The sequence below is a fragment of the Cellulosimicrobium sp. PMB13 genome (assembly GCF_051294865.1).
Lineage (GTDB): Bacteria > Actinomycetota > Actinomycetes > Actinomycetales > Cellulomonadaceae > Cellulosimicrobium.
This window is the reverse complement of record NZ_CP145910.1, coordinates 3,669,583-3,900,268: the sequence shown is the minus strand read 5'-3', so window position 1 is coordinate 3,900,268 and position 230,686 is coordinate 3,669,583. Positions and strand designations below refer to the sequence as shown.

General features: G+C 72.9%; 195 protein-coding genes, 3 tRNA genes, 3 rRNA genes and 1 pseudogene (2 of these 202 running past the window's edge). 126 read left to right on the top strand and 76 right to left on the bottom strand.

All coding sequences use genetic code 11. The features are described from left to right. From V5D56_RS17520 to V5D56_RS17465, 12 genes are all read left to right on the top strand, one after another. Window positions 1-619: the 3' portion of a Gfo/Idh/MocA family protein gene (locus V5D56_RS17520; protein ID WP_435736552.1), read on the top strand. 554 nt of this gene lie to the left of the window's left edge; 619 of the gene's 1,173 nt are visible here — the last part of the coding sequence; the start codon falls outside the window, past its left edge; the stop codon is at window positions 617-619. A 409-nt stretch (window positions 620-1,028) separates the two neighbouring features. Next, on the top strand, window positions 1,029-5,894 hold the full coding sequence (locus V5D56_RS17515; RefSeq protein WP_435736551.1) for a ThuA domain-containing protein: 4,866 nt from the start codon (window positions 1,029-1,031) through the stop codon (window positions 5,892-5,894). A gap of 262 nt (window positions 5,895-6,156) precedes the next feature. Beyond that, window positions 6,157-6,825, top strand: a complete 669-nt coding sequence (locus V5D56_RS17510; RefSeq protein WP_435736550.1) for a hypothetical protein — start codon at window positions 6,157-6,159, stop codon at window positions 6,823-6,825. Window positions 6,826-6,862: 37 nt separating this feature from the next. Then, entirely contained in the window at window positions 6,863-7,864 is a 1,002-nt protein-coding gene (locus V5D56_RS17505; protein WP_435736549.1) for a sugar phosphate isomerase/epimerase family protein, read from the top strand. Window positions 7,865-8,054: 190 nt separating this feature from the next. Next, complete coding sequence (locus V5D56_RS17500) at window positions 8,055-9,311, top strand: Gfo/Idh/MocA family protein (RefSeq protein ID WP_435736548.1); 1,257 nt, start codon at window positions 8,055-8,057, stop codon at window positions 9,309-9,311. Continuing rightward, window positions 9,308-10,945, top strand: coding sequence for a sugar ABC transporter ATP-binding protein (locus V5D56_RS17495; protein ID WP_435736547.1), 1,638 nt, complete (start codon window positions 9,308-9,310; stop codon window positions 10,943-10,945). The genes V5D56_RS17500 and V5D56_RS17495 overlap by 4 nt, the downstream gene beginning before the upstream one ends. Next, complete coding sequence (locus V5D56_RS17490) at window positions 10,942-12,048, top strand: ABC transporter permease (RefSeq protein ID WP_435736546.1); 1,107 nt, start codon at window positions 10,942-10,944, stop codon at window positions 12,046-12,048. Before V5D56_RS17495 ends, V5D56_RS17490 begins: the two co-directional genes overlap by 4 nt. After that, a complete protein-coding gene (locus V5D56_RS17485) occupies window positions 12,045-13,127 on the top strand; it encodes an ABC transporter permease (protein ID WP_435736545.1) in 1,083 nt (360 codons plus the stop codon). The genes V5D56_RS17490 and V5D56_RS17485 overlap by 4 nt, the downstream gene beginning before the upstream one ends. A 127-nt stretch (window positions 13,128-13,254) precedes the next feature. After that, window positions 13,255-14,484, top strand: a complete 1,230-nt coding sequence (locus V5D56_RS17480; RefSeq protein WP_435736544.1) for a substrate-binding domain-containing protein — start codon at window positions 13,255-13,257, stop codon at window positions 14,482-14,484. Window positions 14,485-14,644: 160 nt separating this feature from the next. After that, window positions 14,645-15,541, top strand: a complete 897-nt coding sequence (locus V5D56_RS17475; protein ID WP_435736543.1) for a sugar phosphate isomerase/epimerase family protein — start codon at window positions 14,645-14,647, stop codon at window positions 15,539-15,541. Between the two features lie 189 nt (window positions 15,542-15,730). Beyond that, a complete protein-coding gene (locus V5D56_RS17470; protein ID WP_435739066.1) occupies window positions 15,731-21,235 on the top strand; it encodes a ThuA domain-containing protein in 5,505 nt (1,834 codons plus the stop codon). A 113-nt stretch (window positions 21,236-21,348) separates the two neighbouring features. After that, the gene (locus tag V5D56_RS17465) at window positions 21,349-22,185 is read left to right on the top strand and encodes a hypothetical protein (protein WP_435736542.1); all 837 of its coding nucleotides are present in this window, start codon (window positions 21,349-21,351) and stop codon (window positions 22,183-22,185) included. Between the two features lie 64 nt (window positions 22,186-22,249). On the opposite strand, the gene V5D56_RS17460 is transcribed toward V5D56_RS17465, so the two are convergent. Continuing rightward, entirely contained in the window at window positions 22,250-22,858 is a 609-nt protein-coding gene (locus V5D56_RS17460) for a GNAT family N-acetyltransferase (RefSeq protein WP_435736541.1), read from the bottom strand. 105 nt (window positions 22,859-22,963) lie between these two features. On the opposite strand from V5D56_RS17460, the gene V5D56_RS17455 reads away from it, so the two are divergent. From V5D56_RS17455 to pucL, 13 genes are all read left to right on the top strand, one after another. Then, window positions 22,964-24,232, top strand: coding sequence for an acyl-CoA thioesterase/BAAT N-terminal domain-containing protein (locus V5D56_RS17455; RefSeq protein ID WP_435736540.1), 1,269 nt, complete (start codon window positions 22,964-22,966; stop codon window positions 24,230-24,232). A gap of 26 nt (window positions 24,233-24,258) precedes the next feature. Then, entirely contained in the window at window positions 24,259-25,041 is a 783-nt protein-coding gene (locus V5D56_RS17450) for a LamB/YcsF family protein (RefSeq protein WP_435736539.1), read from the top strand. Then, window positions 25,038-26,765: a 5-oxoprolinase/urea amidolyase family protein gene (locus V5D56_RS17445; RefSeq protein WP_435736538.1), complete on the top strand. Its 1,728-nt coding sequence runs from the start codon at window positions 25,038-25,040 to the stop codon at window positions 26,763-26,765. Before V5D56_RS17450 ends, V5D56_RS17445 begins: the two co-directional genes overlap by 4 nt. Window positions 26,766-27,423: 658 nt before the next feature. Next, window positions 27,424-28,947, top strand: a 16S ribosomal RNA gene (locus V5D56_RS17440). Window positions 28,948-29,456: 509 nt separating this feature from the next. Beyond that, window positions 29,457-32,567 (top strand): 23S ribosomal RNA (locus V5D56_RS17435). Window positions 32,568-32,673: 106 nt separating this feature from the next. Next, a 5S ribosomal RNA gene (gene rrf, locus V5D56_RS17430) occupies window positions 32,674-32,790 on the top strand. Together the 16S, 23S and 5S rRNA genes form the textbook arrangement of a ribosomal RNA operon. Before the next feature lie 127 nt (window positions 32,791-32,917). Further along, window positions 32,918-33,214, top strand: a complete 297-nt coding sequence (gene gatC / locus V5D56_RS17425) for an Asp-tRNA(Asn)/Glu-tRNA(Gln) amidotransferase subunit GatC (protein ID WP_435736537.1) — start codon at window positions 32,918-32,920, stop codon at window positions 33,212-33,214. 1 nt (window position 33,215) lies between these two features. Beyond that, entirely contained in the window at window positions 33,216-34,745 is a 1,530-nt protein-coding gene (gatA, locus tag V5D56_RS17420; protein WP_435736536.1) for an Asp-tRNA(Asn)/Glu-tRNA(Gln) amidotransferase subunit GatA, read from the top strand. 4 nt (window positions 34,746-34,749) lie between these two features. Then, entirely contained in the window at window positions 34,750-36,255 is a 1,506-nt protein-coding gene (gene gatB, locus V5D56_RS17415; RefSeq protein ID WP_435736535.1) for an Asp-tRNA(Asn)/Glu-tRNA(Gln) amidotransferase subunit GatB, read from the top strand. 4 nt (window positions 36,256-36,259) lie between these two features. Next, window positions 36,260-36,865 carry a GNAT family N-acetyltransferase gene (locus tag V5D56_RS17410; RefSeq protein ID WP_435736534.1) on the top strand — a complete coding sequence of 202 codons (606 nt, stop codon included), beginning with the start codon at window positions 36,260-36,262 and terminating at the stop codon, window positions 36,863-36,865. A gap of 204 nt (window positions 36,866-37,069) precedes the next feature. After that, on the top strand, window positions 37,070-37,567 hold the full coding sequence (gene uraD / locus V5D56_RS17405; protein WP_435736533.1) for a 2-oxo-4-hydroxy-4-carboxy-5-ureidoimidazoline decarboxylase: 498 nt from the start codon (window positions 37,070-37,072) through the stop codon (window positions 37,565-37,567). Then, window positions 37,564-37,932 (top strand): hydroxyisourate hydrolase, encoded by a 369-nt coding sequence (uraH, locus tag V5D56_RS17400; protein ID WP_435736532.1) that lies wholly within the window; start codon window positions 37,564-37,566, stop codon window positions 37,930-37,932. The genes uraD and uraH overlap by 4 nt, the downstream gene beginning before the upstream one ends. A gap of 1 nt (window position 37,933) precedes the next feature. Then, entirely contained in the window at window positions 37,934-38,884 is a 951-nt protein-coding gene (gene pucL, locus V5D56_RS17395) for a factor-independent urate hydroxylase (protein WP_435736531.1), read from the top strand. 106 nt (window positions 38,885-38,990) lie between these two features. Here the strand turns inward: pucL and V5D56_RS17390 are convergent, their stop codons facing one another. Beyond that, the gene (locus tag V5D56_RS17390; protein ID WP_435736530.1) at window positions 38,991-39,764 is read right to left on the bottom strand and encodes an IclR family transcriptional regulator; all 774 of its coding nucleotides are present in this window, start codon (window positions 39,762-39,764) and stop codon (window positions 38,991-38,993) included. A 128-nt stretch (window positions 39,765-39,892) separates the two neighbouring features. Between V5D56_RS17390 and V5D56_RS17385 the strand changes: the two genes are divergently transcribed. From V5D56_RS17385 to V5D56_RS17370, 4 genes are all read left to right on the top strand, one after another. Further along, window positions 39,893-41,383: an NAD-dependent malic enzyme gene (locus V5D56_RS17385; RefSeq protein WP_435736529.1), complete on the top strand. Its 1,491-nt coding sequence runs from the start codon at window positions 39,893-39,895 to the stop codon at window positions 41,381-41,383. 49 nt (window positions 41,384-41,432) lie between these two features. After that, a complete protein-coding gene (gene aceB, locus V5D56_RS17380) occupies window positions 41,433-43,085 on the top strand; it encodes a malate synthase A (protein WP_435736528.1) in 1,653 nt (550 codons plus the stop codon). Beyond that, window positions 43,085-44,398, top strand: coding sequence for a DUF6986 family protein (locus tag V5D56_RS17375; RefSeq protein ID WP_435736527.1), 1,314 nt, complete (start codon window positions 43,085-43,087; stop codon window positions 44,396-44,398). Before aceB ends, V5D56_RS17375 begins: the two co-directional genes overlap by 1 nt. Window positions 44,399-44,485: 87 nt before the next feature. Continuing rightward, complete coding sequence (locus tag V5D56_RS17370; protein ID WP_435736526.1) at window positions 44,486-45,313, top strand: bifunctional allantoicase/(S)-ureidoglycine aminohydrolase; 828 nt, start codon at window positions 44,486-44,488, stop codon at window positions 45,311-45,313. A gap of 79 nt (window positions 45,314-45,392) precedes the next feature. Here V5D56_RS17370 and V5D56_RS17365 read toward each other — a convergent pair whose 3' ends face one another. Then, entirely contained in the window at window positions 45,393-47,573 is a 2,181-nt protein-coding gene (locus V5D56_RS17365) for a cellulose binding domain-containing protein (protein ID WP_435736525.1), read from the bottom strand. A gap of 337 nt (window positions 47,574-47,910) precedes the next feature. Here V5D56_RS17365 and V5D56_RS17360 point away from each other — a divergent pair, with 337 nt between their 5' ends. The 4 genes from V5D56_RS17360 to allB all read left to right on the top strand — a co-directional run bounded on the left by V5D56_RS17360 (window position 47,911) and on the right by allB (window position 52,996). After that, window positions 47,911-48,726, top strand: coding sequence for a hydroxypyruvate isomerase family protein (locus tag V5D56_RS17360; RefSeq protein WP_435736524.1), 816 nt, complete (start codon window positions 47,911-47,913; stop codon window positions 48,724-48,726). Continuing rightward, window positions 48,702-49,688, top strand: a complete 987-nt coding sequence (locus V5D56_RS17355) for a 2-hydroxy-3-oxopropionate reductase (protein ID WP_435736523.1) — start codon at window positions 48,702-48,704, stop codon at window positions 49,686-49,688. The genes V5D56_RS17360 and V5D56_RS17355 overlap by 25 nt, the downstream gene beginning before the upstream one ends. A gap of 108 nt (window positions 49,689-49,796) precedes the next feature. Then, complete coding sequence (gcl, locus tag V5D56_RS17350; protein ID WP_435736522.1) at window positions 49,797-51,584, top strand: glyoxylate carboligase; 1,788 nt, start codon at window positions 49,797-49,799, stop codon at window positions 51,582-51,584. Window positions 51,585-51,616: 32 nt separating this feature from the next. After that, on the top strand, window positions 51,617-52,996 hold the full coding sequence (gene allB / locus V5D56_RS17345; RefSeq protein WP_435736521.1) for an allantoinase AllB: 1,380 nt from the start codon (window positions 51,617-51,619) through the stop codon (window positions 52,994-52,996). 82 nt (window positions 52,997-53,078) lie between these two features. Here allB and V5D56_RS17340 read toward each other — a convergent pair whose 3' ends face one another. The 3 genes from V5D56_RS17340 to V5D56_RS17330 form a co-directional block, all read right to left on the bottom strand. Next, on the bottom strand, window positions 53,079-53,567 hold the full coding sequence (locus tag V5D56_RS17340) for an SRPBCC family protein (RefSeq protein ID WP_435736520.1): 489 nt from the start codon (window positions 53,565-53,567) through the stop codon (window positions 53,079-53,081). After that, window positions 53,564-53,932 carry an ArsR/SmtB family transcription factor gene (locus V5D56_RS17335; protein ID WP_435736519.1) on the bottom strand — a complete coding sequence of 123 codons (369 nt, stop codon included), beginning with the start codon at window positions 53,930-53,932 and terminating at the stop codon, window positions 53,564-53,566. The genes V5D56_RS17340 and V5D56_RS17335 overlap by 4 nt, the downstream gene beginning before the upstream one ends. Before the next feature lie 122 nt (window positions 53,933-54,054). Further along, on the bottom strand, window positions 54,055-55,458 hold the full coding sequence (locus tag V5D56_RS17330) for a cryptochrome/photolyase family protein (protein ID WP_435736518.1): 1,404 nt from the start codon (window positions 55,456-55,458) through the stop codon (window positions 54,055-54,057). Between the two features lie 52 nt (window positions 55,459-55,510). On the opposite strand from V5D56_RS17330, the gene V5D56_RS17325 reads away from it, so the two are divergent. Beyond that, the gene (locus V5D56_RS17325; protein ID WP_435736517.1) at window positions 55,511-57,163 is read left to right on the top strand and encodes a peptide MFS transporter; all 1,653 of its coding nucleotides are present in this window, start codon (window positions 55,511-55,513) and stop codon (window positions 57,161-57,163) included. A 3-nt stretch (window positions 57,164-57,166) separates the two neighbouring features. Here the strand turns inward: V5D56_RS17325 and V5D56_RS17320 are convergent, their stop codons facing one another. Together V5D56_RS17320 and V5D56_RS17315 are read right to left on the bottom strand one after the other, a co-directional pair. Continuing rightward, a complete protein-coding gene (locus tag V5D56_RS17320) occupies window positions 57,167-57,700 on the bottom strand; it encodes a GNAT family N-acetyltransferase (protein WP_435736516.1) in 534 nt (177 codons plus the stop codon). 56 nt (window positions 57,701-57,756) lie between these two features. Further along, window positions 57,757-58,383, bottom strand: a complete 627-nt coding sequence (locus tag V5D56_RS17315) for a DoxX family protein (protein ID WP_435736515.1) — start codon at window positions 58,381-58,383, stop codon at window positions 57,757-57,759. A 281-nt stretch (window positions 58,384-58,664) separates the two neighbouring features. Between V5D56_RS17315 and ilvD (V5D56_RS17310) the strand changes: the two genes are divergently transcribed. Continuing rightward, the gene (ilvD, locus tag V5D56_RS17310) at window positions 58,665-60,527 is read left to right on the top strand and encodes a dihydroxy-acid dehydratase (RefSeq protein WP_435736514.1); all 1,863 of its coding nucleotides are present in this window, start codon (window positions 58,665-58,667) and stop codon (window positions 60,525-60,527) included. Between the two features lie 18 nt (window positions 60,528-60,545). On the opposite strand, the gene V5D56_RS17305 is transcribed toward ilvD (V5D56_RS17310), so the two are convergent. Beyond that, a complete protein-coding gene (locus V5D56_RS17305; protein ID WP_435736513.1) occupies window positions 60,546-61,304 on the bottom strand; it encodes a hypothetical protein in 759 nt (252 codons plus the stop codon). Window positions 61,305-61,420: 116 nt separating this feature from the next. On the opposite strand from V5D56_RS17305, the gene ilvD (V5D56_RS17300) reads away from it, so the two are divergent. Next, entirely contained in the window at window positions 61,421-63,127 is a 1,707-nt protein-coding gene (gene ilvD, locus V5D56_RS17300) for a dihydroxy-acid dehydratase (RefSeq protein WP_435736512.1), read from the top strand. Window positions 63,128-63,195: 68 nt separating this feature from the next. Here the strand turns inward: ilvD (V5D56_RS17300) and V5D56_RS17295 are convergent, their stop codons facing one another. After that, window positions 63,196-63,951 carry a 4'-phosphopantetheinyl transferase family protein gene (locus V5D56_RS17295; RefSeq protein WP_435736511.1) on the bottom strand — a complete coding sequence of 252 codons (756 nt, stop codon included), beginning with the start codon at window positions 63,949-63,951 and terminating at the stop codon, window positions 63,196-63,198. 207 nt (window positions 63,952-64,158) lie between these two features. Here V5D56_RS17295 and V5D56_RS17290 point away from each other — a divergent pair, with 207 nt between their 5' ends. The 10 genes from V5D56_RS17290 to V5D56_RS17245 all read left to right on the top strand — a co-directional run bounded on the left by V5D56_RS17290 (window position 64,159) and on the right by V5D56_RS17245 (window position 75,505). Next, window positions 64,159-64,836, top strand: a complete 678-nt coding sequence (locus V5D56_RS17290) for a VOC family protein (protein ID WP_435736510.1) — start codon at window positions 64,159-64,161, stop codon at window positions 64,834-64,836. Window positions 64,837-64,930: 94 nt separating this feature from the next. Further along, on the top strand, window positions 64,931-65,977 hold the full coding sequence (locus V5D56_RS17285) for a DUF4037 domain-containing protein (RefSeq protein ID WP_435736509.1): 1,047 nt from the start codon (window positions 64,931-64,933) through the stop codon (window positions 65,975-65,977). 103 nt (window positions 65,978-66,080) lie between these two features. Then, window positions 66,081-66,602 carry a hypothetical protein gene (locus V5D56_RS17280; RefSeq protein ID WP_435736508.1) on the top strand — a complete coding sequence of 174 codons (522 nt, stop codon included), beginning with the start codon at window positions 66,081-66,083 and terminating at the stop codon, window positions 66,600-66,602. A gap of 75 nt (window positions 66,603-66,677) precedes the next feature. Next, window positions 66,678-68,537: an alpha-glucosidase gene (locus tag V5D56_RS17275; protein WP_435736507.1), complete on the top strand. Its 1,860-nt coding sequence runs from the start codon at window positions 66,678-66,680 to the stop codon at window positions 68,535-68,537. Between the two features lie 124 nt (window positions 68,538-68,661). Beyond that, window positions 68,662-69,642 carry an ABC transporter ATP-binding protein gene (locus V5D56_RS17270; RefSeq protein WP_435736506.1) on the top strand — a complete coding sequence of 327 codons (981 nt, stop codon included), beginning with the start codon at window positions 68,662-68,664 and terminating at the stop codon, window positions 69,640-69,642. Next, complete coding sequence (locus V5D56_RS17265; RefSeq protein ID WP_435736505.1) at window positions 69,639-70,634, top strand: ABC transporter permease subunit; 996 nt, start codon at window positions 69,639-69,641, stop codon at window positions 70,632-70,634. The genes V5D56_RS17270 and V5D56_RS17265 overlap by 4 nt, the downstream gene beginning before the upstream one ends. A 494-nt stretch (window positions 70,635-71,128) precedes the next feature. Beyond that, entirely contained in the window at window positions 71,129-73,027 is a 1,899-nt protein-coding gene (locus tag V5D56_RS17260; protein ID WP_435736504.1) for an acetolactate synthase large subunit, read from the top strand. A gap of 3 nt (window positions 73,028-73,030) precedes the next feature. Further along, the gene (gene ilvN, locus V5D56_RS17255; RefSeq protein ID WP_251151781.1) at window positions 73,031-73,555 is read left to right on the top strand and encodes an acetolactate synthase small subunit; all 525 of its coding nucleotides are present in this window, start codon (window positions 73,031-73,033) and stop codon (window positions 73,553-73,555) included. 65 nt (window positions 73,556-73,620) lie between these two features. Then, complete coding sequence (gene ilvC, locus V5D56_RS17250) at window positions 73,621-74,646, top strand: ketol-acid reductoisomerase (RefSeq protein ID WP_435736503.1); 1,026 nt, start codon at window positions 73,621-73,623, stop codon at window positions 74,644-74,646. 283 nt (window positions 74,647-74,929) lie between these two features. Then, window positions 74,930-75,505 carry an ASCH domain-containing protein gene (locus V5D56_RS17245; protein WP_435736502.1) on the top strand — a complete coding sequence of 192 codons (576 nt, stop codon included), beginning with the start codon at window positions 74,930-74,932 and terminating at the stop codon, window positions 75,503-75,505. 8 nt (window positions 75,506-75,513) lie between these two features. On the opposite strand, the gene V5D56_RS17240 is transcribed toward V5D56_RS17245, so the two are convergent. Beyond that, a complete protein-coding gene (locus V5D56_RS17240) occupies window positions 75,514-76,734 on the bottom strand; it encodes an ROK family protein (protein WP_435736501.1) in 1,221 nt (406 codons plus the stop codon). A gap of 166 nt (window positions 76,735-76,900) precedes the next feature. Between V5D56_RS17240 and V5D56_RS17235 the strand changes: the two genes are divergently transcribed. Continuing rightward, window positions 76,901-77,944 (top strand): 3-isopropylmalate dehydrogenase, encoded by a 1,044-nt coding sequence (locus tag V5D56_RS17235; protein ID WP_435736500.1) that lies wholly within the window; start codon window positions 76,901-76,903, stop codon window positions 77,942-77,944. Between the two features lie 185 nt (window positions 77,945-78,129). Further along, window positions 78,130-79,266, top strand: coding sequence for a branched-chain amino acid aminotransferase (locus V5D56_RS17230; RefSeq protein ID WP_435736499.1), 1,137 nt, complete (start codon window positions 78,130-78,132; stop codon window positions 79,264-79,266). A gap of 81 nt (window positions 79,267-79,347) precedes the next feature. Here the strand turns inward: V5D56_RS17230 and V5D56_RS17225 are convergent, their stop codons facing one another. Beyond that, window positions 79,348-79,947: a hypothetical protein gene (locus tag V5D56_RS17225; RefSeq protein WP_435736498.1), complete on the bottom strand. Its 600-nt coding sequence runs from the start codon at window positions 79,945-79,947 to the stop codon at window positions 79,348-79,350. Between the two features lie 332 nt (window positions 79,948-80,279). On the opposite strand from V5D56_RS17225, the gene cimA reads away from it, so the two are divergent. From cimA to V5D56_RS17185, 8 genes are all read left to right on the top strand, one after another. Continuing rightward, window positions 80,280-81,938 carry a citramalate synthase gene (gene cimA / locus V5D56_RS17220; protein WP_435736497.1) on the top strand — a complete coding sequence of 553 codons (1,659 nt, stop codon included), beginning with the start codon at window positions 80,280-80,282 and terminating at the stop codon, window positions 81,936-81,938. A 295-nt stretch (window positions 81,939-82,233) separates the two neighbouring features. Further along, window positions 82,234-83,283, top strand: a complete 1,050-nt coding sequence (locus V5D56_RS17215; protein WP_435736496.1) for a lipoate--protein ligase family protein — start codon at window positions 82,234-82,236, stop codon at window positions 83,281-83,283. Window positions 83,284-83,533: 250 nt separating this feature from the next. Continuing rightward, window positions 83,534-84,844 (top strand): sugar ABC transporter substrate-binding protein, encoded by a 1,311-nt coding sequence (locus V5D56_RS17210; RefSeq protein ID WP_435736495.1) that lies wholly within the window; start codon window positions 83,534-83,536, stop codon window positions 84,842-84,844. A 109-nt stretch (window positions 84,845-84,953) separates the two neighbouring features. Beyond that, window positions 84,954-85,958, top strand: coding sequence for a carbohydrate ABC transporter permease (locus V5D56_RS17205; protein ID WP_435736494.1), 1,005 nt, complete (start codon window positions 84,954-84,956; stop codon window positions 85,956-85,958). Window positions 85,959-86,041: 83 nt separating this feature from the next. Continuing rightward, on the top strand, window positions 86,042-86,824 hold the full coding sequence (locus V5D56_RS17200) for a carbohydrate ABC transporter permease (protein WP_435739065.1): 783 nt from the start codon (window positions 86,042-86,044) through the stop codon (window positions 86,822-86,824). After that, the gene (locus V5D56_RS17195; protein ID WP_435736493.1) at window positions 86,821-88,515 is read left to right on the top strand and encodes a glycoside hydrolase family 3 N-terminal domain-containing protein; all 1,695 of its coding nucleotides are present in this window, start codon (window positions 86,821-86,823) and stop codon (window positions 88,513-88,515) included. The genes V5D56_RS17200 and V5D56_RS17195 overlap by 4 nt, the downstream gene beginning before the upstream one ends. Continuing rightward, window positions 88,512-89,795 (top strand): anhydro-N-acetylmuramic acid kinase, encoded by a 1,284-nt coding sequence (locus tag V5D56_RS17190; RefSeq protein ID WP_435736492.1) that lies wholly within the window; start codon window positions 88,512-88,514, stop codon window positions 89,793-89,795. Before V5D56_RS17195 ends, V5D56_RS17190 begins: the two co-directional genes overlap by 4 nt. After that, window positions 89,792-90,742, top strand: coding sequence for an N-acetylmuramic acid 6-phosphate etherase (locus tag V5D56_RS17185; RefSeq protein WP_435736491.1), 951 nt, complete (start codon window positions 89,792-89,794; stop codon window positions 90,740-90,742). Before V5D56_RS17190 ends, V5D56_RS17185 begins: the two co-directional genes overlap by 4 nt. 19 nt (window positions 90,743-90,761) lie before the next feature. On the opposite strand, the gene V5D56_RS17180 is transcribed toward V5D56_RS17185, so the two are convergent. Then, window positions 90,762-91,538, bottom strand: a complete 777-nt coding sequence (locus tag V5D56_RS17180; protein WP_435736490.1) for a YggS family pyridoxal phosphate-dependent enzyme — start codon at window positions 91,536-91,538, stop codon at window positions 90,762-90,764. 88 nt (window positions 91,539-91,626) lie between these two features. On the opposite strand from V5D56_RS17180, the gene V5D56_RS17175 reads away from it, so the two are divergent. Beyond that, on the top strand, window positions 91,627-92,025 hold the full coding sequence (locus V5D56_RS17175) for a YccF domain-containing protein (RefSeq protein WP_435736489.1): 399 nt from the start codon (window positions 91,627-91,629) through the stop codon (window positions 92,023-92,025). 69 nt (window positions 92,026-92,094) lie between these two features. Here the strand turns inward: V5D56_RS17175 and ybaK are convergent, their stop codons facing one another. Together ybaK and V5D56_RS17165 are read right to left on the bottom strand one after the other, a co-directional pair. Beyond that, window positions 92,095-92,598, bottom strand: a complete 504-nt coding sequence (gene ybaK, locus V5D56_RS17170) for a Cys-tRNA(Pro) deacylase (RefSeq protein ID WP_435736488.1) — start codon at window positions 92,596-92,598, stop codon at window positions 92,095-92,097. Between the two features lie 35 nt (window positions 92,599-92,633). After that, on the bottom strand, window positions 92,634-93,374 hold the full coding sequence (locus V5D56_RS17165) for a VIT1/CCC1 transporter family protein (protein WP_435736487.1): 741 nt from the start codon (window positions 93,372-93,374) through the stop codon (window positions 92,634-92,636). 62 nt (window positions 93,375-93,436) lie between these two features. Here V5D56_RS17165 and V5D56_RS17160 point away from each other — a divergent pair, with 62 nt between their 5' ends. The 3 genes from V5D56_RS17160 to V5D56_RS17150 all read left to right on the top strand — a co-directional run bounded on the left by V5D56_RS17160 (window position 93,437) and on the right by V5D56_RS17150 (window position 95,549). Next, entirely contained in the window at window positions 93,437-94,069 is a 633-nt protein-coding gene (locus tag V5D56_RS17160; protein WP_435736486.1) for a GNAT family N-acetyltransferase, read from the top strand. A 56-nt stretch (window positions 94,070-94,125) separates the two neighbouring features. Continuing rightward, entirely contained in the window at window positions 94,126-95,031 is a 906-nt protein-coding gene (locus V5D56_RS17155) for a GNAT family N-acetyltransferase (RefSeq protein WP_435736485.1), read from the top strand. 107 nt (window positions 95,032-95,138) lie between these two features. Beyond that, window positions 95,139-95,549, top strand: coding sequence for a carboxymuconolactone decarboxylase family protein (locus V5D56_RS17150; RefSeq protein WP_435736484.1), 411 nt, complete (start codon window positions 95,139-95,141; stop codon window positions 95,547-95,549). Window positions 95,550-95,582: 33 nt separating this feature from the next. Here the strand turns inward: V5D56_RS17150 and V5D56_RS17145 are convergent, their stop codons facing one another. Further along, entirely contained in the window at window positions 95,583-98,291 is a 2,709-nt protein-coding gene (locus tag V5D56_RS17145; RefSeq protein WP_435736483.1) for a DEAD/DEAH box helicase, read from the bottom strand. Window positions 98,292-98,386: 95 nt separating this feature from the next. Here V5D56_RS17145 and V5D56_RS17140 point away from each other — a divergent pair, with 95 nt between their 5' ends. Beyond that, complete coding sequence (locus V5D56_RS17140; RefSeq protein WP_435736482.1) at window positions 98,387-98,980, top strand: YdeI/OmpD-associated family protein; 594 nt, start codon at window positions 98,387-98,389, stop codon at window positions 98,978-98,980. Window positions 98,981-99,011: 31 nt separating this feature from the next. Here the strand turns inward: V5D56_RS17140 and V5D56_RS17135 are convergent, their stop codons facing one another. Next, entirely contained in the window at window positions 99,012-99,830 is an 819-nt protein-coding gene (locus tag V5D56_RS17135; RefSeq protein WP_435736481.1) for a phosphotransferase, read from the bottom strand. A gap of 126 nt (window positions 99,831-99,956) precedes the next feature. Between V5D56_RS17135 and V5D56_RS17130 the strand changes: the two genes are divergently transcribed. Continuing rightward, entirely contained in the window at window positions 99,957-100,427 is a 471-nt protein-coding gene (locus V5D56_RS17130; protein ID WP_435736480.1) for a peptidoglycan-binding domain-containing protein, read from the top strand. Here the strand turns inward: V5D56_RS17130 and V5D56_RS17125 are convergent. Next, window positions 100,405-101,295 carry a 3-methyladenine DNA glycosylase gene (locus V5D56_RS17125; RefSeq protein ID WP_435739064.1) on the bottom strand — a complete coding sequence of 297 codons (891 nt, stop codon included), beginning with the start codon at window positions 101,293-101,295 and terminating at the stop codon, window positions 100,405-100,407. The genes V5D56_RS17130 and V5D56_RS17125 overlap by 23 nt on opposite strands. A 262-nt stretch (window positions 101,296-101,557) precedes the next feature. Between V5D56_RS17125 and V5D56_RS17120 the strand changes: the two genes are divergently transcribed. Further along, on the top strand, window positions 101,558-102,568 hold the full coding sequence (locus tag V5D56_RS17120) for a hypothetical protein (RefSeq protein WP_435736479.1): 1,011 nt from the start codon (window positions 101,558-101,560) through the stop codon (window positions 102,566-102,568). A 99-nt stretch (window positions 102,569-102,667) separates the two neighbouring features. On the opposite strand, the gene V5D56_RS17115 is transcribed toward V5D56_RS17120, so the two are convergent. The 3 genes from V5D56_RS17115 to V5D56_RS17105 are packed head-to-tail and all read right to left on the bottom strand — an operon-like array spanning window position 102,668 to window position 105,352. After that, the gene (locus tag V5D56_RS17115; protein ID WP_435736478.1) at window positions 102,668-103,048 is read right to left on the bottom strand and encodes an MmcQ/YjbR family DNA-binding protein; all 381 of its coding nucleotides are present in this window, start codon (window positions 103,046-103,048) and stop codon (window positions 102,668-102,670) included. A gap of 45 nt (window positions 103,049-103,093) precedes the next feature. Beyond that, complete coding sequence (locus tag V5D56_RS17110) at window positions 103,094-104,149, bottom strand: aldo/keto reductase (RefSeq protein WP_435736477.1); 1,056 nt, start codon at window positions 104,147-104,149, stop codon at window positions 103,094-103,096. Window positions 104,150-104,158: 9 nt separating this feature from the next. Then, window positions 104,159-105,352, bottom strand: a complete 1,194-nt coding sequence (locus V5D56_RS17105) for a heparan-alpha-glucosaminide N-acetyltransferase domain-containing protein (RefSeq protein ID WP_435736476.1) — start codon at window positions 105,350-105,352, stop codon at window positions 104,159-104,161. Between the two features lie 122 nt (window positions 105,353-105,474). Here V5D56_RS17105 and V5D56_RS17100 point away from each other — a divergent pair, with 122 nt between their 5' ends. The 4 genes from V5D56_RS17100 (at window position 105,475) to V5D56_RS17085 (ending at window position 109,603) form a co-directional block, all read left to right on the top strand. Further along, complete coding sequence (locus tag V5D56_RS17100) at window positions 105,475-106,368, top strand: class I SAM-dependent methyltransferase (RefSeq protein ID WP_435736475.1); 894 nt, start codon at window positions 105,475-105,477, stop codon at window positions 106,366-106,368. Window positions 106,369-106,406: 38 nt separating this feature from the next. Next, a complete protein-coding gene (locus V5D56_RS17095; protein ID WP_435736474.1) occupies window positions 106,407-107,189 on the top strand; it encodes a fumarylacetoacetate hydrolase family protein in 783 nt (260 codons plus the stop codon). Between the two features lie 123 nt (window positions 107,190-107,312). After that, a complete protein-coding gene (gltX, locus tag V5D56_RS17090; protein ID WP_435736473.1) occupies window positions 107,313-108,809 on the top strand; it encodes a glutamate--tRNA ligase in 1,497 nt (498 codons plus the stop codon). A gap of 17 nt (window positions 108,810-108,826) precedes the next feature. Beyond that, complete coding sequence (locus V5D56_RS17085; RefSeq protein WP_435736472.1) at window positions 108,827-109,603, top strand: HAD family hydrolase; 777 nt, start codon at window positions 108,827-108,829, stop codon at window positions 109,601-109,603. Here V5D56_RS17085 and V5D56_RS17080 read toward each other — a convergent pair. Then, window positions 109,590-112,601, bottom strand: a complete 3,012-nt coding sequence (locus V5D56_RS17080) for a glycoside hydrolase family 9 protein (RefSeq protein ID WP_435736471.1) — start codon at window positions 112,599-112,601, stop codon at window positions 109,590-109,592. The two genes, V5D56_RS17085 and V5D56_RS17080, sit on opposite strands and share 14 nt — an antisense overlap. Window positions 112,602-112,774: 173 nt before the next feature. Next, window positions 112,775-113,881: a YeiH family protein gene (locus V5D56_RS17075; RefSeq protein WP_435736470.1), complete on the bottom strand. Its 1,107-nt coding sequence runs from the start codon at window positions 113,879-113,881 to the stop codon at window positions 112,775-112,777. 69 nt (window positions 113,882-113,950) lie between these two features. On the opposite strand from V5D56_RS17075, the gene V5D56_RS17070 reads away from it, so the two are divergent. Further along, window positions 113,951-114,886, top strand: coding sequence for a LysR family transcriptional regulator (locus V5D56_RS17070; protein WP_435736469.1), 936 nt, complete (start codon window positions 113,951-113,953; stop codon window positions 114,884-114,886). A gap of 49 nt (window positions 114,887-114,935) precedes the next feature. Here the strand turns inward: V5D56_RS17070 and V5D56_RS17065 are convergent, their stop codons facing one another. Continuing rightward, window positions 114,936-115,616: a hypothetical protein gene (locus V5D56_RS17065; protein WP_435736468.1), complete on the bottom strand. Its 681-nt coding sequence runs from the start codon at window positions 115,614-115,616 to the stop codon at window positions 114,936-114,938. Between the two features lie 191 nt (window positions 115,617-115,807). Here V5D56_RS17065 and V5D56_RS17060 point away from each other — a divergent pair. The 3 genes from V5D56_RS17060 to V5D56_RS17050 all read left to right on the top strand — a co-directional run bounded on the left by V5D56_RS17060 (window position 115,808) and on the right by V5D56_RS17050 (window position 116,605). Beyond that, window positions 115,808-115,879, top strand: a tRNA-Gln gene (locus V5D56_RS17060). Window positions 115,880-115,978: 99 nt separating this feature from the next. Continuing rightward, window positions 115,979-116,051: transfer RNA gene (locus tag V5D56_RS17055), tRNA-Glu, on the top strand. Window positions 116,052-116,176: 125 nt separating this feature from the next. Then, on the top strand, window positions 116,177-116,605 hold the full coding sequence (locus V5D56_RS17050) for a hypothetical protein (RefSeq protein WP_435736467.1): 429 nt from the start codon (window positions 116,177-116,179) through the stop codon (window positions 116,603-116,605). Window positions 116,606-116,618: 13 nt separating this feature from the next. On the opposite strand, the gene V5D56_RS17045 is transcribed toward V5D56_RS17050, so the two are convergent. The 3 genes from V5D56_RS17045 to V5D56_RS17035 all read right to left on the bottom strand — a co-directional run bounded on the left by V5D56_RS17045 (window position 116,619) and on the right by V5D56_RS17035 (window position 118,718). Beyond that, a complete protein-coding gene (locus V5D56_RS17045; protein ID WP_435736466.1) occupies window positions 116,619-117,602 on the bottom strand; it encodes a PH domain-containing protein in 984 nt (327 codons plus the stop codon). A 9-nt stretch (window positions 117,603-117,611) separates the two neighbouring features. Beyond that, window positions 117,612-117,779 carry a hypothetical protein gene (locus V5D56_RS17040; protein ID WP_435736465.1) on the bottom strand — a complete coding sequence of 56 codons (168 nt, stop codon included), beginning with the start codon at window positions 117,777-117,779 and terminating at the stop codon, window positions 117,612-117,614. 219 nt (window positions 117,780-117,998) lie between these two features. After that, entirely contained in the window at window positions 117,999-118,718 is a 720-nt protein-coding gene (locus tag V5D56_RS17035) for an IclR family transcriptional regulator (RefSeq protein ID WP_435736464.1), read from the bottom strand. A gap of 162 nt (window positions 118,719-118,880) precedes the next feature. Between V5D56_RS17035 and leuC the strand changes: the two genes are divergently transcribed. Continuing rightward, a complete protein-coding gene (gene leuC / locus V5D56_RS17030) occupies window positions 118,881-120,362 on the top strand; it encodes a 3-isopropylmalate dehydratase large subunit (RefSeq protein WP_435739063.1) in 1,482 nt (493 codons plus the stop codon). Window positions 120,363-120,418: 56 nt separating this feature from the next. Then, complete coding sequence (gene leuD, locus V5D56_RS17025) at window positions 120,419-121,054, top strand: 3-isopropylmalate dehydratase small subunit (protein ID WP_435736463.1); 636 nt, start codon at window positions 120,419-120,421, stop codon at window positions 121,052-121,054. A 254-nt stretch (window positions 121,055-121,308) separates the two neighbouring features. Here the strand turns inward: leuD and V5D56_RS17020 are convergent, their stop codons facing one another. From V5D56_RS17020 to V5D56_RS17005, 4 genes are all read right to left on the bottom strand, one after another. Next, the gene (locus tag V5D56_RS17020; RefSeq protein ID WP_435736462.1) at window positions 121,309-122,196 is read right to left on the bottom strand and encodes an LLM class flavin-dependent oxidoreductase; all 888 of its coding nucleotides are present in this window, start codon (window positions 122,194-122,196) and stop codon (window positions 121,309-121,311) included. 93 nt (window positions 122,197-122,289) lie between these two features. Next, the gene (locus V5D56_RS17015) at window positions 122,290-123,597 is read right to left on the bottom strand and encodes a hemolysin family protein (protein WP_435736461.1); all 1,308 of its coding nucleotides are present in this window, start codon (window positions 123,595-123,597) and stop codon (window positions 122,290-122,292) included. Window positions 123,598-123,634: 37 nt separating this feature from the next. Then, a complete protein-coding gene (locus tag V5D56_RS17010; protein WP_435736460.1) occupies window positions 123,635-124,627 on the bottom strand; it encodes a DUF808 domain-containing protein in 993 nt (330 codons plus the stop codon). A 225-nt stretch (window positions 124,628-124,852) separates the two neighbouring features. Then, entirely contained in the window at window positions 124,853-127,420 is a 2,568-nt protein-coding gene (locus V5D56_RS17005) for a leucine--tRNA ligase (RefSeq protein WP_435736459.1), read from the bottom strand. 386 nt (window positions 127,421-127,806) lie between these two features. Here V5D56_RS17005 and lpdA point away from each other — a divergent pair, with 386 nt between their 5' ends. Continuing rightward, window positions 127,807-129,213, top strand: coding sequence for a dihydrolipoyl dehydrogenase (lpdA, locus tag V5D56_RS17000; protein ID WP_435736458.1), 1,407 nt, complete (start codon window positions 127,807-127,809; stop codon window positions 129,211-129,213). Window positions 129,214-129,357: 144 nt separating this feature from the next. Here the strand turns inward: lpdA and V5D56_RS16995 are convergent, their stop codons facing one another. The 3 genes from V5D56_RS16995 to V5D56_RS16985 all read right to left on the bottom strand — a co-directional run bounded on the left by V5D56_RS16995 (window position 129,358) and on the right by V5D56_RS16985 (window position 132,453). After that, entirely contained in the window at window positions 129,358-130,398 is a 1,041-nt protein-coding gene (locus tag V5D56_RS16995) for an NAD(P)-dependent alcohol dehydrogenase (protein ID WP_435736457.1), read from the bottom strand. Between the two features lie 148 nt (window positions 130,399-130,546). Continuing rightward, entirely contained in the window at window positions 130,547-130,945 is a 399-nt protein-coding gene (locus V5D56_RS16990; protein WP_435736456.1) for a hypothetical protein, read from the bottom strand. Between the two features lie 146 nt (window positions 130,946-131,091). Beyond that, window positions 131,092-132,453, bottom strand: coding sequence for a lytic polysaccharide monooxygenase (locus V5D56_RS16985; protein ID WP_435736455.1), 1,362 nt, complete (start codon window positions 132,451-132,453; stop codon window positions 131,092-131,094). 246 nt (window positions 132,454-132,699) lie between these two features. On the opposite strand from V5D56_RS16985, the gene V5D56_RS16980 reads away from it, so the two are divergent. Then, on the top strand, window positions 132,700-133,740 hold the full coding sequence (locus V5D56_RS16980) for an adenosine deaminase (RefSeq protein ID WP_435736454.1): 1,041 nt from the start codon (window positions 132,700-132,702) through the stop codon (window positions 133,738-133,740). Between the two features lie 82 nt (window positions 133,741-133,822). On the opposite strand, the gene V5D56_RS16975 is transcribed toward V5D56_RS16980, so the two are convergent. Genes V5D56_RS16975 through phnD form a run of 5 tightly spaced genes read right to left on the bottom strand, consistent with a single transcriptional unit; the run spans window position 133,823 to window position 138,074 of the window. Further along, window positions 133,823-134,506 (bottom strand): TetR/AcrR family transcriptional regulator, encoded by a 684-nt coding sequence (locus V5D56_RS16975; RefSeq protein WP_435736453.1) that lies wholly within the window; start codon window positions 134,504-134,506, stop codon window positions 133,823-133,825. Beyond that, window positions 134,503-135,459 carry a tyrosine-protein phosphatase gene (locus tag V5D56_RS16970; RefSeq protein WP_435736452.1) on the bottom strand — a complete coding sequence of 319 codons (957 nt, stop codon included), beginning with the start codon at window positions 135,457-135,459 and terminating at the stop codon, window positions 134,503-134,505. Before V5D56_RS16970 ends, V5D56_RS16975 begins: the two co-directional genes overlap by 4 nt. Next, window positions 135,456-136,298, bottom strand: a complete 843-nt coding sequence (gene phnE / locus V5D56_RS16965) for a phosphonate ABC transporter, permease protein PhnE (RefSeq protein WP_435736451.1) — start codon at window positions 136,296-136,298, stop codon at window positions 135,456-135,458. Before phnE ends, V5D56_RS16970 begins: the two co-directional genes overlap by 4 nt. Beyond that, complete coding sequence (gene phnC / locus V5D56_RS16960; protein ID WP_435736450.1) at window positions 136,279-137,139, bottom strand: phosphonate ABC transporter ATP-binding protein; 861 nt, start codon at window positions 137,137-137,139, stop codon at window positions 136,279-136,281. The genes phnE and phnC overlap by 20 nt, the downstream gene beginning before the upstream one ends. 5 nt (window positions 137,140-137,144) lie before the next feature. Beyond that, complete coding sequence (gene phnD, locus V5D56_RS16955) at window positions 137,145-138,074, bottom strand: phosphate/phosphite/phosphonate ABC transporter substrate-binding protein (RefSeq protein WP_435736449.1); 930 nt, start codon at window positions 138,072-138,074, stop codon at window positions 137,145-137,147. A gap of 323 nt (window positions 138,075-138,397) precedes the next feature. Here phnD and murA point away from each other — a divergent pair, with 323 nt between their 5' ends. From murA to V5D56_RS16930, 5 genes are all read left to right on the top strand, one after another. Beyond that, entirely contained in the window at window positions 138,398-139,714 is a 1,317-nt protein-coding gene (gene murA, locus V5D56_RS16950; protein ID WP_435736448.1) for a UDP-N-acetylglucosamine 1-carboxyvinyltransferase, read from the top strand. Between the two features lie 117 nt (window positions 139,715-139,831). Next, window positions 139,832-141,127 (top strand): sensor histidine kinase, encoded by a 1,296-nt coding sequence (locus V5D56_RS16945; RefSeq protein ID WP_435736447.1) that lies wholly within the window; start codon window positions 139,832-139,834, stop codon window positions 141,125-141,127. Beyond that, window positions 141,124-141,729, top strand: coding sequence for a response regulator (locus V5D56_RS16940; protein WP_435736446.1), 606 nt, complete (start codon window positions 141,124-141,126; stop codon window positions 141,727-141,729). The genes V5D56_RS16945 and V5D56_RS16940 overlap by 4 nt, the downstream gene beginning before the upstream one ends. A 69-nt stretch (window positions 141,730-141,798) precedes the next feature. Continuing rightward, complete coding sequence (locus tag V5D56_RS16935) at window positions 141,799-142,524, top strand: lysophospholipid acyltransferase family protein (protein WP_435736445.1); 726 nt, start codon at window positions 141,799-141,801, stop codon at window positions 142,522-142,524. A 56-nt stretch (window positions 142,525-142,580) separates the two neighbouring features. Further along, window positions 142,581-143,591 carry an NAD(P)H-dependent glycerol-3-phosphate dehydrogenase gene (locus tag V5D56_RS16930; protein WP_435739062.1) on the top strand — a complete coding sequence of 337 codons (1,011 nt, stop codon included), beginning with the start codon at window positions 142,581-142,583 and terminating at the stop codon, window positions 143,589-143,591. Window positions 143,592-143,602: 11 nt separating this feature from the next. Here V5D56_RS16930 and V5D56_RS16925 read toward each other — a convergent pair whose 3' ends face one another. Next, window positions 143,603-144,286 (bottom strand): AMIN-like domain-containing (lipo)protein, encoded by a 684-nt coding sequence (locus V5D56_RS16925; RefSeq protein ID WP_435736444.1) that lies wholly within the window; start codon window positions 144,284-144,286, stop codon window positions 143,603-143,605. A gap of 96 nt (window positions 144,287-144,382) precedes the next feature. Here V5D56_RS16925 and V5D56_RS16920 point away from each other — a divergent pair, with 96 nt between their 5' ends. After that, window positions 144,383-144,760 carry a DUF6191 domain-containing protein gene (locus V5D56_RS16920; RefSeq protein ID WP_435736443.1) on the top strand — a complete coding sequence of 126 codons (378 nt, stop codon included), beginning with the start codon at window positions 144,383-144,385 and terminating at the stop codon, window positions 144,758-144,760. Here V5D56_RS16920 and V5D56_RS16915 read toward each other — a convergent pair. The 7 genes from V5D56_RS16915 to V5D56_RS16885 form a co-directional block, all read right to left on the bottom strand. Beyond that, complete coding sequence (locus tag V5D56_RS16915) at window positions 144,746-145,957, bottom strand: trans-sulfuration enzyme family protein (RefSeq protein ID WP_435736442.1); 1,212 nt, start codon at window positions 145,955-145,957, stop codon at window positions 144,746-144,748. The two genes, V5D56_RS16920 and V5D56_RS16915, sit on opposite strands and share 15 nt — an antisense overlap. A gap of 125 nt (window positions 145,958-146,082) precedes the next feature. Then, window positions 146,083-147,270: an acyl-CoA dehydrogenase family protein gene (locus V5D56_RS16910; RefSeq protein ID WP_435736441.1), complete on the bottom strand. Its 1,188-nt coding sequence runs from the start codon at window positions 147,268-147,270 to the stop codon at window positions 146,083-146,085. A 92-nt stretch (window positions 147,271-147,362) separates the two neighbouring features. Then, window positions 147,363-148,145, bottom strand: coding sequence for an ABC transporter ATP-binding protein (locus V5D56_RS16905; RefSeq protein ID WP_251151713.1), 783 nt, complete (start codon window positions 148,143-148,145; stop codon window positions 147,363-147,365). Continuing rightward, a complete protein-coding gene (locus V5D56_RS16900) occupies window positions 148,138-148,896 on the bottom strand; it encodes an ABC transporter ATP-binding protein (protein WP_435736440.1) in 759 nt (252 codons plus the stop codon). The genes V5D56_RS16905 and V5D56_RS16900 overlap by 8 nt, the downstream gene beginning before the upstream one ends. Next, window positions 148,893-150,257, bottom strand: coding sequence for a branched-chain amino acid ABC transporter permease (locus V5D56_RS16895; RefSeq protein WP_435736439.1), 1,365 nt, complete (start codon window positions 150,255-150,257; stop codon window positions 148,893-148,895). The genes V5D56_RS16900 and V5D56_RS16895 overlap by 4 nt, the downstream gene beginning before the upstream one ends. Window positions 150,258-150,312: 55 nt before the next feature. Beyond that, window positions 150,313-151,197: a branched-chain amino acid ABC transporter permease gene (locus tag V5D56_RS16890; protein ID WP_435736438.1), complete on the bottom strand. Its 885-nt coding sequence runs from the start codon at window positions 151,195-151,197 to the stop codon at window positions 150,313-150,315. Window positions 151,198-151,204: 7 nt separating this feature from the next. Continuing rightward, window positions 151,205-152,455 carry an amino acid ABC transporter substrate-binding protein gene (locus tag V5D56_RS16885; protein ID WP_435736437.1) on the bottom strand — a complete coding sequence of 417 codons (1,251 nt, stop codon included), beginning with the start codon at window positions 152,453-152,455 and terminating at the stop codon, window positions 151,205-151,207. A gap of 212 nt (window positions 152,456-152,667) precedes the next feature. Here V5D56_RS16885 and V5D56_RS16880 point away from each other — a divergent pair, with 212 nt between their 5' ends. Then, entirely contained in the window at window positions 152,668-153,723 is a 1,056-nt protein-coding gene (locus tag V5D56_RS16880) for a LacI family DNA-binding transcriptional regulator (protein ID WP_435736436.1), read from the top strand. A gap of 144 nt (window positions 153,724-153,867) precedes the next feature. Continuing rightward, complete coding sequence (locus tag V5D56_RS16875) at window positions 153,868-154,320, top strand: barstar family protein (protein ID WP_435736435.1); 453 nt, start codon at window positions 153,868-153,870, stop codon at window positions 154,318-154,320. Between the two features lie 134 nt (window positions 154,321-154,454). Here V5D56_RS16875 and V5D56_RS16870 read toward each other — a convergent pair whose 3' ends face one another. From V5D56_RS16870 to V5D56_RS16845, 6 genes are all read right to left on the bottom strand, one after another. Further along, window positions 154,455-154,916 carry a hypothetical protein gene (locus V5D56_RS16870; RefSeq protein WP_435736434.1) on the bottom strand — a complete coding sequence of 154 codons (462 nt, stop codon included), beginning with the start codon at window positions 154,914-154,916 and terminating at the stop codon, window positions 154,455-154,457. Further along, the gene (locus V5D56_RS16865) at window positions 154,916-155,212 is read right to left on the bottom strand and encodes a hypothetical protein (RefSeq protein ID WP_435736433.1); all 297 of its coding nucleotides are present in this window, start codon (window positions 155,210-155,212) and stop codon (window positions 154,916-154,918) included. The genes V5D56_RS16870 and V5D56_RS16865 overlap by 1 nt, the downstream gene beginning before the upstream one ends. Before the next feature lie 58 nt (window positions 155,213-155,270). Beyond that, window positions 155,271-155,399 (bottom strand): plasmid mobilization relaxosome protein MobC, encoded by a 129-nt coding sequence (gene mobC, locus V5D56_RS16860; RefSeq protein WP_435736432.1) that lies wholly within the window; start codon window positions 155,397-155,399, stop codon window positions 155,271-155,273. 147 nt (window positions 155,400-155,546) lie between these two features. Beyond that, window positions 155,547-159,362 (bottom strand): PQQ-dependent sugar dehydrogenase, encoded by a 3,816-nt coding sequence (locus V5D56_RS16855; protein ID WP_435736431.1) that lies wholly within the window; start codon window positions 159,360-159,362, stop codon window positions 155,547-155,549. 332 nt (window positions 159,363-159,694) lie between these two features. Beyond that, window positions 159,695-160,726, bottom strand: a complete 1,032-nt coding sequence (locus tag V5D56_RS16850; RefSeq protein ID WP_435736430.1) for a CNNM domain-containing protein — start codon at window positions 160,724-160,726, stop codon at window positions 159,695-159,697. After that, the gene (locus V5D56_RS16845; protein ID WP_435736429.1) at window positions 160,723-162,135 is read right to left on the bottom strand and encodes a hemolysin family protein; all 1,413 of its coding nucleotides are present in this window, start codon (window positions 162,133-162,135) and stop codon (window positions 160,723-160,725) included. Before V5D56_RS16845 ends, V5D56_RS16850 begins: the two co-directional genes overlap by 4 nt. A gap of 354 nt (window positions 162,136-162,489) precedes the next feature. On the opposite strand from V5D56_RS16845, the gene V5D56_RS16840 reads away from it, so the two are divergent. Further along, window positions 162,490-162,843 carry an MmcQ/YjbR family DNA-binding protein gene (locus V5D56_RS16840; RefSeq protein WP_435736428.1) on the top strand — a complete coding sequence of 118 codons (354 nt, stop codon included), beginning with the start codon at window positions 162,490-162,492 and terminating at the stop codon, window positions 162,841-162,843. Between the two features lie 85 nt (window positions 162,844-162,928). Next, a complete protein-coding gene (locus V5D56_RS16835; protein ID WP_435736427.1) occupies window positions 162,929-164,107 on the top strand; it encodes a D-alanine--D-alanine ligase family protein in 1,179 nt (392 codons plus the stop codon). A 169-nt stretch (window positions 164,108-164,276) separates the two neighbouring features. Here V5D56_RS16835 and V5D56_RS16830 read toward each other — a convergent pair whose 3' ends face one another. Continuing rightward, complete coding sequence (locus V5D56_RS16830; RefSeq protein WP_435736426.1) at window positions 164,277-164,819, bottom strand: DUF3515 family protein; 543 nt, start codon at window positions 164,817-164,819, stop codon at window positions 164,277-164,279. A 71-nt stretch (window positions 164,820-164,890) separates the two neighbouring features. Between V5D56_RS16830 and V5D56_RS16825 the strand changes: the two genes are divergently transcribed. Beyond that, window positions 164,891-165,910 carry a thiamine-phosphate kinase gene (locus tag V5D56_RS16825; RefSeq protein WP_435736425.1) on the top strand — a complete coding sequence of 340 codons (1,020 nt, stop codon included), beginning with the start codon at window positions 164,891-164,893 and terminating at the stop codon, window positions 165,908-165,910. A 27-nt stretch (window positions 165,911-165,937) separates the two neighbouring features. On the opposite strand, the gene V5D56_RS16820 is transcribed toward V5D56_RS16825, so the two are convergent. Both V5D56_RS16820 and rpmB read right to left on the bottom strand, forming a co-directional pair. After that, on the bottom strand, window positions 165,938-166,453 hold the full coding sequence (locus V5D56_RS16820; protein WP_435736424.1) for an N-acetyltransferase family protein: 516 nt from the start codon (window positions 166,451-166,453) through the stop codon (window positions 165,938-165,940). 227 nt (window positions 166,454-166,680) lie between these two features. Next, window positions 166,681-166,872: a 50S ribosomal protein L28 gene (rpmB, locus tag V5D56_RS16815; RefSeq protein WP_251151694.1), complete on the bottom strand. Its 192-nt coding sequence runs from the start codon at window positions 166,870-166,872 to the stop codon at window positions 166,681-166,683. A gap of 283 nt (window positions 166,873-167,155) precedes the next feature. Between rpmB and V5D56_RS16810 the strand changes: the two genes are divergently transcribed. From V5D56_RS16810 to V5D56_RS16800, 3 genes and pseudogenes are all read left to right on the top strand, one after another. Beyond that, window positions 167,156-169,111, top strand: a complete 1,956-nt coding sequence (locus tag V5D56_RS16810) for a DAK2 domain-containing protein (RefSeq protein WP_435736423.1) — start codon at window positions 167,156-167,158, stop codon at window positions 169,109-169,111. Beyond that, window positions 169,108-171,397: pseudogene (locus V5D56_RS16805) on the top strand (ATP-dependent DNA helicase RecG). Before V5D56_RS16810 ends, V5D56_RS16805 begins: the two are co-directional and overlap by 4 nt. 94 nt (window positions 171,398-171,491) lie before the next feature. Beyond that, window positions 171,492-172,145, top strand: coding sequence for an RsmD family RNA methyltransferase (locus V5D56_RS16800; protein WP_435736422.1), 654 nt, complete (start codon window positions 171,492-171,494; stop codon window positions 172,143-172,145). On the opposite strand, the gene V5D56_RS16795 is transcribed toward V5D56_RS16800, so the two are convergent. Next, window positions 172,073-173,038 (bottom strand): hypothetical protein, encoded by a 966-nt coding sequence (locus V5D56_RS16795; RefSeq protein ID WP_435736421.1) that lies wholly within the window; start codon window positions 173,036-173,038, stop codon window positions 172,073-172,075. The genes V5D56_RS16800 and V5D56_RS16795 overlap by 73 nt on opposite strands. A 136-nt stretch (window positions 173,039-173,174) precedes the next feature. On the opposite strand from V5D56_RS16795, the gene coaD reads away from it, so the two are divergent. The 6 genes from coaD (at window position 173,175) to mutM (ending at window position 177,021) form a co-directional block, all read left to right on the top strand. Beyond that, entirely contained in the window at window positions 173,175-173,672 is a 498-nt protein-coding gene (gene coaD, locus V5D56_RS16790) for a pantetheine-phosphate adenylyltransferase (RefSeq protein WP_435736420.1), read from the top strand. A gap of 23 nt (window positions 173,673-173,695) precedes the next feature. Further along, window positions 173,696-174,313 carry a hypothetical protein gene (locus tag V5D56_RS16785; RefSeq protein WP_435736419.1) on the top strand — a complete coding sequence of 206 codons (618 nt, stop codon included), beginning with the start codon at window positions 173,696-173,698 and terminating at the stop codon, window positions 174,311-174,313. Window positions 174,314-174,547: 234 nt separating this feature from the next. Beyond that, on the top strand, window positions 174,548-175,105 hold the full coding sequence (locus tag V5D56_RS16780; RefSeq protein ID WP_435736418.1) for a YceD family protein: 558 nt from the start codon (window positions 174,548-174,550) through the stop codon (window positions 175,103-175,105). A 2-nt stretch (window positions 175,106-175,107) separates the two neighbouring features. After that, on the top strand, window positions 175,108-175,302 hold the full coding sequence (gene rpmF / locus V5D56_RS16775) for a 50S ribosomal protein L32 (RefSeq protein ID WP_435736417.1): 195 nt from the start codon (window positions 175,108-175,110) through the stop codon (window positions 175,300-175,302). A 5-nt stretch (window positions 175,303-175,307) separates the two neighbouring features. Continuing rightward, window positions 175,308-176,063, top strand: coding sequence for a ribonuclease III (gene rnc / locus V5D56_RS16770; protein WP_435736416.1), 756 nt, complete (start codon window positions 175,308-175,310; stop codon window positions 176,061-176,063). Further along, entirely contained in the window at window positions 176,056-177,021 is a 966-nt protein-coding gene (mutM, locus tag V5D56_RS16765) for a bifunctional DNA-formamidopyrimidine glycosylase/DNA-(apurinic or apyrimidinic site) lyase (protein ID WP_435736415.1), read from the top strand. Before rnc ends, mutM begins: the two co-directional genes overlap by 8 nt. Before the next feature lie 32 nt (window positions 177,022-177,053). On the opposite strand, the gene V5D56_RS16760 is transcribed toward mutM, so the two are convergent. After that, the gene (locus V5D56_RS16760) at window positions 177,054-177,995 is read right to left on the bottom strand and encodes an NAD(P)-dependent oxidoreductase (RefSeq protein WP_435739061.1); all 942 of its coding nucleotides are present in this window, start codon (window positions 177,993-177,995) and stop codon (window positions 177,054-177,056) included. A gap of 342 nt (window positions 177,996-178,337) precedes the next feature. Here V5D56_RS16760 and V5D56_RS16755 point away from each other — a divergent pair, with 342 nt between their 5' ends. Genes V5D56_RS16755 through V5D56_RS16745 form a run of 3 tightly spaced genes read left to right on the top strand, consistent with a single transcriptional unit; the run spans window position 178,338 to window position 181,742 of the window. Then, window positions 178,338-179,804, top strand: coding sequence for an APC family permease (locus V5D56_RS16755; protein WP_435736414.1), 1,467 nt, complete (start codon window positions 178,338-178,340; stop codon window positions 179,802-179,804). A gap of 1 nt (window position 179,805) precedes the next feature. Further along, window positions 179,806-180,339: a hypothetical protein gene (locus V5D56_RS16750; RefSeq protein ID WP_435736413.1), complete on the top strand. Its 534-nt coding sequence runs from the start codon at window positions 179,806-179,808 to the stop codon at window positions 180,337-180,339. Then, window positions 180,336-181,742 (top strand): dipeptidase, encoded by a 1,407-nt coding sequence (locus V5D56_RS16745; protein WP_435736412.1) that lies wholly within the window; start codon window positions 180,336-180,338, stop codon window positions 181,740-181,742. Before V5D56_RS16750 ends, V5D56_RS16745 begins: the two co-directional genes overlap by 4 nt. An 85-nt stretch (window positions 181,743-181,827) precedes the next feature. Here the strand turns inward: V5D56_RS16745 and cydC are convergent, their stop codons facing one another. From cydC to V5D56_RS16725, 4 genes are read right to left on the bottom strand one after another with little or no spacing between them, the layout of a single operon-like run. Continuing rightward, window positions 181,828-183,696, bottom strand: coding sequence for a thiol reductant ABC exporter subunit CydC (gene cydC, locus V5D56_RS16740; protein ID WP_435736411.1), 1,869 nt, complete (start codon window positions 183,694-183,696; stop codon window positions 181,828-181,830). Further along, the gene (locus tag V5D56_RS16735) at window positions 183,693-185,537 is read right to left on the bottom strand and encodes an ABC transporter ATP-binding protein/permease (protein WP_435736410.1); all 1,845 of its coding nucleotides are present in this window, start codon (window positions 185,535-185,537) and stop codon (window positions 183,693-183,695) included. Before V5D56_RS16735 ends, cydC begins: the two co-directional genes overlap by 4 nt. Beyond that, window positions 185,534-186,670, bottom strand: a complete 1,137-nt coding sequence (gene cydB, locus V5D56_RS16730; protein WP_435736409.1) for a cytochrome d ubiquinol oxidase subunit II — start codon at window positions 186,668-186,670, stop codon at window positions 185,534-185,536. Before cydB ends, V5D56_RS16735 begins: the two co-directional genes overlap by 4 nt. A 39-nt stretch (window positions 186,671-186,709) precedes the next feature. Then, window positions 186,710-188,236, bottom strand: a complete 1,527-nt coding sequence (locus V5D56_RS16725; protein ID WP_435736408.1) for a cytochrome ubiquinol oxidase subunit I — start codon at window positions 188,234-188,236, stop codon at window positions 186,710-186,712. Window positions 188,237-188,745: 509 nt separating this feature from the next. Here V5D56_RS16725 and V5D56_RS16720 point away from each other — a divergent pair. From V5D56_RS16720 to V5D56_RS16705, 4 genes are read left to right on the top strand one after another with little or no spacing between them, the layout of a single operon-like run. Further along, a complete protein-coding gene (locus V5D56_RS16720) occupies window positions 188,746-192,576 on the top strand; it encodes an Rne/Rng family ribonuclease (protein WP_435736407.1) in 3,831 nt (1,276 codons plus the stop codon). Next, window positions 192,573-193,202, top strand: coding sequence for a GNAT family N-acetyltransferase (locus V5D56_RS16715; protein WP_435736406.1), 630 nt, complete (start codon window positions 192,573-192,575; stop codon window positions 193,200-193,202). Before V5D56_RS16720 ends, V5D56_RS16715 begins: the two co-directional genes overlap by 4 nt. A gap of 7 nt (window positions 193,203-193,209) precedes the next feature. Then, window positions 193,210-194,700 carry a 5'-nucleotidase gene (locus V5D56_RS16710; RefSeq protein ID WP_435736405.1) on the top strand — a complete coding sequence of 497 codons (1,491 nt, stop codon included), beginning with the start codon at window positions 193,210-193,212 and terminating at the stop codon, window positions 194,698-194,700. 9 nt (window positions 194,701-194,709) lie between these two features. Next, entirely contained in the window at window positions 194,710-195,411 is a 702-nt protein-coding gene (locus V5D56_RS16705; RefSeq protein ID WP_435736404.1) for a thymidine kinase, read from the top strand. Here V5D56_RS16705 and V5D56_RS16700 read toward each other — a convergent pair. Next, a complete protein-coding gene (locus V5D56_RS16700; RefSeq protein WP_435736403.1) occupies window positions 195,363-195,968 on the bottom strand; it encodes a protein-L-isoaspartate O-methyltransferase family protein in 606 nt (201 codons plus the stop codon). The two genes, V5D56_RS16705 and V5D56_RS16700, sit on opposite strands and share 49 nt — an antisense overlap. A gap of 134 nt (window positions 195,969-196,102) precedes the next feature. Between V5D56_RS16700 and V5D56_RS16695 the strand changes: the two genes are divergently transcribed. The 12 genes from V5D56_RS16695 to V5D56_RS16640 all read left to right on the top strand — a co-directional run bounded on the left by V5D56_RS16695 (window position 196,103) and on the right by V5D56_RS16640 (window position 205,036). Beyond that, window positions 196,103-196,309: a dodecin family protein gene (locus tag V5D56_RS16695; RefSeq protein WP_251151671.1), complete on the top strand. Its 207-nt coding sequence runs from the start codon at window positions 196,103-196,105 to the stop codon at window positions 196,307-196,309. A gap of 263 nt (window positions 196,310-196,572) precedes the next feature. After that, window positions 196,573-196,881, top strand: coding sequence for a 50S ribosomal protein L21 (gene rplU, locus V5D56_RS16690; RefSeq protein ID WP_251151886.1), 309 nt, complete (start codon window positions 196,573-196,575; stop codon window positions 196,879-196,881). An 83-nt stretch (window positions 196,882-196,964) separates the two neighbouring features. After that, the gene (gene rpmA / locus V5D56_RS16685) at window positions 196,965-197,222 is read left to right on the top strand and encodes a 50S ribosomal protein L27 (RefSeq protein WP_435736402.1); all 258 of its coding nucleotides are present in this window, start codon (window positions 196,965-196,967) and stop codon (window positions 197,220-197,222) included. Between the two features lie 137 nt (window positions 197,223-197,359). Continuing rightward, complete coding sequence (gene obgE / locus V5D56_RS16680) at window positions 197,360-198,880, top strand: GTPase ObgE (RefSeq protein ID WP_435736401.1); 1,521 nt, start codon at window positions 197,360-197,362, stop codon at window positions 198,878-198,880. Between the two features lie 143 nt (window positions 198,881-199,023). Further along, window positions 199,024-200,151 (top strand): glutamate 5-kinase, encoded by a 1,128-nt coding sequence (proB, locus tag V5D56_RS16675; protein WP_435739060.1) that lies wholly within the window; start codon window positions 199,024-199,026, stop codon window positions 200,149-200,151. Between the two features lie 100 nt (window positions 200,152-200,251). After that, the gene (locus V5D56_RS16670; protein WP_435736400.1) at window positions 200,252-201,580 is read left to right on the top strand and encodes a glutamate-5-semialdehyde dehydrogenase; all 1,329 of its coding nucleotides are present in this window, start codon (window positions 200,252-200,254) and stop codon (window positions 201,578-201,580) included. A 173-nt stretch (window positions 201,581-201,753) separates the two neighbouring features. Further along, complete coding sequence (locus V5D56_RS16665; RefSeq protein ID WP_251151667.1) at window positions 201,754-201,909, top strand: hypothetical protein; 156 nt, start codon at window positions 201,754-201,756, stop codon at window positions 201,907-201,909. 39 nt (window positions 201,910-201,948) lie between these two features. After that, window positions 201,949-202,554 (top strand): nicotinate-nucleotide adenylyltransferase, encoded by a 606-nt coding sequence (nadD, locus tag V5D56_RS16660; RefSeq protein WP_435736399.1) that lies wholly within the window; start codon window positions 201,949-201,951, stop codon window positions 202,552-202,554. Continuing rightward, window positions 202,547-203,728 carry a hypothetical protein gene (locus V5D56_RS16655; protein ID WP_435736398.1) on the top strand — a complete coding sequence of 394 codons (1,182 nt, stop codon included), beginning with the start codon at window positions 202,547-202,549 and terminating at the stop codon, window positions 203,726-203,728. The genes nadD and V5D56_RS16655 overlap by 8 nt, the downstream gene beginning before the upstream one ends. Window positions 203,729-203,759: 31 nt before the next feature. Then, entirely contained in the window at window positions 203,760-204,221 is a 462-nt protein-coding gene (gene rsfS, locus V5D56_RS16650; protein ID WP_435736397.1) for a ribosome silencing factor, read from the top strand. Beyond that, window positions 204,218-204,898 carry a histidine phosphatase family protein gene (locus V5D56_RS16645; RefSeq protein ID WP_435736396.1) on the top strand — a complete coding sequence of 227 codons (681 nt, stop codon included), beginning with the start codon at window positions 204,218-204,220 and terminating at the stop codon, window positions 204,896-204,898. Before rsfS ends, V5D56_RS16645 begins: the two co-directional genes overlap by 4 nt. A 65-nt stretch (window positions 204,899-204,963) precedes the next feature. Further along, window positions 204,964-205,036: transfer RNA gene (locus V5D56_RS16640), tRNA-Ala, on the top strand. A 72-nt stretch (window positions 205,037-205,108) separates the two neighbouring features. On the opposite strand, the gene V5D56_RS16635 is transcribed toward V5D56_RS16640, so the two are convergent. Next, window positions 205,109-205,927 (bottom strand): SDR family NAD(P)-dependent oxidoreductase, encoded by an 819-nt coding sequence (locus V5D56_RS16635; protein ID WP_435736395.1) that lies wholly within the window; start codon window positions 205,925-205,927, stop codon window positions 205,109-205,111. 73 nt (window positions 205,928-206,000) lie between these two features. Here V5D56_RS16635 and V5D56_RS16630 point away from each other — a divergent pair, with 73 nt between their 5' ends. Continuing rightward, complete coding sequence (locus V5D56_RS16630) at window positions 206,001-206,615, top strand: TetR/AcrR family transcriptional regulator (protein WP_435736394.1); 615 nt, start codon at window positions 206,001-206,003, stop codon at window positions 206,613-206,615. Between the two features lie 14 nt (window positions 206,616-206,629). Here V5D56_RS16630 and V5D56_RS16625 read toward each other — a convergent pair whose 3' ends face one another. Continuing rightward, window positions 206,630-207,550 carry an SH3 domain-containing protein gene (locus tag V5D56_RS16625; RefSeq protein ID WP_435736393.1) on the bottom strand — a complete coding sequence of 307 codons (921 nt, stop codon included), beginning with the start codon at window positions 207,548-207,550 and terminating at the stop codon, window positions 206,630-206,632. 324 nt (window positions 207,551-207,874) lie between these two features. Between V5D56_RS16625 and V5D56_RS16620 the strand changes: the two genes are divergently transcribed. Together V5D56_RS16620 and V5D56_RS16615 are read left to right on the top strand one after the other, a co-directional pair. Beyond that, window positions 207,875-209,197 carry a leucine-rich repeat domain-containing protein gene (locus tag V5D56_RS16620; protein ID WP_435736392.1) on the top strand — a complete coding sequence of 441 codons (1,323 nt, stop codon included), beginning with the start codon at window positions 207,875-207,877 and terminating at the stop codon, window positions 209,195-209,197. 179 nt (window positions 209,198-209,376) lie between these two features. Continuing rightward, window positions 209,377-213,099 carry a carbohydrate-binding protein gene (locus tag V5D56_RS16615; RefSeq protein ID WP_435736391.1) on the top strand — a complete coding sequence of 1,241 codons (3,723 nt, stop codon included), beginning with the start codon at window positions 209,377-209,379 and terminating at the stop codon, window positions 213,097-213,099. Window positions 213,100-213,208: 109 nt separating this feature from the next. On the opposite strand, the gene V5D56_RS16610 is transcribed toward V5D56_RS16615, so the two are convergent. From V5D56_RS16610 to V5D56_RS16600, 3 genes are all read right to left on the bottom strand, one after another. Then, complete coding sequence (locus V5D56_RS16610) at window positions 213,209-213,658, bottom strand: iron chaperone (RefSeq protein WP_435736390.1); 450 nt, start codon at window positions 213,656-213,658, stop codon at window positions 213,209-213,211. Between the two features lie 116 nt (window positions 213,659-213,774). Next, on the bottom strand, window positions 213,775-214,707 hold the full coding sequence (locus tag V5D56_RS16605; protein WP_435736389.1) for an aldo/keto reductase: 933 nt from the start codon (window positions 214,705-214,707) through the stop codon (window positions 213,775-213,777). 18 nt (window positions 214,708-214,725) lie between these two features. Next, window positions 214,726-215,586, bottom strand: coding sequence for an aldo/keto reductase (locus tag V5D56_RS16600; protein WP_435736388.1), 861 nt, complete (start codon window positions 215,584-215,586; stop codon window positions 214,726-214,728). A 136-nt stretch (window positions 215,587-215,722) separates the two neighbouring features. On the opposite strand from V5D56_RS16600, the gene V5D56_RS16595 reads away from it, so the two are divergent. The 6 genes from V5D56_RS16595 to V5D56_RS16570 all read left to right on the top strand — a co-directional run bounded on the left by V5D56_RS16595 (window position 215,723) and on the right by V5D56_RS16570 (window position 220,933). After that, window positions 215,723-216,676, top strand: coding sequence for a LysR family transcriptional regulator (locus tag V5D56_RS16595; protein ID WP_435736387.1), 954 nt, complete (start codon window positions 215,723-215,725; stop codon window positions 216,674-216,676). Then, on the top strand, window positions 216,673-217,950 hold the full coding sequence (locus V5D56_RS16590) for an MFS transporter (protein WP_435736386.1): 1,278 nt from the start codon (window positions 216,673-216,675) through the stop codon (window positions 217,948-217,950). The genes V5D56_RS16595 and V5D56_RS16590 overlap by 4 nt, the downstream gene beginning before the upstream one ends. 81 nt (window positions 217,951-218,031) lie before the next feature. After that, window positions 218,032-218,268: a hypothetical protein gene (locus V5D56_RS16585; RefSeq protein WP_435736385.1), complete on the top strand. Its 237-nt coding sequence runs from the start codon at window positions 218,032-218,034 to the stop codon at window positions 218,266-218,268. A gap of 150 nt (window positions 218,269-218,418) precedes the next feature. Next, window positions 218,419-219,027, top strand: a complete 609-nt coding sequence (locus V5D56_RS16580; RefSeq protein ID WP_435736384.1) for a carboxymuconolactone decarboxylase family protein — start codon at window positions 218,419-218,421, stop codon at window positions 219,025-219,027. Beyond that, a complete protein-coding gene (locus V5D56_RS16575; RefSeq protein WP_435736383.1) occupies window positions 219,024-219,935 on the top strand; it encodes an RNA polymerase sigma-70 factor in 912 nt (303 codons plus the stop codon). The genes V5D56_RS16580 and V5D56_RS16575 overlap by 4 nt, the downstream gene beginning before the upstream one ends. Window positions 219,936-220,090: 155 nt before the next feature. Continuing rightward, entirely contained in the window at window positions 220,091-220,933 is an 843-nt protein-coding gene (locus V5D56_RS16570) for a siderophore-interacting protein (protein ID WP_435736382.1), read from the top strand. A 6-nt stretch (window positions 220,934-220,939) separates the two neighbouring features. On the opposite strand, the gene V5D56_RS16565 is transcribed toward V5D56_RS16570, so the two are convergent. Both V5D56_RS16565 and V5D56_RS16560 read right to left on the bottom strand, forming a co-directional pair. Next, the gene (locus tag V5D56_RS16565; protein ID WP_435736381.1) at window positions 220,940-222,049 is read right to left on the bottom strand and encodes a fatty acid desaturase family protein; all 1,110 of its coding nucleotides are present in this window, start codon (window positions 222,047-222,049) and stop codon (window positions 220,940-220,942) included. A gap of 135 nt (window positions 222,050-222,184) precedes the next feature. After that, window positions 222,185-223,138, bottom strand: a complete 954-nt coding sequence (locus V5D56_RS16560; RefSeq protein ID WP_435736380.1) for a helix-turn-helix domain-containing protein — start codon at window positions 223,136-223,138, stop codon at window positions 222,185-222,187. An 89-nt stretch (window positions 223,139-223,227) separates the two neighbouring features. Between V5D56_RS16560 and V5D56_RS16555 the strand changes: the two genes are divergently transcribed. After that, on the top strand, window positions 223,228-223,377 hold the full coding sequence (locus V5D56_RS16555; protein WP_435736379.1) for a hypothetical protein: 150 nt from the start codon (window positions 223,228-223,230) through the stop codon (window positions 223,375-223,377). A 111-nt stretch (window positions 223,378-223,488) separates the two neighbouring features. On the opposite strand, the gene mqo is transcribed toward V5D56_RS16555, so the two are convergent. The 4 genes from mqo to V5D56_RS16535 all read right to left on the bottom strand — a co-directional run bounded on the left by mqo (window position 223,489) and on the right by V5D56_RS16535 (window position 227,243). Further along, window positions 223,489-225,006, bottom strand: a complete 1,518-nt coding sequence (gene mqo / locus V5D56_RS16550; RefSeq protein ID WP_435736378.1) for a malate dehydrogenase (quinone) — start codon at window positions 225,004-225,006, stop codon at window positions 223,489-223,491. Window positions 225,007-225,109: 103 nt separating this feature from the next. Next, a complete protein-coding gene (locus V5D56_RS16545; protein ID WP_435736377.1) occupies window positions 225,110-225,856 on the bottom strand; it encodes a maleylpyruvate isomerase family mycothiol-dependent enzyme in 747 nt (248 codons plus the stop codon). Further along, window positions 225,847-226,602 carry a pyridoxine/pyridoxamine 5'-phosphate oxidase gene (locus V5D56_RS16540; protein ID WP_435736376.1) on the bottom strand — a complete coding sequence of 252 codons (756 nt, stop codon included), beginning with the start codon at window positions 226,600-226,602 and terminating at the stop codon, window positions 225,847-225,849. Before V5D56_RS16540 ends, V5D56_RS16545 begins: the two co-directional genes overlap by 10 nt. After that, a complete protein-coding gene (locus V5D56_RS16535; protein WP_435736375.1) occupies window positions 226,599-227,243 on the bottom strand; it encodes a TetR/AcrR family transcriptional regulator in 645 nt (214 codons plus the stop codon). Before V5D56_RS16535 ends, V5D56_RS16540 begins: the two co-directional genes overlap by 4 nt. Window positions 227,244-227,363: 120 nt before the next feature. Here V5D56_RS16535 and V5D56_RS16530 point away from each other — a divergent pair, with 120 nt between their 5' ends. Continuing rightward, on the top strand, window positions 227,364-228,794 hold the full coding sequence (locus V5D56_RS16530) for an MFS transporter (protein WP_435736374.1): 1,431 nt from the start codon (window positions 227,364-227,366) through the stop codon (window positions 228,792-228,794). Between the two features lie 99 nt (window positions 228,795-228,893). Here V5D56_RS16530 and V5D56_RS16525 read toward each other — a convergent pair whose 3' ends face one another. Beyond that, window positions 228,894-230,069 carry a M24 family metallopeptidase gene (locus tag V5D56_RS16525; protein ID WP_435736373.1) on the bottom strand — a complete coding sequence of 392 codons (1,176 nt, stop codon included), beginning with the start codon at window positions 230,067-230,069 and terminating at the stop codon, window positions 228,894-228,896. Window positions 230,070-230,207: 138 nt separating this feature from the next. On the opposite strand from V5D56_RS16525, the gene V5D56_RS16520 reads away from it, so the two are divergent. Then, a complete protein-coding gene (locus tag V5D56_RS16520; RefSeq protein WP_435736372.1) occupies window positions 230,208-230,588 on the top strand; it encodes a cupin domain-containing protein in 381 nt (126 codons plus the stop codon). A 60-nt stretch (window positions 230,589-230,648) separates the two neighbouring features. On the opposite strand, the gene V5D56_RS16515 is transcribed toward V5D56_RS16520, so the two are convergent. Further along, window positions 230,649-230,686, bottom strand: partial view of an NADP-dependent oxidoreductase gene (locus tag V5D56_RS16515; RefSeq protein ID WP_435736371.1) — the end only. 898 nt of this gene lie beyond the right edge of the window; only the last 38 of its 936 coding nucleotides appear in the window; its start codon lies beyond the right edge, outside the window; the stop codon is at window positions 230,649-230,651.

Genomic DNA, 230,686 nt, shown 5'->3' with positions numbered 1-230,686 from the left:
CAAGACCAAGGCCGGCAGCGGTGCGCTGGGGGACATCGGGGCGCACGTCATCGACCTCGCCCAGTTCATCACGGGCGAGCGGCTGACGAGCGTGTCCGGCCTGCTCGAGACCTTCGTGACGGAGCGCCCCGTCGCGACGGAGTTCGCCGGGCTCGCGGGCCAGGGCGGCGACGAGCGCGGCCCGGTCACGGTCGACGACGCCGCGATCTTCCTCGCGCGCCTGTCCGGTGGTGGCATCGGCACCTTCGAGGCGACGCGCTTCGCCTACGGGCGCAAGAACGCGATCCGCCTCGAGATCAACGGCTCCCGGGGGTCGCTCGCGTTCGACTTCGAGGACATGAACGTCCTGCACTTCTTCGACGCGGCCGAGGACGCCGTGACGGCAGGGTTCCGCCGCATCGTCGTGACGGAGCCCGAGCACGCGTACGTCGGGAGCTGGTGGCCCGCGGGGCACGGTCTCGGGTACGAGCACGCGTTCACCCACCAGGTGGTCGACCTCGTCGAGGCGATCGCGTCGGGCTCGCAGCCGTCGCCGACGTTCGCGGACGGTCTCGCGGTCCAGCGAGTGCTCGACGCGGTCGAGCGCAGCGCAGCGTCCGGAGGCTGGGTCGAACCCTGACCGGGGGACGACCGAGCGGGCCCGACACCGACCGGCGTCGGGCCGGCCACCGGGAACTACTGGAAGATGCCGGAACCCCCGGACCCGCGACGCCGCGGGTCCGGGGGCCGGTCGGACGAGAGGAGGTCGCGGGCCGCGACGGAGCGGCCGACGACCGGCGGGCCATGCTGCCCGCCGACGGTCCCGGGACTCGGCAACGCAGGCCGACGACGCCGCCCCGGGCGGAGCGCAGCACTGTTCCCCATCTCGACGAGGAGACCTTGTGAGAAACGTGCTTGGAGGATCGCGCGCCCGACGGCGCACGGTCGCGGCGGTGGCCGCGGCAGCGGTCGCTCTGCCCTTGACCCTGGCGACGGCGACGTCCGCCACGGCAGCCCTTCCATCCTCGAGCCCGGTCGCGGCAGCACCGGTGGCCGCGGCCGCGGAGACCGTGCCGTTCGACGTGCTCGTGTTCAGCAAGACCGCCGGGTTCCGCCACGGGTCGATCCCCGCGGGGATCGCGGCGATCCAGCAGCTCGGCGCCGATAACGGTTTCGAGGTGACGGCCACGGAGGACGCGGGCGCGTTCACCGACGCGAACCTGGCGCAGTACGACGCGGTGGTCTGGCTCTCCACGACCGGCGACGTGCTCAACGACGACCAGCAGGCCGCGTTCGAGCGGTACGTCCAGAACGGCGGCGGCTACGCGGGCATCCACGCGGCGTCCGACACGGAGTACGACTGGCCGTGGTACGGCGAGCTCGTCGGCGCCTACTTCAGCGCGCACCCGCAGAACCAGGACGCGACCATCAAGGTCGAGGACCACGTCCACGAGTCCACGGCGCACCTCCCGGCACGCTGGGACCGGTTCGACGAGTGGTACAACTTCCGGACCAACCCGCGTGACACCGTCCACGTCCTGGCGAGCCTCGACGAGACCACCTACTCCGCGGGCTCCGGCGCGATGGGCGCCGAGCACCCCACGGCGTGGTGCCAGGTCTACGACGGCGGCCGCTCCTGGTACACCGGCGGCGGCCACACGGACCAGTCGTACGCAGAGCCGGAGTTCCTGCAGCACCTGCTGGGCGGCATCCAGACGGCCGCGGGCGTCGTGCCCTCCGACTGCAACGCCACGCAGTCCGACAGCTACGAGATGGTGCCGCTCGACGAGAACACCGCGAACCCGATGATGCTCGACGTCGCCCCGGACGGGACGGTCTTCTACGTCGAGCGCGACGGGCGCGTGCGCGTCATCGACCCGGCGACGAACCAGACCACCACGGCCGCGACGCTGGCCGTGACGCAGGCGAACGAGGACGGGCTCACGGGCGTCGTGCTCGACCCGGGCTTCGCCGAGAACGGCTGGGTCTACCTCTTCTGGTCGCCGCAGAACGTCGGCGCGGACGGCCCGCACAACCGGGTCTCGCGCTTCGACTACGACGCGACGTCCAAGACGGTCGACCTCGCGTCCGAGAAGGCCGTGCTCAAGATCCCGACGCAGCGCGAGACGTGCTGCCACGCGGGCGGCGACATGGTCTTCGACGCCGAGGGCAACCTCGTCGTCGTGACCGGTGACAACACCAACCCGTTCGAGTCGGGCGGTTTCGCGCCGATCGACGAGCGCGCGGGGCGGCAGAACTTCGACGCGCAGCGCACGTCGGCGAACACCAACGACCTGCGCGGCAAGGTCCTGCGGATCCACCCCGAGGACGACGGCACGTACACGGTCCCCGAGGGGAACATGTTCGCGCCGGGCACCGCGCAGACGAAGCCCGAGATCTTCGCGATGGGCTTCCGCAACCCGTTCCGGATCGGCGTCGACCCCTCGACGGGCAACGTGCTCGTCGGGGACTACGGTCCTGACGCCGGCAGCGCCAGCGCGACGCGCGGCCCGGAGGGCACGGTCGAGTGGAACGTCGTGAGCGACCCGGGCTTCTACGGCTGGCCGTACTGCACCGGCGCGAACAACCCCTACGTCGACTACAACTTCGCCACGGGGCAGTCCGGCACCGCCTTCGACTGTGACGCGGGCGTGGTGAACGACTCGCCCAACAACACGGGGCTGCAGCAGCTGCCGGGGGCGATCGAGGCCGAGGTCTGGTACGGCTACGGGGGCAACCCGAGCTTCCCGGAGATCGGCGGCGGCGGTGCGCCCATGGGCGGACCGGTGTACGACTACGACCCCGAGCTCGACTCCGACGTCAAGTGGCCGGAGTACTGGGACGGCAAGGCCCTGTTCGGCGAGTGGAACCAGGGCAAGGTCTACTCGTTCCAGCTCGACGGCGAGAAGCGTGACGACCTCGTCGACATCAACCGCGTGCTCCCGAAGGTCTTCGACCCGTCGGCCGGCTTCGACCGGCCCATGGACTTCGACTTCGGCCCCGACGGCGCGCTGTACGTCATCGACTGGGGTTCCGGCTTCGGCGGGAACAACGACTCGAGCGGCGTCTACAAGGTCAACTACGTCCAGGGCGACCCCGCCCCGATCGCCCGCGCGAGCGCGGACGTGACGAGCGGCGCAGCACCGCTGACGGTGCAGTTCTCGTCGGAGGGCACGCGCCACCCGGCGGGCGACCCGGTCACGCTGCAGTGGACCTTCGGCGACGGCTCGGAGCCGTCCACGGAGGCGAACCCCGTGCACACGTACGCGGAGAACGGCAGCTACACCGCCCAGCTGATCGCGACGGACGAGAACGGCGCCACCGGCGTCGCGAACGTGACGATCGTCGTCGGCAACCAGGCACCGACCGTCTCCATCACGTTCCCGGAGAACGGTGGCTTCTTCGAGTGGGGCGACCAGGTCAAGTACGAGATCGCGGTCGAGGACCCCGACGGTGTCGTGACGTGCGAGAACGTGAAGCTGTTCACGTCGCTCGGCCACGACTCCCACGCGCACCCCATGGAGGAGCTCACGGGGTGCTCGGGCACGCTCCAGACGGCGCGTGACGAGGGCCACGGCATCGAGTCGAACATCTTCTGGGTGGTCGAGGCGATGTACACCGACGACGGCGGCGCCGTGGGCGTCCCGCTGACGGCGAACGACCTGCAGGTCCTCCAGCCGAAGCTGCTCCAGTCGGAGTTCTTCACGTCGACCGGTCGTCTCGAGGGCTCCACGAGCGCGGGCGACCCCGGCGTGCAGACCGAGACGACGGGCGACACGGCCGGCGGCGGCCTGAACATCGGGTTCATCGAGGTGGGCGACTGGTGGGCGCACGAGCCGATCTCGCTGGCCAACGTCGACTCGATCACCCTGCGTGCGGCGTCGGAGCCGGGCGGGACCATCTCGCTGCGCTGGGACGACCCTGAGGGGCCGGAGATCGGCAGCCTCACGGTTCCCGCGGGCGCCTGGCAGACCTACTCGGACATCACGGCCGAGCTGCACGACGTCCCGTCGGGCAGCGGCACGCTGTACTTCGTCCAGACGGGCGGCCAGTCGAACGTCAACTGGATGGTCGTCAACGGTCGCGGCGTCACGGACAACGTCCGTCCGTCGATCGACTCGTTCGAGGTCACGCCGACGTCGGGCACCGCACCGCTCACCGTCACGGCGACGGCGACGGCCACCGACCCGGAGGCCGAGGCGGTCACGTTCGCCTGGGACGCCGGTCTCGGTGACGGCTTCGTCGACGGGACGGGCTCGTTCGAGGTCACGTACGACGAGCCGGGCGAGTACCGGCTCCAGGTCCGTGCGACGGACGAGCGCGGCGCGTACTCGGTCGAGTACACGACCGTGACGGTCGAGGCCGAGCAGACCGACCCGGGGATGTGCTTCTCGGGCCGCTCGGACGACTTCCTCGGTGCGGAGCTCGACGAGGACCGCTGGACGGCGCTGAACCGGGACCAGAACCTCGCCGTGCGCGACGGCCACGTCGTCCTCCCGACGACGGCGACCGACTTCTACGGGACCGGCAACACGACGGTGCCGAACCTGGTGCTCCAGGACCTGCCGGACGGGCCGTTCACGGCCACGGCCAAGCTGACGCTGCCGGCTCGCCAGCAGTACCAGCAGGCAGGTCTGCTCATCTGGGAGGACCAGGACAACTACGCGAAGATGGTGATCCAGGGCCGCTCCGCCTCGGCCGACCCGGCCACGCGCATCTTCCAGTTCATCCGCGAGGAGAACGCGCAGCCGAACGAGGTCGGGGAGTCCAACTCCGCGGCGCTCGGCGCAGCGTTCCCCGACACGGTGTACGTGCGGTTCGTCAGCGACGGGCAGAACCTCCAGGCGGCGTACTCGGCCGACGGCGTCACGTTCACGACGATGCCGCAGACCAAGTCCATCGCCGACCTGGAGAACGCGCAGATCGGTCTCGTGTCGCTCAAGGGGAACAACACCGCCTCGCCGGTGCTCGACGCCGAGTTCGACTGGTTCCACATCACGCCCGACGACACGGCGTCCGCCCCCGGGCCGGACGACGAGTTCGACGGCGACGCGCTCGACGCGTGCCGCTGGACGGTCGTGAACGAGGACGCGTCCGGCTACCGCGTGGTGGACGGCTCGCTGCAGATCGACACGACCCCGACCGACATCTACGGGACGGACAACCGCCCCGTGCCGAACCTGGTGCTGCAGGACCAGCCGGGTGAGGAGTGGACGGTCGAGACCGTGGTCGACGGCTCGGCGCTGGACCGCCAGTACCAGCAGGGCGGTCTGCTCGTCTACGGTGACGACGACAACTACGTCAAGCTCGACTACGTCGTCGACAACACGGCGGGCCAGGCGAAGAACGCCCGGATCGAGCTGCGCAGCGAGGTCGGCGGCGTGGTGCAGAACCCGCAGCCCCAGTCGGGGAGCCTCACGGGCGACGTGTGGCACCTGCGCCTCACGCGCTCCGGTGACACGTTCACCGGCGCGTACAGCGCGGACGGCGCGACGTGGACCACGTTCGACCAGAGCGTGACCAACGCGCCGGCCGCCGGCGCCCAGGTCGGGCTCTTCGCGCTCGGTGCCGCGGCCGACACCGGTGCTCCGGCGTCGTTCGGGCACTTCCGCGTGGTCGACGACGAGCCGGAGCCGCTCGCGGTCACGGTCACGGCCGAGCCGCGCTGCGTGGCGGGCAAGGTGTTCCTCGCGGTGCGCGCCACGAACGACGACGAGGTGCCGCTCGCGGTGACCCTCGCGACCCCGTACGGGTCGAAGTCGTTCGCCGACGTCGCGCCGGGCAAGGCCGCCTACCAGTCCTTCGCCGCGCGCGCCGTCGCGGTGGACGCCGGGACCGTGACGGTCACGGCGACGGACGCCGAGGGGAGGACGTTCTCCGAGACGGTGGAGCACACCGCTCAGAGCTGCGCCTGACAGGTTCCGGCGGGTCGGCGCACGCCGACCCGCCGGGCGACGCGCTCGCCGCGCGGGCGCGAAGGGTGCGGGCGGCCCATCGGCCGGACCGCCCGTACCCTGCCCGCACGACGAGCACGACGGGGACCGTCCGCGGTCCTCGGCCCCGGCGCCCGGGAACCGGGCGCTCCGGCCCGGCGCCGGGGCACCCCGGGAGGCCTCAGACCGACCGAGAGCCGACCGGCCCGCTGACCTCCGCACGACACGACGAGGAGACCACCCGATGTCTCGTTCCACCCGGATCGCCCCTCCGACCGCCTCGAGGCGGGCCCAGGCCGCGGCGGCCCCGGTGTCCGCGGTCCGCGCGCTCCTGACCGCGGCGCTCGGCGCCGTGCTCGTCCTCGGGGGCCTGGCGGCACCGGCGACGGCGCACGGCGGCGACGTCGTCATCTCGCTCGGGACCGACGGCGCGGGCGGCGTGTCGGCCACCCTGACCTACAAGAGCGACGGGCACCCGGTGGAGGAGGCGGCGGACGTCACGGTGACGGCGGAGTCCGACGCCGGGGAGACGGTGGGCCCGATCACGCTGCAGTCCGCGTCCGAGGGGGTCGGCTGGTACGTCTCCGACCCCGGCGTGCTCGCCGAGGGGCACTGGATGCTCACGGCGACGATGACGCACCCGGCGGAGGCGACCGCGAGCGCCCAGGTGGACGTCGTCCCGCCGGCCGAGCCCGCCGCGGCTGAGGACGGCGAGGACGCCGACGCGGCCGGGGCCGAGTCGGCCGACGCCTCGGCCGGCACCGACCCCGCACCGGGCGAGGACGCGACGTCGTCCGGCCCCGGCGCGCTCTTCTGGGCGCTGCTCGCTGCCGCCGTCGTCGCCGCGGGTGCCCTCGGCGTCGTCGTGGCGCGCCGACGCGCCCGAACCCTGACCAGCACGTCCACCCGGTGAACCCGGGCCGAACCGAGATCGACGAAGGAGAACGACCATGGCACGACCGATCACCCTCTTCACGGGGCAGTGGGCCGACCTGCCGTTCGAGGAGGTGGCCCGGCTCGCGTCGGGCTGGGGCTACGACGGGCTCGAGATCGCCTGCTGGGGCGACCACCTCGACCCGTGGCGCTGGGACGACGACGAGTACGTCCAGGGCAAGCTCGACCTGCTCGCGAAGTACGACCTCAAGGTCTACGCGATCTCGAACCACCTCAAGGGACAGGCGGTGTGCGACGACCCGATCGACCAGCGCCACCGCGACATCCTTCCCGACGTGGTGTGGGGCGACGGCGACCCCGAGGGCGTGCGCCAGCGCGCCGCGGAGGAGATGAAGAACACGGCGCGCCTCGCGGCGAAGCTGGGCGTGAAGACCGTCGTCGGGTTCACGGGCTCGTCGATCTGGAAGTACGTCGCGATGTTCCCGCCCGTCTCCCAGGAGGCGATCGACGCGGGCTACCAGGACTTCGCCGACCGCTGGAACCCGATCCTCGACGTGTTCGACGAGGTCGGCGTGCGGTTCGCGCACGAGGTGCACCCGAGCGAGATCGCCTACGACTACTGGACGACCGTGCGGACCCTGGAGGCTATCGGGCACCGCGAGGCGTTCGGCCTCAACTGGGACCCGAGCCACATGGTCTGGCAGGACATCGACTCCGTGAGCTTCCTGTGGGACTTCAAGGACCGCATCTACCACGTGGACTGCAAGGACACGAAGAAGCGCATGGGCAACGGCCGCAACGGCCGGATGGGCTCGCACCTCGCGTGGGCCGACCCGCGTCGCGGCTGGGACTTCATCTCCACCGGCCACGGGGACGTGCCGTGGGAGGACGCGTTCCGCATGCTCAACACGATCGGCTACGACGGCCCGATCTCGGTCGAGTGGGAGGACGCGGGCATGGACCGCCTCGTCGGTGCACCCGAGGCGCTCGAGTTCGTCAAGAAGTACGCGTTCGACGCCCCTGACGCCGCATTCGACGCCGCTTTCTCGTCGAAGTAGCACCTCGCCGCACGACCCCGGGGCCGACCCGGGTCATGACGTCCGATGCGCCACCGCCTCCGACCGCTCCGCGGACGGGGGCGGTGGCGTGTTCGTTCCTGATTGTTCTAGGGACGTCTTTATCTAACCGAGACCACAATCGCTCGGCTTTTGGTTGACGGTCGTCAGAAGTGCCCCTACGTTGTCAGTCATGCGAGCCGACGACGTCGCGCAGGATCTGCTTGACCCGGCGCTGGAGCCGGGTACGCAGGACGCGGGAGCGACGACCACTGCCACTGGCGCACCGACCGCCTCAGACCTCTCCGCACCGCGCCCCGGACCCGTGCCGGCGGCCCTGCCCGCCTCCGGGTATCGCGCGGGGATCCTCGGGACCGGCTTCATGGGCGGCGTCCACGCGCGCGCCGTGCGGACCGGAGGAGGGACCGTCACCCTCGTCGCGGCCTCCGACCTCGAGACGGCGCTCGACGGAGCGGGCGCGCTCGGCGCCCAGGCCGTCGTCGAGACCGCCGAGGAGCTCGTGACGTCGCCCGACGTGGACGTCGTGCACGTGTGCACGCCCAACCACCTGCACGTCGAGCTCGCCCGCGCCGCCCTCCGCGCGGGGAAGCACGTGGTCTGCGAGAAGCCGCTCGCCGTCGACGTCGAGGGCGCCGAGGAGCTCGCGGGGCTCGCCGCCGACGCGCGCGCCGCCGACGGGAGGGTGGCCGTCGTCCCGTTCGTCTACCGCTTCCACCCCATGGTCCGCGAGGCGCGCGAGCGCGTGCGTCGCGGACAGGTCGGCACCCTGTCGGTCGTCCACGGCTCCTACCTGCAGGACTGGCTCCTGCGCGAGTCCGACGACAACTGGCGCGTCGACCCGGCGCTCGGCGGCGCCAGCCGCGCGTTCGGTGACATCGGCTCCCACTTCTGCGACCTGCTCGAGTTCACCACGGGCCACCGCATCGCCCGCCTCGTCGCCCGGTCCGCGACGGTCAACCCGACCCGCCGCGGGGACGACGGGGTCGCGCGCCCCGTCGCGACCGAGGACCTCGTCACGCTGCAGTACGAGACCGACCGCGGAGCGCTCGGGACGGCCGTGATCTCCCAGGTCTCGGCAGGCCGCAAGAACCGGCTCCACCTGGAGATCTCCGGCTCCGAGTCGACGCTCTCGTTCGACCAGGAGCGGCCCGAGACGCTCTGGGAGGGTCGTCGCGACGGCAGCCGCCTCCTGGTGCGGGACCCGGAGACGCTCTCTCCCGCGGCCGCACGGTACTCGCGGCTCCCGGCGGGGCACCCCCAGGGCTACCAGGAGTGCTTCGACGCGCTCGTCGCCGACACGGCGGCCGCCATCCGCGGCACCGTCCCCGACGGGCTGCCCACGTTCGACGACGGCCTGCGTGCCGCCCGGCTCGCCGCCGCCGTCGGCGAGTCGGTGCGGTCCGGCGGCTGGGTGGAGGTGCCCCGATGACCGCGACCACGACGCGCGAGCCCGGCACGCCGGCTCCCGGGGACGGCGGCCAGGAGCCCGTCCTGCGGCTGCGCGGCATCGGCAAGGAGTTCTTCGGCAACTCCGTGCTGCGCGACATCGACCTCGACGTGCGCCCCGGCGAGGTGCACGCGCTCGTCGGCGAGAACGGTGCGGGCAAGTCGACGCTCATGAAGGTCATCGCCGGCGTCCACCGTCCCGACGGCGGCACGATCGAGCTCGACGGGCAGGTCACCACCTTCGCCTCGCCGCTCGCCGCGCAGCACGCCGGCGTCTCGACCGTCTTCCAGGAGTTCAACCTCCTGCCGGAGCGGTCCGTCGCCGAGAACGTCTACCTCGGCCGCGAGCCGCGCCGTGCCGGGCTCGTCGACCGGCGCCGCATGCACGCGGACACGGACCGCCTCCTCGCCGACCTGGGCCTGTCGAGCCTGTCCGCGCACCAGCGAGTCGGCTCCCTCTCCGTGGCGCAGCAGCAGATCGTCGAGATCGTCAAGGCCGTGTCGTACGACGCCCGCATCATCTCGATGGACGAGCCGACGGCGGCGCTCGCCGACCAGGAGGTCGAGCTGCTCTACGAGCTCGTCCACCGGCTCAAGGAGCGGGGCGTCGCGATCCTCTACGTGTCGCACCGGCTCAAGGAGATCTTCGACCTCTGCGACACCATCACGGTGCTCAAGGACGGCAACCACGTCCTCACGACGCCGACGGCCGACATCGACGGCGACGGTCTCGTGCGCACCATGGTCGGCCGGGACTTCGCCGGCTACTTCCCGGACAGGGACCCTGCGGTCACGCCGGGCGAGGTGCGCCTCGCGCTCGAGGGCGTGGGCAACAGCCAGGTCGACGACGTCACGCTCGAGGTCCGCGCGGGCGAGATCGTGGCGCTCGCCGGGCTCCAGGGCTCCGGGCGCACCGAGATCGCCCACGGGATCTTCGGCATCGCCGGCTTCACGCGGGGCCGCGTGCTCGTCGGCGGCCAGCCCGTCGACGTGCGCTCGCCGCGCCAGGCCGTGCGGGCCGGCCTCGCGCTCGTCACCGAGGACCGCAAGGCCGAGGGCCTGGCGCTCGGCCAGTCCATCCTCGCCAACGCGCGGCTCGTGCTCGACTCGGTCCTGCCGGGCTCGGCCGACCGCCGCGCCCGCCGCATCCCCGGCATCCTGTCCTCGCTCGAGCTCGTCGCGAGCTCGCAGGAGGCGGAGGTCCAGTACCTGTCCGGTGGGAACCAGCAGAAGGTCGTCCTCGCGAAGTGGCTCGTGACGGACCCTCAGGTCATCGTCCTCGACGAACCGACGCGCGGCATCGACGTCGGCGCGAAGCGCGCGGTCTACGACCTCATGCGCGAGCTCACCGCGAGCGGCGTCGCCGTCCTCGTCATCTCGTCCGAGCTGCCCGAGGTGGTCGCGATGGCCGACCGCATCCTCGTCATGCGCGACGGCCGGCTCGCCGGGGAGCTGCCCGCGGGCAGCGACGAGGAGACCGTCATGGCGCTCGCGACCGGTGCCGGCGAGGACTCGGGCGAGCACCTCGCGGTCGACCTCGACGCCGTCGCGCGGACGGACGACCTGCCCGGGCACGACACCGCCACCCGCTCCGACGGCCCGAAGGAGGACCGATGAGCACCGCCGTCGCGACCGCCGCCCGCACCGCACGTCCCGCCTCGCGGCGCCGGCGCCGCATGGGGTCGACGGAGATCGTCTACCTCGCCCTCGTGGGCATCCTCGTCATCGCCGGCGTCCTCGTCGCGGTCGGCGGCGGGAACCTCTTCAGCACCGCCAACACGGCGTACATGCTGACCCAGACGAGCCTGCTCGGGTTCGTCGCGATCGGGCAGACGTTCGTGATCCTGTGCCGGTCCCTCGACCTGTCGGTCGGCTACGTCGTCGCGCTGTGCTCGATCATCGGGGCCACGACGATGGCCGGCGACCCGTCGCGCGTGTGGCTCGGCGTGCTCGCGGCCCTGGCCGTCGCGGCGGGCGTCGGGCTGGTCAACGGGCTCGTGATCACGAAGCTGCGCGTCAACCCGTTCATCGCGACGCTCGGCGTCGGGCTCATCGTCAAGGGCTATCTCGACACCCAGTTCAAGGGCCCGGCGGGGGACGTCCCGGCGTCGTTCCAGATGTTCGGGTACACGCGCATCGGTCCGGTACCGGTCTCGACGATCGTCATGCTGCTCGTCGCGGCGGTCGGCGTGGTCCTGCTGACGCGTACCCGCCCCGGGTACCACATGTTCGCCGTCGGGGGGAACACCGACGTCGCGCGGCTCTCGGGCATCCGCACCGACCGGACGCTGATCCTCGCGCACGTGCTCTGCTCGGTGTGCGCGGGCGTCGCGGGACTGCTCATCGCCGCGCGCTTCGGCACGGGCAACGCGCTCGTCTACTCCTACGGCCTCGACCTCGACTCGATCGCCGCCGTGGTCCTCGGCGGCACCCTGCTCATGGGCGGCCGCGGCTCGATCGTCGGCACGGTCGGGGGCGTGCTGATCCTCGCGGTGCTCGACACGGTGTTCAACGTCCTCGACGTGGACCCGTTCTTCAAGGACGTGCTGCGCGGCGTCGTCATCATCGCCGCCGTCGCCCTGTACGCCCGCCGCCAGATCGACCCGGCGAGCAGCCGGGCGCGGTTCCGCTCGGGCGGGCGCGGCAGCGGGGCGTCACCGGACCCCGCGCCGTCCCGGTCCACCGCCCCGACGACCACCGCAGGAGGTGCGTCCGCATGACCACCGTCGCACCGCGCCGCACGATCCCGACCCGTGCGCCGCGCACCGGGTTCCTCGAGCGGCTCACCGCGGGCGGGAGCTGGACGGTCTTCGCCCTCCTCGTCCTCGTCTTCGCCGTGATCCTCGTGATGAACCCGTCGTTCGGGGAGCCGACGTCGCTCATGGCCTTCGTCAAGAAGGCCGCGCCGCTCGTGATCCTGGCGATCGGGCAGTACTTCGTCATCGTGTCCGGAGAGTTCGACCTGTCCGTCGGGTCGCTCGTCGGCGCGCAGGTCGTCATCGCCGCCAAGCTCATGGACGGCGAGGACGCCATGACGTGGCCCGTCATGGGGCTCATGCTCCTCTTCGGCCTCGCGGTCGGCCTCGTCAACGGCCTCGTGACGACGCTGCTCAAGGTGCCGTCGTTCATCACGACGCTGGGCATGATGCTCGTGCTGTACGGCGCGATCCGGCTCTGGACCGGCGGCGCCCCGACGGGTGCGCTGACCGAGGGCTTCCGGCAGTGGGGGCGCGGGGGGGTGCCCGACAACCCCGGCGAGTTCCAAGTCCCGTGGGCGCTGATGATCGTCGTGGTGCTGGGCGTGCTCGCGGCCCTGCTCATGCGCCGCCCGTTCGGCCGCACGCTCGTCGCCACCGGTGACAACGACGTGGCGGCCGCCTACTCCGGCTCGTCCGTCTGGTGGGTGCGCACGCGCGCCTTCCTCCTCTCGGGGTTCATGGCGACCGTGGCCGCGGTGCTCATCGGCGGCTACGCCGGCGTCACGGCGCAGGTCGGCGAGGGGCTCGAGTTCATGGCCATCACGGCGGTCGTGCTCGGTGGCGTCGTCCTCGGCGGCGGACGCGGGACAGTGATCGCGGCCATGGCCGGTGCGCTCACCCTCGAGGCGCTGTTCACGCTGTTCAACCAGCTCAGCCTGCCCTCCACGATCCGGCCCGCCGTCCAGGGCGTGATCATCATCGCGGCCGTCGCGTACGCGGCGATGCCCCGCAAGGGCCGGCGCCGCGCCACGACGGGCGAGACCCCGGCCGCGGCGGGCCCCGCCGCCGACCCGAAGGAGCCCGCCCCCGCCCGCGCCTGACACCCGTCCGCCCCGGGACCGGGCGGCAGCACCCACGTCGGACCCGTGACCTCCGGTCACCACCGCAGCACGACACCTTCCCCGCACCCCGCGGGACGACGACGTCTCACCAAGGAGAGAGAAGGACATGCGACGTACACGAGCACTCCTGGCCGGCGCGGCAGTGGCGACACTGTTCCTCACGGCCGCCTGCACCACCGACACCCCGACGGACGCGCCGGAGGGCGGCGGCGAGACCTCGGCCGAGGAGACGGGCGGCGAGGAGACCGGCGGCGCCGACTCCGAGTGGTTCGTCCAGGCCGACTACGACCGCCAGCTCGCGCAGCGCGACGTCGAGCCCGAGGGCCCGGCCGACCAGCCGTGGCTCCAGGCCATCGAGCCCGAGTACGTGGACACGGCCGAGTTCGCGAGCGAGGGCGGCGACAAGACGCTGTGCTTCTCCAACGCGTCGGTCTCCAACCCGTGGCGCGTGACCGGCTTCATCACGATGCAGCAGCAGGTCGAGGTCCTCCAGGAGGAGGGCGTCATCGGCGAGTTCCGCGTGTCCGACGCGGCCGACGACGACAACAAGCAGATCTCCGACATCCAGGCCTTCGTCGCGGCGGGCGACTGCGACGCGATCATCATCTCGCCCTCGACCACCGCGACCCTCACCCCGGCGGTCGAGGCGGCGTGCGAGAGCGGCAAGCCCGTCATCGTGTTCGACCGCGGCGTCGAGACCGACTGCATGGTCACGTTCATCCACCCGATCGGCGGCTACGCGTACGGCGCCGACGGCGCCGAGTTCCTCGTCGACAACCTCGACGAGGGCTCGACGGTCCTCGCGCTGCGGATCCTCCCGGGCGTCGACGTCCTGGAGAACCGCTGGGCCGCTGCCGACAAGATCTTCTCCGAGTCGGGCCTCGAGGTCGTGGGCCAGGAGTTCACCGGTGGCGACGCCGCCCAGATCAAGGACATCGTCACGCAGTACCTCCAGCGTGGTGACGTGGACGGCATCTGGATGGACGCGGGCGACGGCGCCGTCGCGGCCGTCGAGGCGTTCGAGGACGCCGGCAAGCCCTACCCGGTGTTCATGGGCGAGGACGAGATGAGCTTCCTGCGCAAGTGGCAGGAGACCGACATGACCGCGATCGGGGCGGTGTACTCGAACTTCCAGTGGCGCACCCCGATCCTCGCCGCGCAGATGATCTGGGCCGGCGAGGAGGTCCCCTCGGAGTGGGTCCTGCCCCAGGAACCGATCGAGGCCGACGAGCTCGACGCGTACCTCGAGGCGAACTCCGAGATGCCGTCGCTGCACTACGCGAAGTTCGGCGGCGAGGACCTGCCGGGCTACCCGGAGGCCTGGACCGACCGCTGACCCATCGGTGACCGGTCACCGTGACGAGTCACAGCGACCGGTCGCCCGGCGGACCGCACCGCGCCCGGTGCCCGACGACGGACCGTCACCTCCCCGCAGGAGGTGACGGCCCGCCGTCGGGCCCGGGCACGGACCCCCTTCCCCGACGAGAGAGAGCGACGTGGCTCTTCCGGACCGAACCGCCCTGCGTCCCCGGCGCCTCGGCGTCAACACCTGGGTGTGGACCTCACCCCTGACCGACTCCTCCCTGCGCGAGATCGCGCCCCGCGTCGCGGGCTGGGGCTTCGACGTGCTCGAGCTGCCCGTGGAGGACCTCGACGACTGGGACCCCGCGCTCGCCGCGCGCGTCCTCGCGGACCACGGTCTCGGCGCGAGCGTGTCGCTCGTCATGGGGCAGGGGCGCGAGCTCGTCGCGACGGACGCCGCGACCGTCCGGTCCACCCAGGACTACCTGCGCCGCGTCGTCGACGCCGCACGCACGGTCGGCGCACCGGTGATCGGCGGCCCCGCGTACGCCTCGGTCGGCCGCACGTGGCGGCTGGGCCCTGCGGAGCGCGAGGCGGCGTACGAGGAGCTCGCCCACAACCTGGGGCCCGTCGTCGAGCACGCCGTCGAGGCGGGCGTCGTCGTCGGGCTCGAGCCGCTCAACCGCTACGAGACGAGCCTGGTCAACACCGTCGACCAGGGCCTCGAGGTCGTGCGGCGGCTGCCCGCCGACGGCATCGGTCTGATGCTCGACATCTACCACATGAACATCGAGGAGACGGACCTGCCCGCGGCCGTCCGCCGAGCGGGCAGGCGCATCGCGCACGTCCAGGTGTGCGGCAACGACCGCGGCGCACCGGGCACCGACCACCTCGACTGGTACGCGTTCCTCGCCGCGCTCGACGAGTCGGGCTACGACGGCCCGCTCGTGATCGAGTCGTTCACGGCGCAGAACGCGACCATCGCCACGGCCGCGTCGATCTGGCGGCCGCTCGCACCGACCCAGGACGCCATCGCCGTCGATGGCCTGGCCCACCTGAAAGGACTGATGCGCACGCCGGACCTCTCGTAGCCGAAGTCGTAGCTCGACCGCCGGCGCCGGCACGCCGCGGGATGACGACCACCCTGCCCGGACGACCTGTCCGGGCCCGCACGTCATGCCCCTGGAGGCACCACGATGACCGCACGACGTCCCCGTAGGGGGAGGTCCCTCGCGGCCCTGACCATCGCATCGCTGGCGTTCACGCTCGCACCGGTGACGATGGCCACGGCCCAGGAGGAACCACAGGCGGATGAGGAGAGCAAGGTCCTCATCTTCACCAAGACGACCCAGTTCCGGCACACCGAGGCGATCACGCAGGGCACCCCGGTGCTCGAGGCCGCGTTCGCCGAGGTGGGCATCGCGTCCGACCACACGGAGGACTCCGCGGTCTTCACCGACGAGGGCCTCGCGCAGTACGACGCGCTCGTCATGTTCCAGACCTCGGGCGACCCGTGGAACGCGGACCAGAAGGCCGCCCTCGAGCGCTACCAGCAGGCGGGCGGTGGCATCGTCGCCATCCACAACGCCACGGACATGCGCGGCAGCTACGCGTGGTGGGACGACATGATCGGCGCGCTCATGCCCGGTCACGCGGCCACCGGCTCGAGCCCCGGCCTGCCCGGCACCGTGCGCGTCGAGGACCGCACGCACCCGTCGACCGAGCACCTCCCGCAGCGCTGGGACCGCGCCGACGAGTGGTACAACTTCTCGGCGAACGTCCGGGGCGACGCGCACGTGCTCGCCACGATGGACGAGTCGACGTACGACCCGGGCGGCAACGCGATGGGCGCCGACCACCCGATCTCGTGGTGCAAGCCCTACGACGGCGGCCGCTCCTGGATGACCGGCATGGGCCACTTCGGCGCGCACTACACGGGCGAGCCGGACTTCGTCCAGCACATCGTCGGCGGCGTCCAGTGGGCCGCGGGCCTCGTCGAGGGCGACTGCGGCGGCACGGACTGGAGCCAGTTCGAGAAGGTCGCGCTGGACACCAACACGAGCGCCCCGTTCGGGATCGACATCGCGCCCGACGGGCGGGTGTTCTACACCGAGCTCGTGCGGGGACAGATCCGCGTGTACGACCCGCAGACGCAGAACACGACCACCGCCGTCACGCTCCCGGTGTACTCGGGCGGTGAGGACGGTCTCCTCGGTCTCGCGCTCGACAAGGACTTCGCGACCAACGGGTACCTCTACCAGTACTACTCGCGCGCGAGCGCGAACGACGCGGACCCGGCGAACTTCCTCAGCAGGGTCTCGCGGTTCACGGTGACCTCCGACGGACCGGGATCGACGGTCATCGACCCCGCGTCGGAGAAGGTGCTCCTGGAGATCCCGGCCGGGCGTCTGCCCGACGAGCCCGGTCACACGGGTGGCGGCCTCATCGTCGACCCGGCGACCGGTGACCTGTACATCGGCGTGGGCGACGACGTGAACCCGCACTCCGAGCCGTCGGGCGGCTACGCGCCCCTCTCGGAGCGCGACGGCACGTGGCACGACGCGCGCGCGACGTCGGCCAACACGAACGACCTGCGCGGCAAGGTCCTGCGGATCCACCCAGAGGCGGACGGCACGTACTCGATCCCCGAGGGAAACCTCTTCGACGAGGCGGCCGACGCGGACGACAAGACGCTGCCCGAGATCTACGCGATGGGCTTCCGCAACCCGTTCCGGTTCACGATCGACCCGGAGACCGGGAACCTCGGCGTGGCCGACTACTCGCCCGACAACGGCTCCGACAACCCGGCCAACCGCGGCCCGGCCGGCATCGCCGAGTGGAACCTCGTCAAGGAGCCCGGCTTCTTCGGCTGGCCCCTGTGCATGGGGAACAACGAGCCGTTCCGTGACGTCGACTACCGCACGAGCCCGGTGACGGTCGGGGACTTCTTCGACTGCGACGCGCCCGTCAACGACTCCGTGAAGAACACGGGGCTCACCGAGCTGCCCGCGGCCCAGCCGGCGGACCTCTGGTACGGCTACCAGCGGTCGTCGGTCCCCGGCGTCATCAACGCCGGCGGCGGGCTCGCCCCCATGGGCGGACCGTTCTACCAGTTCGACCCGGAGCTCGACTCGGACACCAAGTTCCCCGAGTACTACGACGGCAAGCCCTTCTTCTACGAGTGGGCGCGCAACAAGATGTACTCGATCGACCTGAAGGACCCTGAGGCCGCCGTCGGCGTCAGCGACGTCGAGAAGGTCAACCCGTTCCTCCCGGAGGAGGAGTTCCTCGCGCCGATCGACTCGAAGTTCGGGCCGGACGGCTCGATGTACGTGCTCGACTGGGGCGGCGGCTTCGGCCGCGACAACCCGAGCTCGGGGCTGCACCGGATCGACTACGTGTCGGGCTCGCGCTCACCGGAGGCGAAGCCGGTGGCCTCACCCGACTCCGGGATCGCTCCGCTCGAGGTCGCGTTCGACGGCTCGGGCAGCTCGGACCCGGAGAACGAGAACCTCACGTACGCGTGGGACTTCGACGGGGACGGCGTCACGGACTCGACCGACGTCGCGCCGAGCCACACGTTCACCGAGAACGGCGTCTACGACGCCCGCCTCACGGTGACCGACACCGCGGGCAAGACCGGCACGGCCACCGTGCCGATCACCGTGGGCAACACGCGGCCCGAGGTCGACTTCGGCCTGCCGCCGACGGGTGCGTTCTTCAACTTCGGCGACGCGATCACGTGGGACGTCTCCGTGACGGACGCGGAGGACTCGCCGGACGGGGACGCGATCGACGACGAGCAGGTCATCATCCAGCCGGCGCTCGGCCACGACGCGCACGCGCACCCTGCCGAGCCGCTCCACGGCCGGACGGGCACGGTGCAGACGAGCCTGGGCGGCGGGCACAGCGAGGACATGAACGTCTTCTACGCGATCGACGCCCGGTACACGGACGACGGCGGCGAGGGTGACGTGCCCGCGCTCACGGGCTCGGACACGACGCTCATCTTCCCGAAGAAGCGTGAGGCCGAGTTCCACACCCAGGCCGAGGGCACGACGACGATCCCGAGCCGCGACGTCGAGGGTGGCGGCTCCGTCATCACCGGGGCCGACGGCGCGTGGGCGTCCTACGACCCCGTGAGCCTGTACGGGGTCGAGGCGCTGAACCTGCGGGTCGCCTCGGCGGCCGCGGGCACGATCGAGCTGCGTCGCGACGCACCGGACGGGGAGCTGCTCGGCACGGCCGAGGTCCCGCAGACCGGTCTCGGCACGTTCACCGACGTGCGCGTCGAGGCGACGGACCCGATGGAGCCGTTCACGCTCTACGTCGTGTTCCCCGGTGCGGGCGAGCGCCGCCTCAACTTCATCGAGGCGGACGGCAAGGCCGTGTCGGACACGACGCGCCCGAAGGTCCGCATCACGGCGCCCGAGGCGGGCGTGCAGCTCGAGCAGGGCGAGATCACGGTGACGGCCGAGGCCGACGACCGCGAGAACACGGTCACCCAGGTCGAGTTCTTCGTGGACGACGAGTCGATCGGCGTCGACACCGAGGCCCCGTACGAGGCCACGTGGGAGGTGACCGAGGACAACAACTACGAGCTGACCGCGGTCGCCACCAACGACAAGGGCCTGTACACGCGGTCGCGCATCGTGGTCGCGCAGGTCGGCGACCTGTTCGCCGGCATGACCACCTTCACCAACGCGAACGGGACGTTCGAGCAGCTCGCCGAGGGCAGGTACCTCATCACGTCGGGCGGCGCGAACATGTGGCAGGGCACCAACGAGTACTCGACGATCTACCGCGAGCAGAGCGCGGACGAGAACTGGTCGGCCACGGTGAAGATCAACAGCCAGGGCAACTCGAACGGGTCCGCCAAGGCCGGGATCATCGTCCGCAACGACGTCACGCAGACGGGCAGCTCGCCGGGCTACGCAGCCCTCGGGATGCGCCCGAGCGGCGGCTTCGAGTGGCTGCGCGGCAACGCGGCGGGTCAGCTCGCGACGTCGAGCAGCGCGAGCACGACGAGCTACCCCGCGTGGGTGCGGATCGTGCGCGACGGTGACCTGTACACCGCCTTCTGGAGCAAGGACGGGGAGAGCTTCACGCAGATCGGCGAGCCGCAGGCCCTGCCGGGTGCGGCGTCCGTCCAGGACGTCGGCATGTTCGTCACGGCGCACCACGCGACCGCGACGAGCGCCGTCGAGTTCCAGGACTTCGCGTTCGACGACGACCCGGTCGACCCGGGCGAGCCGGGCGAGGAGAACCCGCCGCAGTGCCTCGCGCACTCGTCGGACGAGTTCGACGGCGACACGCTCGACCCGCGGTGGACGGTCGTCCGCCAGGCCGAGGGCAGCGCGATCGGCGTCGCCGACGGCCACGCGGTCCTGCCGGTCGTCCAGGGTGACATCAACGAGGCGGCGACCGGCCCGATCAGCTACCTCGGTCAGCCGGCTCCCGCCGGTGCCTGGACGCTGGAGACGAAGCTCGACGTGCCGCTCGCGCGGCACTGGCAGCACGCCGGCCTCCTGGTCCACGTGAGCGACGACGAGTACACCAAGCTCGCGTTCACGAAGAACCAGTCCGGTGCCCGCTTCCTCGAGTTCCAGACCGAGACCGGCGGGTCCCGCACGTGGCACGGCCAGGAGGACGTCGCCGAGGACTTCCCGACGACGATCCACCTGCGCCTCGTGTCCGACGGTGCCCAGATCACGGCGGCGTACTCGGCCGACGGCGCGACGTGGAACGACCTCGACGGGGCCGCTCCCGTCAAGGACGGTGCGACGTTCGGCGTCATGGCCGGCGGTGACACCGCCACGGCGGACACCGTCGCGACGGTCGACCACGTCCGCGTCAGCGGGGCGGAGCCGGACGACGGCGTGCGTGAGCCGAGCGACGAGTTCGAGGGCGACGCCCTCGACGGGTGCCGCTGGGACTCCGTGGTCCGCTACGACGGCGCCAAGGCCGTCGTCGCGGGGAGCGAGCTCCGGATCACGACGCAGCCGGGCGACATCCACGGCACGGCCAACGACGACCCGCGCAACGTCATCCTCCAGGAGGCTCCGGAGGGTGACTGGGTCGCCGAGACGCGGTTCAAGGCGCCGCTCGCACACCGGTGGCAGTTCGCCGGTCTCCTGGCGTACGCCGACGACGACAACTACGTCAAGGCGGACGTCGTCGCGAAGAACGCCCCGGGCGCCGCGCTGAACCTCGGCGCGGAGACCGTCTCGGAGAAGGGCGCGGTGTTCGGCGACGGCGGCAACCGTCAGCTCGAGCTCGCGGACTCCACCGAGTCCGGCTACTGGTACGTGCGCCTCGAGAAGGTGGGGAACACCTACCAGGGCTGGGTCAGCGACGGTGGCGTGAGCTGGCAGCCCGTCGGCGAGCCGGTGACCAACGACGTCCCCATGACGTCCGTCGGTCTCGTGGCGATCGGCCCGGAGCAGGAGACGCCCGTCACCGTGGCGTTCGACTGGTTCCGGCTGACCACCGGCGGCGAGGAGCCCGAGGTGGCGGTCGAGGTCGAGGCCACGACCCGGTGCCTCGCCGGCAAGGCGTACGTCGCCGTCCGCGCGACCAACGCCGACGACGCGGCGGCGGCGATCACCCTCGCCACACCGTTCGGCACGAAGGAGTTCGCCGAGGTCGCGGTCGGCAAGGCCGCGTACCAGTCGTTCGCGGTGCGTGCCGCGGACGCCGAGGCGGGCACCGCGACCGTCACCGCGACGATCGGAGATCGCACGGCCACCCTCGAGGTGCCGTACGACGCCGTGAGCTGCGGCTGACACCGGGCCGGTGGTGGGTGCCGCCCACCACCGGCCCACCGGTCCCGTCGGCCCGACGAAGGCCGGGCCGGCGGGACCTCCTACAGCAGACCGACCACAGGACGGAGAAGAACGTGGCACAGCGGACCGGCGCACGAGGCCCTGCGACGCGACCGGCGCGGACCGGTGCTCCTCCGGCGAGCCCTCGCCGTCCTGCCGACCGGGGTGGTGCCGGCCGCCCCGAGCCCCGGCCACCGGCGCGCGTCCGCGCGCGCCGGTGGCTGCAGGGTGCCGGACCGCGAGGCTGGGCGCTGCTCGTCGCGGGTGCGCTCGCGGTCGTGGTGGTGGTCGTCGTCCTCGTCGTCGCACTGACGCGGGGTGGTGGAGACGAGGCGCCCGCCGACGGGTTCGCCGTCGACCCGGCGCGCGTCGCCGAGCTCGAGGCCGCCGAGGCGGAGCGCGACGCGGAGAACCTCACGGCGTCGATCGAGCACGCGCACCACCTGCAGACCGAGCTCGTCCCGGTGCTGCACGCCCTGCACGCCGCGCTCCCGGTGGACGGGACCGCGGCGACACCGCCCTCTGCGGAGGAGGTCGCCGCGTGGCGGGACACGCTGGACGGGCTGACGTCCGAGACCGGGAACCTCGCGAGCGGGTCCTCGGAGCACAACATCGTGCGCAACGGCATGCTGACGTCGCTCGAGCTGCTCGGCGACACGGTGGACGCCGTCGACCTCGCTCGCTCGGCCGACGCGGGGACCGCGCCGGACCTCTACGCCCTCGCCGGCGAGCTGCGCACGCGCGCCGTCGAGACGTGGGGGCTGGCGGCGATCCAGCTGGACCTGCGTGCCGTCGCGGCCGACCAGGGGCACGTGCACGTGTTCCTGCCCGTGCGACCGGGGGACTCGCTCGACGGCGGTCTCGACACGCACGGCGGGGAAGAGCCTCACGACGACGGCCACGACCACTGAGCCGCACCACGTCCGTCGGTCCGTGCGCGGCGGTGCCGCGACCGGTCAGTCGTGCCGCGACCGGTCAGGCGCCGTGCACCATGACGACGTCGGAGTGCTCCTCGCCGCCCACGACGTACGTGCGCTCCCCGACGACGGCGAACCCGCTCTTGCGGTAGAACGCCTGCGCCCGTCCGTTGTGCTCGTTCGTCCCGAGCCACACGGGTCGCCCCGGTGCGAGGCGGTCGGCGGCGTCCAGCGCGGCGGCCATGAGCGCGCTCGCGACCCCGGACCCCTGTGCCTCGGGGTGCACGTAGATCTTCGACAGCTCGACGACCTCGCCCGGGCCGACGGCGCGGGCCACGTCCGCGTCGTCGGGCGCCGCGCGGACCAGGAGGGCGTACCCGACCTCGCGCGCCGCACCGTGCGCGACCTCGCGTGCGGGCTCGTGCGCGGGGCCGGTGGCAGCCGTCGTCGGGGCGGGTGCCTCCGCGACGAGCAGCTCGTGGTCGGCGCTCGCGGCCCACGCGCGGAACCGGTCGGGCGAGAGCTGTGTCGCCACGTGCTCCGCGATGGCGGCAGGCGACGTCCCGGGCGGGCAGGCGAGCGGGAACGTGAGGGCGGCGAGCCGCGCGAGCGACGGCGCGTCGTCGGGCGTCGCGGCGCGCACGGTCGTGAGGTCCAGGGCGTCCACGTCCGCGAATCTACCCCGGGGAGCACGGCCGGCCGGCGTGTGCGGCGAGCCGTCCGGTGCGTACCGGTACGTGCGGATATTCGATGCCGCCTGCCATCATGGGGCATGCCCGCCCGACGACGTGCCGGCGCCACCGCGCCGCAGCTCGCCCTGTGCCTCGCGCTCGCCGCCTCGCTCGGCGCGTGCACCCCCGGGACCGACCCGTCGATCGAGGTCTCGAGGCTCGACGGCCCGTTCGCCCCGCTCGAGGTCGTCGTCACCGGTCTCGAGCCGGGGACGCAGGTCACGCTCGAGGCCGAGGCCGTCGTGCACGCCGCTCGGTTCGGGTCCGCCGCGACCTTCGACGTGCCCGCCGGCGGGACCCTCGACCTCGCTGCCGACGCGCCGCGCTCGGGCGACTGGTCGACCGCCGACCCGATGGCGCCGATCTGGTCGATGACCACCGCAGGACGGTGGGACCCGGCGGCGTGGGACGAGCCGTTCGACGTGGAGCTGAAGGTCGCGGTCGGCGCGGGGGAAGTCCTGGCGCAGACGACGCTGTCCCGACCGGGCACCGCCCCGGACGTCACCGTGCGAGTTGTGACCGACGCCGGGCTGGTCGCGGAGTACGCCGTGCCCGCCGACCTGCCCGCCGGGGAGGAGCGACCGGCCGTGCTCGTCTTCGGAGGGTCGGAGGGCGGCCTGAGCAGCGGGTCGAGCACGGCCCGCTGGCTCGCCGGGCTGGGCTACCCGGCGCTCGGCATCTCGTACTTCGGGTCGCCCGGACAGCCTCCCGGCCTCGAAGAGGTCCCGGTCGAGACGTTCCTCGACGCCCTCGCCTGGCTCCACGAGCAGCCCGAGGTGGACCGCGAGACGGTGATGGCGTTCGGCGTCTCGCGCGGCGGGGAGATGGCGCTCTGGCTCGCGGCCGAGCACCCCGACCTCGTGCACGGCGCGATCGCGCCCGTCGGCGCCGGCCGCTTCGTGTGCGGCTACCCCGACACGACGGTCCCGGCGTGGACGCTCGGGGGAGCGCCCCTGTCCGAGGAGTGCCTCAGCTCGGCCGACGCCGTCCCGCCGCCGGAGACCGCGATCGACGTCGCCTCGATCGCCGGTCCGGTGGTGCTCGCGTGCGGCACCCAGGACACCCTCTGGGCGTCGTGCGGCTTCGCGGACGACGTCCAGGGCCGTCGTGCCGGTGCCGACGACGCGACCACCCTGCGCGTGCACGGCGACGGCGCCGGCCACTTCGTCGCGTGGGCGCCGTACGTCCCGTACTACCTCGGCCTGCCCGGAGAGCCCGGCGACGGGTCCGCGGCGGCCAACCATGCCGCGCGCGTGCAGCTCTGGGGGCACGTGGCCGACGTGCTCTCCGCGCTGCGTGGCACGTCCTGACGCTGGGTCGACGGCATGATGGGGGAGTGACGCGCATCGACCTCAACGCGGACCTCGGCGAGGGCTTCGGACGGTGGTCCCTCGCCGACGACCACGCCCTCCTGGGCCTCGTGACCAGCGCGAACGTCGCGTGCGGCTTCCACGCCGGCGACCCGGGGACCATGCGCGCGGTGACGCGCGCCGCGGCGGCCGCCGGCGTGAGCGTCGGCGCGCACGTCGGCTACCGGGACCTCGCCGGGTTCGGCCGCCGCTTCCTGGACGTCGCCCCCGCCGAGCTCACCGACGACGTGCTCTACCAGCTCGCGGCCCTCGACGGCTTCGCGCGCGTCGCCGGCGACCGGGTCCGGTACGTCAAGCCCCACGGCGCCCTCTACAACGCGATCGTGCACCACGAGGGGCAGGCACGTGCCGTCGTCGACGCGGTGCGGGAGTACGACCCGACGCTGCCCGTGGTCGGGCTCCCGGGCTCGGCCGTCCTGCGTCTCGCCGACGAGGCGGGTCTGCGCACCGTGCGCGAGGCCTTCGCCGACCGCGGCTACCTCCGCACGGGCGAGCTCGTGCCGCGCGGGCGCGCGGGCGCCGTCCTGCACGACGCCGCCGAGGTCGCCGCACGCGTCGTCCGGCTCGTCACGACGGGCACGGTCCACGCCGTCGACGGCACGCCGGTCGAGGTCGAGGCCGGCTCGGTCTGCGTCCACTCCGACACTCCGGGCGCCGTCGACCTCCTCGGCGCGGTGCGGCGCGCGCTCGACGAGGCGGGCGTCGTCGTGCAGGCGTTCACCGCCGGGGGCGAGAGCGAGACGCCGTGACCCCCTCCGGGGACGTGCGGCGCTACGGCGAGACGGCGTTCCTCGTCGACCTCCCCGACCTCGCCGCGGTGCGCGCGCTCGACCGCTGCCTGGCCTCGGAACGCCCGGGCGAGGTGCTCGACGTCGTCCCCGCCGCACGGACCGTCCTCGTCACCTTCCAGGACGCGGCCCGTTCGGCGACCGTCGAGCGCTGGGTCCGCGAGGCGCTGGAGCGGGTCGCCGGCTCGCACGCCGCGCCGCAGACCGAGGGCGCCGGGGCGGAGGGCGCCGCCGTGGTCGAGCTGCCCGTCGTCTACGACGGCGCCGACCTCGCCGACGTCGCGGCGTGGGCGGGAATCAGCGAGGCGGAGGTCGTCGCACGGCATTCCGGCCGCGCCTACGAGGCCGCGTTCGGGGGTTTCGCGCCCGGCTTCGTCTATCTCGTAGGTGTCGACCCGGTGATCGCGGCGCCACGCCTCGCCACGCCGCGTCCGCACGTCCCCGCGGGCGCCGTGGCGGTCGCGGGCGAGCTCACGGCCGTCTACCCGACGTCCTCGCCGGGCGGCTGGCGCCTGCTCGGCACGACCGCGGAGCGCATGTTCGACGTCGAACGCGACCCGCCCGCGCTCGTGGCACCCGGGGCGAGGGTCCGGTTCCTGCCCGCCCGGGCCGTCGTCGCGGGCGCCGGGCGCGGCCCGCTCGTACCGGACCGGAAGACCGCGAACCGGCCGACGGCCGGGAAAGGCACCAGGAACGTGGACGGGTCGGCGGCCCCTGCGGCCGGCGAGGGCCGCGCGCTCGCCGCAGGCGAGGGCGCCGACGCAAACCTCCGCGGCGCCGCGCCAGCCCTCGACGACGAGGCGTCACCGGCACTGACGGTGCTCTCGGCGGGACCGCAGACCCTCGTCCAGGACCTGGGTCGTCCCGGGCTCGGTGCGATCGGTGTGGGTCCCTCCGGCGTCGTCGACCGGGGGGCGTCGGCGCTCGCGAACCGCCTCGTCGGGAACGACCGGGGCGCTGCGCTCCTCGAGGTGACGCTCGGGGGCCTGACCGTGCGGTTCGACGCACCCGCCGTCGTCGCGCTGACCGGTGCCGACGCGCCGGCGACCGTCGACGGGACGCCCGTCGGGCGGCACGCCACGCTGCGCGTCGGGGCGGGCTCCGTCCTGAGCCTCGGGATGCCGTCCCACGGGATCCGGACCTACGTCGCCGTGCGTGGCGGGGTCGACGTCGATCCGGTCCTCGGGTCGCGCTCCCGCGACGTCCTGTCCGGACTGGGTCCGCGGCCGCTGGCTGCGGGCGACGTGCTCGGCATCGGCTCGCAGACCGGGACGCTCCCCCCGGTCGAGCTCGCACCGGTCCGCCACGAGGCCGGCACGCTGCGGCCGGGCGAGCGGCACGTGGTGCTCCCCGTCATCGCCGGGACGCGGCCGGAGTGGTTCCTGCCCGGCGCGTGGCAGGCGCTCGGCGCCCTGCGCACGGTCACCGCGAACAGCAACCGCGTGGCCCTGCGCCTCGACGGTCAGGTGGTCCCACGCCGCGATGGGGAGCTGCCGTCCGAGGGAGTGGTCCGCGGAGCGGTCCAGGTCCCGCCGGACGGGCGACCGGTCGTCTTCCTCGCCGACCACCCGGTCACGGGTGGCTACCCCGTGATCGGCGTCCTGACGGCGGAAGCCACGGACCGTGCGGCACAGCTGCGTCCGGGGGACTCTCTCCGCCTCCGCGCGGTGCGGGGAGTGCCCTGACCAGGACGCCCCGGGTCGCCCGTGGCCAGGACGGCCGAGGAGGTGCCTGGGGCCCCTGACCTGCGTGCCGGGGGAGGTGCGCGGGGGTGCGCGGAGGCGACCTGGGCGCTGCCGTCCACGCGGCCCCGCGTGATGTGCGCTGCCTCACGGGAGGGCGGCTTGACCACGTCCCGCAGAGCCGCGTAATCTTCTGGATGTCGGCCCGACAGGGAGGAACAGACACCGCGACGGTGGCTGGTCCCGGGGCCAAAATCCTACCTTCGCAGGACGCACCGTCGACAGACGCGCGTCGGCGAGCACTCCGGCTGACCAGGGCGCCTAGCCCGGGTTGATGAGCCGAGAAGGACCTGGTAGGGTTGAGAAGTTGCCCCAAGCGAGGTTGGGCCCGAGGGTCTGGCTGAGTTGGTGTGTGTCGGTTGTTTGAGAACTCAACAGTGTGCTTGTTAGTCAATGCCAATTTTTGTCCTCGTGGGCATGGCTGGCTGGATCGCCCGTCCGGGTGGTCGGTCTGGTTGTGTCTGAGGATTCCTTTGGTTGATTTCGGAGAATGATCGTCAGATTGTTTTTCGTTTGTAGGCCAGTTTTGTGAACCTCTTTTGGGGGTTCGCTTCGTATGGATTGTTCACTGCTGGGTTTGCCTGGTGGTGGGCGTTGTTCATTTACGGAGAGTTTGATCCTGGCTCAGGACGAACGCTGGCGGCGTGCTTAACACATGCAAGTCGAACGATGATGCCCAGCTTGCTGGGTTGATTAGTGGCGAACGGGTGAGTAACACGTGAGTAACCTGCCCTTGACTTCGGGATAACTCCGGGAAACCGGGGCTAATACCGGATATGAGCCGTCCTCGCATGGGGGTGGTTGGAAAGTTTTTCGGTCAGGGATGGGCTCGCGGCCTATCAGCTTGTTGGTGGGGTGATGGCCTACCAAGGCGACGACGGGTAGCCGGCCTGAGAGGGCGACCGGCCACACTGGGACTGAGACACGGCCCAGACTCCTACGGGAGGCAGCAGTGGGGAATATTGCACAATGGGCGAAAGCCTGATGCAGCGACGCCGCGTGAGGGATGACGGCCTTCGGGTTGTAAACCTCTTTCAGCAGGGAAGAAGCGCAAGTGACGGTACCTGCAGAAGAAGCGCCGGCTAACTACGTGCCAGCAGCCGCGGTAATACGTAGGGCGCAAGCGTTGTCCGGAATTATTGGGCGTAAAGAGCTCGTAGGCGGTTTGTCGCGTCTGGTGTGAAAACTCGAGGCTCAACCTCGAGCTTGCATCGGGTACGGGCAGACTAGAGTGCGGTAGGGGAGACTGGAATTCCTGGTGTAGCGGTGGAATGCGCAGATATCAGGAGGAACACCGATGGCGAAGGCAGGTCTCTGGGCCGCAACTGACGCTGAGGAGCGAAAGCATGGGGAGCGAACAGGATTAGATACCCTGGTAGTCCATGCCGTAAACGTTGGGCACTAGGTGTGGGGCTCATTCCACGAGTTCCGTGCCGCAGCAAACGCATTAAGTGCCCCGCCTGGGGAGTACGGCCGCAAGGCTAAAACTCAAAGGAATTGACGGGGGCCCGCACAAGCGGCGGAGCATGCGGATTAATTCGATGCAACGCGAAGAACCTTACCAAGGCTTGACATGCACGGGAAGCCACCAGAGATGGTGGTCTCTTTGGACACTCGTGCACAGGTGGTGCATGGTTGTCGTCAGCTCGTGTCGTGAGATGTTGGGTTAAGTCCCGCAACGAGCGCAACCCTCGTCCCATGTTGCCAGCGGGTTATGCCGGGGACTCATGGGAGACTGCCGGGGTCAACTCGGAGGAAGGTGGGGATGACGTCAAATCATCATGCCCCTTATGTCTTGGGCTTCACGCATGCTACAATGGCCGGTACAAAGGGCTGCGATACCGTAAGGTGGAGCGAATCCCAAAAAGCCGGTCTCAGTTCGGATTGGGGTCTGCAACTCGACCCCATGAAGTCGGAGTCGCTAGTAATCGCAGATCAGCAACGCTGCGGTGAATACGTTCCCGGGCCTTGTACACACCGCCCGTCAAGTCACGAAAGTCGGTAACACCCGAAGCCCATGGCCCAACCGGTTCGCCGGGGGGAGTGGTCGAAGGTGGGACTGGCGATTGGGACTAAGTCGTAACAAGGTAGCCGTACCGGAAGGTGCGGCTGGATCACCTCCTTTCTAAGGAGCTTCAACGCACGCCGGTGCCTGGCCTCTTCGGGGGGTGGGTGGGGTGTGTGGTGGCCACGGCCCACGCCGTTCGCGTGTGGGGGTGGTTGCTCATGGGTGGAACATTGACGAAAGAGCGTCGGTCTCGCTGGTGTCAGTACCTGCGTCGCCCGTGCTCGTGTGCTGGTTCTCTTCGGGGGGCTGGTGTGCGGGCTGGTGGTGGTGTGGTGGAACATCGCGGGTGGGTCCGGGGCTTGTCGAGCACACTGTTGGGTCCTCAGGTCACCGGCCACGGTCGTGGTGGTGCCTGGTACGGGTCGGTCCGTGGATCGCGAACCGCTCGCCGAGCTGGTCTTGGTGGGTAGGCGGGTCTGTGCGGGTCGGGGTCGTTGGTTGTTTGAGAACTGCACAGTGGACGCGAGCATCTTTGAAGTGATCAAGATGCAAAAAGCTCGGACGTCGCCCTCGGGTGTGTCCGTGGTTTTTGTTCTTGGTCTCTGCGAATAGATTGTAGTGTGTGTGTCGAAGTTTTTAAGGGCACAGGGTGGATGCCTTGGCACTAGGAGCCGAAGAAGGACGTCGTAGCCTGCGATAAGCCTCGGGGAGCTGGCAAACGAGCTGTGATCCGAGGGTTTCCGAATGGGGGAACCCCGTACGAGTCATGTCGTGCGACCTGCACCTGAATATATAGGGTGTGTGGAGGGAACGCCGGGAAGTGAAACATCTCAGTACCGGCAGGAAGAGATATTCCGTGAGTAGTGGCGAGCGAAAGCGGATGAGGCCAAACCGGGCGCGTGGTAAAGCTGTCAGGCGTTGCGTGTCCGGGGTTGTGGGACCCTTCTGGTGGATCTGACAGTCCACCAGGGAGTCAGAAAGCCGTGTCATAGTCGAACCGCATTGAAAGGCGGACCACAGACGGTGCGAGTCCGGTAGACGAAATGGTGCGGCCTCCCGAAGGGGATCCCAAGTAGCACGGGGCCCGTGAAATCTCGTGTGAATCTGGCAAGACCACTTGCTAAGCCTAAATACTACCTAGTGACCGATAGCGGACCAGTACCGTGAGGGAAAGGTGAAAAGTACCCCGGGAGGGGAGTGAAATAGTACCTGAAACCGTGTGCCTACAATCCGTTGGAGCCTCCTTGGTTGGGGTGACAGCGTGCCTTTTGAAGAATGAGCCTGCGAGTTAGTGCTCAGTGGCGAGGTTAACCCGTGTGGGGAAGCCGTAGCGAAAGCGAGTCCGAACAGGGCGTCCATAGTCGCTGGGTCTAGACCCGAAGCGAAGTGATCTAGCCATGGGCAGGTTGAAGCGCGGGTAAGACCGCGTGGAGGACCGAACCCACCAGGGTTGAAAACCTGGGGGATGACCTGTGGTTAGGGGTGAAAGGCCAATCAAACTTCGTGATAGCTGGTTCTCCCCGAAATGCATTTAGGTGCAGCGTCACGTGTTTCTTGCCGGAGGTAGAGCTACTGGATGGCCGATGGGCCCTACAAGGTTACTGACGTCAGCCAAACTCCGAATGCCGGTAAGTGGAAGCGTGGCAGTGAGACTGCGGGGGATAAGCTCCGTAGTCGAGAGGGAAACAGCCCAGACCACCGGCTAAGGCCCCCAAGCGTGTGCTAAGTGGGAAAGGATGTGGAGTTGCACAGACAACCAGGAGGTTGGCTTAGAAGCAGCCACCCTTGAAAGAGTGCGTAATAGCTCACTGGTCAAGTGATTCCGCGCCGACAATGTAGCGGGGCTCAAGTACACCGCCGAAGCCGTGGCATCTGCGCGTAACTCAGGCCTTCGTGGTCCAGAGGCGCAGGTGGGTAGGGGAGCGTCGTGTGGCCGGTGAAGCCGCGGGGGAACCCAGCGGTGGAGGCCACACGAGTGAGAATGCAGGCATGAGTAGCGAATGACGGGTGAGAAACCCGTCCGCCGAATGACCAAGGGTTCCAGGGCCAGGTTAATCCGCCCTGGGTAAGTCGGGACCTAAGGCGAGGCCGACAGGCGTAGTCGATGGACAAGGAGTTGATATTCTCCTACCGGCGAAGAACCGCCCATACCGAGCCCGGTGATGCTAACCGCCCAAACCTGTCCACCGACCCTTCGGGGTCACCGGACAGGGGCGCGCGGGACCCGAACCGGTAGTAGGTAAGCGTATTAACAGGGGTGACGCAGGAAGGTAGCCCGGCGTGGCGATGGTAGTCCACGTCCAAGGCTGTAGGCCGTCGGGTAGGCAAATCCGCCCGACATGAAGGCTGAGAGCTGATAGTGAGCGCGTATGCGCGAAACGGGTGATCCTATGCTGCCAAGAAAAGCCTCGGCGCGAGGTTCTAGCCGCCCGTACCCCAAACCGACTCAGGTGGTCAGGTAGAGAATACCAAGGCGATCGAGCGAATCGTGGTTAAGGAACTCGGCAAAATGCCCCCGTAACTTCGGGAGAAGGGGGGCCCGAAACGTGAACCGGCTAGCCCGGGGAAGCGTGGACGGCCGCAGAGACCAGGGAGAAGCGACTGTTTACTAAAAACACAGGTCCGTGCGAAGTCGCAAGACGATGTATACGGACTGACGCCTGCCCGGTGCTGGAAGGTTAAGAGGACGGGTCAACCCCTCGGGGTGAAGCTCAGAATTTAAGCCCCAGTAAACGGCGGTGGTAACTATAACCATCCTAAGGTAGCGAAATTCCTTGTCGGGTAAGTTCCGACCTGCACGAATGGCGTAACGACTTCTCCGCTGTCTCAACCGCGAACTCGGCGAAATTGCACTACGAGTAAAGATGCTCGTTACGCGCAGCAGGACGGAAAGACCCCGGGACCTTTACTATAGCTTGGTATTGGTGTTCGGTGCGGCTTGTGTAGGATAGGTGGGAGACTGTGAAACCCGCACGCCAGTGCGGGTGGAGTCAACGTTGAAATACCACTCTGGCCGCTTCGGATGTCTAACCTCGGTCCGTGATCCGGACCAGGGACAGTGCCTGGTGGGTAGTTTAACTGGGGCGGTTGCCTCCTAAAATGTAACGGAGGCGCTCAAAGGTTCCCTCAGCCTGGTTGGCAATCAGGTGTCGAGTGCAAGTGCACAAGGGAGCTTGACTGTGAGACTGACAGGTCGAGCAGGGACGAAAGTCGGAACTAGTGATCCGGCGGTGGCTTGTGGAAGCGCCGTCGCTCAACGGATAAAAGGTACCCCGGGGATAACAGGCTGATCTTGCCCAAGAGTCCATATCGACGGCATGGTTTGGCACCTCGATGTCGGCTCGTCGCATCCTGGGGCTGGAGTAGGTCCCAAGGGTTGGGCTGTTCGCCCATTAAAGCGGTACGCGAGCTGGGTTTAGAACGTCGTGAGACAGTTCGGTCCCTATCCGCTGCGCGCGCAGGAAACTTGAGAAGGGCTGTCCCTAGTACGAGAGGACCGGGACGGACGAACCTCTGGTGTGCCAGTTGTTCCGCCAGGAGCACCGCTGGTTGGCTACGTTCGGAAGGGATAACCGCTGAAAGCATCTAAGCGGGAAGCCTGCTTCAAGATGAGGTTTCCATACCCCCACGGGGGTGAGAGGCACCCAGCAGAACACTGGGTAGATAGGCCGGACGTGGAAACGGGGACCAACGACCCGTGCAGCTGACCGGTACTAATCAGCCGACAACTTCAACACCAACACACTCTTGCAACGCGTCCACTGTGCGGTTCCCGAACCACCAACCCCACCACCCCCACACAACGGCGGGTGGCACCCCAGGGAAGGTCGAGTTCGACAGAGTTACGGCGGTCACAGCGAAGGGGAAACGCCCGGTCCCATACCGAACCCGGAAGCTAAGCCCTTCAGCGCCGATGGTACTGCCCTGGAGACGGGGTGGGAGAGTAGGACGCCGCCGGACAACCCTTCACCGAAGGCCCACCCCCCACGGGGTGGGCCTTCGGCATATCCGCACACCCCCAGCAACACACCGAACGTTGGTCCTCACGCGCTCGGCGGCACTCGGCCTCCCCTCTAGAATGGCGACCATGTCCACCATCTCCCGTGACGAGGTCGCGCGCGTCGCCGCGCTGGCCCGCATCGACCTGCGACCCGAGGAGCTGGACCGGCTCTCGGGTGAGCTCGACGTCATCGTCGACGCCATCGCGAAGGTCAGCGAGGTCGCCACGCCTGACGTCCCCGCGACGAGCCACCCGCTTCCGCTCACCAACGTGTTCCGTGACGACGTCCCCGTGCCGGCCCTGCCGGTCGCGGACGTCCTCGCGGGTGCGCCGTCGGCAGAGGACGGCCGTTTCGCCGTCCCGCAGATCCTCGGGGAGGAATGAGATGACCGACCTCACCCGGATCTCTGCCGCGGAGCTCGCCGAACGCCTCGGCTCTGGCGAGGTGAGCAGCGTCGAGGCGACGCAGGCCCACCTCGACCGGATCGGTGCCGTCGACGGCGCCGTGAACGCTTTTCTCCACGTGAGCGCCGATGACGCGCTCACGACGGCACGCGCCGTCGACGAGCGGCGCGCGGCGGGCGAGGAGCTGCACCCGCTCGCGGGCGTTCCGATCGCCGTCAAGGACGTCGTCGTGACGAAGGGGATGCCGACCACGGCCGGGTCCCGCATCCTCAAGGGCTGGGTGCCCCCGTACGACGCGACGGTCGTCGAGCGTCTCCGTGCCGCGGGCCTTCCGATCCTCGGCAAGACCAACATGGACGAGTTCGCGATGGGCTCCTCGACGGAGCACTCCGCGTACGGGAACACCCGGAACCCGTGGGACCTCGACCGGATCCCCGGTGGGTCCGGTGGCGGGTCCGCGGCCGCGGTGGCCGCGTTCGAGGCGCCTCTCGCGATCGGTACCGACACCGGCGGTTCGATCCGCCAGCCGGGCGCCGTCACCGGCACCGTGGGCGTGAAGCCCACGTACGGCGGCGTGTCCCGCTACGGGCTCATCGCGATGGCCTCGTCGCTCGACCAGGCCGGTCCCGTGACGCGCACCGTCCTGGACTCCGCGCTGCTCCACGAGCTCATCGGTGGGCACGACCCGCGCGACTCGACGTCGATCCGCGAGAAGACCCCGGCGCTCGTCGAGGCGGCCCGGCAGGGCGCGACGGGCGACCTGAGCGGCGTCCGCGTCGGCGTCGTCACCGAGCTGAGCGGCGACGGGTACCAGGCGGGCGTGAGCGCCCGCTTCGGGGAGTCCCTCGACCTGCTCCGCGGACTGGGCGCAGAGGTCGTCGAGGTCTCCTGCCCGCACTTCGAGTACGCGCTGGGTGCCTACTACCTCATCATGCCGAGCGAGGCGTCGAGCAACCTGGCCAAGTTCGACGGCATGCGGTTCGGCCTGCGCGTCGAGCCCGAGGAGGGCCCCGTGACCGCCGAGCGCGTCATGGCGGCGACCCGCGGCGCCGGCTTCGGCGACGAGGTGAAGCGGCGCATCATCCTGGGCACCTACGCCCTGTCCGCGGGCTACTACGACGCGTACTACGGGAGCGCGCAGAAGGTCCGCACGCTCATCCAGCGTGACTTCGACGCCGCCTTCGGGCAGGTGGACGTGCTCGTCTCGCCGACCGCTCCCACGACGGCGTTCCGGTTCGGTGAGAAGCTCGACGACCCGCTCGCCATGTACCTGAACGACGTCGCGACGATCCCCGCGAACCTCGCCGGCGTCCCGGGCATGTCCGTGCCCGCCGGGCTGTCGGACGACGGCCTCCCGGTGGGCTTCCAGGTCCTCGCCCCGGCGAAGGCCGACGACCGCATGTACCGCGTGGGCGCGGCGCTCGAGGGCGCGCTGCACGGGACGTGGGGCGGCTCGCTGCTCGACCGCGCGCCCGCGTTGCCCACCGCCACCGCCGAGCAGGAGGGCTGAGCAGATGACCGCCACGACCGTCGACCTCGTCGACTACGCCGACGCCACACGCCGCTACGACCCCGTCATCGGGATCGAGGTGCACGTCGAGCTGGGCACGCTGACCAAGATGTTCTGCGCCGCCGAGGTGAGCTTCGGCGCCGAGCCCAACACTCAGGTCACGCCCGTCTCGCTCGGGCTCCCCGGCGCGCTGCCGGTCGTCAACGGCAAGGCCGTCGAGTACGCGATCCGCATCGGGCTCGCGCTCAACTGCGAGATCGCCGAGACGTGCCGCTTCGCGCGCAAGAACTACTTCTACCCGGACGTGCCGAAGAACTTCCAGACGTCGCAGTACGACGAGCCGATCGCCCACGACGGGTGGATCGACGTCGAGCTCGAGGACGGCACCGTGTTCCGCGTCGAGATCGAGCGCGCGCACATGGAGGAGGACGCGGGCAAGAACACGCACGTCGGCGGCGCCACCGGACGGATCCACGGGGCCGAGTACTCGCTCGTCGACTACAACCGTGCCGGGATCCCGCTCGTGGAGATCGTCACGCGTCCCATCACGGGCGCGGGGGAGCGGGCTCCGGAGGTCGCGCGCGCGTACGTGCAGACGCTGCGCGACATCTTCCGCGCGCTCGACGTCTCGGAGGCCCGCATGGAGCGCGGCAACGTGCGCGCGGACGTCAACCTCTCGCTGCGTCCGACCCCCGAGTCGCCGCTCGGCACGCGGACGGAGACGAAGAACGTCAACTCCTTCCGCTCGGTCGAGCGCGCGGTGCGCTACGAGGTCTCGCGGCAGGCCGCGGTGCTCGACGCCGGCGGCACCGTGATCCAGGAGACCCGGCACTGGCACGAGGACACCGGCATCACGACGTCGGGCCGCGTGAAGTCGGACGCCGAGGACTACCGCTACTTCCCGGAGCCCGACCTGGTCCCGGTCGCCCCGCCGCGCGAGTGGATCGAGGAGATCCGCGCGGGTCTGCCCGAGCTTCCCGTGGCCCGCCGCCGGCGGCTCCAGGGGGAGTGGGGCTACGCGGACGCCGAGATGCGCGACGTCGTCAACGCGGGGGCGATCGACCTCATCGAGGCGACCGTGTCTGCGGGGACGAGCCCGGCCGGCGCGCGCAAGTGGTGGATGGGCGAGCTCGCGCGGCGCGCGAAGCAGGACGACGTGGAGCTCGCCGCTCTCACGGTCACGCCCGCCCAGATCGCCCAGCTCCAGGGTCTCGTCGACTCCGGCCGCATCAACGACAAGCTGGCGCGCCAGGTGCTGGAGGGGGTGCTCGCCGGCGAGGGCGACCCGGAACAGGTCGTCGTGGCCCGTGGCCTCGAGGTCGTGTCGGACGACGGCGCGCTGCTCGCCGCGATCGACGACGCCCTCGCCGCGCAGCCGGACGTCGCCGCGAAGGTCCGGGGCGGCAACCTCGGCCCGGTCGGCGCGATCATCGGCGCGGTCATGAAGGCGACGCGCGGCCAGGCGGACGCCGGGCGCGTGCGCGAGCTCGTCCTCGAGCGGATCGGCTGATCTCGTGACCAGGGGGCCCGTCCTGCTCGGTGAGATGGTGCGGCTGCGGCCGATCGAGGCGCGCGACGCCGACCGCATGTGGGAGTCGCTGCAGGATCCGGAGTCGAACCGGCTCACGGGGACGACGGCGACCTTCACCCGTGCGCAGATCGACGAGTGGTCGGCCACGATCAGCGATCGCGAGGGCCGGTACGACTGGGCCATCACGCCCGGCGCTGTGCGCGACGGGCAACAGGTGAGCGACGAGATGATCGGCGAGATCGTCCTCAACGACATCGACGACCACGCGCGCTCGGCCAACCTGCGGCTCGCTCTGCTGCCGAACTACCGCGGTCGCGGCTACGGCAGGGAGGCGATCTTCGAGGTGCTGCGGTTCGCGTTCGACGGCGCGACCGACGTCGCCGGGGCCCGGCACGACGGTCCGCACCTGCACCGGGTCAGCCTCGACGTCCTGAGCATCAACCCCCGGGCGCGGATGCTCTACGAGTCGCTCGGCTTCCGCGAGGAGGGTCGCCTGCGGGACGTCTACCGCGACGGCGACGGCTGGGCCGACGCGACGGTCATGAGCATCCTGGAGGACGAGTTCCGGGTGGGTCTCGGCTCCGCCTGACCGGCCGTCCCCCTCTCCGGCACGACCACCTCGGGCCCGGCAGCGCTGCTGCCGGGCCCGTCGTCGATCGTGGAGTGCACGATGGCCCCGCACGCGGAAGGCTGGTTGACACGTCACAAGTGCACGGCGTACATTCATTGAGCGGAAACATACTTCCGCGATGTGGATAGTCACTTCGAGATCCGACTGGCGAAGAGGACGGCGATGACGCTGGACGAGTTCAACCGGTTGTCCGCGCAGGACGCGCGGGACACGCTGCTGGCCTGCGCGCACGTCGGGCGGTGGGCGGACGCTGTCGCGTCCGGTCGCCCGTACGCGACCGTCGCGGACGCCGTCGACGCCGCATCCGCCGCCGCGGACCCGTGGACCGACGCCGAGATCGACGCCGCGCTCAGCCGCCACCCGCGCATCGGCGAGCGGGCGAGCGGTGAGCAGGCCGACGCGCGCATGTCGCGCAGCGAGCAGTCCGGCGTCGACTCGAGCGACGACGACGTCGCCCGTCGCCTCGCCGACGGCAACCGCGCGTACGAGGAGAAGTTCGGCCACGTCTTCCTCATCCGCGCCGCCGGGCGCAGCGCCGAGGAGATCCTCGAGCAGCTCACGGATCGCCTGGGCAACGACGCGCAGACCGAGCGGGCGAACGCCGCGCGCAACCTGCGCGAGATCGCCGCACTGCGGTTGGAAGGGGTGCTGTCCGCATGAGCGCGCACGCCAGCCACATCACCACGCACGTACTCGACGCGGCCAGCGGTAGGCCCGCCGAGGGGATCGACGTCCGCCTGGAGGCGGCTCCGGAGATCGCGGACAGGACGACGGGGCAGGGCTGGTCCCTGGTGGCGTCCTCCCGCACGAACGACGACGGTCGGGTGCCCGAGCTCGGGCCCGAGACCCTCGTCCCCGGCACGTACCGGCTCGTGTTCGACACGGGCTCGTACTTCGACCGGCAGAACACCGTGTCCTTCTACCCGGAGGTCGTCATCGTCTTCCGGGTGGCGAGCGCCGAGCAGCACTACCACGTCCCCGTCCTGCTCAGCCCGTTCGCCTACTCGACCTATCGAGGGAGCTGACATGACCGAGACCCTGAGCAGCACCGGGGCAGCCCAGCAGACGACGGCGGACGGCGCGACCGGCGCTATCGTGCTCGGCGACAACCAGTGGGGCAAGGCGGAGGTGCGCCTCGTGCGCGTCGACCGCTCCACCCCGCGCCACCGCATCACCGACCTGAACGTCTCCTCGCAGCTGCGCGGCGGCCAGGAGGCGACGCACTACGAGGGTGACAACTCGCGCTGCGTCGCGACCGACACGCAGAAGAACACGGTCTACGCGTTCGCGCGGGACGGCGTCGGCGCGATCGAGGACTTCGCGATCCGTCTCGGCAACCACTTCGTCGAGGACTTCGACTGGATCGAGGGCGGCCGCTGGGAGATCGAGCAGTACTCCTGGGAGCGCATCGAGACCGCGGACGGCGAGCACGACCACGCGTTCGTCCGGAACAACCAGGAGACGCGCACGACCGTCGTCCAGCGCGACGGCGACGAGGTCTTCGTCGTCTCCGGACTGACGGATCTCGTCGTGCTCAAGTCGACCGGATCGGAGTTCCACGGCTTCCCGCGGGACCGCTACACGACGCTCGTGGAGACGGACGACCGCATCCTCGCGACCTCCGTCACGTCACGCTGGCGGTACACGACGACGGACCTCGACTTCGACGCCGTCTACGCGAAGGTCCGCGCGATCCAGCTCGAGGCGTTCGCGACGACGCACTCGCTCGCGCTGCAGCAGACCCTGTTCGCGATGGGCAAGGCCGTCCTCGAGGCGGTGCCGGAGATCGCCGAGATCAAGTTCTCGATGCCCAACAAGCACCACTTCCTCGTGGACCTCGGGCCGTTCGGCCTGGACAACCCCAACGAGGTCTTCTACGCGGCAGACCGCCCGTACGGGCTCATCGAGGCGACCGTCCAGCGTGAGGGCGTGGCTCCCGAGCCGCGCGCCTGGGCGACCGTCGCCGGGTTCTGCTGAGCAGACGGCGCCGACGAGCATGACGACGCGACGCGCCCCGACGGACCGCGGGACCACCGCGGCCCGGCGGGGCGCGCCGCCGTCGGGGCGCCTCCCCCTCGCGTGGTCAGGCCGTCGTCGTGATGAGCTCTCGGGTGAGCTCGGCGGCCACGCGGTGCAGCACGGGGACGGCACGCTCGCCGAACTCGTACGTCACGCGGGCGGCCGGCCCGGAGACGGACAGCGCGGTGGGGGTCGGGGCGGCGGGGACGGCCACGGCGAAGCACCGCACGCCGAGCTCCTGCTCGCCGTCGTCGATCGCGTACCCGCGCTCGCGCGTCCGGTCGAGCTCCTTGAGGAGGTCGTCGACGTCGGTGATCGACTGGTCCGTCGCGGGCGGCATGCCCACGCGAGCGACGATCTCTCGGACCGTCTGGTCCGGGAGCTGGGCGAGCACCGCCTTGCCGACGCCCGTGCAGTGCGTGAAGACGCGACGGCCGACCTCGGTGAACATCCGCATCGAGTGCCGGGACGACGCCTGCGCGACGTACACGGCCATGTCGCGGTCGATCATCGCGAGGTTCGCCGACTCGCCGAGCTCCTCCGCGAGCAGCTCGAGGTACGGACGGGCGCCGGCGCCGAGCTGACGGCCCGCGGACTCCCCGAGCCGGATGAGGCGAGGGCCGAGCGTGTAGCGGCGCGACGGCGTCTGGCGGACGTACCCCTGCGCGAGCAGCGTGCGCAGGAGGCGGTGGATCGTCGGCAGCGGCAGGCCCGCGTGCTGCGCGAGCTCGCTCAGCCCCGACTCGCCGCCGAAGTCCGCGAGCAGCTCGAGGAGCTCGATCGCCCGGTCGACGGACTGCACGCCACCTGCCGGCTTCGCCGCGGAGCTCTCGGCCATCACCATCTCCTGTCCACCTGGTGGTGCCCGACGACGGGCGCGCACCGAGACCTGAAGAGAGCGGTTCGCCCGCTCTCGCTTCCGTATCACGGAAGATACGCCTCAGCATACGAGAAGAAGGAACGACCATGACGTCCGAACCGCAGCCCGCCACGACGACCGCCAAGCACGTCGCGACGAGCCCGAGCTACTCCATCACGCTGCGCGTCGAGGCCCCGAGCGGGCACCGCACCGCGAGCGACCTCGTCGCGGCCGTGAGCGCCACGGGCGCCGCGATCACGGGCGTGGACGTCTCCGAGTCCGGTGCGGACGTCCTCGTGGTCGACATCACGGCCGACACGGTCGACGCCGCGCACGTCGAGCAGATCCGTGACGCGCTCGGCGCGCTCGACGGCATCACGGTGCGCCACGTGAGCGACGCGACGTTCCTCATGCACCTCGGCGGCAAGCTCGAGGTCAACCCCAAGGTCCCCCTGCGCCACCGCGCGGACCTCGCCCGGGCCTACACGCCGGGCGTCGCCCGCGTGTGCCTCGCGATCGCGGAACGGCCCGAGGACGCGCGCCGCCTCACGGTCAAGCGCAACACCGTCGCGGTCGTCACCGACGGCACCGCGGTGCTCGGCCTCGGTGACATCGGCCCCGCGGCGGCGCTGCCCGTGATGGAGGGCAAGGCCGCGCTGTTCAAGCAGTTCGCCGGCGTGGACGCGTGGCCCGTGTGCCTCGACACCACGGACACCGAGGAGATCATCCGTACCGTGAAGGCCATCGCGCCCGTGTACGGGGGCATCAACCTCGAGGACATCTCGGCGCCGCGGTGCTTCGAGATCGAGCGCCGCCTGCGCGACGAGCTCGACATCCCCGTGTTCCACGACGACCAGCACGGCACGGCGATCGTCGTGCTCGCGGCGCTGACGAACGCGCTGCGCGTCGTCGGGAAGTCGATCGAGGACGTGCGGATCGTGGTGTCGGGCGTGGGTGCCGCGGGGTCGGCGATCATCAAGCTCCTGCAGGGCCAGGGCGCACGCCACGTCGTGGCGTTCGACCGCAAGGGCGCGCTCCACGCGGGCAACGCGGGTGACGACGAGAACCGTCGCCACCTCGCCGCGACGACCAACGCGGACGGGTTCACGGGGACCCTGCGCGAGGGCCTCGCCGGGGCCGACGTGTTCGTGGGCGTCTCGGGGCCGAACATCCTCACGGGGGACGACATCGCGACGATGGCCGACGACGCGATCGTCTTCGCGCTCGCCAACCCGACGCCCGAGGTCGACCCGATCGCAGCCGCCCAGCACGCGACCGTCGTCGCGACGGGGCGCAGCGACTTCCCGAACCAGATCAACAACGTGCTCGCCTTCCCGGGTCTGTTCCGCGGGCTGCTCGACGCCGGGGCGCGCGAGATCACCGACGAGATGCTGCGGGTCGCCGCGGTCGCGATCGCCGACGCGGTCGAGCCCGGGGAGCTCAGCGCGAGCTACATCGTGCCGAGCGTGTTCGAGCCCGCCGTCGCGACATCGGTCGCCCGGGCCGTCGCCGAGGTCGCGGAGCGCGACCGCGCGGGCCAGGCTCAGGGGAGCGCCCCGTCGGGCCGCCCCGCCGGGACCCCGGCCGCGCGCTCCTGACAGCGACCACGCGCGCCGCCCCGACAGCATCCCGCAGAGAGGACACACCATGACCACCACCACGGCCGTCTCCGTCCACGGACCCGCCGTCGAGCGGGCGGAGGAGATCCTCACGCCCGAGGCGCTCGCGTTCGTCGCCGACCTCCAGCGCCGGTTCGGCGCACGCCGCGACGAGCTCCTCGCGGCACGCACCGCGCGGCGCGAGGACGTCTCGCGCACCGGGCGGCTGGACTTCCTGCCCGAGACCGCGGACGTGCGCGCCGCGGACTGGACGGTCGCCGGCGCGCCGGCCGACCTCCTGGACCGTCGCGTCGAGATCACCGGCCCACCGACCCCGAAGATGGCGATCAACGCCCTGAACTCGGGGGCGAAGGTCTGGCTCGCGGACCTCGAGGACGCGTCCACGCCGCACTGGGCCAGCGTCGTCGGGGGCCAGGTCGCGCTCCACGACGCGACCCGGCGCACGCTCGCCTTCACGTCGCCCGAGGGCAAGCAGTACGCGCTGCGCCCCGAGACCGACGACGCCCCGCTCGCCGTGATGGTCGTCCGGCCGCGCGGCTGGCACTTCGACGAGGTGCACGTCCAGGTGGACGGCGCGCCCGCCGTCGGCGCGCTCGTCGACTTCGGGCTGCACTTCTTCCACAACGCGACGGAGCTCCTCGCCCGGGGGTCGGGCCCGTACTACTACCTGCCCAAGATGGAGTCGCACCTCGAGGCACGACTGTGGAACGACGTCTTCACGGTCGCGCAGGAGGCGCTCGGCGTCCCGCACGGGACGATCCGCGCGACGGTGCTCATCGAGACGATCCCCGCGGCCTTCGAGATGGACGAGATCCTCTACGAGCTGCGCGACCACGCGTCGGGTCTCAACGCCGGCCGCTGGGACTACCTGTTCTCCGTCATCAAGTACTTCCGCGACTCGGGGTCGTCGTTCACGCTGCCCGACCGCGGCGCGATCACCATGACGGCGCCGTTCATGCGCGCGTACACCGAGCTGCTCGTCTCGACGTGCCATCGGCGCGGCGCGTTCGCGATGGGCGGCATGGCGGCCGTCATCCCGAACCGTCGCGAGCCCGAGGTCACCGCGCAGGCGTTCGACAAGGTGCGAGCGGACAAGAAGCGCGAGGCGGGCGACGGCTTCGACGGCTCGTGGGTCGCGCACCCGGACCTCGTGCCGGTCTGCCGCGAGGTGTTCGACGACGTGCTCGGCGACCGCCCGAACCAGCTCGACCGGCAGCGGCCCGACGTCCACGTGACGGCGGACCAGCTCCTCGACGTGTCGTCCGCGCAGGGCGACATCACCGAGACCGGGCTGCGCAACAACCTCTACGTGTCGGTCGCGTACGTCGCCGCGTGGCTCGCGGGTAACGGCGCCGCCGCGATCCACAACCTCATGGAGGACGCCGCCACGGCCGAGATCTCGCGGTCGCAGGTGTGGCAGTGGGTGCGCTCGGGGGCGACGTTCACCGCCGGCGAGGGCGCCGGGACGACGATCACGGCCGACCTCGTCCGCACGCTCCTGGGCGAGGAGACCGCCCGCCTGCGGGCCGACGTCGGGCCCGAGGCCTACGACGCCGGCCCCTACGAGCAGGCCCGGACCCTCGTCGAGGGCATCGCCCTGGACGACCACTACGTCGACTTCCTCACGCTGCCCGCGTACGACGCGGTCGTCGCGGCGGAGTCGTCGGACGAGGCGTCCTGATGCCCGCCGGGTTCTCCGAGCGCGACGTCGAGGCCCTGCACGCGACGCTCGACGGCCTGCTGGGGTCCTGGGACGCGGAGCTCGAGGCGCGCTACCCGGGTGACGACGGGTCCCGGCAGCCCGTCCACACGGTGTACGTCCCCGGTCATCGGTACACCGCCGGTCTGGCGGGCGAGTGGGCCGCCCAGGCCCGCGCGGTCGTCGAGTCCGCGGGCGGCGTGCGTCGTCTCGTCGACGTGCTCGGGATCGACGACCCGGTGCTCGCCGCCGCGGTCACCGAGCGCGTGTCGGCCAAGCTCGCCGTGGAGGCGATCGAGGACCTGCGCATCGACTTCGAGGACGGGTTCGGCGACCGGGGCGACGCCGCCGAGGACGCCGCGGTGGTCGCCGCCGCAAGGGCCCTCGCCGGGTCGGAGGTCCACGGCACCTCGACGCCGTTCAGCGGCATCCGCATCAAGTGCCTCGAGGCGGCGACGCGCCGTCGCGGGGTGCGCACGGCGGCCCTGTTCGTCGCCGAGCTGGTGGCCGAGCGCGCCGCGCGCGGGCTCGTGGGGTTGCCCGAGGGGTTCGTCGTCACGCTCGCCAAGGTGACGTCGCCCGAGCAGGTCGTCGCGATGGCGCGCGTGTGCGAGCGGGTCGAGGAAGCGAACGGGCTCGAGCCGGGGAGCCTACGGTTCGAGGTCCAGGTCGAGACGCCGCAGGCGATCCTCGCGGCCGACGGCACCGCCGCGGTCGCGCGCCTCGTGCACGCGGCCCCGGGCCGGGTCACGAGCCTGCACTACGGCACGTACGACTACTCGGCGTCGCTCGGGATCGCGGCCGCGTACCAGTCGATGGAGCACCCGGCGGCCGACCACGCCAAGCAGGTCATGCAGCTCGCGGTCGCGGGCACGGGCGTACGCCTGTCGGACGGCTCGACGAACGTGCTGCCCGTCGGCGACGCCGACGCCGTCGACGCCGCGTGGCGCCTGCACGGTCGGCTCGTGCGACGCTCGCTCGAGCGCGGCTACTACCAGGGCTGGGACCTGCACCCCGCACAGCTCCCGAGCCGGTTCGCCGCGACCTACGCGTTCTACCGGGAGGGTGCCGCCGCGGCGCTCTCGCGCCTCGCGGCCTACGTGGGCTTCGTGCCCGACGCCGGTGGCGTGCTCGACGAGCCGGCCACCGCCAAGGCGATGGCCTGGTTCCTCGGCCGCGGCGTCGACTGCGGCGCGCTCACGGAGGAGGAGGTCCGGACCGCGACCGGTCTGGACCGGGACGGCCTGGACCGCGTGCGCGTCACGGGCCACGCCCCGTCGCCGGTGGCAGGCTGACGCCCGGCCTCCCGTCGTCACCCCGGTAGCCCCGGGTTCCCGCACCCTGCGGCCGGCCCTGCCGGCCACGATCCCGAGGAGAGAGACATGACCCAGACCACCCGCTACTACACCCCGCAGGGTGGCCTGCCCGGCCAGACCGAGCTGCTCACCGACCGCGCCATCGTCACCGAGGCCTACACGGTGATCCCGCGCGGTGTGCTGCGCGACATCGTGACGAGCAAGCTCCCGGGCTGGGAGTCCACGCGGCTGTGGGTGCTCGCGCGGCCCATCGAGGGCTTCGCGACGACGTTCGCGCAGTACGTCATGGAGGTCGCGCCCGGCGGGGGTGCCGACCAGGGCGAGGACGAGGAGACGGTGCAGTCGGTCGTCTTCGTCACCGCGGGCACGCTCGTCCTGACGCTCGACGGCACCGAGCACGTGCTCGAGCCGGGTGGCTACGCCTACCTGGCGGCGGGGGAGCGGTGGGGGCTGCACAACCGGTCGGACGCCACGGCGTCGTTCCAGTGGGTGCGCAAGGTGTACGAGCCGATCGCCGGGCACCGGGCGACGTCGTTCGTCACGCGCGAGCAGGACGTCACGCCGCGCGAGATGCCCGACACCGACGGCGCCTGGGCGACGACGCGGTTCGTGGACCCCGAGGACCTCGCGCACGACATGCACGTCAACATCGTGACCTTCCAGCCCGGCGGGTCCATCCCGTTCGCGGAGACGCACATCATGGAGCACGGGCTCTACGTGCTCGAGGGCAAGGCCGTCTACCGCCTCAACGGGGACTGGGTCGAGGTCCAGGAGGGCGACTTCATGTGGCTGCGGGCGTTCTGCCCGCAGGCCTGCTACGCGGGCGGCCCGAAGCCGTTCCGGTACCTGCTCTACAAGGACGTCAACCGCCAGGTCCGGCTCGACCGCCGCTGAGGCGACGCGCTCGTCAGAGGCCGCCGGAGCCGCCGGAAGGACCGCCGCCGACGTGGCGGCGGCCCTCCCGGCAGTGGGATCAGGGTGTGTAGATCGTGGGCTGGGCGGGGAGCGTGAACGGCGCGCCCAGGAAGAAGCCTGTGTGAGGCGGCTGGTTGTAGGCCGTGTTCTGCCACGCGATCGCGACGCGGTAGGTCTGGTCGTGCAGCAGGGTCCACACGCGGGTGCTGGTCGCGGTCGGGGTGGCGTAGATGCGCAGCCCGGAGTTGTCGGTCTTCGCCCAGACGACCTCCTCGCGCCAGTCGCCGAACAGGTCGCCCGACAGGACGGGGGTGGACTTGGTGCCGTTGTTCGACCGCACCTCGGACCCGGTCAGCAGGCGGGTGTCGCCCCCGGTGCCGTACTTGGAGATCTGGGTGCCGTCGAGCAGCTCGCGCGAGGTGTCGCCGTCCCAGTAGGCCAGGAAGTTGGCCGAGCCGGGCTTGCGGCCGATGGTCTGGCCGGCGGTGTCGCGCATCTGGGAGTCGGCCGACGACCAGGACTCCGCGCCGGGGCTGCCGGGCCAGACGTCTGCGGAGACACCGCGCCCGTTGTCCCCGGCCGGGGGTGTGCTCCACAGGACCTGGCCCGTGCGGGCGTCGGCCATCCACGAGGCCGGCTTGCTGCCGTCCTCGTCGATTTTGTAGTACTCCAGCCCCGGTCGGCTCGGGATCAGGTCGCCGACATGCCCGGCGTCGCCGTGCCCGTGCCGGGTGTTCCACAGGCCCCGACCGTTGTCGTCGATGGCGGCCGCGCCGTACAGGATCTCCTGGCGGCCGTCCTGATCGACGTCGGCCACGGACAGGGAGTGGTTGCCCTGTCCGGCATAGGTGCCGTTGCCCGAGTCGTTGGAGTCGAAGGTCCAGCGGCGGGTCAGCTGACCGTCGCGGTAGTCCCAGGCGACCACGACGGCGCGGGTGTAGTAGCCGCGGGCCATGATGATCGAGGGCCGTGAGCCGTCCAGGTAGGCGGTGCCGGCGAGGAACCGGTCGACCCGGTTGCCGTAGCTGTCGCCCCAGCTCGAGACGGTGCCGCGGGCGGGCAGGTAGCTGGTCGTCGCGCCGATCGCGCCGGTATGCCCGGTGAAGACGGTGAAGTACTCCGGCCCGGACAGGATGTAGCCGCCGGAGTTGCGGTGGTCGGCGTTCGCGTCGCCGATGACCTGACCGGTGCCCGAGCGGGTGCCGTCGGCGGTCTTCATCGCGACCTCGGCCCTGCCGTCGCCGTCGTAGTCGTAGACCTGGAACTGGGTGTAGTGGGCGCCGGCGCGGATGTTGCGGCCCAGGTCGATGCGCCACATGCGGGTGCCGTCGAGCTCGTAGGCGTCGATGAGCACGTTGCCCGTGACGCCGGACTGGGAGTTGTCCTTCGCGTCGGTCGGGTCCCACTTCAGGACGATCTCGAGCTGGCCGTCGCCGTCCAGGTCCCCGACGCTGCCGTCGTTGGCGACGTGCTGGGCGCTGGGCCGTTGGATGGGTACGTCGAGGTAGCCGTCGCCGAACGTCAACGATGCCGGCGAGGCCGCCTGCTCGGAGCCGTTCACCACGGCGCGGACCGTGTATCGGGCCCCTGCGGGCGCCCCGCGGTCCAGGTAGTTCGTGGAGCTCGTGATCGGCCCGGCGACCTTCGTGCCGTCGCGGTACACGGTGAACCCGGTGCTCGCCGCCTCGGTGCCCAGCAGCCGCCACTGCACCAGGTTGTCGCTGCCCGACCGCACGCTGATGAGACCGCGATCCAGGTCTTCGGCCTGCCACGACCCCGCGGGCGGGTCGACGGGCGGGTCGACGGGCGGGTCGACGGGCGGGTCGACGGGGCTGCCGGTGCAGGTCGTGCCGTTCAGGGCGAAGGCGGTCGGGGCGGGGTTGGTGCCCGTCCAGCCGCCGGTGAAACCGAACGACGTGCTCGCGCCCGTCGCGAGGCGTGCGTTGTAGGCGACGTTCTTCGCGGTCACCTGCGCGCCGCTCTGCGTCGCTGTGGTGTTCCACGCCTGCGTGACGGTCTGGCCGGCGCCGAACGACCAGGTGAGGGACCAGTCGTCGACGGCGTCCCCGAGGTTGGTGATCGTGACCTCGGCGCCGAAACCGCCGCCCCACTGGTTGGTGACCGCGTAGTCGACGCGGCAGCCCGCCGCGGCGGTCGCGGGTTGTGCGACCGCTACGCCGACGCCGGTGGCCATGACGGCCGCCATGAGCAGGGGGATGGTTCTCCGGGGGTGGGACATGACGCTCCTCCAGCAGTACGGCGGCCGACTCCGGCGTCGGCCGGGCTCGGGAGCGAGCCTGTCGCGACGGTAGGAGAGACGGGCCGGTCGGGACCACGAGTGAATCGTTTAACGGGAAGACGCTTACCCGGTCGGAGCGCGCGGCGCCTCCGTGCTCCGCGACGACCATGTCGTCGGCGAGCGCGAGCGCTGGCGGCGTCCAGCAGGCGGGCGAGGAAGCGACTTCTTGACGCCACGTCCTCGCCGTGGCTAAACTTCCATGTAGCAGAAGACAAGTTCCGCAGAATGGAAGTCGCAGAGTGGCGGCGCCGCGGGACCCGACACCCGGGAGACGACGATGACGAACGCGACCGACGACCCGACGTACACCGTCAACTGCTCGATCCTGCTCACCGACCTGCCGCTCCTCGAGCGACCGGCGGCCGCCGCCGCGGCGGGCTTCCGCGGCATCGAGCTGTGGTGGCCGTTCGCGACGCCGACGCCGTCGCGCGACGAGGTCGACACCCTGGTCGGCGCGATCGAGGCGGCCGGCGTCCAGCTCACCGGACTCAACTTCGACGCCGGGAACATGCCCGGCGGCGACCGCGGCCTCGTGTCGTGGCCGGCACGCTCGGCGGACCTGCGCGCGAACCTCGACGTCGTCACCGCGATCGGTGAGCGCACGGGCTGCCGTGCCTTCAACGCGCTCTACGGCAACCGCCAGGACGGCGTCTCGCCCGAGGAGCAGGACGAGCTGGGCGCGGAGAACCTCGCGCTCGCGGCGCGTGCCGTCGCGCGGATCGGCGGCACGGTGCTCGTCGAGCCGGTGAGCGGCGCGCCCGCCTACCCGCTGAAGACCGCGGCGGACGCGGTGCGCGTCATCGACCGCGTGGCGACCGACCACGGCGAGACCAACCTCGGCCTGCTGTTCGACGTCTACCACCTGTCCGCCAACGGCGACGACGTGGACGCCGCCCTGTCGACCTACCGCGGCCGCGTCGCCCACGTGCAGATCGCCGACGCCCCCGGGCGCGGCGAGCCCGGCACGGGCGACCTGCCGATCGACCGCTGGACCAAGGACCTGCGCGCCGGCGGCTACGACGGCTGGATCGGTCTCGAGTACAAGACCGACGCCGCCGACCCGTTCGCGTGGCTGCCGATCGCCGAGCGCTGACGCCCTCCGCCGACCGCAGCGGCCCAGCGCGTCCGGCACCCACCGACCTTCCCGCACGCAAGGAGCACGACATGACGAAGCAGAGCATCGCCTTCATCGGCCTCGGCATCATGGGCAGCCCCATGGCCGTCCACCTCCAGGACGCCGGGCACCAGGTCGCGGGCTACAACCGCAGCCCCGAGAAGACCGCGCCGCTCGTCGCGGCGGGCGGCACCGCAGCCGGCTCGATCGCCGACGCCGTGAAGTCTGCCGACGTCGTCGCGATCATGGTCCCGGACTCGCCGGACGTCGAGCAGGTCCTCACCGGGGAGGGCGGAGTCCTCGACAACGCCCAGCCGGGCACGCTCGTCATCGACTTCTCGTCGATCCGGCCCGACGTGACCGTCCGCCTCGCCGAGGCCGCTCGCGAGCGCGGCCTGCGCTACCTCGACGCCCCGGTCTCCGGCGGCGAGGCGGGCGCGAAGAACGCAGCGCTGTCGATCATGGTCGGCGGTGAGGCGGCGGACTTCGAGGCCGCGCGCCCCGTCTTCGACGCCGTCGGCAAGACGGTCGTCCACGTCGGACCGACCGGCTCGGGCCAGACGGTGAAGGCCGCGAACCAGCTCATCGTCGCCGCGAACATCCAGGCGCTCGCCGAGGCGGTCGCGTTCCTCGAGGCCTACGGGGTCGATCTGCCCAGCGCTCTCGAGGTGCTCGGCGGCGGGCTCGCCGGCTCGAAGGTCCTCGACCAGAAGAAGCAGAACATGATCGACAAGTCCTTCACCCCGGGGTTCCGTATCGCGCTGCACCACAAGGACCTCGGGATCGTCACCGCGGCGGCCCGCGAGCAGGGCGTCGTCGTGCCGCTCGGCGCGCTCGTCGCGCAGCTCATGGGGTCGGCCCTCGCCAACGGCGACGGCGACCTCGACCACTCGGGCCTGCTCCGGGGCGTCGAGCGCCTCTCCGGGCGCCTCGACTCCTGACCCACACCGCTGAGTGCTGGGTATTTGTCGTCCAGATCGTCACGGGACGACAAATACCCAGCACTCAACGGAACCGACGACGAAGTCACCTCCAGCAAGGAGAGAACCATGCCTCGTATGCGCGCGGTCGACGCCGCCGTGGCCATCCTCGAGATCGAGGGCGCCACGCAGGCCTTCGGCCTTCCCGGTGCCGCGATCAACCCCTTCTACTCGGCGATGCAGCGCCACGGCGGGATCCGCCACGTCCTCGCCCGGCACGTGGAAGGCGCCTCGCACATGGCCGACGGCTACTCCCGCGCGCGGGAGGGCAACATCGGCATCTGCATCGGGACGTCGGGGCCCGCGGGCACCGACATGATCACCGGCCTCTACGCCGCGTGGGCCGACTCCGTGCCGATCCTGTGCATCACGGGCCAGGCGCCCGTCGCGAAGCTCGACAAGGAGGACTTCCAGGCGGTCGACATCGCGAGCATCGCGAAGCCCGTGACGAAGCTCGCCAAGACCGTCCTCGAGGCGGGCCAGGTGCCGCAGGTCTTCCAGCAGGCGTTCCAGACCATGCGCTCGGGCCGACCCGGTCCCGTGCTCATCGACCTGCCGATCGACGTGCAGCTCACCGAGATCGAGTTCGACCCGGCTACGTACGAGCCGCTCCCGGTGAACAAGCCCGCCGCGACGCGGGCCCAGGCCGAGCGCGCGATCGACCTGCTGCTCGCGGCCGAGCGCCCCGTGCTCATCGCGGGCGGCGGCATCGTCAACGCCGGCGGCGAGACGCTGCTCGTCGAGCTCGCCGAGACCCTGGGCGTCCCCGTGATCCCGACCCTCATGGGCTGGGGCGTCATCGGCGACGACCACCCTCTCGCCGCGGGGATGGCCGGGCTCCAGACGTCGCAGCGCTACGGCAATGCGAACCTGCTGGCGTCGGACTTCGTGCTCGGCATCGGCAACCGGTGGGCGAACCGCCACACCGGCGCGCTCGACGTCTACCGCGACGGCCGCACGTTCGTCCACGTCGACATCGAGCCGACGCAGATCGGTCGTGTGTTCGCCCCGGACTACGGCATCGTCTCCGACGCGAAGGCCGCGCTCGAGCTGTTCGTCGAGGTCGCGCGCGAGCGCACGGCCGCCGGCACGACGCGCGACTACTCCGCGTGGGTGGAGCAGGTCCAGCACAACAAGGCGACGCTGCAGCGCAAGACGCACTTCACCGAGATCCCGATCAAGCCGCAGCGCGTGTACGAGGAGATGAACAAGTCGTTCGGCCGCGACACCCGGTACGTCACGACGATCGGCCTCTCCCAGATCGCCGGCGCCCAGTTCCTCCACGTGTACGAGCCGCGGCACTGGATCAACGCGGGCCAGGCGGGCCCGCTGGGCTGGACCGGTCCCGCCGCGCTCGGCGTCGTGCAGGCGCTCGCCGACGACCCGGCCGAGAAGGTCGTCGCACTCTCGGGCGACTACGACTTCCAGTTCATGATCGAAGAGCTCGCGGTCGGCGCGCAGTTCAACCTGCCGTACGTGCACGTCGTGGTGAACAACTCCTACCTGGGCCTGATCCGTCAGGCGCAGCGGGCGTTCGACATGGACTACCACGTGCAGCTCTCCTTCGAGAACATCAACTCCCCGGAGATCGGCGGCTACGGCGTCGACCACGTGAAGGTGGCCGAGGGTCTCGGCTGCAAGGCGATCCGCGTCACCGACCCGGACGAGCTCGGCGAGGCGTTCGCCAAGGCGCAGGGTCTCGCGGAGGAGTACAAGGTGCCGGTGGTCGTCGAGGTCATCCTCGAGCGCGTGACCAACATCGCCATGGGGGCGGCGGGGATCGACGCCGTGAACGAGTTCGAGGCGCTCGCGATCTCCGCGGACGACGCGCCGACGGCGTCGGCCCTGCTCGACTGAGCGACGAACCACGAGTGAGGGAGAGTGGTGCGATGAGCACGGGTGGAGAGACCGGCAGGGGAGCGACGGCGGCCGAACGCCTCCCGGACCTCGTCGTGCGCGGCGAGCGTGTGCTCGTCGCGTCGGGCGAGCAGCCGCGCGAGGTGGCCGTGACCGACGGCGTCATCACGGCGATCGAGCCGCTCGGCGTCGGGCTGGAAGGGCGCCGGGTCGTCGAGCTCGCCGCCGACCAGGTGCTGATCCCCGGGCTCGTCGACACCCACGTGCACGTCAACGAGCCGGGCCGCACCGAGTGGGAGGGCTTCGCGTCCGCGACGCGTGCCGCTGCCGCGGGCGGGGTGACGACCATCGTCGACATGCCGCTCAACTCGATCCCGCCGACGGTCGACGTGGCGGCGCTCGAGCTCAAGCAGAAGGTCGCGCACGACCAGGCGTTCGTCGACGTCGGGTTCTGGGGCGGCGCGGTGCCTGGGAACGGCGCCGAGCTGCGTCCGCTGTGGGACGCCGGCGTCTTCGGCTTCAAGTGCTTCCTGCTGCACTCGGGCGTCGAGGAGTTCGGCTACCTCGAGCCCGACGAGCTCGAGGAGGACCTTCGGGTCCTCGCCGACTTCGACGGTCTCATGCTCGTGCACGCCGAGGACTCCCGGGCGATCGACCGCGCGCCCAAGCCCCACGGCGACCACTACGACGTCTTCCTCGCCTCGCGCCCGCGCGGCGCCGAGAACGTCGCGATCGCCGCGGTGATCGAGGCGGCACGCTGGACCGGTGCCCGGGCGCACGTGCTGCACCTGTCGAGCTCGGACGCGCTGCCGATGATCCGCAGCGCGAAGCGCGAGGGCGTGCGCCTCACGGTCGAGACGTGCCCGCACTACCTGGCGCTCGCGGCCGAGGAGATCCCGGACGGCGCGACCCAGTTCAAGTGCTGCCCGCCCATCCGGGAGATCGACAACCGGGAGCTGCTCTGGGAAGGCCTGCTCGACGGGACGATCGACTGCATCGTGTCCGACCACTCGCCGAGCACGCCGGACCTCAAGGAGCTCGACACGGGGGACTTCGGGACGGCGTGGGGCGGGGTCTCGTCGCTCCAGCTCGGGCTCGCGATCGTCTGGACCGAGGCGCGGACGCGCGGCATCCCCTTCGCGAGGGTCGTCGAGTGGATGTCGGCACGACCGGCCGGCATCGCCGGGCTGCGGCGCAAGGGCGAGATCGCCCTCGGCCGGGACGGGGACCTCGCGGTCGTCGAGCCGGACACCGCGTTCGTCGTCGACCCGACGCGCCTGCACCACAAGAACCCCATCACGCCGTACGCGGACCGCGCGCTGTCGGGCGCCGTCGTCGCGACGTACCTGCGGGGCGAGGAGATCACCTTCGACCGCCCGACCGGCCGGCTGCTGTCGCGCGGCGACGCCTGACGTTCGCGGAGGTGGGCCCGCAGTCCGCGAGGTAGAGCCCTGGTCACCGACCAGGGCTCTCTCTCGGCAGGGGGTCGGGCCGTCAGCCCTCGGCGAGGATCTCGTCGAGCTGCTCGTAGCCCTCGCGGATCCCGACCTCCATGCCGCTCGCGACGAAGCCGTCGCGTCCCTCGAACGAGTCGACGAGCGACGTCGCCGTGAGGCGGCAGCGACCGTCAGGGAGGTCCTCGAACTCGAGCCGGTCGAGCGAGACGCCGTCGGGGAAGCCTTCGTACGTGAACGTCTGGACGATCAGCTCGTTCGGGCGGACCTCGTGGACGCTGCCGAAGAAGGCGTACTCGTTCCCGTCGGGGTCGACCTGCACGTAGCGGTACGCACCGCCCGTGCGCAGGTCCCAGTGCTCGTTGCGCTGCGAGAGGTAGCGCGGGCCGTTCCAGCGCGCGAACACCTCGGGGTCGAGGTGGGCGCGGAAGACCTTCTCCGCGGGCGCGTCGAACTCGCGCACGATGCGGACGCTCGGGACGTCCTTCGGGACGATGATCTCGGTCTCGTGGGTGCCGGTGGTGGTCATGGTGCTTCTCCCGTCGTCGGGTCGTTCTCGGGCTCGGCCGGTCGGTCGGGCAGGTCGCGCAGGACGTCGTCGAGGCGGCGGTAACGGTCCTCGGCCTCACGCCGGTAGCGCTCGATCCACTTGGTCATGAGGTCGAAGACCTCCGCCTCGAGGTGCACGGGGGCGCGCCGGGCGTCCGTCGTGCGGGTCACCAGGCCGGAGTCCTCGAGCACCCGCAGGTGCTTGGACACCGCCTGGACGGACATGTCGTACGGCTGGGCCAGCTCGCCGACGCTGGCGTCGCCCGACGCGAGCCGGGCCACCATGTCGCGACGCGTGGGGTCGGCGAGCGCCGAGAACACGCGCGAGAGCGGGTCTGCCGTCACGGGACCTCCCTCGTCGGAGCGGGGAAGATCCGCTCGCTTCTCACCTGCTTGTCAACTGCCTGGTTGATGAAGACGCTACGCCCGCCCGAGGAGCATGTCAACCCCCTGGTTGATAAGCGGTGTCAGCGGCGACGACCGCGCTCGAAGTCGTCGAGCGACACCTTCCGCTCCTCGGCATGGTCGACGATCCGCTCCGGGTACCCCGGCGGCAGCTCCGCCAGCTTCCACGGCTCGTGCACCGCGCGGCCCTCGACGCCGCGCAGCTCCGGCACCCAGCGCCGCACGTACGTCCCGTCCGGGTCGAACGTCCTCGACTGCGTCACCGGGTTGAAGATGCGGAAGTAGGGCGCCGCGTCGCGCCCCGTGCCGGCGACCCACTGCCAGTTGAGCTGGTTCTGCGACACGTCGCCGTCGGCCAGGTGCGCCATGAAATGGGCCGCGCCGCGCTGCCAGCGCACGTGCAGGTCCTTGACGAGGAACGACGCGACGACCATCCGCACACGGTTGTGCATCCAGCCCTCGCCGAGGAGCTGGCGCATCCCTGCGTCGACCAGGGGATAGCCGGTCCGGCCAGCGGCCCACGCCGCCAGGAACCGGTCCTCCTCCGCGCCCGTCGCCCACGCGTCGTCGGGCACGACGTCCCGCAGCGACCGGTGCGCCGCCCCCGGCTGGTGGAACAGGACGTCGGCGTGGAACTCGCGCCAGGCGAGCTCGGAGCGGTAGGCGAGGGCGTCGTCGGAGAGGTCGACGCCGTCGTCGCGAGCCTCGTGCACAGCGTCGCGCAGGTCGGCGAGCAGCGTGCGCGGGTGCAGCTCGCCCCACTTGAGCGGGATCGACATGCCCGACGTCGCGGGCCGGTCCGGGCGGTCCCGCTCGCGCGCGTAGCCGGCGAGGTGGTCCTCGAGGAACGCGTGCCAGCGGTGGCGCGCCGCGGCCTCGCCCGCCGGCGGCAGGTCGGCGTCCGTGCCGGGATCGGCCGGCAGGCCGTCCGATCGCAGCTTCGCCCACGGAACCCCGCGCGGTGCCGCGACGGGGTCGCGCCAGCCGTGCTCGACCCACGCGTCGCGGAACGGCGTGAACACCTGGAACGGGCTGCCCTGCCGGGTCAGTACCCGGCCGGGCGCCACGGCGTACGGCGAGCCGGTGCGCACGAGGCGCGCCCCGACGTCGGGCAGGGCGGCCTCGACGGCCGCGTCACGGGCCATCCCGTACGGCTCGAACGACGCTGCGACGTGCACCTGTGCGGCCTCCACCTCGCGCGCGACCGCCGGGACGACGACGCGCGGGTCGCCGCGGCGCACGACGAGCCGGCCGCCGGTCGCCCGGTCGAGCGCGGCCAGGCTACGGGCGAGATAGGACAGCCGCGGGCTGCCGGCGACGTCCCAGAGCCGAGGGTCGAGGACATAGAGGGCGACGACCTCGCCGTCCTCCCTGCGGGCGGCGTCGACGGCCGCGACGAGGGCGGGGTTGTCGGCCAGGCGAAGGTCGCGGCGGCACCACCAGATCGCGGGCGCTGTCGAGGGCATCACGTCACGCTAACGGTCGCCGCCCCGGCTCGCCGGTGGGAGCATCGCACTCATGGACAGGGGCGGTCGGCACGACGGGACGGACGGGCACGACGACGACCTCGCGCGCCGTGTCGAGCGCGAGGCCGTGACCGAGCCCGACCCGGGAGCGCCGCCCTTCGGCGCCGGGACGGCTGCCGGGGTCGGGGCGAGGGAGTCCGGCGTCGGGCCCGCGGCCGGGCACATCGAGGGCGACCACGCGTTCTTCGGGCAGCCGCGAGGCCTGGCGACCCTGTTCACCACCGAGCTGTGGGAGCGGTTCAGCTACTACGGGATGCGCGCCATCCTGCTCTTCTACCTCACGGACACGATCGCCGACGGCGGTCTCGGGCTCGACGAGACGACCGGCCTCGCGCTCGTGTCGATCTACGGGACGAGCGTCTACCTGCTGTCCGTCGTCGGGGGCTGGCTCGCCGACCGGGTCATCGGGTCGCGGCGGTCCGTGCTGTACGGCGGGATCATCATCGCGGCGGGGCACGTGAGCCTCACGGTCCCGGGCGTCGGGTTCTCGATGGTCGGGATCGCGCTCGTCGCGCTCGGCACCGGCCTGCTCAAGCCGAACGTCTCGTCGATGGTCGGTGAGCTGTACGCGCGCGACGACCCACGCCGCGACTCGGCGTTCTCGATCTTCTACATGGGCATCAACATCGGGTCGTTCGTCGCGCCGTTCCTCGTCGGCGCGGCGCGCGCCTGGGGCGGGTACCACGCCGGGTTCGCCGTCGCCGCGGTCGGCATGGCCGTCGCGCTCGTCTTCTTCGTCGCCGGCCGCCGCTACCTCGGCGAGGCGGGCGCCCACGTGCCGAACCCGGTCCGGCCGGAGGAGCGCGCCAAGATCGCGCGGCTCTTCGCCGTCATCGCGGCGGGCGTGGTGGTCGTCGGGCTGGTCGCCGTCGCGGTCTCCGGCGGGTTCGGCATCTCGACGTTCATCGACACGATGTCCTACCTCGCGTTCCTCGCGCCGATCGCGTACTTCGTCGTCATGTACCGCTCCCCGAAGGTCACCGACGCCGAACGGCCGCGCGTGATCGCCTACATCCCGCTGTTCGTCGCCGCGATGCTGTTCTGGATGATCTTCGAGCAGGCCGCGACGACCCTCTCGGCGTTCGCGAAGGACCGCACCGAGCTGAGCATCTTCGGCATCGGCATCAGCCCGGAGTTCTTCCAGTCGGTGAACCCGCTGTCGATCATCCTGCTCGCCCCGGTCTTCGCGTGGATCTGGCTGAGGACCGGGGACCGTCCGGCGACGGCGAACAAGTTCGCGATCGGGCTCACGCTGGCCTCCGTGTCGTTCCTGTTCCTCGCGGTCGCGTCGGCCGTCGTCGGGGACGCGAAGGCGCCGGCGTGGGTGCTCGTGCTCGTCTACGTCATCCAGACGCTCGGCGAGCTGTGCCTGTCGCCCGTCGGCCTCGCGGCGACGACGCTGCTCGCACCGCGGGCGTTCCGCTCGCAGGCCATGGCGCTGTGGTTCCTCGCGCCGGCGGCGGGACAGGCGATCACGGCGCAGGTCGTGCAGGTCACGGAGGGCGCGTCGGACACCGCGTACTTCGGGGCGATCGGCGCGGTGGCGCTCGTCTTCGCCCTCGCGCTCTTCGCCCTGGCGCCGTGGGTCACCCGGCACATCCGCCACGCCGACGAGCTGGAGGACGCGCACACCGCCGGCGCGTGACGGTCAGCGGCCGACGCCGTACGGCTCGACCGCGGGATCGTCGCCCGGCGTGGACCACCACTCGACCGGACCCCGCTCGTCGGACGTGGTGCGCGCCACGACGAGCCCGAGCTTGACCGCCACCCGCCGCGACGCGGTGTTGTCCGGCCTGATCGTCGCCCAGAGCCGCTGCCGTCCTGTCGCGAGCGCGGCGTCGCGCAGCACCGCCGCCGCCTCGGTCGCGTAGCCCTGGCCGCGCGCTTCGGGCAGCAGCTCCCACGCCAGCTCCGGCTCGTCGAACGACGCGCGTCCGACGATCACGGCGACGTCGCCGAGCGGCGGGGAGCCGTCGAGCGGGCGCAGCACGCGAGCGCCGATGCCGCGCGCCACGAGCTCGTCCATCGCGCGGATGCGCCGCAGCGTCTCCGATGCGTCGACGGGCGGTGCGTCGCGCGTCGCGAACAGCCGCTCGAGCCACGGGGCGTCGTCCTGTCGTTCCGGCGTGAGCACCGTGCGGGCCGTGCGCAGCTCGAGCGGGATCGGCGCGTAGGTCGACATGCCACCATCGTCGCGCGTCTGCGACCGTGCGCGGGCCGCCGACCCGCGACGCACGCTCAGCGGAGCCAGGGAGACCGGGTCACGACAGACAGCGCGGCCCAGCGGCGACCGACGCCCCAGGTGTCGCCCGCGAGGGTCGTGGCGAGCACGGCGAGGAGCAGGACCACGACGACGTGCTGGTCGACGACGGGGTTGTTGGACCCGGCGGCGACGGGCCACTGCGAGAGCCAGAGCATGACGAACAGGAGGCCACCGCACACCGCCGCCGCCCGGACCCCGATCCCGAGCAGGAGCGCCACGCCCGTACCGAGCATGCCCAGCATGAAGAGCCAGTCGGTCGCGGGGCCGGCCATCGACGCGAACGTGCCCGCGAGCGGGCCTTGGGCACCGTGCTCGAGGTAGCCCTGCGCCGGAGCACCCCCCGCGAGCCACGCGCCCTCCGCGGGGGTCGCGTACCCGAGGCCGAACAGCTTGTCGGCGAACGGCCACAGGAAGACGACGGCCGTCCCGAGACGGGCCAGGGCGAGCGCCCGCCGGGCTGACGCCCGGGTCACCACGGTCTCCTGGGTCACGACGGCGAGGGCCGGGTGCGGAGCCGGCGAACCGGGACGACGGACCGGCACCGCGGCGTCGGGCGCTTCTGCGGCGCGGTGCTGCGGTGCCCCGGTGGTGGACGTGTTCATACGAACCCCCTCGATCGTGACGGCCCGGCGCGGTGCGCGTCGGGCGGTGCGGCGGCGACGACCGACGAACGGGTGCCGCGCCGGACCACCGTGGCACCGGGTGGGGCCCGGTTCAACCCTTACGTAACGTTTAAGCGGGGATCCCTCAGGGGCAGGGATTCCCCGTACGTACCCTGCCGACCACGAGGCGGACGCCCCCCTCGCACGGTCCGTGAGAGGCGTAATGTGACCCGGCGGCCGGAGGATCGGTCGCGGCCCCCCGTCGAAGGAGCTGACCCGACATGAGCCGTCCCCTGCGCTCTCGGACGTCCACCCACGGTCGCAACATGTCCGGCGCCCGCGCCCTGTGGCGCGCGACCGGCATGGGTGCGGAGGACTTCGGGAAGCCGATCATCGCGATCGCGAACTCCTACACGCAGTTCGTCCCGGGCCACGTCCACCTCAAGGACATGGGCGACCTCGTCGCGTCGGCGATCCGCGAGGCGGGCGGCGTCTCCAAGGAGTTCAACACCATCGCGGTCGACGACGGCATCGCCATGGGCCACGCCGGGATGCTGTACTCGCTCCCGAGCCGTGACCTCATCGCCGACTCGGTCGAGTACATGGTCAACGCGCACTGCGCCGACGCGCTCGTGTGCATCTCCAACTGCGACAAGATCACGCCGGGCATGCTCAACGCCGCGCTGCGGCTCAACATCCCGGTGATCTTCGTGTCCGGCGGGCCGATGGAGGCCGGCAAGGCGATCGTCGCGGACGGCGTCGCGAAGACCCCGCTGAACCTCATCAACGCGATCAACTACTCGGCCGACGACAACGTGTCCGACGACGCGCTCGCCCAGGTCGAGGAGAACGCGTGCCCCACGTGCGGGTCGTGCTCGGGCATGTTCACCGCGAACTCGATGAACTGCCTCACCGAGGCGCTCGGCCTCTCGCTGCCCGGCAACGGCTCGACGCTCGCGACGCACGCCGCGCGCAAGGAGCTCTTCCTCGAGGCCGGCCGGACGATCGTCGACCTCGCGCGCCGCTACTACGACGACGAGGACGACTCCGTCGCGCCGCGCTCCATCGCCACCAAGGCGGCCTTCTCCAACGCGATGGCGCTCGACGTCGCGATGGGCGGCTCCACCAACACGGTGCTGCACATCCTCGCAGCGGCGCAGGAGGGGGAGATCGACTTCGACCTCACCGACATCGAGCGGATCAGCCGCCGGGTGCCGTGCCTGTCGAAGGTCGCGCCCAACCACCCGAGCTTCCACATGGAGGACGTCCACCGCGCCGGCGGCATCCCCGCGCTGCTCGGGGAGCTGGACCGCGGCGGCCTGCTCGACCACGACGTGACGTCCGTCCACACGCCGACCCTGCGCGCTTGGCTCGACGACTGGGACATCCGGGGCGGCAAGGCCACCGACCGTGCGCTCGAGCTGTTCCACGCGGCGCCGGGCGGTGTGCGGACCACGCAGGCGTTCTCCACGTCCAACCGCTGGGAGTCGCTCGACACGGACGCCGTGAACGGCTGCATCCACGACGTCGAGCACGCCTACACCGTCGAGGGCGGCCTCGCCGTGCTGCGCGGCAACCTCGCCGAGGACGGCGCCGTCTTCAAGACCGCGGGCGTCGACCCGGACGTCTTCCACTTCGTCGGGACGGCGCTCGTCTGCGAGTCGCAGGACGAGGCCGTCGAGAAGATCCTCACCAAGCAGGTCCAGCCCGGGCACGTCGTCGTCGTGCGGTACGAGGGCCCCGCGGGCGGGCCGGGCATGCAGGAGATGCTCTACCCGACGTCGTTCATCAAGGGCCGTGGTCTCGGCAAGGTCTGCGCGCTCATCACCGACGGCCGGTTCTCCGGCGGATCCAGCGGCATCTCCGTGGGCCACGTGTCGCCCGAGGCCGCCGCCGGGGGAGTGATCGGGCTCGTCGAGGACGGCGACGAGATCGAGATCGACGTCGACACGCGCCTCATCCGGCTCAACGTCCCCGACGAGGTGCTGGCCGAGCGCCGCGCCAAGATGGAGGCGCGCGAGAACCCGTGGCAGCCCGTCGACCGCGACCGGTACGTGTCGCCCGCGCTGCAGGCGTACGCCGCGATGGCGACGTCGGCGGACCGCGGTGCGGTGCGCGACGTGTCGCTCATCCGGCGTCGCTGACCCTCACGGACGCCGGCGTCACGGTCCGGCGAGCCGAGCCCGCTCGTCCACCAGCCGCTCCAGGAGCGCGTGGTCGTCGCGAAAGTCGGCGTACCCGGCCGATCCGTGCGTCCCGCGCAGAAGCTCGTGGGCGTAGCGGAGGACGCCGGAGCGGTATCGCGCGTCCCCGGCAAGGATCCGCTCGGCGACCTCGGGATGCGTGGCGAGCGAGCGGTCGACAGAGGCGACCAGGCCGTCGGGCGCGGGGAGAGCCGCGACCTCGCGCGCGACGGCCACCGCTTCCGGGCCGAACGTCCAGTACTGGCTCCACGGGGACGACGAGACGACGACTCGTGCCGGACGCGGAGGTGCGGGCCAGAGCTGGAGAAGATAGTGCTCGGTGACGTGCTCGTCGCCCGCACGCCACAGGTCGCTGCCGTCCTGTCCCGCGACGACGACGTACCGGACTCTGACGTCGATCGCGTGGGGCGCGGGAAGGCGCAGCTCGCCCTCCCCGCCCCAGCCGGTGGCAGCGGCCCCCTTGCCGAGATGAGCGGAGAGGTCGACGACGGCGTCCCACGTCGGGTCGAGTGACGGCTCCTCCTCGTGGAACGAGGCACGCACCGTGATCTCGCCCCACTGCCGTGCCGTGGTCAACGAGACGCCGTCCGGACCGGAGATCTCCGAGCCGGCCAGTCCCACGTCGATGTCCGTGGCCACGTGCCCGCCCTCGCCCGTCCACAGCTCGAACTGGCAGTAGTCGGCTCCCACCCGGCCCTCGACGACGCGCTCCACCATGAGCGCGACCCTAGCCGCCGGTACGGACGTCGTGAAGGTCCTGCCCGACCGCTGCTCGTGCTCGACACGGCCGGCCCCGGCGGGCCGCACGGCTCGTCGCTCTCTAGTCTGGACGCATGACGGACACCGACGGCGGACCCGACCTCAAGCCGCGCTCTCGCCAGGTCACGGACGGCCTGGAGGCGACGGCGTCGCGCGGGATGCTGCGCGCCGTCGGGATGGGCGACGAGGACTTCGCGAAGCCGCAGATCGGCATCGCGAGCTCGTGGAACGAGATCACGCCGTGCAACCTGTCGCTCGACCGGCTCGCGCAGGGTGCCAAGGAGGGCGTCCACGCGGGCGGTGGGTATCCGCTGCAGTTCGGGACGATCTCCGTCTCCGACGGCATCTCGATGGGCCACGAGGGGATGCACTTCTCGCTCGTGAGCCGCGACGTCATCGCGGACTCCGTCGAGACGGTCGTGCAGGCCGAGCGGCTCGACGGGACCGTGCTCCTCGCGGGGTGCGACAAGTCGCTGCCGGGGATGCTCATGGCCGCTGCCCGCCTCGACCTCGCGAGCGTGTTCCTCTACGCCGGGTCGATCATGCCCGGCTGGGTCAAGCTGTCCGACGGCACCGAGAAGGACGTCACCCTCATCGACGCGTTCGAGGCCGTCGGGGCGTGCGCGCGCGGTCTCATGAGCCGCGAGGACGTCGACCGCATCGAGCGCGCGATCTGCCCGGGCGAGGGTGCGTGCGGCGGCATGTACACGGCGAACACCATGGCGTCGGTCGCCGAGGCGATGGGCATGTCGCTGCCGGGCTCCGCGGCGCCGCCGTCGGCCGACCGGCGCCGGGACGCGTTCGCGCACCGGTCGGGCGAGGCCGTGGTCGAGCTGCTGCGTCGGGGGATCACCGCGCGCGACATCATGACGAAGGAGGCGTTCGAGAACGCGATCGCCGTCGTCATGGCGTTCGGCGGGTCGACCAACGCGGTGCTGCACCTGCTCGCCATCGCGCACGAGGCCGAGGTCGAGCTGACGCTCGCCGACTTCGACCGCGTCGCGGGCCGCGTGCCACACCTCGGTGACCTCAAGCCGTTCGGCCGGTACGTCATGAACGACGTCGACCGCATCGGGGGAGTGCCCGTCGTCATGAAGGCGCTGCTCGACGCCGGGCTCCTCCACGGCGACGCCCTCACGGTGACCGGTCGGACCGTGGCAGAGAACCTCGCGACCATCGCCCCGCCCGACCCCGACGGCAAGATCCTGCGCGCGCTCGACAACCCGATCCACCACACCGGCGGGATCACGATCCTGCACGGGTCGCTCGCGCCCGAGGGCGCCGTCGTGAAGTCCGCGGGGTTCGACGAGGACGTGTTCGAGGGGACGGCGCGCGTCTTCGAGCGGGAGCGTGCAGCGCTCGACGCGCTGGAGGACGGGACCATCACCGACGGCGACGTCGTGGTGATCCGGTACGAGGGCCCCAAGGGCGGTCCGGGGATGCGCGAGATGCTCGCCATCACGGGCGCGATCAAGGGCGCAGGGCTCGGCAAGACCGTCCTGCTCCTCACCGACGGGCGTTTCTCCGGCGGGACGACAGGACTGTGCGTGGGTCACGTCGCGCCCGAGGCCGTGGACGGCGGTCCGGTCGCCTTCGTCCGGGACGGCGACCGGATCCGGCTCGACGTCGCGAACAAGACGCTCGACCTGCTCGTGGACCCCGCGGAGCTCGAGGTGCGCCGCGACGGCTGGGTGCCGCTCCCGCCGACGTTCACGCGCGGCGTGCTCGCCAAGTACGCCAAGCTCGTCCAGTCCGCGTCGCGAGGAGCGATCCTCGAGTAGGACGCCGACCCTGCGCGGCACGGTCCGGCCCGGGCGGGACGAACGGGGGTCGCCGGTCGTGGTCGTGGTCAGCGGCGCGGGTCGTCGGCCGGGACGTCGGGTGCGTCCGGGTCGCACCACGCGACGGCGCCCGTGAACGGTTCCGGGAGCTGCACGTCGGCGACGTGCCATCCCGGGCCGGGCGACCGCGGCACCGGTCCCGCCCCGACGTCGTCGAGCGAGAGGTCCCGCGAGAGCCCCGTCCCGATCGCCTTGAGGTACGCCTCCTTGCGCGTCCACGTCCGGGCGAACGCGCCGCCGCGCGCGTCCTGCGCGTGGTCCGCGATCTCGGCGCGTTCGCGTGGGTGCAGGGAGCTCGAGACGCTGCGCACCACGCGGTGGTCGGGGACGCCCTCGACGTCCACCCCCACGGGGGTGGGGCCGATCGCGACCGCGAACGCCCCGAGGGTGTGCGCGAGGGAGAAGTGCGGACCGCCGTCGAGCACGGGCTTCCCGTGCGGGCCGCCGCACGACGGGCACGGTGACGGACGCGGCGACACGTCCTGCGGCTCCGCCGACAGCTCGCGCGCGAGCAGCAGCCGCAGGACGACGTGCGACACGACGTACGTCGCGCGGTCGGCGTCGTGCACGTACCGGTCGGCGCGAGCGCGCTCGTCCGCGTCGAGGACGCGGTCGCCGAGCCGTGACGCCCACGCGGCGCACCGCTCGACCGTGCCCCACCAGACCGCCGGCTCGGTGGACACTCGCGGTGACGGGGAGCGCTCGGCGAACGTGGCACGGGCGAGACCCGGCAGGTCCTCGACCCGCGGGAGGTCGTCGAGCATGCGGTCCACGGTGCGTCCTCCTGTCCGGCGTCTGCCTCACGATGCGGTGATCCTGATCGCACGCGCGACGTCGGCAGGTCACCGCGCTCGTCGGGCGGCGACCGGCGTCAGCATAGGACGGCTCGGGCGGGCGCGCCCGGTCAGGTCTCGCTACCGTGAGGCGAGGCTGGACGGCCAGGGACGGTCCACGTACCGGGAGGCTCCGAGATGACCGATGCGCCGAGCGACCGCATCACCGCACGCGAGTTCCACGACACCGACGGCGTGGAGGACTGGCGGGTCCTGCTCGCCACGGCCCAGACGCTGTTCCGCACGGGGTCGTTCACCGCGGGCGTCGAGCTCGTCGACGCGATCGGCGAGCTCGCCGAGGCGGCGGACCACCACCCCGACGTCGACCTGCGGTACGGGACGGTCACCGTGCGGCTCACGTCGCACGACGTCAGCGGCCTGAGCCGCCGCGACGTCGAGCTGGCCCGCCGCATCTCCGACGCGGCCCGCGAGCTCGACCTCCGCGCGGACCCGGCGGCCGTCCAGGAGCTGGAGATCGCGGTCGACGCCCTCGTGGGCCCGACGGTCCAGCCGTTCTGGCGCGCCGTCCTCGGGTACGACGAGGACGCGAACGACACGTCGGCCGCGCCCGCGCTCACGGACCCGGCGACGCACGCGCCGGCCTTCTGGTTCCAGCAGATGGACGCGCCCCGCCCGCAGCGCAACCGCATCCACGTGGACGTCACCGTCCCGCACGACGTCGCGGAGGCGCGCGTCACGGCGGCGATCGCCGCAGGCGGGCACCTGGTGTCGGACGACCGCGCGCCCGCGTTCTGGGTGCTCGCGGACGCGGAGGGCAACGAGGCGTGCGTGTGCACCTGGCAGTCTCGCGACTGAGTCCTCGCCGACGGCGCGGCGGCGCGTGGGTCGGCGGCTGACCGGTCCCGGGAAAGTCGTCGCGTCAGGTCGCGCGACCCGGCAGGATGACCGGGTGAACCACGGGGCAGACCTCGCACGGCGCTACGCCGAGCACGTGGTCGTGCCGCTCCTGCTCGGCCGGTGGCCCGGGCTGCCGTACGCGACGGCGCGGCTCGGCAGCGGGTCGGACGTGCTGGGCCTCGACGACCTGACGTCGCGCGACCACGACTGGGGGCTGCGCCTCACGCTCCTCGTCGACGAGCCGATGGTCGCGGCCGTGGACGCGCTGCTCGACGCCGAGCTCCCGGACCTGTTCGACGGGCTGCCGACACGCTTCGCGACGACGTGGGCGCCGCACGGTCCGCACCAGGTCGAGGTCGCCTCGCCGAGCGGGTTCGTGACGTCACGCCTCGGTGTCGACGCGACGCGCCCGCTGAGCGTCGCGGACTGGCTCGCGCTCACCGGTCAGGCGGTCCTGGAGGTCACGGCCGGTCCCGTGTTCACGGACACCGACGGTCACCTCACCGCCGCGCGCGAGCGCCTCGACGGGTATCCGGACGACGTGTGGCGGTACGTCGTCGCGACCGACTGGGTACGGCTCGGGCAGGAGCTGCCGTTCGTCGGGCGTGCGGGCGAGCGCGGCGACGACCTCGGCTCGCGGGTGGTCGCCGCGCGACTGGTGCGCGTCGCGATGCACCTGGGCTTCCTCCTCGAACGCCGGTGGCCGCCCTACGCGAAGTGGTTCGGCACGCTCTTCGCGCAGCTGCCGCGCGCAGGCGCGGTCGCTCCCGCGCTGCACGCGGCGCTCGCGGCCGACGACTGGCGAGATCGTGAGGCGGCGATCTGCCGTGCGGTGGAGCACCTGCACGCGCTCCAGGCCGACGTCGGGCTGCCCACGGCCGAGAGCGCGACCGGCCCGTTCTGGGACCGGCCCTACCGGGGGATCGGTCCCGTGCCGGAGATGGTGATCGCGTCGATCGCCGACCCCGAGGTCCGGTCGCTGCCGTCCGGCGTCGGGTCCGTCGAGCAGTGGGTGGACGACGTCGACGTCCTCATGGACCCGGACCGTCGCGTCGCCGCGGCGCGCGGCCTCGGCCAGGGGACGACGAGCCGTCGGTGACCGGGACGCGCAACCCGTCGGGAGGACTCGTCCGCCAGGCGACGGGCCGCCGACCCTGTGGACAGACGGTGGGGGACCCCGCGCGGGCTGCTTGACTGGCGCGATGCGACAGACCTTCGGGATTCTCCTGGCACTCGTGCTCCTCGGCGGGTGCACCATCCCCCGCGCGGCGGACGACGACCCGGACGGCGCAGAGCCGGCGGGGCAGCGGGTGACGGTGGCGGACGGCAGCTTGAGCCTCGGGGTACCGACGGGATGGGAGACGGTCGACGAGCTGCCCGACGGCGTGGCCTTCGCGGCGACCGAGGTCGACGACGAGAACCAGCAGCTCATCGTGACGACGTTCGACTCCGCAGGAGCGGCCGAGGAGAGAGTGCTCGAGGCTGCCGTGAGCATCGCCGGACAGGGTGGCGTGTGCCAGAGGCTCGTGGACGACACGACGTTCGGCGATCCGTACCTGGTGTTCGACTGCCCGTTCACCGAGCCCATGGTCATCCGCAAGGTGCTCGTCTCGGTGGTCGACGGCGAGCAGTCCGCCATGGTCCTCGCTCAGCTCGACGGTGCGACGCTCGACGACACGGCCGACGTCCTGACACCGTTCCTCGAGGGATTCGTCTGGGAGTGACGCGTGCCTGTGCGCGCGCCCACGCGCGCCGTCGGGCAGGGTGAGAGGCGAGGTCGTGACACGAGAGGACGGACGATGACGCAGCCTGCCCGGAACGACAGCGACGCCGCACCCCGTGGCGGTTGGCCAGGCACGGACTCGCCGGGCGACGCCCCGTGGTGGACGCGCGCCGTCGTCTACCAGGTCTACCCGCGCTCCTTCCAGGACTCCGACGGCGACGGCATCGGCGACCTTCCCGGCGTCCTGCAGCGTTTGGACCACCTCGAACGGCTCGGCGTCGACGTCGTGTGGCTCTCCCCGGTGTACCGGTCACCGCAGGCGGACAACGGGTACGACATCAGCGACTACCAGGACGTCGACCCGCTGTTCGGCTCCCTCGACGATCTCGACGCGCTGATCGCCGGGCTCCACGAGCGGGGCATGAAGCTCGTCATGGACCTGGTCGTCAACCACACGAGCGACGAGCACCCGTGGTTCCGCGAGAGCAGGGCGAGCACGGACTCCCCGACGCGCGACTGGTACTGGTGGCGTCCCCCGCGGCCCGGCATGGAGCCCGGGACTCCGGGCGCCGAGCCGACGAACTGGCGCTCGTTCTTCGGCGGCAGCGCCTGGGCGTTCGACGAGGCGAGCGGCGAGTACTACCTGCACCTGTTCGACACCAAGCAGCCGGACCTCAACTGGGAGAACCCCGAGGTGCGTCGGGCGGTCCACGCGATGATGCGGTGGTGGCTCGACCGCGGGGTCGACGGCTTCCGCATGGACGTCATCAACCTCGTCTCCAAGGTGGTCGGCCCCGACGGGTCGCTGCCGGACGGCGAGGTGCACTACGGCGTGCTCGGCGACGGCAGCCCGCACTACACCGACGGTCCGCGCGTGCACGAGTACCTCGCGGAGATGCACCGGGAGGTGTTCGCGCCGTACCAGGCGGCGGGACGGGAGATCCTCACGGTGGGCGAGACGCCGGGCGTCACGGTGGACCACGGCCGCCGCTACACCGACCCGGCACGGCGCGAGGTCGACATGGTGTTCCAGTTCGAGCACATGGGCGTGGACCACGGTGCCTCCAAGTGGGACCCCGTCCCGATGCGCCTGACGGATCTCAAGGCGACGTTCGGCCGCTGGCAGGTCGGCCTCGCCGAGGCGGGCTGGAACTCGCTGTACTGGGACAACCACGACCAGCCGCGCGTCGTCTCCCGGTTCGGTGACGACTCGCCCGAGCACCGCGTCGCCTCGGCCAAGGCGCTCGCCCTGCTGCTGCACCTGCACCGCGGGACGCCGTACGTCTACCAGGGCGAGGAGCTCGGGATGACGAACGCGCACTTCACGCGCATCGAGCAGTACCAGGACGTGGAGTCGCTCGGCCACTACCGCGAGATGGTGGAGCACGGCGTCGCGACGCCCGAGCAGATGCTCGCGGCGCTCGCGGCCATGGGCCGCGACAACGCCCGCACGCCCGTCCAGTGGGACGCGAGCACGAACGCAGGCTTCACGACCGGCGAGCCTTGGCTCGAGGTCAACCCGAACCATGTCGAGGTCAACGCGGAGGCGGCCTGGGCCGACGACGGCTCCGTCCTGCACTTCTACCGAAGACTGCACGCGCTGCGGCACGACGTGCCGGTCGTCGCGCTCGGTGACTTCCGCATGCTGCTCCCGGACCACGAGGCGCTGTACGCGTTCACGCGCGCGCTCGACGCGCCGTCCGACGGAGCCGGTCCCGACGCGGAATGGGTGCGCGACGAGCTCCTCGTGCTGGTCAACGTGGGTGGAGCGCCGCAGGTCGTGCCGTCCACCGTCCTGGACGGGTGGGGAGAGGCGTCCGTCCTCGTGGCGACCCACCCGGTGCCCGACGGCGCGGGCCGGGCCGTCGGCGTCGGGCACCTGAGGCCGTGGGAGGGCGTGGTCCTGCGTCGTCGCTCGGCTCTCCCTCGCAGGTAGGAGACCGGTCATGCCTGCGTAGGATCTTGTTCCGCTGCACGCCAAGCATGCCCTAGGCTCCTCGCAGCCGGCGACGACGCCGGGCGACGGGACCGCGGCGTCGGTCGCAGAGGGGAGCGCACGGGTGCACAGCACGGCGGAGGTGCCCGCGATCGAGACGCGGGGACTGCGCAAGACGTACCGGAGCCGGCGGGGGAGGGCGGTCGGCGTCGAGGGACTCGACCTGGTCGTTCCCGTGGGCGGCGTGCACGGGTTCCTCGGACCCAACGGGTCGGGCAAGACCACGACCATCCGGATGCTCCTCGGCCTCGTCCGCGCCGACTCGGGCTCGGCCCGCATCTTCGGCCAGGAGGTCCCGCGGCACCTGCCCGACGTCGTCGGTCGCGTCGGCGCGATCGTCGAGTCCCCGAAGTTCTTCCCGGCGTTCACCGCGCGCCGGAACCTGGACCTGCTCGCGGCGGCGATCGGCGCGCCGGGCGGGCGCGTCGGCGAGGTGCTGGAGGAGGTCGGCCTCGCCGACCGCGCGCGCGACCGCTACCGCGGGTACTCGCTCGGCATGAAGCAGCGCCTCGCGATCGCCGCGACGCTCCTCAAGGACCCGGACCTGCTCATCTTCGACGAGCCGACGAACGGGCTCGACCCCGCAGGGATCCGCGAGATCCGCGACACCATGCGCGGCCTCGCCGCGCGAGGCAAGACCGTGCTCGTGAGCAGCCACATCCTCGCCGAGGTGGAGCAGGTCGCCGACACCGTCTCGATCATCTCGCGGGGCCGTCTCATCGCGAGCGGTCGTGTGGACGAGCTCATCGGGGCGGGCGGTGCGTCCGTGCGCGTCGGCGTCGCGGACCTCGCCCGCGCCGCGGCGCTCCTGCGCGTGGCCGGCATGACCGTCCGGGAGGAGGGCCCGCACCTCCTGGTCGACGGCGTCGCGGACGCCGCGGAGATCACGCGCACCCTGGCCGCGCACGACCTGTGGGTGACCGAGCTCGTGCCGGTCCAGGCGGACCTCGAGTCCGTCTTCCTCGACCTCACGGCCCAGGCGGAGGCCGACGGCATCCCCGGGCGAACGGGCCGCGGAGCCCACGCCGAGGAGGTGGCGGCGTGAACCGGCTCGTGCGTGCCGAGCTGCGGCGGTACCGCGCGCGGTCGGCGATCCGCTGGCTGTCCGTCGCGACCGTCGCCGTCGCGCTCCTCACCGTGCTCGTCGCGTTCCTCGGGAGCCGCCCGACGCCGCCCGCCGAGGTCGCCGCGGCGGAGACGGCGTTCGCGCAGCAGCAGGAGTGGTGGCAGGACGAGGGGTTCGCACAGTGCGAGGAGGACGAGGAGCGGGCTCGTGAGAGCGACCCCGCGGTCGACTTCGGGTGCGAGAGCGGTGAGCCGAGGCTCGAGCACTTCCTCATGCCCGTCCCGACGCTCGAGGGCGAGGACGACACGTGGCCGCCGACCGGGGTGCAGACGCTCACGACGCAGCTCCCGTTCCTCGCGCTCGCCGGACTCGTCATCGGCATCACGTTCGTCACGGCCGAGCTCTCGACCGGCGCGATCGGGCTCTGGCTCACCTTCGAGCCCCGTCGTCGGCGCGTGTACTGGTCGAAGGTCGCCGCCGCCGCGGTGGCGGTGGTCCCGCTCGCCGCCGTCGCAGCGCTCGTCATGGTCGGCGGGGCGTGGGGCGCGTACGCGGCGAACGACCAGCTCGGCCCGGTCACCGCGCAGACCTGGACCGACCTTGCCGGCCTGTCCGCCCGCGCCGTCGTGGCGACCGCGGCGTTCGCGGCGGTCGGTGTCGCCCTGGGGACGCTCGTCCGGCACGCCGCCGCCGCGGTCGGGGTGGTCGTGGGGTGGCTCGTGCTCGAGCGGCTCGCCGTCGCTGCCCTGGACGAGCTCCTGCGCTGGTCCCTCCCCACCAACCTTCTCGCGTGGGTCCAGGGCGGGTCGAGCTACTGGGTCATGACGTGCGAGACCGATGCGACGGGCACGACGTGCGAGGGAGTCGAACGCGTCGTGTCCATGGCGCAGGGCGGGCTCGTCGTCGGCGGGGCCACGGTCCTCCTGGCTGTGCTCGCCGCCGTGGTGTTCCGCCGTCGCGACGTGTCCTGAGACCCGCTCCGGCGTGCGGCCCGTCCTGGAGAGGCGGGCCGCACGCCGCGCCGTCGGGCACGGACGTCGGAGGAGCGCAGCACCGCAGCGTGTCCCATCCCCTGAGACGGCCGCCTCGGCACGTGACATCCCCGAAACATGCGCGTACAGTCCCATGACGTGCAGACGATCCTCCTTGTAGTACTTCCTGAGCGCGCCGGCTGAGGCCACGCCCACAGGCTTCGTCAGCGCGCTCACCCCTCGTCCAGCCCGGCATCCCGGGTTCGAGGGGTTTTTTGTTGCCACGACACCAGCACAGCAGCAGAACTGCATCCGAGAAGCACAGCGCGACCGGCCCACCACGGCCACCGCGACTGCCGCACCGCGAGACCCGCGACCACCGGCAGACGTCCCGCGCGACCAGCACGACCGCACCACCACGGTCCGCTCCGGTACCGGCGGCGCACCCCGCACGGGGTGCCCGCCGGGCCGAGGCCAGACACGCAGGAGACACCATGGCCCAGGGTCCTACCCCGGCACCCCCGCGACCGGGTGCCACGGCACCCGCCGCGACGCCGAAGCCCGCCCCGTCGCCGGCGACGGTCGCCCCGCGCGGTGACACCCGCCGCGCGCAGGTCCGGCCCGCCCGGTCGGCGACGCCCGGCGAGGAGATGACCGGCGCGCAGTCGATCGTCCGCTCGCTCGAGGAGGTCGGCGCAGAGGTCGTCTTCGGGATCCCCGGTGGTGCGATCCTCCCGACGTACGACCCCCTCATGGACAGCACCCGCCTGCGCCACATCCTCGTGCGGCACGAGCAGGGCGGCGGGCACGCGGCCCAGGGGTACGCCCACGCGACCGGCAGGGTCGGGGTCACCATGGCGACGTCGGGCCCCGGCGCGACGAACCTCGTGACGCCCATCGCCGACGCGAACATGGACTCCATCCCGCTCGTCGCGATCACCGGCCAGGTCGCCGCGGGGGCCATCGGCACCGACGCCTTCCAGGAGGCGGACATCGTCGGCATCACCCTGCCGATCACGAAGCACAACTTCCTCGTCACCGACCCCGACGAGATCCCGCGGACCATCGCCGAGGCGTTCCACATCGCCTCGACCGGTCGGCCGGGCCCGGTGCTGGTCGACATCGCCAAGTCCGCCATGCAGTCGCAGACCACCTTCTCCTGGCCGCAGGACATCCACCTGCCCGGCTACCACCCGGTCACCAAGCCGCACAGCAAGCAGATCAAGGAGGCCGCGCGCCTCCTCGCGTCCGCACGGCGCCCCGTGCTGTACGTGGGGGGCGGGACGGTCCGGGCGAACGCGACCGCCGAGCTGCGCCGTCTGGTCGACCTCTCCGGCGCAGCGGTCGTCACGACGCTGATGGCGCGCGGCGCGGTGCCCGACACCCACCCGCAGAACCTGGGCATGCCCGGCATGCACGGCACCGTCCCCGCCGTGGCGGCGCTCCAGAAGGCCGACCTCATCGTCGCGCTCGGCGCGCGCTTCGACGACCGTGTGACGGGCAAGCTGTCGAGCTTCGCCCCGCACGCGGCGATCGTGCACGCCGACATCGACCCCGCGGAGATCGGCAAGAACCGCGACGTGGACGTCCCGATCGTGGGCGACCTCAAGGAGGTCCTCGCGGACCTCGTCCCCGAGCTCGAGCGCGAGCACGCGGCGCAGGGCCAGCCCGACCTCGCGGCCTGGTGGCACCAGATCGACGACTGGCGCGAGACGTACCCGCTCGGGTACACCGAGCCCGACGACGGCCACCTCTCGCCCCAGCACGTCATCTCGCGGCTCGGCGAGATCGCCGGTCCTGAGGCGCTGTACGTCGCCGGCGTGGGCCAGCACCAGATGTGGGCCGCGCAGTTCATCCGGTACGAGCACCCGCGCACGTGGCTCAACTCGGGCGGTCTCGGCACCATGGGCTTCTCGATCCCCGCGGCCATGGGTGCCAAGGTCGGGCGCCCGGACGCCACCGTGTGGGCGATCGACGGCGACGGCTGCTTCCAGATGACCAACCAGGAGCTCGCCACCTGCACGATCAACGAGATCCCCATCAAGGTCGCGCTGATCAACAACAGCTCGCTCGGCATGGTGCGCCAGTGGCAGACCCTGTTCTACGACAAGCGCTACTCCAACACCGACCTGCACACCGGGCACGGGACCGCGCGCGTGCCCGACTTCGTCAAGCTCGCCGACGCGTACGGGTGCGAGGGCATCCGGGTGGAGTCGGCGGGCGACGTCGACGCCGCGATCAGGCGCGCGATGGAGATCGACGACCGGCCCGTCGTCATCGACTTCAACGTCTCGCGCGACGCCATGGTGTGGCCGATGGTCGCAGCCGGCGTGAGCAACGACGACATCCAATACGCACGCGGCATCTCGCCCGCGTGGGACCGGGAGGACTGAGCCATGTCCCGCCACACGCTCTCCGTGCTGGTCGAGAACAAGCCCGGCGTGCTCACGCGCGTCGCCGGCCTGTTCGCGCGCCGCGCGTTCAACATCCACTCGCTCGCCGTCGGCCCGACGGAGCACGAGGAGATCTCCCGCATCACCGTCGTCGTCGACGTCGAGGAGCGCCCGCTGGAGCACGTGACGAAGCAGCTCAACAAGCTGGTCAACGTCATCAAGATCGTCGAGCTCGACGCGGCGGCGTCCGTGCAGCGCGAGCTCCTGCTCGTCAAGGTCCGTGCCGACGGCGCGAACCGCACCGGCGTCCTCGAGGTCGTCAACCTGTTCCGCGCCAAGGTGGTCGACGTCGTCCCCGACGCCGTGACGATCGAGGCGACGGGCACGGGCGAGAAGCTCGACGCCCTGCTCGGCGCGCTCGAGCCCTACGGCGTCCGCGAGATCGTGAAGTCCGGGACGGTCGCCGTCGGGCGCGGCGCGCGCTCCATCACCGACCGAGCGCTGGAACGCGTCGTCCGGTCCGCCTGACCATCACCTACCCTCCCATCAGACCTGCAGACCCTGCACCGCACCGAAGAACGAGGAGATCCACCGTGGCTGAGCTGTTCTACGACGACGACGCCGACCTGTCCATCATCCAGAGCAAGAAGGTCGCGGTCGTCGGCTACGGGAGTCAGGGACACGCGCACGCGATGAACCTGCGCGACTCCGGCGTCCAGGTGGTCATCGCGCTCAAGGAGGGCTCCAAGTCGATCGCGAAGGCGACCGACGCGGGCTTCGAGGTCAAGACGGTCGCCGAGGCGGCCACCTGGGCCGACCTCATCATGATCCTCGCGCCGGACCAGCACCAGCGCTCGATCTACAACGACGAGATCAAGCCGAACCTCGCGGCCGGCAAGACGCTCGCGTTCGCGCACGGCTTCAACATCCGCTTCGGCTACATCGAGGCTCCCGAGGGCGTCGACGTCATCCTCGTCGCGCCGAAGGCGCCGGGCCACACGGTCCGTCGTGAGTTCGTCGCGGGCCGCGGCATCCCCGACATCATCGCGGTCGAGAAGGACGCCTCGGGCCACGCCTGGGAGACCGCGCTGTCCTACGCCAAGGCCATCGGCGGCACGCGGGCGGGCGTCATCAAGACGACCTTCACGGAGGAGACCGAGACCGACCTGTTCGGCGAGCAGGCCGTCCTGTGCGGTGGCGTCTCGCAGCTCGTCCAGTACGGCTTCGAGACCCTTACCGAGGCGGGCTACCAGCCCGAGATCGCCTACTTCGAGGTGCTGCACGAGCTGAAGCTCATCGTGGACCTCATGTGGGAGGGCGGCATCGCCAAGCAGCGCTGGTCCGTCTCCGACACCGCCGAGTACGGCGACTACGTCTCCGGCCCGCGCGTCATCGACCCGCACGTCAAGGACAACATGCAGGCCGTCCTCGCCGACATCCAGTCCGGCGCGTTCGCGCAGCGCTTCATCGACGACCAGGACGCCGGCGCGCCCGAGTTCCACCGCCTGCGCGAGCAGGGTGCCCAGCACCCGATCGAGAAGGTCGGCAAGGACCTGCGTGCGCTCTTCGCGTGGAAGCAGCAGGACGCGGACTACACCGACGGTTCGGCTGCTCGCTGAGCCCTTCCTGAGCTCTTCTCGCTCGCCTTCCGGGGTGGGTGACCCCTGTCGCGCGATCTACCATCCGCGGTGCTCGTCCCTCGCACCGCTCCCGCCAGACCCGCCACGATCGCGCGACAGGGGTCACCCACCCCTGTGCGTGCACCTCACCTGGTCCACCGGTCTCCGAGGTGTCCGAGACGTCGTCATGACGGCGACCTCTCGTGGCCGGGTCGGCGACACGATCCGGGCGAACGGGGCGGTGGTCGGGGCGCTTCGGCGTGCGGTGGGACAGGATGAGGGCATGACGGCAGCGACGGGGGAACCGATGGCAGACGACGAGAACGGGGCCGGGCCGGAGGCGGCGGAGCCGGTCGAGCTCGTCGGCGCGACCGACGAGCAGGCGCAGGAGATCCTCGCCTTCTGGGAGGTCGCGCGACCGAGCGCGGGTCTCGGCAAGATCGGCGTCGTGGTCGGTCAGGGCGTGACGGAGAGCATGCCGCCGGCGGCCTGGTCGTTCGGTGACAACCCGGACCTCGCCGACTCGCTGCTCGCGGCCGTCCTCTCCGGTGCGAAGACCGCGACGTCGTCGTCGCTGTGGGAGTACGACGACGAGACGCCCGTCCCGGAGAAGGGCGAGCTGTCGATCCTCCTCGACGGCGCGGGGCACCCGCGGGCGCTCATCCGGACGACGACGGTCGACGTCGTGCCGTTCGGTGACGTCGACGCGGACTTCGCGCTGGCCGAGGGCGAGGACGACGGGTCGCTGGAGGCGTGGCGCGAGGGGCACCGCCGCTACTTCGAGCGAGTCCTCGAGCGTGACGTGCCCGAGGACATGCCCGTGGTGTGCGAGCGGTTCGAGCTGCGCTACCCGCGCTAGGCGGAGGACTACCCCGAGACGGTGGGCATGGCTGCGGGCGCGTGCCCGGGCCGGCCCGCCGCGGCGAGCAGGCGCGCCCGCACGTCCTGCGCGACGACGGAGCGTGCGCCCCGCAGGACGGCCAGCTCGGGCACGGCGCTCGTGACGATCGATCCGGTGGCCTGGTCGGTCGTGCGCAGGAGGCGCGCGGTCTCCTCCGCGAGCGCCGCGCCCCCTGCGACACCGGTCGGACCGCCCAGGACCACGGTGTCGGGCTCGAGGATCGCGACCACCGGCTGCAGGACGACCGCCACGCGCCGTGCGAGGTCGGCGACGAAGCGGTCCGTCTCCGGTGTCCCGACGTGCCGGGCGAGGACGTCGACCACCGTGTCGTAGGGCGTGGCGTCGCCGACGCCGGGGAGGCCCGCACGCGCGGCGATCTCGGCGATCCGCAGGCCACCGACGAGGTCCTGGGCGTTCACCGAGTCGTCGATGTGGTGCGCCGGCACGGGCAGGTAGCCGATCTCGCCCGCGCCGCCCGCCGTCCCCCGGTGGACCCGGCCGTCGACCCAGGACCCGAGGCCGATGCCCTCTCCCAGCCACAGCAGGCTGAAGGTGGCGTCCTCGCGCCCGGCGTCGCGCTCGGCGATGGCGGCGAGGTTGACGTCGTTCTCGATGCGGAACGAGACGCCGAGCGCGTTCTCGAGGTGGGCGCGCAGCCCGTGCCGCGGCCAGCCGGGCAGCTCGCCGACGAGGGCGAGGTCCCCGCTGCGCGGGTCGGGCGCTGCTTGCACGCCGACGACGACGCACGCGACGCGTTCCTGGGGGACACCCGCGGCGGCACACGCGTCGCGCCGTGCGGTGCGGACGTCGTCGAGCGCGGTCCGGTCCGGACCGGACCGGACGTCGGTGTCGCCGAGCGGACGGCCCAGGGCGTCCACGACGCTGGCCCGGACTCCGCCGGGCAGGACGTCCAGAGCGAGCCCGACCACGACGTCGGTGCGTGCCGCGTAGGTGACGGCCTGCGGTCCGCGCGCCCCCTGGACCACGCCCGTCGCCTCGATGAGGCCCGACTCCTCGAGCCGTGCGACGATCTGGGAGGCGGTCGGTCGCGAGACGCCGGTGCGGTCGCCGATCCGGGAGCGCGTCATGGGCCCTTCGTCGAGGAGGAGCTCGAGCGCCGCACGGTCGTTGATCGTCCGCAGCAGCCCTGGCGTCCCGGGGATCCTCGACGCGGAGGGAACGGTCATCGGTCGTCCTTCGAACGGGAATTAGGAAAGTTTCCTCACCGTGCCCCCTGGGAGCCTTCTTGCGCAACTCCCACAGCCGGTCGCGCGCGAGCCGGAGGGCGACCGAGGCCGTCCGAGACGTGAGACCGGCGTCCCGAGGGGTGGCTGGCGGCGTAGGGTCGAGGGCATGACGCGCACCATTGATCTGGCAGTCGTCGCCGGCGACGGCATCGGGACCGAGGTCGTCGAGCAGGGCCTCGCCGTGCTCGAGTCCGTCCTCACCGGTACGGACGTGAAGGTCACGACGACGCCCTTCGACCTGGGTGCGCGGCGCTGGCACGCGACGGGGGAGACCCTGACCGACGGCGACCTCGAGGCGATCCGCGGGCACGACGCGATCCTGCTCGGCGCGATCGGTGACCCGAGCGTGCCGTCCGGCGTCCTCGAGCGTGGGCTGCTCCTCAAGCTGCGCTTCGCGCTCGACCACTACGTCAACCTGCGCCCGGGCAAGCTCTACCCCGGCGTGACGTCTCCGCTGGCCGACCCGGGCGAGATCGACTTCGTCGTCGTGCGCGAGGGGACCGAGGGCCCGTACGTCGGGAACGGCGGCGCGCTGCGCACCGGGACGCCCCACGAGATCGCGACCGAGGTGTCCGTCAACACCGCGTTCGGCGTCGAGCGCGTCGTGCGTGACGCGTTCGCCCGCGCCCAGGCCCGTCCGCGCAAGCACCTGACGCTCGTGCACAAGCACAACGTCCTCGTGCACGCGGGCCACCTGTGGCGCCGCACCGTCGAGGCCGTGAACGCCGACTTCCCCGACGTGACGACCGACTACCTGCACGTCGACGCCGCGACCATATTCCTCACGACGAACCCGTCGCGGTTCGACGTGATCGTCACGGACAACCTGTTCGGCGACATCCTCACCGACCAGGCCGCGGCGATCACCGGCGGCATCGGTCTCGCGGCGTCCGCGAACATCAACCCGGACCGCACCGCGCCGTCGATGTTCGAGCCGGTCCACGGCTCCGCGCCGGACATCGCGGGCCAGGGCAAGGCGGACCCCACCGCGACGGTGCTGTCCGTCGCGCTGCTGCTCGACCACCTCGGTCTCAGCGACGAGGCGCAGCGCGTCGAGGCGGCCGTCGCGGCCGACCTCGCCGAGCGCGACGGCCGAGTACGCTCGACGGCCGAGGTGGGCCGCGAGCTCGCCGCTCGCGTCGCCGGCTGAGACCTCGACCGGTGCTCCGGCACCGGCAGGCCCCGGCTCTACGCCTCGGTCGTCGTCACCCCGGACCGGAACCCCTCCCGTTCTGACCCGGTGACGCCGTCCCGACGTCGTGCTGCCCGCAGAGGGCGAGCGGTCGTGGAAAACTAGGCGGAGACCACCCGGGTCGCCAGGTGAAAGGCCTCATGATGAGCACCCCGCTTGCAGCGCAGCACCAGCCGTCCTCCTCGACGGAGGACCTCATCGCCCTGTTCGACGTGCGCCCCTCGGACGCACCCCGTCCGCCCGCCGAGCGCGAGGCCGCGATCGCGGCCCCGAAGTTCGGCACGGTCTTCACCGACCACATGGCGCGGATCAGCTGGAACTCGACCGACGGGTGGGTCGACCGGCGCATCGAGAAGTACGGGCCGCTGCAGATCGACCCGGCGACGGCCGTCCTGCACTACGGGCAGGAGATCTTCGAGGGCATGAAGGCGTACCGGCACGCCGACGGCTCCGTGTGGACCTTCCGTCCGGAGGCGAACGCCGCCCGGTTTGCGCGATCGGCGCACCGCCTGGCGCTGCCCGCCCTGTCCGTGGACGACTTCGTCGGGTCCGTCACCGCGCTCGTGCGCACCGACGTCGACTGGGTGCCCACGGGCGAGGAGGCGAGCCTGTACCTGCGGCCGTTCATGTACGCGTCGGAGGCGTTCCTCGGCGTGCGGCCTTCGCTCGAGGCCGAGTACCTCGTCATCGCGTCGCCCGTCGGGCCCTACTTCTCGGGCGGCGTCAAGCCCGTGTCGATCTGGGTCGACCGCGAGTACAGCCGCGCCGGCGCCGGCGGCACGGGAGCCGCGAAGTGCGGCGGGAACTACGCGTCGAGCCTCCTGCCGCAGGTGGTCGCGCAGCAGCACGGGTGCGAGCAGGTGTGCTTCCTCGACGCGAGCACTCGCACGTTCCTCGAGGAGCTCGGCGGCATGAACGTGTTCGTCGTGCGGGCCGACGGTTCCGTGGAGACGCCCGAGCTCAGCGGCTCGATCCTCGAGGGCGTGACGCGCTCGTCGATCATCCAGCTCCTCACGGACCGCGGCCATGAGGTCGTCGAGCGCCGCATCCCGCTGGCCGAGCTCCTCGACGGGATCCGCGACGGATCCGTCACCGAGGTGTTCGCGTGCGGCACGGCGGCGGTCATCACGCCGATCGGCCGTCTCGCCGGGTCCGACTTCGACGAGACCATCGCCGACGGCGGGGCCGGTCAGCTGACCATGGCGATCCGCACCGAGCTCACGGACATCCAGACGGGCCGCTCCGCCGACCGGCACGGCTGGCTGCGCCGCCTCGCCTGAGTCCTCTTCCCGCTCGTGCCCGACGCCGGGGCGCACCTCCCGCCGGGAGACGCGCCCCGGCGTCGGGCACGGGGGAGCGGGTCAGACGGCCGGGCGCCGGACGATGGTGCGGCCGGCGACACCGGCCAGCAGCGACCACACCGCGATCCCGATGAGAAGGTTGATGAGCCCGGAGAGCGCCGCGGCGGTCATGTCGTCCGTCCACGCGAACGGCAGGACGGCGATCACGACGATGACGAGCGCCATGATCCAGCCGAAGAAGGCGCGCGGGCGCGGCGTGCTGAGGATGAGCAGGTGGAGCAGCCCTGCCGCGAGGATCGCGAGGATCGCGCCGTCGATCGCCCACGCGGCCTGCTGGGAGCCGGTCGCGAAGAGGTCGGGCGGCGGGACGAGCTCGATCGTGAAGATGCGCTCGAACACGATGACGCCGATCAGCCCGATGAGCGCGGCGACCAGGGCCGTCGCGGCCGCACCCGCCCAGAAGCGTCCGGCCTCGACGGTCAGGCGCGGGTCGGCGGGGCTCACGGTGCGCTGCGGCTCCGGAAAGTCTGCGCGGGGGTCGTGCGTCGGCGGCAGCGCGGGAGGCTGGCCCGGCGCAGCGCCGGCGGGCGGGACCGGCGGTTGGCCGTAGCGGCGGGTCTGGGGGTTCTGCGGGTCGTACCCGGGTGTCGGGTCGCTCATCGTCACTCCTCCGTCGGTCGCGTCGCGTGCACCCGAGCCGCGCCCGCTGCACGGGCCTGCCCAGTGGGTGGACGCTCTCGTCCATCCTGTCGGACTGTGGCACGATGTGCCCTGTGACACATCTCGTCTCCCAGCTCATTATCGAGTAGCGCGTCCGGTAGCACCCACCGGACGCGCAGACCTCCCGCACCCTCGGGGGGTCTTTTTGTTGTCGGGCACCACCCCCGCCCGACGACGCGGAACGCCGGGCCCGTCGCCTCACGAGGGCTCGACCCGGCCTCCTGGGAGCGGGAGCGCACGGCACCACCCGACGAACGGCAGGAAGAAGCACCATGACCTCGGTGACGACCCCCGGGACCGACCCTCGCAGCCCCCGGGTCTTCCACGTCTACGACACGACCCTGCGCGACGGCGCGCAGCAGGAGGGCATGAACCTCTCCGTCGCGGACAAGCTGGCGATCGCGCCCCTGCTCGACGAGCTCGGGGTCGGGTTCGTCGAGGGCGGCTGGCCCGGTGCCGTGCCCAAGGACACCGAGTTCTTCCGCCGTGCCGCCAAGGAGCTGCACCTGAAGCACGCGGTGCTGGCCGCCTTCGGCGCGACGCGCAAGGCGGGCCTTCGCGCGTGGGACGACCCGCAGGTCCGGGCCCTGCTCGACTCCGAGGCGCCGGTCGTCACGCTCGTCGCCAAGTCCGACGTCCGGCACGTCGAGCGCGCCCTGCGCACGACGCCCGACGAGGGGCTCGCGATGATCACCGACACCGTGTCCTTCCTCGTGGGGGAGGGGCGCCGCGTCGTCGTGGACGCCGAGCACTTCTTCGACGGCTACCGCCACGACCCTGCCTTCACGCGCGCCGCCGTGCAGGCGGCGTTCGACGCCGGCGCCGAGGTGGTCGCCCTGTGCGACACCAACGGCGGCATGCTGCCCACCTGGGTCGGCGAGATCGTCACGGAGCTGCGCGACGCCGTCGGGCTCGTGCACGGGCAGGACGCGCTCCCGGGAGACCCGCTGCTCGGGATGCACGCGCACAACGACTCGGGCTGCGCCGTCGGGAACACCCTCGCCGCCGTCGAGGCAGGCGCCGCGCACGTCCAGGGAACCGTCAACGGCTACGGCGAGCGCACCGGGAACGTCGACCTGCTGACCGTCGTCGCGAACCTCGAGCTCAAGCACGGGCTGCGCACCCTCTCCGGCGACGGGCTCGAGGAGGCGACACGCATCGCGCACGCCGTCTCGGAGATCACCAACATCTCGCCCTACGCGCGCCAGCCGTACGTCGGCGCGAGCGCGTTCGCGCACAAGGCCGGGCTGCACGCGAGCGCCATCAAGGTCGACCCGGACCTCTACCAGCACATCGACCCGACGGCCGTCGGCAACGACATCCGCATGCTCGTCTCCGACATGGCCGGCCGTGCGTCCATCGAGCTCAAGGGCCGCGAGCTCGGGTTCGACCTCTCGGGTCAGAGCGAGCTCCTCACGCGCGTGACCCACCGCGTCAAGGACGACGAGGCGAACGGCTACACCTACGAGGCCGCCGACGCGTCGTTCGAGCTGCTGCTCCGCGAGGAGATGACGGGAGAGCGCCCCGGGTACTTCCGCGTCGAGAGCTGGCGCACGATCATCGAGCGCACCGGGTCGCGCGGCACCGAGGCCACCGCCGAGGCGACCGTCAAGCTGCACGCCGGCGGTGAACGCATCGTCACGACCGGCGAGGGCAACGGCCCTGTCAACGCGCTCGACCACGCGCTGCGCCTCGCACTCACGCGCGTCTACCCCGAGATCGAGGCGTTCGAGCTCATCGACTTCAAGGTCCGGATCCTCGACACCGAGCAGGGCACCGACGCGATCACGCGGGTGCTCATCGAGACGACCGACGGCGCGTCGTCGTGGTCCACCGTCGGGGTCGGCCCGAACCTCATCGAGGCGGCGTGGGAGGCGTTGACGGACTCGGCGATCTTCGGGCTCGTGCACGCGGGGGTCGAGCCCCGCTGAGCTCACTGCCGTGAGGGTTCGCGGGCGGGCTTTCGCGGGCGGGCGTCCGCGGGCGGGGTCGCGGGTCTACCATCCGGCCGCTCGTGCCTCGCGGCCTCCCGCCAGACCCACCACGACCCGCGACCCCGCCCCCTCCGGCCCGCCCGCTCGTCCGTCACCTTGTCTCGCGAGATAGAACCGTGGTCCGCGAAGTAGTGCCGTGGTGTGCGAGGTAGAGCCGTGGTGCGAGAGGTCGTACCGCGTCGGGCCCGACGTCGGGCGGCCGGGTCTGTCGGGCCGGGCTTAGGCTGGGCGGGTGCGTGGTGAGTACAAGGTCCCCGGTGGCAAGCTCGTAGCGGTCGACGTCGAGGTAGAGGAGGGGCGGCTCGCCCGTGTCGCGGTGAGCGGCGACTTCTTCCTCGAGCCCGACGACGCGCTCGAGGACATCGACGGCGCGCTGACCGGGATGCCGGAGTCGGCGACCGTGGCGCAGCTGGCGAACGCCGTCCAGGGCGTGCTCGGCGACGGCGTGACGATGGTCGGGTTCTCGCCCGAGGCCGTCGCGATCGCGGTGCGTCGGGCGCTCGGTCACGCGACGGGGTGGCACGACCACGAGTTCGAGGTGATCCACGAGGGGCCCGAGTCCCCGGCGATGCACCTCGCGCTCGACCAGGTGCTCACCGAGGAGCTGGACGCCGGCCGGCGCGGGCCGACCCTGCGGATCTGGGAGTGGGCGTCGCCCGCCGTGATCATCGGGTCGTTCCAGTCGCTGCGCAACGAGGTCGACCTGGAAGGGGCGGCGCGGCACGGCGTCACGGTGGTGCGCCGGATCTCGGGCGGCGGGGCGATGTTCGTCGAGCCCGGCAACACGATCACGTACTCGCTGTACGTGCCGGCATCGCTCGTCGAGGGGCTGAGCTTCGAGCGGTCGTACGCGTTCCTCGACGACTGGGTGCTCGGCGCGCTCGCCGACGTCGGCGTGGAGGCGACGTACAAGCCGCTCAACGACATCGCGTCGCCGGCGGGCAAGATCGCCGGGGCGGCACAGAAGCGCCTGCGCGGGGGAGCGGTGCTCCACCACGTGACGATGGCGTACGACATCGACGCCGACAAGATGACCGAGGTGCTCCGCATCGGGCGCGAGAAGCTGTCGGACAAGGGCACGAAGAGCGCGAACAAGCGGGTCGACCCCGTGCGCTCGCAGACGGGCATGGCGCGCGTGGACGTCATCGAGGCGTTCAAGGCGCACTTCCGCTCGCGCTACCGCACGGTCGAGGGCAAGGTCACGCCCGAGGAGCGCGCACAGGCCGAGGAGCTCGCGCGGTCGAAGTTCTCGACGCCGGAGTGGACCTCGCGCGTCCCCTGACGCGCTTCCGGTGCCCGCCACGCCGCAGCGCCGCGGCAGGGAGCGCCTCGGGGGGCCAGCGATGGTCAAGATCGCGCAACATCTGCGCTCCGTGCTTCCGTTCGCGCCGCGGTGGCAGTAATCTTCACGCATACGTCCACTGGTGGAAGTAAGTTTCACGCCGCGCCGGCCGTCTCGGCAGCGCGCGGCACATCTGGGCACACGACCCGGCCGTCCCCCCAGCGGCCGACCAGAAAGGAAGTGTCACAGCATGCAGCGACGCAGCACGGTGGCCGTCACGGGCACCCTCCTCCTCGCACTCGGGCTGACCGCGTGCGGCGGGTCGGACGGCGGCGGTGACGCGGACAGCTCCGCGGACTCCGGCTCCGGCGACTACACGGGCGAGACCCTCACCGTCTGGATCATGGAGGGCACCAACCCGGACGCCGACGCGTTCTTCGACGAGGTGACGACCGCTTTCAAGGAAGAGACCGGCGCCGACCTCCAGATCGAGTTCCAGCCGTGGGCCAGCGCCCACGACAAGTTCACGACCTCCATCGCGGGCGGCACCACGCCCGACGTCGCCGAGGTCGGCACCACGTGGACCGGCGAGTTCGCCGAGGTCGGTGCGCTCACGGACCTCACCGACAAGATCTCGGAGGCCGGGCTCGAGGAGGACCTCGTCCCGGGGCTCGTCGAGTCGGCGACCCTGGACGGCGGGATCTACGGCATGCCGTGGTACGCGGGCGTCCGGTCGATCGTCTACCGCACCGACCTGTTCGAGGCCGCGGGCATCGAGCCCCCGACCTCGTGGGACGAGCTCGTCGCGGCGGCCGACGCGCTCAAGGCCGCGAACCCGGAGATCATCCCGTTCCCCGTCGCGGGTGACAGCCAGTACGGCGCGATGCCGTTCATCTGGGGCGCCGGCGGCGACCTCGCGACGCAGGACGGCGACACCTGGACCTCGGAGATCAGCTCCCCGGAGTCGGTCGAAGGGCTCGAGTTCTACACCGGCCTCGCGACGGAGCACGGCTTCTCGACGGCCGCCGCGACGACGTGGAAGGAGACGGACCTCCTCGCCGCGTTCGAGCAGGGCCAGGTCGGCATGATGATCTCCGGCTCGTGGACCCCGGGGAAGATCGTCGCCGACGTCCCCGACATGGAGGGCAAGATCGGCGCCTTCCCGATCCCCGGCCAGACCGACGGTCTGTCCGACTCCTTCCTCGGCGGCTCGCACCTCGGCGTCTTCGCCGAGAGCGACAAGCAGGACCTCGCCTGGGAGTTCGTCGAGATGATGACGACGGGCGAGCTCGCGGAGGAGTGGGGGCAGCAGTCCGGCTACTTCCCGGGCCAGACGTCGCTCCTCGAGAAGGTCATCGAGGAGGACGACCCGCTGGTGGCGCCGTTCGCCGAGCAGATGGTCGAGGCCGGCCGCTCCGTGCCGGTGACGCCGCTGTACGGGCAGATCCAGGGCAAGAAGACGCTGGAGACGATGCTCCAGTCGATCCTCTCCGGCAGTGCGAGCGTCCAGGAGGCGGCCGACACCGCCGCCGCCGACATGGACGAGACGTTCGGTTCCTGACCGGGCGCGACCGGCGCCGGGCCGCGGCCATCCCGCGACCCGGCGCCCGTCGTCTCGCCGGCAACCCTCCGCACGGCCGCCGCGCCCCGCACGACACGCAAGGACGACCATGGCAGACCTGAGAGCCGCTCCCGGCGCCTCCGTGGACCCCGCAGGACCGGGGACCCCGGCGCCGTCGGCCACCACCCCGACCTACCCTCCCCGCCGCCGACCAGGGCGCGGGCACCGGTCCGCGCTGCGGCCCTGGCTGCTGCTCGGCCCGGCGCTCGTGGTGCTCGGCGTGCTGCTCCTGTGGCCGCTCGTGCGGGTCGTCCTGCTGTCCCTGCAGGACTACGGGCTGCGGCAGATCGCGAGCGGCGAGTCGAACTGGATCGGGCTGCAGAACTACGCCGACATCCTCGGCGACAGCTACCTGTGGACCGTCGTCCTGCCGAACACCGTGCTCTTCGCGCTCGCGTGCGTCGTGCTCACCGTGGTGCTCGGCACGGCGGTGGCGCTGTTCCTCAACACCCTGGGACCGGTGTGGAGGGGTCTCGGCGCGACGGCGATCATGGTCGCCTGGGCCGTGCCCGCCATCACGGGCACGTACGTGTGGATCTGGATCTTCGACCCGCTCAACGGCCTCGTCGCCTCCGTCCTCGAGGGCGTCGGCGCGATCGAGCCCGGGACGGTGAACTGGTTCACCGAGCGGCTGTCGTTCTACGCGATCGCGACGCTCAACGTCGTGCACCACGGCTTCCCGTTCGTCGCGATCACCGTGCTCGCCGGCCTCATGACCATCCCGCACGAGCTGCACGAGGCCGCCAAGGTCGACGGTGCGTCGGCGTGGCGCCGCTTCTGGTCCATCACCGCGCCGATCCTGCGCCCGGTGTTCGCGGTCGTGACGATCCTGTCGACCATCTGGGACTTCAAGGTCTTCACGCAGATCTATCTGATGCCCGGCGGCAACGGCGGCAACAAGGACGTGTTCAACCTCGGCGTGTGGTCGTACATCGAGTCGTTCGCGCAGGGCAAGTACGGCATGGGCTCGGCGATCGCCGTGCTCCTCACCCTCATCCTGCTCGGCATCACGCTCGTGTACCTGCGCACCCTGTTCAAGGAGGAGGAGCTGTGAGCGCCCCGACCCTCGACCGCGAGGCGCAGGTCCTGCGCGCGCACCGCCGCCGGCCCGGGTCCGCCGCGGCGAAGACCGCCGGCATGGTCGCGCTGCTGCTGTTCTCGCTGTTCCCGGCGTACTGGATGTTCTCGTCCGCGATCGACCCCGAGGCCGCGACGCGCGGCGCCCGGCTGCTGCCGGCGGGCGTCACGTGGGACAACTTCCTCACGGTGATCGACGACGGCGGCTTCGGCCAGTACCTGCGCAACTCGGTGCTCGTCGCCGTCGGCACGGTGCTCGCGTCGTCGATCATCGCGCTGCTCGCGGCCGTCGCGGTCAGCCGCTTCCGCTTCCGGTTCCGCCGGTCGATGCTCGTCCTCATCCTCATGGTGCAGATGGTGCCGCTCGAGGCGCTCGTCATCCCGCTGTTCCTCCAGATGCGCACCCTCAACATGCTGAACTCGCTGCTCGGGCTGACGGTCGTCTACCTGGCGTTCGCGCTGCCCTTCGCGATCTGGACGCTGCGCGGGTTCGTCGCGGCGGTGCCGGTCGAGCTCGAGGAGGCCGCGTACCTCGACGGCGCGTCGTGGGGCCGGATGTTCTGGAGGATCCTCGTGCCGCTCGTCGCCCCCGGCGTCGTCGCGACGAGCGTCTTCTCCTTCATCACCGCGTGGAACGAGTTCATCTTCGCGCTGACGTTCCTGCAGCAGTCGAGCAAGTACACGGTGCCGATCGGCCTGCAGAAGTTCTTCGGCGAGAACACCACCGACTGGGGCGCGGTCATGGCCGCGTCGACGATCATCACGCTCCCCGTGCTGATCTTCTTCGTGCTCGTCCAGCGCAACCTGTCGTCGGGCCTCACCGCCGGGTCGGTGAAGGGATGAGCGCCGCGACCGCGTCCGAGGACGTGCTGCGCGCCGTGAACGGTGTCCTCCTGCCGGGATTCACGGGCACCGACGAACCACCGGCGTGGCTGCTCGGCGCCGCCCGGCACGGGCTCGCGGGCGTGCTCTACTTCGGGCACAACACGCCCGACGTCGCGACCACCGCGCGCCTGTCGGCGCGGCTGCGCGAGGTCGCGCCCGACCTGCTGATCGCGGTCGACGAGGAGGGTGGCGACGTGTCGCGGCTCGAGGCGGTGACAGGCTCCGGGATCCCCGGCAGCGCGGCGCTCGGTGTCGTCGACGACGTCACGCTCACGGAGACGGTCGGCCGGGCGCTCGGACGCCTGCTCACCGCGACGGGCGTCGACCTCGACCTCGCGCCCGACCTGGACGTGAACTCCGACCCGGACAACCCGGTGATCGGCGTGCGCTCGTTCGGCGCGGACCCGACGCTCGTCGCGCGGCACGGCGCCGCCTTCGTCCGGGGCCTGCACGCCGGCGGAGTCGGGGCGTGCGGCAAGCACTTCCCCGGTCACGGTGCGACGAACGTCGACTCCCACCTGTCCCTCCCGGTCGTCGACGCGAGCCTCGACGAGCTCCACGCCCGCGACCTGCCGCCGTTCGCGGCGACCGTCGGGGCCGCCGCCGCACCCGAGGAGCGGCTCGACGCGGTCATGACCGCGCACCTCGTCGTCCCGGCCCTCGGCGCGCTGCCCGGGACGATCGAGCCCGCCGTGGCGCAGCTCGCCCGCTCGCTGGGGTTCGACGGCCCGATCGTCACCGACGCGCTCGACATGGGAGCCCTCGCGGCGTACGCGGGCGCACCGCACGACGCGGGCGAGGTCGCCGTCCGCGCGATCGAGGGCGGCGCCGACCTGCTCTGCCTCGGGACCACGGTGGGCCGCGACGACGAGACGCTGTTCCGGCAGGCGCAGGACGCCCTCGTCCGCGCGGTCGCCTCCGGCCGCGTGACGCTCGACCGGCTGCGGGCGTCCGCGGCGCGCACCGCCGGGGCCCTCGCCGCGATCCGGACGCGCCAGGCAGCGTCCGGCGAGGTCTGCTCGCCCGAGGCGGCCCTCGCGGCGCTCGCGGACCTCGAGAGCGTGGGGGCGGACGCCGCCGCTCGTGCCGTCCACGTCCTCGCGGTGCATGACTCCGGCGTCGCGACGGGGCAGCACGGAGCGCGCGCGACCGGGCCGACCCCGAGCGGACCGCCGCCGCTCCCGCTGACAGGCGTGCCCGACGTCGTCGACCTGCGCCTGCGCTTCGACCACGCCGCAGGCCGCACCGCGCAGCACGTGCAGCGCGCGCTGGACGAGGCGTTCACCCCGGGCGTCGTGCGGCACCTGAGGCCCGCGGGCGACGACGCGTGGTCGCGCGTCCTCGCCGACGTCACCGCCTCCGACCGGCCGCTCGTGGTCCTCACGCGCGAGCCCGTGCCGGGCTCGCGCGAGCGCGCGCGCCTCGACGCGCTCCTCGCGGCGCGGCCGGACCTGGTCGTCGTGCACACCGGGTTCCCGGGCGCCGCCGAGCAGTGGTTCAGCCCCCCCGGAGCGGGCGGCACCATGCCCGCCGCGGTGGTCGTCGCGTGCGGGACCGGACGCGCGAACGCACGGGCCGCCGTCGGGCTCCTCGTCGGAGCCGGACCCCGCGACGTGGCCGACCGCCCCGACGCGGAGGTGACCCCGTGATCGTCCTCGGTCTGTCCTCCGGCACGTCGGTCGACGCCATCGACGCCGCCGCCGCCGACCTCTCGCTCGCCCCCGACGGCGTGCTGCGGATGCGGCCGCTCGGCCACACCGAGTACGCCTGGCCGGCGGCGCTGCGCGAGCGGATCCTCAAGGCGCTCCCGCCCGCCGCGGTCGACGTCGCGGAGGTCGCACAGCTCGACACGCTCATCGGCCAGGAGCTCGGGCGCGCCGGGCGTCGCGCGATCGACGACGTCGCGGGCGGGGACGCCGACCTCGTCGCCTCCCACGGGCAGACGATCTACCACTGGGTCGTCGGGGCGAGGACGCGCGGGACGCTCCAGCTCGGCAGCGCCGCCTGGATCGCCGAGCACGTCAAGCGGCCGGTGGTCAGCGACTTCCGCGTCGCCGACGTCGCGGCCGGCGGTCACGGCGCCCCGCTCGTCAGCGTGCTCGACGCGCTGTGGCTCGGGAGCGACCCCGCCGCGCCGGACGACGGACTCACGGCGGCGCTCAACGTCGGCGGCATCGCGAACGTCACGCTCGTCGGACGGGTCGACGACCCGGTCACCGGCTGGGACACCGGCCCCGGCAACTGCCTGCTCGACGTCGCCGTCGCCGAGCTCACCGACGGCCGGCTCGCGTACGACCGCGACGGCGCGCTCGCGGCGCAGGGCACGGTCGACGAGGTCGCGCTCGCGGCGCTGCTCGACGACCCGTACTTCTCCGCGCCCGCGCCGAAGTCCACGGGTCGAGAGCTCTTCGACGCCACGTACGTCCGGCGTCGCCTCGCCGCGGTGCGGCCCGATCTCACGGGGCCGGACCTCGTCGCGACGATCACCGAGCTCACGGCCGCGAGCGTCGCCGACGCGCTCGCAGGCCGCGACGTGCGCCGCGTCGTCGTCTCTGGCGGCGGCGCGCGCAACCCCGTGCTGGTGGAGCGGCTGCGGGCCGCGCTCGACCGGCGCGTCCACCCCGGGTGCGCCGTCGTGACGTCGGACGAGCTCGGCCTGCCGGTCGACGCCAAGGAGGCCTACCTCTTCGCGCTGCTCGGGTTCCTCTCCGCGCACGGACTGCCCGGCACCGCGCAGGGTGAGCACCGGCGTCGGGCGACCGGGGCGCGGCGCGCCGTCGTGCTGGGTTCGCTCACGCCCGCGGGACCGCTGCCGTGGCCCGCCGCGACGACGCCCGTGCGCCGGATGGTCCTCACCAGCTCGCCGCGGGGGCTCGTCCCGCGGGATCCGGGCCCGACGCCGGGACCGACGAAGGGAAGCACCCGATGACCGACCCCACGACGACCACGGAGGACTGGCACGACCTGCTGCGCCTCGCGTCGCCGACCGAGGAGCGCAACCCCCGCACCACGGACGTCGACCTGCTGCCGACGGCGGACGTCGTGCGCCGCATCACGGACGAGGACGCGACGGTCGCGGACGCGGTGCGAGCGCAGCAGGACCGGATCGCCGAGGCGGTCGACCTCGCGGTCGAGGCGCTGCGAGCCGGCGGACGCGTGCACTACGTGGGCTCCGGGACGTCGGGACGGCTCGGCGTGCTCGACGCGGTCGAGCTGCTGCCGACCTACGGCGTGGGGGAGGAGTGGTTCGTCGCGCACCTCGCGGGCGGGGTCGGGGCCATGATGCTCGCGGTCGAGGGCGCCGAGGACGACGTCGAGCTGGGTCGGCGCGACGTCGACGCCGTCGGCCCGCACGACGTCGTGGTGGGTCTCGCCGCGAGCGGCCGCACCCCGTACGTGCGCGGTGCCCTCGACGTCGCGCGGGAGCGCAGCGCCCGGACCGTGCTCGTGTCGGCCAACCCGCACGCGACGCTCGCGCACGGCGTGGACGTCGCGATCCTCGTGGACACCGGGCCGGAGGTCGTCACGGGATCGACGCGCATGAAGGCCGCGACCGCGCAGAAGCTCGTGCTCAACACGTTCTCGACTGCGACGATGATCCGGCTCGGCAAGACGTACTCGAACCTCATGATCGACGTGCGCCCCACCAACCAGAAGCTGCGCGCCCGCATCGTGCGCATGCTCGTCCAGGCGACCGGGCTCGAGCCCGAGGCGTGCGAGGAGGTGCTGCACACCGCGGACGGCGAGGTGCACGTCGCGCTCGTCATGCTGCTCGCCGGTGCCGACGTCGACGAGGCGCGCGACGCGCTGCGGGGCGACGGCGTCGCCGGCGTGCGCGACGCGCTCGCCCGGCTGGGAGCCCTGCCCCTGCACTGAGTTCCGGGCCCCGCTCGTCCTACCTCGGCGACGGAACCGTGTTGTCCGGCGGGGCGGGCCGTGGGCCGAAGACGGCGGTCCCGACACGGACGATCGTCGCGCCCTCCGCGATCGCGAGCTCCAGGTCGCCGGTCATCCCCATGGAGAGGTCACGGGCCGTCTCGCTCCCCGGCGCACCCGAGCGCACGACGGCGTCCCGCACCTCGCGCAGTCGCGCGAACCCAGCGCGCACCAGCGCTTCGTCCGGCGAGTTCGCGCCGATCGTCATGAACCCCGTGAGCCGCAGCCCCGGGAGCGCGGCGACGTCGTGCGCGAGGCGCGGGGCGTCGTCGGGCACCACCCCCGCCTTCGACGTCTCGCCCGACACGTTGACCTGGACGAGGACGTCGAGCGTGCGGTCGTCGCGCGCGCAACGGGCCGACAGCGCCGCGGCGAGCGCGAGCGAGTCGACGCTCTCGACGCCCGAGGCCGTCGCGAGCACCTGGTTCACCTTGTTCCGCTGCAGATGGCCGATCATGTGGACCTCCACGCGCCCGGCGGCGACGAGGTCCGCGATCTCGGGCGCCTTGGCCACGAGCTCCTGGACCCGGTTCTCCCCGACGAGGTCGACGCCCGCCGCGACGACGGCGCGGACGGCCTCGGCCGACTGCGACTTCGTCGCGACGAGGAGCCGGACGCCGGACGGCTCGCGTCCCGCCGCGCGGGCCGCCGCGTCGATCCGGGACCGCACCGCGGCGACGTTCTGCGCGACGCGTCCGGCGAGGTCGAGGGACGAGGAGGAGACGGCGTCGGGCATGCGGACCAGTCTAGGTTTGGTGCCGCTCAGGGTCGGGCCAGGGGTCTCCCCGATGCTGGGCGTGGGCGTCGTGCGCGAGGATGGGCCGGTGAAGACCCTGCTCAACATCATCTGGCTCGTGCTCGCCGGCTTCTGGCTCGCGCTCGGCTACGTCGCCGCGGGCATCATCTGCTGCGTGCTCATCGTCACGATCCCCTTCGGCATCGCGAGCTTCCGCATCGCGGGGTACGCGCTGTGGCCGTTCGGGCGCACGGTCGTCGACAAGCCGACGGCCGGGGCGTGGTCGACGATCGGCAACGTCATCTGGGTGATCGTCGCGGGCATCTGGCTCGCGATCGGGCACGTCGTCACCGCCATCCCGCTGTTCGTCTCGATCATCGGCATCCCGCTGGGCATCGCGAACCTCAAGATGATCCCGGTCTCGCTCCTGCCTCTGGGCAAGGACATCGTGCCGACGGACGCGCCGTTCGCCGCCTACGGCAACTGACGCCCGCGCGAGGTAGAACGTCCCGTCGCGAGGTAGAACGCCCAGCGTTCTACCTCGCGACCGCGGGTTCTATCTCGCGATCGGGGCCGTGGTGCCGGCCGTGAGGCGGAGCAGGTCGGCGGAGGAGAGGCCGACGTCGAGGCCCCGCCGCCCGCCCGAGACGTAGACGACGTCGAACCCGAGCGCGCTCTCGTCGAGCACCGTGCGGTGCCGCTGCTTCTGCCCGAGCGGCGAGATGCCGCCCACGACGTACCCCGTCGCCCGCTCGGCCGCCGCGGGCTCGGCCATCGTCGCCTTCTTGCCTCCGGCGGCGTGCGCGAGCGCCTTGAGGTCGAGCTGGCGGTCGACGGGCACGATGCCGACGACGAGCGGGCCGCCGTCGACCGTCGCGAGCAGCGTCTTGAACACCTGTTCCGGTGCGGCGCCGATCGCGGCGGCGGCCTCCATCCCGTAGCTCAGGTCGCTCGACGGGTCGTGCTCGTACGGGTGCAGCGTGTACGCGACGCCCTCGCGGTCGAGGAGCACGACGGCGGGCGTGCCGGCGTGCGCGGACGACTTCGACTTCTTGGCCACGGACCGATTCTGCCCCAGCGATGACGGCAGCGCGGCTACACGTTCACGTCGACGAGCGAGCCGATCCCGTAGGTGACGGCCATCGCGAGCGCGCCGCCGACGACGGTCCGGACCGTGGCGCGACGGGTCGGGGCCTGGCCCAGCCGGGCGGACCCCCAGCCCGTGAGGACGAGGGCGAGGACGACCGCGACGAAGGTCACCGGGACGCGCCAAGGCGCCGGCGCGAGGAGGACGGCCGCGAGCGGGAGCAGCCCGCCGACCGTGAACGAGGCGACCGAGGCGCCCGCGGCCTCCCAGGGGCTCGTCAGCTCGTCCGGGTCGAGGTGCAGCTCGGCGTCCGCGTGCGCGGCGAGCGCGTCGCGCTCCGTGAGCTGGACGGCCACCTCCCGCGCGAGGTCCGGCGTGAGCCCTTTCGCCTCGTAGAGCCCGGCGAGCTCGTCGAGCTCCTGGGCGGGCATCTCCGCGAGCTCGCGGCGCTCCGTGGCGAGCAGCGCCCTCTCCGTGTCGCGCTGCGTGCTCACCGACACGTACTCGCCCGCGGCCATCGAGAGCGCGCCGGCGAGGAGCGCCGCGCCGCCGGCCGTCGCGATGACCGGGATCGACGTGCTCGTCGCCGCGACCCCGACGACGACGCCGGCCGTCGACACGATCCCGTCGTTCGCCCCGAGCACCCCGGCCCGCAGGCGGTTGAGCCGGCTGCCCGTGCTCTCCCGGTCGTGCGGCTCGCCGGTGTGCGGCATGCCGCTGCCGGCACCGGGGGGTGCGACGTCGTCCATGGGGCCACGGTAGGTGCTGCGCCACCGGGCCCGTGGGGGACGCGCGGCGTAGCGTCGGGCGCGTGACGAGAGCGACCGTGCCGCAGGGCGTCGTCGACGTGCGGCCAGCGAACGAGGCGAGCTGGGACGACCTCGTCGCCGTGTTCGGCGAGCGGGGGTACCCGGCGGCGTGCTGGTGCCAGCGGCAGGTCCTCGGTGATCGCGTCTGGTACGCCACCCCGCCCGAGGAGCGTGCGCGGCTGCTGCACGAGCAGACGAGCTGCGGCGACCCCGACGCGCCCGCGACGAGTGGTCTCGTCGCCTACCTCGACGGCGAGCCGGTGGGGTGGGTCGCGGTGGGGCCTCGGCCGTCGTACCGGCGCCTGCGCGGCAGCCCGGTGCCGTGGAAGGGTCGTCCCGCGGGAGGCGAGCAGGACAAGGACGACCCGGAGGTGTGGGCGGTCGCGTGCTTCGTCGTGCGAGCGGGGTTCCGCGGCCTCGGTCTGACGTACGACCTCGCGCGCGCCGCCGTCGGCTTCGCGCGCGAGCGCGGCGCGGCGGCGGTCGAGGGCTACCCGATCGTCGAACCGTCCGGTGCGCCCGTGACGTGGGGCGAGAACTCCGTGGGCAGCGTCCAGGCGTTCCGCGCCGCGGGCCTCGAGGAGGTCGCGCGCCCGACGACGCGGCGCCGGGTCATGCGCCTCGACCTGCGCTGAGCGCAGCGTCAGGAATCAGGGCGCGAGCGGACGTCGTCGTGGTGTGTGATCGGCCCATGACCATCGTGACAGCGACCCCGGACGTCGACGGCCTCGGGGAGGTCGTCGACGTCCTGCGGTCGTGGCAGGACGACGACGAGCCGTTCCAGCTCCACCCCGGTGACCTCGGGTGGTTCTGGCGGTTCGGGGCTGACGCGACGGCCGGGGCCGTCCGCACGTGGCGCCGGGACGGGCGCCTGGTGGCCGTCGGGCTGCTCGACGGCCCGGACCTGCTCCGTGTGGCCGTCGCTCCCGACGCGCTGGACGACGTCGCGCTGGCCGAGCGGCTCGTCGAGGACGTGTCGCACCCCGGGCGCGGCGTGCTGGGGGAGGGGGCGGCGTCCGTCGAGGCACCCGTCGGGGCGCTGGTCGACGTGCACCTGGCCGCCGCCGGCTGGCGTGCCGACGAGCCGTGGGCGGTGCTGCGGCGCGACCTCGCCGCGCCGGTGGAGGACCCGGGGATCCGGGTCGAGGACGTGGGTCCGGACCGGGTGCCCGTGTGGACCGAGGTGCTGCGCGTGTCGTTCGACGGGTCGACGGCCACGGACGAGCGCTGGTACGCGATGGCGGCCGGGCTGCCCTTCACCGACGCGCGGTGCCTCGTCGCGTACGACGGCCCGGCGTCCGCGTCTGCGTCGCTGAACGGGACAGCGGTGGCGGTCGTCGCGGTGTGGTCCGCCGGCCCCGGGCGGCCCGGCCTGATCGAGCCGATGGGGGTGCACCCGGGCCACCGCGGTCACGGCTACGGGCGCGCGGTCACGACCGCCGCCGCGAGCGCCCTCCATGGGCTGGGCGCGTCCAGCGCCGTCGTCGCGACGCCTCGCTCTCTCGTCGCCGCCGTCGCGACCTACGAGTCGGCGGGGTTCCGCCGTCTGCCTGATCGGCGGGACCGTCGTCGCGACGACGGCGCGCGGAACGCCTGACGCTCTTGACGCGAGGTGTGCTGCACCCCCTAGCCTGCTCGGCGTGATGCAGGGGATGCAGCGTCGCTCCTCCGTGTCCCCTGACGGAACCGACCGAAGGAGCGACCATGGACGAGGCGACGACCCGCACAGAGCGCTACGAGCACGGCAGGGCGCTGTTCGACGCGGTCAGCGGCCCGACGGGCGCCGCGGGCATCGACGCGCTGGCGGACGTCTCTCCCGAGCTCGAGCACCAGGTCTCGGCCTGGGCCTACGGCGAGATCTACGCCCGCCCCGGCCTGGAGCCCAGGGACCGGCAGCTCGTCACGCTCGGGATGCTGACCGCGCTCGGCGGCTGCGAGCCGCAGCTCGAGATCCACGTCAACGCCGCGCTGGACGCCGGGCTCACACCGCCGGAGGTCGTCGAGGCGCTCCTGCAGTCGGCGGTCTACTGCGGCTTCCCACGCGCGATCAACGCGACGACCGTCGCGAAGAAGGTCTTCGGCGAGCGGGGGCTGCTGCCCGTCGCGGCGGTGTAGCGCGGGCGATCGGGCGTCTCTGCTCGGGGGGCTCTAGAGAGGGCCGACGGCGAGGACCGTGATCACGGGGGCGCCGGCCTCGTCGCTCGCCGCGAGGTCGACCGACGCGGTGATCGCCCAGTCGTGGTCGCCCGCCGGGTCGTCGAGCACCTGCCGGACCAGCCACGTGCCCGTCGGGACGACACCGCCGGGCGCGTGGTCCGCCGTCGGGCCCTCGTGGCCCGGCGGGACCTCCCCGCCCGCCTCGACCACCTGGAACAGCGCGGCGGCGCGCGCGCTCGGGCCGATGCCGACCGCGTCGTCGCCCTGCGCGTCGAACAGCGGGTCGAGCGCGTCGCCCCACGCGTCGGCGTCCCAGCCGCTCGCGCCGTCGAGCGCGGCGAGCGCCCGGTAGTCCTCGCGCGCGGCGAGCTCGACGCGCCGGAACATCGCGTTGCGCACGAGGCGGCGGAACGCGCGCGGGTTGCCGGTGACGGGCCGTGCCGGGGCCTCCTCGCCCGTCCCCGAGAGCGGCCCGTCACCCACGAGGTCGTCGGCGTCGTCGTCGACCGGGCGCGACAGCCGCTCCCACTCGTCGAGCAGCGACGAGTCGGTGCCGCGCACGACCTCGCCGAGCCACTCGACGATCTCGTGCACGTCCTCCGTCCGGTGCTCCTCGGGCACCACCTGGCGCAGCGCGCGGTACGCGTCGGCGAGGTAGCGCAGCACGACGCCCTCCGTGCGCTCGAGCCCGTACACGGACACGAACTCCGTGAACGTCATGGCCCGCTCCACCATGTCGCGCACGACGGACTTCGGCGAGAGCTCGGCGTCGGCGACCCACGGGTTCGTCCGCTTGTACATCGCGAAGGCGGGCGCGAGCAGCTCCTCGAGCGGCTTCGGCCAGGTGATCTCCTCGAGCAGCGCCATGCGCTCCTCGTACTCGTAGCCCTCGGCCTTCATCGCGGCGACCGCCTCGCCCTTCGCGGCGTTCTGCTGCGCGTAGAGCACCTGGCGCGGGTCGTCGAGCGTCGCCTCGATGACGGAGACGACGTCGAGCGCGTGGCTCGGGCTCGCGACGTCCAGGAGGTCCAGGGCGGCGAGCGCGAACGGCGAGAGCGGCTGGTTGAGCGCGAAGTCGCGCGGCACGTCGACGGTCAGCCGCACGCTCGGACGGTACCCGGCGGGGCGCGTGGCGTCCGGGACGCGCACACGCTCGACGATCCCCGCGACGCGCAGGGACCGGTAGACGCGGAACGTCTGACGCACGTGCTCACGGCGCTGGGACTCGGAGTCGTGGTTCGCGAGGAGCAGGTGCGCCATCGCGGCGACCGGGTCCTCACCGCGCTGCGAGCGCGCGAGCACGTTGAGGACCATCGCGTGCGTGACGCGGAAGTGGCTCGTGAGGGGCTCGGGGTCGGCGTCGCGCAGCCGCTCGAACGTCGCGTCGGTCCAGTTCACGGACCCCTGGGGCGCCTTCTTGCGGACGATCTTCTTGAGCTTCTTCGGGTCGTCGCCGGCCTTGGCGAGCATCTTGCGGTTCTCGATGACGTGCTCGGGGGCCATGACGAGCACCTCGCCCACGGTGTCGTAGCCGGCGCGACCCGCGCGGCCCGCGATCTGGTGGAACTCGCGCGCGGTGAGGTGGCGCATGCGCTCGCCGTCGAACTTCACGAGGCTCGTGAGCAGGACCGTGCGGATGGGCACGTTGATGCCCACACCGAGCGTGTCCGTGCCGCACACGACCTTGAGCAGGCCAGACTGCGTGAGGCGCTCGACGAGGCGCCGGTACTTCGGCAGCATGCCCGCGTGGTGCACGCCCACGCCGTGCCGCAGGAACTTGCTCAGCGTCTTCCCGAAGCCCGTCCCGAAGCGGAAGTCGCCGAGCTCGGCGGCGATCGCGTCCTTCTCGGCCCGCGACGCGACGTTCATGGACAACAGCGACTGTGCGCGCTCGACCGCGTCCTTCTGCGTGAAGTGCACGACGTACACCGGCGAGCGGCGCGTCGTCACGAGCTCCTCGATGACCTCGGTGAGCGGCTCGACGACGTAGGAGAAGTGCAGGGGCACCGGGCGCTCGGCCGTCGTGACCTCGGCGACGGGCCGCCCGGTGCGCTCCTCGATCTCCTCGACGAAGCGCGACGTGTCGCCGAGCGTCGCGGACATGAGGAGGAACTGCGTGTCCGTCAGCTCGAGCAGCGGCACCTGCCAGGCCCAGCCGCGCTGCGGGTCGGCGTAGAAGTGGAACTCGTCCATGACGACCTGGGAGATCGCGTGGTCGTCCGCACCCGGTCGGCCGTCGGTGTCGCCCGCGCCGCGGCGCAGCGCGAGGTTGGCGAGGATCTCGGCGGTGCAGCAGATGATCGGCGCGTCCGGGTTCACCGCCGAGTCGCCGGTCATCATGCCGACGTTCTTCGACCCGAACGCCGCGACGAGCGCGAAGAACTTCTCGCTGACGAGCGCCTTGAGAGGCGCCGTGTAGTAGGTGCGGCCCCCTCGTCCGGAACGGTGCGCCGCGAGCGCGGCGAACTGCGCGCCCATCGCGACGAGCGACTTCCCCGAGCCGGTGGGCGTCGCGAGGATCACGTGCGACCCGGACACGAGCTCGATGAGCGCCTCGCTCTGGTGCGGGTACAGCTCCAGGCCCTGCTCGGTCGCCCACGTCGTGAAGCCCTCGTACAGCGCGTCCGGGTCCGGGGCGCCACCCGTGGGCGCGGGGACGTGGGCGAGCAACGAAGGGGTCCGGCCGGTCGTGGTGGTCACAGGGAGAGTCTGTCAGGTGGCTCGACGGCGGACCGCCCTGGCGTCACCGTGCGGCACCGGGCACGCTGGAGCCTCCACCGACGACGGAGGCGCACGTGACCGACGAGTACCGCGGGCGGCCCGCGTTCCACGCCGAGACACCCGCGGCGTGGCGCGCCTGGCTCGCCGAGCACCACGACGACGCCGACCCGGGCGTGTGGCTCGTGACGTGGCGCCGGGCGAGCGGTCGGGAGACGTTCGGGTACGAGCCCTGGATCGAGGAGGCGCTGTCCTACGGCTGGATCGACGGGCAGGCGTCGACCGTCGACGCCGACCGCCACGCGCTGTGGTTCACCCGACGCCGGCCCGGCAGCCGGTGGACCCGGCTCAGCAAGGAGCGCGTCGCGCGCATCGAGGCCGACGGACGCCTGACCGACGCCGGCCGTGCCGTCGTCGAGGCGGCACGGGCCGACGGGTCCTGGACCCGGCACGACGACGCCGAGGCGCTCGTCGTGCCCGACGACCTCGCCGCGGCGCTCGCGGACCGGCCCGCGGCACGCGAGCGGTTCGACGCCTTCACGCCGGGAGCACGACGCTCGATCCTGGGGTGGATCGTCGAGGCGCGCCGCGCGGACACCCGTGCGCGCCGCATCACCGAGACGGCCGACCAGGCCGCGCTCGGCGTCCCCGCCCACCAGCCGCGGCGGTGAGCGGCCCGCCTCCCACCGCTCGACGTGGGGGTCAGGACATGTCCCACAGGAGCCGGTAGAAGGCGATGCGCTCGGGGTCGGGCTCGACGCCGTAGCCCGCGTACACCTCGCCGTCGTACCCGGGGCCGTAGTTCCACTCGGTGCTCCAGGCCGCGACCGCGAGGTCGGCCCAGCGGTCGGCGACCCCCAGCGAGCCGAGGTCGACGTGCGCGGCGAACGTGCCGTCGTCGTGCAGGAGCGTGTTGGGCGCGCACGCGTCGCCGTGGCACACGACGAGGCGGTCGACGGCGGGCGGCGCGTCGAGCACGGACCGCGCCGCAGCGGCGGTGAGGCCGCGGTGCTCGGGGAACCACTCGTGCGGGCCGCTGCCCCCGGCGAGACGGGCGTCGGCCTGGGCGACCCGCACCTGGACTCCCCAGGCGAACGGGCACTCGTCGACGGGCAGCGCGTCGTGCAGGACGCGCAGGCCCCGACCGATCGCGCGCGCGGCCGTCGCTGGCTCGGCGACCCAGCGCGCGTCGACCGCCGACGTGCCCGTGAGCGCCTCGGTGACGAGCCAGTCGCCGTCGGCGTCCGTGCCGTGGTCAACGACGCGCGGGACCGCCGTGCGTCCGGCCGCCCACGCGAGGCGCGCGGCCTCGGCGGCGAGGTCGAGCTCGGGCGTCCCGGCGGCCACCCACTTGGCGTAGCGCGCGGGCCCGGACCCGTCGACGGGGTCGAGACGGAACGTCAGCCCGCCGAGCTGGTTGCGCCACACGGGCGTGACGACGTCGTGGCCCGCGAGCGAGAGGACCCTGCCCGGGACGGTGACGGGGCCGGTCGGGACCTCGGCGACGGGGAGGTGGTTCACGCGAGCGATCCTCGCACGGGTCGTGCGCGCCGCATCAGGCCTTCCGGGCGCCCCTCTCTCCGGGCGGGGGCGCGGACGCCTCTCGGCGGGCCGACCGCCGTGTCCGCGACCACGGGAGGGAAGACCATGACCACCGTCATCACGACACTGCCGCCGTGGCCGCGCGTGCGGCGCGGCGCGAACGGGCACCCCGTCCAGTCGGTCCAGCACCTGCTGCGGCATCGCGGGCACGACCTCGCCGTCGACGGCGTGCTCGGCCCGCTCACCGAACGCGCGGTGCGCGCGTTCCAGGGGTCGAGAGGCCTCGACGTCGACGGCGTCGTGGGCCCGGCGACGTGGGCGGCGCTCGTCGTGGTCGTACGCCGGGGGAGCGTCGGCGAGGCGGTGCGCGCGGTCCAGCGCGAGGCCGTCGCGCGCGACCTGTCGGGCCGGCCGGAGCCGGTGCTCGTCGTCGACGGGCAGTTCGGTCCCCGCACGCAGGCGTGGGTGCGCGCGTTCCAGGACGCGCTGCACGCGGGCTTCCCCGAGGTGCTCGTCGACGGCGTGGTCGGGCCCGTCACGTGGCGCTGCCTCGTCAGCGGGATGCTGTCCCACTGACCGCCTGGAGCGCCGTGCACACCGCGAGCAGGCGCTCCCGGAGCGCCTGACCGCGCTCGGCGAACACGCGCTGGTGGCGGACGTACTCGGCCTTGCCCTCCGGCGTCTCGATCGCGACGGGGGCGAGCCCGTAGGACGACACGTCGTACGGAGACGCCTGCATGTCGACGGCCCGCACGTCGCGCGCGAGCTCGAACGTGTCGAGCAGGAGGTCGCCCGGCACCGCCGGGCCGAGCTTCAGGGCCCACTTGTACAGGTCCATCGTCGCGTGCAGGCAGCCCGGCTGCTCGAGCGCGCGCTGGGTCTCGCGCGTCGGTGCCAGGCGGTTGAGCGGCACGGCGTCGGGCGTGAAGAAGCGGAAGGCGTCGAAGTGCGTGCACTGCACGGGGTGCGACGCGACGACGGCGTCGGTGCCCTCGTGGCCGAGCCGCAGGGGGAGCGGGTGGCGGTGGTCGCGCCCCGAGGCGCGGTCGCGGTAGACCATCGCCCACTCGTGCAGCCCGAAGCAGCCGAACCGCCCGGGGCGCGACGCCGTCGCGTCGAGGAGGTCGACGACGTACCGGACGGTGTCGCCGCGCTCGGCGAGGTAGGCCGGGACGTCGAGGGTCACGCCGTCCGGCGTCGGGCGGTACCAGCGCCACGTGGCACGCTCGCCCGGATCGGCCAGGACGACGCCTGCGCCCGGGTGCCAGCGGCGGAGCTGGGCCGGCCGGGTCGGGTAGTACGTGAAGAGGAAGTCCTCGATCGCGTGCTTCTCGCCGAGCGGCTTGCGGCGGCGCCAGCCCGCGGTGAAGGCGTCGGCCCGCTCGGCGTGCCGTCGCTCGGCCCCGTGCCACACGTCGGCGGGCACCACGTCGGCGGGCACCACGTCCGCGCCGACGGCGCGTGCGGACGCGGTCGGCAGCGGGGCGAGGTCGGTGGTGGGCACCACCCCAGGGTACGAGAACGGCGCCCGGCGGCGTGAGGCGCGGCAGAGATCACCCTGTGGACGATTGGGACCGGTGGCACCGATGCCGACAGAATGGGAGTGAACATGCCGTGAAGGACCGCGAGGGCCTGTCACGGCCCGTGAAGGCTCGTGAACGGCCAGCACCCATCGGATACACGCGGCGAGGCCGCGAAGGAGCATCATGACGCAGCCGCCCGCCGGCTCTCCCGACCCCTACTCGTACGACCCGTACCAGCCCGGCGGCTCGCCCTCACCGGACGCGTACGCGCCGCCCGCGGCGCCGGGCACGCCCGAGCAGCCCGCTGCCTGGGGTGCGCCGGCCGGCCAGCCGGAGCAGGCGCCGTACGGTGCCGCGCCGGGGTACGGCGCGCAGCCCTACGGCACGGAGGCCCCGGCCCAGCAGCCCTACGCCGCGCCGTACGGCGCGGGGGACCCGTCGCAGCAGCCCTACGGGACGCAGGGCTACGGCACGCCGGACCCGACGCAGCAGCCGCCCTACGGCGCCCCCTACGGCGGGTACCCGGGCTACGGGCCGCCCGCGCCGTCGACGACGAACGTGGTCGCGATCACGGGTTTCGTCCTCGCGATCGTCGGCCTGCTCGGGTGCTGGATCCCGGGCCTCAACATCGTCGCCGCGATCCTCGGCCTCGCCGGTCTGGTGCTCGGGATCATCGGGCTCACCCAGGTGAAGAAGGGCAAGACGGGCAAGGGGTTCGCCCTGTCGGCGATCATCGTCGGGGTGCTCGCGATCGTCGGGACGATCCTCACGTGGGTCGCCCTGTTCGTCTGGGCCGACTCCGTCAGCTCGGAGTACCAGCAGACGCTCTCGGAGATCGAGACGGACACGCAGCAGGACCTCGACCGCATGTCGGGCGACGCGACGGAGGACATCCTCGCGAACGACCTCGGGGTGGAGTTCGGTGCGTTCGAGGGCACCGCGGACGAGTACGGCTGGGTCGAGTCGTCGCTGCCCGTGACGCTGACGAACAACGCCGACGAGGCGATGATGTACGACCTCGACATCGACGCCGTCGCGGCTGACGGCACCGTGATCGAGTCCGACTTCGCCTTCACGGAGACGCTCGAGCCGGGTGCCACCGCGACGATCGAGGTCTTCGACTTCATCGACGCCGAGAACCTCGAGGCCATGAAGACCGCGACGTTCGAGGTGACGTCGGTCAGCCAGTACTGACCGGCCCGTCACGACGGCCCGCCCGGGTTCCGGGCGGGCCGTCGTCGTCTGCGGGGCTCCTGCCGACGGTCGTCCGGGAGGCCGACCCGCCCGGCGCGATCACTCCGACGCCGCGAGGTACTGCGCCGCGAGGCGCTTCGGGGCGCGCGCGAGCCACGCGTCCTGCACGACCTCCTCGAGCTCGGGGACGGGGACCCGGTCGAGCCGCGCCAGGACGATGGCGTAGCCGTCGAAGTGCGAGGTCGTGAAGAACGTCGCCGGGTCGTCGCCGAGCAGCGCCTGCTTCTCGCCCTCGTCGCTCACCCAGAACGCCAGCGGAGCGGCCTCGGGCGCGGCGTCGCCGAGCTCGGTGCGGTCCTTCGGTCGCAGGGGACGCTCCCAGACGAACGCCTTGCCGTGGACGCGCCACTGGTGCGGCTCGCCCTGCGCGGTGTCGGGCAGGACCGAGGCGATGCGGTCGACGTCGTCCCACGTGGCCATCCACCCACGGTAGGCCCGCACGCGGACGGACGGTACCCGTGACGATCAGAAGGGGGCGACCTGCGCGGCCGGCGGGAAGATGTCGTCGAGCTCGGCGAGCTCGTCCGCCGTCGCTGCCCACGCACCGGCGGCCGCGTTCTGCCGCACCTGCTCCGGCGTCGTCGCGCCGGCGATGACGCTCGACACCTGCGGGCGCGAGAGCAACCAGCCGAAGGCCACCTGGACCTCCGTGAGGCCGCGGACCTCGCAGAACGCGCTCAGGCGTGCCAGCGCCTCCCAGGGCGCCGACTCGAGCAGGTGCGGCTTGGAGCGCACCAGGCGGCCGTCGTCGGGCCGGGCACCGTGCGCGTACTTGCCCGTGAGCAGCCCGTTGGCCAGGGGGAAGTACGGCAGGACGCCCAGCCCGTACGCCTGCGCCGCGGGCAGCACCTCGAGCTCGGCCGCGCGGTCGACGAGGTTGTACTGGTTCTGCGCCGAGACGAAGCGCACCGTCCCGGCGGCGCGGGCCGTGAGCTCCGCCTCGGCGATCTGCCACCCGGCCCGGTTGGAGTGGCCGACGTACAGCACCTTGCCCGCGCGCACGAGGTCGTCGAGCGCGGCGAGGGTCTCCTCGATCGGCGTGCGCGGGTCGGGCGTGTGGAACTGGTACAGGTCGATGTAGTCGGTGCCGAGGCGGCGCAGGGAGCCCTCGACGGCGCGCACCACGTAGCGTCGCGACCCCCGCGCGTCGAAGTCCGCCCCGGCCGCGCCGCGCATCGACATGCCGAACTTCGTCGCGACCACGACGTCGTCGCGGCGCGAGCCGAGGGCGCGGCCGAGGAACTCCTCGCTGCGTCCCGGCTCGGCCCCGTAGGTGTCCGCGGTGTCGAAGAACGTGATCCCCGCGTCCAGGGCGGCGTGCACGACGGCGCGGCTGCCCTCGTACGTCGTCGTCGCCGCGTTCCCACGGCCCAGGTTGTTGCAGCCCAGCCCGGTGGCGGACACCGCCAGCCCCGATCGGCCGAGGCGGCGCAGCTCCGGCCGCCCGGCGGCGTCCGGAGCGTCCGGTGCGTCGGGTCCCGGCGTCGAGACGGGCTGGTCGGTCGGTCCCTGGGTCGTCATGCGCCGACCCTACGACGCACCGTCCGGCTTCGCGGGAGGGGTGACCGCCGACGCCCGTCCGGCCACCCACGCGAACAGGCGCTCGAGCGGGCCACGGCCGAACGCCCAGCGCCACGCCATCGCGACGGCCAGGGTGACGAGCACGAGGACGAGCAGCGGGCCGTTCGTCGTCTGCTCGTAGGCGACGTCGCCCCAGAACCACAGGACGACGATCTGCGCCGAGTACACGCTGAGCGCCATCGCCCCCACGGCGGCGACGGGAGCCAGCACCCACCGCCCGACGCGCCCCACGAACAGGCACAGGCCCAGCACCGCGACGGCGAACCCGCCGGACCCGACGACCTCGGGCAGGGTGTCGGAGTGCGGGCCGGCGAGCCACAGGTACGCGGACGTGGGCCACGGGTCCGACCAGGTGAGCGGTTCGGGCCGCAGGTCGCTCGACCAGGCCGCGGCGGCGTCCTCCACCGCCTGCGGTCCGCCGAGCGGCCCGACGACCGCCGAGGACACCCCGTACCCGATCACCGTCGCGAGCAGCCCGCCCGTGACGAGCAGCAGGCGCACGGGCGTCGAGGTCAGGTCGAGACGGCCGATCGCGAGCCCCGCGACGACGTAGGCCATCCACACGATCGCGGGGTAGTGGCCCGAGAGGAGGAAGTCGGTGAAGGCGCCCGACCCGTCCTCGGGCAGGTGCAGCCCGGCCCGCGCGAGGACCTCCGGCCCGTAGTAGGCGAGCACGGGGCCCACGAGCGCGATCGTGCCTGCGAGGACCGCGAGCCGGCCCGGCGACCAGCGCAGGAACGGCAGGGCCAGCACGAAGTACGCGGCGTAGAAGCCGAGGATGAGCAGCACGCGCGTGCCGAGGAGGTCGAGCAGGCCGACCAGGGCCAGCAGCAGCACCGCCCGCACCAGGATCCGCGTGCGCGCCTGGAGCATCGGCAGGCCGGTGACCGGCGTCCGCCCGCCCGAGACGATCGCGAGCGACACCCCGGCGACGAGCGCGAAGAGGATCGACGACCGGCCGTGCGAGACGTCGAGGAACGCGGCGACGCCGCCGGCGTCGACCGAGGTGAACCCGACGTGCGCCGTGAACATCCCCAGCACGGCGAGACCGCGCGCGACGTCGACACCCGCGACCCGACCCGGGCCACCGAGCAGCAGGTCGGTGTGCCGGCGGGCGAGGCCGGGCGTTGTGACGGCAGTCATGGGGGCGATTGTCCGACGCCGGGGCCCCGCGTGCGACGTCCGGCGCGCCGTTCTCGCGAGGCCGGCGCCCAGAGTGTGAGAACGGGGTCGAGAAGGCCAGCGGTCCGGCCTACCGTGCGGGTATGACGGAAACCCCTCTCAGCGGAGCCGACGCCGCAGACCCCCGCGGCGACGCCCCCACCGGGGCTGCCGGCTCCAACCCCTCCAAGGAGTCCGAGTCCTACACGCACGGCCACCACGAGTCCGTGCTGCGCTCGCACCGTTGGCGCACCGCGGAGAACTCCGCGGGCTTCCTCCTGCCGCACATGCGCGAGGGCATGAGCGTCCTCGACGTCGGCTGCGGCCCGGCGACGGTCACCGTGGACCTCGCCGAGCGCGTGGCCGGCGGGCGGGTCGTCGGCGTGGACGCGTCGGCCGCCGTGCTCGACAGCGCGCGAGAGCTCGCCGCGCAGCGCGGCACCGCGAACATCTCGTTCCAGCAGGCCAACGCCTACGAGCTGCCGTTCGCGGACGACACGTTCGACGTCGTCTACGCCCACCAGCTCCTGCAGCACCTGTCCGACCCGGTCGCCGCGCTGCGCGAGATGAAGCGGGTCGCCAAGCCCGGCGGGCTCGTGGCCGTGCGCGACGCCGACTACGCGGCCATGACCTGGTACCCCGAGTCGTCCGGCCTCACGGAGTGGAACACGCTCTACCACGAGGTCACGCACGCCTACGGGTACGAGGCCGACGCCGGTCGTCGCCTCTTCGCCTGGGTCCAGGACGCCGGGTTCGACGGCGCCGGCATCGTCCCGTCGGCGAGCACCTGGTGCTACGCGACCCCCGAGGACCGCACGTGGTGGGGCGGGCTGTGGGCCGAGCGCTGCGTCGCGTCCAACTTCGCGGTCCAGGCGCAGGAGTCGGCGCTCGCGGACGACGTCGCGCTCGAGCAGCTCGCGCAGGACTGGCTCCGGTGGGCCGAGGAGCCCGCGGGCTGGTTCGCGGTGCTCAACGGCGAGGTGCTCGCCCGGGCGTGACGCCGGGCACGACGGCGCGGGCCGGATAGCCTGGGCCCGTGCGCATCGCGAGATTCACCACCGGAGACGACCCCCGCTACGCCCTCGTCCAGCAGGAGGGGGACCGCACGTACCTCGCGGTCCTCACGGGCGACCCGCTGTACATGCCCGTGACGCCGACGGGGGAGCGGGTCGAGCTGGGCGACGGCGTGCGCCTCCTCGCGCCGGTCATCCCGCGCTCGAAGATCGTCGCGGTGGGGCGCAACTACGCGGACCACGCGAAGGAGATGGGCAACGACGTCCCGTCGAGCCCGCTGCTGTTCCTCAAGCCGAACACGTCGGTCGTCGGGCCGGACGACCCGATCGTCCTGCCCGACTTCTCGCAGGAGGTCTCGTACGAGGCCGAGCTCGCCGTCGTCATCGGCCGGCTCGCCAAGGACGTCACGCCGGAGGCCGCGTCGGCCTACGTGCTGGGGTACACGGTCGCCAACGACGTGACGGCCCGCGACGCGCAGCGCACCGACGGCCAGTGGGCCCGCGCCAAGGGCTTCGACTCCTCGTGCCCGCTCGGCCCGTGGATCGACACCGACCTCGACCCCGAGGACGTCGGCGTCCGCAGCCGCGTCAACGGCGAGACCAAGCAGGACGGCCGCACGAGCGACATGGTCTTCGACATCCCGTTCCTCGTGTCGTACGTCTCCGAGGCCATGACGCTCCTGCCCGGTGACGTCATCCTCACGGGCACGCCCGCGGGCGTCGGGCTCATCGACGTCGGTGACCGCGTCGACTGCGAGGTCGAGGGCATCGGCGTGCTGAGCAACCCGGTGGTCCGCCGGAGCTGACGGCCCGCCACGGCGAACGGCCGAGATAGAGCCTCTGTCGCCGAGATAGAGCCCTGGCCTGCGGACCACGGCTCTATCTCGCGGACCACGGTTCTCTCTCGCGGGGGAACTACGCTGGGGCCCGTGATCCCCGCACCCGGTTCCTCGCCCGTCCGCGTCCGCTTCTGCCCGTCCCCCACCGGGACGCCGCACGTCGGGCTCATCCGCACCGCGCTGTTCAACTGGGCGTACGCGCGGCACGTGGGCGGGACGTTCGTGTTCCGCATCGAGGACACCGACGCCGCGCGCGACAGCGAGGAGAGCTACGCCCAGCTCCTCGACGCGCTGCGCTGGCTCGGGCTGGACTGGGACGAGGGCGTCGAGGTCGGCGGGCCGCACGCGCCGTACCGGCAGTCGCAGCGCGCGGACCTGTACCAGGACGTGATCCGGCGGCTCGTCGAGGGCGGGTACGTCTACGAGTCGTTCTCGACCCCGGAGGAGTCCGACGCGCGCAACGCCGCCGCGGGGATCAAGACCAAGGGGTACGACAACTTCGACCGCACGCTCACGGACGAGCAGAAGGCCGCGTTCCTCGCCGAGGGCCGCGAGCCCGTGCTGCGCCTGCGGATGCCGGACGAGGACATCACGTTCACGGACCTCGTGCGCGGCGAGATCACGTTCAAGGCCGGGTCGGTGCCCGACTACGCGCTCGTGCGCGCCAACGGCCAGCCGCTCTACACGCTCGTCAACCCGGTGGACGACGCGCTCATGGGCATCACGCACGTGCTGCGCGGCGAGGACCTGCTGTCCTCGACCCCGCGCCAGGTCGCGCTGTACCGGGCGCTGCTCGAGATCGGCGTCGCGAGCGTGATGCCGGAGTTCGGCCACCTCCCGTACGTCATGGGCGAGGGCAACAAGAAGCTCTCCAAGCGCGACCCCGAGTCGAACCTCTTCCTGCACCGCGAGCGCGGCTTCACGCCCGAAGGCCTGCTCAACTACCTCGCGCTGCTCGGCTGGTCGATCTCGCCGGACAACGACATCTTCTCGGTCGACGAGATGGTCGCCGCGTTCGACGTGCACGACGTGCTGCCCAACCCCGCGCGCTTCGACCTCAAGAAGGCCGAGGCGATCAACGCCACGCATGTGCGGATGCTCGCGCCGGAGGACTTCCGCGACCGCCTCGTGCCGTACCTGCACGCCGGTGGCCTCGTCCCCGCCGACTCGTTCGCCGACCTCGAGCAGCGCCACCAGGACCTCCTCACCGCGTCGGCGCCCCTCGTCCAGGAGCGCATGGTGCTCCTCGGCGAGTCCGTCGGGATGCTCGGGTTCCTCTTCACCGCCGACGACGCGCTCGTCATCGAGGACGACGCCCGGTCCGCCCTCAAGGACACCGCGGCCCCGGTGCTCGACGCCGCCGTCGCCGCTCTCGGGGACGTCGACGACTTCACGGCCGAGCCGATCCAGGCCGCGCTGAACGCCGCGATCGTCGAGGGTCTCGGCATCAAGCCGCGCCTCGCGTTCACGCCGCTCCGCGTCGCCGTCAGCGGCCGTCGCGTCTCCCCGCCGCTGTTCGAGTCGATGGAGCTGCTCGGCAAGGAGTCGACGCTCGCGCGCCTCGTGAGCCTGCGGGCCGCGCTGTGAGCGGTCTCCCTGCACCGGTGGGTGGCGGCACTGCCGTGGAGTCGCCGGGCCGGGCGCTGGACGGCGTGCTGTTCGACGTCGACGACACGCTCGTCGACACGATGGCCGCGTTCGCCGCCGCGATCGCCGCGGCGTCCCGGGTGTGGCTGCCGCACCTGCCCGAGGACCGGTACGACGAGGTCCTCGCGCTGTGGCGCTCGGACCCGAACCAGCACTACCGCGCCTACACGCGCGGCGAGATCGACTTCGACGCGCAGCGCATGGCGCGCGCCAACGAGCTGCAGGCGGCCTTCAGTGGCCGGCCGCTCGACGACGCGGCGTACGTGGACTGGAAGGACCTCTTCTGGGGCACGTTCGAGGCCTCGTGGACCGGGTTCGACGACGCGCGCCCGGTCGTCGACGCGCTGACCGCCGCCGGGGTGCGCGTCGGCTCGCTGTCCAACGCGCGGGTCGAGCTCCAGACCCGCAAGCTCGCCGCAGCGGGACTGCCCGACGTCCCCCTGCTCGTCGGTGTCGACACCCTCGGCTTCGGCAAGCCCGACCCGCGCGTGTTCGCCGAGGCGTGCCGCCGGCTCGGCACCGACCCGGAACGCACGGCGTACGTGGGCGACGAGCTCGACGTCGACGCCCGCGCGGCGCTCGCGGCCGGGCTCGTCGGCGTCTGGCTCGACCGCCCCGGGACGCGCCGCGGCGGGCCGCACCCGGAGGATCCGGCTGCGGCCCGCGCGTCGGGCGTCGTGGTGATCCACGGGCTGGCGGAGCTGCCCGCGGTGCTCGCTCCTACCGCCGGCTGACCGTCAGGCACGGCGCGCCGTCCAGCCAGAACTGCTCCGGCTGGGGCGACGCGAACGACCCCGGGTCGCCGATGAACCCGAACGTCGCCTTCTTCGCGCGGGCGTTCCAGGGCAGCGACGTCGCGGTGACCGTCTCGCCCTCCTGCGACCACCCGGCGCCCCACGCGAGGCGCGTGACGTCCTGGTCGCCGACCCACGACCACGTCAGCTCCGACCAGTCCAGCGGACCGTCGGTCGAGCGCAGCCAGAGCTGGGAGACGAAGCCGCCGCGCCATGACCCGTGCTCGGTGTACGACACCTCGCACGTCGGCTGGACCACCTCGCCCTGGTCCTGGTCGGCGAGGAACGACGCGACCCACGTCAGGGCCGAGTTCCAGTTGACGGTGATCTCGTTGCTCGCCCACGAGGTGATGTCGTCGACGTAGCACGTCTGGGGCGCGCAGCCCTCCGGGAAGAGGCCCTGCATGGTCGGGTCCCACGTGGGCGAGTCGGAGTTCGGCCCGCCGGCCACCGACCCGGCGGGCGGGTGCGGCAGCTCCGGGTTGAGCTGCGCGGCGAACCAGCGCGAGTGCTGGTTCTGGGCGAACACCTCGCCGTAGCCCGTCACGTACGACAGGTTGAGCGCGTTGCGCCCGAGCAGGTAGTCCGTGGACTCGATCACGGCGTCCCGGTACGCGACGTCGCCGGTCAGGTCGAACGCCACGCCCAGCACGACCTGCGCGTTGAGGACCGAGCTGTTCGAGCCCCAGACGTAGGTGCCGTCCTCCTCGCCCGCGTAGGCGGCTCCCCACGGGCCACCCTGCTGGACCGCGAGGATCGCGTCGGCACCCTCGAGCACGACGTCGCGCGCCGCGTCGCGGTCGCGGTGCCCGTTCGGCACCGTCGCGAGGTCGATGAGCCCGAGCGGTCCCACCTGTCCCCAGCTGAACCCGCCCCGCCCGATCGTGTCGGAGACGTCGTCGAGGTGCGCGTGCACGTAGTCGCCGAACGCGCGCTCACCGGTGGTCAGGTACAGCTCGACGGCCGCCCAGAAGAACTCGTCGGAGACGTCCCTGTCGTCGTACGGGCCGCCACCGTCGGCACCGTCGGCCGCGGGTGCGTAGAGGTCCGGGGTGGCGAGCGCCGCCTTCCAGGCGGTGCGGGCATCGGTCAGGAGCGCGTCCGCGTAGTCGGCGTCGTGCGCCGCGAACAGTCGCGCGCCCTGCGCCGCGGTCGCGGCGAGGTTGAGCGTCGCCGCGGTGGACGGACGGTGCAGGTAGCGCGTCTGCGGGTCCTCGTGCGGCAGCAGCGGCAGGCCGGTCCAGCCCTTGTCGTGCACCTTGTGGTGGACCATGCCCGCGAGCGGCTCGCCGTCGGGGACCATCATCGACCGCAGGAACTCGAGCTCCCAGCGCGCCTCGTCGAGCACGTCGGGGACGCCGTTGGCGCTCTCCGGGATCGCGAGCGTCCCGTCGGCGAGGGCATCCGCGTCGCGGGTCGCGGCGTGCAGCGAGCGCTCGTAGGTCGCGAGGAGCTGCGCGGTCGCGATGCCGCCGTTGACGACGTACTTGCCGTGGTCACCGGCGTCGTACCACCCGCCGACGACGTCGAGCGTGTAGTCGCACGTCCACGGCTCCTCGTAGGGCTGCACCGGGTCGTCCGCGGGCTGGCACGGGACGTCGAGGTCGCCCTTGTTGGTCGCGCCGTCGGCGGGGGAGGAGACGTGCCCTGCCGGCCGGGCGTAGTCCTCGCCGACGAGGTCGGCGTCGATCTCCGTGCCGGACCGGGCGAGGTAGAAGTAGTCGAGCGCGTCGTACCGCAGCGTGTCGTAGGCCGTGGTCCCGACGTCGAACGGGTGGGACGTCTCGCCGTCCGCGACCAGCGTGTACGTGCCTGCGGGCAGGGAGCCGAGGTCGATCGTGTGCACGGTCTCGCCCGACGACGCGTCGGCGCCCGCCGGCGTGCTCTCGCCCGAGGCGACGACCTCCTCGCCGGAGCGGATCTCCCAGGCGACGGGGTCGACGGCGTCGGTCACGAGCGTCGCGTGCTGCGGCCCGTCGGCGAGGTAGCCCACCTGGTTGACGCGCACCCGCGGGCCGGTGTCCGGCTCGTAGGGCGGCAGGGTGGATCCGGAGAGGAGCGACACCGTCTCGAGGCAGAACGTCCACGCCTCGCTCGCGCCGCCGAGCTGGAACGCCATCTGGGTCTGCGGGTAGGTCTCCTGGCCGCCGTCGTCGGGGCCGGGGAGGGTGAACGCGAGCTCTCCGCTCGCCCCCGACGCCTCGCCGTACGCGGTGTACGGGTCCACCTGGAGCCCGACGACCGCGCGCACCGGCCCGTCGCCCGTGCCCGTGTACCGCGCGACGTAGTCGCCCGCGGGGAGCTCGAGGTCGTTGACGCCGAGGATCGCGTCGTAGGTGCCGACTCCGCCGGGGACGTCGACGCACGCCGCGCCGGACGACGTGTCGATCCCGGTCGGGCGGGAGTACCACCACGGGTCGCTGCCGTCCGCGAAGTCCGTCCGGGGCAGGTGCTCCGTCCCGGCGGGGACCAGCGAGACGTCGTCGAGGCAGAACGTCCAGGCGGTGTCGTGGCCGCCGAGCTGGAAGGCGACCTGGGCCTGCGGCTCGTCCTGCGCGACGTCGAACGTCAGCGTGTGCGTGCCGGTCGCCGCGCCCGGGGCGAGCGCGAGCGTGCCGAGCGCGTCATAGGGGGCGTAGTCCTGCGCGACGTTCGCGCGGACGGGCCCGTCGCCCGTGGCCGTGAACGTCAGCGACCACTCGCCGGCGGGCAGGTCGACACCGCCCTGACCGACGATGTGGGTCCAGGGGTCGCCGCCGGCGGGCACGTCGGCGCACAGCGCGCCGTCGGTCACCGTGGTGACGACCTCGGGTGTGGACCACCAGGCGCCGCCGCCGTCGTCGAAGTCGCCGTCCACGACGTCGGCCGCCGCCGGGGCTGCGAGGGGAAGGAGCAGGGCCGCGGTGGCGGCGAGAGCGAGAGATCGCGTGCGGTGCACGGGGAGTCCTTTCGTCGACGGTGACGAGACTCGCGGGGCGGGAGAGACGCTATGGAAGCGCTCCCACCGGATCGCGTTCCTCGAACCTAGCACGCGCCGCAGCCGCCGAGAAGTGAGCTTGCGCCCTTGATCCGCGCCGAACCGGGGCGGGAGCTCACTTCCCGGCGGACGGGTCAGGCGATCAGCAGGACCCCGCCGAGCGCCGTCGTCGTGACGAGGAGCGCCGAGAGCGCGCCGAGGACGAGCGCGCGCCGCCCGGTGCGCACGAGTCGCGGCACGTCCACGCCGAGGCCGAGCGCGAACATGGCCGCGACGAACGCCACCGTCGTGAGCGCAGACCCGGCGTCGAGCACGCCCTGCGGCACGACGCCCGCGCTGCGCAGCGCCACCGCCACGAGGAACCCGACGACGAACCACGGGACGGGCACGACGCGCGTCCGGCCGCTCGGCGTGCCCCGGCGGGCCGCGACCAGCCCGGCCCCGGTCACGATCGGCGCGAGCAGCGCGACGCGCGCGAGCTTCGCGACGGTCGCCGTCGCGAGCGCCGCCGCGGACACGGTGCCTGCCGCCGTGACGACCTGGGCGACCTCCTGCACGCTCGCACCGATCCACAGCCCGGCCTGCGCGTCGTCGAGGCGCAGGAGCCCCGCGAGCCAGGGCAGCACGACGATCGCGAGGGTCCCGTAGACCGTGACGAGCGCCAGCGCCGTGGCGACGGCGTCGTCGTCCTCGCGGACCTGTGCGGTCGTGCGCCCCGGCCGCGCGACGACCCCCTGCATCGCCGAGATCGCCGCCGCACCGCAGACGGAGAAGCCGGTCGCGACGAGCAGCGACGTCGCCCGGGGGACGCGCAGCGCGCGGCCGAGCGCGAGCGTGCCGGCGAACGTCACGACGAGCGTCGTCGTCACGACGGCGATCCCGCGCCACCCGAGGGCCAGGACCTCCGGGACCGACAGCTGGAGCCCCAGCAGGACGACGCCGGTCCGCAGGACCGTCGACGTCGTCCACGCGATGCCCGGACGCAGCCGTGCGAGCCGGGCCACGGTGCGCGGACGGCGGGCCCGGCCCACCACGACGGAGCCCACCACGGCACCCAGCGTGAGCGCGACGACGAGCGGCGAGACCGCCGGGACGATCCGGGAGCCCGCCAGCACGGCCGCGGTCGCGACGGCCACGACGGCGAGACCCGGCGCGAGCGCCCGCGTGCCGTGACGCGGGCCGGTCGGTGCCGGGCGCACGTCCTGCCGGGCGGGCTGGGTCGACGGTCGGGTGATGGCCATGCTCCCAGGCTGTCGGTCGCCGGGTCTCGCCGGAAGGCCGACCTCCCGGTGCACCCATAGGATGGACCTATGGCCTCGACGCCGCGCGACCACCGCACCCCGCTCGGCGCGCTCGAGCTGCTCGTCGCGACGGACTCGCACGGCTCGATCAGCGCCGCCGCCCGCGCGCTCGGCGTCGCCCAGCCCACGGCGTCGGCCGGCCTGCGGGCGCTCGAGCGCAGGCTCGGGCTGGAGCTCCTCGAGCGCACGACGCGCGGCGCCCGCCTCACCGAGACCGGCCGCGCCACCGCTGCGTGGGCGCGCGAGGTGATCGACGCCTCCGACCGGTTCGAGACCTCCGTCGCGTCGCTGCGCGAGCAGCCCTCCCAACGTGTGCGGGTCGCGGCGAGCCTCACGGTCGCGGAGTACCTCGCGCCGCGGTGGCTCGCCCGGCTGGCGCTCACGGAGCCGTCACGGTCGGCACGCGACGCCCCGGACGTCGAGCTCGTCGTGCGCAACTCGACGGAGGTGACGAACCTCGTCCTCGCGGGTGACGTCGAGCTCGGCTTCGTCGAGAGCGCGACACTGCGCCGCGGGCTCCGCAGCCGCACCGTCGCGCACGACGAGCTCGTGGTCGTCGTCGGCCCCGGGCACCGCTGGGCGCGCCGCAGCGCCCTGCGCGTCGACGAGCTGCTCTCCGGCGGGCTCGTCGTCCGCGAGGGCGGCTCCGGGACGCGCGAGACGCTCGAGCGGGGCCTCGCCACGCTCGGCGCGCGCCTGCCTGACCACCTGCCGTACCTCGGGTCGACCGCCGCGCTCAAGACCGCGGTGCAGCACGGCGGCGCGGTCGCCGTGCTCTCGAGCCTCGCCGTGGCCGAGGACGTCGCCCGCGGCGCGCTCGTCCGCCTCGCCGTGCCGGGGCTCGAGCTGGGACGGCGCCTGCGGATGGTCTGGAAGGACGGCACGGCGCTGTCGGCAGGTGCCCGGCGCATCGCCGCGGCGGCCGCCGCGACGAGCGCCGTCTGAGCCCGGCCGGCACCGATCCGTGCGTCGGTCGGGCGCCGGTCCGGCGCGGTCACCGCACGGTCGAGTCCCAGCGCCACCGGGTGCGTCGCTCGCGCCCGGCCGGCTCCCCGCGACCCGTGGCCCAGAGCAGCACCGCGTCGGGGTCCTCACCGGGCTGCACGGTCACGTCCGGGAAGAGGCGGGCCAGGACGCGCCGGGCAACGTCCGCGGGGAAGGGTGCGCCCTCGCCGGTGAGGCCCAGGACGACGTCGTGCCCGTGCACGAGGACCTCGACGACGCCCATCGCGGCGAAGCCCTCCGGGTCCGAGAGCCCGTACGGGTGGTAGGCGCGCGCGTCGTCGGGCCTGGTCTCGACGAGCGTCGCGAGCAGCTCGGCACCGCCGTGCAGCGCCTCGACGAGGCCCGCGCCTCCCGTCGCCCGGTCGACGTGCACGAACTCGTCCTCGCCGCGAGGCCCGACGAGCGGCACGTACGCGAGGCGGGGGAGCGCGGCGAGCTGCAGCGCGTACGCCACCAGGTCGTCGACCACGTGCTCCGTCGTCTTCCAGCAGGACCAGCGCACCGGCCCGGCCTGCGCGTCGAACGCGTCGCCGTCGTGGGGCGCGAGCCGTTCCGCGAGCCAGGTCGCTGCCGTGCGGACGTCGTCGCCCGTGACCCGGGTGCCCTGCTCGAAGGACGTGGCGCGGTCGTGGCGCGAGGTGGGGTCCGGCTCGGGTGGCGAGGCGTTCATGCGTCGACCGTGCCAGACCTGCCGCGTCGCGTCGACCTGCCGCGGTCGCTGGCGGCAGCGGGTGTCGCATTTGGTCCACGTCCCCGAGTCCGGTAATGTTCTCGGCCGGTGAGACCTCCACGTGAGGGGCCCAGGGGACAGGTGTCAACCCGTCCTCGAGAGCCTCCGATCATGCGGGGTCGATACCACCATGGGGTATGGTGTAATTGGCAGCACGAGTGGTTCTGGTCCACTTAGTCTAGGTTCGAGTCCTGGTACCCCAGCGATGAGCTCCGGCTCCTGGATCGGCGGTCTGGACCGCCCGAGACATGAGGTAGAGTTCTCTCCGGTGAAACGGTCCGGCAACGGATCGGGAACCACAGGCCCCCATCGTCTAGCGGCCTAGGACGTCGCCCTCTCACGGCGGTAACACGGGTTCAAATCCCGTTGGGGGTACATCACGAAGGCCCGGTCACCACACGGTGACCGGGCCTTCGGCGTATCCCAAGGCGCGCCTCCCGGCAGGGTCGGGCCGTCCGGCCCGGCGCGCCGAGTGTGACGTGCGTCGCTATGCTCGCCGCATGGTCCGATTCCTCATCCGCGTGCTGATCCTCCTGGCCTCCGTCGCCCTCGGTCTGCTCGTGGCGAGCTGGGTCATCGACGGTGTCGTGCTCACCGCGACGGGCTTCGTCGTCGCCGTCGCCGTCTTCACGGTGGCGCAGGCCGTCCTCTCGCCGTTCATCGCCAAGATGGCCGCGCGGTACGCGCCGGCCTTCCTCGGCGGGATCGGCCTCGTCTCGACCTTCGTCGCGCTGCTCATCGCCTCGGTCGTCGGTGACGGCCTGCGCATCGAGGGAGGCGTGGTGCCGTGGATCCTGGCGACGCTCGTCGTGTGGCTCGTCACGGCGCTCGCCACGTTCCTCCTCCCCATGTTCTTCCTCAAGGAGAAGCTCGGGGACAAGAACCGCGGCGACGGCTCGGGGCCCGCAGCGCGCGCGGTCGCCGGCTGAACGCCGCGCTCCGCTACGGCGCCTCGTCGCGCCCCGGGCCCGGCTCGTAGGGCTTCGGCACCGGGGGCGACACCGGTCGCGGGTGGATCACGGGGACGTAGGTCGCGCGGTGCTCGCCCGAGACGGCCCAGCCGGGCCCGTCGTCGGGGTCCCCGCGGTGCCCGACCGCGGGCAGCGGCTGCGTCGGTCCGCTCGACGTCCCGGACGTCCCGGACGTCCCGGCGTCCGTCCGCGCGTCGCGGCCCGCGACGACGACCGGGTCGCCGCGCGGCGGGACGGGTGGTGCCGGCGGTACCGGAGCGGGTGGCACGGGGTTCCGGCCGTCCCACGCGGGCGCCGGGGGCACCGGCACCGGCCGGCCGACGGCGTCGGGCGGCTCGGTCACCACGGGTTGCACCGGGCGTGGCGGCCCGCCGTCGCCGGGGCGCGCGGCGGGCGTCCCCGGAGGGACGGTGGCGGGCTGCGCGGAGAAGCCGCCGCCCGGGCGTCCGGCCATCCCGCCGGGGCCGAAGAGGGTGTCGCAGATCCGGCGGTAGGTCGCCTCCGGCCGAGCCACCCAGTCGATCTGGCGCAACGCCTGGTCCTGACCGGCGGACTCCAGGAGGAACTGCCCGTACCCGAGCACCCGGCCGGTGAGCGAGCGACCGTAGTTGAGGTCCGTCACCTTCGTCAGCGGCATCATCGCGACCTTGTGCGTGATCAGGCCGTAGAGGAGCAGGAGGCGCTTGTCCGTGGCGACGAACCACTCGTTGCGCCACTCCAGCAGCTTCCACGCGAGTCGCGCCAGGAGCACGAGCCAGAGCAGCCAGAGCACCAGCAGCCCGTCTCCCGCCGACGGTCCCGCCTGGACGAGGAGCCACACGACGACGAGCAGACCCGCCGCCGTCGTGGCGACGGGCTCGAGGAGCATGGCCCAGTGGTGGCGCGTCGCGACCACGACCCGCTCGCCGGTCAGGACGTAGCGGTCCAGGATCCGGTTGCGGGGCCCGCCGCGCACGGCCACCGCTCAGTCCAGGAGCGAGCTGAAGAACTGGCCGATGCTGCGGAACGCGCCGAGGATGACGTCCCAGATCCCCTCGAGGATGTCGGCGGCTCGTTCCGGGCTCGTGACGATCGCGTACAGCGCGAAGATCACCAGCGCCCAGAGCAGGATCGCCTTCACCTTCGGATGCATCGGGGCTCCTCCGTGTCGAGGTCGGTCGGACTGTCAGACGGTGCGCCCCCGGTTCGGGCCGCGTCGGACGGCCCGCACAGCATGACAGCAGACGGCGCCATTTTGACAGGGCGCGTCCCGTTTGCGTCCCGCGGCGCGCCGAGGCCCGGACACTCCAGGTGCGGCGCCGCCGGATCGTGCTGGCGATCCGCACCCGGAGCGGCCGGCCCCCGGGCTCGACTACTCGCCCGCGCGGCGGAGCACCTCGGTGAGCCGGTTCGCCGCGGCCGCGACCGAGCCCGAGTGGAGCCGGCCCGGCTGGCGGGAGAGCCGCTCGACCGGTCCGGAGATCGACACGGCGGCGACGACACGGCCCGACGGCCCGCGCACGGGGGCCGAGACCGAGGCGACCCCGAGCTCGCGCTCCGAGACGGACTGGGCCCAGCCACGGCGTCGGACACCGGAGAGGATCGTGGCGGTGAAGACGGCCTCGCGCAGCCCCCGGTGCAGCCGGTCGGGCTCCTCCCACGCGAGGAGGATCTGGGCGGCTGAGCCGGCGTTCATGGTGAGCGTGGCACCCACGGGGATCGAGTCCCGCAGGCCGACCGGACGCTCCGCGGCGGCGACGCAGATGCGGTGGTCGCCCTGGCGGCGGTAGAGCTGGGCGCTCTCGCCCGTGTGGTCGCGCAGGGCGGTGAGCACCGGGTTCGCCGCGGCGAGCAGGCGGTCCTCGCCGGCGGCGGTCGAGAGCTCGTTGAGACGCGGTCCGAGGACGAACCGCCCCTGCATGTCGCGCGCGACCATGCGGTGGTGCTCGAGCGCGACGGCGAGGCGGTGCGCCGTCGGGCGGGCCAGGCCCGTGGCCGTGACGAGCTGGGCGAGGGTGGCCGGTCCGGACTCCAGGGCGCCCAGGACGGAGGCCGCCTTGTCCAGCACGCCGACTCCGCTAGTATTGTCCATAGGTCGATATTGGCGTCTCATGCAATGAGATGCAAGTCCGCCGAGAATGTTCCACCCGCTGGACGTTCTCCCCGCCCCCTGGCGCGACGACGGACGATCGACCCAGACGGCCCGCCGTGCCCCCGCGGAGGCGCCGTGACAGACGACGAGGAGATGAGCAACATGGCCGGCACGCTGGCAGAGAAGGTCTGGGACGCGCACCTGGTGCGACGTGGCACCGACGGGTCGCCCGACCTCCTCTACATCGACCTCCACCTCGTGCACGAGGTCACGAGCCCGCAGGCGTTCGAGGGTCTGCGCCTCGCCGGCCGCCCGGTCCGGCGCCCGGACCTCACCATCGCGACCGAGGACCACAACACCCCGACGCTCGACATCGACCTGCCGATCGCGGACCTCACGAGCCGCACGCAGATCGACACGCTGCGCAACAACGCGCGCGAGTTCGGCGTCCGCATCCACTCGCTGGGCGACGCCGACCAGGGCATCGTCCACCAGGTCGGTCCGCAGCTCGGCCTGACCATGCCGGGCCTGACGGTCGTGTGCGGCGACTCCCACACGTCCACGCACGGCGCGTTCGGCGCCCTCGCGTTCGGCATCGGCACGTCCGAGGTCGAGCACGTGCTCGCGACGCAGACGCTGCCGCTCGCCCCGTTCAAGACGATGGCGATCAACGTCGACGGCGAGCTGCCGCCCGGCGCGACGAGCAAGGACATCATCCTCGCGATCATCGCGAAGATCGGGACCGGCGGTGGCCAGGGCTACGTGCTCGAGTACCGCGGCGAGGCCATCCGCAAGCTCTCGATGGAGGCGCGGATGACGATCTGCAACATGTCCATCGAGGCCGGCGCCCGAGCGGGCATGATCGCGCCCGACGACACGACGTTCGAGTACCTCAAGGGCCGCCCGCACGCGCCCGAGGGTGCCGACTGGGACGCGGCCGTCGAGTACTGGCGCACGCTGCGCTCGGACGACGACGCCGAGTTCGACACCGAGGTCTACCTCGAGGCCGCCGACCTGGAGCCCTTCGTCACGTGGGGCACGAACCCCGGCCAGGGCCTGCCCATCTCCGCGACCGTGCCCGTCCCCGAGCAGATCGCCGACGAGAACGAGCGCGTCGCCGCCGAGCGCGCCATCGAGTACATGGGCCTCACGCCCGGGCAGCCGCTGCGCGAGATCCCCGTCGACACCGTGTTCATCGGGTCGTGCACCAACGGCCGCATCGAGGACCTGCGCTCCGTCGCGAAGGTCGTCCAGGGCAAGCAGAAGGCCGACAGCGTGCGTGTGCTCGTCGTGCCCGCGTCCGCGCGCGTCCGCCTCCAGGCCGAGGCCGAGGGCCTCGACAAGATCTTCCTCGACTTCGGTGCCGAGTGGCGCAACGCCGGCTGCTCGATGTGCCTCGGCATGAACCCCGACCAGCTCGCGCCGGGCGAGCGTGCCGCGTCCACGTCGAACCGCAACTTCGAGGGTCGTCAGGGCAAGGGCGGGCGCACGCACCTCGTCTCGCCGCTCGTCGCGGCCGCGACCGCGCTGCGCGGCACGCTGTCGTCGCTGTCCGACCTCGACCTGCCGGCCGACGTCGACATCACGTCCTTCGACGGCACGCCGCTCGCGCCGCTCGACCCGCGCGTCCTCGTGCAGGTCTGAGCAGCGCCCAGCGCCCGACCGCCGTCCCGCCCCGAAGCCCCGAAGAAGGTCCCGTCATGGAGAAGTTCACGACCCACACCGGCGTCGGCGTCCCGCTGCGCCGCAGCAACGTCGACACCGACCAGATCATCCCCGCCGTCTACCTCAAGCGCGTCACCCGCACGGGCTTCGAGGACGCGCTGTTCGCCGCGTGGCGCGGCGACCCGTCGTTCATCCTCAACCAGGACGCCTACAAGGCCGGATCCGTGCTCGTCGCCGGACCCGACTTCGGCACCGGCTCGTCCCGTGAGCACGCCGTGTGGGCGCTCAAGGACTACGGCTTCCGCGTCGTCCTCGCGTCCCGCTTCGCCGACATCTTCCGCGGCAACTCCGGCAAGCAGGGGCTGGTCGCCGGGATCGTGGCGCAGGAGGACATCGAGCTCCTCTGGAAGATCCTCGAGACCAACCCCGGCACCGAGGTGACCGTCGACCTCGTCGCGCGCACCGCGTCCGCGCAGGACGTGACCGTGCCCTTCCAGATCGACGACTACACGCGCTGGCGCCTCATGGAGGGTCTCGACGACATCGGCCTGACGCTCCAGCACGAGGAGGAGATCTCCGCGTTCGAGGCGACGCGTGCGTCGTGGCGGCCGAAGACGCTGCCGGCGAAGACGCTGCCGAAGGTCGAGATCGAGGCGGCTCGGCCGGTCTGAGGTTCTTTCTCGTGGCTCGGGGGCGGGCCCTGCGGAGGTGACGACGGCGCGGGTGCGGGCCCTGCGGAGGTGACGACGGGTCTACCATCCGCGGGGCTCGTCCCTCGCCCCGCTCCCGCCAGGCCCACCACGACCCGTCCTCACCTCCGCAGGGCCCGCGTCTGGTGCTCACCGACGCGGTGCTCGCCGAGGCGTCGGATCCGACGGCGTCCTGACCGCCGGGCGTCCGTCTCGGCGTACGGGACGTGGGTGGGTCAGGGGCGGGGCGGGCCCTGGTGGATCGCGTCGAGGAGGGACTGCGGGGTCGCGGTCTCCGGGTTCCAGCGGGACTCGACCCACCACGTCGCGCCGGCGTCGGCGAGGCCGGCGAGCTGGTCCTGCGCTGCGGAGCGGTCGGTGGGGAGCTCGCCCTGGAGGACGACGTCGAACGGGCGGGCGTCGAGCCCCAGCTCGGTGCGGCGGGAGGTGAGCCACGTGACCAGGGCGGAGACGTCGTCGGGCGTGGGGACGTCGAAGCCGCGCTCGCCCTTGAGCTGGACGACGATGCCGTCGTGGCGCAACGTGCGGTCCAGTGAACGTAGCGGCGGGCGGTCCGCGTCCCAGACGCCGACCGGCCAGACCGGGACGTGGTGCCCGACGGCGGGCCTCTCGACCGGGCGCGGGAGGAACTGCATCTCGCCGGTCTCGAGCCGCGCGCCGGAGAACGCGAACCGGTCGCCGGTCCAGGCGCGGTCGAGGAAGGCCAGGGCGTCGTCGAGCTGCTCTGCCCGGTCACGCAGGGCCTGAGGTTGGTCGGGGACGGCGGAGAAGCCGCCGTCGTCCAGCACGCCGACGCCCACCGGCAGGACGAGGCGCCCGGCCGACAGGTGGTCGACCGTCAGCGCCTGCCGCACGACCTCCCAGGGCTTGCGCCGGGGGAGCGCGAAGACCATCGCGCCCAGGGTGATCCGTTCGGTCCGCACGGCGGTCGCGGCGAGGATCGCCCAGGGGTCGAACGTGTCGACCTCCATGATGCTCATGCCGTCCCACGAGAAGAAGCCGTCCCAGCCGTGCTCCTCCGCCGCGACCGCCATGTCGACCACCTCGGTCGCGGAGCCGAAGCTCCCGACGACCCCGACCTTGATCCCTGTCGATGCACCCATGGACGGGACGCTACGACGCGCCACCGACATCCGGGACGTTGAGTGCTGGGGATTTGTCGTCCAACGGGATGTCGGACGACAAATGCCCAGCACTCAGGGGAGGTCGGAGACGTCGAGGCGGACGATGCGGCGGCGCGACACGTCCGTCACCGTGAGCCGGCGCCCGGCGACGTCGACGTGGTCACCGACCTCCGCGAGCCGACCGAGCTCCGCCACGACGAACCCGGCGACGGTTTCGTACGGGCCGTCGGGCAGCTCGATGCCCGTGCGGCGCGCGAGCTCCTCGATGGTCTGACCGGCGTCGACGCTCGTGGTGCCGCCGTGGTCGTGCGCGGCCGACGGCTCGACCCGGTCGTACTCGTCGCGGATGTCGCCGACGAGCTCCTCGACGAGGTCCTCGAGCGTGACGATGCCGTCGGTCCCGCCGTACTCGTCGACCACGACGGCGATGTGCACGCCCTCGCGACGCATGCGCGACATCGCCGGGAGCACGGTGTTCGTGGCGGGCAGCTCGAGGATCGGGCGCACGACGTCGCGCACGAGCACCGGGCGCCCGGTCTCCGGGTCCGTGTCGGGATGGTCGGGGCGGTCGCGCCCGAGCAGGTCGCGCACGTGGAGGAAGCCGACGACGTCGTCGAAGTCCTCGCCCGTCACCGGATACCGCGAAAAGGGCCCGGCGGCGACGATGCGCGCGGCGTCCGAGAGGGTGGTGCCGGCCTCCAGGAACGCGACGTCGCCGCGCGGCGTCATCGCCTCGGCGAGCGACCGGTCGCCCGCGGCGAAGACGTCGTCGAGGATGCGGCGCTCGTCCTCGGGGAGCGCCTCGTGCGCGATGACGAGCTCCCGCAGCTCCTCCTCGGTCATCTCCTCACCGCGGGCCGACGGGTTGCCTCCGAGCAGCCGCACGACGGCGTCCGTCGACCGGGACAGGAGCCAGATCACGGGCCGCATGAGCGTGGCGAACCGGTCGAGCGGCGGTGCGACGGCGAGCGCGACCGACGCCGAGCGCTGCAGCGCGAGGCGCTTGGGCACGAGCTCGCCGAGCACGAGCGAGAGGTAGGCGACGAGCAGCGTCAGCAGGACGAGCGAGACCGTCGACGCGAGCGGCTCCGGGAGACCGAGCCTCTCGAGGACCGGAGCGAGGTCCGGCGCGAGCGTCGACGCGCCGTACGCGGCCGAGAAGAAGCCCGCGACGGTCACGCCGATCTGGACGGCGGCGAGGAACCGGTTGGGGTCGCGCGCGACCGCCGCGACACGAGCCCCGCGGGCCGACTGCTTCTCGAGCTGAGCGACCTGGCTCTCGCGCAGCGACACGAGCGCGATCTCCGTGCCGGCGAACACGCCGCCGACCAGCACGAAGAGCAGCACGAGAGCGATGTTGGTCCAGGTGCCGGAGTCCATCGCCCCATCCCATCAGAGGGGCGGCGTCGAGGCCGGGTCAGGCGTCCGACGGCTCGGTGGGCGCAGGGGACGAAGGCGTCTGCCCGTGGTCCGCCGGTTCGCCGTGCTTGCGGCGGGGGATCAGGTGCACGACCAGGACGACGAGCCCGCCGACGAGCACGCCCACCACGGCGGAGCACGCCGTGTTGACCAGCCAGGCGAGGAAGCCTCCGACGCCCGCCACGCCTTCGACGGCGTGCTCGAGGTGGTGCACCAGGTCGTACGGGCCGTGCCAGCCGAGGTCGTACGTGCCCTGGAGGAGGATGTGCCCGCCGACCCAGAGCATCGCGACGATGCCGACGGCCGAGATGACGGACATCACCTTGGGCATCGCCGTGACGAGGCCGCGGCCGAACGACTGCACCCAGCCCGTCCGGCGGCCCGCGAGGTGCAGGCCGATGTCGTCCATCTTCACGATGAGCGCGACGATCCCGTAGACGACCGCGGTGATGAGCAGCGCCACGATGACGAGAATGATCAGGCGCGACCAGAACTTCTCGGACGCGACCTCGTTGAGCGCGATCACCATGATCTCGGCACTGAGGATGAAGTCCGTGCGGACTGCGCTGGACACGACGGTGTCCTCGTCGACGGCCTTCTTCTCCGCCGTGCTCTCGACCTCCGCGTGGTGCTTCCCGGAGACCAGCTCCCACACCTTCTCGGCGCCCTCGAACGCGAGGTACAGGCCGCCGACCATGAGCAGGGGGGTGAGCAAGAACTCGAGAAACTCGCTCAGCAGCAGGATCGCCGGGAGGATGAACAGCAGCTTGTTGCGCAGCGAGCCGGTGGCGATGCGCCTGATGACCGGCAGCTCGCGCTTCGCGGCCAGTCCCTCGACGTAGCGGGGCGTCACCGCGGTGTCGTCGATGACGACGCCCGTCGCCTTCGCGCTCGCGCGACCTGTGGCGGCGGCGACGTCGTCCACCGACGCCGCGGCGAGCTTGGCGAAGGCCGCGATGTCGTCGAGGAGGGCAGCGAGTCCGACAGCCATGAGGTCTCCGTACGCGGGCCCGAGGTGCCGCGGGCGGGTCCGCTGGTTCGTGTGGGACGCGGCCGCAGCATCGTATCCGTCGCACGGGACCTCGGGCTGCGTGGTCCACCGTCGCCGAGCACGGGATCGTCCACCGTTCTCGGCCGGAGACGGTGGATGACCCCATGCTCGGCGGTCGGCACGGAGCAGGCAGCAGCAGGCAGGACGGCAGGTGGGCGTCGTGCGTCAGGCGGTCGACGCGCGCGTCACGACGTTCACGAGGTGCGGCGGGCGCACGACGACGCGCACGACGTCGCGTCCTCGGGTCGCCCGGGAGACGCCCGGCGTCGCGAGCGCACGCTCCCGCAGCGTCGCCTCGTCGACGTCGGCCGCGATCGTCAGCCGTCCGCGCACCTTCCCGTCGACCTGCACGACGGCCTCCACCGTGACGTCGACGAGCAGCGAGGGGTCGACGTCGGGCCACGCAGCCTCCGCGACCGACGGCGCGTGCCCGAGCCGTTCCCACGCCTCCTCGGCGGTGTACGGGGCGAAGAGCCCGAGCAGCACGGCTGCGGCCTCGGCGGCCTCGCGGACCGCGGCGTGGTGCGCAGGGGAGTCCTCGGCCGGCGCAGGCCCGTCAACCACCGCACGGCGCGCGGTCGTGACCAGCTCCATGACGCGCGCCACGACCACGTTGAACCGTGACCGCTCGAGGAGGTCCGCGGCGTCGTGCACGGTCCGGTGGGTGACGCGCCGCAGGGCGTGCGCGCGGGTCCCGGGCAGTGCCCTGGCGAGGTCGGCGCGGCCCATGTCGCCTGCCGCGTCCTGGATCACGCCGCCTGCGGCCAGGCCGCTCGGGACCGCCCCCGTCCCGACCGCGACCGGTCCGGCGACTGCGTCGACGAGCCGCAGCACGCGCTCGCAGAAGCGGCGCATCGCGGCCGGGTCGACGTCCGCCCAGTCGACGTCGTCCTCGGGCGGTCCCGCGAAGACCATCGCGAGCCGCACGGCGTCGACGCCCCACCGGCCGAGCTGGGCGCCGAGCTCGACGCCGTTGCCCAGCGACTTGCTCATCGCCCGGCCCCCGTTGAGCACCTGCCCCTGGTTGAGCAGCGTCGCGAACGGCTCGACGACGTCGACCCACCCGAGGTCGTGCAGCACCTTCGTCACGAACCGGCTGTAGAGCAGGTGCAGGATCGCGTGCTCGACTCCGCCCACGTAGCGCGCGGCCGGCATCCACCGGCGCGCGTCCTCGGGACGGAACGGGACGTCGTCCGGCGTGCCGGAGCCGTCCGCCGAGGCGCCCGTCGAGCAGTAGCGCAGGAAGTACCAGGACGAGTCGACGAACGTGTCGAGCGTGTCGGGGTCGCGCTCGGCGTCCGCGCCGCAGCGCGGGCACGGGACGCGTCGCCACGCGTCGGCGGCCGGGGAGGCGAGCGGCGAGCGGCCGCGCGGGAGCAGGTCGTCGCCCGCGAGGTCGGGCAGGCGCACCGGCAGGTCCTCGTCAGGCACGGGCACGACGCCGCACGCCCCGCAGTGCACGACGGGCACCGGGGCGCCCCAGTAGCGCTGCCGGGACACCAGCCAGTCGCGCAGCCGGTACGACGTCGCGCGCTCGCCGCTGCCCGTCGACTCCAGGCGGGCGACGGCGTCGTCGATCGACAGCCATGTCGCGCCAGAACCTGTCGGCAGGCCGTGGGCGGCGGCGAACCGGGCGTCGCGCTCGTCGTGGGCAGGCACGCCCATGACGACGCCGGTGCCGTAGCCGGGCAGGACGTGGTCGGCCGCCCACACCGGCAGGTCCTCGCCCGTGACGGGGTGGCGGACGTGCGCGCCGAGGAACATGCCTGAGGTGGCGCGGTCGGCGCGAGTCCGCGCGATCTCGCCCGCGGCGAGCGCGGCGGCCCGGTACGCCGACAGCGCATCAGCCTGCTCCGGAGCGCACAGCGCGGTCGCGAGCGGACTGTCGGGCGCGACCGCGAGGAACGTGACCCCGGGCAGCGTGTCGGGGCGCGTCGTGAACGCCTCGACCACGGCCGGCCTCTCCGGGGCCCGCGCAGGGCGAGGGCCGTCGTCGGGCACGACGGCGAACCGCACCCGGGCGCCCTCGCTGCGCCCGATCCAGTGCCGTTGCATGGCGAGCACACGGTCGGGCCAGGCGCCCTCGAGCGCGACCATGTCGTCGAGCAGCCGGTCCGCGTACGCCGTGACGCGCACGAACCACTGCGTGAGCTCGCGCTGCACGACGACCGCCCCGCAGCGCTCGCAGCGGCCCCCGACGACCTGCTCGTTCGCGAGCACGGTCTGGTCCGTCGGGCACCAGTTCACGGGCGCCGTCGCGCGGTACGCGAGGTCGTTCTCCAGCAGGCGCAGGAACAGCCACTGCGTCCAGCGGGAGTACTCGGGCCGGTGGGTCTCGAGGCGTCGCGACCAGTCGAACGAGACGCCGTACCGGCGGGCGGTCGCGGCCTGCGTCGCGATGTTCGCCTCGGTGAACACCGCGGGGTTCTCGCCGCGGCGGATCGCGGCGTTCTCGGCGGGCAGCCCGAACGAGTCCCAGCCGATGGGGTTGAGCACGTCGAACCCGCGCAGGCGCCAGTACCGCGCGACGACGTCCTCCAGCGCGAACACCTCCGCGTGGCCCATGTGCAGGTCGCCGGAGGGGTAGGGGAACATCGTCAGCAGGTAGCGGCGGGGACGGCTGCCGTCGTCGCGCGCGCGGAAGGTGCCGTGCTCGTCCCAGTACCGCTGCCAGCGGTCCTCGGTCGCGGCGGTGGGGCTGGGGCGCTCCCGCGTGAGCACGGGATCGGCCACCGGATCCGGCGCGATCCGGTCGTTGACCCCGTGCTCGGCGGTCGACGATCGCGTGGTCGAGGGTGAGTCGGGGGATGGGTCAGCGGGTGAAGGGTGTGCGGCGTCCACGGTGAGGCTCCTCGAGAGGGTGGGCTTCGTCGTCGGGCACTCGCCGTGTGCTCCCGGGAACCGTCACCGGGACGCGCAGGCACCGCCGCGCTGAGCGTGCCCGCCCGGCGGGCTCAGCGCGGCCCGAGAAGGAGGAGCCGCAGGTGTCGCATCCCGGACATCGTCGCCCCGTGGGAACGGCGGGGTCAACTCTCCGGGGGTCGGAGGGGCTCAAGGTGTGGCGGACGTCGCCCGCCGTGGCGGTCCGCGCCCCGCCGAGCCCCAGTAGGCTTGACGCCATGGCATCCCACTACGACGTCGTCGTCCTCGGTGCAGGTCCCGGTGGTTACGTGGCCGCGATCCGTGCAGCCCAGCTGGGTCTGCAGGTCGCGGTCGTGGAGGAGAAGTACTGGGGAGGGGTGTGCCTCAACGTGGGCTGCATCCCGTCCAAGGCGCTCCTGCGCAACGCCGAGCTCGCGCACATCTTCACGCACGACGCGAAGACCTTCGGCATGTCCGGTGACGTGACCTTCGACTTCGGCGCGGCGTTCGACCGCTCGCGCCAGGTCGCGGACGGTCGCGTCAAGGGCGTGCACTTCCTCATGAAGAAGAACAAGATCACCGAGTACGACGGCCGCGGCACCTTCCGCGACGCGCACACGCTCGACGTGAAGCTCGCCGACGGCTCGACCGACCAGGTGACGTTCGACAACGTCATCATCGCGACCGGCTCGAAGGTCCGCCTGCTGCCGGGCGTCGAGCTGTCCGAGAACGTCGTCACGTACGAGAAGCAGATCCTCACGCGCGAGCTGCCGAAGTCGATCGCCATCGTGGGCGCCGGCGCCATCGGCATGGAGTTCGGCTACGTCCTCAAGAACTACGGCGTGGACGTCACGATCATCGAGTTCCTCGACCGCGCGCTGCCCAACGAGGACGCGGACGTCTCCAAGGAGATCGCCAAGCAGTACAAGAAGCTCGGCGTGAAGCTGCTGACGTCGACGGCGGTCCAGACGGTGAGCGACAACGGGACCGACGGCGTCAAGGTCACGTTCAAGGGCGTCAAGGACGACAAGCCGGGCGAGCTCGTCGTCGACAAGGTGCTCATGGCCGTCGGGTTCGCCCCGAACGTCGAGGGCTTCGGCCTCGAGAACACGGGCGTGCAGCTCACCGAGCGCGGCGCCATCGCGATCGACGACGTGATGCGCACGAACGTCGAGAACATCTACGCGATCGGTGACGTCACCGCGAAGCTCATGCTCGCGCACGTCGCGGAGGCCCAGGCCGTCGTCGCGTCCGAGACCATCGCCGGCGCCGAGACCCTCACGCTCGGCGACTACCGCATGATGCCGCGCGCGACGTTCTGCCAGCCGCAGGTCGCGAGCTTCGGCCTCACCGAGCAGCAGGCGCGCGACGAGGGCTACCAGGTCAAGGTCGCGACGTTCCCCTTCATGGCGAACGGCAAGGCGCACGGCCTCGGCGACCCCGTCGGCTTCGTCAAGCTCATCTCCGACGAGACCTACGGCGAACTGCTCGGCGGGCACCTCATCGGCCCGGACGTCTCCGAGATGCTGCCCGAGCTCACGCTCGCGCAGAAGTGGGACCTCACGGTCAACGAGCTGTCGCGCAACGTGCACACGCACCCGACGCTGTCCGAGGCCGTCCAGGAGTCGATCCACGGCCTCGCGGGGCACATGATCAACTTCTGACCGACGGGACACGTCGGCTGGGGCGAGATCGTCCGCAGAGGCCCGGAGCGCGGAACGCCGCGCTCCGGGCCTCGTCCGTGTTCCCCTGCCCTGCCGCCGCGAGATCGCCCGGGACCGGCGGGGTGGGGACGGCGGGATCGACCGCTACAGGGTCGCGGTGTCGATGACGAACCGGTAGCGCACGTCGCTGGAGAGCACGCGCTCGTACGCGTCGTTGATCTGCTCGGCGGCGATGAGCTCGGTCTCGGGGGCGATGCCGTGCTCGGCGCAGAAGTCGAGCATCTCCTGGGTCTCGGCGATGGAGCCGATACCGGACCCGGCGAACGAACGGCGGTTGCCGAACAGCGTGAACACGGTGACGGGCAGCGGCTCCGGGGGAGCGCCGACGTTGACCATCGTGCCGTCGAGGCGCAGCAGCCGCAGGTAGCGGTCGAGGTCGAGCGGCGCGCTGACGGTGTTGACGATGAGGTCGAACCGGTTGGCGAGGGCCTCGAACGTGGCGTCGTCCTCGGTCGCGAAGTAGTCGGTCGCGCCGAAGGCCAGGCCGTCGTCCTTCTTCGCCAGCGTGCGCGAGAGCACGGTGACCTCCGCGCCCATCGCCGCGGCGATCTTCACGGCCAGGTGGCCGAGGCCGCCCATGCCGACGACGGCGACGCGCTTGCCGGGCCCGGCGTTCCAGTGCGCGAGCGGCGAGTAGGTGGTGATGCCCGCGCACAGCAGAGGCGCGGCGGCCTCGTAGGGGATGGCGTCGGGGACGCGGAGGACGAAGTCCTCGTCGACGACGACGTGGGTCGAGTAGCCGCCCTGGGTGATGGTGCCGTCGACGTCGCGGCCGGCGTAGGTCTGGATGTTGCCCTCGAGGCAGTAGTTCTCCATGCCGGCGCGGCAGTTCTCGCACTCGCGGCACGAGTTGACCATGCAGCCGACGCCGACCCGGTCGCCCACGGCGTGCCGGGTGACGGCCGTGCCGACCTCGACGACCTCGCCGACGATCTCGTGGCCGACGACCTGCGGGTAGGTGATCGGGCCCCAGCCGCCGCGGACGGTGTGGATGTCGGAGTGGCAGACGCCGGCGTAGCGGATGGCGATCAGGACGTCCTTCGGGCCGACGTCGCGACGCTCGATGGTCGTGGGGACCAGAGGCTCGGTCGCGGACGGGGCGGCGTAGGCGTTGACGGTGCGCAAAGAGTTCTCCTTCGTCGGTGGTGCGCCCTCCACGGTATGCGCCACCGGACGCGCCGGGGAGGCTCTCTCAGGGCACCCCACACCGGGAATGCCGCGGGAGTCGGCGGTGGAACGCCCGCGCGCGGGACGGTCGACGTCGTCGGCGGGGCTACGCGGTCCCGCCGAAGTGAGGGTTGACCGCCCTCCAGTTCTTCATGAACTCGTCCAGCGGCTCGGGCGACGTCCTGGCGGGCCGCAGCGGCACGTCCTGCCAGGAGTCCGGCATGAACGGGGCGCGCTCGATCCATCGGGAGAAGTAACGGTGGGCCGCCGACAGCTGCTCGTCGGGGCCCTGGCCGGCGAACGTCCGCAGCACGTCGTTGAGCGTCGCGCCGTCCCTGACGGTCGCGACGGCGACGTCCGTGACGGTCGTCGCGGTCAGTGCCGGGTACATCTTCTGGGTGTCGTCGGGCGGCGTGCCGTTGGCGACGAAGTAGTTCTTGCGCCAGAGGTCGAACGGGGCGGCGACGGGGCACCCGGCGGGTCCGTCGATCCAGTACGCAGTCATGACGTCGCTCCCATGGTGCCCTCTTCCTGCCGTCTCGCCGGTGGTCGTGCGTCATGCTACGGGTCGCCCTTCGACGACCGTCGCATGGACCGGCACGACGGTGCGCCGACGGAGACCTTCCCGCCGGCGCACCGTCGCCGAGCACATCAGCTGCAGGCGGCTCCGTTGAGCGCGAACCCTGCCGGCTCCGGGTGCGACCCGGCCGCCGCGGTCGCGCCGTTGAAGCCGAACGTCACGGACTCGCCCGGGGCGATGCTCGTCTTCCACGCCGGACGTGTCGCCGTGACCGTCGTCCCCATCTGGTCGAGCGTCGCGCTCCACCCGGGTTCGTCGACCTTCTGCCCGCCCGGGTACGCGAAGGACACGACCCAGTCGGAGACGGCCACGATGGACGTGTTCTTCACGGTGACCGAGGCCGTGTACCCGGTGCTGCTGCCGCCCCACGAGGACGCGGAGTAGTCGACCTCGCACGCGCCGGCGGGCGTCGGCGTCTCGTCGTCCGCCAGCGTGGTGAACGTGACGGTCCGGGTGCTCGAGACGGCGCCGGTGTGGTCGTTGCGCGACCGGACGGCCACCGTGTGCTCGGTGTCGGGTTCCAGCCCGGTCAGGTCGACCATCGGTGACCCGTCGGTGCTCGCGAGCACCGCCCCGCTCCCGGGGTCGAGCACGTCGTACCCGGTGACGCACCCGGTCTGCGCGGCCCCCCACATCACGTGCGCGCTCGTCGTGGTGATGCTCATGGCCATCGGTGCGCCGGGAGTTCCCGGTGCCTCGTCCGGGCAGACCGGATCCGTCGGGTTGCCGCCGTCGTCCCCGATGCCCGTGACCTCGCCGTCGCCGCCGTCGAACGCGACGTCGGAACAGCTGTAGAAGTTCTCGTTGCTGTCCGACCGCACCCAGTGGGTGAAGATCATGTGGTCGCCGGTGCGGTCGGCCGGGAGGGTGACGTCCCAGTAGTAGTAGTTCAGGGCGCCGGGCCCGCCGGTGTCGGGCGGGTTGGTCACCGAGTCGATCAGCTCGAGGTCGCCCCAGGCGAGCGGACCGGAGGGGTCCCACCCCTCCTCGGTGACGTACACGTCGAAGCGTCCGGGGTGCTCGGCCCAGTTGTTGTGCTGGAACTGGTACGTCTCGCCGGCCGTCAGGTGCGTCGTCGGCCAGTCGTCGCGCACGGCGTTGAACCCGGAGAAGTCGTACGGGCCGCGACCGCCACCGTCGCAGATCTGGCCGTCGGGGATGTAGCCCGTGGTCCGGCCTGCGCCGTTCGAGTCGAGGTTGCCGAACCAGTTGTAGAACGCCGAGCTCCCGCTGACGGCGTACGCGTTCGCGCACGCCGGGTTGTCCGGGTCGACCTGACCGTTGCCCGTCTGGCCGTCGACCCAGCACAGGTACTGGCGGCTGCCGGGGAAGACCTCGGCGCCGTGCGCCTCGGCGGGCGCGGGTGGAGAGACCGCCACGAGGCCGGCCGCGCCGAGGACCGCCGCGGCGGCCCAGGCTGCAATGCGTCGCATCTCAAGCTCCTTCGCTCACGGATGTCGAACACTGGGACGATGCCGGACGGCGAGCTGTCGCGGAACCGTCTTAATCGATTCGGCCCCCCTCCTCGACACGGCAGCCCTCCGGTACCCGGCCGCCCGCTGCAGGGCGCGCAACGGTCCGTGCCCGACGACGGGCCGCACGTCGCGCGCACGGGTGAGCCCCGGCGTCGGGCAGGGGAGAGGATGGTGCGGGGGACGACCCGACCGAGAAGGAGACCCATGGCACTGCCTGCCACACCCACGCGCGAGTTCATCACCGGTCTGCCGAAGGCCGAGCTGCACCTGCACCTCGAGGGGACCCTCGAGCCCGACCTCAAGCTGCGCCTCGCGCAGCGCAACGGCATCGACATCGGCCAGTCGACGGTCGAGGAGGTCCGCGCGACGTACGCGTTCGACTCCCTGACGAGCTTCCTCGCCGTGTACTACCCGGCGATGGAGGTGCTGCAGACCGCCGACGACTTCTACGAGCTCGCCGACGCGTACCTCGCGCGCGCCGCGGCCGACGGCGTGAAGCACGTCGAGATGTTCTTCGACCCGCAGGCGCACACGTCGCGCGGCGTGCCGTTCGAGACGGTCGTGACCGGGTACCACCGGGCGGCGGCGGAGGCGGGGGAGAGGCACGGCGTCGACGCGCACCTCATCCTGTGCTTCCTGCGGGACCTGTCCGCGGAGAGCGCCACCGAGACGCTCGAGGCGTCCATCCCGTTCCGGGACCGGATCCTCGGTGTCGGTCTCGACTCCGACGAGCGCGGCAACCCGCCGGAGAAGTTCGCCGACGTGTTCGCGCGGGCGCGTGAGCTCGGCTACCGCCTGACGATGCACTGCGACATCGACCAGGAGGGCAGCATCGACAACATCCGCACGGTGCTCGACGAGATCGGCGTCGACCGCGTCGACCACGGGACGAACGTCGTGGAGGACCCGGCGCTCGTCGCCGCCGTGCGCGAGCGCGGCCTCGGGCTGACGTGCTGCCCGGTCTCGAACTCGTTCGTCACCGACGACATGAAGGCGACGGAGATCGCGGGATTGCTGCGCGACGGCGTCCGCGTCACCGTGAACTCCGACGACCCCGCGTACTTCGGCGGCTACGTCGCCGACAACTACGTGGCGCTCGCGGAGGCCGCCGGACTCACGACGGCCGAGGTCGTGACGCTCGCGAAGAACTCGTTCGAGGCGTCGTGGCTGGGCGAGTCCCAGCGCGCCGCCTACCTTGCGCAGGTCGACGGCTACGTCGCGGCGTACGCGGCGTCGTCGGACTGACGTCACCCGTGCGGGCTCGCGCGAGGTAGAGCCCCCGGTCGCGAGGTAGAACCCGCGGGGTGCTACCTCGCGACCGCGCGTTCTACCTCGCGGCCGTGTCCGGCTGCGTCGGCCGTGCAGCCGACGTGCCGGTCGGGTCGCCCGGGACGACGCACATCCCGCGCCACGCGACGCGGACGGCCTCGCGGCAGCGGGCGACGGCCTGCGGGTCGTCCAGGGCCACGCCGCGCACGACGTACTGGTAGTAGAAGACGCCGTTGACGAGGTCGATGCACGCGTCGACGTCGAGGTCCGGCCGCAGCACGCCCCGCTCGATGCCGGCCTGCAGCACCGCGACCAGGCCGGCCCGACGGCGGGACACGTGCTGGCGCCAGTAGGCCTGGGCGAGCTTGCGGTCGGTCATCGCGAGGCGCAGCCGCAGGCGGAAGCGCTGCTCCGTGTATCCCTGTCCGGCGGCCTGGGCGGCCGGGGTGAACGCCGCCAGCAGGTTCTCGAGCAGGTCGCCGTCCAGCGGGATCACGTACGGCTCGCGCCCCCGGTCGAGCGCCGCCGCGACGAGGTCGGTCATGCTGGGCCACCGCCGGTAGATGGCCGCCCGGCTGACGCCGCTCAGCTCGACCACGCGGCTGAGCGTGATCTCCTCGCCCTGCTCCATGAGCCCGACGGCGGCGTCCAGGATCCGCTCGTCGTGGCCCTCGGCACGGGGACGGCCGGGGCCGCGGCGCTCGGCCGCGCCCCCGGGGCGCTCGGCGACGACCGTCCTCACGCCGCCGGCGAGTCGACGTGCGCGCCGTCGGACGCGCCGTCGGGCACGTCGAGCGCGCGCTCGCGCAGCCGCGCGACGAGGCCGTCGGTGAGGCCGGCCGCGCGCAGCGGCGCGAGGGGGTCGCCGTGACGCTCGGTGAGCGCCGCGAGAAGCTCGCGCATGGGCACCTCGGAGAACTCGGTGCGGACGGCGGCGCGCGCGGCCTCGTCGAGGTCGAACCCGAACCGGCGCATGAGCGGCTGCATCAGCGGCGCGATGCGCGCCATGATGGCGGCCGAGCTCTCGCCCGTCCGGGCGTAGTCCGCGACGATGTCGTCCTCCTGCGCGCCGAGGGCGAGCAGGAGCGACGCCGCGAGGACGCCGGTGCGGTCCTGGCCGGCCGCGCAGTGGAACGCGACGGCCCCGGGCGCGAAGGCGATGATCGCGAGCGCCGTGACGATCTGCGGCGCCGCGTCCTCGTACATCCGCAGGTACATCCGCCCGAACCGGCTCTGGTCCAGCAGGTCGGCGGCCGCCGTGCCGTCGGGGAGGCGCCCGGCGCCCCCGGCGACGCCCGCGCCCGCGCCCGCGCCCTCGGCAGCGTCCGCAGCCGTGGAACCGCCGGCGGCCTGGCCGATGTTCGCGAGGAACGGCACGTGGTGGTAGGTCACCGTCGGCTGCGCGCCGAGCGGCCCCCGGCCCGTGAAGCCGACCTCGTCGCCCGAGCGCAGGTCGACGACCGCCCGCAGCCCGCCGTCGACGAGCCGCTGCGCGTCGGCCTCGGTGACGATCGCGAGGTCGTCGGCGCGGATCGCGAAGCCCTCGCGGACCGTTCCGCCCGCGACGGGTACGCCACCGAGGTCGCGAAGGTTGACGGGTGCGCTCAGGGGCAGGTCCGCCGGGGTGGTGGCGGTGGTGGCGGGGACGGTCTCGACGGTGCCGAGGCCGGCGACAGGGGAGTCGGTGAGGGTCACGTGATCTTCTTTCGGATGATGGCGCTGGCCTGGTCGATGACCGTGACCAGCACGATGATGCAGAGGACGATCGCGGACAGGTGCCCGTAGTCGTACATCTTCATGGCGGTGGTGAGCTCCAGGCCGATGCCGCCGGCACCGACCATGCCGAGGATGGTCGCGCCCCGCACGTTGCCCTCGAAGAGGAGCAGCGTGTACGACACGAGCATCGGCCCGGCCTGGGGCAGGACGCCGTACTGCACGACCTGGCGCTTCGAGGCGCCCACGGCCTGGACGGCGGTGACGGGCCCGGTGTCGACGGCCTCCATGGCCTCGGCGAAGATCTTGCCGATCGAGCCGATGGACCCGACCGTCATCGCGAGGATGCCGGCGAACGGGCCGAGACCCACGGCGGAGACGAACATCAGGGCGAACACCAGGTCGGGCAGCGACCGGATGATGTTCATGACCCAGCGGGTGGGGTAGTACAGCCACCTCGGGGCGATGTTCGACGCCGCTCCGAACGCCACGACCAGCGACAGCACGGCGCCGAGCACCGTGCCGACGATCGCCATCTGCAGCGTCTCGATCAACAGCTCGACGATCACGTCGAGCTTGTCCCACGTGGGCGGGAACATCCGCGAGAGGAACTCGCCCATGTTGGCCGCGCCCTCGCCGAGCTTCGCGAAGTCGAACTCCGCCCCGACGAACGACCACACGAGCAGGACGAGCGCGATCGGCACGCCGAGCATGAACCGTGCGCGGGGCACGCGGAACGCGTGCTCGAGGCGCTCGCGCTCGCGCGGGTCGAGCTGCGGCTGCCTGCTGCGGCGGGCGGTCTCAGGAGACGTGAGAGTCATGGTCGTCCCCGTCCTCGTCGTCGTGGGCGTAGAGCGCCTCGAGCGCTGCGGCGTCGAGGTCGCGGGTCGGCGCGCTGACGAGCATCTCGCCGTGCCGCAGCCCCACGATCCGGTCGGAGTGCTCGAGGGCGAGCGGCAGCACGTGCAGGCTCACGAGCACGGGGATGCCGTCCTCGCGGGCGATCTCGTGGAGCAGGTCGAGCACGGAGTGCGACATCTTCGGGTCGAGGGACGCGACCGGCTCGTCGGCGAGGAGCAGCCGCGGCTGCTGCATGAGGGCCCGCGCGATCGCGACACGCTGCTGCTGCCCGCCGGACAGCGTCCGCGCCTGGTCCGTCGCCTTGTGCGCGATCCCGACCCGGTCGAGCAGCTCGAGGGCTCGCCTGCGGTGCGCGCTCGTGAACCCGCCGCCGAGGTTGATCGGACCGGCGTCGTGCAGGGCGCCCGTGAGCACGTTCGTCAGCACGCTGAGCCGGCCCACGAGGTTGAACTGCTGGAAGATCTGCCCGACCGACGCGCGCAGGCTGCGCAGCTGGCCGCGCCGCAGGTTCGTCAGGTCGTAGCCCGCGACGCGCACCGAGCCCTCGTTCACCGGCGCGAAGCCCGTGAGGCTCTTCATGAGCGTCGACTTGCCCGACCCGGACGAGCCGAGCAGCGCCACGAGCTCGCCGGGGAACAGGTCGAGGTCGACGCCGTCGAGCACGAGCGGACCGTCGCCGTAGGCGACCTTCAGGCCGCGCACGGCCACGAGCGGGAGCGAGGGTACGCCCGCCGCGGCGGCCGGGGCCGCGGTCAGGGACACGCCGTCGGGGCGCGGGTCGACGGGAGCGGTCGTCGTCATCCCGGTCAGCCCAGGTCCGAGATGTCGACGTCGGCGATCGCCGCGATGTCGACGAAGGGCTGGAAGATCTCGTCGTCGGGCTCGAGGATCGGCTCCGTGCCCTGCATCGCCTCCATCATGGCGCCGAGCGCCTCGGCGTTGTCCTCGGTGAAGACGTTCGGGAGCGCCTCGAGCAGCAGCGCGCGCTTGTCCTCGGCGAGGTCCTGGTCGGCGAGCACCGTCACGGCCACGGGCATCGACGCGCTCTCGCCGATGGAGCGCGTCTCGCCCTCCTCGAACGGGAACATCGGGCTCCCGGCGCCGGCCATCTGGGGGAAGATCGTGGACGTGCACGCGACGTCGGCCTGACCCTCCTTGAGGGCCGTGAAGCTCATGTCGTGACCGCCGGAGAACATCGCCGTGTAGTCGACGTCCTTCTCCAGGCCGGCCTCGTGCAACAGCGCCACGGGCATGAAGTAGCCGGAGCTCGACGCCGGGTCGGCGAACGCGACGACGGACTCGGGCGTGAGGTCCTCGACGGTCTGCAGCGGCGAGCCGTCGAGCACGAGGCACGTCGAGACGGGGTCGTCGTTGCCGGGCCACGCGACGAGAGAGTCGACCTCGCCCGTGTTGACGGCGAGGGCGGAGGGGAAGCCGCTCATGAAGCCGATGTCGACGTGGTGGTTGCGCAGGGCCTCGACGACCGCGGTGTAGTCCGGCACGTCGACGATCTCGACCGCGCGTCCCGTCTCCTGCTCGACGAGGTCCGCGAACGCCTCGATCGGGTTCTCGGCGGCGGGGTCGTCGCCGAGCGGCGTGGTCGCGAAGGTGATCGGGGCGTCCGGGTCGGCCGTGGCGGCGGCGTCGGCCGCGTCGGCGGTGCTCGAGCAGCCGGCGAGGACGACGGCAGCGCCGACGCCGAGCAGGGCGAGGGCGGGGAGGGCGCGGGCGCGCATGGGCGTTCCTTTCGAGGTGGGCCGGGCGGCCCGGTCGGATATCGCGACTGGCGATGCCGGAATCACAGCCCGCGAAGGTGACGGGGAATTACGAGACCGCCGGACCTGGAACGGAAGAGTCGGTGAACACCGGGTGTCGCGGATCGCGTCGGCCGGTGTGGCGGTCCTGTGGAGGGTCGCGGTGCGATGGCGCCGCGCGGGCTGTCAGCGGTGTCGTGCGCCCCCGCGGGGGTGAATAATCTCCGGGTGCCCCCGCGCGGGCGCACCAGGGCCCGACCTCGGGCTCGCGGACCACCCCGCTTCCGAGAGGGCGACCTGAGCTGATGAACGACGTGCTGTACGTGAACGGTGGCACCCCCCTGGACGGGACCATCACCGTCCGCGGCGCGAAGAACTTCGTGTCCAAGGCGATGGTGGCGTCGCTCCTCGGCGAGTCGCCGAGCGTGCTGCGCAACGTGCCCCAGATCCGCGACGTCGGCGTCGTCACGGGACTGCTCGAGCTGCACGGCGTGGCGGTCAAGGCCGACCCGGACGCCGGCATCCTCGACCTCGACCCCTCGAACGTCGAGTCGGCGCACGTCGCCGACATCGACGCCCACGCCGGGTCGAGCCGCATCCCGATCCTGTTCTGCGGCCCGCTGCTGCACCGTCTCGGCGAGGCCTTCATCCCCGACCTCGGCGGCTGCCGGATCGGCGACCGGCCGATCAACTACCACCTCGACATCCTGCGCCAGTTCGGTGCCGTCGTGGACAAGCGCGAGAACGGCATCCACATCCGTGCGCCGCGCCGTCTCCAGGGCACGAAGATCGCGCTGCCGTACCCGTCGGTCGGCGCGACCGAGCAGACCCTGCTCACGGCCGTGCGCGCCGAGGGCATCACGGAGCTGGCGAACGCCGCGATCGAGCCCGAGATCATGGACCTCATCGCCGTCCTGCAGAAGATGGGCGCGATCATCTCGGTCGACACCGACCGCGTCCTGCGCATCGAGGGCGTCGACCGCCTCGACGGGTACACCCACACCGCGCTCGGGGACCGCATCGAGGCGGCCTCCTGGGCCTCTGCGGCGCTCGCGACGGGCGGCGACATCACGGTCAAGGGCGCGACGCAGCCCGAGATGATGACGTTCCTCAACACGTTCCGGAAGGTCGGCGGGCGGTTCGACGTCCAGGACGACGGCATCCGCTTCTGGCACCCCGGGGGCGACCTGAGCCCGATCGTGCTCGAGACCGACGTGCACCCCGGCTTCATGACCGACTGGCAGCAGCCGCTCGTCGTCGCGCTCACCCAGGCCAAGGGCCTGTCGATCGTGCACGAGACGGTCTACGAGAACCGCTTCGGCTTCACCGACGCGCTGCGCGGCATGGGCGCGACGATCCAGGTCTACAAGGAGTGCCTCGGCGGTCGCGACTGCCGGTTCGGGCAGCGCAACTTCCACCACTCGGCGGTGGTCTCCGGTCCGACGCCGCTCGCAGCCGCCGACATCGAGGTCCCGGACCTGCGCGGCGGGTTCTCGCACCTCATCGCGGCGCTCGCCGCGAAGGGCACCTCCACGGTCCGCGGCATCAGCCTCATCGACCGCGGCTACGAGAACTTCCAGGACAAGCTCGCCGCGCTCGGCGCGGACGTGTCGCGCGGCTGACCGGTCCGCGAGCCAGCCCGCGATCCCGGTGCCGAGGGTGCTCATCGCACGGCTGACCCTGGACCTCATGACGCCTGTCACGGCGTGCGCGCCGCGCGCCGTGACAGGCTGGTCACCGTGAGAACCCGACCCCGGACCTTCCTCGAGGTGTGGTCCCGGAGGACCGCGCCCGAGCGGTTCGACACGTACACGCGCTGGACCCTGTACCTGCTGTCCGCGACCGAGCCGTTCGCGGCCCTCGCCCTCGTCGGCATCGACCAGTCGTTCACCGTCGAGGGCATGCGCGTCTGGCTGCTCCTGGTGCTGGCGCACACGGTCGTGTGCATCGCGAGCCTGCGCGCGGGCCTGACCCACTTCCTCGGTGGTCCCCCCGTCCGCCCCGTGCTGCTCGGTGCCCTCGGCGTGCTCACGCTCGCGGTGAGCGCGGTCGCGTTCTGGACGTTCCCCGTCGACGGGCCGGACGACGTCGCGGGCAGCGGGCGCTACTACGGGATGCTCGTCGGCTTCGCGTTCGGCGCCCTGGCGCTCGTCCCGTCCTTCACGTTCCGCCGGCTCGTCGTCCTCGCCCTCGGCCTCGCGGTGGTCACCGGCTGCTCGGTCTGGGTCGGCACGGGGCCGATCTCGCCGACGACCGTGGGGATGGCGGTGGGACTCACCCTCTCCGTGGCCTTCATGCTCGTCGCGATGTTCGGCTCCTACCGCGCGTCGGTGTGGATGCTCGGGGTCGTGTGGGAGCAGGAGCGCAACCGCGTCCTGCACGCGCGGCTCGCCGTCGCGGAGGAGCGCCTGCGCTTCTCGCGCGACCTGCACGACGTCTTCGGCCGCACGCTCTCGGTCGTCGCGGTGAAGAGCGAGCTCGCCGCCGAGCTCGCCGCCCGCGGCCGTCCCGGCGCCGAGGAGCAGATGCTCGAGGTCCGGCGCATCGCCCAGGACGCGCTGCGCGAGGTGCGCGCCGTCGTCGCCGGCTACCGGTCCGCCGACCTCGCGGCCGAGATGGCGGGCGCCCGCTCCGTCCTGCGCTCCGCCGGTGTCGAGACCGTCGTCCACGGCGAGGAGACCGTCATCGGCGAGCGGGCTCAGGAGGCGCTCGCGTGGGCCGTGCGCGAGGGCGTCACGAACGTGGTGCGGCACTCGTCGGCGGGCACGTGCACGATCACGCTGCAGCGCATCGACTCCCACGGTGTCGTCGAGATCGTCAACGACGGCGTCTCGCCCGGCGCCGTGCGGCGCAGCGGCTCCGGGCTCGCCGGGCTGGGCGAGCGGCTCGCCGCCGCGGGCGGGGAGCTCCAGACGTGGAGCGAGGAGGGGAGGTTCGGCCTGGTGGCCCGCGTGCCCGACGACGGTGGCCCCCCTCCCGGGACCTCGTCCGCACCCCGCACGCTCCCCGCCACCGAGAGGGCCCCACGCTCGTGATCCGCATCCTGCTCGCCGACGACGAGAACCTCATCCGGGACGCGATCGCGTCCCTGCTCGGCCTCGAGGAGGACCTCGAGGTCGTGGCCCTGGCGGCGTCGGGACCCGAGGCGGTCGCGACCGCGCTCAAGCACGCGCCCGACGTCGCGGTGCTCGACCTGCAGATGCCCGGTCTCGACGGCGTCGAGGTCGCGGAGCGGCTCGCCGCCGAGCTGCCGGGCTGCGGCGTGGTCATCGTCACGAGCCACGGCCGGCCCGGCTACCTCAAGCGCGCGCTCGAGGCGGGGGCGCGCGGGTTCCTGCCCAAGACGGTCTCCTCGCGCGTGCTGGCGGACGTCGTGCGCCAGGTGCACGACGGCGGCCGGTACGTCGACCCGGAGCTCGCCGCCGAGGCGATCGCCGCGGGCGAGAGCCCGCTGACCCCGCGCGAGGCGGACGTCCTCGAGCTCGCGGCCGACGGCGCGCCCGTCGAGGAGATCGCGACGCGCGCCCATCTCGCACCGGGGACCGTGCGCAACTATCTGTCGTCCGCCGCCGCGAAGCTCGGTGCCGCGAACCGCCACGAGGCGGTCCACGTCGCGCGCCGGCACGGGTGGATCTGAGGGGCGCACGCCAGCCCGACCTTGCCGCGGCGGGGGGTCGGCCGCTCCGCCCGGGTAGGCTCGGTGCTCGTGCCGAGCCTGCCACCCATCCCGCGCGCGTACCGCGTCGTCGCGTTCTTCCTGCGCCCGCTGCTCTTCGCGATCACCCGACGCGACTGGCAGGGGACCCAGAACCTTCCCGACCGCGGCTTCATCGCCGTCGCGAACCACGTCACCGAGATCGACCCGGTGACGCTCGCGCACTTCCTCTACGACCAGGGGAGGGCGCCCAAGATCACGGCGAAGGCGTCGCTGTGGAAGGTGCCCGTGCTCGGCGGCATCCTCACGCGGACCGGGATGATCCCCGTCCACCGCGGCACCGCCGGTGCCGCGCAGTCGCTCGTCGACTCGACCACGCAGCTCGAGCGCGGCGAGTGCGTCGTCTTCTTCCCCGAGGGCACGCTCACGCGCGACCCCGACGGCTGGCCGATGGTCGGCAAGACCGGGGTCGCCCGCCTCGCGCTGACGAGCCGTGCGCCCGTCGTGCCGATCGGCCAGTGGGGCGCGGAGCAGCTCCTCGCGCCGTACGGGAAGGTCTTCAAGCCGATCCCGCCCAAGCGGGTCGCGGTGCACGCGGGAACGCCCGTCGACCTCTCGGACCTGTACGACCGTCCGCACGACACGGCGACGCTGCGCGAGGCGACGGAGCGCATCATGGCGGCGATCACCGCGCAGGTCGAGCAGATCCGTGGCGAGGAGGCGCCCGCCGAGCGCTTCGACATGCGCAAGAACCCCGGGTCGGAGAAGCACCGGTGAGCGCCGTCGAACCGTCCGCGGCCTCGGCGTCCACCGGCGAGTCCTCGACGGCCCCCGTGGTCGCCGCCGTCCTCGGGTCGGGGAGCTGGGGCACCACGTTCGCCGCGGTCCTGGCCGACGCCGGGTGCGAGGTCCGCCTGTGGGGCCGTGACCCCGCCGTCGCGGAGCAGGTGAACACCGCACGCCGCAACGAGAAGCGGCTGCCCGGGATCGACCTGCCCGCGGGCATCGCCGCGACCACGGACGCCGCGCAGGCGCTCGCCGGCGCGGGTCTCGTCGTCGTCGCGATCCCGTCGCAGGTCGCGCGCGCCACGCTCGAGGAGCTGCGCCCGCTCGTCGCACCGGACGCCGTCGCGGTGTCGCTCATGAAGGGCGTCGAGCTGAGCACCGACCAGCGCATGAGCGAGGTCGTCGCGCAGTCGCTCGGCCTCCCGGCCGAGCGCGTCGCCGTCGTGTCCGGGCCGAACCTCGCCCCGGAGATCGCGCACCGGCAGCCGACGGCGACGGTCGTCTCGTGCGTCGACGAGGACGTCGCGCGCTTCGTGGCGCGCGCGTGCTCGTCGTCGTACTTCCGCCCCTACACCAACCGCGACGTCGTGGGCGTCGAGCTGTGCGGCGCGGTGAAGAACGTCATCGCGCTCGCGGTCGGCATCGCTCAGGGCCGCGGCTTCGGCTGGAACACCACGGCCACGGTCATCACGCGTGGGCTCGTCGAGATCACGCGCCTCGGGCTCGCGCTCGGCGCGGAGGCCGAGACCTTCGCCGGTCTGGCCGGCATGGGCGACCTCGTCGCGACGTGCTCGTCGCCCCTGTCGCGCAACCACACGCTCGGCAAGCACATCGGGCAGGGCATGTCGCTCGACGCGGCGATCACCGCGACCGGTGGTACCGCCGAGGGCGTCAAGTCGTGCCGCTCGGTGCTCGAGCTCGCCCAGAAGGTCGGTGTGGACATGCCGATCACGGCGGGCGTCGTCGCGGTGCTGCACGAGGGCATGCCCGTCGACGAGATGGCGCGGGGGCTGCTGTCGCGGCCCCAGAAGGCCGAGGGCGTCTCCGCGGAGCGCTGAGACCCGAGGGGTCAGCCGTCGTCGCGCACGTCGACGACGACGCGGGTCGGGTTCTCGAGCGCGAACACGCGGAACGGCCGCTGCTCGCCGTCGACCCCGACGAACGCCTGCGTGTACCCCTCGAACACGCCCAGGAGCCGCACCTCCTCGATCACCCCGTCGTCGCCCCCCTCGACCGGGTTCGGCTCGGAGTGCTCCTCGACGCCCGTGTCCATGGGGTAGCCGGAGCCCGAGATCATGACCTGCAGGAAGGCGTCGCCGTCCACCTCGACGACGTCGCCCTTGCCGTCGCCGACCGGCCGGTCGACGTACTCCACGCGCCAGCCGGGCGTGCCCGTGCCGCCCAGCTCGAGCACGGCCCGGTCGTACCCGTCGTGGTGGCCGACCCGGATGTCGGTCACGGTGAGCAGCGCGTCGGCCGTGGGCTCCTGGACGTCGGGCTCGGTGTTCGCGGGGAACGGCACGGGGGCGTCGGACGACTCGTCGGCGGGCGCGGTCGGGTCGTCGGTGGCGGTCTCGGCCGGTGGCTCCGAGGTCTCCGTGGGGCTCGGCGCCTCGCTCGTCGCGGTGGCCGAGGGGGGCGGGTCGTCGTCCGTCCCGCCGCCGGTGGAGCACGCGGCGAGCGTGAGGGCGAGCACCGTCGCCGTCGCCGCGGTCGGGGTGAACCGGGCCGTGCCCGCACGCCTCGTCGTCATCCCTCGATCCTAGGAACGGCGGGTCACGCGCGCGCGACGGTCCGGACACGGTCCGGCGGCGTTCCGGCGACTGTCCGGTCTCGGTAGGGTGACGAGATGATCGCGGAGCTCGGGGCGCAGGCCGCAGGCATCCTCGTGACGCTCGTCGTGCTCGCGCTGCTCATCGTCGGCATCGAGCGCTTCGCGTCGGGCAAGGAGGCGCGGGCACGTCGCGAGGCGGAGCACGGAGAGAGCGCCGGGTCGGGGATGTTCGGCGAGATCGTCGAGATCTTCCAGCCGAGCCGGACGCACGTGACCGAGGAGAAGGAGCGGCAGCGTCTCGACATCGTCCAGCGGCCGGCCGAGGGGCGGCCGTTCGACGTCGACCTCGACCTGGGCGTCTTCTACCTGCCGGCGGAGCGCCGACCGGACGATGCGGCGGACGCGGCACTGGGTGGGTCGCCGGCCGAGGGTCGCCCGTCAGCCGCGCGCTGAGCGCAGCGCCCCGTCCAGGTCGCGCCACAGGTCCTCGACGTCCTCGATGCCGACCGACAGGCGCAGCAGGTCCTCGGGGACGGTGACCGACTCCGTGGCGAACCGGCGCCGCCGCTCGAGGCTCGACTCGACGCCGCCGAGGCTCGTCGCGGGCACCCAGAGCCGCACCGCTGCCACGACGGCGTCCGCACCTTCGGCGCCTCCGACCGGCCGGACCCCGAGGATCGACCCGAAGCCCGTCATGAGCCGCGCGGCGCGCTCGTGCCCCGGGTCGTCCGGCAGGCTCGGGTGCCGGACCTCCACGACGTCCGGGTGGTCGGCGAGGCGGCGCGCGAGCTCCGCCGCGGTCGCCTGCGAGCGCTCGACCCGCAGGGCGAGCGTGCGCAGGCCGCGCAGCGCGAGCCAGACCTCGAACGGTCCGGGGATCGCGCCGTGCAGCGTGCGGTACGCGCGCACGCGCTGCGCGAGGTCCTCCGAGGACGTGACCACGGCGCCGAGGACGACGTCGGAGTGACCCGCGAGGTACTTGGTCACGGAGTGCACCACGAGGTCGGCACCCTGGTCGAGCGGGCGCTGGCCGAGCGGTGTCGCGAACGTGTTGTCGACGGCGGTCAGCACACCGCGCTCGCGCGCGGCGGCCAGGAGCACGGGCAGGTCCGCGACCTCGAGCATGGGGTTGGTGGGCGACTCGACCAGGAGGAGCGACGCGCCGTCGAGCGCCGCGACGACCTGGTCGGTGTCCGCGACGTCGACGCGCCGGACCTCGACCCCCGCGCGCTGCGCGAGGTCGTCCGCGAAGCCGAGCGTGACCTGGTACGCGTGCCGCGGGACGACGACGACGCCTCCCGCGGGGACGAACGAGAAGACCGAGGCGATCGCCGCCATGCCCGACGAGAAGACCACCCCTGGCTGCTCGGCGCCCTCCAGCGCGGCCAGCGCCTCCTCGAACGGGTGCCACGTCTCGGTGTCCATGCGCGCGTACAGGAGCTCGCCAGGCTGCTGGACGCCCTGCGAGACGTACGTCGAGGACAGCACGACGGGCGGGTTGACCGGCGCGCCCTGCGCCCGCGCGGGCCGTCCTGCCGCGACCACGAGGGTCGCGGGGGACAGGGACGGGTCGCGCAGGGTCGTCGCGACGGCGTCCGGCAGGTCGTGCGGGGCGGGCGGGACGGCGTCGGGCAGGTCGTGCGGGGTCATGGCCGCAGGTTACGCCGCAGCCGCCACCCGGTGCCTCGGGCGACCGATCGGTGAGTCACCGGCGCTCGAGCGTGTCGTCTCGCCCGACGACCACGACCACATGGCCGCCGGCTCGGCGGGGCGGGTCAGGGGAGGGGGCCGAGCAGCGACTGGGCGACCGTCGAGTGGGCGGACTCGTCGTCGGAGGGGTGGAACAGCCCCGCGAGCACGTCGCGGTAGAGGCGGCCCAGCTCGTTGCCGGCGAAGTAGCTCGACCCGCCCGCGACACGCACCGCCTGCTCGACCACGTGCTTCGCCGTCTCCGTCGCGCGCACCTTGAGCCCCGCCGTCGCGCGGAACCAGCCCCCGCCGCGGTCGACGAGCGCGTCGAGCTCGCCCGCGACGGTGTCGATCTGGGGCCACACGCCGTCGAGCGCGAGGGCCGCGTCGGCGAGGCGCCAGCGGATGTCCGGGTCCTGCGTGAGCGGCGCGCCGTCGTTCTTCATCGACGTCCGACGGCGCGCGGCCGCGACGGCGAGCTCGAGCGCCCGGTCCGCGATCCCCGTGTAGACGGCCGCGAGCAGGGTCTCGAACGTCGTGAAGATCCCCACGACGAGCGGGTCGAGCGTCGGGCCGGGCGGGATCCGGCGGACCACCCGGTCGGCGCGCGCCGGAGCGCCGTCGAGCACCGTCGAGCGCGACTGCGACGCACGCATGCCCATCGTGTCCCAGTCGTCGAGGATCTCGATGCCGCCCGCGTCCCGGTCGAGGAACGCGTGCACGAGGTGCGGGCCGCCGTCGGGCCTGTCGTCAGACCCCGCGTCGAGCCCCAGGACGCCGAGGCGCGTCCAGCCGGGGGAGTTGGACGTGAAGATCTTCCGGCCGTGGAACGTGTACCCGCCCGAGCCGTCGGGCCGGGCCTCGGTCCTCGAACCGAGCAGGACGAGGTCGTTGCCCGCCTCGGAGTACCCGAAGCCGAACACCTCGCCCCGTCCGGCCTCCTCGAGCAGCCAGTCGAGCGACGAGTCCCCGCGGTCGTGGAGGTACCGCGCGACGCCCGTCCACACGTGGTGCATGTTCACGGCGAGCGCCGTCGCGGGAGCGGCGCCCGCGAGGCGCGCCTGCTCGCGCGCCGTCTCGCGCAGCCCGAGGCCCGCGCCGCCGAACGACTCGGGCACGAGCGCCCGCAGGTATCCGGCAGCGGTCAGGTCCGCCAGGTCCTCGGTGAAGTACGCGTTGTCGCGGTCGTACCCGGCGGCGCGCGAGCGGACGGCCTCGAGGAGGTCGTCGTCGAGCAGGCGGCGGGCGGGGGCGAACGGGACGGGGCTGGGCATCGTGGTCCTCGGGTCGGTGGGACGGCAGCGGGCGTGGCCGGGAAGACCAGGCCACGCCCACCGTACGTCGGCTCGCCGTCAGGCCGCCGCGCTCACCCGTTCGCCGACGCCGCGCGCTCGCCCGGGCGCCCGCCGAGGTAGAGCTCGGAGAGCTGCGGGTCCGCGAGGAGCTCGGGCGCCGGTCCCGTGATGTGCACGCGCCCGAGGTCGAGGACGCACCCGATGTCGGCGGTCTCGAGCGCCCGCCGCGCGTTCTGCTCGACGAGCAGGACGGCAACGCCGGCGTCGCGCATCCGCACGACCTGCTCGAACACCGTGGCGGTGGTCTTCGGGTCGAGACCCATCGACGGCTCGTCGAGCAGCACGACCCGTGGGCTCACCATGAGCGAGCGCGCGAACTCGACCTGTTTCTGCTGCCCTCCCGACAGCAGGCCGGCGAGCTGCTTCCACCGCTCGCCGACGATCGGGAAGAGGTTCTGCACGAACGCGACCCGCTCCGCGACCTGCTGCTTGTCGCGCAGCGTGTAGGCGCCGAGCAGCACGTTCTCCGCCACCGTCATCTCGCGGAACACGCTGTGCCCCTGGAGCACGTGCGCGAGCCCGGACGAGAGCATCTCCTGCGGGCCCTGCCCCGTGACGTCCTCCCCGCCCACGAGGATGCGGCCCGACCGGGGCTTGAGCAGCCCGCTCGCGACCTTGAGCACGGTCGACTTCCCGGCCCCGTTCGGGCCGACGAGGCACACGACCGTCGACGCGGGGACCTTGATCGTCAGCCCGCGCAGGACCATCGCCGCGCGGCCGTAGCCGGCCTGGATGTCGTCCAGCTCGAGGAGGTACTCCTGCTGCGCCCCCGCTGCGGGGGTCGGCTCAGACACCAAGGTAGGCCTCCAGGACTCGCGGGTCGGACTGCACGACGGCGGGGGAACCCTCGGCGATGGGCCGGCCCCGGTCGAACACGATGACGTGGTGGGACAGGCTCATGACCATGTCCATGTTGTGCTCGACGACGAGGAACGTCCGCCCCTCGGCGTTGAGCTCCTGAACGAGCGTCCCGATCCGCCCGATGAGCGCCGGGTTCACGCCGCCCGCCGGCTCGTCGAGCATGATCGTGTCGGGGTCGCCCATGAGGACGCCCGCGAGCTCGAGCAGCTTCTGCTGCCCGTAGGACAGGTTGCGCGCCTCGGCGTTCTCCAGGTGGTCGATGCCGACGCGCACGAGCAGCGCGCGCGCCTTGTCGATCTCCTCCGCGTTGCGCGCGCCCGCGAGGAGCTCGCGCACGCGGGTCCGGCGGACCGCCACGAGCATGTTCTCGAGCACCGTCATGCGCGGGAAGATCCGGCACAGCTGGAAGCTGCGCCCGATGCCCGCCCGCGCGATCTTGTGCGGCGCCTTGCGCGTGATGTCCTCGCCGCGGAACGTCACCGTGCCGGAGTCCGGCTTGATCATGCCCGTCACGCAGTTGAAGAACGTCGTCTTGCCGGACCCGTTCGGGCCGATGAGCGCGTTGATCTTCCCGTGCTGGAACGTCACCGTCGCGTCGCGCACGGCGTGGACGCCGCCGAACGACTTGGAGAGGCCGACCGTCTCGAGGTTGCGCGTGGTCGGTGGTGCGGTCGTCGCCGTCATCGGTCGTCCTCCTCGGTCGATTCCGTCGCGGGCTCGGGTGTCGGAGCGGTAGGGGTCGTCGGGGTGGTTGCGTCCGGGGTGGTCGCGTCCGGGGTGGTCGCGTGCGGGCCCGTCCGAGGACGAGGGGCCGCGTCTACCATCCGCTCGCTCGTTCCTCGCTCGCTCCCGCCAGACCCACCACGACGCGGCCCCTCGTCCTCTCCCGGGCCCTCGGTGGTCACGGCACCTTCCGCGTGGCGGGGCTGGTGCCCGACGGCGTCCGGTGCGCCTCCGGCGTCCGGGTCACCCTCGGAAGGGGTCGCCGCGGCGGCGCGGTTGTGCTCGAGGAGGTCGGCCGCCGTCATCTCGCGGATCGAGGAGTCCTGCGGGCCGAGGCGCTTGAGGAGCGACTGGACCGCCGGGATGATCCCGTCCGGCATGAACAGGACCACGATCCCGAGGAGCAGGGCGGTGGCGACGAGGTGGAACTGGGTGTCGCCGAACTCGAGCTTGAAGTACTCGAGGCCGAAGCCGACGACCACGGCGCCGAGGAGCGGGCCGTAGAGGTGCCGGACGCCGCCGAAGAGCGCCATGAGCACCATGTAGGAGCCCAGCATGATGGAGAACTGGAAGATCGGGTCGAGGTCGCCGAACCACAGGGCGTACATGCCGCCCGCGAGGCCCGTGAAGGTGGCCGAGACGACGTACGCGACGAGCTTGTAGTTGCGCGTCGGGACGCCGAGGGCCTGCGCCTTGTCCTCGTCCTCGCGCACGGCCTTGAGACCGGTGCCGAAGCGCGAGCGGTCGATCGCCCACCAGCACAGGAGCATGACCGCGAGGAGCGCGGCGAACAGGTAGAAGAACACGCGGTGGTGCTCGGGCCGGAGCAGGTCGGGGAAGGGGCGCGGCACGACGAGACCGTCCGAGCCGCCGGTGAACGAGCCCCAGGCCTGGAAGACCAGCAGCAGGATGAGCACGAACGCGATCGACACGATGACGAACGACGCGCCGCGCACGCGCAGGGCGGCGATGCCGAGCGGGATCGTGATGAGCAGGACCATCACGCCGGCGAGGAGCCAGGCCACGAAGCTCGGCAGGCCAAGGTCCCGGATGAGGATGCCCGTGCCGTACGCGCCGAGACCGAAAAACGCCGCGTGCCCGAGCGAGACGTAGCCCGTGAAGCCGCCCATGAAGTTCCAGGCGGTCGCCGTGCAGGCGTAGCTCGCGACGACGATGCCCGCCGAGAGGATGTACGCGTTGGGTGCCATCGTCGGGAAGGCGAGGACGAGCGCCACGCCCACGGCGAGCGCCACGAGGCGCGCGACGCGACCCCACGGTCGTCGTGCGGCGGGAGCGGCGGCCGGGCCTGCGCCGTCGGGCACCGTGGTGCGCGCCCCGGTGGCGTGCGCGCCCCCGGGAGGACTCGCCGGACGGGTGTCAGAAGCGTTGCGCAAGGCGACCTCCGAAGAATCCCTGGGGCCGCAGCATCAGCGTCGCGAAGAGCGCGACGTAGAAGATGGTCTGCGCCCACGTCGTGCCGAGCGGCACCTGGAGCAGGCTCTGGCCGATGCCGAGGACCATCGCGGCGACCGCGGCCCCCGGGATCGAGCCCAGGCCACCGACGACGATGATCGCCATGAGCGGCCCGATCCAGTGCCAGTGGAGCGACGGGTAGATGGTCGCGTCGAGCGACAGCGCCGTCCCGCCGATCGCCGCGGTGGCGAGGCCGAGACCGAAGCCGAAGCCCGCGACGCGGTCCGTCTTGATGCCGACGAGCTGCGCCGCCTCGCGGTGCTGGATCGTGGCGCGCAGCGCCTGGCCGAACCGGCTGTGCTTCATGAGGACGTACAGCAGGGCGAGCGCGAGGGCGGCCAGGGCGAACGCGACGAGCTTCACGACGGCGATCCGCGCCCCGAAGAACTCGATGCTCGCCCCCGAGTACGGGAGCTGGATGCGTCGCTGGGTGCCGCTCCAGACGAAGCCGATCATGCCCTCGATGAACAGCGCGATGGCGAACGTCAGCAGGACCGACATCATCGTGAGCGTCGCGGGCCGCAGGCGCGTGATGAGCAGGCGCTGCATGCCGACGCCCACGAGGAAGAACAGCGGGACCGTGATCACGAGCGACAGCAGCGGGTCCATGCCGGTCTGCTGGTTGAAGAACCAGGCGAGGTACGCGGCGAGGATGAGGAACGCCGAGTGGGCGATCATCACGACGCGCATCACGCCGAAGTAGAGGGTGAGGCCCGCTGCCAGGAGGGCGTAGAGCCCTCCCAGCAGCACGCCGAGCACGAGGCTCTGGAAGAGGAGTGTCAGCGTCACGAGGAGATCACCAGGCCGGCTTCGGGTAGATGAAGTCGGCCTCCTTGGTGTCCTCGGGGAGGACGATCTGGATCTCGCCGTCGACGTACTGCTGGATGAGGTGGGCGCCCTGCGGCTTGCCCGTCTCGTCCCACGTGAGCGGGCCGACGACGGTCTCGACCTCGTTGTTGCGCAGCCAGTCGATGAGCTCCTGCTGGCAGTCGCCCTGCTCGGCGCAGCCGACGGCCTCGACGGCCGCGGCCACGACCTGCCCGGTCGTGTAGGCGTTGGCCTCGTCCTCGCCGGGCGGGTTGCCGTGCAGCTCCGTGTACCGCTCGACGAAGTCGACGTTGGAGGGCCAGGCAGCCGTCTCGGTGTACCCGGTGGGCGAGAGGATGCCCTCGGTCTTGGCGCCGATCGCGGAGGAGAACTCAGGGTTCGTGGGAGCGGTCGAGAACGCCGCGAGGTCGGGCTGGTAGCCGAGCTGCTGCAGCGCCACGATGAGGTTGACCGCGTCCTGGTACTGCGTGCCGCCGATGACCATGTCGGCGTCCGAGTCGCTGATCTTCGCGGCGATGGACGAGAAGTCGGTCGTGTTGGGCGGATAGACCTCGTCGACCACGATGTCGAGGCCCGCGTCGGCGAGCTTGTCGCGCAGGCCGTACGCGGTGCCCTGGGCGAACGGGTCGTCCATGGCGGCGACGGCGACGGTCTGCGGGCGCTCGCCCTCGGGCATGGCGAGGATGTGGTCCGCGAGGTAGTTGTAGTGGTCGTCGGCGATGGCCGGGGCGGCGTAGAAGAGGTTCTCGAACCCCTGCTCGAACACCTCGTTGGCCGCACCGGCGGGCTCGACGAAGAGCATCCCGTACTCCTCGGCGACGCGGGCGCTCGGCACGACGAGCCGCGTCGAGAACGGGCCGAACACGAGGTCGACCTCGTCCTGCGCGATGAGCGCCTCGTAGTCCTGCACGACGCGGTCGGCGTTGGACTGGTCGTCGAGGATCTTCAGCTCGACCTGGCGGCCGAGCAGCCCGCCGTCTTCGTTGACGAACTCGGCCCAGGCCTCGTAGCCGCGCTGGACGCCCTTGCCCGGCTCGGAGAAGTCGCCCGTGAGGGGGAGGGAGATGCCGACGACGATCGGGTCGTCCTCCGACCCGCCGCCGCCGTCTCCGCCTCCCTCGCCGGAGCAGGCGGTCAGGACCAGGGCCGCGGTGGACAGGCCGGCGGCGACGGCGAACGCGCGGCGGCGGGTGGTACGTGCGGGCAACCGTGAAGACATGGACGAAATCTCCCTACCTCGTCGTAGTGAGGAACTCACCCGTACCTCGGTGTACGGAAGCGCTTTCGTAAGCGCTTTCGTCACAGTACGCTGTCGTCAACGGGTGTGGCAAGCGTCACAACGAGGTGTCGGCCGCAGCGGCGTGGTCGGCCCTTGTCGGCCGTTGTCGGTTCCTGTCGGCCCAGGCTGGGCCACGAACGATCGGAGCGCGTGTGCGGGGAGAGGGTCGTCCGGTCAAGGACCGGACCGCGCCGCGGCTCGTCGACGTGGCGCAGCGGGCGGGCGTCTCCCTCGCGACCGCGTCGCGCTCGCTCTCGGGCAGCGTGGGCGTGTCGGAGGAGGTCGCGGCGCACGTGCGCACCGTCGCGACGCAGCTCGGCTACGTCGCCAACCTCCACGCGCGCACGCTCGCGGGCGGCAGGACGTCGGTCGCGGGCCTCATCGTCTACGAGATCGGCGACCCGTACTTCGCCGAGATCGCGAGCGGGGTCGTCCGCGTGGCGGGCGACCACGGGTGGAGCGTGCAGATCAGCCACACCGAGCGGGAACCAGCAGCGGAGGTGGCGCAGATCCGTCTCCTGCGGGCGCACCGCGTCGGGGCCATCGTCCTCGCAGGGTCCGGCTACGTGGACCCCGTGATGGAGGACGAGTCCGGTCGCGAGCTCGCCGCGTTCGAGGAGTCGGGCGGACGGGTCGTCGTCGTCGGGCGGCACCGTCTGCGGTCCGACGCCGTGCTGCCCGACAACGAGGCCGCCGGGGAGAGCATCGCGGAGCACGTCCTCGGGCTCGGGCACCGCCGCCTCGCGGTCGCGGCAGGCCCGGCGCACCTCACCACGATGGTCGACCGGCTCGCGGGCATCCGGACGGCCGTCGCGCGCCACGGTCTGGACCCCGACGGGCTCGCCGTCGCGCACGCAGCGTTCACCCGCGAGGGCGGACGCGACGCGACGCAGCGCCTGCTCGACGACCACCCCGGCACCACGGCGATCCTCGCGCTCAACGACGCGATGGCGACGGGCGTGCTCTCGGTCCTGCGCGAGCGCGGCACCGCCGTACCGCGCGAGATGTCCGTGACGGGCTTCGACGACATCCAGGTGGCCCAGGACCTCGCGCCCGCGCTGACGACGGTGCGCCTGCCCATGAGCGAGATCGGCGCCGCCGCCCTCGAGCTGGCGCTGCGACCGCCGTCGGCTCGGCCCCGACGCCGGGCGACGGGTCACGCGCTCGTCGTGCGCGACTCGACGGCGCCCCCGGCCGACCGCGGCTGACCGTCCCCGAACGGCGTGCCGGCCTCCGCGCCGTCGTGCCGGGCGACCTGTTCACCGTGACGTGACAGGGTCCGACGGTTCGATCTATTACACACCCACCCACTATCAGACATTTATCGTCGCCGTCCCTGGGAGGTAGCAATGGTGAGCGGCACGTTCTTCAGGATAACCGACGGAGTAACCGAATCGCCGGCCGGGCGGATTCTTCTGCAGCCAGGGGTTTCCGCTGTCGTTATGCTCGACGTTGATGACCTGCGAGGCGAGTATGAAATATTCGATGCATTTGATAAGGGGTTTCGGTTCCCGGTGTACTTTGGCTGGAACTGGGACGCGCTGTACGACTGCCTCTCAGATCTCCAGTGGATGCCAGCGGACCGCTATCTGGTGCTGGTTAAGGATGCTGAGCGTCTCTGCCTGGCAGAAGGGCATCCGCACCGACTGCTCATCGAGACGCTTCATCGAGTCGCTAGATTCTGGGCTTCACCGATACGCCAGTCGGCGCAACGCCCAGCGGGGTTTACGGTTTTACTCTCTCGCAGCGCAATCGACGATTTGGCGCGCCGACTCCAGAACATGGGGGTTACCATCGCAACCTAGATGTCCGCCCCCTGTTGCGCCAGAGCGGACTTGCGAGTGGTCCGACTCCGCGAAGGCCGTAAACCCTGGCGCCGGATTTGGCGCCGGCGGCACCTTTGGGGATGTCAGAAGATATTTCGTCCCCGTGTAGCCCCTCATCGGAGCTCAGCGGTCGAGTCCGTGCGCCGAGCGTGCGCTGCGCGGCCTCGGGTCTTGCGGGCCTTCGGGCTGCGGCCCGCGGGTCTGGCCGCCACGGCTTCCGTGGCGGGCCGGGCCTGGCTGACATCGGCGCGCATCCTGGTCGCGACGACGTCGCCGTCGATGCCCTTTGCGCGCAGCACGTTCGCGGTGGCGTCACGGCGTTCGGCGCTGTCGTACGCGGCACGACCGTCCTCGCGGGCCCGGCCACCGAGTGTGTCACGCTGCATCGCCTCCGCGACCGCCCGCGCACGCTCGTCGGGGTCCGGTTCGTGCTCTGCGGCGCTGCGCGCTTGGTCCGCCAGCCGGTCCTCGCGGTCGGCCTGCTGCATCAGTCGCTGCGCCTCAGCGTGCTCCGCGGCGGCGCGGTGGCGCTCCTTCTCGGCGGCCGGGATGGCCACGAGCTCGGCCTGGCTCATCAGGTGTGTGGGTACTTCGACGGGATCGCGAGGTCGACGTCGGGGTCCTTGCCCTTGCACGCCTGCACGTCACGCAGCCCGCCGCGACCGATCGGTCCCAGGTCGGCGTCCGCCGGCAGCCGGTCGATCATCGCCAGCGCGTCGTCCTTCGTGAGCTCGCGGACCGGGTGCGAGCCGTCGAACTCGTCGCGGGCCTCGAACCACGGACCGGGCGCGCGCGCGTCACGCTCGGCCTGCACGCGGGAGGCGAGCCCGTCGGGGTCCAGGCAGTACCGGGTGCGCATCTCGGTGCGCATGTGCTCCTCAGCGCGCACCGCGTCGGGGTCCTCACGGGCCCACGTGCGAGCGACCGGCTCAACCCGTCGATCGACGCGTCGATCGCTCGGCGAGACGTCGCACTGCCCGCAGCGTCTCGACCATCTCGTCCTGCACCTCGCCGGTCGCGTTGGTCGCCTTCGCCATCTGGTTGACGTTGTTCGACACCGCGGCCAGGAGCCGGTGCAGACCGAAGAGGCGCCGACGCGCGAACGTGTAGGGCGGTCGGCAGCACCGCCACGAAGTGGTGCGGCTGACGACGGAGGGGGTGTGCGCGGGCGACCGCGCACACCCCCTCACCTCAGGCCACGGGGCTCACCCGCAGGTGTGCGCGCCGTGCTCCACGACGACCTCCGACGACACCTCCTCGCCGTCGACGACCGCCTCGGCCGAGACCGTGACCGACCCGGCCGCGAGGGACGGCGCGCGGACCGCGAAGGACTGGTAGGCCGACGCCCCTGGTGCGACGTCCGCGACCGTCCGGCTGCCGAACGCCGTCGAGAGCGTCACGTCCGCGGGCACGTCGCTCGCGTTCGTCGCGGAGACCGCGAGGTACGTGCGACCGGCGAGGCAGCGCGGCGACACCTGGACGTCCAGGTCGATCGCGGCCGGCTCCTCGGCCGCCGTGACCGTGAGGTCGCGCAGGCGGCCGGTGTTGTCGAACGAGCCGAAGCCGACGCGGCCCTCGGCGAACGTCGTGTCGTTCGCGGTGAGGAGCGGCGTGTCGAGCCCGTCGACGTAGACGGCGATGTCCCCGCTGTCCGCGCAGCGCACGACGCGCACGTCGTGCCACTCCTCGTCGGTGACCGCCGGCGGCGCGCCGACCGCCCCGTCCCACTGGTCGTCGATCCGCTCCCGGTCCTTGCCGTCGACCTTGAAGATGCCGTTGTGGGCGTAGATCGTGTTGTCCTGCGAGAGGTGGGCGTAGTAGTACTCGGTGTCCGACTGCCACCCGAACACGACGATGACGTCGCGGTTGTTCACCGACGCCGGAGCGTCGAGCCGGACCTCGGCGTCGAGCGCGAACGAGCCCAGCTCGGGCCCTTCGGTGAGGACGGCGTACTCGAACGGCCGCCGGATGCCGTCGTTCGGGTTGTCCCCGGCCTCGGCGAGCACGATCTCCTCGCCCGGGAACTGCCACTTGGCCGGCGTCCGGGGAGCCCAGCTCTCTGCCCCCATGACGTCCGTGATCTGCTCGCCCGCGGGTGCGCACGACGGCGGTGCGGGCGGTTCCACGGGCTCGGCCCCGAACAGCGCGTACTGGGCCGCGACCTGCTCCGGCGTCGGGACCGTGTCGAGGAACATCAGGTCGTCCATGCGGCCGGTGAACGGGTTGGCCTCACGCGTGTCCTGCGGGAAGCTGCCCCCGATCTTGATGCCGGCCGGGTCGGTCGGGGACGTGGCTCCCGCACCCCAGGGGTTGGCGGCCGTGTACCGGCCGGCCAGCTCCTCGCCGTTCATGAAGAGCTTCATCTCGCCGCCCGCGAAGTCGAACGTCGCGGCCAGGTGGACCCAGGTGTTCCGCTCGAGGATCTGGTCCCACGGCAGGTCGGCCGCGAACGTCCAGGACCCCGCGCCGTCGACCCGGCGGCCGAGCGCGACGAGCTTCAGCTCGCCGTCGACCGTGATGACCTCGAGCAGCGCGCGCACCGCGTGGCCGTCGGACGTGCCGGTGAGCACGCCGGCCAGGCCGATGGCGTTGTAGCGGTCGTCGGGGTTCGTCGTGCCCGAGTTGAGGGCCGGGTGCTCGCCCGTCGGCTTGAACCATCCCATGACGGAGATCTCGTCGGTGCCGGCGAACGCCCCGAGCGAGTCGACGCCCGCGGCGTCGTACAGGCCGGCCTTCCAGTCGTCGTTCGAGGACGTGAGCGGGCTCATCTGCTGCGTCTGCAGCGCCTCGCCCGCGCCGGGGTAGGCCCGGTCGGCCACGCGCATCTCGACGCCGCCGTTGACGAGCTCGATGTCCGTCCCGGACCACCCCTGGTCGGCCTCCCAGGTGGGGGCGCCCTCGGCCGGGTGGTCGAAGTCGTAGTGCGCGACCAGGTTCGGTGCGAGCTCCGGCAGCGCGACCGGCGACGACGCGCCCGCGTGCCGGGCGCCGGTGACCTTCCAGATCATCCCGTTGGCCTTGGCGACCAGGTAGAGCTCGCCGTCGGCGTCGGAGCCGAAGCGCAGGTCGACGCGCTGGTCGCCGACCAGCTCCTGGAACGTCGTCTCCACGCCGTCCTCGAAGACCCGCAGGTGCTCGATCTCCGCGAGGTCGGCGAGGTCGCCGTCGCTGCGGACCATCTCGTCCTGCTTGGTCGCGAGCACCCAGCCGCGCACCAGGTCGGTGAACAGGTAGCGCCCCTGCAGCTCGGGGATGTCGCCGCGGTAGACGAAGCCGCCGTTGAGCGCGACGCCCGCGTCACCGGTCTGGCCGGGGTCGCGGTTGTGGTCGTACGCGGCCACGGGGTAGGTGAAGCCGTTCTCGGCGTCGTTCGCGGGCAGCGGGAAGATCTGGCGGTTCTCCGCGAGGAACGGGCCCTCGCGGACGGACCAGCCGAAGTTGTCGGCCGGCTCGACGGCGTAGACCGACTCGACCTGCCACTCGCCGATGTGCCCCAGGTACATCGTGTGGTCGCCCTCGGGGTCCCAGCTGATGCGGTGCGGGTCGCGCATGCCGACGGCGTAGATCTCGGGCAGGGCGCCCGGGGTACCGAGGAACGGGTTGTCCGCGGGGATGCCGTACTGACCGTTGGTGCTGCCGTCACCCAGGGGGTCGATGCGCAGGATCTTGCCCTGCGGCGTCGCCAGGTTCTGCGGGTTGCCGTTGCCGACCCCGTTGCCGCCGTCGCCGACGAGGACGTAGAGGGTGCCGTAGTCCGGGTGGCCGGGCTCGACGGTCGGGTTGAACGCGATCTGCTGGACGGTGTGCACGCGCCCGGCGAACGGCACGCGCAGGAGCTCGCGGCTCGTGCCCTCGAAGACCTCCGCGGCAGGGTCCGTCGCCGTCCACTCGGTGATCACGCTGTGGAACGCGGTGTTGCCGAAGCCGGGGAAGTCCGGGGTGTCCTCGGTCAGCGCGGTGCCGGCCTCGGTGTGCACGGTGTAGAACTTCCCGTTCGTCGCGAACTCGGGGTGGAACTCGACGAAGCCGAAGCCCGTGCCGAGACCGGCGTGGTTGTGGAAGTTGTCGACGAACTGGTCGCGCACGTTGAGGTACGGGACGTGCTCGCCGGTCTCCTTGTCGACGAGGTAGAGGACCTCGTTCATGTCCGGGACGGCGAGACGGCCCGAGCCGTCGGGCACCTCGTCGAGGTGGGTGATGCGGTTGTGCCGCACCAGGCGCTGGTCCTGGGTCGCGGGCGTCGTCGTCGACTCGGGGAGCTGGGCCAGCTCGGTGACCTCGATGCCCAGGGCCGACGGGGTGGGGTCGGGCAGCGGGTTGAGCAGCGGCTCGCTCGGTGTGGTCCCACCGGCGGCGCAGTCGGCCGGGTTGCCCGTCGGGATCGCGAGGTTCTCGCCCGCGGTGTCGACGGCGACGTCGTCGAGCATGAGCCGGCCCGCGCTGCTGGCCCCGTTGATCCAGAAGAACCGGTCGAGGGCCCCGGTCACGGCCTGGCGGAACCCGAACTGCTGCTCGGTGCCCTCGGGCAGCCGGGTGATCTCCTCGTACGGTCCGCCCTGGCTGTAGACGGCGACCTTGTCCGTCGCGTTGTCGGCGACCACCCACACGCACTGCCACGTGTCGCGCGACCACACGCCGGCGGGCTTGAACGCCCCGCCGTCGCGGACGAGCATCACGTCGTTGTTCTGGTTGTTCACGTAGGCGCGGCTGTTCACGTAGTCGGAGGGCGCGTCGACGTCCGTGATGCCGAACGACGTGTCCACGCTGCCCGAGCGCATGAACCGGAAGAACACGGTGCCGGTGGTGCCCTCGGCGATCCCCGGGACGGCGCGGTGGGCTCGTTGGCCGCCCCCGACCATCTCGAGCACCTGGTTGTTCGCGTTGAGCGGGTCGGCGACGACCTGGGCGGCCGTCGAGGCCGACCACCCGTCCTGCCCGGTCAGGCCTCTGCGCTCGTAGGTCTCGAAGCTGAGGACCTCGGTGAACTCCTCGGCGGCCTCCTCGGCGGCTGCCGGTGGCACGAGGAGGGTCGCTCCCAGAACCGTCGCGAGGGAGAGCGAGAGGACCGCTCTTCCTCGGCGGCTCGACTGCGTAGACGTCATCGTCTGCTCCACTTCGTCGGAGGGCGCGCACGCCGCGCCACGGTCGTCCGGTCGCGTGCGCGTCGCCGCGTCCGGCCGGGGCCGAGGTCCGCTTCTCCTGTCGGGTCGTGCACGTCGGTGTGCACGACTCCTCGCAGGCTAAGGAAAGGGTTTTCCTTCGTCAACAGGAACGGGCCGTGTCGGCCGGGACGACGCAGGGCCCCGGCGCTCGGAAACCACCAGGGCCCTGCGTTGTCGCTCTGTCCGTCGCGTCAGGAGACGAGCACCGCGCTCGGCTCCTCGGGGTGCGGCAGGATGCGGCGCAGCACGTCGGCGAGCGTCACGACACCGACGAACCGGTCGCCGTCCATGACCATCGCGAGCTGCTCGCTCGACTCGCGCATGCGCGCGAGCGCGGCGTGGACCGTCGTGCCGGACTCGAGCACGAAGCCCGGCCGGGTGAGCGCACGGGCCGGTCGGTCGTCCGGCTCGAGCAGCGTGTCCCGGACGTGCACGACGCGCGGGACGGCACTGCCGTTCTGCAGGAGGATCCGCAGGTGCCCCGACCGTGCGGACGCGGCGCGCACGTCGGCCGCCGTGGCGTCCGACGGGACGGACGTCGGCGCGGCGCCGTCCGGGACGAGCGCGTCCACCGTGAGCGTCTCGAGCTCGAGCGCCCCGGAGATCTGCACCCGGTACGACGCCTCGAGCGCCCCCACGTTCGCGGAGTGCTCCACGAGGTGGCGCAGGGTCGCCGGGTCCTGCCCGCCGCCCTCGACGTTCTCCACGGGTTCGACGCCGACGGCGCGCACGCACCGGTTGGCGAGCGCGTTGAGCCAGCGCAGCAGCGGGCGGAATGCCCACATGAACCCGCGCATCGGCAGCGCGAGGAGCGTCGCCGACCGCTCCGGGTGGGCGATCGCCCACGACTTCGGTGCCATCTCGCCGATGACGAGGTGCAGGAACGTCACGATGATCAGCGCGAGCACGAAGCCCGCGACGTCGGCGAGCCACAGCGGCGCACCCCAGGTCTCGAAGACCGGGGTGAGCCAGTGGTGCACGGCCGGCTTGGTGATCGCGCCGAGCGCCAGGGTGCACGCGGTGATGCCGAGCTGGGCGCCCGCCATGAGGAGCGTCAGCTCGCTGGAGCTGCGCAGCGCGGCCCGGGCCGCGCGGCTCGTGGCGGCGGCGTCCTCGAGCCGGTGCCGCTTGGCGCCGAGGAGCGCGAACTCCACGGCGACGAAGAACGCGCTGAGCGCGATGATCGCGACGGTCGCCGCGACGACGACCCCGGGGTTGCTCATCGGGTCTCCTCCTCGGCGGTCGCCTGCCGGTGCGCGGCGGTGGTGGGTCTGTCGGGTTGGTCGCCGCGGTGCTCCTCGAGCCGCACCCGCACGAGGTGCGGGACGTGGCGCTCGACGGACAGGACGTCGACGACGAGCGTGCGCCTGACCGGCTCGTCGTGGACGAGGTCGGCCGGGTCGAGGGGGAGCGGGACCTCGATGGTCTCGCCGGCGAGCGGGAGCGCCCCGTGCTGCGCGATGAGCAGCCCGGAGACGGTCTCGTGGTCGCCGCGCGGCAGGTCGTGCCCGATGGCGCGCTCCGCCTCGTCGAGGTGGACGTCGCCGCCCATGACCCACACGTCGTCGTCCTCGGCGGTCACCGTGACGGGCTGCTCGGGGTCGTGCTCGTCGGTGATCTCGCCGACGACCTCCTCCGCCAGGTCCTCGAGCGTCAGCACGCCGGTGAACCCGCCGTACTCGTCGATCACGCACGCGAGCTGGTTGTGCGTGCTCGTGAGCCGCGCGAGCGCGTCCGGGAGCATCATGACGGTGGGCAGGACGACGGGCGGACGCATCAGCTCCGTGACGAGCGCGTCGTCGGGCAGGGACGTGGCCAGCAGGTCGGCGAGCTGGACCACGCCGAGGGGCTGGTCCGTGTCGTCGACGACGGGGTAGCGCGTGTGCGCGTGGGCCATGAGCTCGCGCACCTCGGCCACCGTGGCCTCCGGGCGGACCGTCCCCACGCGCGAGCGCGGGATCATCGCGTGCTCGACGTCCTGCTGCGGGAAGTCGAGGATCCGGTCGAGGAGGACGGAGAGCTCGTCGGGCAGGTCGCCGCTCTCGCGCGACTCCGCGACGATGTGCTCGAGGTCGCGCGCCGTGGCGGTGCTGTCGACGTCGTGCACGGGTTCGATCTTCAGCAGGCGCAGGAGCGCGTTGGACGCCTTGTCGAACACCGCGATGAGCCAGCCGAACACCGTGAGGTAGGCGGTCGTCGACCGCGCGAGGCCCCGCGCGAGCGGCTCGGGCCGCGCGATCGCGAGGTTCTTCGGGACGAGCTCACCGAAGAGCATCTGGATGATGGTCGACAGCACCAGCGCGAGGACCGTGCCGATCGCTATGCCCACGCCGCTCGGGACGCCGACGCCACCGAGCATCGTGCCGAGAGACTCGCCGATCAGGGGCTCTGCCACGTAGCCGACGAGGAGGCCGGTCACCGTGATGCCGAGCTGGGCGCCGGACAGGACGAAGGAGGTGCGGCGCGTGACCGCGAGCGCGCGCCGTGCGGACTCGTCGCCCGCGGCGGCCTTCGCGCCGAGGCGGGACCGGTCGACGGTCATGTACGCGAACTCCTGGGCGACGAAGTACGCCGTCACGGCGGTGATCGCGAGGACCACGAGGAGTCCGAGGAGGAGGGAGAGGAAGGTCATCACCGGGCCCGCACCGTCCTCCGGTCGTCATGGACGCGGTGTCGCGTCCTGTCGCCGGGGCCGGTGCGGCCGGGACTATGGTCGGGGTCGTCGGCCGTGGGGGCCTCGAGAGTCGTGTCTTCCACGAACGTCCCCAACGCGGGACGCGCGCCATTCGTTCCCGGCACTGCCCACGTTCGACCGCGGCGTGCGTCACGTCGCGGGGAAAGGGTCTCCCGCAGGGCGCGCGCGCCGTTCCGGGTCGTCCGTCCCGCCTGGCTGCCAGTACACCGAACGCACCGCGATCGCCGTCTGCCGGACCGAGTACGTACCATCGGACGGACGTCAGCCCGTCACGCCGATCGGGGAGCGCACATGGACGGCGACACGCTGCAGCAGGCCGCACGCGACACCGCCGCGTCGCTCGCGCACGTCACCCGCGGGCGCCCGTTCACACCGCACCTGGACGTGTGGAAGGTGCGGGGCAAGGTGTTCCTCATCGTCACCGAGGACGACCAGGACCTGCAGATCATCACCGTGAAGGTCGACCCGCACCACGGTGACGCGTTGCGCCGCGACCACGACTCGATCACGCCCGGGCACTACCTCGACAAGCGCCACTGGATCTCCGTCGGCGCCGGCAGCGGCGTCACGAGACGGCTCGTCGAAGACCTCGTGCACGGCTCCTACGAGCTCGCCGGGGGACACCCCGAGAAGCAGGGGTCCTGAGCTCGCGTCGGCCGTGGCCGTTCCGTGGGGAGGACACCTGTCGGCCGACGGGCTTCGGGGTGCGGGTCCGGTAGGGTCGTCCGCGATGTCCAGCCAACAGCCCTCCCCGCACAGCGCCGAGCCCGAACCGGCACCGGCCGTGATCCCCGGCACGCCCCGCAAGGTGCGCGTCCTGCTCCTCTTCGGCGGGCGCTCGGGGGAGCACGCCATCTCCGCCGCGACCGCCGCGGGGGTGCTGCGCGCGATCGACCGCTCGCGGTACGACGTCGTCCCGGTCGGCATCACGCCCGACGGCGGGTGGGTCCTCGCGGCCGACGAGCCCGAGCGTTGGGAGATCACGGACGGCCGCCTGCCGCAGGTGGAGGCGACGGGCGAGGACGTGGTGCTCCCGCTCGCGACGGACCGTCGCGGCGTGCGGGTGCTCGCACCGGGCGAGATCCCGCGCGAGCTCGGCGAGGTCGACGTCGTCTTCCCGCTGCTCCACGGTCCGTACGGCGAGGACGGGACGGTGCAGGGGCTCCTGGAGCTCGCCGACGTGCGCTACGTCGGCGCGGGCGTGCTCGCGTCCGCGGTCGGCATGGACAAGCACTTCATGAAGCTCGTCCTCGCGGGCCAGGGCCTGCCCGTCGCGCCGTACACGGTGATCCGGCCGGGGGAGTTCGAGCGCAACCCGGACGCGTGGACGCAGACCGTGGCCGGCCTCGGCCTGCCCGTCTTCGTCAAGCCCGCGCGCGCCGGCTCGAGCCTCGGCATCTCCAAGGTCGACGACCTCGCCGACCTGCCCGCCGCGATCGCCGAGGCGCAGCGTCACGACCCCAAGGTGCTCGTCGAGGCCGGTGTGGTCGGGCGCGAGATCGAGTGCGCGGTGCTCGGCGGCCGCGACGGCGCCCGTCCCCGGGCGTCCCTGCCCGGTGAGATCGTCGTCACCGGGGCGGAGCACGCGTTCTACGACTTCGAGGCGAAGTACCTCGACGAGGCGGGCGTCGAGCTCTCCTGCCCGGCCGACCTGCCCCCGCACGTCGTCGCCGAGGTCCAGGACGTCGCCGTCCGCACGTTCGAGGCCGTCGGTGCCGAGGGCCTGTCGCGCGTCGACGTCTTCGTCACCGCCGACGAGCAGGTCGTCGTCAACGAGATCAACACGATGCCCGGCTTCACGCCGTTCTCGATGTACCCGCGCATGTGGGAGAGGTCTGGCCTCGCCTACCCCGACCTCATCGACGAGCTCATCACGCTCGCCCTCGAACGGCCCATCGGCCTGCGCTGATCCTGGGCCGACCTGGGAGGAGGGGCGGGGCAGGGAAGGCGCCCGAGTCGTGGCGGGTCCGGCGGATGGAAGACTCGGCGCCTTCCCTGCCCCGGCGCTCCGGGCGACCACCACGACTCGGCGCCGTCCCGCCCCCGCACCTCCGGACCCGCGAAGAACCGCGACGTCGTCAGCCGGCGTCGGCGGCGCCGACGCACGCGCGCGTCTGCGGCACCTCGAGGACGGCCGGCGTGAGGTCGGCCACGAACGACGTCGAGTGGTTCTCGGCGACGGTCGGCGGCACGACGACCTGGACCGCGGGGTCGCGGCCGTAGGTCGTGAAGGTCCAGGTGCCCTCGCCGTCCTCGACCACGAGCCAGTCGACGGTCCCCGAGGTGGACTCGACGCTCTGGCAGGCGGTCGTCGTCGGTCCCGGGACCTCGACGCCGCAGCGCAGCGTCACCGCCGCGCGTGGCTCGCCCCAGGCCGCGGTCGCCTGGCTCGTCGTGCCCACCTTCGGCAGGTCCTCGGCGAGCGCGTCCGGCACGGCGAGCACGACGTCCGCGCACAGCGGGTTCGCGGCGTCCTCGGCGACGGGGACGCCGATGCGGGGCGCGCACGCGCTCGCGGAGAGCACGACGACCGCGACCACCGGGAGCAGGACGGCGCGGTGCGGACGGCGGTGCCCGGCGCGTGGACGCGGGGCGGGTCGGGCGGGGGTGGTTCCGAGCACGCGACCACGGTAGCCGCCCCGGAGAGGTCCTCGTGAACGGTCCGCACCGTCGTGACGGCTAGGGTGGCCGCGTGAGCGAGACGCCCCTGCTGGTCCGCGACGTGGCCGAGGAGGCCCTCCTCGCCCGGATCTTCCCCCTCCTGCCCGCCGCGCCGACGACGATCGTCGGCCCGGGGGACGACTGCGCCGTCGTCGCCGCTCCCGACGGCCGCTACGTCGTGTCGACCGATGTCCTCGTCGAGGACCGGCACTTCCGGCGCCGGTGGTCGAGCGGGTACGACGTCGGGTGGCGCGCCGCGGTCCAGAACCTCGCCGACATCGCGTCCATGGGTGCGCGTCCTGCCGCGCTCGTCGTCTCGCTCGTCATGCCGGGCGACCTGCCCGTCGACTGGGTGACGGGGCTCGCGCGCGGGCTCGCCGCGGCGTGCACCCCGGTCGGAGCGGCCGTCGTCGGCGGTGACCTCTCGGGCGGTGACCAGGTCGTCGTGGCGGTGACGGTGCACGGCGACCTCGAGGGACGGGCGCCGGTGCTGCGCTCGGGGGCCCGGCCGGGCGACGTCGTCGCCCTCGCGGGCACGTTGGGACACGCGGCGGCGGGCCTGGACCTGCTGGAGATCGGCCGCCCGGAGGCTGCGCTCACGGACGCCTACCTGCGGCCCGACCCCCCGCTCGCGGCCGGGCCGCGGGCCGCGGACGCCGGTGCGACCGCGATGATGGACGTGTCCGACGGCCTGCTGCGCGACGCCGGGCGCATCGCCCGGGCGAGCGGCGTGCGGATCGACCTCACGGGGTCGGCGCTCGACCCGGACCGTGCCGAGCTGCGCCGGTCCGCGCTGGTCGCCGCCGCGGAGGGTGTCAGCGAGCAGGCCGTGGCGGCGGGCACGGACGGGTGGCGTGTCGTCGTCGACGACTGGGTGCTCAGCGGGGGAGAGGACCACGCGCTGCTCGCGACGTTCCCCGGGGGCACGGACCTGCCCGCGCCGTTCCGCGCGATCGGGTCCGTGCAGGAGCCGGACCACGCCGGACCGGGCGTCACGCTGGACGGCGGGCTGCCGCACCGCGCGACGGGGTGGGACCACTTCCGCGCCTGACCGCGGGGGCGGCACGCCCCGGTGGTGTCAGCCCCGGCGGTACCGCACCGCGGTGAGGTCCTTGCCGCCGATGTCGTCGCGGCGCTCGACGCCGTCGGGTGCGAACCCGTGGCGGCGGTAGAAGCGGCGCGCGCGCTCGGCGTCCGCCAGGACCCAGAGCGTCACCACGACGCCCGGGGGCACGTCGGCGAGCAGGGTCCGCATGAGGTCGCGCGCGACCCCGCGACCCCAGGACTCGGGGTCCAGGTAGATGGCGTAGATCTCGAGGTCGCCGACGTCGGCGTCCTCGTCCCGGCTGGGGCCGAGCGTCGCGAACCCGATGGTCCGGCCGTCGGCGTCCGCGAGCCACGTGCGCGCTCCCGGCGTGGAGAGGCTGTCGACCCAGTGCTTCTCGCGCTGGTCGACGTCGAGCGAGGCCAGGTACTCGTCGGGCACGATCCCGGCGTACGCACCGCGCCACGACGCGACGTGCACCGCGGCGATCGCGCTCGCGTCCGCGGGGCCGGCGGGGCGGATGGTTACCTCGCTCAGTTCCGTCACCATGGGCAAAGCCTGCCACCGGCCAGCGGTTCCACCAAACCGGTTTGTCCCGACCTCCAGAAGATCTCCGCATCTGGTCGGCCGGATGCGGACCCGGTGACGGCGTCGGACCGCGCCCGCGGGACGACGAAGCGCCCGCCGGCAGGGCCGACGGGCGCTTCGTCGCCCGCGGGACGACGAAGCGCCCGCCGGCAGGGCCGACGGGCGCTTCGTGAAGGGCGTTCTCGCGATCAGGCGGGACGCGTGACCTTGCCGGCCTTGAGGCACGAGGTGCACACGTTGAGGCGCTTGGGCGTACCCGAGACCACGGCGCGGACGCGCTGGATGTTCGGGTTCCAGCGACGCTTCGTGCGGATGTGCGAGTGCGAGATGCTGTGCCCGAAGCCCGGGCCCTTGCCGCAGACGTCGCAGTTGGCAGCCACGGTTTCTCCTGATCGTCGTGCACGTCGCGCGCAGGCAGCCGCGACGTAGTGAATGGTCTGTGGGTTCTGCCCGGTCGTTCGCACGGCGTGAGGCGCGTACGGCGGGAACGTCGTACGGCTTGTGGCGCGCGAAGCACCCGGGCAACCTCCTCAGGGTAGCCGATCGGGTGGTGTCTGCTCAAATGAGCTCCCGCTGACCTCCCGCGGCCCCCTGCGGCCGGGTACGGGAGCAGAGACTACGGTGTTGCCGAGCATCGACCGACCAGCGAGGAGCCCGACCGACGTGAGCGGCCGTACCGACGTGATGGACGCCACCGACGTCCTCGCGTGGGCCCGGGGCGGCGTCGAGGCGCTCGGCGCGGCGCGGTCCGCGCTCGACCGGGTCAACGTCGTCCCCGTCGCCGACGCCGACACGGGGACGAACCTGTACCTCACGTTCCTCGACGCCACGCGTTCCCTCGGCGCTCCCGGCACCTCCAGCGCCTCCGCGGCCGCAGGCGAGGCGCACGCGGGCGACCTGCTGGTCCGGCTCGCGCGGGGCGCGCTCGTCGGTGCGCGCGGCAACTCCGGCGTCATCCTCAGCGAGTACCTGCGCGGTCTCGCGGTCGCGCTCGCCCCGCACCGCACGGTGACGGGCACAGCGCTCGCCGCGGCCCTCGCCGCCGCCGCCCGCACGGCGCGGGGCGCGGTCGCCGTGCCGCTGCCGGGCACGATCCTCACGGCGGCGGACGACGCGGCACGGGCCGCCGCGCACGCCGCGACCCCGCGGGCGACGCACGCGGCGGCCCTCCGGGCAGCGCACGACCCGGACCCGCAGGCGGCCGCCGGGGAGCTCGTGGGGCCCGCCGTCGTCGCGCGCGCCGCGCACGACGGCGCCCGGGCCGCCGCGCTGCGCTCGAGCACCGAGCTCGACGTCCTCGCACGCGCGCGGGTGCTCGACGCGGGCGCGCTCGGGCTGACCCTGCTGCTCGGCGCGCTGCGGGTCGCCCTCGGCGGGTCGGCCTCCCGCCTGTCGGGAGACCTCCGCGGACGTGGCGACGGCGGGTCCGGCACCGTCGGCGGCCCGGTGCACGACGTCGTGTCGGAGGTCCTCGACATGATGTCCGGCACGGCTCCGGTCCGAGGCGCCGACGAAGAGCGCGGCGCCGAGGGTGCCGCGCCGGGCGAGGGAGGCGAGCTCGAGGTGATGTACGTCGTCGAGGCGACACGCCAGGTGCTGTCGCCCCCCTCCGCCGGGACGAGCCCCGTCGACGTCGCGGGTCGCCTGCGTGCCGCGCTCGGACGCATCGGCGACTCGGTGGTCGTGGTCGGCGGACGGACCGTCGGCGATCCCGCTCCCGGGCCAGGTCCCGACGACGCACGAGGCACCAGAGGCCTGTGGCAGGCGCACGTCCACACCGACGACCCCGTGGCGGCGGTGGCCGCCGGGCGCGAGGTGCTGCGGGCGTTCCCGCCCGGCGGCGCGTCGCTGCGCCAGGTGCGGGTCCGGCACCTCGCCGGCACCGGGCACCATGGCGAGCCCGTGCCCTCGGTCCCCCCTGCGTCGGTCGACGCCTCGCCGGATGCCGCCCCGGCCGGCCCCCGGGTGGTCCGGGAGGGCAGGGTCGGGCTCGTCGCGGTGACGACGGCGCCGGGCCTGGTCGCGGACCTCGCGCGGGCGGGCGCCGTCGTGCTCCTGCGGGAACCGGGCTCCCCGGTCGACGCCGCCTCGCTCCGCCGGCTCGTCGTCGACACCGGTGCGCCGCACGTCGCGCTCCTGCCCGGCACCGACCTCGACGACGGCGTCGTCGCCGCGGCGCGCGCGGCGGTGCGGGCCGACGGCGTCGAGCGGCTCGACGTGCTCGACGCCCCGACGGACCTCCACGTCGTCGTCGCGCTCGCCGCGGCGCAGCTCGTGGACCACGGCGCGACGCAGGTCGGGACCGGTCTCGACGCGGCGCGCCGCGCGACCGTCTCGGTGCGCGTCGCCGTCGTCGACACCTCCGGCGAGGCCTCGGACGGCGACCTGCCGGGCCTCGACGACGCGCTCGGCGAGGTCCTCGCCGGTCCGACCGAGATCGTCACGGTCCTCGCGGACGACGACGTCGCGCAGCCGGTGCTGGACGCGCTCGTCGCCCGCGTGTCCGCCGGGGGAGCGGAGACCGTCGTCCTGCGGTCGGGGCGCCCCGGCGGGACGGTGACGATCGGAGCCGAGCCGCCGGGCGGCGTCGGGCACGACGAGGGAGGAGCGACCGGATGACGGACCGGATGGACGAGCCGCTCGCCAAGGCGCTCGGGACGCGCAGCGCCGGGCCGCTCGCGAAGCTCGGGGTGCACACCGTCGGCGACCTCCTGGGCCACTACCCGCGCCGCTACGGCGACCCGGGGAAGCTCACGGACCTCGGCGGGCTCGCGCTCGGCGAGCACGTGACGATCGTCGCGCAGGTGCGCTCCGCGACCGTGCGGCGCATGCGCAACCGGGCCGGGGCGATCCTCGAGGCGATCGTCACGGACGGCCCGCAGCAGCTTCTCCCTGACGTTCTTCGCCAAGGGACCGGGCGCCCTGCGGTACCACGAGCAGCGCCTGGCTCCCGGCAGGCTCGGCCTCTTCACGGGCGTCGTCGGTGTCTACCGCGGGACGCGTCAGCTCGCCCACCCGGACTACCGCATCATCGGCATGGACGACGACGCCGAGGACACCGAGAGCGCCGTGCTCGAGGCCAGCCGCCCCATCCCGATCTACCCCGCGAGCGGGAGCATCCCGAGCTGGAAGATCCAGCCCGCCGTGCGCACGGTGCTCGACCCGCTGCGCGAGGAGGACGTGCCCGACCCGCTGCCGGACGCCGTGCGCGAGCGGCGCGGCCTCGGCACGCGCCTCGAGGCGCTGCGCGACGTGCACGAGCCGTACGACGAGAAGCAGTGGCAGCGCGGCCGCGACCGGCTGCGCTACGAGGAGGCGTTCGTCCTCCAGGCGGCGCTCGCGGAGCGCCGCGCGCGGGCCGAGGCGGAGCCGGCGACGGCGCGGCCGCCGCGCGCCCCGGGCGAGCCCGGCATCCTCGCCGACCTCGACGCCGCCCTGCCCTTCGAGCTCACGCGCGGCCAGCGCGAGATCGGCGAGCAGATCGCGCAGGACCTCGCCCGGTCGCGCCCGATGCAGCGGCTCCTGCAGGGAGAGGTCGGCTCGGGCAAGACGGTCGTGGCGCTGCGCGCGATGCTCCAGGTCGTGGACGCGGGCGGCCAGGCCGCCCTCCTGGCGCCGACCGAGGTGCTCGCGGCGCAGCACGCCCGCACGCTGCGCACGCTCCTCGGGCCGCTCGCGGAGGGCGGGTTCCTCGGCGGCGCGGAGCACGGCACGCGCGTCGCGCTCCTCACGGGGTCGCTCGGCGCGGCAGCCCGCAAGGAGGCGCTGCTCGACGCCGCGAGCGGCGCCGCCGGGATCGTCGTCGGCACGCACGCGCTGCTGTCCGAGAACGTGCAGTTCGCCGACCTCGGGCTCGTGGTCGTCGACGAGCAGCACCGGTTCGGCGTCGAGCAGCGCGACGCGCTGCGCGCCAAGGCCCGCACGAGCCCGCACCTGCTGGTCATGACCGCGACGCCCATCCCGCGCACCGTCGCGATGACCGTGTTCGGCGACCTGGAGACGTCCGCGCTCACGGAGATCCCCGCGGGCCGCGCCGGTATCACCACGCACGTCGTGCCCGCCGACAACCGGGCCTGGATGGACCGCACCTGGGCTCGCGTGCGCGAGGAGGTCGACGCCGGGCACCGCGCATACGTCGTGTGCGCGCGCATCCACCCCGACGAGCCCGGGAGCGACGAGCCCGGCAGCGCCGGACGCGGGACCGACGCGCCGCGCGCCGGCGGTGCGGGCGACGACTTCGACGAGGTGCCCGACTTCCTCGTCGAGGACGGGGCGGCGGACGAGCGCGCCCCGCTGCGCGCGGTGCTCGAGGTCGCCGACGAGCTGCGCGCCCACCCCCGCCTGGCCGGCGTCTCGGTGGGGGTCCTGCACGGCCAGATGCCGCCCGCGGAGAAGGACGCCGTGATGGCCGCGTTCGCGAGCGGCGAGGTCCAGGTGCTCGTGTCGACGACGGTCGTCGAGGTCGGCGTGGACGTCCGCGAGGCCACCGTCATGGTCGTGCACGACGCGGACCGCTTCGGCATCTCGCAGCTCCACCAGCTGCGTGGCCGCGTCGGGCGCGGGTCCGCGCCCGGCCTGTGCCTCCTCGTCTCGACCGCGCAGCCCGGGACGCCCGCGGCGACGCGCGTCGAGACGCTCGCGCGCACGACCGACGGGTTCGAGCTCGCGACGGTCGACCTCGAGCTGCGCAGCGAGGGCGACGTGCTCGGGGCGGCGCAGTCCGGTCGCGCGAGCTCGCTCAGGCTCCTGCGGGTCGTCAAGGACGCCGACGTCATCGCGACGGCGCGCGAGGACGCCACGGCGGTCGTCGCCGAGGACCCGGGGCTCGAGCGCCATCCCGCGCTGCGCGCCGCGATCGCGGACCAGCTCGACCCCGAGCGCGAGGAGTTCCTCGAGCGCGCGTGACCGTCGCGTTCGGGGGCGCAGCGAACCGTCTGCGCAGAGAGACGCGGACCGTGGCGCGCGCGGACCGTCACGGGCGCCTGGCTAGGCTGTGCCCGTGACGAGGATCGTGGCGGGGACCGTGGGCGGACGCACCATCCAGGTCCCGCCGCGAGGCACCCGGCCCACGAGCGACCGGGTCCGGGAGGCGATCTTCTCGCGCCTCGACCACTACGGCGTGGTCGACGACGCCCGCGTCCTCGACCTCTACGCCGGGTCGGGCGCGCTCGGGATCGAGGCGGCGAGCCGTGGTGCGCGCGAGGTCACGCTCGTCGACTCGGCGCGCGTCGCCGTCGACGTCGCGCGGCGCAACGTGGCGACCCTGGGTCTGAGCGGCGTCCGGGTCGTCGCGCAGTCCGCCGAGACGTTCGCCGCGACGGCGGCTGCGACGGCAGCGACGGCGTCCCCGCCGGGGGGCGAGGACGCCGCCGCGGCGGCGCCGGGGCCCACCGGCTCACCGTTCCACCTCGTGTTCCTCGACCCGCCGTACGACCTCGCGCCGGACGCGCTCGGCCGTGTGCTCGACCACCTGGCGGCGCCCGGCGTGCTCGACCCGGCGGCCGTCGTCGTCGTGGAGCGCTCGACCCGCTCCGCCGAGCCGGTCTGGCCCGCCGGGTGGCAGCTCCTCGCGCGCAAGGACTACGGCGAGACGGCGGTGTTCTTCACCGGGCCGGTGGTCCCGGACGACGACGGGGCGGACGGCCCCGTCTGAGGTCGACCGCGGTCCTCCGTCGCCCGACGGTCCGATGCGCCTGGTGGTTCCTCCGTCGCGTGGTCAGGGCTCGCGTCCGCGGGATCGGTGGACGACGGAGCGCGGCGCTCGTCGGCGCGCAGGAGGCCGACCCGGACAGCGGCGAGCGCGCTCGGGTCTGCCGGGTCGACGAGCCTGACACCCGGCCCGGCGGCTGCGTCGAGCAGCGCCCGGGTCGCGCCGTCGTCGGTGACCCGGCCCTCGCTCTCCCTGAGGTTCTCCTCGAGGAACGCGCGCAGCGGACCGGCCGGGACCTCGTCGGGCAGGTCCACGGCGCCGTCCCGGGCGGCACCGTGGGGGAGCGCGACGAGCAGCAGGGCCGGGACGCGCTCCGCGCCCGGCCCGTCACCCGGTTGGAAGTAGGGCACGTCGAGCACCCGGGCGCCGAGACGCGCGTAGAAGCGGAGCCGCGCGGCGGGGTCGCCGTGCGCGGCGCTCGCTGCGTGGTGGGCGGGGTGCTCGACCTCGGCGAGGACGAGCACCGGCTCGAGCTCGCGCGACCACGCACCGAGTGCGGCGGCGAGGATGCGGCCCCCGATGCCGCCTCCCCGGCGCCCCGGCGCGATCGCGAGGTACAGGACGAGGAGGACCCGGGTCGCGGGCGACCACGCGCCCACCACGCCCGCGACGACGCGGGCGTCCTCGACGACGCCCAGGCTCCGCAGCCGGCCCGACGTGTGCTCGGCCAGGAAGGCGTCGGCGTCCACCAGCTCCGCGGGAGGGAACGACGGCACGAGGACGTCGCGGTGGAGCGACGCCACGAGCTCGGGGGACGCGAGCGGGACGACGACCGGGCCGGCGTCGCCCGGTGTCGCGGGGGTCGCGGTGTCGTGACGCGCGCTGTCCGGATCCATGCCGTCATCGTCCTGCGGCGGGCACCGACGCGCAGGTCGGCGCGACCAGGGCCCCGTGCACGCTCGTGCGGCGGACGGTCGCACGGCACGGTGCGTCGGTCCGGGCTTCCGGGAACCCGTGTACTACCGTGACGAGGTGACCGCAGCCGTCTGTCCCGGGTCGTTCGACCCGATCACCCTGGGCCACCTCGACATCGTGCGTCGCGCCCGCGCCCTCTTCGACGAGGTCGTCGTCGGCGTCGCGCGCAACGCGTCGAAGACCGCGCTCCTGACCGCCGACGAGCGTGTCGCGCTCGCTCGTGGAGCCGTCGAGCAGGCAGGGCTGGACGGGGTGCGGGTCGAGGTCGTCCCCGGGCTTCTCGTCGACTTCTGCCGCGAGATCGGTGCGTCGGCGGTCGTGAAGGGCCTGCGCGGGGGAGCGGACTTCGACGCCGAGCTGCCCATGGCGCTCATGAACCGGCACCTGGCCGGTGTCGAGACGGTGTTCGTCGCCGGTGAGGCGTCGCTCCTGCACGTCGCGTCGTCGCTCGTGAAGGACGTGGCCCGGCACGGCGGTCCGGTGGACGACCTCGTGCCCCCGGGTGTCGGGGACGCGGTACGGCAGGCGCTGGCGCGGGAGCGGGCGAGCAGGTGAGCACGACGGAGAGGACGGGACGGATGAGCGAGCACGACGTGGCGCGGACGCGGGACGGGTCGGTGGGTGTGCCGACCGGCGACGAGGCGCAGGCGGGGCTGCACGCGATCCTCGACGACCTCGCGCACCTCGTGGAGAACGCGCGGACGATGCCGATGTCGGCCTCCGTCCTCGTGCACAGGGCCGACGCGCTCGCGCTCGTCGACGAGCTGCGTGCGGCGCTGCCCGAGCAGCTCGCCCACGCCGACGAGGTGCTCGCCGAGGCGGACGCCGTCCTCGAGGACGCCCACCGCCAGGCGGAGGAGATCCTCACGACGGCGCGTGCGCGGGCGATCGAGCTCGTCCAGGCGGAGCAGGTCGTCGTCCAGGCGCAGTCGCGGGCCCACGAGATCGTGGCCGAGGCCCAGCGCGCGGCCGAAGGGCTCCGCCGTGACGCGGACGACTACTGCGACCAGCGCCTCGCCGACTTCGAGGTCGACCTCGGCAAGGTGCTCGCGCAGGTCCAGGCGGGCCGCGCGAAGCTCGCGGGGCGCCTGGACGGTGCGGGCGTCGCCCCCGAGCCGTCACCCTTCCCGAGCACGATGGCGCCGCGGCCGGCCGAGCGGCCGGCGGACCGGCCCGCCGCGCGGCCGGCGCGTTAGCCGCCCCGGAGCGCGTTGTCCTCACCCCTCGGGGTGCCGTAAGATCGTCCTTTGGTTCGGTGAACGTGTCCTGCCGACCGTCGTGAGCTCCGGCACGCTCCTGCGTGCCGCCGTCCCGCGTCGGTGACGAGCACGACGTCGCCCGACCGTCCCCGACACCGTCCGTGACCTCTCCTGCCCCGCAGGAAGCCGACCCTGGAGCGCGCCATCGCCGCCGAGAAGACGTCGCCGCTCGTGCTCGACACGCACGAGCTCGGTCGGCGACCCGGAAGCATGTACGGGATCCGTCGGACGGTCGCGGCCCCGGCGGATCTCGGGACGGCGGTCATCGGGATCCCCGAGGGCAGCGAGCTCGAGCTCGACCTGAGCCTCTCCGCCGTGATGGAGGGCGTGCTGGTCTCCGGCACCGTCTCCGGGCGGGCCGTGGGAGAGTGCGTCCGGTGCCTCGACGAGGTGACCGAGCCCGTGAGCGTCCAGTTCACGGAGCTGTTCGCCTACCCGGAGCGCGCGCAGGCGGCGCAGGACTCCGGGGACGACCTCGAGGACGCCGAGGACGTCTACGAGCTCGACGGCGACCTCGCCGACATCGAGCCCGCGCTACGGGATTCCGTGGTGACTGCACTACCATTCAGTCCGGTGTGCCGTCCGGACTGCCCGGGCCTGTGCTCCGAGTGCGGAGCGCGCCTCGCCGAGGACCCGGGGCACACGCACGAACTTGCCGACCCTCGGTGGTCGGCGCTGGAGAGCATGTTCGACACCTCGAACGTGTCCGACGAGACGAAAGAGAGCTAGCCGTGGCTGTTCCGAAGCGCAAGATGTCGCGCAGCAACACCCGTGCGCGTCGTTCGCAGTGGAAGACGACCGCCGCGAACCTCACGACCTGCCCGCAGTGCAAGGGCGACAAGCTGTCGCACGCAGCCTGCCCGACGTGCGGCACCTACAAGGTCCGCCAGTACGCCGAGGCGCTGCGCACCGAGCACGCAGGCTGAGGCGCGTGGCACCGGCTGCACCGGCAACCGGTCTGCTCGAGAAGCTCGGGGTCCAGCTGGACCCCGAGCTTCTCGTCCTTGCGCTCACGCACCGGTCGTTCGCGCACGAGAACGGCGGCATCCCGACGAACGAGCGCCTCGAGTTCCTCGGGGACACGGTGCTCGGGCTCGTCGTCACCGAGACGCTCTACCGTCGCCACCCCGACCTCTCGGAGGGTGAGCTCGCCAAGATGCGGGCCGCGACGGTGTCGCAGAAGTCCCTCGCGATCATCGCGCGGGCCCTGGACCTCGGGCGGTACGTCCTGCTCGGCAAGGGCGAGATCCGCACGCGCGGCAACGACAAGGACTCGATCCTGTCGGACACGGTCGAGGCGCTCATCGGCGCCGTCTACCTGAGCCACGGCCTCGAGCCCGCGCGCGGTCTCGTGCTGCGCCTCGTCGAGCCCCGCCTCGCCGCGGCTGCCGACCTCGGAGCCGGGCTCGACTGGAAGACGTCGCTCCAGGAGGCGGCCGCGGAGGCCGGCATGAGCCCGCCCGCCTACTCGAGCGACGCCGTCGGGCCGGACCACGCCCGCGTCTTCACCTCGTACGTGCACCTGGACGGCCGGCTGTACGGGACGGGCAGCGGCACGGCGAAGAAGTACGCCGAGCAGGAGGCCGCTGAGCGCGCCTACCGGACGATCGCCGTCGAGCGCGCGCAGGCCCTGGCCGGGCGGGCGGAGACGGACGGCGAGACGGCTCCCGAGAACACGGGTGCCTGAGCTCCCCGAGGTCGAGACCGTCCGTGACGGTCTCGCACGGCACGTGCTCGGCGGTGTCGTGACCGACGTCGAGGTGCTGCGCGACTACAGCGTGCGGCGGCACGACGGCGGCCCGGCCGGCTTCCGCGACCAGCTCCTCGGGCTGCGTCTCGACGCCGCGGTGCGGCGCGGCAAGTTCCTGTGGCTCCCCCTGGGACCACCCGCGCCGGACCTGTCCGGCGGCGGCCGGACGGCCGGGGACGCCCGGCCCGCGGCCGCGCTCCTCGCGCACCTCGGGATGTCCGGCCAGCTCCTCGTGCGGTCGGGCGACACGCTGGCCGTGCGGTCGCCGCACCTGCGGGTCCGGGTCGTCCTCGAGCCCGAGGGCGGCGGGGACGCGCAGGCGCTCGACTTCGTCGACCAGCGGACGTTCGGCCACCTGTCCGTCCAGGACCTCGTCCCCACGCCCGACGGCGCTCCGGGCGGCCTCGGCTCGGACCTCGCCGCCGTCCCGGGCCCCGTCGAGCACATCGCGCGCGACCTCCTCGACCCCGCCCTGCGGCGCGACGTCGTGGTCGACGCGGTCCGCCGTCGTCGGACGGGCGTGAAGCGCGCGCTCCTCGACCAGACCGTGGTGTCCGGCGTCGGGAACATCTACGCCGACGAAGCCCTGTGGCGCGCCCGCCTGCACTACGCGCGTGCCACGGACACGCTGCGCCGCACGGAGGCGCACCGCCTGCTCGACGCCGCGGCCGAGGTCATGTCGGAGGCCCTCGCGCAGGGCGGGACGAGCTTCGACGCGCTGTACGTGAACGTCAACGGGCAGTCCGGCTACTTCTCCCGCTCGCTCGCGGTGTACGGGCAGGAGGGCGAGCCGTGCCCCCGCTGCGGGACGCCGGTGCGGCGCGACGAGTTCATGAACCGGTCGGCGTACACGTGCCCGCGCTGCCAACCGAGGCCGCGCAACGGCCGCTGGTGAGAAGGTCTGCCCGCCTGCCCGTCGCCCAGGCGTCAGCGGGGGACGACGTTGCGCAGGGTCTCGCCGGCGCGCAGGGCGTCGAGGTTGGCGTTGACGAGGTCGGACGCGCGCTGCGGGCGGTTGCCCGCGACGTGCGGCGTGAGGATCAGGCGCGGCGCGTCCCACACGGGTGACGCCGCCGGCAGCGGCTCCGTCTCGGTGACGTCGAGGGCGGCGCCCCCCAGCCGGCCGTCGTGCAGCGCGGCGACGAGCGCGTCCTCGTCGACCGTCGCGCCGCGGCCGACGTTGACGACGACCGCGTGGTCGGGGAGCTGGTCGATCCGTCGCGCGTCGAGCGCGTGCCGGGTCGCGGGCAGCGCGGGCAGGAGGGAGACGAGGACGTCGGCGGTCGGCAGGACGTCGGCGAGGTCGTCGTCGGTGACGACCGGGAAGCCGTGCCGCTCCCCGCGGCGGCTCGCGACGCCCGTGACGCGGGCGCCGAGCGCGGCGAGCAGGGGCGCGAGGCGTGCCGCGATCGAGCCGAAGCCCCAGATCACCACGTGCGCGCCGTCGAGCGTGTACCGCCCGGCGGTCGCGGGGTCCGCCTGCGCGGCGTTGACCGCGCGGTCCCACCGGTGGTCGCGCTGCGCGGCGCCGAGCTCGTCGAGGCGCCGCACGGCGGCGAGGACGAGGGCGAGCGCGTGCTCCGCGACGGGACCGTCGTGGAGAGACCTCCCCGAGGTGACGGTGACGTCGGGACCGAAACCCGCGGCGAGCACGGTGTCGGGACCGGCCGCGAGCGTCTGGACCCAGCGCAGCCCGGTGAGGTGGCGCGCGGCGTCGGCAAGGTTGTCGGGGGAGTTCGCCCACGCGACGAGGACCTGCGCGTCGCGGTCCGCGACCGGGAGCGGTGCGGCCGCGTCGTAGACCACGACGTCGTCGCCGGGCCCGGGGCGGACGTCCAGGGGGATCGTGTCGGGCACGAGGATCTTCACGGTCGTCTCCAGCGCGTCGGGGGTGCGGCACACGGCCCGGCCGACGTGCGGCACGTCGCGTCCGGCGCCCTCGCGACCGTAGCAGCCGGTGGGGCGCCGACGGCCGGCTGCATGCGGTCGCCCTGGTCACGACACCCTTCCGCGGGCGGTCCCGGTGTCACGGCGCTATGTTCGCCAGGACGCCGTCGCCACGACGGCGCGCCGTCCTGGCCGGTCCCGTCGTGGACCTCGGAGCACGGGGGTAGAGCGGTGAGCGAGACGTCAGCAACGCCGTCGGGCGGGGGGTCCGCGGGGGAGGGGTCACCTCCCGGTGCGGCGGCCGGGGCGCCGTCGCGAGCGCAGGTGCGCGCCGCGATCACCGCCCGCACGCCGCGCAACTACATCACGTGGATCACCCTCGCGTTCATGATCACGTCGTCGGTCGCGAGCCTGCGCGCCGCGCCGACGATGGCCGTCTACGGGCTCGCCGCGGTGTTCCTCTACGTCGTCCCGGCGATCGTCTTCCTGCTCCCGACGTCGCTGGTGTCGGCGGAGCTCGCGTCCGGCTGGTCGGGCGGCGTGTACCGCTGGGTCGCCGACGGCGTGTCGAAGCCGCTCGGGTTCCTCGCCGTGTGGTGCCAGTTCGCGATGACGATCTTCTACTACCCGAGCCTGCTCGGGTACGTGGCGAGCACGCTCGCGTACGTCATCAACCCGGCGCTCGCGAGCAACGGCCTGTACGTGGCGATCGTCATCGTGGTGCTGTTCTGGTCGGGCGTGTGGTTGTCCTCCCAGGGCACCAAGACCGTCGCGGGGCTGTCGAGCATGGGCCTGATCATCGGCACGCTCATCCCCGCGGCGATCCTCGTCGTGCTGGGGATCGTGTTCCTCGGGCAGGGCAACCCGTCGGCGGCGCCCATGGACGCGCAGCACCTCCTGCCCGCGTGGACCGGCCTCGCGTCCCTCGTGCTCATCGTCAACAACTTCCTGTCCTACGCGGGCATGGAGATGAACGCGGTCCACGTGACGAGCCTGCGCCGCCCGGGCCTCGAGTTCCCGCGGTCGATGTTCCTCGCGATCGGGCTCGTGCTCGTCATCTTCATCCTCCCCGCGGTCGCGATCAGCTGGGTCATCCCCGCGGACCAGCTCAGCCTCACGGCGGGCGTCATGCAGGCGTTCGACGCGTTCTTCGCGAACTTCGGGGTGAGCTGGCTGACGCCGATCCTCGGGCTCATGCTCATCGCCGCGTCGCTCGGCGGGATGCTCACGTGGCTCGCCGGACCGTCGAAGGGCCTGCTCACCGTCGCGCGCGAGGAGGGCTACCTGCCGCCCTTCCTGCAGCGCCTCAACAAGCACGGGGTGCAGCAGAACATCCTCGTCGCGCAGGGCGTCGTGACCACGTTCATCGCGCTGCTCTACGCGTTCATCCCGGACGTGTCGAGCGCGTACTGGATCCTGTCGGTCATCACGACGCAGGTCTACCTCGTGATGTACCTCCTGCTCTTCGTCGCGGCCGTCCGCCTGCGACGCATCAAGCCCGACCACCCGCGCGGCTACCGGGCACCCGCCCTCACGCTCCTGTGCGTGGTCGGCTTCATCGCCTCGGTCGCCGCGATGGTGATCGGCTTCGTCCCGCCCGCCCAGTTCTCGAGCGGGAGCGTCGGGGTGTACGTGCTGATCGTCGGCGGCGGTCTCGGGATCATCGGGCTCCTCGTGCCCGCGCTCTTCTACCTCCTGCGCAAGCCGTCCTGGAAGAACCCGGTCACCGCCGCCGGGGCGGCCGACCAGGACGGTGCCCTGGACACCGCGACCGACGGGACGGAGGCCTGAGATGTCGTCCACGACAGGGACCGCCACGCACGCTCCCCGGCACGAGCCCGAGGAGCCGCGCCCGCGCCGCTGGGTCGTCTACACGGCCGTCGCGCTCGTGCTGGTCGCGCTCGGCGTCGTGATGGTCGTGCAGTTCTCGAACCTGCGCGCGAACCGCGACGCGCGCGAGGCCGAGGAGAAGGCCGCCGCGCTCCACGAGGAGCTCGTCTCCATCGGCGTCGTGGGCATCGACCAGCAGACCCTCGAGCAGGTGCTGGGGAGCGACGGCGGCGTGTTCTGCACCGACCCGAGCGCGCTCGTCGACGCGACCGCGAACCTCGGTGCTGCCAACGGCGCCGTGGGCCCCGGGCTCCGGCCCTCGGTGGTGGACGAGCGACGCCTCGCCGGCGACCGCATGGTCATCGAGGTGTACTGCCCCGAGCAGCTCGACGCGTTCGACGAGTACGTCGACTCGCTCAACCTCACGGCAAGCACGACCGCGTCGGAGGGCGCGTCCGACGACACGCCCGACGACACGCCCCAGGAGGACTCGTGAACGACGCCACGCCTGCCGCCGCCGCACCTGCCGACAGCGGACACGTCGAGGAGGTCCGGGGCGCCGTCGGGCAGCTCATGCCCCGCGCGCTGGCGGACCTGAGCGTCCTCGTCGCGATCCCGTCCGTGGCGGACGAACGCCTCTTCCCCCGCGCCGAGTGCGAGCGGGCCGCCCGCTGGGTGGCTGACGCGTTCGCCGCCGAAGGCATCGACACGCGGCTCGAGACGACGCCCGACGGCTCGCCGGTCGTGCTCGGCCACCGGCCCGGGCCCGACGGCGCCCCCACGGTCCTGCTCTACGCGCACTACGACGTGCAGCCCCCGCTGGACGACGCCGCGTGGACCAGCCCGCCGTTCGAGCTCACCGAGCGCGACGGCCGCCTGCACGGCCGCGGGGCGGCGGACTGCAAGGGCAACATCGTCACGCACCTCACGGCGCTGCGGGCGCTGCGCGCGCTCGGCGGCGACGACTACCCGGTGGGGATCCGGCTCGTCGTCGAGGGGTCGGAGGAGCAGGGGACCGGTGGCCTCGAGCGCTGGGTCGAGGCGAACCCGGGGGCGCTCGCGGCCGACGCGATGCTCGTGCAGGACACGGGGAACGCCGAGCTCGGGCTGCCGACGCTCACCGTGACGCTGCGCGGCGCGGCCAACGTGGTGGTGCACGTCGAGGCGCTCGCGGGCGAGATCCACTCGGGCATGTACGGCGGCGCGGCACCGGACGCGCTCGCGGCGCTCGTCGCGATCCTCGCGAGCCTGCGCGACGAGCGGGGCGACACGACGATCGACGGGCTCCCCGACGCCGTCGCGCGCGGCACGTGGCCCGGCGTCGCGTACGACCCCGAGCAGTTCCGGCGCGACGCCGGCGTGCTCGACGGCGTCGGGCTCGTCGGGAGCGGGAGCGTGGCCGACGGCCTGTGGGCACGCCCCGTCGTGACGATCCTGGGCATCGACGCACCGAGCGTCGTCGGGTCCGCGGCCGCGATCCAGCCGCGCGCGTCGGCGCGCCTCAACCTGCGCGTGCCCCCCGGCGCGGACGCCGTCGAGCTGCAGGACCTGCTCGTCGCGCACCTCGAGGCGCACGCGCCGTGGGGCGTGCGCGTGACCGTCGAGCGCGACGCCGCAGGCCAGCCGTTCCAGGCGCGCACGAGCGGCCGGGTGTTCGACACGCTCTCGGGCGCGCTCGCGGACGCCTACGGGCGCGAGACCGTCACCGCCGGGCAGGGCGGCTCGATCCCGCTGTGCAACGTGCTGGCGGGGCAGTACCCGGACGCCGAGATCGTGCTGCTCGGCGTCGAGGAGCCCGCGTGCCTCATCCACGCGCCGAACGAGTCCGTCGCGCCCTCCGAGATCGAGAACCTCGCCGTCGGCGAGGCGCTGTTCCTCGCGCGCCTCGGCTCGCGGTGACCCGTCCCTCGCGAGATCGACCCGTGCGGTCCGAGGTCGACCCTCCGAAGGTCGATCTCGGCACGTTCGGGTCGATCTCGGCGGTTCAGCCGGTCGCCGCGGTCTCCTGGTCGAGCGCCCAGCGGTAGTCCGGCCGCGCGAGGAGCTCGGCGTGCGTGCCGCGCGCGACGACGCGGGCCGGGCCGTCCGGGTCGTCGTCGGGTCGCGCGAGGAGCAGCACCTCGTCCATCGCCTCGAGCGCACCGAGCCGGTGCGTCGCCACGACGAGGCCGCGGGGGACGACGTCGGGACGCGGCGCCGCACCGGTGTCCGGTCGGGTCGCCGCCGCCAGACGTCGCACCAGCGCGTCCGCGGTGCCGGGGTCGAGGTGCTCGGCCGGCTCGTCCACGAGCAGGAGCGGCGCGGGGGCGAGCAGCGCGCGCGCGACGAGGAGCCGACGCCGCTCTCCGCCCGAGACGTCCGTCGCGTCCGGGCCCAGCGTCGTGCCGACGCCCTCCGGCAGCCCGGAGAGCCACGCGCCGAGACCGACGTCGCGCAGCACGGCCTCGGCCTCGGCCGCGGTGACGTCTCCGCGCGCGACGCGCAGGTTCTCGAGGACGGTCGTGTCGAAGACGTGGCCGTCCTCGGCGACGAGCACGACCCCGCGGGCGGCCTCGTCGCGAGGGAGCGCGGCGACGTCGTCGCCGTCGAGCGTCGCGCGCCCGGCGGCCGGCGCGAGCAGTCCCGCGGCCGTCGCGAGCAGCGTCGTCTTCCCGATGCCGGACGGCCCGACGAGCGCGACCGCCCGGCCCGGCCGCACGGTGAGGTCGACGCCGGTGACGACGGTGCGCGTCCGCGGTCCGTCGGTCTGCCAGGCGCACGCGACGCCGTCGAGCACGAGCGTCGCGTCAGGGCGAGGGATCGCTCCGGTGGCCGGTGATCCTGACAGTTCACCCGGCGTGTCCGGACGAGGAGACACCGGGGTGACCGGTGGCGCTGACACCCCGAGCAGGCCCATGACGCGGCGCGCGGCCTGGCGCGAGCGGTGCAGCTGGACCGCCGCGGCGGGCAGCGCGTTCGCGGCCTCGAACACCGCGAGCGGCGTGAGCACGACGACGGAGAGCTCCTCGGGCGTGAGCGTCCCCGACACGACGGCGGGCAGGCCCAGGACGACCGCCGCGAGCACGGCCGTCCCGACGGCCGCCGCGGAGAGCGCCGCGGAGATCCCGGCGGTACGGGCGCCGTCGTCGGTCGCGCGGGCGAGGTCCCGGTCCGCCGTGCGCAGGTCGGCGAGCCGACCGGGAAGTCGGCCGGACACCGCGAGCGGGCCCGACTCCTCGAGGATCTCGAGCGCCGACGCCGTCATCGCGGCGCGTGCGGTGGCACCACGGTCCTCCACGTCGCGCGCCGCGCGAGCCGAGAGCCAGGGTGCGACCACCGCGGCGAGCACGAGGCACAGCGCCAGGGCGACCCCGGCTGCCGGGAGGAACGCCGCGACGAGAGCCACCGAGCCGACGGACACGGCGAGCGCGACGCCCGCGGGGATCAGCGCCCGCACGACCACGTCGCCCACGTCGTCGACGTCAGCCCCGACGCGCGCGAGCAGGTCGCCGCGACGCAGCCGCACGAGAGCCGCGGGGGAGCCGCCGGCGAGCCCCGTGTACAGGTTGGCGCGCAGCGCTGCCATGCCGCGCAGCGCGACGTCGTGCGACGCGAGCCGTTCGAGGTAGCGGAACACGCCGCGAGAGATCCCGAACGCACGCACCGCGACGACCGCGACCGACAGCGTGAGCACGGGCGGCATCTGCGACGCGCGGGCGATGAGCCAGGCGGCGACCGCCGCGAGGGCCACGGAGCTCCCCAGCGCGAGCGTGCCGAGCGTGACGGCCCACACGACGCGGCGCCAGCGCACGTCGAGCAGGCGGACGGCCCGCCAGAGCGGGTCCGCGTCGAGACGTCCGCGCCGCCGGGTCATGCGTCCACCGCCTCGTGAGCCTGCGCCGCGGACCGGCCGGGCGGCACGACCGCCCTGCCCGCCGTCGCCGTGCCCGCCGTGTCCGCCGTGCCCGCGGTCAGCGGCGCCGCCGTGACCTCGACGACCTCGTCCGCGGCGCGGACCAGCGAGGCGCGGTGCGCGACGACGACCACCGTCCGACCCTGATCCCGCCACGCGCGGACGGCGTCGAGCACGACCTGCTCGCCGCGCGCGTCGAGGTGGGCGGTCGGCTCGTCGAGCACCACGAGCGGCGTGCGCGCGGGATCGCCGAGCAGGGCCGCGGTGAGCGCGGCGCGCTGCCGCTGCCCGACGCTCAGCCCTGTGCCGCCGCGCCCGACGGGAGTGTCCCAGCCGTCGGGGAGGGCCGCGACGACGGCGTCGAGCCCCGCGGTGCGCGCGGCCCGTGCGAGGGTCGCGTCGTCGACGTCGAGGCCGTCCGTCACGGACTCGCGCAGGGTCCCGGGAGCGAGCGCCGGGCGCTGGGGGAGCCACGCGACCTGAGGCCAGTAGGTCGTGAGGTCGATCTCCGCGAGAGGGATGCGCTCGCCGTCGGCCGTCGTCCAGGTGACGTCCCCGGCGTCGGGCCGGACGAGACCCAGGAGCACCTGCGCCGCCGTCGTCTTCCCGGCGCCGCTCGCCCCGACGAGCGCCACGACGCGGCCCGGACCGGACGGTCGGGGACCGCCGGGACCCGGCGCCGTGGCGTCGTCCGGCCGTGCGGTGACCGGTCCGGCCGCGACGTGCACGGCGAGGTCGAGCCCGGCGGGCGCGAGGACGTCGCGGTCGCCCGCGCGCACGCCCACGCCGTGCAGGGTGAGGGTCGAGCCGGCGAGGCGCGGCGCCGGGCGGTGCCCGGGTTCCGGCGCGGGCTCGTCGAGGAGGTCGAACGCCTGCTGCGCCGCGGCGAGACCGTCGGTCGACGCGTGGAAGTGCAGGCCCACCTGGCGCAGCGGGAGGTAGACCTCGGGCGCGAGCACGAGCACGGCGATCGCCGGCTCGAGGTCCATCCCGCCGTGCACGAGCCGCAGCCCGACGCCGACGGCCACGACGGCGACGGACAGGGTCGTGAGCAGCTCGAGGACCATGCCCGAGAGGAAGGCGACGCGCAGCGTGCCCATGGTTGCGCGGCGGTTGGCGTCGCCGAGCGCCCGCACGCGGCGCTCGGGGCCGCGGGCACGCCCGAACGCGAGCAGCGTGGGCAGGCCCGCGAGGAGGTCGAGCACCTGAGCGCCGAGACGCTGCATGACGACGAGCCGACGCTCCGACGTCCCGGCGGTCAGCTGGCCGACGAGGATCATGAAGAGGGGGACGAGCGGGATGGTCACGGCGATCACCAGCGCGGAGACCCAGTCCAGGCCCAGGACGACGGCGAGCGCGGCGGGCGTGACCGTCGCCGCGAGGAGGAGCTGGGGCAGGTAGCGCACGAGGTACGGCTCGAGCGCGTCGAGACCGCGCGTCGCGAGGGTCGCGACGGCCGGACCGCGCCCGCTCGCGAGCCACCGCGGGCCCAGCGCCGCTGCGTGCGCGACGACCTGCTCGCGCAGCTCGGACACCGTGCGGGTCGCGGCCCGCAGCGCGAACCGCTCCTGCGCCCACGACGCGCCCGCCCGCGCCGCGACCACGGCGGCGAGCAGAGCGACCCGGTCCGCGACGTCGGGCAGGTCGGCCGTGCCCTGGATCGCCGGGGCGAGGATCGCGCCGAGCAGGAGGGCCTGCGCGACGACGAGCGCCGCCGTGACGAACCCGAGCGCCGCCGTGAGGACGACGTAGCCCCGTGCGGCGCGCGCCTGCCGCAGGAGCCGCGGGTCGAGCGGCTTCACGCCCTGCCGTCCCCGCGGGCGGAACCGCCCGACCCGTCACCGGCGCCGAGCTCACGTCCTGCCGCCCCGCCGGAGGACGCCCCGCCGAAGGCCGCCTCGCGGACCTTCTTCAGCGACAGCCCCGCCGGCGCGGGGATGTCGTGCGTCGACAGACGGCGGCGGAACACCCAGTAGGTCCAGGCCTGGTAGCCGATGACGAGCGGCGTCAGGACGACGGCGACCCACGTCATGACCGTGAGCGTGTAGTCGGTCGACGACGCGTTGTGCACGGTCAGCGAGTTCGCCGGGTCCGTCGCGGGCATGACGTCGGGGTACATCGAGCCGAAGATCAGCACGACCGCGGCGACGATCGTCAGCGCCGAGAGGGCGAAGGCGCGCCCCTCCCGCCCGCGGGCGTTGGCGACGAGCGTCCCCACGAGGCCGCCCGCGGCGGCGAGGACGGCGAGCCAGGTCCACGGCACGGAGTAGGCGACCTGGGCCCAGACGGCCCACCCGCCGGCGAGCACGAGGGCCACGACGCCCAGCACGCCGGCGTGCTGCCGGGCCCGGTGCCGGATGTCCCCGTCGGTCTTCAGCGCGACGAACACGGCGCCATGGAGCAGGAACAGGCTCAGGGTGACGAGACCGCCGAGCAGCGCGAACGGCGACAGGAGGGAGAAGAAGCCGCCGACGAACTGGTGGTCGGCGTCGAGCTGGACCCCGCGCACGAGGTTGGCGAACGCGACGCCCCACAGGACCGCGGGCACCCACGACCCCACCTGGATGGCGACGTCGCACCGCCGCGCCCACTGCGGGTCGGAGATCTTGCCGCGGTACTCGAACGCGACGCCGCGCACGATGAGCGCGACGAGGATGAGCAGGAGGGGCAGGTAGAACCCCGAGAAGAGGGTCGCGTACCACTCGGGGAAGGCGGCGAACGTCGCGCCGCCGGCGGTGAGGAGCCACACCTCGTTCCCGTCCCAGACGGGGCCGATGGTGTTGATGAGCACGCGACGCTCCTTCTCGCGGTGCTCCTTGTCACCCCTCGGCAGGATCGACAGCAGCATGCCGACCCCGAAGTCGAAACCCTCGAGGACGAGGTAGCCGGTCCACAGGACGGCGATGAGCACGAACCAGACGACGGTGAGATCCACGGTGTCTCCAGAGCTCTCGGTGCGGTGCCGGGCGGCGCGTCAGTAGGCGAAGGACAGGGGGGCGTGGGCGTCGTCGTCGGCGTCGCCGGACCCGTCGCCCGGGGGCTCGTTCGCCTCGGGCGACTCGTCGCGCACGCTCAGCGGCACGCCCTCGACCGCGTAGCGACGCATGAGCGTGAACCAGACGCCGGCGAGCGCTCCGTAGACGAGCGTGAAGACGATCATCGACGTGAGGACCATGCCGGGGCTGACGACCGTCGAGACGCCGCGCTCGGTGAGCAGGCGGATCTGGTCGATGCCCGTCGGGTTGGGCGCGACGACCCACGGCTGGCGGCCGACCTCGGTGAAGATCCAGCCGAACGAGTTCGCCAGGAACGGCATGGGGATCGCGATCAGCCCGACGCGCGCGAACCACACGTTGTCGGTGACGCGGCCCTTGCGCGTGAGCCACAGCGCCATGAGCGCGAGCAGCACGGACCCGGCCGCCATGCCGATCATGAGGCGGAACGCCCAGTAGGTGATCGCGAGATTCGGCGTGTACGTGACGGGGTCACCGGAGGCCGTGGTGTCGCCGAAGCGCTCGGTCATCTCGTCCTGGACGTCCTCGACGCCGGGCAGGTAGCTCTCCGGGCCGGAGAAGTGCCCGGTGCCCAGGTAGGACGCGAGACCGGGGATCTCGATGAGGTGCCGCACGTTCTCGCACGAGTTCGACAGGTCGCCGATCGTGAGGATCGAGAACGCCGCGCCCTCCTCGCCCTGGCACAGCGCCTCCGCGGACGACATCTTGCCGGGCTGCTGCTCGTACATGATCTTGCCCTGGACGTCGCCGGACACCGCGACGCCGATCCCGCCGACGAGCATCGCGATGACGCCGAGCGTCACGGCCGGGCGGTAGACGTCGCGCGCGAGCTCGACGTTCTCGGCCTTCTTGGTGCGGACGAGACGCACCATCCACCACGCGGCGATCCCGGTGACGAACGTGCCCGCCGTGAGCATCGTGGCGGTGATCTGGTGCGGGAACGCCGCGAGCAGGGTGTTGTTGGTGAGGACGGCCCAGATGTCGTTCATCTCGGCCCGGCCCGTCTCGGGGTTGTAGACCGCCCCGACCGGGTGCTGCATCCACGAGTTCGCCGCGAGGATGAAGAACGCCGACAGGTTCGTCGCGAGGGCGACGGCCCAGATGCACGCGAGGTGGACCCTCTTGCTCAGCCGGTCCCAGCCGAAGATCCACAGGCCGAGGAACGTCGACTCGACGAAGAACGCGGCGAGGGCCTCCATCGCGAGCGGGGCGCCGAAGACGTCGCCGACGAAGCGCGAGTACTCGCTCCAGTTCATGCCGAACTGGAACTCCTGGACGATGCCCGTCACGACGCCGAGGGCGAAGTTGATGAGCAGGAGCTTGCCGAAGAACTTCGTCAGGCGCAGCCAGCGCTCGTTCCCGGTGCGGACCCAGGCCGTCTGCATGATGGCGACGAGAGGGGAGAGGCCGATCGTCAGCGGCACGAAGATGAAGTGGTAGACGGTGGTGATGGCGAACTGCCACCGGGCGAGATCTAGAGCATCCACGTGCGCTCCTCGGGAGGCCGTCGGGGTGGGGACGGTGTGTCACCGGGAGCGTGGCGGCGCGTCGCCGCTCGCCCCGGCGCTAGGCCCAATCTGCACCATCCACGTAGCCCGAGATGACGAAAAGTGCTGAAAACAGGCCGCTTGTGACCATGTTCACAAGGTGTCGGGACCTTGGTCCCGAGCCGGCCGGCCGAAGGTCCGAGGAGGGGGTGCGTGTCGGCGGGGAGGGTCGGCCCCCCTGTGCGATACTGGGCGTGCCAGGAGGGCACCGCATCGTCCACCGGCACACACGTGCTTGCAGCAGTCGCGACAGCGGCCCGCGGAGCGCCGCCACGGGGCGAAGGGCCCGGTACGGCAGGCGCCCGCGCCGCCCTCGCGTGCCGCGGCCGTGACCGACGACTTCCGTCGCGGGGGAGACGCGCTCCGGTGCGCTCTCCCCGAGCGACGACCGACCGCTCGAGGGGCCGCACGGTGCGGGGCGGGGCCTCGAGCAAGCTGGAGCACGACGCGTGACGCTCGACAACACCTCCGACAGCACCGCCGACACCCCCTCCACGGGCGGCGTCGAGCAGGACCCCACCGCACAGGCATCGCCCGTGCGCAAGACCGGTCGCCGTCGCGCGACCAGGAACGTCGCCCCGCCCGCGGTCGAGCCGGCTGCCGCCTCCCCGGACCTGGTCACGGACGCCACCACCCCGAGCACCCCCGCAGCCGCCGTGAGCGCGTCCGCCGCCGCGCCGCGCGCGGAGTCCGCGCAGGCCGCGCCGCGCGCGGAGTCCGCGCAGGCCGCGCCGCGGGTCGACGCGACCCAGGAGACGGCCGCCCCGGCCGCCCGCCGGTCGCGCCGCGCCACCCGGTCGACGACGACCGTCCCCGACGGCGCCTCGGGCGACGACGCCAGGCAGACGACGCCCGCGGCGACGAGCGCGGAGGCCTCGGTGCCGGACGGTGCCGAGCCCGCTGCCGAGCCCGCCGCCGAGACGGCGCGCGCCCCTCGTCGGGCCAAGAGCAGCACGAAGCGCACCAAGGCCGCGCCGACAGCTTCGCCCGCGGTGGAGGCCGAGCCGCCGGCCCTCGACGTCCTCTCCGAGTTCGGCCTGCGTGCCGCACCGGTCGAGGAGGCCGTGAACGCTCCGGCCGCCGCGCCTGACGCCGACGCGCTGCTCGGCACGAGCGCGGAGCCGCGCCGGGCCAAGAAGTCCCGACGGTCGACGTCCGGGACGAAGGCGGCGGTTGCTGCGGACGCTCCCGACGAGACGGCCGCACCCGGTGACGCCGCGGCGGCGGCTGCGCAGGACGCTCCGGCCACCGAGGCCCCCACGGGCCAGGCACCGGCGGCAGAGCCCGACGTCGAGAAGAAGCCTGCCCGCCGCTCGCGCCGCGCGAAGGCTCCGGCCGACGAGACCGCGTCCGGCCCGGCCACGGCCGTGAGCGCCGTGACCGAGGAGGCAGCGCCTGCGAGCGCGACCTCCGGCACCGACGCGACCCAGTCCGCCCCGGCGCCGGACGCTCCCGCCTCGGGTCAGCGCGCACGGCGGTCCCGGCGGGCGACCGCCGCCGCCGGCGCGCCGTCGACCGACGCTCAGCGCGAGACCGCGCCGAGCCGTGGCACGACCACCTCCGAGACGGCGAGCCAGGGGACCGCGAGCCCGGAGCGCACGAGCCGGGAGAGCACGAGCACGGCGAGCGCACCGGCGACGCAGCCCACGTCGCCTGTCGGGACGACCGGCTCCGGCACGCCGCGCCTCGCGACGACCGCGCTGCTCTTCCAGGCGCCCGACCCCGCCGCCGCCCCTCGTCGCCCGCGCCGCGCGCAGAGCCCTGCCGGGCCGCCCGTGCACCACGAGACGGTCGCGGAGCCGGTGTCCGAGCCCGCTGCCTCGGGGGCGAGGAGTGCGTCCGAGGCGCCCGCGAGCGACCAGGCCGTCGTCGAGCGGCCCGAGCCGGAGCAGCCGACGTCGCGGGAGCGGTCCGGCGGTCGCGCGACCCGTTCGTCGCGTCGCTCGGCCGGCCGGTCCGCAGGCCCGGCGCGCGCCGCCGAGCCGGTGGCCGACGAGTCGGCGCGGGCCGTGGCGACCGAGGCCGCCGACGTGTCCGCCGAGCTCGTGCTGAGCGGTGAGGACCGCGCCGCGGTCGAGGAGATCGAGGCCATCGAGTCGGAGCTCGTCGCCGAGGGCGTCGAGCTCGAGACCCTGGCCTTCGGCCCCGAGGACTTCGCCGACACGGACCTGCCCGGCACCGCCGGCACCGTCGATGCCGGCACCGCGGGAGTCGACGACACCGGCGACATCACCGCCGACGCGGAGCAGGCCGACGACGACGCCGAGGACGTGTCGGAGGGCGACGACGCCGAGGGTGCGCCCCGACGTCGCCGCCGTCGCGGTGGCCGCGGTCGCCGCGGGCGCAACGAGGGCGGTCGGGATGGCGCCGAGGCGCCGGTCGACGACACGGAGACCGCCGAGGAGGCCCCGGAGGACGTCGAGTCCGACGAGCCGGGCGAGGGCGAGGACGAGAGCGGCTCCAGCCGTCGTCGTCGCCGCCGTCGCCGTGGCGGGCGGGGCGAGCCCGGCGAGGTGCCGACGCGGACCCGTCCGCGCGAGCGCAGCCTCGCCGACGAGGTCACGGCCCTCAAGGGCTCCACGCGCCTCGAGGCGAAGCGCCAGCGCCGCCGCGAGGGTCGGGACGCCGGTCGGCGCCGCCAGATCATCAGCGAGGCCGAGTTCCTCGCGCGCCGCGAGTCCGTCGAGCGGTCGATGGTCGTGCGCGAGACGAACGGCCGCACGCAGATCGCCGTGCTCGAGGACGGCGTGCTCGTGGAGCACTACGTGTCGCAGCAGTCGCAGACGTCGATGGCGGGCAACGTGTACCTCGGTCGCGTGCAGAACGTGCTGCCGAGCATGGAGGCCGCGTTCATCGACGTCGGCAAGGGCCGCAACGCCGTGCTCTACGCGGGCGAGGTCAACTGGGACGCCGCGGGGCTCGAGGGTCAGCCGCGCCGGATCGAGCAGGCGCTCAAGTCCGGCGACCCGGTGCTCGTGCAGGTCACGAAGGACCCGATCGGTCACAAGGGTGCGCGCCTGACGTCGCAGATCACCCTCGCGGGCCGCTACCTCGTCTTCGTGCCGGGCGGCGGGATGACCGGGATCAGCCGCAAGCTCCCCGACACCGAGCGCAACCGCCTCAAGAAGATCCTCAAGGAGGTCGTGCCCGACGGCGCGGGCGTCATCGTGCGCACCGCCGCCGAGGGCGCGAGCGAGGACGAGCTGCGCGCCGACGTCGAGCGCCTGCGCGGCCAGTGGGAGTCCATCGAGGCGAAGGCGAAGAAGTCGTCGAGCGCCCCGGCGCTGCTCCAGGGCGAGCCCGACCTCGCGATCCGCGTGGTCCGGGACATCTTCAACGACGACTTCACGTCGCTCGTCGTGCAGGGCGACGGCGCGTGGACCGAGATCTCCTCGTACGTCGAGGAGCTCGCCCCGGACCTGCGCGAGCGCGTCTCGAAGTGGACGGGCACGCAGGACGTCTTCACCGTGCACCGCGTCGACGAGCAGCTCGCCAAGGGCATGGACCGGAAGGTCTGGCTCCCGTCGGGCGGGTCGCTCGTCATCGACCGCACCGAGGCGATGACGGTCGTCGACGTCAACACCGGCAAGTTCACGGGCTCGGGCGGCACGCTCGAGGAGACCGTGACGCGCAACAACCTGGAGGCCGCGGAGGAGATCGTCCGTCAGCTCCGGCTGCGCGACATCGGCGGCATCATCGTCATCGACTTCATCGACATGGTGCTCGAGTCGAATCGCGACCTCGTGCTGCGCCGGCTCGTCGAGTGCCTGGGCCGGGACCGGACCAAGCACCAGGTCGCCGAGGTGACGTCGCTCGGGCTCGTCCAGATGACGCGCAAGCGCGTCGGGCAGGGGCTCGTCGAGGCGTTCAGCGAGACGTGCGAGCACTGCCACGGACGTGGCTTCATCGTCCACACGGACCCGATCGAGAAGTCGGGCGGCGGCAACGGCCAGGGCAACGGGGGCGGCGCTCCCGAGGGCAACGGCGACCCGAAGCAGCGCTCGCGCCGCAAGCGTGGCGGCTCGGGCTCCGCGGCGGAGCAGGGGGCGTCCCAGGACGCCGCGATCACGCTGCCGCACGCGGGCGTCCCCGTGCTGCCGGAGGTCTCCTCGCAGGCGCGCGAGGCGGTCAAGGCCACGCTCGCCACGATCGCGGCCGCCGCTGCTCACGCGCACGACCACGCCCACGAGCACGAGCACGAGCACGACGCGACCGGCGGTCCGTCCGACGACGCACCCGCGTCCGACACCTCGGGCGAGGCGGTCGAGGACCAGGCGTGACGGCGGTCCCGACGTACGGCGTCGGGCCCGGGGTGCGGCTGCGCGGGTGGACCCCGCGCGACCTCGCCGCGTTCCGCGAGTGGATGCGACCGCACCACGAGTGGCACCGGTGGGACGGGCCGTACTACCCGGTGCCCGACGACGCGGCGGCCGACGCGCTCGTAGCGCGCCTCACGGACGCCGCGGCGGCCGAGGCGCGCGACCCGCACGGGCTCGGCGGCAACGGGCTGCCGCCCCGGCGGGTGGTCGTCGCCGACGGCGAGGACCGCCTCGTCGGGACCTGCTCCTGGTACTGGGAGTCGGCCGAGACGCAGTGGGCCCGCCTGGGCGTGACCGTCTTCGACCCGGCCCTGCGGGGCCGGGGCGTCGGGCGCGAGGCGCTGCGCGCGTGGACCACGTACCTGTTCTCGGCGACGGACTGGGTACGCCTGGACCTCGCCACGTGGTCGGGTAACGAGGCCATGCTCGGGGTCGGGCGACGGCTCGGATACGTCGAGGAGGGACGCTTCCGGCGCGCGCGCGTCGTGGACGGCGTCCGGTACGACGCGGTGGTCCTGGGCGTGCTCCGCGACGAGTGGTCCCCCTCCGCGGGCGCCGTTCCGCCGGAGGCCGCCGGCCTGGCATAGTGCGGCCATGGGTTACGACCTCACGGGCCGCCTCGTCGTCGGCGTCGCCTCCTCCGCACTGTTCGACCTGACCGACTCCGACCGCGTCTTCCGGACCGAGGGCGAGGGTGCGTACCGCGCGTTCCAGGAGAGGCACCTCGACGAACCGCTGCGACCCGGCGTCGCGTTCGGGTTCGTGCGGCGCCTGCTGGCCCTCAACGACCTCGCGCCGTCCGAGGAGGACCCGCTGGTCGAGGTCATCGTCATGTCGCGCAACTCCCCGGAGACGGGGCTGCGCGTCATGCGGTCCGTGCGCCACCACGACCTGCCGATCACGCGCGCGGTGTTCCGCCAGGGCCACACGCCGTACGAGTTCATCCGCCCGCTCCACATGGACCTGTTCCTCTCGGCCGACGAGGCCTCGGTGCGCGACGCCGTCGCGCTCGGGCTCCCCGCGGGGTACGTGCTGGACCCGACGTTCGCCGACGAGCCGGGGGACGAGCTGCGCATCGCGTTCGACTTCGACGGCGTGCTCGCCGACGACTCCTCCGAGCAGGAGTTCCGCGGCGGTGACCTCGCGTCCTACCGTCGGCGGGAGGACGAGCTGTCGGACGTGCCGCTCGGCGGAGGACCGCTGCGCGACCTGATCGTCGGCATCCACCGCCTGCAGGACGTCGAGAGGGCGCGCCGCCGGGAGGACCCCTCGTACGTCCCGCGCATCCACGTCGCGCTCGTCACGGCCCGGTCCGCTCCCGCGCACGAGCGCGCGGTGGCGACGCTCAAGTCGTGGGGCGTCTCCGTCGACGACGCGTTCTTCCTCGGCGGGATCGACAAGTCCGGGATCCTCGAGGTCCTGCGACCGCACATCTTCTTCGACGACCAGCGCACCCAGGTCGAGTCCGCCCGGCTCGCCGCACCGAGCGTCCACGTCCCGTACGGGGCGCTGAACAGGGCGGCCGGTGGCGAGCCCGGCCGGCCGGCGCTCGCAGAGCGGTCCGGCGGCGCGCGCGACGTCGCCCCGAAGGCCCAGGCCCCGGCCCCGGCCTCCACGGGGTCGCCGTCGGACGCCGGTGCTCCCGCGCGCGAGCCCGGACGCACGTCCGAGGACCGGGACGCACTGGACCACGCCACCGACGACCAGGCTGTCGACGACCGGGCTGCCGGCGGCGAGCCCGCCGTCGAGGAGCCGGCTGACGGCCAGCCGGGGGACACGCGGCCCGCGGACGTCCCGCCCGGTCCGAGCCCGCTCCCCGTGCCGGGCGTCGTGCGGGTCTCGACGGTCGTCCCGACGCCGCGGAGCCTGGAGGGTGCGACCGGGACGAAGGAGCTGCCGCTCGTGACGCGCGTGCCCGAGCTCACCGTGCTCGGCGGCACCCGGGACGAGGGCGAGGCCGGGGAGTCGTCCCGGCGGTCGCGCCGAGAGGAGGCCCGGCCGTCGGGCGGGTCGCCCGCCGAGCCGCTCCCTGCCCCCAAGCCGCTCCCCGTCCGGCAGTCGACCGGCCTCGCCCGGCACCGGTAGGCGGCCGTGGTGACCGGTCGGGTGGAGGTCGTGTCCGGGCCGATGTTCGCGGGCAAGACCGAGGAGCTGCTGCGCCGGGTGCGTCGGGCCCAGGTCGCCGGACGGCGCGTCCTGCTCGTCGACCACGTCCTCGACACCCGGCGGGGGAGCGGCACGGTGAGCACGCACTCCGGCCTGTCGCTCGCGTCGCGCACGGTGCACGACGCGCACGAGCTCGAGGCGGTCGCGCGCGCCGAGGGGCCGTGGGACCTCGTCGCCGTCGACGAGGCGCAGTTCTTCGGTCCCGCGCTCGTCGACGTGGTCCAGCGCCTCGCCGACGACGGCTCGGTCGTCGTGGTCGCCGGTCTGGACGTGACCTACGACGCACGCCCCTTCGAGCCGATGCCGAGCCTCGCGGCGCGGGCGGAACGTGTCGACCGGCTCACCGCGGTGTGCGCGGTGTGCGGCGAGGACGCGGCGTTCCACGTCCGTACGGGGGACGTCGGGACGTCTCTCGGGACCGAGGCCGCGGCCCAGGCCGTCACCGGGGGCCGCGGCGGGGACGCGCTGGTCCCCGACGCGTCGCACGTCGGAGGGTCCGAGCGGTACGAGGCGCGGTGCCGGGCCCATCTCCCCGGAGCTCCCTGGCGGCTGCCGGCCGCGCCGGAGGACGCGTCGACGGCTCAGCCCGGCGCGTCGGGCGGGTCCTCCACGAGCGGCACGAACGAGTAGGAGCCGTGCTCGCTCGTGCGGACGACGCCGTCCTCGCCCCGCACGACGAGGAGCATCGTGTGCCGGACGGGTACGACGAGCCTGCCGCCCGGGGCGACCTGCTCCACGAGCGTGGCCGGGAGCTGCTGCGCCGCCGCCGAGACGAGCACCCGGTCGAACGTCTCGCCGGGCCGACCCAGGAGGCCGGGGCGCGCCGTCTCGAGCGAGGCCCACGGGACGTCGGCCCGCGCGACGTTCGCCGCTCCCCACGCAGCGAGGTCCGGGTCGCGCTCCAGCCCGACGACGCGGCCGCCGGGGCCGACGAGCCGGGCGAGGAGCGCCGTCGTCCATCCCGACCCGGCCCCGACGTCGAGCACACGCGCGTCCCGGGGGACCTCCAGGAGACGCAGCATGGCGGCGACCGTCGACGGCTGGGAGCTCGTCTGCCCGCCGCCGATGGCGAGCGGCCGGTCCTGCTCCGCGAAGCGCCGTTGCGCTCGGGGCAGGAACCCGCGCCGGTCGACGGCCGCCATCGCCTCGTCGACCGGGTCGTGAGGAGTCTGGGCCGGGGCGCTCATGGCATCACCTCCGCTCCCGCAAGGCTGGCACGGCCCGGTCCGGCTCGCCGCTCCGGGTGGCGGGCGCGTGCGCACGGCGGGACGCTCGGTGGAGCGCGGGCGCGCCGGGCGCCCGCCCGAGGGAGGGAACGACCATGGCCGGAACGGTGGCACGCGTCACGCAGATCAGCGCGCGGTCGGAGACGAGCTTCGAGGACGCGGTCCGCACGGGCGTGGAGCGAGCGAGCGAGACGCTGCGCAACGTCTCGGGCGCATGGGTGAAGGAACAGAAGGTCGAGACGCAGGACGGCCGGATCGTCGCCTGGCAGGTCATGCTCGAGATCACGTTCGTGCTCGACTGACCGGAGCTCCGCCCGGCGCGGCTGTCGGGCCGCTCGACCTGCACGAACGGCCAGCCCGGGCCGCACCTCGGCCCGGGCTGCCGCGACGCACGGCATTTGACCTGTCGCCCGCCGTTCCGTAGTCTTGAACGTCGGCGCGCCCAGGCGCGCCGGTCCCGTGTGCCCACGGACGGTTTCGCACTCGCACGCCGCGGCGTGTTCGAGTTTCCAAGACGTCTCACGCCGTGACGAGCACGCCAAGACTAGGAGAGATGAGCAGCAACGTGGTGTACGCGATCGTCAAGGCCGGTGGCCGCCAGGAAAAGGTCTCAGTCGGCGACATCGTCGTGGTGGACCGGGTGTCCGCCGGCGTCGGTGAGTCCCTCGAGCTGCCCGCTCTCCTGCTGGTGGACGGGGAGAAGGTGACCACCGACGCGGCGAAGCTCGCGAAGGTCAAGGTCACCGCCGAGGTCGTGCGGGACGAGAAGGGTCCGAAGATCACGATCCTGCGGTACAAGAACAAGACCGGTTACCGCCGTCGTCAGGGTCACCGCCAGCAGCTGACCCGCCTCAAGGTCACCGGCATCAAGTGATCTTCGCGGCGTGAGGCAGCGGGCCGCAAGGCCCCGCCCCGCGCCGTCCGGCACCCTCCCTCTCGCACGAAAGCAGGTTCGTCATGGCACACAAGAAGGGCGCGAGCTCCTCGCGCAACGGTCGCGACTCGAACGCCCAGCGCCTCGGCGTCAAGCGCTTCGGCGGTCAGGTCGTCAAGTCGGGCGAGATCATCGTCCGCCAGCGCGGCACGCACTTCCACCCCGGTGAGAACGTCGGCCGTGGCAAGGACGACACGCTGTTCGCCCTTGCCGCCGGTGCGGTGCAGTTCGGCACGCGCCGCGGCCGCAAGGTCATCGACATCGTCACCGTCGAGGCCTGACGACCACCCAGCACGGCTTCACGCAGGAGGGGCGCACCGATGCGGTGCGCCCCTCCTGCGGTTCCACCCGGCTCCACCCCGGCGGTCGACGCCTCCGTCGCCGCCCGCGCTCCGCGCACCTGCGAGAGGATCTGATCATGGCCACGTTCGTCGATCGCGTCGTGCTGCACGTCTCCGGCGGTGACGGTGGCAACGGCTGCGCGTCGGTGCGCCGCGAGAAGTTCAAGCCGCTCGCCGGGCCCGACGGGGGGAACGGCGGCGACGGCGGGACCGTGCGCCTCGTCGTCGACCCGCAGACCACGACCCTCCTCGAGTACCACCACTCGCCGCACCGCCACGCGACGTCGGGCACCCAGGGCATGGGTGACGACCGCGACGGCGCGAACGGCGAGGACCTCGTGCTGCGCGTGCCCGACGGCACCGTGGTCAAGGACACCGACGGCACGGTGCTCGCCGACCTCGTCGGCGCGGGCGCGGAGTACGTGCTGGCCGAGGGCGGTCGCGGCGGGCTCGGCAACGCCGCGCTGTCCTCCCAGCGGCGCAAGGCGCCCGGGTTCGCGCTGCTCGGCGAGCCGGGCGACGAGCGCGACGTCGTGCTCGAGCTGAAGACCATCGCCGACGTCGCCCTCGTGGGCTACCCGAGCGCGGGCAAGTCGTCGCTCGTCGCGGCGATCTCCGCGGCCAAGCCGAAGATCGCGGACTACCCGTTCACGACGCTCGTACCGAACCTCGGCGTCGTCCAGGCCGGCGGCGCGCGGTACACCGTCGCGGACGTCCCCGGGCTCATCCCCGGCGCGAGCGAGGGCAAGGGCCTGGGCCTGGAGTTCCTGCGCCACATCGAGCGCACCGCCGTGATCGTGCACGTGCTCGACTGCGCGACGCTCGACCCGGGCCGCGACCCGATCAGCGACCTCGACGTGCTCGAGGCCGAGCTCGCGTCGTACGCGGGCGACCTGGAGATCGAGGGCGGGCGGGTGCCGCTCATGGAGCGCCCGCGCCTCGTCGTGCTCAACAAGATCGACGTGCCCGAGGCCCGTGAGCTCGCCGAGCTCGTCAAGCCCGACCTCGAGGCCCGCGGCCTGCGGGTCCTCGAGATCTCGACGGCGAGCCACGAGGGTCTGCGCCAGCTCACCTACGCGCTCGCCGAGCTCGTCGAGAAGGCGCGTGCCGAGGCGCCGGCGCCCGAGCCGACGCGGGTCGTCCTGCGGCCGAAGGCCGTCGACGAGGCGGGCTTCACCGTCACGCGCAAGGGCGGGGCGACCGACTACTGGTTCCAGGTGCGCGGTGCGAAGCCCGAGCGCTGGGTCCGCCAGACCGACTTCTCCAACGACGAGGCCGTCGGGTACCTCGCCGACCGGCTCGCCCGGATCGGCGTCGAGGAGAAGCTGTTCGCCGCGGGCGCCGTCGCCGGCGACGAGGTGCGCATCGGCAGCGACGTCAACGCGGTCGTCTTCGACTGGGAGCCCACGCTCATGACGGGCTCCGAGCTGCTCGGCGGCCCCCGCGGATCCGACAACCGCCTCGACGAGAGCCTGCGCCCGACGCGGACGGAGAAGCGCCGTGAGCACCACGAGCGCATGGACGCCAAGGCCGAGGCCCGGCGCGAGCTGTGGACCGAGCGCCAGGCCGGCACCTGGACGGACCCCGACGCCGACTGACCGCCAGTTGTGGGCGGGGAACGGGCCCGGTTGCCGACGCGAAACCGGGCCCTTTCCCCGCCCACAGCGCGGGGCGACGTCCTGACTCGTGAAATCCGGAGCGCTCTCAGCCGTCCGGCCGCGATGATGGGGCGGTGAACGCCCTGCCCTCCCGGTCCCAGATCGCCACCGCCCACCGCGTCGTCGTCAAGATCGGCTCGTCGTCGCTCACGGGGGCGGACGGGCACCTCGACCTCGGGGCCCTGCGCGCGCTCGTCGACGTCCTCGCGGCGCGGCGCGCGGCCGGCGGCCAGGTCGTCCTCGTGACGTCCGGCGCGATCGCCGCGGGCCTCGGGCCGCTCGGCCTGACGACGCGGCCGCGCGACCTCGCGACGGCGCAGGCGACGGCGTCCGTCGGGCAGGGCATGCTCGTCGCGCGCTACACCGAGGCCTTCGCGACGCACGGGCTGCGCGTCGGCCAGGTGCTGCTCACCGCCGAGGACACCGTGCGCCGCGGTCACTACCGCAACGCGCAGCGCTCGCTCGAGCGGCTGCTCGACCTGGGGGTGGTCCCCGTCGTCAACGAGAACGACGCCGTGGCGACCGACGAGATCCGGTTCGGCGACAACGACCGGCTCGCGGCGCTCGTCTCCCACCTCGTGCGCGCCGACGCGATGGTGCTCCTCACGGACGTGGACGGCCTGTACGACGGGCCGCCGTCACGCCCCGGGACGCGGCGGATCGCGGAGGTGCGCTCGGCGGCCGACATCGAGGGCGTCGAGGTGACCTCGCGAGGGAGCGCGGTCGGGACCGGGGGGATGGTCACCAAGCTCGAGTCCGTGACGATCGCGACCGGGACGGGGATCCCCGTGGTGCTCACCAAGGCCGAGAACGCGGCATCCGCGCTCGCGGGGGAGCCCGTCGGCACGTGGTTCGCGGCGACCGGGAAGCGCACGACGCGGCGTCGCCTGTGGCTCGCGCACGCGGCGCGCACGCGCGGGCGTCTCGTCCTTGACGACGGCGCGGTCCGGGCCGTGCAGGGGGGGCGGGCATCGCTCCTGCCGGCGGGCGTCACGGCCGTCGAGGGCGAGTTCGACGCCGGCGACCCGGTCGAGCTCGTGACGTCCGACGGGCGCGTCGTCGCGCGTGGGCTCGTCGCGTTCGAGTCGCGTGACCTGCCCGGGCTGCTCGGCCGCACGACGAGCGACCTGCGCGAGGAGCTGGGGGAGGGCTACGACCGTGAGATCGTGCACCGCGACGACCTCGTCCTGGTGCGCAGGCGCGCCCGCTGACGACCGCGGCCGTCGGACCAGGGCCCGCTCTCGCGGGCGCGAAGGCATGATCGGCGGACACCGCTCCCGCCACACGGCCACCCGGTCGTAGGCTCGGCACATGACGACCATCGAGGACACGACCGCGGTCGGTCGCGGGTCCGCCGCCGTCGGGGACGGCACCACCGACGTCGCCGCCGCGGTCGAGGACATCGCCCGCCGTGCCAAGACGGCGTCGCGCGCGCTCGCGACCGCGACCCGCGCGACGAAGGACGCGGCGCTGCTCGCGCTCGCCGACGCGCTGGTCGCCGCGACCGACGAGATCGTGGCCGCGAACGCCGACGACCTCGACCGTGGTCGCGCGCACGGCATGGCTCCCGGCCTGCTCGACCGCCTGGCCCTGACCCCGGAGCGCGTCGCCGCGATCGCGGACGCGCTGCGCGAGCTCGCGGGCCTCCCGGACCCCGTCGGCGAGGTCGTGCGCGGCTCGACGCTCCCCAACGGCCTGCGGCTGCGCCAGCTCCGGGTCCCCATGGGCGTCGTCGGGATGATCTACGAGGCGCGGCCGAACGTCACGGTCGACGCCGCGGGTCTCGCCCTCAAGAGCGGCAACGCCGTCATCCTCCGAGGCGGGTCGGCGGCCGCGAGCTCCAACGAGGTGATCGTCGCCGTCCTCGCGCGCGCCCTCGAGGCGCAGGGCCTGCCGGGCGACCTCGTGCAGTCCATCGACGCCCACGGACGCCCCGGCGCGGTCGCCCTCATGCACGCCCGCGGCCTCGTCGACGTCCTCGTCCCGCGCGGCGGGGCGGACCTCATCCGGACCGTCGTGCAGGAGTCCACGGTCCCCGTCATCGAGACCGGCGTGGGGAACGTCCACGTCTACGTCGACGCGAGCGCCGACCGGAGCATGGCGCTCGAGATCCTCCTCAACGCCAAGACGCAGCGCGTCGGCGTGTGCAACGCGGCCGAGACGCTGCTCGTGCACGCCGACGCCGCCGACGACTTCCTGCCCGCGGCGCTCGCGGCGCTCGGCGAGGCGGGCGTCGTCGTGCACGGGGACGCACGCACGACGGCGCTCGCGCCCGCCGGGCTCGAGGTCCTCCCGGCGACCGACGAGGACTGGGCGACGGAGTACCTCGCCCTGGAGATCGCGGTCCGGGTCGTCGACGACCTCGACGAGGCGATCGAGCACGTGCGCACGTGGACGTCGGGGCACACCGAGGCGATCGTCACGCGCGACCTGCAGGCGTCCGAGCGGTTCGTCGCCGAGCTCGACTCGGCCGCGATCATGGTGAACGCCTCCACGCGCTTCACGGACGGCGGACAGCTCGGCCTGGGCGCCGAGATCGGCATCTCGACCCAGAAGCTGCACGCTCGCGGCCCCATGGGCCTCGCCGAGCTCACGACGACGAAATGGGTCGTCCACGGGGACGGTCACGTTCGTCCGTGACGACCGCTGTGCGAGGAAGTACCCGGTACCGACCGGACCGGTCGCCCGTGGGTCCGTGAGACACTGGTCGGCGACCGGGACCCCTCCGGTCGCCCGCAAGCATCCCAGCACGCACCGCCCGGACCCGTCCGGACGGTCGACCCCGCCCGGGGACGACACTCGAGGAGGACGTCGTGATCCCAGCCGTCGTGAAGGCTGCCGAGGAAGGCGCCGAGGCCGCGTCGCACCTGCCCATCCCGCCGCTCGCCTACGGTCTGCTGGCGTTCGGGGGCCTCGTCGCGCTCCTGCTCGTGACCTACGCGTTCCGCAGCGTGGGCACGCGCCACTGACGGAGAACGGGAACCCGTGCCGCGTCCGGCGACCGACCGATGAGCTCGCGCAGGCCCCGTCTGGGGGTCATGGGCGGGACGTTCGACCCGATCCACCACGGACACCTGGTCGCCGCGAGCGAGGCCGCTGCGCGGTTCGACCTCGACGAGGTCGTCTTCGTCCCCACGGGCAACCCGTCGTTCAAGCAGCACCAGCAGGTCAGCCCGGCCGAGCACCGGTATCTCATGACGGTGATCGCGACCGCGTCGAACCCCCGCTTCACGGTGAGCAGGGTCGACGTCGACCGCCCGGGCCCGACCTTCACGGTGGACACGCTGCGCGACCTGCGCGACGCGCGACCCGACGCCGAGCTCTTCTTCATCACCGGTGCGGACGCCATCGAACAGATCCTGACCTGGAAGGATGCCGACGAGCTGTGGAAGATGGCACACTTCGTGGCTGTCACGCGCCCGGAGCACCGGCTGAGCGTCGAGGGCCTGCCTCCTGGCGTCGTCACGACGCTCGAGGTTCCGGCACTCGCCATCTCGTCGACGGACTGCCGTCGACGCGCGCAGTCGGGCCAGCCGGTGTGGTACCTGGTGCCGGACGGCGTGGTCCAGTACATCGCCAAGCACGGTTTGTATCGAGGTCAGCACGATGAGTGACAACGGCAGCAACATGCAGCCCGTCCGCCCCCTGACGCGGCGCGAGATCCGTGAGCGCGAGCAGGCGGCCGCGGCACAGCGCACGGCGCAGGCGGGCGGCACGCCCCCCGAGCCCTCCGCTGCGCCGCCGGCCTCCACCTGGGCCCCCGCGCCGCCCGCGCGCCCGGCTGCTCCGCCCACGCCGCCGCCGTCGCGGCGCACCCTGCGCGAGACGACGGGGGCGACCGACTACCCGTCCCAGCCCTCCGTCGTCCGGCCGCCCGCGGCGTCCGGGGGCATGCGGGGTCTCGACGAGACCGGTCGCCTGACCCCGGTCCAGGAGACCGCGGAGCGCGTCATGATCCGCCCGCCCGCCCCGACGCCGGCGGTCCCCACCCGGACGAGCTCGCGCCCGCCTGCCGCCGGTCCGCGTCCGACGGCGCCCGGTGCGAGCGGTCCCGTCCGCCCACCGACACCGACGGGCGACCCCTTCGCGACGTCCTCGGGCCGGACCCCGGCACCCGGCGCACCCACGGCGTCGCCGTTCGGCCAGGGGTCCGCCCCCGCACCCACGACGAACCTGCCGCCGACGAACCAGCCGCAGCGCATGTCCGCGTTCGCGAGCTCCACCGGCGCCTCGACGGCACCGCGCGGCCCTGAGCCTGCGCCGTCGCCGTCGCCGTCGCCCTGGGGTCAGACGCAGGTGCAGCCCGCGGCCCAGGCGCCCGTCGAGACGGCCCCCGCCCGGCCGTCGACGCAGGCGACGCCACCGCCCGCCGAGACGGCGGGCTCCGCGCTGCCGTGGGCGGCGATCACGTCGGGTGACGCACCGGAGCCGGCTCGCGCCGTCGAGAAGCCCGGTTCACCGTTCGGGACCACCTCGGGCGCTCCCGCGGCGGTCGCACCCGCGCCGGCCACCGCGGGGGACGACCTCTTCCCGCGCGTGCACGCCCGGACGGCCGAGAGCGCCGACGGCGAGGCCGAGGACGACGACGAGCCGCGCGGCCCGTCGTACACCTGGTTGCACTACCTCATCCTCGTCGCGGTCGCCTTCGTGCTCGGGCTGCTCGTGTGGGAGCTCATCTCACGCGACGACACCGCTCCGGCGCTCGACGACGCAGCAGCCGTGGTCGAGACCGTCGACCCCCCGGACCCGGCGTGGGACGCCGACGGCGCCCCCGACGTCGTCCGCTGACCCGCACACCCCACCGACGAACGGACACCACGTGACTGCTACCGAACGGGCCGTCGAGCTCGCCATCACCGCGGCGCGCGCGGCGTCCGACCGCAAGGCCGAGGAGATCATCGCCCTCGACGTGAGCGAGCAGCTCGTCCTCACGGACGTCTTCCTCATCGCCTCCGGGACGAACGAACGGCAGGTGTCGGCCATCGTCGACGCCGTCGAGGAGGCCATGCACAAGGCCGGCGCCAAGCCGATCCGCCGCGAGGGCAAGCAGGAGGCCCGCTGGGTGCTCCTCGACTTCGGCGACGTCGTCGTGCACGTGCAGCACGCGGAGGACCGGGTGTACTACGCGCTCGAGCGCCTCTGGAAGGACTGCCCGCTGATCGAGCTGCCCGAGGACGCCCGCGGCGGTGACGGGGCGGTCGACGCGGCCGACGACACCACGGGCGGCAGCCGCTCCGAGGACGACGGCGCGATCCGCCTCTCGGGGGAGCCGCTCGCGTGACAGCGGGCACCCTCGTCCTCCTGCGGCACGCGCGCACGGCGTTCAACGCCGCGCTGCGGCTGCAGGGGCAGTCCGACATCCCGCTCGACGACGTCGGCCGCTGGCAGGCCGAGCAGGGCGCCAAGGCCCTCGCGAGCGCGCACCGGGCCACGCGCGTCGTGACGTCGGACCTCGGTCGTGCCGCCGACACCGCCCGAGCGTACGGGGCGGCCGTCGGCGTGGAGCCGACGTACGACGCCCGCCTCCGCGAGCGCAGCTTCGGCGAGTGGGAAGGGCTCACGGGCGACGAGATCGCCGTCCGGTGGCCCGAGCAGCACGCGGCCTGGCGGGCCGGCGAGGAGCCGACGCGCGCGGGGGCGGAGGCGAAGGTCGACGTCGCGGCGCGCATGCTCGCCGCCGTGACGGAGCACGCCGACGCGCTCGAGCGCGAGGACACGCTCGTGGTGGTCTCCCACGGCGCGGCCATCACGCTCGCCGTGACAGCCCTGCTCGGTCTCGACCCCGCCGCCTGGCGGGGGATCAGCGGCCTGCACAACGTGCACTGGTCGCACCTGCACCGCTCGGCACCGGCGGCCGTGCCGGCGTGGCGCCTCGTCGCGCACAACGTCGGAGCGGGGTTCCCGCTCGACGAGTGGAACGCGGGACCGGATTGGAACTTGGAGCCCGTTTCTGCGTAGACTAGCGACGCTCCGCAGGACGGGAAACCGGCCGAGGAGCGTCTTACCTGGACCTTCGGGTCCTCGGGGCTGTGGCGCAGCTGGTAGCGCACCTGCATGGCATGCAGGGGGTCAGGGGTTCGAGTCCCCTCAGCTCCACCGAACGCAGAAGGCTCGGATCCCGGCGAGGCACGTCATGTGCAGGCCGGGATCCGAGCCTTTGTCGTCGGGTCAGCGGCCCGCCGTCCCCCGTGCCATCAGCGCACCGATCATCTCGGTCGTGCCGCGCCGTCCGACGAGCCGGGACGCGACCGCGGCGAGTCGGTTGGACCGACCTGCGACGACGCTGGGCGGCGGGTTGCGACGCTCGAGCGCGCGCAGGGCCGTGGCGACGACCACGTCGGCGGACATGCGACGGGACCCGCCGTCGGCTCCCTCCCCGGCGACGTCGAAGAACTCCGTCCGGGTCGCACCCGGGGACAGGGCGATCACCCGAAGGCCGGTGTCGCGCGCTTCGTACCAGAGGGCCTCCGTGAGGTTGAGGACGAACGCCTTGCTCGCACCGTAGACCGCCATCGTGGGGGTGGCCTGATAGGCGGCCATGCTGGCGACGTTGAGGAGGAAGCCGTCCCCGCGTCGACGCAGGGCGGGCATGAAGGCGTGGCTGATGTCGACCACGCTCACCACGTCGAGGGCGAGCTCTGCGCTGATGCTCGGCAGCTCCTGCGCGTGGAACAGGCCGAGGCGGGCGAAGCCCGCGTTGTTGATGACGCTGGTCACCTCGACGTCCCGGGCCTCGAGCTCGCGCTGCAGGAGCCGGCCGACCCCCGGCCTCGCGAGGTCCATGGGCACGGTGACCACGTCGGTGCCGTGGGCGTCGCCGAGCTCCTCGGCGAGGGCCTCCAGTCGCTCGGCGCGACGAGCGACGAGCACGAGGCTGCTGCCTCGGGCCGCGAGCTGGCGGGCGAACTCGGCCCCGATGCCCGAGCTCGCTCCGGTGATGAGGACGGTCTGGCGCGTGTGGTCCAGCGGCTTCTTCAAGGCGGTCATGGTGCGACTGTATGCCTGGTTGGCACACAGTGCCAACCAGGCACTTGTGCCAGGGCTCGGCTAGAGTGACGGCATGGCATCGGCGCGCGAGGGGAACCCCGGACTGTGGGAGAGGTCCCGTCAACAGGCGTACGCCGAGATCGCCGCCGTGGCGATGGACCTGTTCCTCGTGAAGGGGTTCGAGCAGACCACGATCGACGAGATCGTCGCTGCCGCGGGAATCTCTCGCCGCTCCTTCTTCCGCTACTTCGGCACCAAGGAGGACGTGGCGCTCGGCCGCTTCGTCGCCGACGGGGGCGTGCTGCGGGCCGAGCTGGAACGACGACCCGAGGACGAGGACGTGTGGGCGTCGCTGCGTGGAGCGCTGTTCGCGCTCGAGAGGAAGGCGGCGGACAAGGACCGACTCCTGGCGATCTCCCGGATGATGTACGGGACGCCCTCGCTGCGGGCGCGCAGCATCGAGAAGCACCTGCGCTGGTACGACGACCTGGTGCCGGAGGTCGAGCGGCGCCTCGGTGCGGGACCGGACCAGGCGTTGCGCGCCAAGGCCGTCGTGGGCTGTGTCATCACGTGCCTCGACCTCGCCGGCGAGGCGTGGACCCGGGACGGCGCCGTCCGACCCCTCGCGACCTACTACGACGCCGCTCTCGGCGCGATCCGCGGTGCACCGGACGAGGCAGCGGTCTGAGTCCGGGGGGTCCGCTACGACGTGCTGACGTGCACGTGGTCGAAGTGGTTCGCGGTCACTCCGCCGCGGTCCTCCATGGCTGTCCAGGCGCTCGTCGGGTCGCCCGCCATCCACATCTGCTGCTGGTAGATGACGTAGGTGACGCCGAGCGCACCGGCGTTCGCCTGCACGTAGCGGGCGATATCCCAGCCGAGGTCACCGCTGATCATGATGTCGACGGCGCGACCAGTGCCGTGGTCGCCGCTGTCGCCCGGGCGCGGACCGCCGTAGGCGCTGACCTGGGGGAAGGCTGCGCACACCGAGCGGTACACGGCGGACGCGTTGCTCTGCAGGCCCGACTCGATCCCCGGGCTGACGGAGCAGGCGGCACCTGAGGTGCCGGCCGCGCTCGCCGGCGCCTGTGCCGCGGGCTCGGTCTCGGAGAGGAAGCTGGAGCTGACCCAGGCGACGGCGCCGTCCCAGACCACCTGGTTCCAGCCGTCCTGGGCGGTGCCGGTGACGTCGACCACCGTGGCGAGCGGAACCGTCGCGAGGCGCTCGGCATCGGCCGACGGCGCGGTCCTGACGTTGACGGCGTCCGTGGTCCAGAGCTGACCGGTGACCGCGGGCAGCGGTGCGGGCGTGGGCTCCGGGGCAGGCTCTGGCGTCGGAGCCGGGACGACCTGGGGCGCGGGAGCGGGCGTCGGGGTCGGCGCCGGCGCCGCCTGGCGGGCGGGCTCGCGGGCAGCGCGGTCGCCGGAGCGGCTCGCGGCAGGCTGGTCGCGTCCTTCGGTCGTCGATCCGGCGACGGGTGCCACCGGGGTGTCGTCGGCGTCCGCGGGCTGCGGTCCCGAGCCGAGGACTCCCGCCCCGAGCAGCGTGAGCAGGGCGAGCGCCGGGAGCCGGAGAGAGCGCGTGGGGGCAGCGGGTGCTGCGTGATGGCGGCCTCGTGACACGGGTGCGCTCCGGGGATCGATGGACGGGACCGCGCCAGTGTAACCAAAACGTTATGGAAGTCGTCCAGCCCGTGCTGGTCCTCGGGCGGCGACGCCCGGGCGCCGCACACCGCGAGGAGGCGCTGACCTGGGCGCACGTCGCCCGCGCGACGGGCGCCCAGATCGACCCGACGGCGGGAAGGTCGCGCTCCTGCCACGTTCTTCGTGGGGGACGCTGCACGAACCGCGACCGCTCGATAGGGTCCGGCGTGCGGACGGCGTCGTCGCTGTCCGTGGCCCCGGAGATCGCCGGCGGTCCCCGAACTCTCCCCGAGGGAGGCTCGCATGTCGGGCCCGAAGACCATCCTCACCGTGCTCTCGGACGCCCTGGGCGCGGAACGCGCCGACGAGGTGCTGGGTCGGTTCGACCGGTACTCGAACCAGCCGAACGCGGTGCGAGGCGCGTCGAGGCTGCCGAGCGACCCCGATCTCGAACGGGCGGCGTTGCGGGTGTTCGAGGATCCGGCTCTCGGAGCGGTGGCGGGTCTCGACATGTCGACCCTCGCGGGGGCTCTCGACGCGCGAGCGCTCTGGGCGCTCCTCGCGCTGGCGGCGCGGGCCGACGTGTCCGTCCTCGACCGGCTCCCCGCCGAGATCGCCGAGCCGGGGGGCGCCAAGCTGGCGATGATCCGTCGAGCGGTCGCAAAGCACGACGCGGCGCTCCGGAGCGCGCCCACCGCGCCTGCCGCACCGGCGACGCCCGAGGGGCCGGCGCTCCCCGAGAAGGTGGCGCAGGTGGCGACGTGGGTCGCCGCGCACCCGGACGCCGACCCGCGGCTCTTCGCCCCGCGCCCGAAGCAGCGGGCCGGCGAGCGGCGGGTCGCGTTCCGTGCGCTGGGTGCGCTGGGCACCCCGGCGGCGCTCGAGGTGCTCGCCGGGTACGCACGCGACAGCTACCCCGACGCGGAGCTTGCCGAGCTGCACCGTGCGTGGCGGCGCTTCGACCCGCGGGCGTTCGCCGCGACCATGTTCCGGCTCGGGGCGTCCGTCCTGAACCTCGGCGAGTGCGCGTCCCTCGAGGGGATCGGCGCGGTGCGCGGCCTCGCGCGGCTCGACGTGCGCCTGCGTGACGACGTCGACCTGGCCCCGCTGGGGGAGTGCACCGGCCTGCGATGGCTGCGACTGAACGCCACCGGCGAGCGCGGGCTCACGAGCGTCGAGCCGCTGGTCGCGCTCCCGGCGCTGGCCGAGCTGCACCTGACCGGCACGACGAGGAACGCCGATCTCACGGTGCTGCAGAAGGCTCCCGTCGAGCAGCTCTCCGTGTCCCTCGACGGTGCCGACGGCACGTTCCTCACGCGCATGCCGCAGCTGCGGTCGCTCGTGCTCTCGGGCGGGTGGGTCCCCGAGGACACCGAGTGGGTCGACGCGTCCGGACCCGCGCGGCGGGCAGCGCACGCGGGGCTCGTCGACGTGGTGCTTCAGCTCGTCGCCGACGGCGTCCAGGTGGTGGTACCCCGCCTCGAACGCTCGTGGGTGTCGCGCCTGACGGCTGCCGTCACTCCGGGCGTCTTCGTCGTCGAGCGCGGCGGCTGGTTGGGCCTCACCCGCGACGAGTCGGGCGTCGAGGTCCTCGGCTGGAGGCTGGCTGCCGACCTCGTGCCCTGACCGGGGCGCGCATCGTCGGGAGAGGCCGTCCGGCCCTCGTCCGACCGTCGCTGTACGGGGCCCCTCGCCCCAGGCGGCACAGCGGTGCCTTGACGGCGAGGCGGGAATGCGATTACCGTGCGGGAAACCGGTTTCTCGCGTGCCCACCGCAGAGCACGCGCATCTCGACGAGGAGATCCATGACACCGTTCGGGCGGACCATCCGCACGTCGCTGGCGGCAGTGGTCGCAGCGGCACTCACCGTCACGTCCGCGATGACGGCTGTCGCCGTCGGGCCGGGCACGGCGCTCGACGTGAACGACCTCGCGCCGGGCGACTACGCCTCCGTGGTCGACACCGGGACCGACTTCACGATCTACGCGACGGCCGCCAAGAAGGTCACCGTCGACGCGGCGGACCGCGTCTCCGACCGTGGCGACGTCTTCTCCCAGCGCATCAAGCTCAACGGGTCGGGCAGCGCCGACGCCCGCTCCCTGCACTTCACCGTCGGCGCGGAGGACGTGCCCACCCAGGTCGTCGTCAACGCCCGCAGCAGCGGCGCGAGCGACCGTGCGCTGGCCCTCTACGGCGCGACCGGGGAGGTCGCCCGCGTGCCGGCGCCGGCCGACGACGAGACGCTGCCCGTCGCCACCGCGACGATCGACATCGACGCTCCCGGTGACTACTACCTCGCGTCCCCGAGCTCGGGCGTGAACGTCTTCTTCGCGCAGCTCGGACCCGTCGACCTGGGAGACCGTGCGCCGTGGGCCGGCGTGGCGGCACCGGTCGTCGACTCCGTCGCCCCCGATCCCGCGGACCCCGGGAGCCTGCTCGTGGGCTTCACGGGCCTGCTCGGCACCGACGGCGGCGACGTCGCGCACGCCGCGCTCCACGACGCGACGGGCGCCGTCGTCGACCGTGCCATGACCGTCGTCGACGGGCCGACGGGGACGGTCGCCCTGACGCCGCCGGCGTCCGGCGACTACGAGGTCGAGGTCTCGATCACGCGCTACGGCGAGGACACGCCGCTGACCTCGGCGCGCGTCGCGCACGCCGGGTTCTCGCTCCCGCTGGCCGCTCCGGAGATCGTCTCCGCGCTGACCACCGCCGTCTCCGGCGGCCGGGGGACCCTGTCCACCGAGTGGTCCGCGAGCCCCGAGGCCGAGACGTACTCGGTGCAGGTCAGCCAGGACGGTGCCACCTGGAGCACGGTCGTCGACGGTGTCGTCGGCACCGCCGCGGACGTCACCGGCCTGACCACCGGTCAGACCTACCAGCTGCGCGCCGTCGCGCACCGTGGCGCCGACTCCGCCGTGGGCGCGCCGTTCGAGGTCACGGTGGCGACCGCCGTCGAGCGGTGGAAGATCGCCGACATCGGGTCCAACGCCGGTTCCGGCGGTGAGGTGGTCGAGAACGCCGACGGGTCGATCACCTTCGACGCGCGCGCCAGCTCGACCAAGCTCGCCTCGTCCGAGGACGGGTTCCAGTACTTCTACACCGAGATCGACCCGGCGGAGGAGAACTTCACGCTCACCGCCACGTTCCACGTGGACGACGCCGCCGCGAAGGACAACCAGTCCGGGTTCGGCGTGCTCGCGGTCGACACCCTGGTGCCCGGAGACTCCGCGGCGCGGTACTTCAACTCTGCCGGTGCGCTGATCACGCGCTATGGCGAGGGCACCGGCACGGTGCGCGACGGCACGCCCGGCGCCCGGTTCGTGCACGGCTACACCGGCGCGCCGCACGACAGCTCCGCGGGGACGCGGGACACCTCCGACGCAGAGGTCTTCGACGAGGCCTGGCGGGCGGACGCCACCGGCCCCAAGTTCGCCACCGGCGACGTCTTCGAGCTCTCGCTGCGCAGGTCGAACACCGGGTTCCACGCGACCTGGCACCGGTCGGACGCGGAGAGCGGTGAGGTGCTCGAGGTCATCCAGTACGACCCCGACATGCTGCTGCAGCAGGACCCGGAGCGGTTCTTCGTCGGGATGGCCGTCGCCCGCAAGATCCAGGTGACGGTCACCGACTGGGAGCTCACCACGATCCACCCCGACGACGACGAGGCCGCCCAGGAGCCCCCGACCGAGTACGTCCCGGCGACGCTCGGCGTCGACATCACCTCGACGACCCCGGAGCGCAGCCTCGACGTCCCGCTCGTGGCGAACATGCACGGCACGGGGCAGATCCTCGACGCGGCGGGCCAGGTCGTGGTCGACGGCATCGAGCTCGCGCCCGGCGAGCGAGTCCTGGCGCCCGTCGCCCTGGAGGACGGCGTCAACGAGCTCACCGCCCGGCTGCTGCCCGACGCCGAGCAGCCGCACCTCGGGGAGCGCGAGGAGATCGAGTCCACCGACCCGGTGGACGTGCCGCTGACCGTCACCGTCAAGAGGTTCGGCGAGCCGGGCCAGTCGGTCTGGGTCGCTCCGGACGGCTCGGCGGACGGCGCCGGCACCCGGTCCGACCCTCTGGACCTGCACACGGCGGTCGGGTTCGCCCAGGCAGGGCAGCAGATCGTCCTGACGGACGGCGTCTACACCCCGACCCGCAAGATCGTCGCCGAGCGCGGCCGCGACGGCACGCAGGACGCTCCGATCACGCTCCTCTCGGAGCCCGGCACCCGCGCGACGCTCGACCTGTCGCAGTCGCCCGACGGTGGCCTGGTCCTGCGCGGCGACTGGTGGCACGTGTACGACCTCGAGATCACGGGCTCGCGCGACAAGGCGAAGCCGATGCTCGTCGAGGGCCACCACAACGTCGTCGAGCGGGTGGAGTCCCACCACAACGCCGACACGGGCATCCAGATCTCGGGCCGCAGCGCCGAGCCGCCGTCGATGTGGCCGTCGCACAACCTCGTGGTCTCGTCGGTCGCGCACAACAACGCCGACGCGGGCGGCAACGACGCGGACGGCTTCGCAGCCAAGCTCACCGTCGGTGAGGGCAACGTGTTCCGGAACGACATCGCGCACCACAACATCGACGACGGCTGGGACCTGTACGCGAAGTCGACCACCGGCCCCATCGGGACGGTGATCGTCGAGGACTCCGTGGCGTACGACAACGGCTGGCTCGAGGCGGACCCCTCGCGGACCGGTGAGGGCAACGGGTTCAAGCTCGGTGGCGAGTCGATCCCTGGCGACCACCTGCTGCGCAACTCCGTCAGCTACGGGAACCTCGGCACGGGCGTGACCTCGAACTCGGGCCCGGACGTCCGGCTCGAGGACGTCACCTCGGTCGCGAACGACCGCGGCGTGCGCCTCGAGACCAACGCGAGCACGACCGCATACCAGGCGAGCGGCGTCGTCTCCTGGCAGAACCCGGCCGTGGACGTGCTCGCGCTCAAGCAGGACGACACCTCGCTGCTCATCGACCCGTCGAATCACTGGAACCTCGGCGGGGCGTCGACCGTGGACGCCTCGTGGTTCGTCTCGCTCGACGTGGACGGCATCCGTCCGCAGATCGCCGCCGACGGCTCGGTCGACCTGTCCGGGCTGCTGGAGCTGACGGACGCCGCGCCGTCGGACGCCGGCGCCCGGTTCACGCCCGTCGAGGAACCGACAGTCATCGAGCTGCTGCCCGAGGTCTCGGCTCCCGAGCCCGGCCCGAACCCCTGGTACGCGAGCACCGCGTACCAGCGCGGTGACCTGGTGCAGCACGACGGCGTGGTCTACGAGGCACGGTGGTGGACGCGCAACCAGGAGCCGGGTACGTCGCCCTGGTTCGGCCCGTGGGCAGAGGTGGGCCCGGCGACCGCGGCACCTGCGGTGGCCGAGTGTGCCGAGCCGTGGGACGCGTCCACGGTGTACGTCGGTGGCGAGGTCGTGGCGCACGACGGGGTCGCCTACCGCGCGCAGTGGTGGACCCGCGGGCAGGAGCCCGGCGCGAGCGTCTGGGGTTCGTGGTCGGCCGTCGGGCCGTGCGCCTGAGCGCGGCCGGGCTCGCCCCGGTCACCCGGGGCGAGCGCGGCGGTCGGTGACACCGGCAGAGCGGGCCGAGGCAGCACGACGCTGCCTCGGCCCGCTCTGCTCGCACCCCTCAGCCGGCCGCCGTCCGCACGAGCCGGGCGATCTCCTTCTCGTTCGCCGCGGTCATCGCCGTGAGCGCGAACGACGTCGGCCACATGCTGCCGGCGTCGAGCCGGGCGTCCTCGTTGAACCCGAGGGTCGCGTAGCGGGTCCCGAACTTCTCTGCCGCCTGGAAGAAGCACACGATCGGGCCGCTCTTGCTCCCCTTGCCCGGCAGGGCGTAGGCGGGCTGCCCGTACCAGGTGCGGGGGACCAGGTGAGGCGCCTCGGCCCGGACGATCGCATGGACGGCCTCGGCGAGGGCTCGGTCCGCGTCGGACATCTCGGCGATCTTCTCGCGGACCGCCGCCTCGCCGTCGGTCGTCGCCTTGAGCTCCTTGGCCCGCTCCTTCATGGCCGCGCGCTCCTCGGCGGTGAATCCCTCGTAGCTCGTCGTCGCAGCCTTCTGCGTGCCGGTCATCGGTCGCTCCTTCTCGGTCGGGTCGTTCGATGTCCCGATGCTAGGAACCGGCCGGTCCGGACCGCTTCTCGAAACCTGATCGATCGGACGTCGGCGGCGGGGACCACGCGCGGAGGTCACGGCACGGTGTGGCCCGCCGCGCGGAACAGCTCGTACCACTCGGCGCGCGTGAGCGGCACGTCGGACCCCTGGGCGGCGCCCGCGACACGGTCGGGGCTCGTCGTGCCGAGGACGACCTGCATCTGCGCAGGGTGGCGCGTGATCCACGCGGTCGCGATCGCGATCGGCGGCACCTCGTACCGCGCGGCGAGGCGGTCGACCACCGCGTTGAGCTCGGGGTACTCGTCGGACCCGAGGAACACGCCCGGGACGAGGCCGGCCTGGAAGGGCGACCACGCCTGGACCGTGATGTCGTGCAGGCGGCAGTAGTCGAGGATCCCCTCGTCGCGGCTCACCGACTGGTCGAGCGTCGCCATGTTCGCGGCGACGCCCTGCGCGACGAGCGGTGCGTGCGTGATCGAGAGCTGGAGCTGGTTCGCGACGATCGGCTGCTCGACGTACCGGCGCAGCAGCTCGATCTGGCCCGGGGTGTGGTTCGAGACGCCGAACGCGCGGACCGTGCCGGCCGCGTGCAGGTCGGAGAACGCGCGCGCGACCTCCTCGGGCTCCACGAGGGCGTCCGGGCGGTGCAGCAGGAGGATGTCGAGGTAGTCCGTGCCCAGCGCCTCGAGCGATCCGTGCACCGACCCGACGAGGTGGTCGTACGAGAAGTCGAAGTACGGTCCGTCCCGCACGATCCCGGCCTTGGACTGGATGACCCACTCCGCACGCTCGGCGGGGGACAGGCGCGTCGCCTCCGCGAAGCGGCGCTCGCAGCCGTGCAGGTCGTCGCCGTAGACGTCGGCGTGGTCGAGGAACGTGATGCCGGCGTCGCGAGCGGTGCGCACGAGCGTGCGCACCTCGTCGTCGGTCTTGTCCTGGATGCGCATGAGCCCGAGCACGACGTTCGGGACCACGAGGTCCGTCCCGGGCAGGGTGAAGGTCTTCACGGTGCTCCGTCCGTCCGGTCAGGCTGCGGAGAGGCGGGAGACCTCGTCGTCGGTGAGGACGAGGTCGACGGCCCCCGCGGAGTCGCGGATGCTCTCGGGTCGTGACGCGCCCGGGATGGGGATCACGACGGGCGCGAGCGCGAGCTCCCACGCGAGGGTCACCTGGTAGACGCTCACGCCGTGCGCGTCGGCGACCTCCTGGAAGGCCGCGTGCGTGCTGCCCAGCTCGCCTGCGTTCGCGATCCCGCCCAGCGGGCTCCAGGGCAGGAACGCGACCCCGAGCGCCGCACAGTGCTCGAGCTCGTCCTGGCTGGACCGGAACCGCGGCGAGAACTGGTTCTGCACGGACACCAGCCGGCCGCCGAGCACCTCGTTCGCGAGGTCGATCTGCGCGACGTCGGCGTTCGAGATGCCGGCCATCTCGACGACGCCCTCGTCGAGGAGCTCGGCGAGCGCGCCGACGGAGTCGGCGTAGGGCACCGCGGGGTCCGGGCGGTGGAACTGGTAGAGGCCGATCGCCTCGACGCCGAGCCGGCGGGCCGACTCCCTCGCCGCCTGCTTGAGGTAGGCCGGGTCGCCGTTCTTCGTCCACGTGCCGTCGCCGGGGCGCAGGTGCCCGCCCTTCGTCGCGACGAGCACGCCCGACGTGTCGCCGCCGTACGACCGCAGCGCGCGGGCGATCAGGTCCTCGTTGTGGCCGACCTCGTCGGCGTGCAGGTGGTACGCGTCGGCGGTGTCGACCAGGGTGACGCCCGCGTCGAGCGCGGCGTGGATCGTCGCGACGGACCGGGCCTCGTCCGGACGACCCTCGATCGACATCGGCATGCCGCCGAGGCCGATCGCGGAGACGGTCCGGGATCCGAGCGTGCGCTGGTGCATGGTGCTTCCTCACGGGTCGAGGGGAGGGGCGGCACGTGCGGGACGTCTTGGCCGGCACGTGCTCATCGAGCGTAGGAACGGATAACCTAGAAGTCCAACGATTGTCGGTCGTCAATCCCAGAAGAATGAGTGGTCAATGGATCTGCGGCAGATGGAGTACCTCGTGGCGCTGGCGGACGAGCGGCAGTTCACGCGCGCCGCCGCGCTCACCGGCGTCTCCCAGTCCGGCCTCTCCGCGGCGATCCGCAGCCTCGAGGACGAGCTCGGGTCGAGCCTGTTCACGCGCACGACGCGCCGCGTGGAACCGACCGAGGCCGGTCTCGCGCTGCTGCCGTTCGCCCGGTCCATGCTCGCCCAGGCGGCAGCCGCTCGCGACGCGGTCGTCCGTGCGACGCACGCGCTCTCGGGCTCGCTGCGGGTCGGGGCCGAGCAGTGCCTCGGGGTCGTCGACGTGGCCGCGCTCCTCGAGCGCTTCCACCGACGGTTCCCGCTCGTCGAGATCCACTTCGTGCAGGCCGGATCGCACGACCTGCTCGCGCGCGTGCGGGACGGCGACGTGGACGTCGCCTTCGTCGCGACGACCGAGCACCTCGGTGCCCTGACCCAGACGGAGCTCGGCCGGGAGCCCCTCGTCCTCGTGTGCCCGCCCGAGCACCACCTCGCGACCCGTGGACGGGTGGGGTGGGCCGACCTCGTGGGGGAGGACTTCGTCGACCTCGACCCCTCGTGGGCGGCGCGCCCCGTGAACGACGTGGCGTGCGCGGCGCACGGCGCGCACCGCCGGGTGCGGTTCACGGTCAACGACGTCCACACGCTGCTGGAGCTCGTGGACCGTGGGCTCGGGATCGCGATGGTCCCGCGCCACGTCGCCGCGAAGCCGCAGGCGGCGCGCCTCGTGACGGTGCCCCTGCCGGAGGCGGGCGGCCCGAGCTGGGTCGTGTCGGTCGTGACGGGGCAGCGTGGGCACGGGGCGCCCGCCGCCTCGCAGCTGCTCGAGCTCCTCGCGGACGCGCCCGCGTGCCGCGGTGCCGACGCCCAGCCCGCCGACGTCCAACCCGCCGACGTGCAGACGGCCGGCGAGGCCTCGTGACCCGATCGGCCACGACCCGCGCGACGGACGACGCGCCGCTCTTCCCGTTGCGCAGCGTCGTGCTCGGCGCGTTCGTCCCGACGCTCGTCCTCGAGATCGGCGTGGGCGCGATGCTGCCCGTGGTCGCCGTGACCGCGACCGGCCGCGGCGCGAGCCTCACCGTCGCGGGTCTCGTGACGGCGCTCCTGCCGCTCGGCAAGATCCTCTTCGACCTCCCCGCGGGATCGCTCGCGACGCGGCTCGGCGACCGCACGGCGATGCTGCTCGCGGGCGGCGTCGCCGTCGTCGCGTTCTCGACGGTCGCGCTGACGAGCGCGTTGTGGGGCCTCGCCGCCGGCGTGCTCGCCCTCGGGGCGTCGTCCGCCGTGTTCAACCTCGCCCGGCAGTCGTACCTCACGGAGATCACGCCGCCGCTGCGACGGGCGCGCGTGCTGTCGACGCTCGCGGGCGTGCACCGCATCGGGCTGTTCATCGGCCCGTTCGCGGGCGCGGCGGTGATCGCGGCGACCTCCGTGCGCGGCGCCTTCTGGCTCGGCGCGGTCTGCGCGCTCCTGGCGGTGGCGGTCGTCGCCGTCGTGCCGCCGGAGCGCGACGGCGGCGAAGCGCCCGGCCGGACGGGGCGGGTGACGCGCCCGCGAGCGAGCATCGCGCAGGTCGCGCGCGAGCACCGACGGCTGTTCGCCACGCTCGGCGTCGCGATCCTCCTCATCGCCGCGGTGCGCGGCGCGCGCCAGACCGTGATCCCGCTCTGGGGCGAGCACCTCGGGCTCGACGCCGAGGTGACGTCCGTGATCTTCGGGATCTCCGGCGCCCTCGACATGCTGCTGTTCTACCCCGCGGGCAAGGTGATGGACCGGTTCGGGCGGCTGTGGGTCGCCGTCCCGTCCATGCTCACGATGGCGCTCGCCCTCGCGCTGGTGCCCGTCGCGCACACGCCTGCGGCGCTCGCCGTCGTCGCGGCGCTGCTGGGCATCGGGAACGGGATGGGGTCGGGCATCGTCATGACGCTCGGGGCCGACGTCGCCCCGGCAGACGTGCGCCCGACCTTCCTCAGCGTGTGGCGGCTGTTCCAGGACACCGGCGACGCGCTCGGGCCGCTCGTGCTCGCGGCGGGCGCGGCGCTCGGGTCGCTCGCCGCGGGCATCTGGGCCGCCGCCGCTCTCGGCGGCGCGTCGACGGCGGCGCTGGTGCGCTGGGTCCCCCGGTACTCCCCGCTCGCGGACCTCACGGGTCGCGGCCGGCGGCGCCGGGACGCGGACCGCGCGCGGGTGTGACCGGGGCGCTCGCGAGAATGGACGCGCGCCCTCCGGGAATGGACGTGCGCCCGCCGCGTCGGCACGCCTAGGGTCGGACCCGTGCCCGACGACGCGTTCCCCGACCCGTTCGACCACCAGGTCACCCGGGACGGGCGCGTGCGGGTCGCCCGGGGCGGCCGCGTCGTCGTCACCGTCGCGGGGACCGCGGCGGACCGTCTGGTCGCCGCGCTCGGTCGCGCCGAGGCGCGGGGGGACGAGCACGAGGTGCAGCTCCTCCTCGCACGCGCGACCGGGAACTACCGCAGGGGTAACGAGAAGCGGTCGCATCGTCCGTGACCTCGTCCGGGAGCGCTCCTGCCGGCGCCCCCGACAAGCGCGTGTGACGCACGCCACGACGCCGACGGGTCGGACCGTGTCACGCCGCCGGGCAGCGGCGTGTCCTCATGGCACCGGCGCGACCAGCGTGCCGGACCGGAAGGAGCACCCATGGCCCGCATCTCCCTCGACCCGCCCCGCACGCTGCTCAACCGAGCGCTCGCCGCGCTGTCGCGTCGCCGGTACGGCGCGGTGCTCGACCCGCTGGCGGCCGTCGGGCACAACCCCCGTGTCGCCACGACCTACTGCGCGCTCGAGGCCGGCGTCGCGCGGTGGCGCGCGCTCGACCCCACGCACGCGGCGCTCGCCGTCATGGCGTCCGCCGTCGAGATCGGCTGCTCGTGGTGCGTCGACTTCGGCTACTGGGAGTCCGAGCACGGCGACGTCGACGCGCGGCTGCTCCACGACGTGCCGGTGTGGCGCGACAGCGACGTCTACACCGCGGCCCAGCGCCACGTCCTGGAGTACGCGCAGGCGATGACGGCGACGCCGCCGACCGTCACCGACGAGCTCGCGGCGGACCTGCGGGCCGACCTCGGCGACGCGGCGTTCGTCGAGCTCACCGCCCTCGTCGCGGTCGAGAACCTGCGCAGCCGCGTCAACGCGGCGCTCGGGCTGTCGAGCCAGGGGTTCTCCGACCGGTGCGAGGTGCGGCCTGCGGGGTCGCTGCGCGCGGCGAGCGGTCCGGCGACCGGTGCCTCGGGCAGGCTGGGGGAGTGAGCGACGACGGCGCACGCGGCGCACTGCCCGGGCACGACGAGAGCGACGCGCTGCTCGCGCCGTTCGCCCGCCACCGCCGACTGCTGTTCACGGTCGCGTACGAGATGCTCGGCGCCGCCGCGGACGCCGAGGACGTGGTCCAGGAGACGTGGCTGCGCTGGTCCGCGGACGACCGTGACGACGTGGTCGACGCGCGCGCCTACCTCGTGCGCATCGCCACGCGTCTCGCGCTCAACCGGCTGCGGACGCTGCGGACGCAGCGCGAGACGTACGTCGGGCCGTGGCTCCCCGACCCGCTGCTCACGACGCCCGACGCGGCGTTCCAGGTCGAGCGCACCGACGACGTCTCGATGGCGATGCTCGTCGTGCTGGAGACGCTGAGCCCGCTCGAGCGTGCGGTCTTCGTGCTGCGCGAGGTGTTCGCGCTCGACCACGACGAGGTCGCGCGCGTGCTGGACCGCACGCCCGAGGCCGTACGCCAGACGGCCCACCGGGCGCGCGAGCACGTGCGCGCCCGGCGCCCGCGCTTCACTCCGCCCGGCGACCAGCAGCAGGAGGCGACCCGGCGGTTCATGGAGGCGTGCTTCACGGGCGACGTCGCCGCTGTCGTCGCGGCGCTGGCCCCCGACGTGGTCGTCGTGACCGACGGTGGCGGCAGGGCCCGGGCGGCGATGCGTCCGGTGCACGGGGCGGACAAGGCGGCGCGCTTCCTCGTCGGGCTCGCGGCGAAGCCGGAGATGGTCGACCTCGTGGCCGAACCGGTCGCGGTCAACGGAGCGCCCGGTGTCGTGTGGCGCGCCGACGGCGTGCCGGTCATGGCTGGTTCCGTCGAGTTCGACGGCGACCGCGTGGCGCGCGTCCTCGTGTTCCGCAACCCCGAGCGGCTCGCGGGGCTCCGCCGTCTCTGATCGACGGCGCGGGTCGAGGGCTCCGGCGGGTGTGGCGTCGAGCACATCGACGGCGGGGTGGAGGTGAGGTTAGGCTCTCCTGCGGTCGCCCAGGACGGTGATCGGTCGTCCGGCAGTCTGCCGGTCCCGACCCGTGGAGGAACGAGGAGCCGACGGTGGCGAACTTCAAGATCGTCAAGCCTGCCGATGCACACGTCCTGACGCTCGAGGTCGTCGGGTCGAAGCGCGTCAGCCCGCACGTCGTGCGCGTGACCCTCGGCGGAGAGGGCATGGACCACTTCACCCCGATGGGGTACGACCAGTGGTTCCGCCTCTTCCTCACGCGACCGGACCAGGACGCGCTGAGCCTGCCCACGCGCTCGTCGGGCCTCTGGTACGTCCAGTACCTCGCCACGCCGAAGGCGCGGCGCCCGTTCGTGCGCAGCTACACGGTGCGTGCGGTGCGGCCCGACCTGCGCGAGCTGGACGTCGACTTCGTCGTCCACGGCGACGAGGGCCCGGCCTCGCGCTTCGCGCTCACCGCCGAGCCGGGGGACCGCGTGGGGCTGCTCGACCAGGGCGTCGGGTACAACCCCCGCGTCGAGCACGACTGGACCCTGGTCGTCGCGGACGAGACCGGGCTGCCCGCCGTCGCGGGCATCTGCGAGTCCCTGCCCGACGACGCGCGCGGCCTCGCGGTCGTCGAGCTGCCCGACCTGGCCGACGTCCAGGACTTCCGCGTCCCTGCCGGGGTCGAGCTGCGCTGGATCGCGCGGTCGGACGGTCCTGCCTCAGCCGACGCGCCGTCCGTCGCCGGGGACCACGCCGTCCCCGGGCGCCTCGCCCTCGAGGCCGTCCGTGGGGCCGATCTCCCGTCGGCGCCGGTGTACGCGTACGCCGTCGGGGAGTCGTCGTTGGTGACCGGTGTCCGTCGGCACCTCGTCAACGACCGCGGCGTCCCGAAGACCCACGTCGACTTCGTCGGCTACTGGCGCCACGGCCAGGCCGCGTCGTCCTGACGCGGCTCAGACCTTGCGGAGCTGCTTGAACATCGGGCAGTCGAAGGGGTCGCGTGCGGACAGGCCCACGTCGTTGAGGTACCGGACCACGATCGCGTAGGACTGGGCGAGGCTCGTCTCGGTGTAGGGCAGGCCGAGGTTGCGGCAGTGCTCGCGCACGATGTCGCGCGCCCGCGCGAGGTGGGGCCGGGGCATGCTCGGGAAGAGGTGGTGCTCGATCTGGAAGTTGAGACCACCCATGAGGATGTTCATGAACCAGCCGCCCCGGATGTTCCGCGACGTGAGCACCTGCTTCGACAGGAAGTCGATCTTGCTGTCCTCGGGGATGATCGCCATGCCCTTGTGGTTCGGTGCGAACGACGCGCCCATGTACACGCCGAACACGGCGAGCTGGACCCCGAGGAAGGCGAACGCCATGCCGAGCGGGAGCGCCCAGAAGATCAGCGCGGCGTAGGTCGCGAGGCGCACGGTGATGATCGCGAGCTCCGTCATGCGCGTGCGCAGGTCGGCGCGGACGCCGTCGCCCGAGATGAGGCTGCGGAAGGCGGTCACGTGGAGGTTGAGGCCCTCGAGGGTGAGGAGCGGGAAGAACAGCCAGCCCTGGTAGCGGTTGATGAACGCCTTGATCCCGGTGGCCTGGGCGGCGTCGTCGCCGAGGAAGACGATCACGTCCGGGTTGATGTCGGGGTCCTTGCCGCGCCTGTTCGGGTTCGCGTGGTGGCGTGTGTGCTTGTTCATCCACCAGGAGTAGCTGATGCCCACGACCGCGTTGGCCAGGATCTTCCCGACCCGGTCGTTGAGGGGGCCCGAGGCGAACACCTGGCGGTGCGAGGCCTCGTGCGCCACGAACGCGAACTGCGTGAAGATCAGACCCAGGGCCGCAGCCATGAGGAGCTGGAACCACGAGTCGCCCAGGAGGACGAAGCCCGTGACGACCCCGCCCAGCGCGAGCGTCAGGAAGCCGAGGGTCCACAGGTAGTAGCCCTGCGCGCGCTCGAGGAGGCCGGCGTCGCGCACCGTCCGTGAGAGGGCGGTGTAGGTGCTGGTGACGGCTGCGCCGTCGTCGGTCTTGGGTCGGGTGGCCCGGAAGCCCGGACGGACGGCGGCAGAAGTCATGTGCATCCTTGCAGGGGATCGAGTCGACTTCTCAGCCGTGGTGGTGAGCGGGTGCTCGTGAAGCAGATGGCCCGATCCTACGGGACCGTAGGTTGTTCGCAATCGTCCACGGCGTGAAGAAGCCGCGAAGGCCTGTCAGGCGGCGTGGCGGAACGTGTGCCGGAACTCGGTGGGCGTGACCCCGACGGCCCGCCGGAAGTGGTGTCGCAGCAGCGCCGCGGACCCGAACCCGCACCGGCGCGCGACGTCCTCGAGATCGGTCCGCGTCTCCTCGAGGAGCGTCTGGGCATGGGCGACTCGCTGGGCGGTGAGCCAGGCGAGCGGTGTCGTGCCCGTCTGGGCGACGAAGGTGCGCGCGAACGTCCGCTCCGACGTGTGGGCGCGCCGGGCGAGGTCGCGCACGGTCAGCGGCTCGTCGAGGTGCTCGGTCATCCAGTCCAGGAGCTCGGCGAACGAGTCCTCCTCGGCCTCCGGGACCGGGCGCTGGACGAACTGCCGCTGGCCGCCCTCGCGCTGGGGCGGCACGACCATGCGGCGGGCGATGACGTTCGCGACCCGGGACCCGAGCTCGCGTCGGACGAGGTGCAGGCACGCGTCGATCCCCGCGGCGGTCCCCGCGCTCGTGATGAGGTCGCCGTCGTCCACGAAGAGCACGTCCGGGTCGATGTCGAGCGTCGGGTGCAGGCGCCGGAGCTCCTCGGCGTGCATCCAGTGGGTCGTGACGCGGCGCCCGTCGATGACGCCCGCCGCGGCGAGGACGAACACGCCCGAGCAGACGCTGAGGAGCGTCGCGCCGCGGGCCGAGGCGCGACGGATCGCGTCGAGCACCGCCTCGGGGTAGTGGCTGCCGATGCGGATCGCCGGGACGATCACGAGGTCGGCGTCGTCGACCGCGTCGAGGCCGAGCGCGGGGACGACCTGGGCGCCCACCGACGTGCGCACGGGCTCACCGGCGACGGGACCGCAGACCCGGAAGTCGAAGCGCGGCACTCCTTGGTCGCTGCGGTCGAGGCCGAAGACCTCGCACACGACACCGAACTCGAACGGGGCGAGGCCGTCGCTCACGACGGCCGCGACGGTGCGGATCATGGCCCGACCGTACGCCCCTGGCAGGATCTTGTCGACACCCGTCGGTCCTGCCACTCGTCCGGCGCGCAGCCCACGACGATGCTCGAGGCATGGACATCCTCTGGGGCGTGATCGCCCTCCTCGTCGTCGTCGGCTCGACGGTCGTGGCGCTCGCGGTGCGCCGCGAGGACCCGGCGCGGCCGTGGTTCCCCGCGGGTTCGCGTGAGGTGCCGGGAGCGCAGGAACTGGACGTGCGGTGACTCGTCGTGTGACGCGACCTGCGGTGCCGCGCCTCCGGGCGCGGAAGGCCGTGGACGTGCGACGGCCCGGACCTCCGTGGAGGGCCGGGCCGTCGTCGGGACGCTGTCGCGTCAGGCGCGCGTCGAGACGTCGAGGTCGGCGTCGCCGGTGAGCTGGTCGAGGCCCTCGAGCTCCTCCGCCTCCCACGGCGCCTGGCCGAGGCTCGGGATCATCGTCGCGAGCTCGGGGCGCCACTTCGTGAAGCGGTTCGGGAAGCAGCGCTCGAGCAGGTCGATCATCGCCGGGACGGCGGTCGACGCGCCCGGCGAGGCGCCGAGCAGGCCCGCGATCGAGCCGTCGGCCGCCGCGATGACCTCGGTGCCGAACTCGAGGACGCCCTTGCCGTCCTTGTCGCGCTTGATCACCTGGACGCGCTGGCCCGCGGTGATGGTCTCCCAGTCCTTGGGGTGGGCCGTCGGCATGAAGCCCTGGAGCGCCGTGAACTTCGTCTCGGGGCTCGCGAGGAGCTGCCCCACGAGGTACTGGGTCAGGTCGAGGTTCTTGACGCCCGCACCGACCATCGAGCCGAGGTTGTGCAGGCGCAGCGACGTGAACAGGCCCAGGTACTTGCCCTTCTTGAGGTACTTGGGGCTGAACCCGGCGTACGGGCCGAACATGAGATAGCTCTTGCCGTCGACGACGCGCGTGTCGAGGTGGGGCACGGACATCGGCGGGGAGCCGACGTCGGCCTTGCCGTAGACCTTCGCCTGGTGCTGCGCGACGAGCTCGGGGTCGTCGGTGCGCAGGAACTCGCCGCTGATCGGGAAGCCGCCGTAACCCTTCGCCTCGGGGATGCCGGCCTTCTGCAGCAGCGGCAGCGCGCCGCCGCCGGCACCGACGAAGACGAACCGCGCCTCGACGGTCGAGCGACGCACGGGCGCGTTCCACGACCGGTCCTTGACGGTGAGCCGCCAGCGGGCGTCCTTGGTCTTCTTGAGGTTCTTCACCTCGTGCTCGAGGAAGAGCTGCGTCCCGCTGTCGACGAGGTGGTCGACGAGCTGCTGCGTGAGTGCGCCAAAGTCGACGTCCGTGCCGCTCGTGGCGCGCGTCGCGGCGATCGGCTCGTCGCCGTCGCGCTCCGCCACGAGGAGGGGCGCCCACTGCGCGACGACGGCGGGGTCGTCGGAGAACTCGAGCTCGCTGAACAGCGGGTGCTGGCGCAGCGACTCGAACCGACGGCGCAGGTAGTCGACGTTCTCCGCACCGCGGACGAACGTCATGTGCGGCGTGCGGGAGATGAAGCTCGCCGGCTGCGGGAGGGCGCCCGTCGTGAGGAGGTGGTGCCAGAACTCGCGCGAGACCTCGAACTGCTCGTTGATCGTCACCGCCTTGGTGATGTCGATCGAGCCGTCCGGCCGCTCGGGCGTGTAGTTGAGCTCGCACAGTGCGGCGTGGCCGGTTCCGGCGTTGTTCCAGGGGTTCGACGACTCCTGCGCGACGGCGTCCAGACGCTCGTAGATGCGCACCGTCCAGGAGGGCTCCAGGACGTTGATGAGGGCGCCCAGGGTGGCACTCATGATGCCACCGCCGATGAGGGCTACGTCGATCTGGTCTGCGGTGCTTGCGGGGTTGCTCGCTCGACTCGACACGTTGCGATTCTACGCTTGTGACAGAGTGCACAAAGTGTGCGGTGCGTCACGGGCGTGCGTCACATTCGGCCGGGACCAAGGTCCCGCGCGGGCGGGTCCGGTGCTACGTCGCAGGTGGCGAGTACGGCGAGGGCCACGGGCCGATCTCCGGGAGAGCGGTGCGCTCATCCCCGCGCCAGGCCTGCGGCTCGTCGTCGGGCGTGCGGCCCGCGAGCCAGGCCGCGACGTCGAGCAGCGATCCCGTCACCGTGGTCCCGGCCCGGGTCTGCGCCGAGGACGTGTCGAGGTCCACCGCGACGCCCTGGGGCAGGCGGACGGCGAGGAAGTCGAGCAGGTGCGCCGCGAGCGCCGGGGGCCACGTGCCGATCCCGATCCCCGTGTCGAGGTCCACGGCGTGGAGCCGGACCTCGCGCCACCACGCGACGAGCGCGTCGACGACGGTGCCGTCGCGGTAGGAGACGGGCGCCTCCCACCCGGCCGAGCCGGGCGCGGGCCACGCGGCCTCCAGCCGCTCGGCGAGCGCCGTGAGCGCCGCGGCGTGCTCGACGACGGTCCGGCGGGCCCCGGACTGGATGCCGGCCTCTCGGCCTTCCGCCCCGCCGTCGTACACCTCGACCAGCTCGCCCGCCGCGGCGCGCTCAGCCTGGCGCGCCATCGCCTCGCCGATCGCCGTGACGTGCGCGAGGACATGGCTGCGGGACCACCCCGGCAGGAGCGACGGCGCCGCCAGCGCCGCGGCGTCGAGCGAGCCCGCGGACCGCGTGACTGCGGCGAGGGCGGCCCGCGCGTCGTCGCGGACCGCGTCGACGTCGGGCACCGTTCCGGTGCGGGGAGTGTCGGTCAGGGCCACAGGAGCTCCTTCGTCCAGCCGGGGGAGGGTTCGTCGCCGGGCCGCGGAGCCGTGGCCGACGTGGTGTAGCGCAGACGTGCCTGTCCGTCGCCCGGCGACGACGCCCAGAACTCGACCGTCGTGGCTTCGAGCGCGTACGCGGTCCAGGTGTCGAGCACGGTCTCCGGCTCGGTGCGCACCCGAGCGAGCGCCGCGTCCCAGGCCGCGCGATAGTCCCTCCGCGAGGCGAGGGTCGCGCTCTGGTGCCCGGCGAGCGCGGTCGCTCGTGAGAGCTCGGACCGGGCCAGGAAGTCCGCCGCGGACGCCTCGGCCCCGAGCGGCACGACCGGGCCCCGCACGCGCACCTGCCGGCCGCGCTCGCGCCACAGGAACGTCAGTGCCGCGTGGGGGTTCTCCGCGAGCGCGACGCCCTTGGGGGAGTCGGAGCGCGTGGCGAAGGACCAGCCGGCCGGGCCGACGTCCTTGAGGAGGAGGGTCCGGGCGTCGACACGACCGCGCGCGTCGGCGGTCGACAGGGTCGCGGCGTGCGGGGCGGCGACGCCGGCCGCGACCGCGTCCTCGAGCCAGTCGACGAACAGCGTCACGGGATCGTCGGGTGCCGCGTCCACGTCGAGGCCGGGCAGGTCGGCGCCGAAGACGGGCAGGGCGCGCAGCCGTTCACGCAGCGTCGGGCTGTCGGCCCTGTCGGCCCTGTCGGCACGGTGTGCCGTGTCGGCGCTGGCGGTGCCGTCGGTGCTGTCGGTCATGCGTCCTCCGGGGAGTCGGGTTCGGCGTCCGGGACGTCGGGCTCGGTGCGAGCGGCGGCGTCGTCGCGGGCAGGACGTCCGGTGCGGTCCGTGGACCCGGCGTCGAGCAGTGCCACGAACCCCCGGACCGCGCCCGCCATGGCGTCGGGGTCGTCGAGCGCACGCGCGAGGACGTACCCGCCCTGCACGATCGCGACCGCGGCGAGCGCGCGGTCCCGGGCCGCGTCGTCGGGCACACCGTCCGCGACGAGGACGGCCCCCGCGAGGTCGACCAGCCCGCGGAAGTAGTCACGGACCTGCGCGGTGAGCGTCGCGTCGTCCATGACGGCCTGGTCGCTCACGAGGCGCCCGACCTTGCACCCGGCCAGCGCAGGGCGCGGCCGCTCCAGGTAGCGCACGAGGCGCTCGACGGCGGTCCCGTCGGCGTCGAGGTCGCGGTGCGCGGCGTCGAGCGCGGCGGTCGTCGTCGAGCGCACCGCGGCCACGGCGAGGTCGTGCTTGGAGGGGAAGTGGTGGTAGAGGCTGCCCTGACCCACGCCGCTCGCGGTGAGGACCTGGCGCGGGCTCGTCGCGCCGACGCCCTGGGCCCAGAAGAGCTCCTGAGCGGCGGCGACGAGGCGCTCCCGCGAGTCGGTCGACATCATGGGTCACCATACCTACCTCTAGGTATGGTGGCGAGCCCGGCAGGGTTCAGCCACGACCGTCACGCTCCGTCCGCGCGCGGTCGGTACGGCAGGGCGGTCGAGTCGTACGGTGGGTCGGTGACGGTGCAGCAGCGCGTGCTGGTGGTGGCGGTCCTCGCGTCGTTCGTCTCGTTCCTCGACGGCTCGGTGGTCAACGTCGCGCTGCCCGCCATCTCGGACGAGCTCACCACCGGCCCGGTCACGGGGCTGGCGCTGCAGCAGTGGGTCGTCGACGCCTACATGATCACGCTCGGCGCGTTCATCCTCCTCGCCGGGTCGCTGTCCGACGTGCACGGCCGCCGCCGGATCATGGCGATCGGCCTCGTGGGCTTCGCGGTGACCTCCGTCGCGTGCGCGCTCGCCCCCGACGGCCTGGTCCTCGTCGTGGCGCGCGGCCTGCAGGGCGTCGCGGGCGCACTGCTCGTACCGAGCTCGCTCGCCATGATCATCTCCACGTTCGACGGCGAGCGGCAGTCCCGGGCGATCGGCTCCTGGACCGCGTGGACGAGCACGGCGTCGCTCGCCGGGCCGCTCCTCGGCGGGATCCTCATCGACACGATCTCGTGGCGATGGGTGTTCTGGATCAACGTGCTGCCCGTCGCCGTCACGCTGTGGCTGCTGCGCGGCGTCCCGCGCTCGGCCGCGGAGGAGGTCGGCGCGGTCGCCACGCGCAGGATCGACGTCGCGGGCGCCACCCTCGCCGCCGTCGGGCTCGCGGGCACGGTGTTCGCGCTCATCGAGCAGGGGCGGTTCGGGTGGTCGAGCCCGGTCGTCTGGGGGCCGTGCGTCGTCGGTGTGGCGTGCCTCGTCGCGTTCGTCTGGTGGGAGCGGCGCGCCCCCGACCCCATGCTCCCGCCACGCCTGTTCACCGTGCGGAACTTCGCGTGGGGCAACCTGGCGACCGCGGCGATCTACGGCGCGCTGTACTTCGGCGGGTTCGTCGTCACGCTGTTCCTCCAGCAGGTCGGCGGCTACAGCGCCACCGCCGCCGGTCTCGCTCAGCTTCCCGTGACGCTCGTGCTCCTCGCGCTGTCCACGCGGTTCGGGGCGCTCGCGGGCCGCTACGGGCCGCGGCTGTTCATGACGCTGGGCCCGATCGTCGGGGGCGCGGGCTACCTGCTCCTGCTCACCACCACCGAGGACGCCGTCTACGTCACCCAGGTACTTCCCGGCCTCCTGCTCTTCGGGCTCGGCCTCGCGATGACCGTCGCGCCGCTCACGTCCGCCATCCTCGGGTCCATCCCGGCGGCGGACGCCGGCATCGGCTCCGCGGTGAACAACGCGGTGTCCCGCGTCGCGGGGCTCGTCGTCATCGCGCTCGCGGGCGTGATCGTGGGCGGCGTGCTCGACCTCGACGGGTTCCACCGCTCGCTCCTCGTCACCGCCGCCCTGCTGGTGCTCGGGGGAGTCCTCAGCTGGGTCGGGATCCGCAACGAGCGCGTCCGGGCGTCCGACGGGGCAGACGTCGAGGGTGCCCCGGACCACCCTGAGGCCGAGCCGAGCCGGTGACCGCGGCACGACCCCGCTCGGCCGCCGTGTCGACGGCCCGGCACGCACGCCGGCTCCGCCGCCGGGCCCACCGCGGGGGTCAGCCGGCGGCGAGACCCGTCAGCGGACCGTCCGCAGGTCGTGGGTCGACGTGTTGAGGCGGCGGGCGCCGTCGGGCGCGTCCGGCGGGAACGCGACGACGATGTCCTCGATCCGCACGCCGAACCGTCCGGGCAGGTAGATGCCCGGCTCGACGGAGAAGCACATGCCGGGCTCGATCGGCCGCTCCTCGCCCTCCACCATGTACGGCGGCTCGTGCGTCGTCGTGCCGATGCCGTGGCCCGTGCGGTGGACGAACTGCTCGCCGTACCCGGCCTCCGTGATGACCGCGCGCGCGGCCCGGTCGACGTCCTGGCACGTCGCTCCCGGGCGCACGGCGTCCACGCCTGCCTGCTGGGCCCGGCGTACGACGTCGTACACCTCGCGCTGCTGGGCGGCGAGCGTGCCGTCGGTCCCGCCCTCGACCAGCACGGTGCGGCTCGTGTCCGACCCGTACCCGTCGCGCAGGCCGCCGAAGTCCAGCACGACGAGGTCGCCCGGCTCGATCACCCGGTCGTCGGCCTCGTGGTGGGGGTCGGCGCCGTTCGGTCCCGAGCAGACGAGCGTGAAGTCGACCTGCTCGTGGCCGTGGTCGCGCAGGAAGCGGTCGAGGTCCGCGGCGACCTCGGTCTCCCGACGGCCCGCGAACGGCACCTGCAGGACGTCGGCGAACGCGGCGTCGGCGGCGGCCCCCGCCGCGGCGAGCCGCTCGACCTCGGCGGGGTCCTTGACGGCGCGCAGCATCGGCAGCGCGTGCGTGAACGCGAGGAACCGCGCGGCCGGGAGCGTGCGCTGGAGGCCGAGCACGTGCAGCGCCCACGTCGAGTCGGACACCGCGTACGACCCGTCGCCGTCCAGGAGCCGCGCGGCCGTCGCGTGCTCGTCCTCGCCGTCGCGCCACGGCACGACCTCCAGGCCGTCGGTCCCCGCGCCGCGCAGCAGGTCGCCGCGCTCCAGGAGCGGCACGACGACGGCCGCCGCCCCGGCGTCCGGGAGCGTCGCCGGGATCGACAGGAGGGTGAGCCGCTCGGTGACCGCGGTCGGCGTGTACCCGGTGAAGTAGGCGAGCTCGGGGCCGGGGGACACGAGGAGACCGGCGAGCCCGGCCGCTCGCGCCTGCTCGGCGGCGCGTGTGCGGCGGGCGGCGTAGACCTCGGGGCCGAACGCGGCCCCCGTGCGTGCGTCGGTGCTCGTCATGTCGTCAGCCTGGCACCGCTGGGCTCGGAGATCGACCCGAGCGTCGCGAGGCCGGCCTCCCGAGGGCCGATCGCGACCTCACGGGCCGGGTCTCGCGCGGGTGGCCGCGGCGTCGGCTCCGCGTGGCAGGGTGGGCGGATGACCGACGTACGCAACCTCTTCGCCGCCCTCGACGCGTTCGACGGGCACTGGCAGCCCCACCGCGTGACGAGCCTCAACGACTACGACGTCAAGGTCGTCAAGGTGCTCGGCGAGTTCGTCTGGCACACCCATCCGGAGACCGACGAGCTGTTCCTCGTGCTGTCGGGCGAGCTGACGATCGGCCTGCGCGAGGACGGCGTCGAGCGCGAGGTCGTGCTCGGTCCGAGCGACGTGTTCGTCGTGCCGCGGGGCGTCGAGCACCGCCCCCGCGCCGACGTCGAGACCGCTGCCGTGCTCGTCGAGCCGCAGGGGACCGTCAACACGGGCGACGCCGGAGGCGATCTGACGTCACCGCTGCGCGAACTCCCGCCGAGGTAGGTCCGTGGTCCGCTCCCAGCCCCACGGCTCCACCCCGGGACGTGGAGTCGCCTCGCCGGCTCAGACGCGGACGACGACCTTGCCGCGCACGTGCCCGG

Bases quoted from the DNA above. Each gene is read 5' to 3' on its own strand.
- V5D56_RS17510 (WP_435736550.1), top strand. From the start codon at position 6,157: ATGTCTCGTTCCACCCGGATCGCCCCTCCGACCGCCTCGAGGCGGGCC.
- V5D56_RS17505 (WP_435736549.1), top strand. From the start codon at position 6,863: ATGGCACGACCGATCACCCTCTTCACGGGGCAGTGGGCCGACCTGCCG.
- V5D56_RS17500 (WP_435736548.1), top strand. From the start codon at position 8,055: ATGCGAGCCGACGACGTCGCGCAGGATCTGCTTGACCCGGCGCTGGAG.
- V5D56_RS17495 (WP_435736547.1), top strand. From the start codon at position 9,308: ATGACCGCGACCACGACGCGCGAGCCCGGCACGCCGGCTCCCGGGGAC.
- V5D56_RS17490 (WP_435736546.1), top strand. From the start codon at position 10,942: ATGAGCACCGCCGTCGCGACCGCCGCCCGCACCGCACGTCCCGCCTCG.
- V5D56_RS17485 (WP_435736545.1), top strand. From the start codon at position 12,045: ATGACCACCGTCGCACCGCGCCGCACGATCCCGACCCGTGCGCCGCGC.
- V5D56_RS17480 (WP_435736544.1), top strand. From the start codon at position 13,255: ATGCGACGTACACGAGCACTCCTGGCCGGCGCGGCAGTGGCGACACTG.
- V5D56_RS17470 (WP_435739066.1), top strand. From the start codon at position 15,731: ATGGCCACGGCCCAGGAGGAACCACAGGCGGATGAGGAGAGCAAGGTC.
- V5D56_RS17455 (WP_435736540.1), top strand. From the start codon at position 22,964: ATGCCCGCCCGACGACGTGCCGGCGCCACCGCGCCGCAGCTCGCCCTG.
- gatC (WP_435736537.1), top strand. From the start codon at position 32,918: ATGTCCACCATCTCCCGTGACGAGGTCGCGCGCGTCGCCGCGCTGGCC.
- gatA (WP_435736536.1), top strand. From the start codon at position 33,216: ATGACCGACCTCACCCGGATCTCTGCCGCGGAGCTCGCCGAACGCCTC.
- gatB (WP_435736535.1), top strand. From the start codon at position 34,750: ATGACCGCCACGACCGTCGACCTCGTCGACTACGCCGACGCCACACGC.
- uraD (WP_435736533.1), top strand. From the start codon at position 37,070: ATGACGCTGGACGAGTTCAACCGGTTGTCCGCGCAGGACGCGCGGGAC.
- uraH (WP_435736532.1), top strand. From the start codon at position 37,564: ATGAGCGCGCACGCCAGCCACATCACCACGCACGTACTCGACGCGGCC.
- pucL (WP_435736531.1), top strand. From the start codon at position 37,934: ATGACCGAGACCCTGAGCAGCACCGGGGCAGCCCAGCAGACGACGGCG.
- V5D56_RS17390 (WP_435736530.1), bottom strand. From the start codon at position 39,764: ATGGCCGAGAGCTCCGCGGCGAAGCCGGCAGGTGGCGTGCAGTCCGTC.
- V5D56_RS17385 (WP_435736529.1), top strand. From the start codon at position 39,893: ATGACGTCCGAACCGCAGCCCGCCACGACGACCGCCAAGCACGTCGCG.
- aceB (WP_435736528.1), top strand. From the start codon at position 41,433: ATGACCACCACCACGGCCGTCTCCGTCCACGGACCCGCCGTCGAGCGG.
- V5D56_RS17375 (WP_435736527.1), top strand. From the start codon at position 43,085: ATGCCCGCCGGGTTCTCCGAGCGCGACGTCGAGGCCCTGCACGCGACG.
- V5D56_RS17370 (WP_435736526.1), top strand. From the start codon at position 44,486: ATGACCCAGACCACCCGCTACTACACCCCGCAGGGTGGCCTGCCCGGC.
- V5D56_RS17365 (WP_435736525.1), bottom strand. From the start codon at position 47,573: ATGTCCCACCCCCGGAGAACCATCCCCCTGCTCATGGCGGCCGTCATG.
- V5D56_RS17360 (WP_435736524.1), top strand. From the start codon at position 47,911: ATGACGAACGCGACCGACGACCCGACGTACACCGTCAACTGCTCGATC.
- gcl (WP_435736522.1), top strand. From the start codon at position 49,797: ATGCCTCGTATGCGCGCGGTCGACGCCGCCGTGGCCATCCTCGAGATC.
- allB (WP_435736521.1), top strand. From the start codon at position 51,617: ATGAGCACGGGTGGAGAGACCGGCAGGGGAGCGACGGCGGCCGAACGC.
- V5D56_RS17340 (WP_435736520.1), bottom strand. From the start codon at position 53,567: ATGACCACCACCGGCACCCACGAGACCGAGATCATCGTCCCGAAGGAC.
- V5D56_RS17330 (WP_435736518.1), bottom strand. From the start codon at position 55,458: ATGCCCTCGACAGCGCCCGCGATCTGGTGGTGCCGCCGCGACCTTCGC.
- V5D56_RS17325 (WP_435736517.1), top strand. From the start codon at position 55,511: ATGGACAGGGGCGGTCGGCACGACGGGACGGACGGGCACGACGACGAC.
- V5D56_RS17320 (WP_435736516.1), bottom strand. From the start codon at position 57,700: ATGTCGACCTACGCGCCGATCCCGCTCGAGCTGCGCACGGCCCGCACG.
- V5D56_RS17315 (WP_435736515.1), bottom strand. From the start codon at position 58,383: ATGAACACGTCCACCACCGGGGCACCGCAGCACCGCGCCGCAGAAGCG.
- ilvD (WP_435736514.1), top strand. From the start codon at position 58,665: ATGAGCCGTCCCCTGCGCTCTCGGACGTCCACCCACGGTCGCAACATG.
- V5D56_RS17305 (WP_435736513.1), bottom strand. From the start codon at position 61,304: ATGGTGGAGCGCGTCGTCGAGGGCCGGGTGGGAGCCGACTACTGCCAG.
- ilvD (WP_435736512.1), top strand. From the start codon at position 61,421: ATGACGGACACCGACGGCGGACCCGACCTCAAGCCGCGCTCTCGCCAG.
- V5D56_RS17295 (WP_435736511.1), bottom strand. From the start codon at position 63,951: ATGCTCGACGACCTCCCGCGGGTCGAGGACCTGCCGGGTCTCGCCCGT.
- V5D56_RS17290 (WP_435736510.1), top strand. From the start codon at position 64,159: ATGACCGATGCGCCGAGCGACCGCATCACCGCACGCGAGTTCCACGAC.
- V5D56_RS17280 (WP_435736508.1), top strand. From the start codon at position 66,081: ATGCGACAGACCTTCGGGATTCTCCTGGCACTCGTGCTCCTCGGCGGG.
- V5D56_RS17275 (WP_435736507.1), top strand. From the start codon at position 66,678: ATGACGCAGCCTGCCCGGAACGACAGCGACGCCGCACCCCGTGGCGGT.
- V5D56_RS17260 (WP_435736504.1), top strand. From the start codon at position 71,129: ATGGCCCAGGGTCCTACCCCGGCACCCCCGCGACCGGGTGCCACGGCA.
- ilvN (WP_251151781.1), top strand. From the start codon at position 73,031: ATGTCCCGCCACACGCTCTCCGTGCTGGTCGAGAACAAGCCCGGCGTG.
- V5D56_RS17245 (WP_435736502.1), top strand. From the start codon at position 74,930: ATGACGGCAGCGACGGGGGAACCGATGGCAGACGACGAGAACGGGGCC.
- V5D56_RS17240 (WP_435736501.1), bottom strand. From the start codon at position 76,734: ATGACCGTTCCCTCCGCGTCGAGGATCCCCGGGACGCCAGGGCTGCTG.
- V5D56_RS17235 (WP_435736500.1), top strand. From the start codon at position 76,901: ATGACGCGCACCATTGATCTGGCAGTCGTCGCCGGCGACGGCATCGGG.
- V5D56_RS17230 (WP_435736499.1), top strand. From the start codon at position 78,130: ATGAGCACCCCGCTTGCAGCGCAGCACCAGCCGTCCTCCTCGACGGAG.
- V5D56_RS17225 (WP_435736498.1), bottom strand. From the start codon at position 79,947: ATGAGCGACCCGACACCCGGGTACGACCCGCAGAACCCCCAGACCCGC.
- cimA (WP_435736497.1), top strand. From the start codon at position 80,280: ATGACCTCGGTGACGACCCCCGGGACCGACCCTCGCAGCCCCCGGGTC.
- V5D56_RS17210 (WP_435736495.1), top strand. From the start codon at position 83,534: ATGCAGCGACGCAGCACGGTGGCCGTCACGGGCACCCTCCTCCTCGCA.
- V5D56_RS17205 (WP_435736494.1), top strand. From the start codon at position 84,954: ATGGCAGACCTGAGAGCCGCTCCCGGCGCCTCCGTGGACCCCGCAGGA.
- V5D56_RS17200 (WP_435739065.1), top strand. From the start codon at position 86,042: ATGGTCGCGCTGCTGCTGTTCTCGCTGTTCCCGGCGTACTGGATGTTC.
- V5D56_RS17195 (WP_435736493.1), top strand. From the start codon at position 86,821: ATGAGCGCCGCGACCGCGTCCGAGGACGTGCTGCGCGCCGTGAACGGT.
- V5D56_RS17185 (WP_435736491.1), top strand. From the start codon at position 89,792: ATGACCGACCCCACGACGACCACGGAGGACTGGCACGACCTGCTGCGC.
- V5D56_RS17180 (WP_435736490.1), bottom strand. From the start codon at position 91,538: ATGCCCGACGCCGTCTCCTCCTCGTCCCTCGACCTCGCCGGACGCGTC.
- V5D56_RS17165 (WP_435736487.1), bottom strand. From the start codon at position 93,374: ATGGACGACGTCGCACCCCCCGGTGCCGGCAGCGGCATGCCGCACACC.
- V5D56_RS17155 (WP_435736485.1), top strand. From the start codon at position 94,126: ATGACCATCGTGACAGCGACCCCGGACGTCGACGGCCTCGGGGAGGTC.
- V5D56_RS17150 (WP_435736484.1), top strand. From the start codon at position 95,139: ATGGACGAGGCGACGACCCGCACAGAGCGCTACGAGCACGGCAGGGCG.
- V5D56_RS17130 (WP_435736480.1), top strand. From the start codon at position 99,957: ATGACCACCGTCATCACGACACTGCCGCCGTGGCCGCGCGTGCGGCGC.
- V5D56_RS17120 (WP_435736479.1), top strand. From the start codon at position 101,558: ATGACGCAGCCGCCCGCCGGCTCTCCCGACCCCTACTCGTACGACCCG.
- V5D56_RS17115 (WP_435736478.1), bottom strand. From the start codon at position 103,048: ATGGCCACGTGGGACGACGTCGACCGCATCGCCTCGGTCCTGCCCGAC.
- V5D56_RS17110 (WP_435736477.1), bottom strand. From the start codon at position 104,149: ATGACGACCCAGGGACCGACCGACCAGCCCGTCTCGACGCCGGGACCC.
- V5D56_RS17105 (WP_435736476.1), bottom strand. From the start codon at position 105,352: ATGACTGCCGTCACAACGCCCGGCCTCGCCCGCCGGCACACCGACCTG.
- V5D56_RS17100 (WP_435736475.1), top strand. From the start codon at position 105,475: ATGACGGAAACCCCTCTCAGCGGAGCCGACGCCGCAGACCCCCGCGGC.
- V5D56_RS17075 (WP_435736470.1), bottom strand. From the start codon at position 113,881: ATGGCCATCACCCGACCGTCGACCCAGCCCGCCCGGCAGGACGTGCGC.
- V5D56_RS17070 (WP_435736469.1), top strand. From the start codon at position 113,951: ATGGCCTCGACGCCGCGCGACCACCGCACCCCGCTCGGCGCGCTCGAG.
- V5D56_RS17065 (WP_435736468.1), bottom strand. From the start codon at position 115,616: ATGAACGCCTCGCCACCCGAGCCGGACCCCACCTCGCGCCACGACCGC.
- V5D56_RS17050 (WP_435736467.1), top strand. From the start codon at position 116,177: ATGGTCCGATTCCTCATCCGCGTGCTGATCCTCCTGGCCTCCGTCGCC.
- V5D56_RS17040 (WP_435736465.1), bottom strand. From the start codon at position 117,779: ATGCATCCGAAGGTGAAGGCGATCCTGCTCTGGGCGCTGGTGATCTTC.
- V5D56_RS17035 (WP_435736464.1), bottom strand. From the start codon at position 118,718: ATGGACAATACTAGCGGAGTCGGCGTGCTGGACAAGGCGGCCTCCGTC.
- leuC (WP_435739063.1), top strand. From the start codon at position 118,881: ATGGCCGGCACGCTGGCAGAGAAGGTCTGGGACGCGCACCTGGTGCGA.
- leuD (WP_435736463.1), top strand. From the start codon at position 120,419: ATGGAGAAGTTCACGACCCACACCGGCGTCGGCGTCCCGCTGCGCCGC.
- V5D56_RS17020 (WP_435736462.1), bottom strand. From the start codon at position 122,196: ATGGGTGCATCGACAGGGATCAAGGTCGGGGTCGTCGGGAGCTTCGGC.
- V5D56_RS17015 (WP_435736461.1), bottom strand. From the start codon at position 123,597: ATGGACTCCGGCACCTGGACCAACATCGCTCTCGTGCTGCTCTTCGTG.
- V5D56_RS17010 (WP_435736460.1), bottom strand. From the start codon at position 124,627: ATGGCTGTCGGACTCGCTGCCCTCCTCGACGACATCGCGGCCTTCGCC.
- lpdA (WP_435736458.1), top strand. From the start codon at position 127,807: ATGGCATCCCACTACGACGTCGTCGTCCTCGGTGCAGGTCCCGGTGGT.
- V5D56_RS16990 (WP_435736456.1), bottom strand. From the start codon at position 130,945: ATGACTGCGTACTGGATCGACGGACCCGCCGGGTGCCCCGTCGCCGCC.
- V5D56_RS16985 (WP_435736455.1), bottom strand. From the start codon at position 132,453: ATGCGACGCATTGCAGCCTGGGCCGCCGCGGCGGTCCTCGGCGCGGCC.
- V5D56_RS16980 (WP_435736454.1), top strand. From the start codon at position 132,700: ATGGCACTGCCTGCCACACCCACGCGCGAGTTCATCACCGGTCTGCCG.
- phnE (WP_435736451.1), bottom strand. From the start codon at position 136,298: ATGACTCTCACGTCTCCTGAGACCGCCCGCCGCAGCAGGCAGCCGCAG.
- phnC (WP_435736450.1), bottom strand. From the start codon at position 137,139: ATGACGACGACCGCTCCCGTCGACCCGCGCCCCGACGGCGTGTCCCTG.
- phnD (WP_435736449.1), bottom strand. From the start codon at position 138,074: ATGCGCGCCCGCGCCCTCCCCGCCCTCGCCCTGCTCGGCGTCGGCGCT.
- murA (WP_435736448.1), top strand. From the start codon at position 138,398: ATGAACGACGTGCTGTACGTGAACGGTGGCACCCCCCTGGACGGGACC.
- V5D56_RS16925 (WP_435736444.1), bottom strand. From the start codon at position 144,286: ATGACGACGAGGCGTGCGGGCACGGCCCGGTTCACCCCGACCGCGGCG.
- V5D56_RS16920 (WP_435736443.1), top strand. From the start codon at position 144,383: ATGATCGCGGAGCTCGGGGCGCAGGCCGCAGGCATCCTCGTGACGCTC.
- V5D56_RS16915 (WP_435736442.1), bottom strand. From the start codon at position 145,957: ATGACCCCGCACGACCTGCCCGACGCCGTCCCGCCCGCCCCGCACGAC.
- V5D56_RS16910 (WP_435736441.1), bottom strand. From the start codon at position 147,270: ATGCCCAGCCCCGTCCCGTTCGCCCCCGCCCGCCGCCTGCTCGACGAC.
- V5D56_RS16900 (WP_435736440.1), bottom strand. From the start codon at position 148,896: ATGACGGCGACGACCGCACCACCGACCACGCGCAACCTCGAGACGGTC.
- V5D56_RS16885 (WP_435736437.1), bottom strand. From the start codon at position 152,455: ATGTCTTCACGGTTGCCCGCACGTACCACCCGCCGCCGCGCGTTCGCC.
- V5D56_RS16870 (WP_435736434.1), bottom strand. From the start codon at position 154,916: ATGAGCCAGGCCGAGCTCGTGGCCATCCCGGCCGCCGAGAAGGAGCGC.
- V5D56_RS16865 (WP_435736433.1), bottom strand. From the start codon at position 155,212: ATGCGCACCGAGATGCGCACCCGGTACTGCCTGGACCCCGACGGGCTC.
- V5D56_RS16850 (WP_435736430.1), bottom strand. From the start codon at position 160,726: ATGAGCAACCCCGGGGTCGTCGTCGCGGCGACCGTCGCGATCATCGCG.
- V5D56_RS16845 (WP_435736429.1), bottom strand. From the start codon at position 162,135: ATGACCTTCCTCTCCCTCCTCCTCGGACTCCTCGTGGTCCTCGCGATC.
- V5D56_RS16840 (WP_435736428.1), top strand. From the start codon at position 162,490: ATGGACGGCGACACGCTGCAGCAGGCCGCACGCGACACCGCCGCGTCG.
- V5D56_RS16835 (WP_435736427.1), top strand. From the start codon at position 162,929: ATGTCCAGCCAACAGCCCTCCCCGCACAGCGCCGAGCCCGAACCGGCA.
- V5D56_RS16820 (WP_435736424.1), bottom strand. From the start codon at position 166,453: ATGGTGACGGAACTGAGCGAGGTAACCATCCGCCCCGCCGGCCCCGCG.
- V5D56_RS16795 (WP_435736421.1), bottom strand. From the start codon at position 173,038: ATGGATCCGGACAGCGCGCGTCACGACACCGCGACCCCCGCGACACCG.
- V5D56_RS16785 (WP_435736419.1), top strand. From the start codon at position 173,696: ATGAGCGAGCACGACGTGGCGCGGACGCGGGACGGGTCGGTGGGTGTG.
- V5D56_RS16750 (WP_435736413.1), top strand. From the start codon at position 179,806: ATGTCGTCCACGACAGGGACCGCCACGCACGCTCCCCGGCACGAGCCC.
- cydC (WP_435736411.1), bottom strand. From the start codon at position 183,696: ATGACCCGGCGGCGCGGACGTCTCGACGCGGACCCGCTCTGGCGGGCC.
- V5D56_RS16710 (WP_435736405.1), top strand. From the start codon at position 193,210: ATGGGTTACGACCTCACGGGCCGCCTCGTCGTCGGCGTCGCCTCCTCC.
- V5D56_RS16700 (WP_435736403.1), bottom strand. From the start codon at position 195,968: ATGAGCGCCCCGGCCCAGACTCCTCACGACCCGGTCGACGAGGCGATG.
- V5D56_RS16695 (WP_251151671.1), top strand. From the start codon at position 196,103: ATGGCCGGAACGGTGGCACGCGTCACGCAGATCAGCGCGCGGTCGGAG.
- rpmA (WP_435736402.1), top strand. From the start codon at position 196,965: ATGGCACACAAGAAGGGCGCGAGCTCCTCGCGCAACGGTCGCGACTCG.
- obgE (WP_435736401.1), top strand. From the start codon at position 197,360: ATGGCCACGTTCGTCGATCGCGTCGTGCTGCACGTCTCCGGCGGTGAC.
- V5D56_RS16670 (WP_435736400.1), top strand. From the start codon at position 200,252: ATGACGACCATCGAGGACACGACCGCGGTCGGTCGCGGGTCCGCCGCC.
- nadD (WP_435736399.1), top strand. From the start codon at position 201,949: ATGAGCTCGCGCAGGCCCCGTCTGGGGGTCATGGGCGGGACGTTCGAC.
- V5D56_RS16655 (WP_435736398.1), top strand. From the start codon at position 202,547: ATGAGTGACAACGGCAGCAACATGCAGCCCGTCCGCCCCCTGACGCGG.
- V5D56_RS16635 (WP_435736395.1), bottom strand. From the start codon at position 205,927: ATGACCGCCTTGAAGAAGCCGCTGGACCACACGCGCCAGACCGTCCTC.
- V5D56_RS16630 (WP_435736394.1), top strand. From the start codon at position 206,001: ATGGCATCGGCGCGCGAGGGGAACCCCGGACTGTGGGAGAGGTCCCGT.
- V5D56_RS16620 (WP_435736392.1), top strand. From the start codon at position 207,875: ATGTCGGGCCCGAAGACCATCCTCACCGTGCTCTCGGACGCCCTGGGC.
- V5D56_RS16615 (WP_435736391.1), top strand. From the start codon at position 209,377: ATGACACCGTTCGGGCGGACCATCCGCACGTCGCTGGCGGCAGTGGTC.
- V5D56_RS16610 (WP_435736390.1), bottom strand. From the start codon at position 213,658: ATGACCGGCACGCAGAAGGCTGCGACGACGAGCTACGAGGGATTCACC.
- V5D56_RS16600 (WP_435736388.1), bottom strand. From the start codon at position 215,586: ATGCACCAGCGCACGCTCGGATCCCGGACCGTCTCCGCGATCGGCCTC.
- V5D56_RS16595 (WP_435736387.1), top strand. From the start codon at position 215,723: ATGGATCTGCGGCAGATGGAGTACCTCGTGGCGCTGGCGGACGAGCGG.
- V5D56_RS16580 (WP_435736384.1), top strand. From the start codon at position 218,419: ATGGCCCGCATCTCCCTCGACCCGCCCCGCACGCTGCTCAACCGAGCG.
- V5D56_RS16565 (WP_435736381.1), bottom strand. From the start codon at position 222,049: ATGACTTCTGCCGCCGTCCGTCCGGGCTTCCGGGCCACCCGACCCAAG.
- V5D56_RS16560 (WP_435736380.1), bottom strand. From the start codon at position 223,138: ATGATCCGCACCGTCGCGGCCGTCGTGAGCGACGGCCTCGCCCCGTTC.
- V5D56_RS16555 (WP_435736379.1), top strand. From the start codon at position 223,228: ATGGACATCCTCTGGGGCGTGATCGCCCTCCTCGTCGTCGTCGGCTCG.
- V5D56_RS16540 (WP_435736376.1), bottom strand. From the start codon at position 226,602: ATGACCGACAGCACCGACGGCACCGCCAGCGCCGACACGGCACACCGT.
- V5D56_RS16535 (WP_435736375.1), bottom strand. From the start codon at position 227,243: ATGTCGACCGACTCGCGGGAGCGCCTCGTCGCCGCCGCTCAGGAGCTC.
- V5D56_RS16525 (WP_435736373.1), bottom strand. From the start codon at position 230,069: ATGACGAGCACCGACGCACGCACGGGGGCCGCGTTCGGCCCCGAGGTC.
- V5D56_RS16520 (WP_435736372.1), top strand. From the start codon at position 230,208: ATGACCGACGTACGCAACCTCTTCGCCGCCCTCGACGCGTTCGACGGG.